The organism is Mycoplasma yeatsii GM274B, from assembly GCF_000875755.1.
GTDB lineage: Bacteria > Bacillota_I > Bacilli_A > Mycoplasmatales > Mycoplasmataceae > Mycoplasma > Mycoplasma yeatsii.
The window spans coordinates 346029-576714 of sequence record NZ_CP007520.1 but is presented as its reverse complement, the minus strand read 5'-3'; the positions used below and the strand labels follow the sequence as shown (position 1 = coordinate 576714).

The window sequence follows — 230686 nt, the reverse complement described above, 5'->3', positions numbered from 1 at the left end:
ACTTATTATACTGAAGCATGATCTTGTGCTTTATTTGATAGTGGTATTTTAAATGATACTTCTTTTCAAGCATGAATACATGGTCCAGTTTCTCCTGAATTATGAAATGACTATAAAGAATTTGGTTGAAATAAAATTCCACAAAAACCTTTTAACGACTCAATTTTTGATGAAGATACTCTTAACCTTTTAGACTCAGTTTGATGTACTTATGGTGATAAATCAGGGTATGAATTAGAAGCTTTATCTCATTCTGAAGATCCTTGAAAAAAAGCTAGAAAAGATTTAACTGAATTTGAAAGATCAAATCAATTAATTAGTTTCGAAGATATGAAAACTTTTTATAAAAGCATTTATATAGGTGACTAATTTGAAAAATAAAAATATCCTTACAAATCAAAGCAATTCAAAAGAATCAAAACGCGGGCATTTAACTTTAAATAAAAGTTTACCTTTTAAAATAGCAATAGAGCACAAATTAGATAATAATTTTGATTTTAAAGATTTATCTACCGATGGATTAAAGAAATTTAGCAAATTCATAAATGAGATACTTGGCAAAAACTTAACAATATCACAGGTTGAAAACTTATTATTAAGAACAAAGCAAAAACCTATTGAAAAGAGATTTATAAAAGATGAATTCGTTTCAGAAATACATTTAGGAAAAGATAGAAGTAGTTTTAGATTATTTGGTTATTTTAATCAGGACAGTTACTTTGTAATAACTAAAATAGATCCAAATCACAATTTTCATAAAGCGTAAAAAAGACATGATTGTCTTTTTTTATTTTTGCTAACAACTTTAGAAAAACTTTTTAATAATATACTTTGCTTAGAATTAATGATTTTGTAATAAAATAAAAGTGTTATGAAAAGTGAACCAAAAAGCGAACATCTAATCACTATAAAAAACCTAATTTTTAAGTATTCTAAAAAACAAAAGTTCGATGATGTTAATATAGGAGAATTAACAATAAATAAGAACGAAATTATCTGTTTATTAGGTCCATCAGGTAGCGGTAAAACTACATTATTAAACTTAATTTTAGGATTTATAAAACCAACTAGTGGAGAAATTAAAATTAAAAACAATCCTTCAATTCATGAAGTATCATATATAATGCAAGAAAATTCAGTATATGAAAATACTACAGTTTTTAACAATGTCTATTTAAGTGCTAAAAACTATGATAAATGAGTTAATTCAGTTAGAGTTGAATTTTTTCAAAATTACATAATCAAAAACAATCTTAATGATCAAAAAATAATTAAATTATTTGATGATTATAAAAAAAGCATTCATTCATTAAATAAATCAAAAATAAAAATTAACTATCTTAAATTAATTTTTAGTTTGTTATTCAATAAACATGTTAAAAATAAATTTAAATTTTTAAAAGAAGTTAAGTTAAAAAATCTTTTTAAAATTGAAATAGAAAAAATAGCTAAAAAGTTAGATATAGACCAACTGTTATATAAAAATGTTAATGAATTAAGTGGTGGTCAAAAACAACGTGTTGCATTTGCAAAAGGTATTATTAAAAAAACTAATTTAATATTAATGGATGAACCTTTTTCAGCATTAGATGCAAAAATAAAAGAATCAACAATTCAATGATTAATTAAAGTTAAAAGAGAATTTAACTTAAGTTTAATTATTGTTACTCACGATCAACAAGATGCACTAAAAATTAGTGATCAAATCATTTTATTAAATAAAGGAGAAATTCAACAATATTCTTCAGGTAATGAAATGTATGATAATCCTAATAATTTATTTGTTGCTAAATTTATCGGTTATCCTGAAATTAATTACATCGGTATTAAAGATGATAAACATTATTATATAAGACATAATAAAATTGAAATCCAACCAGATATTAATGGTAAATATAAAATAATTGATCGTAAAAATTTAGGTGATAAAACACTTTATACTATAGATTATTCTAACGATAACAATTGATCAGTTTTAATCAGTGAAAATAATATAGAAATAGGGTCAAGTGTAAATATAAAATACTCTAATAATGATGTTTTAATATTTGATGATAAAGGTAATAGAGTCTATGAATAAAAAAATCAAAAAAAGATCAAAAGATATTTTTCAAACAAGCTTATTATTACTGCCTTTATTAATTTGTGTTTTATTATTTACTTTAATTCCTATTTTTCATACTTTTGCAAAATCATTAAGATTTTTACCAAATGAAGCAGATAGAACTAGCTATGAAGTTAACTTTAATAATTACAACAATATTTTAAGCGATAGGTTATTTCAACACGCAGTTTTAAATAGTACATTAGTGTTAATATTTGGAAGCGGTTTTTCAATCTCACTAGCTTTATTATTTGCATTATTAATTAATTCATTATTATTTAAAACAAGTAAAAGAATATTTATATCAATTATATATTCACAATTTTTCATTTCAGGATTTGCTATAGGAATTGCATTTAGTATGTTTTTTGGTTCTAAAAACTTATTCTTTTATATTTTAGGATTAGACAAATATAGTTTTATGTTAGGAGATCATAAACTACCTATTTGAATTTATTATTCTATATTTCAATTATGGAGATCTCTACCTTTTAATTTAGTATTATTTGCAGCAAGTTTATCAAGAGCTGAAGCTAAATATTATAGATTAATGAGAAACGATAAATTAACAATGTTTCAAAAATTTAGATTTGTTTATGCTAATGAAATATCTAAAGTATTATTTTCTGTTTTATTTACTAATTTTATTTTCTCAACACTTTTATTACCTGAAGCAATTTTAGAACCAACTTATAGTGTTGATTCTAATCTAGCTCATACTTTAACTAGTTATACTCTTAAGTTTTTAGGTTCAGGAAATAATTCTTCATTAAAATTTGAAAAAGGATATGCATCAGCATTCTTTAGTTTTGCTTATTTATTATCACTACTATGTATTATTCAATTATTAAGAATAAAAACTATTAAAAGTATTTACTTTAAAATAATTAAATTGAAAGGTAATAAAAATCATGATCATCAAAATAATTAAAGAATTAATTAAATATTTATTAATAGGAATCTTATTAGTAGTGGTATTATTTCCTTTATACTATTTATTATTACAATCATTAGTTTCAACTAGCTCAATAGCTAGTAATAAAACGTTTATATTTATAAAAGAATGAGAATGATCTAATTTTAGTGAAGCTTTTAAAAGTAATATTTTTCCTGCTATTTATCAAACACTGTTATTTGCAACTATTTTAATTTCTTTTAGATTATTAGTTTATTCTCTAGCAATAGCAGGATTATTAAAAATGAATCAAAAGTATCAAAAAATCTTTTTATATTTCTTTTTAATCATTAGTTTAATACCTGAATTTAGTATATATTTAAGTTTAAAAAGAGTACTTATCTTTATCGGTTTTAGAGATTTAATGTTCAGTTATATAACTAATTCTTTATTTTCATTTTTCAATTTTACTTATATGTTTAATATTGCTAAAAGTGTTTATGAAAATAAGCATAAAGTTATGAAAAACGATAATTTAAAATTACATGAAAAACTATTTTATGTTTATTTACCTAAAATGAAATTAGGATATTTATTATTAATCATCTTTTCATTTGTTTCAGTTTGAAATGATTATTTATGACCTAGATTTTTATTAACTGATGGTTATACTAATATATCAATTTGATATTTAGAATTAGGAAGTAGTGTCGAAGGTAATTTTACAAATTTAAAAGCAGCAGGAGCAGTCATCGCTTTAACTATACCGTTAAGTATTTATGCAATATTTTCTAAAAAAATAATTAGGTTTAATTAAAAAAATAATAGAAATTAAAAGTAAAAATTATTAGATTTGTTTCTATAATTTTTACTTTTTTTAATAGTTTCAAAAATCAAAAATATTTTTTCAAATAATGTAATATCTATTTAGATACTCAATTAAACATAAGTGTAAGGAGATTAGATAATGAAAAAGTTATTATTAGGATTAAGTTCATTAGTTGTTGGTTCATCAGGAATGATGACAGCTGTTGCTTGTTATAAACAACAACCTACAAGTGTCGTTTTTCAAGTAGCTCAAGGACAAGCATTTCCGCTAGCTATAGCTTTAAAACCTTTTATTAAATATTATAATGATACTTTTAAAGATACTGATGATTTCATGAAAGTAAAAATTCAATTTAAAGACGATTATGAATTTGATGGAGAAAAAGTACAAGGTCACGGATCTTTTAGTGAGTTTGGTTTAATTAAGAATGCTAAATCTAATATTGAATCAGGCGACTTTAAAAAGGTTCCAAACATTATTTTAGGTGCTCAATCAGGAGCTTATATAATTAATCAAGATAAAAGATTATTAGATCTATCTGATAAAGGTATTAAAAAAGATTTCTTCTTTGATAAAATTGCAGATCTACACTCAGTTTTAGCAGGACAAGGTGTAACTGATAAAATTTTTAATATTCCTTTTGATAATGCTGATGTTGATGCTCTTATTTTTAACTTAAGATTACTGAATAAAATGTTTGAAATAATTCAACAAGGTGGAGGAACTATAAGTCAAGATTCTGAGATTATTAAAAAAGCTTTAGCAATCCAAAATAAAGATATTCCTACAACTTCAATTTGAGCATATATCGATCTTAAAACAACAGAAGAAAATGAAAAACCATTTGAAAATTTCACTGTTAATGGCGAAACTTTTAAAACAATAGATGGTGTAAGAGAATTGGCTAAAAAATTTGCTGAAAATATTGAAATAAAACAAGAAAACAAAGCAAAAATTACTGATTCAACATTATCAGGAGATGTATTGTCAATCGATTATCAAGAACAAGCATTTTTAAAAGAATTACATACTAAAATTGAAGATAAAGAAAAATCTGCCTTTCAATTAGATCAAAATAAAAAAGTTAAATATAACTTAATTGAAGATGACGAGTTCAAAAAAGAATTTAAATCATTATGAGAAAATTATTCACAAACCGCAAAACTTTCAATTAGACATAATGTAGGAGCCTCTACAAAAGCATTTCATGCTATTAAATATATGAAAAATGGTACAGAAGAATGAGGTTCATGACAAGTATTAAAATTCCAAAGTGCAATGAGTTTTGCAGCATCAGTTGGAGCTTATCAAAATAAAATTAGTACAATTACAAAATCTCATCCATACTTAGGAAAAGTTCAAGAAGGTAAAGATGAAGAATTCTATAAAACTAATGCTGGTGAGAGTGATGTTTATATGACTACTCAAGTAACAAAAACTAAAAGTTCAAAACATGAAATATTTAATGAAGGTGGATCAAGCATTATTCCAATTGATTCAAGAAATGACAAAGCAAATAGAGCTACAAAAAAATTCTTAGAATGATTCTATAAAGGTAAAAATAAAATAGGAACAACTCAAGAAGAACATAACTGATATACTTTTGCTAGAACTTCAGGGTATGTAATGCCTTTAAAAGATGTTGTTAAAAATGAAACATTAGAAACATTCAAAAAACAAATTCAAGAACTAGAACAAAAAATAGAAGGTAAAAAAGATAAAGAGCTAGTAGAAAATAAAGAACTTTCATCATTACACTTTAAATTAAACATGCTAAGATCTTCTTCAATTTCTCTTGAATCGTTATTAAAATTAAATGATGAAAAAACAATTGCTAAAGCAATGGTTACTGATGACAAATCAGCTCAAATGGTTGGATCAATAATCACAGCATTATTGAATCAAACTACAGATAAAAAATCAGAAATTATAGAATTTAACAAATTACTAGCAGATCTAGAAAGTAAAAAATCACAATAAAACTTAATTTAAAAATAATAACGAATAGCAAGATTTGAAAACACTCAAATCTTGTTTTTTATTAAATTTTTAAAGACTATTATTTTCTTAATAAAATGCTATTGAGTAATTTTAAAAAAAGTGATGATAATTGAAAAAACAATGTAATAATTTAATTGTAGATACTTAACTAAATAAGTATAAGGAGGATTTAGTAATGAAAAAGTTATTATTAGGATTAAGTTCATTAGTTATAGGTTCATCAGGTATGATGAGTGTCGTAGCTTGTTATAAAGATCAAGAACCAAGTATTATCTTTCAAACAGCACAAGGTCAAGCTTACCCGCTATCTACAGCTTTAAAACCTTTTGCTGCACACTACAATGAAAAATTTAAAAATGATCAAGATTTCATAAAAGTAAAATTCCAATTCCAAGACGCTTATGAAGTAGATGGAGAAAAAATACAAGGTCATGGATCTTTTGATGAGTTCAAATTAATAAGAGATGCTAAAAACAATATTGAATCTCGTGATTTTAAAAAAGTTCCAAACATTATTTTAGGTGCTCAATCAGGAGCGTATGTTATTAACCAAGAAGGAAGATTATTAGATCTATCTGATAAAGGAATTAAAAAGGATTTATTCTTTGATAAAATTGCTGATCTACACTCAGTTTTAGCAGGACAGGGATCAACTGATAAAATTTTTAACATTCCTTTTGATAATGCTGATGTTGATTCTGTTGTTTTCAACTTAAGATTATTAAATAAAATGTTTGAAATAATCAAACAAGGTGGAGGAACAGTAAGTGAAGAATCTGATATTGTAAAAAAATCTAAAACTATAAAAGAAAAAGATATTCCAACAACTTCAATTTGATCACATATTGAACTTAAAACAACTGAACAAAATCCAAAGCCATTTGAGGGTTATACAGTTAATGATGAAACTTTTGAAACATTAGATGGTATTAGAGAACTTGCTTTAAAATTCGCTGATAACATCAAAATGAAAGATGAAGATAAAATAACAACTTCTACATTATCTGGTGAAGTGCTGTCAATTGATTATCAAGAACAAACATTCTTAAAAGAATTACATACTAAAATAGATGAAAAAGAAAAATCAGCCTTCCAACTAGATGAAAATAAAAAAGTTAAATATAACTTAGTTGACGACACTGTTCTTAAATCAAAATTTAAATCTCTATGAAACGATTATTCAAACACAGCTAAAACTGTATTTAAAAAAGAAGTTAATGAAAAAGGTGTAAAATCAAAAAAAGCCTTCCATTCTATTAAATACATGAAAAATGGTAAAGAAGAATGAGGATCATGAGAAATTTTCAAATTCCAAAGTGCGATAAGTTTTGCGGCTTCAGTTGGAGCTTATCAAAATAAAATTACAAGATTCACAAAAAATCATCCTTACTTAGGAAAAGTAGAAAAAGGCCAAGAAGCTGATTTCTACAAAAACAATGCATCAGAAAGTGATGTTTACATGATAACACAAGTTATGAAGAGTAAAAATTCAAAATATGGTGTATTCAACGAAGGAGGATCAAGTATTATACCTGTTGCTTCTTCAAATGATAAAGTAAACAGAGCTACAAAAAAATTCTTACATTGACTATACACAGGTACAAATACAATAGGAACAAAAGAAGAACATAACTGATTCACTCTTGCTAGAACTTCAGGGTATGTAATGCCTTTAAAAGATGTTGTTACAAAAGATAGACAAGATGAATTTAAAAAAATAATTCAAGAATTAGAATTAAAATTAAAAGACAAAACAAAAGAAGAGCTAACAGAAGCAAATACAGAAACTGAGGCACTATACTTTAAATTAAATATGTTAAGATCTGCTTCAATATCACTTGATTCATTATTAAAACTAAATGAAGAAAATACAATTGCTAAAGCCGTTGCTACTGATGATAAATCAGCTCAAATGATTAATACAATAAAAACATCATTACTAAATCAAACTAGAGATGAACAAACTGAAACAAAAGATTTCGATAAATTATTACAAGAATTAACTGCAATTAAACAACAATAATAAAGTTTCAATTAAACACTCTATTATTAATCAAGATTTTGTTAGATTCAAAATCTTGATTTTTTTTATCTAATTTTAAGTACTATTATTTTTAACTTATATAATTAATAAATAAAGTATTTAAGGAAGTTTTAGTATGAATAAAAAATTATTATTATCTAGTTTAGTTTTTATAGCTCCATTAAGCGCAATCTTTTTAACAAACAATATTAAATCTAACAACAACAATATTGTTTTAAAAAGTGAAAGTAAAACATTAGATATAAATGAAGTTATTACAAATACAGGAAACAATGAAAATCATCAAGGATTTGAAATTAAAGATAACACAATCGCTTCTATTCAAAAAGCTGTAATTGAAGGTAATTCAGCTAATAAGGATAAGTTATTTTGACATGATCTAGAATTTGAACAAATAACCAATGAAACTGCGGTTATAAGAGTAAAAAAAGCAAGCGCTAGATATAAAGATGGAAGAGTAACAATTCATATTAAACCTGAAAAACTAGTCATTCCTACATTAAAAATAGATATCGATAATTTAGATGATCAATTTAGAGATTTAAAAGTTCAATTAGATGAAAAGAAAATTGATAGCAAATGAGTTTCATATAGTTATTCATCAAAAAATATTAATTTAAAAATTAAAGAGGTTAATAAAGAAGAAACTTTTACAGCAAAATTATTTGCTTTAGATGAAAACTGAGAAACAAAAGGTGAAGGTATTGAAATAAGTGAATCAGGTTTAGAACTGTCTCCAACTAGTAATTTATCAGCTTATCAAGGACGTTATTTAGTTAAAATGTCATTTAAATTACAAAATTCAAATTTTGAACAAACAAACGAAACATATCTACAAGTAAGTTCTGAAAAAAATGTTAAACCATTAAAAGATTTTTATGAAAGTAGAAATGGACAATTAATCATTCAAGCAGCAAAACAAAATGGATATAAAGATTGAAATGATGATGAATTTAGAAATATAGATCTTCAAAGATTAAACGCTTTAACTTTAAATGAATTTACTAATTGAAATAATTATCAATTGCCTATTGATCTAATTGATTTTAGTGATATTGATATTTTAAAGGATAAACGATTCTTTAAACAATATACTAAAAAAGATATAGATGAACATCAAAAGAAAGTCATTGAACAAATTGAAACTAAACTATCAAAATTAAGATCTAAAGCTAAATTAAATGATGACTATACAATAGAATTTATTAGAGATAAAAAAATATCAGCTATTAAAGTCAAAATTAAAGCAAAACAAAATTCAACTCATTTTAAAGGTGAAACTGAATTTATAGTAATTCAAGCTAAAGATGAAAATTTAAACACTATATCTAAAGCATTTATAGTAGCAGTATCAATTTCAGTAGTAGTTTTATCTGTTGCAATAATTGCTGGTTCAACATTCTTTATTAAAAAACGTCTTTCTAAAAAATAATAAGTAGATATTAATTATTACTTTGTGTTTAGTATATTTTTAATATATCATTATATTAGTTATGCGAGGTGAATTTATGTTATCATTTCTAGTTTCAACAGACACTATGGAAATTGGTAGAAAAATAATATTAGCTTTTGAAATATTAGCTATGATAATTTCAATAATAATGATTTTTGTTGGTTTAATTCAAAACAAACAATCTCAAACTGGACTTAGTGCGTTAAACGGGGGTAATGAAGAATTATTTTCTAACTCAAAAGAACGTGGTTTAGATAAAACATTATCTATATGAATGTTAAGTTTAGGGATTATATTTTTCATACTAGCTTTAACAATTTGTATTATCACAAACACTATGCTTGTATAGTGTTTCTTTTTTATTATTAATAGATAGGAGAAATTATGGAATCTAAAATTATAGAGATATTAAAAAAACATAATCATAAAATTATGTTAGATAAATTATTATCTAAATTTAAAACAATCGATCATGTTGATGTTAAAAACAGTTTAGATAACTTATTTGAAGATAATAAAATAGCAATTTCAAATTCTAATCACATTTATTTATTAGATGATAAATATAAACAAGGTATTTTAAAATTGAATCCAAAAGGGTTCGGTTTTGTTAATGATTTATCAAATGAAGATCAAGAAGATTATTTTGTTGCACCTGTTGATTTAAATGGGTGTTTTGGAACTGATCAAGTTGTTTATACAGTTGTTGATGATCAAGACAATAGAACTAAAGCTGTAATTTGTGAACTAGTAAAAAGAGAAAAAATCTTTTTAATTGGTGAAATAGTTAGATCATATGATAAAAAATTCTTAGATTTTATTCCTACTGATAAATCATTTGATAATTTTAGATTTGTAATTTTAAATAAAGCTGAATTTAAATATGAAGAACATCAATTAATTAAAGCAAAAATTATTAATGTTAAAGATAGAAAAATCTTTATAAGATTACAAAAAGTAGTTGGTGATATTAGAAAAGCAAGTGATAGAATTATTGCTATTGCTGAAGAATTTGAAATTAAAACCGAATTCAATCACAATACTTTAAAAGATGCTGAATTAGTAAATATACCAGTTGATAAACAAACTGATGAATTAAAAAAACGTCAAAAAAATTCTTTAGTTGATAAGATGATAGTAACAATTGATGGAATTGATTCTAAAGATTTAGATGATGCTATTTGTGTTGAAAAATTAGATAACGGACATTACAAACTTTATGTTGCTATTGCTGATGTTAGTTATTATGTTAAACCTAAAACTAGTTTAGATAACGAAGCTTTATTTAGAGGTAATTCAACTTATTTAGCTAATAAAGTAATACCTATGCTTCCAAAAGTATTATCTGATGATTTATGTTCATTAAACCCAAATACTAAAAAATTCGCTATGGCTTGTGAAATGGAATTTGATAGTAATGGAATTATGCTAAGTAAAAAAGTTTATGAAACAGTTATTATTTCTAAATTTAGATTAAATTATAAAGAAGTTAATGAATACTTTGAAAATAAAACTTGAAATCATGATGTTGAATGTAAACAAATGATTGATAATGCTTATGAACTTTATAAAAAAATTGAAGCATATAAAGTTAAAAGAGGAACAATTAATTTTGAAGTAAGAGAACCTAAAATTATCATGGATAAAGATTCTAAAGTTATTGATATTACAGCAAGAACAACAGGAGAATCTGAAAAACTAATAGAACAATTTATGGTAAGTGCTAATGAAGCAGTTGCTGAGTTAATCTATGAAAAAGAACTACCTTTTATTTACAGAAATCATGGAAAACCAGATGAACAAGAATTAATTACTTGATATCAATCTTTAAAATCATTTGGAATTGATCCAAAATTAACTCCACTTGAAATGTTAGATCCAAAAAATATTAACCGTACTTTAGTTCAAATTGAAAAACAAATTAAAGATCCAGTAGAAGTAGAATTATTAAATATTTCACTATTAAAATACATGGATAAAGCTAAGTATGGATTAGAAAATATTGGTCATTTTGGATTATCTAGTGAGTGTTATACACACTTTACTTCACCAATTAGACGTTATAGTGATTTAATGGTTCATCGTTATTTAAAACAATATCTTTTAGAAAAAGATACTAGAAAATTTGTTTTAGAATCTAATCAGAACTTTATTACAAAAGCATGCAACATTATTAATGAAACTGAAACAACTAGTGTTGATTGTGAAAGAGAAGTTATTAAAGCATGTATGGCTGAATTTATGGCTGATAAAGTCGGTTCAACATATACTGGAACTATTGCTGCAGTTCTAAAATTTGGAATGTTTGTTCAATTAGATAATATGGTTGAAGGATTAGTTCATATTTCAAATATGGATGATAATTTAGTTTATGATGAAGAAAATAAATTACTAATTAAACCTGATAATACTTATTATAGAATGGGTCAAAAAGTTAAAGTTAAATTAATTAATGCTGATGTTAAAAAAAGAGCTATCGATTTTGTTTTAGTACAATAATAAAAAGAGGTGATCAAATGGGTGAACATTTAATTACTAAAAATAAAAAAGCTTATTTTAATTATGAAATTATTCAAACTTATGAAGCAGGAATGGTACTAACTGGTCCTGAAGTTAAATCAATTAGAAATCACGATGTTTCTATTAATGAATCTTTTATAATTATTAGAAAACAAGAAGCTTATATTTTAAATATGAATGTTAAAAAATATGAGTTTTCTAATTATATTAAAGGACTAGAACCTTTAAGAACAAGAAAATTATTGTTACATAAAAAAGAAATTATTAGAATGTTAAATAGAGTAAAACAAGAAAATTTAACTATTATTCCAACTAAACTTTACTTTAAACGTGATTATATTAAATTAGAAATCGCTTTAGCTAAAGGAAAGAAAAAATACGATAAAAGAGAAGCTATCAAAAAAAGAGATACAGAAAGAAAAGAATTAAGAGGTTATAAATAATGTTTTTATTAACTGAATCAAATAATGTAAATAAAGCCACTACTAATATGCCGGTATGATTGATAGTTATTATTTTTATTTTAGGAATAATTGGCGTTGCTGTTGCTGCTTGAGGAGCAAAATCTGGATTTTCTTGAAGAGAAATTTTAAACGCTAAAAATAAAGATTCTAATAAAGTTAAAAGAATTTTAAGCACAAGAAAAAACTACAATTGAATTGAAGTTAGTGAAGCTGAAGAAACTGGATTAATGATTATTGGAGTATCATTTAAAAATGCAGTTTATTCTCCTGATTCAATTCCAGTATTACTTTTAAAATCTTTAGATTTTTCAAAAAGTATTAGAGATTTTAAAAAGGATTTAGAAACTAAGAAAAACTATAAAAAGTTTTTTGAATATATGCATAAAATGAACTTTAAAAAAGAAGATATTATTTTTATTGTTATAGATAAAGCCGAAAGTGTTGAAGAACTAGATCACTCTTTTAATAGTTGATTATCGATAGTTAATGCTAAATCTACAGGACTAAATTAAAATCAAGATCGGAAATGATCTTGATTTTTTTAATATGTAATTTTAAGCAATAGTAACAAATACTGATTCTGAAGCAAATGAATGATCAGTGGCTTTGTATCTAACTTCATAAGTTGAATTTTTATCTAAATTAGTAATTTTATTTTTATCTATACTAATTCATTCTTGTGATCCTTGTTTTCTATATTCCATAGATTCATCAACACCAACTATCGCGTTATTAAATGTTTTTAATTGAAAATCAAATAAGCTAGGTCTAGTAATTTGAATTGTTTTAAATTCTGGTGATAAATCGCTTTTAGATCTTATTAATAATTTTCCTTCTTTACCAGGCATATTTATAATAAGGTTTTGATTAACATTTTGTCATTTTGAAAATTGGAAACTATATTCTAAGTTTTTATTTTCACTTATTATTTCAACTTGCTCATCGTTGATTATTTTTACTCTAATATCATTTAGTTTTTGTTTTTCTAATTTAAATATAACAGTTGAATCATTTAAAATATTAAATTTATAATCTTTTCTTTTTACAGATTCTAGTTTTACTTTCACATCACCAAACGAATTGAAATGGTATAAGTTTAAAATATATGATTTACCGTTTTGTTTAATACTTTTAATTAGTGCATTTGTAATGTTAAAATTTTGAGCAATCAATCCATTTACTTCTTGATCAAATTCAACTTCAATAGCGTTTCGATTGTTTAAACGTTTTATGTTTTTTATATTAACTTCTTTAAATAAATTATCTGGTGTTTTTTGAATATTAGGAAAACTATATTTAACAACATAAAAAGAACCTTTTGAAGGAAGAAAAGTTGATTTTGTTTCTAAATGTCCTCTTTCTTCTAACGCTTTGTGAATAGCCCTAAAATCTGGTTTTTTATTTTCATTAGCATCCCCATTTGGAATTAATATTTCAAAAGATTTTACTATTTTTGTTTCAACATCATAATTGTTATCAATTAGTCCTAAAAAGTCTTCTTTTGATCCAACAAAATTACCAGCAAATAAATTTCTTAAATGAGCATCTTCGCTATCTTGATTACGAGTAAATCTATCATCTAAAGAAAAATCTTTATCAGTGTTTAAAAAGAAGGTATATTTAGTTTCTTTTTCTCCTTTTTTAGTGTCAACTCTATCTGAAGTAGGATCAACATAATATCATTTGTTATCAACTAGAACTTGATTTCAAGCATGTTTAGCACCATCTTCTCTAGTACTTTCTCCTTCAACAACTTTACATGGAATATCAAGTTCATCTAATAACATTTGTAATCCTTTAGCATATCCAGTACATACCGTTTTTCTTGTAACTAAAGCTGTATAAGCATTTTGATTTTTAAATAAATTATCTTTGTTAAAATCGTATTCAACATTTTTAGTTATTCAATCGTATGCTTGTTTTAATCTTTCTAAAGTAGGTAATTCTTTTCAATTATGTTTTTCAACAATATCTTTTGCAGCTTTTCTAGCAAGATTATTTTCATAATTTAAATCACTTTGTGCTTTATTAAGAACTCTAACATTAGCTGAAAATAAATATCCTTTATACTCAGCATATATTTTAGCTTGAGTGTCTTCTTTATGATATTGATCATTTGGATCTGTATTATCTTTTCATTGCATGGTTCCGTCGTTTAATAGTTTAAAAGTCACTTTACTATGATCATTTTGGTTAACTGAAAACACTTCATCATAAGGAATTAAAGTTCTTTGATATCATTTAATTTCAGAATTTGAAACTGCTAGACCAGTCTTTTTATTAATAAGTTTTAATAATACTTTATCATTTTCTTTTTCATCTAAAATAACTTCACTTTTATCTAAATAAAAATCACTATGAGAATAAAAATTATCGGGTAAATCTCTATTTAAGATCATATTTTTAATATCATTAAAAGAAGTTGTTATTTCTTTAAATTCTTTAATAGTTTGATTAAAATAAATATCATTTATTTTACTTAAATTAGAATCAACATTATTATTGTTTGTATCTTGATTATCGTTGTTTATTTTTTCAGATTGATCATCGTCTTTTTTAGTTTCACCATCTGCCTTTTGATTATTTGAAACAGTACAACTAATAACTGTAGTTGTCGCTGTTAGTGTTGAGCTTATAGATAGTAAAGTCATTAGTTGTTTTAATAATTTGTTCATTTTATCTTCCTTTTAAATATTTATAAAAAATATTATATTACTAAAAATAATCTTTTTTACTTTTTAGCTGAACTTTTATAAATTAAAATCAAGGCAATAGAGACCTTGATTTTTTAATATTTAATTTTAGTTTAAGCGATATTAACAAATACTGATTCTGAAGCAAATGAATGATCTTTAGCTTTGTATCTAACTTCATAAGTTGAGTTTTTATTTAAATTAGTAACTTTATTTTTATCTATACTAATTCATTGTTCTGATCCTTGTTTTCTATATTCCATAGATTCATTAACACCAACTATTGCGTTATTAAATGCTTTTAATTGATACTCATTTATACTAGGTCTAGAAATTTCAATTGTTTTAATTTCATCAATTAATTCATTTTTAGATTTTATTAATAGCTTTCCTTGTTTTTGTGTTTTTAAATCAATGATAAGATCATCGTTAACATCTTGTCATTTTCCATATTCAAAACTATATTGTAAATTTTTATCATTAGTTATTAATTTAATATGATCATCACTAATTATTTTTGCTTGAATATCAACTAGTTTTTGTTTTGTTAAATTAAATGTAACTGTTGAATTTTTTAAGTTATTAAATTTATAATCTTTTCTTTTTACAGATTCTAATTTCACTTTTACTTGACCAAATGATTTGAAGTGATGTAAGTTTAATATATAAGATTTTTCTTTTTCTTCTACACTTTTAATTAATGCATTTGTAATATTAAAGTTTTTAACTTTTAATCCTTCTACTTTTTGATCAAATTCAACTTCAATAGCATTTTTGTCTTCTAAAAGTTTAATATTTTTTATATTAACTTCTTTAAATGATTTACTTGGAGTTTTATCAAAGATATATTTAATTACATCATTAGAACCTTTAGAAGGAAGGAATGTAGCTTTTGCTTCTAATCCTCTTTCATTTAAAGCTTCATTTATATGTTTATAGTTTGGTTTTTTATTTTTAAAAGTAGATTTATTAGGAGTGTATAAAATAAAGTCTTTCATTTGTTTTGTATTTTCATCAAAGTTATTATCAATTAACCCTAAAACATCTTCTTTTGTACTAACAAAATTCTTAAAAAAGATATTTCTTAAATGTGCATCTTTATTATCTTCGTTACGAGTGAATTCATCATCTACTGAAAAATCATCATCAGTATTTAAAAAGAAAAGATAATCTGTTTCTTGATTTTCATTATCAACTCTATCTGAAGTAGCATCTACATAATATCATTTACCATCTACTAAAACTTGATTTCAAGCGTGCTTTAGAGCATTATCTCTAGAACTTTTTCCTTCAACAAATTTACAAGGTATATCAAGTTCTTCTAATAACATTTTTAACCCTTTAGCATACCCTGTACATACAGTTTTTCTTAAAACTAGTGCTGAATGAACATTTTGATTTCTATTTAAGTTATCTCTATCAAAATCGTATTTAACATTTTTGGTTATTCAGTTATATGCTTGTTTTAATCTTTCTAAAGTTGGTAATTCTTTTCAATTATGTTGATTAACAATATCTTTTGCAGCTTTTCTAGCAAGATTATTTTCATGTAATAATTGACCGTGAGCTTTATGAAGAACTCTAACACTAGCAGAAAATAAATACCCTTTATACTCAGCATATATTTTAGCTTGAGTTTCTTGTTGATCACTTAATCTAGTTGGATCTGTATTATCTTTTCATTGTAATACTCCGTCTTTTAATAAGTTAAAAGTTACTTTTTTAGAATCGTTTTCACCAATTTTAAAAACTTCATCATAAGGAGTTGTGGTTCTTTGATATCATTTAATTTCAGAATTAGAAACTTGAGTTTTATCTTTTTTATTAATAAGTTTTAATGATACATTATTATTTAAATTTTCATCTAAGATAATTTCATCTTTATCTAAATCAAAATCACTATGAGAATAAAAATTAGAAGGTAAGTCTCTATTTAAGATCATATTTTTGATATTTTTTTGTGAGTTTTTTATTTCTTTAAAATCACTAATAGTTTGTTTTAAATAAACTTCATTTATTTTATTTAGATCAGAAATATTACTAATATTTACTGTTTCATTTTGATTTGATGAATCAGACTCGTTATCAGGCTTTAGATTATTTTCACCTGGTGTAGTATTTGAATCATTATCAGAATCAGGAGTTTTATTTTCATCATTAGATCTATCTGATTGATCGTTGTTGTCTGGAATTGGATCATCTTTATTTTCATCATCTGTTTTAGATTCATCACCATTTTGATCATCACTACCATTGTTTGATTGATCATCATCTTTTTTAGTTTCATCATTTACTTTTTGATTATTTGAAACAGTACAACTAACAATACTTGTTGCTAGAACTGATGATGAGCTTACAGCTAATAATGTTGATAATAATTTTAATAATCTATTCATTTTATCTTCCTTTTAAATATTTATAAAAAATATTATATTACTATTTAAATTAAAAACATAAAAAATATAAAAAATTTTATTAAATCAATAAGTGCTATTAATAAATAAAAATCTCAGATCCAAGATTTTTAAAATCAAAGATTTAGTTTGATTTAATATAGTAGTTATTTGATCATTTTTCAGCAAACGTACCTTTTTTCATAATAATTCTAATAATATCAATAATTAATCCAATAACAGTTGCGTGAATTAAAACTGATAGTAATAAAAAGATAAATAATCTAAACATTCTTTTTGGATTACTATATGTTGTATTGCTTAATCTCATTGCTAAATTAGGTTTTCCTTTAACAAAAGCAATTATTAAAAATATTAAATAAAAACCTGCTGTAAATATAATGAATATATTTGTTAAAAAATGAATCCAAACTCTTCTTCAAAATCCAATTATTTTCATAAATACTCCTTTAAGTCTTACGATTTTATTTTACATGAATCGTTTTAAAAATTTTGTTTATTAGAGATATTATTTATTTTGCTTAAAACGACGTATAATTTGTTGAAATTTGAAATTTATTTGTATTTTTGACAAAATATAATAGATAAGAATTTAAGAAGGTGATATTGTGAAAAAAAGAACTAAGTGAATTACAATTACTAGTTTATTATCTGTTGCGGGGGGGGTACTGCTATAACCACTATAGCAGTAAGAAACGCTAAAATCAAAAAAGACAACAGAACTAATTTAACAAGACTAATTCAAAACACTAACATCGGTCTTATTAATAGATCTGAATTAAATAAAGACAGATTAGTTGAATTAATAAGACAAGCAAATGGTAATTTAGATATTGATTTTACAAAAATAGATCTAGATATTAGTGAAGAAAAAGTTGTTGTTAAACCAATGCAAAATAATAGCCCTTACAATAATTCAGTTGAATTATCATTTGATTTAAGTTTAGATTTAACCGCTTTAATTACAAATAGAGATTTAGGAAATATCAATAGTAATGATCTAAATAAAGAGAAAATAATCAGTCTAATTAAAGAAAATAATTCAAGCTTAAACATTGATTTTAATAAATTAGACTTAGAAATTCTAAGCAATAAAGTTATAGTTAAACCTAAAACTGGTGATAAAACTTATGAAGGTGTAGTTGAATTATCATTTATTATTTCGGCTAATCTAGCAGATGAAATTTATATAACAGAATTAGGTTATATTGATGAAAGAGAATTAAATGAAAATAAAGTAAAAGAAATAATTCAACAAAAAAATGAATTTAGTACAATCGATTTTTCTAAATTAGAAATAGTAATTAATAAACAAGATAAAAAAATTATTGTTAAACCTAAATCTGGTGATAAAACATATAAAAACCAAGTCGAACTAACATTTGATTTATTTTTAGAATCTGACAATCAAATTGTTGAACAAATCAAAACAGTTTGAAATACTGAATTTAAAGATAAATTCAGATCTTATGACAATGCAGATGATTGATGAAAGAGTTCAATAGCTTCAAAAAATACAATATTGAAAGTATTTTCTGAAAGATTAGAAAAAAATGAATTAAGTAACTTAAATATCAGTTATTTAAATAAACCATTTTCTGATTCACAAAGTCCTAATGATGGCGAAGATCTAGAATTTGTTTATAAAGGTAAAGTTATAAGTTTAAATGTAGGTAAAATTAATGCTAAAGAACTTACTAAATATAACGAATATCAAAAAGGTACTGAATTTACAAAAGCAACTAAAATAGGATATTTCATTAATACTCAAGGACTATTTCAAATAGATAGATTTTTAAGTAGTGTAAAAGAAGTTCCTGATCAATTACCAGATATTATTAATGATTTAAGTAGAGGATTTGAATTTAATAGTAACGAAACTATTAAAGGTATCGAAAACTGAAATACTAAAAACGTTATTAGAATGTCTAACACATTCCATGATACTTATAAATTCAATCAAGATATTTCATCTTGAAACACTGAAAATGTAACTGATATGAGTGAGATGTTTAGAACAAGCAAATTCAATCAAAATATAGGAAATTGAAATACTAAAAATGTTAAAAATATGAGTAATATGTTTAGAGGAAATGAAGTATTCAACCAAGACATATCTATGTGAGACACTTCAAAAGTAACTGATATGAGTAGCATGTTTAATGGTGCAGAATCATTCAACCAAGATATATCTAAATGAGATACTTCAAATGTAACTGATATGAGTCATATGTTTTATAAAGCAAAAGTATTTAACCAAGATATTTCAAAATGAAATATAAATAGTTTACAAAAAATAAACTCTATGTTTTCAGATGCTGAAGCATTTAATCAAGATGTAAATACAAAACAAGTTGTAAAAGATGATGGGTCAACTTATATTGCTTGAGATATTTCTAAACTAACAAGTTTAAGTGGAGTGTTTTTTGGTGCTAAAAGTTTTAATAGTTCTTTAGATAAGTGAAATACTGAAAATATAACTAATATGGTATCAACATTTTCTAAAACAGAAATATTCAACCAAGACATATCTATGTGAGACACTTCAAAAGTAACTGATATGAGTAGCATGTTTAATGGTGCAGAATCATTCAACCAAGATATATCTAAATGAAATACTTCAAATGTAACTGATATGAGTGGTATGTTTTCTGATGCTAAAGCATTTAACCAAGACATTAAAACTAAACAAGTTAAAAAAGATGATGGATCAACTTACACAGCATGAGACACTTCTAAAGTAACTGATATGTCATACATGTTTTCTTGAACTGAAGCATTTAATCAAGATATATCAAATTGAAACACTTCAAAAGTAACTGATATGAGTAATATGTTTTGACTTGCTAAATCTTTTGAACAAAATATTAGTAATTGAGATGTAAATGAAGTTGAAAGACATAGAGAATTTATTAATGATACAAGTAAATTAAAAGATAAATTAGAATTCATTCCAGAAAAATTTAGACAAAAATTAATAGAAGAATTTAACAAAAACAAAAAATAAAATATTAAGAATCTAAAAAAGACCACACAAGTAATTGTCGGGTCTTTTTTAAATTTAATTATTATTTAAATATTAAATAACTAAATATCTAAAGCATAATAAATTGTATTTTTACCAGAATTTTTTGTTGCTATTTTTTGTTCTTTAACAAGAGTTGATAAACATTGTTCAACTGAACTAACACTAATTGAAACACATAAATCTACAATATCTTGTTTAGTAAAACTTCCTAGTTTAGTTCTAACAGCATTAACAACTATTTTCATAGCTGATGATTCATTATTTATATTAGATAGATTGTTCATAACTTAGCAATATTATTTTTAAAAAGTATTTTATAAAAAATAATTTATCTTCATTATTATCTATTCAATTTTGGCTTGATAATGCTAAAGTATCATAATATTCTTTTAGGTTTTTATATATTATTTTGTGAGAATAATATATTAGTTTTAAATATAAAACTACTTAACTAACTATAATAGGTAATTTATTTATGTAATATATTAATAAGGAGTAGACATGAAATCAAAAGAAAGTATTATTAATGATTTAAAAAATAATTTATCTAATAATTTATATTTAGTTAATAAAAAAGAATTTAATGATTTAGTTAATCTGTTTTTTGATGATGAAGAAATTATTGATCTATTAGTTGTAGGAATAGAAAATAAAGCTTGATTATTAACATTAACTAATAAAAGATTATTTTTTGTAAAAAAACATAATTTATATAATAACGTAATTAAACAATATGGTTTAGAACAATTAAAAGATCTTAGATTAACTGATTCAACTCAGTTTGCTAGTTTATCTTTTGTATTTGATAATGATTTTATTAAAGTTGAAAATATAACTTTAAATGAAGCTAAATTAATAGGAAAAAAAATAGCTCAATCAAATATTAATTGGTTAGATGAAATTAATAATATGGTTAAGTAATAGAAAATAAAAAGTGTCTTGTGAGACACTTTTTAATTATTAGTTAACATCAATATTATTATCAATATCATCTCTAAATTTTTCTGGAATTAAATTCTTTGTCATTTTAGAATCACCTTTTATAAAGTTTTCAAATCTTTCACATTTAGACACATCTCAGTTAGAAATGTTGTGTTTAAAACTTTTAGCACCAGAAAACATCTCACTCATATTTTTTACATTAGAAACATCTCAAGCGGTGTATTTTAACTCACCTTTTTGAACTTGTTTAGTGCTTATATCTTGATTGAATTTTTCTGCTTTAGAAAACATACTTCTCATATCAGTGACACTTGAAGTATCTCAATTACCTATATTTTGATTAAAGCTTTTTGTTTTTTTAAACATACTTGACATATTTGTTACATTTGAAACATCTCAATTACCTATGTTTTGATCGAATTTTGCAGCTTCTTCAAACATACTACTCATATTAGTTACATTTGATGTATTTCAAGAGCTTATATTTTGATTAAAGTTTTTAGTACCAAGAAACATTTGATTCATACGTGTTACTTTAGAAGTATCTCAACCGCTTATATCTTGATCAAAACTATCAGATCCTAAAAACATTTGACTCATATCAGTAACATTTGAAGTTTTTCATTTTCTTATATCACCATTAAATTCAACGGCATTAGCAAACATCCCACTCATATTAGTAACTTTAGAAGTATCTCATTTTGTTAATTGTTTTTTAAATTTTTCAGCATTTGCAAACATACTACTCATATTGGTTATATTTGAAACATCTCAAGAGTTTATGTCTTGATTAAAAGAAGTTGCTCCAAAAAACATAAAACTCATATTAGTTACATTTGAAGTGTTTCACTTAATGATTGAATCATTATTAAATGATGTTCTATTAAACATTCCGCTCATATCAATTACATTTTTAGTATTTCAATTTAATGCTTGATTAAAGTTTTCAGAACCATTAAACACATTCTTCATACTTATTACATTTGAAGTATCTCATTTTTCAATTCCTTTAATTTCTTGTCCATCAATAAATGAAAAAGCAGAGTTAAGGCTATCTATTGTTGGTGGTAATATTTTAGGAACTTTTTTAAGACTAGCTTTTTGCTTTTCTTGTGATTGTTTATCTATAGATTTTGAGTCTAGAAAAATTGCTGTAAACAATCCATCAGGAGTAATTAAATATCCAATTTCAGTAATTTCTTCAAATGAATCATCTTTAAATTTTGTGCTAACTTTATTAAATTCTCCAAATGGTAAAGAAATTACTTCGTCTTGATATTTAATTTTAAATGTTTGTGTTTTATGCTTATGATTAATTACAGTTTCGTTTCAAACTTTATCTTCTATATCTTCTTCACCTTTAGATATTGAAATATTTAAACCGTGTGCTTTTAATCTTTTAGTTACAGTTTTTAATAATTTTTGATTTGTTAAATATACATCTTTGAAATTAAATGATAGATTTATATTTTTTAATGATTCATCAAAGAACTTATCTTTAAATTCACTATCTCAAATTTGTTTTATTTTGGCAATATGTTTTTCTTTTGTTTTTAATTGATTATTTTTTATTGATACACCAGCTACAACTCCAATAATTGGTGCAAAAACAAGAGCTATACTAGATATTATTGGGATTTTTTTATTTTTTAATTTCATTATTTTGTCCTTCTTTATATTAATATTTTTTTAGGCTTAATTGTTATCTGAAGCGATGTGGGATATTTGAATTATTCATTACACCGTCAAGATTGAATTTAGTGTGATCTTTAACTTGTTTAACCTCTCATCTGGTTAGATTTTGATTAAATACTTTTGCACTTTCAAACATGTGTGCCATATTCTCTACACTTTTTACATCTCAACTACCTATGTTTTGATTGAATTTTTGAGCACCAGCAAACATATGACGCATATCTTTTACTTTAGAAGTATTTCAATTTCCTATGTTTGTATTGAAGTTTTCAGTATGTTGAAACATATAACTCATATCAGTTACTTTAGAAGTATCTCAAGCTGTGTAAGTTGACCCACCTTTTCTTTTAACTGTTTTTTTTGATATATCTTGGTTGAATTCGTAAGCGTTTCCAAACATACCACCCATATCAGTTACATTTGAAGTATCTCAATTTCCTATTGATTGATTGAATATATTAGCCCCATAGAACATACTACTCATATTAGTTACTTTAGAAGTATCTCATTCAGATATGAAATTGTTGAATTTTTTAGCACTATAGAACATATGGTCCATATTAGTTACATTTGAGGTGTTTCATCTTCCTATATATTGGTTGAAATTCTTTGCTTCGGCAAACATATGACTCATATTAGTTACTTTAGAAGTATCTCAATTTCCTACATTATGGTTAAAGTTTTTAGCTTTAGAGAATGTATGACTCATATTAGTTACATTTCTAGTATTTCAACTTTCTATTCCTAAAATTGTTTCGCTTTTATTTTCTTCAAATGCATCTTCTAAACTAGTTATAAATGCAGGTAATACTGAAACAACTTTATTTGTATCTGTCTTAACTTTTTCAATTTGTCATTCATTAGCATTGTTTTTAAAGAATCCTATTCTTGTTAATTCTTTGTTATTGTTTGTGTAAGTAGCTGTTAAACCAAACTCGGCAGTAATTGTTCCGATAAATTTTTTGTTTTTTTCAGTTTTTCCAGTAATTGTTGCAGTGTTACCTTTAACTTGTATGTCTAGATCATTTGAATTTAAGTTTCAACTATTTCGATTAACTACTTCTTTTAATATAGAGTTTTTATCATTATTAGATAAGACGCCTAAATATTTTTGAGTTTGTTTTGATAAGTTTAATTTAGTTTCTATTGAACCTTGATATTTATCATTACCATCGATAGTAATTGTTGCAACATCATCAGCAACTACAGCTTTTAATTGATCACGAGTAATTTTATTTGAATCTAATAAACTAGAATTTAATTCAACAAAACGATTTAATACACTTTCAGTATCATTGTTTTTAAGATTGGTTATTTCTTTTTCAATTTTTTCAATTGAACTAAATTGATCTTTAACTGAATAAATGATTTCGATTTCACCTTGATATTGAGTGTTACTATCTTTAACTCTGATTTTTAATTTTCCATTGTCATTTGATACGACATCAAAATCATCTTTAGTTAAGTCTTCTAATCTATCTTTATTATTTTCAATAAATTGACTAATAATTGCATCCGGTGTATTTGAATTAAATATTCCAGCGTTTGTGTTTAAATCTTCAATTTCATTAATTTTTGTTTTAATTAAAAAGTTTAATGTAACTTCACCTTTATAAGTTTTGTTTCCATTTTTAGGTTTAACAATAATTGTCTTAGCATCTCTATTTATTTCTAAATCTAATTTATCAAAATCAACATCAATAGACTGATTCTTTTGTTTAATCAAATCAATTAACTTATTTGTATCATCTAAATCCGATTCATTAATTGTTCCTAAATTAGTTTCTTTTATTAATTTTGTTAAATCAATATAACCTAGTGAAAAAGTAATTTCAACTTGTCCTTGATAAGTTTTATCTCCAACTTTAGGTTTTATAATAACTTTATTTTCTTGAATTACTAATTCTACTTTATTTATATCTAAACTAGGATTTTTTTCCTTTATTAAATTTAATAATAATTTTTGATTAGTTTTATCAGCTTCACTAATTACCCCTAGATCTTTGTTGCTAATTAATGAAGACAAATCTTTTATTTTTGGTTGACTGTATCATATCCCAACTCCAACTCCAGCTATTGAAGCAGGAACAAAAGTTGCTATAGCTATTACTGATACAATTTTTTTATTTAATTTCATCATTTTCCCCCACATTTTGATGTTTTTAAAAAGATCACATTTAGTATACTTCTAAAAAAAATAAAAAAACTAAAATTACATTAAATTTTGCATAAAAAGGATTTTAATTAATTTGATGAAATTAACAATATGGTTAAGTAATATTTTCATTTAAAAAAAGTGTGGCTTTCTTCTTCTACCACACTTTTAATTATTTCTTTTCTCTAAATTTTTCTGGGATATTTTTTTCTTCTAAACTACTATTACTGTTAAATAAACCATATTTATCAACTTTTCTAACATCTCAGTTTGTTATGTTACGGTTGAATTTTTTAGCACCAACAAACATTCCACTCATATCAGTTACATTTGAAACTTTTCATCGAGAAATATCTTGATTAAATTCCTTAGTTCCTCTAAACATCGAACTCATATTAGTTACATGTCCAGTGCTTCAGTCACCTATATCTTGATTAAAGTTCTCAGCTCTTCAGAACATCGATGCCATATTTTGTACATTTTTAGTATTTCAAGATGAAATATCATGATTAAATTTCTCAGCACGTTCAAACATATGGCTCATATCTGTTATATTTTCAGTATTTCAGTTTTCTATTCCTTTAATTTCTTGTGCACTAAATCCATAAAAAGCATATTTAAGACTTTCTATTACTGGAGGTAACACGTCTATAACTTTTTTAAGATTTACTTTTTGTTTTTCTTGGATTTCTTTATCTGTAGAATTTATGAAAATCGCTGTAAATAATCCATCCGCTGGAGAAATAAAGTATCCAATTTCAGTAATTTCTTCAAAATTATCGTCTTTAAACTTAGTTTGTATCTTATTGAATTGTCCAAAAGGTAATGGAATTACTTCATCTTCATATTTAATTTTAAAAGATTCACTTTCAGGACTAATTTTAGTTTTGTCTCAATCAGTATCACTATCTTCACCTTTAGATATTACGACATTTAAATCATTTGCTTTTAATCTTCTAGTTACAGATTTTAATAATGTTTCATTTGTTAAAGATTTACCATACTTATCATTACCAAGTTTACTTGTTAATGTTTCATCAACAAATCTATCTTTAAATTACTGTCTCAAACACTTTTGATTTTATTAATAATTACTTGTTTTTGAGTAATAATTTTAAATGTAATTTCCGCTTGTCCTTTATAAATTTTGTAATCAGTTTTAGGTTTAACAATAACTTTATTATCTTGAACAACGAATTCTAATTTAGTAGGATGAAGTTTAGGATTCTTTTCTTTGATTAATTCAATTATTTTTTGCTTGTTATCTTTATAAGATTCATCAAGTTCTCCTAAATCAGCTTGTTCAATTAAAGTTTTTATATCAATAGTTGTTAATGAAAAGCTAATTTCAACTTCACCTTTATAAGTTTTATCTCCTACTTTAGGTTTAACAATAACTTTATCGTCTTGAATATCAAATTCTACTTTAGTCGGATCAAGATTTGGATTCTTTTCTTTGATTAATTCAATTATTTTTTCTTTATTATTTTTAATTGATTCATCAAGTTCACCCAAACTTTTATTACTAATTAATGATGATAAGTCTTTTATTTTAGTTTTAGGTTGACTATATCACATTCCAGCTCCAAATCCAGCTCCAACCAATCCGGCTGAACCAATAACTGTAGCACCTATTATTGGTATCATTTTTTTAGTTAATTTCATAAATCTTTCCTCACTTTTAAATTTGCATATGTAATCGATCACTTTTAGTGTACTTCAAAAAAAATAAAAAACTTGAAATTTTCAATAAAATATGCATGCGATATTTAATAATCATTAAAGTTGAAAATTATTTTTGACAAAATAAATTTTAAAAAAAAGCATGATTTAACAATCACGCCTTTTTGGCTTTAGTTATTATTGTTTTCTAAATTTTTCTGGGATATTTTTTTCTTTTAACGCACTTTTTCGCTAATAAATAAACCATGTTTTTCAACTTTTTTAACATCTCAATTAGATATGTTTTGATTAAAAGATTCTGCATCATAAAACATACCTTCCATATTTGTTACATTTGAAACATCCCAATTACTTATATTTTGATTGAACTTTTTAGTACGAGAAAACATGTTACTCATATTAGTTACTTTTGATACATCTCATCCACTTATATCTTGATTGAAGTTTTCAGCTCCAGTAAACATAAGACTCATATCGGTTATATTAGATGTGTCTCATTTTTCAATCCCTTCAATTTTTTCTGCTCCACAAACTAAAAAAGCATTAGAAAGACTCTCTATCATTGGTGGTAAATTTTCAGGAACTTTTTTAAGTGATCTTTTAAAATCATCAGAATTGCCATGTTGCAGAAGCTCTTCAATATTAAATAAAAAAATGGTAAATAACCCGTTATGAGAAACTACATAACCGATTTCAGTAATTTCTTCAAATTTATCATCTTTAAATTTTGTACCGATCTTATTAAATTCACCAAAAGGCAATGAAATTATTTGATCTTCATATTTAATTTTAAATGTTTGTGTTTTATGTTTATGATTAATTACAGTTTCGTTTCAAACTTTATCTTCTATATCATCTTCACCTTTAGATATTGAAAGATTTAAATTATGAACTTTTAATCTTCTAGTTACAGATTTTAATAACACTTGATTTGTTAAAGATTTCACAAAACCACGTTGTTCATCTGGACGAACTAAGGATTCATCAAAAAATCTATCTTTAAATTCACTATTTCAAATATGTTTTATTTTGTTAATGTTTCTTTCTTTTTCAGTAGTAGCTTTAAATATAATTTCATCTTCACCTTTATAAGTTTTTAGTCCATTTTTATTAGGTTTAAGAATAACTTTATCATCTAAAATATTAAAATCTAATTTATTAAAATCAATCTTAGCATTAGGATTTTTTTCTTTAATTAATTGGATTAATTTGTCTTTATTTTTATCTGATTGATCAATTTCACCTAAATCTTTTTTATCAATTAATAAAGATAAATCTTTTATTTTTGGTTGAGTGTATCATACTCCAACTCCAATTCCGACTATTGAAGCAGTAACAAGAGTTGCAACAGTTAGTATGGATATTATCTTTTTATTCAACTTCATTTGTTTGTCCTCTTTTTCTAAAAATACATAAATAAATCAAATATATTCTAGTTGCAAAAAAAAAAAAAAAGACTTGACATAATTGATATAATGTTGTCTAGTATGTAAAATTAATTGTATAAATTTAATATTAATTAGTGTTATGGACACGGTTTTAGTAAAGACATTACAGAGAGTTGACGGTTGGTGAGAGTCAAAGTGGATAGCTAAAATTACTACCATATCAAAAACACTACGTAGTGCGCGATAAGCATAAATTAAGATATATAACTGTTGTTATATGAATTAGGATGGTACCGCGGTTTTTTCGCTCCTAGTATTTTTTTACTAGGAGTTTTTTGTTTTTTTAAAGGAGAAATATTATGAAAATTATATTATTAGATAATTCAGTAAAAGAATTTAATAGCGCTATGAAAGTTAAAGAATTATCTCAATCAATTTTAGGTAGTTATTCTAAAAATATAATTGCTGCTAAAGTTGATAAAAAAATAGTTGATTTAGAATATGTTGTTGATAAAGATTGTAGTTTAGAATTAATTGATGCTAAACATAAAAACTATGAATTAGTTTTAAACTCAACACTAGGATTTATCGCAGCTTATGCTATTAAACAATTAAAACCTAATGCTAAATTAGCTGAAGTTTTATTTAATAATGATGAAATGGAATTTTCAACAACATTTGAACTAGAACCTAGAATGGTTTTAGATGAATTAAAACAAGTTCAAAAAAAAGTAAGTGAAATTTTAGCTTCAGATTTAGTAATTAAATCAGAACAAGTTAGTTTAGATGAAGCTAAAAAACTTTTATCAGATAATGATTATCAATTACATTTAGCTGAAAAAATGAATGAAAAATTTAATTATGTTCAATTATATTCAATTAATGATTTTACAATGGTATTAGAAAATGCTATTTTATTAGATTTCAAACAAATTAAAGCTGTTGATATTCAACAATTAACTGGATCATATTGATTAAATGATGCAAGTAATTTAATGTTATCTAGAGTTCACGGATTATGTGCATTATCAGAAAAACAATTAAATGAGAAAAAAGCGTTATTAGAAGATAGAAGAAGTCGTGATCATAGAACAATTAACAAATCATTAAAAATATTTGGATTTGATAATTTAGTTGGAGCAGGATTACCATTATGATTACCAAATGGATACATTCTTAAAAATGAAATTGAAAAATATTTACGTGAAAAAGAATGAGAATATGATTATATTCCAGTAGAAACTCCACCAATTGGATCAGTTGAATTATACAAAACTAGTGGTCACTGAGATCATTATGGAGAAGATATGTTCCAACCATTTAACGGTGGAAAAGGAAGTGGAGAACAATTCATTTTAAGACCAATGAACTGTCCTCATCATATTGCAGTTTATAAACAAGAACAAAGAAGTTATCGTGATTTACCACTAAGAATTTGTGAACACGCTATTCAACACCGTTTTGAATCAAGTGGATCATTAACTGGACTTGAAAGAGTTAGAGGTATGAAATTAACTGATTCTCATATTTTCTCTCGTCCAGATCAAATCGAAGAAGAATTCAGAAGAACTTATAAATTAATTAGTGAAGTATTAGAAACATTTAACATTGAAATAGATTATCTAAGTTTAAGTTTAAGAGATCCTGAAGATAAAGTTAAATACTTCCAAGATGATGATATGTGAAATAATGCTGAAGCTAGTTTAGAAAAAGTGTTACAAGATTTAGGATTAAAATACAAAAAATGTATTGGAGAAGCTGCTTTTTATGGACCTAAATTAGATATTCAAATCAAAACTGCTCAAAATCATGAAATCACTGTTTCAACTATTCAATTAGACTTCTTAATGCCTATGAAGTTTAACTTATCTTATGTAGATAAAGATCAAAAACTAGTTCGTCCTATTATGATTCACCGTGGATTAATTGGAACTTATGAAAGATTTGTAGCTATTTTATTAGAACAAACTAAAGGAGTATTACCAGTATGATTGGCTCCACGTCAAGTTGAAATTATTCCAGTTAATAGTGATAGTCAAGCATATGCAAATAAAGTATTTGAAATGTTAAAAAAACAATTTGTTAGATCACATATCGATTTAAGAGATGAAAGATTAAGTTACAAAATACGTGATGCTCAAACAAGCAAAATTCCTTATCAATTAGTATTAGGAAATAATGAAGTAAATAATAATACAATTACTTATAGAAGATATGGAAGTGAACAACAAATCACTGTACCAGTTCAAGAATTTATTGATATGTTAACTCAACAAATTAAAGATAAAAAATAATTAAATATAAATATTTCAATTAACAAAAAACCAAGTATCGATTGCTTGGTTTTTTTGTTTATTACATTTCTCTTTAGAATCATTTAATTATATAACAGTGTAATTCTTAAAATAGCTTTATTTTTTATATTAACTTAATCCATACTTTTATTTTGAAATTTTATGCAATTTTATTAATGGGGAAATTATTTTTATTTATCAAATAAAAGCTTAATCAATATTTTCAATTTACTATTATCAAAAAATACAATTCAAATATTTATGTAATTATGTGTATTTTAGTACTTGACATTAAAAAAAAAAAAAAAATAAAATGAAAATGTGCACGCATAGAAAGAGAACTAAATAGATAAAAGATCATAAGATCATAAATTTTAGTAAGGTAAAATATCGTGAAAAAATTATTATCATTTCTAGGTTTATTTGGTGCAACAATCTCAACAAGTTCAACAGTAGTTGCATGTAATAAACAAGAAAATCCATCAACACCTACAGATGGTCAAAACAACAATGAAAATCATCCTGAAACAGATCATTCTGAAACAGAAAATAATCGAATTAACTTAAATAGTTTTATATCTCAAAAAGATCTTGGAGAAATTAAATTACAAGATTTAACAGATGAAAAGATAATACAAAAAATAAAGGATTTAAACCCTTTGAGTAGTGAAGAAGATTTTTCAAAATTTTTAATAGAAATATCTGAATATACTGCAAAAATTACTCCAATTTTTAATAATTTAAAATTTAAAGGAGAAGTAACTGTTAGATTTATACCTATAGATGAGCAAACAAACGGTAGAGAAGCTGTTTATAATAAAGAAAAACAAAATATATGTGAAAAAATAGGATATTTCAAAAACGAAAGTGGAAAATGACAGATTAGACCACTTAAAAATATTACTAATGAGGTACCTAAAAAACTTCCTTGATTTATTAGTGATTTATCTAAAGCATTAGAAAATAATGTAAGTTCTTCTATAAAAAATCTTGATAAATGAGATACTTCAAATGTAACTAATATGTCTCTTTTATTTAAAAATGCATCAAAGTTTAATCAAAAATTAAACTTCAACACTTCAAATGTAACAAATATGCAAAGAATGTTTGAGGGAGCTTCAAGTTTTAATCAAGAATTAGATTTTGATACAAGAAATGTAACAGATATGAGTTATATGTTTTTATCTAGTTTTAGTTTCAACCAACAATTAAACTTCAACACTTCAAATGTAACAAACATGTCATTTATGTTTAGTGGTGCTACAAGATTTAACCAAGCATTAAGTTTCAACACTTCAAATGTAACTAATATGTCTAATATGTTTAAATATGCAACTAACTTTAATAAAGAATTAAACTTTAATACTTCAAATGTAACAGATATGAGTTATATGTTTAATGATGCTTTTAAATTTAATCAATCACTAAGTTTTGATACTTTAAAAGTAACAAATATGGAAGGAATGTTCAAAAACGCAAGTGACTTTAATAGTGAGCTAAACTTCAACACTTCAAATGTAACAAACATGTCAGCTATGTTTTATGAAGCCGAATCTTTCAATCAAGACATATCTAGTTGAGATGTAAATAATGTTACTTCACATGAATTATTTGCATCAGTAAAAGAAAATAAATATCATCCAGAGTGAACAAATGATAAAAGACCTACATTTAGACAACAAAATATAGTTAACAAATAAAAATGATATAGTCAACTTAATTTAGACTTATACTGAAAAATAAAATAGTTTTAGCTTAATATGCAAATATTCAACCAAAATTAAGACTAAACAACGTTAAATAAATATCATAAATATCTTGTTCTAATTAAAAGAAATAAATTAACCAATTTTAATATAATAAAAAGTAGAGTTATAATAACTCTATTTTTTGTATTTTTATTCCAGATTTATATAATTGCTTCTCTAAAAAAAAGTTTTTAAATTCAATCAATCACTAGGAGATAAATTTGATACTTCTAATGTAACTACTATGAAGTCAATGTTTAGCGGTGCATCAAGTTTCAATCAAGATATATCACACTTTAATACTTCAAAAGTAACTGATATGCAATCAATGTTTAGTGGTGCATCAAGTTTCAACCAAAACATTAACACTCAAGAAAAACAAAAAGCAGATGGTTCAAAATACACTGCTTGAGATGTTTCAAAAGTAACAGATATGAGATTCATGTTTCAAAACGCGAAAGCATTCGATCAAGATATTTCTAAATGAAATGTAATAATAAGTGATGCTGAAAAATTTAAAGACTTTAACTCTGGAGCTAACGCTGAATTTAAAGATCAAAAACTACCTGAAAAAATTAGAAATTCTTTGAGAACTAATAGTTAATAATTCAAAACATAAAATAGAGTTTATTGTTTAATAGACTCTATTTTTGTTTTTATATTTCAAAAAAACCTAATAAAACGGTCTTTAAAAAAAAAAAAAAAAACAAGTAAAATAGATTTTATGGCAAGTAAAAGTAAATTATTAAGCATCATTGCCGGGTTATTAGTTAGTTCTAGTTCAGTAGCTGGAGTAACGGTAGGAGTGTTACATAATAAAAGAAAATTAGACGCCAAAACTGTTAACCTTAACAATGATATTCCTGAGAACATGCGTTCTCTACAAATTCTATATACTGAAAATCAAGAACAAATATTAGGTCTTATAAATGAACAACGCAAGATTTTACAAACAGAAAAATCACATATAGATATTCAAATTAAAGATGTTGAATTTAAATTTAACTCAAGTGTTCCTAGTGTGACAATTTCTGCTAAAAAATCAAGCAGGTTTCTTAAAGGTTCAGTAGAAATAAAATTTAACAAACCAAACATCAATTCTCTAATAAAACAAGAGAAAAGAAATCTTGGTGTTTTTGAAGTGCGTACCATAGAAAAAGTTATTGAAATATTAGCTGAAAGAAATCTTTTAGATAACAGAGATTTTAATGCTGAAAAAATTAAACAAAACTTTGATATTCAAATTAATGAACAACAAAAAACTATTAAAGTTAAAGCAAAATCAGATTCTATTTTTTATGTTGGTGAAGTTGAGTTTAGATATGATCTTCCTCAATTTAGTACACTTTCAGACTTAAAAACAAATGTTGATCAATTAACTGACAACAACTCAAATACTGTTTTAAATAGATTTTTTGAATTAAACAAAACTTTATTTGAAAAAGAAAATGTAAAAATTAGTCGTGATCAATTACAAGTTGAAGTTAGTCAAAACACTGCAAAAATTACTTTAACTGGAAATAAAAACTATCAAGGTTCAATTACAGTTGATATTAAAGTTAAAGATCAATTTAGTTCAATTAATGATTTAAACGTACTTGTTGATCAATTAGTAAATAACAACTCAGAAACTGTTTTAAATAGATTCTGAGACATGCACAAAGCTAAACTTGAACAACTTAACATTAATAAAACTGATTTAAAAGTTGAAGTTCAATCATCACAAAACAAAGCAGTTATTTCAATAACACACACAAACTATCAAGGTTCAATTACAGTTGATATTAAAGTTAAAGATCAATTTAGTTCAATTAATAACTTAAACGTACTTGTTGATCAATTAGTAAATAACAACTCAGAAACTGTTTTAAATAGATTCTGAGACATGCACAAAGCTAAACTTGAACAACTTAACATTAATAAATCTGATTTAAAAGTTGAAGTTCAATCATCACAAAACAAAGCAGTTATTTCAATAACTCATTCAAACTATCAAGGTTCAATTACAGTTGATATTAAAGTTAAAGATCAATTTAGTTCAATTAATGATTTAAACGTACTTGTTGATCAATTAACAAATAACAACTCAGAAACTGTTTTAAATAGATTCTGAGACATGCACAAAGCTAAACTTGAACAACTTAACATTAATAAAACTGATTTAAAAGTTGAAGTTCAATCATCACAAAACAAAGCAGTTATTTCAATAACTCATTCAAACTATCAAGGTTCAATTACAGTTGATATTAAAGTTAAAGATCAATTTAGTTCAATTAATAACTTAAACGTACTTGTTGATCAATTAGTAAATAACAACTCAGAAACTGTTTTAAATAGATTTTGAGAAATACATAAATCTAAACTTGAACAACTTAACATTAATAAATCTGATTTAAAAGTTGAAGTTCAATCATCACAAAACAAAGCAGTTATTTCAATAACTCATTCAAACTATCAAGGTTCAATTACAGTTGATATTAAAGTTAAAGATCAATTTAGTTCAATTAATAACTTAAACGTAGTTGTTGATCAATTAGTAAATAACAACTCAGAAACTGTTTTAAATAGATTTTGAGAAATACATAAATCTAAACTTGAACAACTTAACATTAATAAATCTGATTTAAAAGTTGAAGTTCAATCATCACAAAACAAAGCAGTTATTTCAATAACACATGCAAACTATCAAGGTTCAATTACAGTTGATATTAAAGTTAAAGATCAATTTAGTTCAATTAATAACTTAAACGTACTTGTTGATCAATTAGTAAATAACAACTCAGAAACTGTTTTAAATAGATTTTGAGAAATACATAAATCTAAACTTGAACAACTTAACATTAATAAAACTGATTTAAAAGTTGAAGTTCAATCATCACAAAACAAAGCAGTTATTTCAATAACTCATTCAAACTATCAAGGTTCAATTACAGTTGATATTAAAGTTAAAGATCAATTCAGTTCAATTAATAACTTAAACGTAGTTGTTGATCAATTAGTAAATAATAATTCAGAAACTGTTTTAAATAGATTTTGAGAAATACATAAATCTAAACTTGAACAACTAAACATTAATAAATCTGATTTAAAAGTTGAAGTTCAATCATCACAAAACAAAGCAGTTATTTCAATAACACATGCAAACTATCAAGGTTCAATTACAGTTGATATTAAAGTTAAAGATCAATTCAGTTCAATTAATAACTTAAACGTAGTTGTTGATCAATTAGTAAATAATAATTCAGAAACTGTTTTAAATAGATTTTGAGAAATACATAAATCTAAACTTGAACAACTAAACATTAATAAATCTGATTTAAAAGTTGAAGTTCAATCATCACAAAACAAAGCAGTTATTTCAATAACACATGCAAACTATCAAGGTTCAATTACAGTTGATATTAAAGTTAAAGATCAATTCAGTTCAATTAATAACTTAAACGTAGTTGTTGATCAATTAGTAAATAATAATTCAGAAACTGTTTTAAATAGATTTTGAGAAATACATAAATCTAAACTTGAACAACTAAACATTAATAAATCTGATTTAAAAGTTGAAGTTCAATCATCACAAAACAAAGCAGTTATTTCAATAACACATGGAAACTATCAAGGTTCAATTACAGTTGATATTAAAGTTAAAGATCAATTCAGTTCAATTAATAACTTAAACGTAGTTGTTGATCAATTAGTAAATAATAATTCAGAAACTGTTTTAAATAGATTTTGAGAAATACATAAATCTAAACTTGAACAACTAAACATTAATAAATCTGATTTAAAAGTTGAAGTTCAATCATCACAAAACAAAGCAGTTATTTCAATAACTCATTCAAACTATCAAGGTTCAATTACAGTTGATATTAAAGTTAAAGATCAATTCAGTTCAATTAATAACTTAAACGTAGTTGTTGATCAATTAGTAAATAATAATTCAGAAACTGTTTTAAATAGATTTTGAGAAATACATAAATCTAAACTTGAACAACTAAACATTAATAAATCTGATTTAAAAGTTGAAGTTCAATCATCACAAAACAAAGCAGTTATTTCAATAACACATGCAAACTATCAAGGTTCAATTACAGTTGATATTAAAGTTAAAGATCAATTCAGTTCAATTAATAACTTAAACGTAGTTGTTGATCAATTAGTAAATAATAATTCAGAAACTGTTTTAAATAGATTTTGAGAAATACATAAATCTAAACTTGAACAACTAAACATTAATAAATCTGATTTAAAAGTTGAAGTTCAATCATCACAAAACAAAGCAGTTATTTCAATAACTCATTCAAACTATCAAGGTTCAATTACAGTTGATATTAAAGTTAAAACTGATATTGCAACTTTAGGATTAGATACAAATGTCCGAGTATTTTGAGATGCTTCAGTTAGTCAAGCTTTTACTAGGTTTTTGAACATTAACTTAGAAAAACTTATTCCACATGGATTAAACAGCAGAAAATATTTTACTATTACTTCATTTTCACTTGAAAAAAGATGATTCAAAATCAAAGTTGTTGATCACGATTCATTCCAAGGTGAACTTGAAATTATTTATTAAGCTAAAGATCTATTTGATACAATTTAAGGAATCGTAAAATATATAACTGATCTTAAAAAACAATGATACCGAAAGTGTGTTAAACAGTTTTATTAAATTAAATTCTAGTTTATTAAATTCACATAAAATTACTCGTCAACAATTAAAAGCTATAGTAAGTGATAATGTTGCGTTAATTACAATTATTGATAATGATAAACAATACCTAGGTTCAGTAAAAGTAAAATTAAGTTTATCAAAATAACTTCATGATTATTTAAATGTGTTTTCAGAAATTGATCATAACTCTATATTAAGAAGAATAAATATTCTAAATGAATGAAACTTAAATTTAAATGATTTAAATATACAAGTTCAAGGTAATACTGCAACAATTACCGGAATACGTCATTGAAATGAAAAATTTATTAAAACAATTACTGCTCAATTTGGTTTAACAGCTGAATATACAAATGATAGAAGAGTTAACAAGAATTGGATTCTTTAAAAATTCTTTTGGAGAATGACAAATTGAAAAAGTTGATACAATTACAAGTAAAGTAGTTCCAAACCTACCTACATTTATAAATAGTTTAGAATCTGCATTCACAAGAAATATAAACTCAACAATTTCAGGATTAGAAAGTTGAGATACTTCTAATGTTCCAAACATGAAGTCTATGTTCTCAGATGTAAAAAAACTTCAACCAAGCTTTAGGAGATAAATTTGATACTTCTCAAGTTACAACAATAGAACGAATGTTCCGTGGTGCAGAATCTTTCAACCAAAACATTAATACTCAAGAAAAACAAAAAGCAGATGGTTCAAAATATACTGCTTGAGATGTTTCAAAAGTAAGAGATGTGTCAGCTATGTTCCAAAATGCAAGAGCATTTAATCAAGATATTTCTAAATGAAATGTAACAATAAATGATACTGAACTATTTAAAAACTTTAACTCTGGAGCTAACGCTGAATTTAAAGATCAAAAATTACCTGAAAAAATTAGAAATTCTTTAAGAACTAATAGTTAATAATTCAAAACATAAAATAGAGTTTATTTAATAGACTCTATTTTTGTTTTTATATTTCAAAAAAACCTAATAAACCGGTCTTTAAAAAAAAAAAAAAAACAAGTAAAATAGATTTTATGGCAAGTAAAAGTAAATTATTAAGCATCATTGCCGGGTTATTAGTTAGTTCTAGTTCGGTAGCTGGAGTAACGGTAGGAGTGTTACATAATAAAAGAAAATTAGACGCCAAAACTGTTAACCTTAACAATGATATTCCTGAGAACATGCGTTCTCTACAAATTCTATATACTGAAAATCAAGAACAAATATTAGGTCTTATAAATGAACAACGTAAGATTTTAAAAACAGAAAAATCACATATAGATATTCAAATTAAAGATGTTGAATTTAATTTTAACCCAAGTGTTCCTAGTGTGACAATTTCTGCTAAAAAATCAAGCAGGTTTCTTAAAGGTTCAGTAGAAATAAAATTTAACAAACCAAACATCAATTCTCTAATAAAACAAGAGAAAAGAAATCTTGGTGTTTTTGAAGTGCGTACCATAGAAAAAGTTATTGAAATATTAGCTGAAAGAAATCTTTTAGATAACAGAGATTTTAATGCTGAAAAAATTAAACAAAACTTTGATATTCAAATTAATGAACAACAAAAAACTATTAAAGTTAAAGCAAAATTAGATTCTATTTTTTATGTTGGTGAAGTTGAGCTTAGATATGATCTTCCTCAATTTAGTACACTTTCAGACTTAAAAACAAATGTTGATCAATTAACTGATAACAACTCAAATACTGTTTTAAATAGATTTTTTGAATTAAACAAAACTTTATTTGAAAAAGAAAATGTAAAAATTAGTCGCGATCAATTACAAGTTGAAGTTAGTCAAAACACTGCAAAAATTACTTTAACTGGAAATAAAAACTATCAAGGTTCAATTACAGTTGATATTAAAGTTAAAGATCAATTTAGTTCAATTAATGATTTAAACGTAGTTGTTGATCAATTAGTAAATAACAATTCTCAAACTGTTTTAAACAGATTCTGAGACATGCACAAAGCTAAACTTGAAGAGCTAAACATTAATAAATCTGATTTAAAAGTTGAAGTTCAATCATCACAAAACAAAGCAGTTATTTCAATAACTCACACAAACTATCAAGGTTCAATTACAGTTGATATTAAAGTTAAAGATCAATTTAGTTCAATTAATAACTTAAACGTACTTGTTGATCAATTAGTAAATAACAACTCAGAAACTGTTTTAAATAGATTTTGAGAAATACACAAAGCTAAACTTGAACAACTTAACATTAATAAATCTGATTTAAAAGTTGAAGTTCAATCATCACAAAACAAAGCAGTTATTTCAATAACACATGCAAATTATCAAGGTTCAATTACAGTTGATATTAAAGTTAAAGATCAATTTAGTTCAATTAATGATTTAAACGTAGTTGTTGATCAATTAGTAAATAACAATTCTCAAACTGTTTTAAACAGATTCTGAGACATGCACAAAGCTAAGCTTGAAGAGCTAAACATTAATAAATCTGATTTAAAAGTTGAAGTTCAATCATCACAAAACAAAGCAGTTATTTCAATAACACATGCAAACTATCAAGGTTCAATTACAGTTGATATTAAAGTTAAAGATCAATTTAGTTCAATTAATAACTTAAACGTACTTGTTGATCAATTAGTAAATAACAATTCTCAAACTGTTTTAAACAGATTCTGAGACATGCACAAAGCTAAACTTGAAGAGCTTAACATTAATAAATCTGATTTAAAAGTTGAAGTTCAACAACAACAAAACAAAGCAGTTATTTCAATAACACATGCAAACTATCAAGGTTCAATTACAGTTGATATTAAAGTTAAAGATCAATTTAGTTCAATTAATAACTTAAACGTACTTGTTGATCAATTAGTAAATAACAATTCTCAAACTGTTTTAAACAGATTCTGAGACATGCACAAAGCTAAACTTGAACCATTAAACATTAATAAATCTGATTTAAAAGTTGAAGTTCAACAACAACAAAACAAAGCAGTTATTTCAATAACACATGCAAACTATCAAGGTTCAATTACAGTTGATATTAAAGTTAAAGAACAATTTAGTTCAATTAATGATTTAAACGTACTTGTTGATCAATTAGTAAATAACAATTCTCAAACTGTTTTAAACAGATTCTGAGACATGCATAAAGCTAAACTTGAAGAGCTTAACATTAATAAATCTGATTTAAAAGTTGAAGTTCAATCATCACAAAACAAAGCAGTTATTTCAATAACACATGCAAACTATCAAGGTTCAATTACAGTTGATATTAAAGTTAAAGATCAATTTAGTTCAATTAATAACTTAAACGTACTTGTTGATCAATTAGTAAATAACAACTCAGAAACTGTTTTAAATAGATTTTGAGAAATACACAAAGCTAAACTTGAACAACTTAACATTAATAAATCTGATTTAAAAGTTGAAGTTCAATCATCACAAAACAAAGCAGTTATTTCAATAACACATGCAAATTATCAAGGTTCAATTACAGTTGATATTAAAGTTAAAGATCAATTTAGTTCAATTAATAACTTAAACGTACTTGTTGATCAATTAGTAAATAACAATTCTCAAACTGTTTTAAACAGATTCTGAGACATGCACAAAGCTAAACTTGAACCATTAAACATTAATAAATCTGATTTAAAAGTTGAAGTTCAACAACAACAAAACAAAGCAGTTATTTCAATAACACATGCAAACTATCAAGGTTCAATTACAGTTGATATTAAAGTTAAAGATCAATTTAGTTCAATTAATGATTTAAACGTAGTTGTTGATCAATTAGTAAATAACAATTCTCAAACTGTTTTAAACAGATTCTGAGACATGCACAAAGCTAAACTTGAAGAGCTAAACATTAATAAATCTGATTTAAAAGTTGAAGTTCAATCATCACAAAACAAAGCAGTTATTTCAATAACACATGCAAATTATCAAGGTTCAATTACAGTTGATATTAAAGTTAAAGATCAATTTAGTTCAATTAATGATTTAAACGTAGTTGTTGATCAATTAGTAAATAACAATTCTCAAACTGTTTTAAACAGATTCTGAGACATGCACAAAGCTAAACTTGAAGAGCTAAACATTAATAAATCTGATTTAAAAGTTGAAGTTCAATCATCACAAAACAAAGCAGTTATTTCAATAACTCACACAAACTATCAAGGTTCAATTACAGTTGATATTAAAGTTAAAGATCAATTTAGTTCAATTGATAACTTAAACGTAGTTGTTGATCAATTAGTAAATAACAATTCTCAAACTGTTTTAAACAGATTCTGAGACATGCACAAAGCTAAGCTTGAAGAGCTAAACATTAATAAATCTGATTTAAAAGTTGAAGTTCAATCATCACAAAACAAAGCAGTTATTTCAATAACTCACACAAACTATCAAGGTTCAATTACAGTTGATATTAAAGTTAAAGATCAATTTAGTTCAATTGATAACTTAAACGTAGTTGTTGATCAATTAGTAAATAACAATTCTCAAACTGTTTTAAACAGATTCTGAGACATGCACAAAGCTAAGCTTGAAGAGCTAAACATTAATAAATCTGATTTAAAAGTTGAAGTTCAATCATCACAAAACAAAGCAGTTATTTCAATAACTCACACAAACTATCAAGGTTCAATTACAGTTGATATTAAAGTTAAAACTAAAATTAATGAAATTAGAGAGCTAAACACTAATGTAGGAGCATTTAATTCAGATGAACCTAATGCAATCATTGATACATTTATTGACAAAAACAAAGACAAATTAGTTGGATTAAACAGAGATAGTTTTACAGTTATAACAAATGAAAACGGAAAATTAAAAATCAAAGTTGTTGATACTCACGATTCATTCCAAGGTACAGTTGAAATTACTTATTCAATTAAAATTGATATTGCAACTTTAGGATTAGATACAAATGTCCGAGTATTTTGAGATGAGACAATTAATAAAGCTTTAAGTACGTTTATGAACATTAACTTAAAGAAACTTATTGAACATGGATTAAACGACAGAAGATTTTTTACTGTTATTGACTTTTCACTTGAAAGCAGATGATTCAAAATCAAAGTTGTAAATAACGATTCATTCCAAGGTGAACTTAAAATTCTTTATTAATCTAAAGATCTATTTTATACAATTTAAGGAATCGTAAAAGTTATAACTGATCTGAAAAAACAATGATACTGAAAGTGTGTTAAACAGTTTTATTAAATTAAATTCTAGTTTATTAAATTCACATAAAATTACTCGTCAACAATTAAAAGCTATAGTAAGTGATAATGTTGCTTGAATTAAAATTATTGATAATGATAAATACCTAGGTTTAGTAAAAGTAAAATTAAGTTTATCAAAACAACTTCATGATTATTTAAATGCGTTTTCAGAAATTGATCATAACTCTATATTAAGAAGAATAAATATTCTAAATGAATGAAACTTAAATTTAAATGATTTAAATATACAAGTTCAAGTTAACACTGCAACAATTACTGGAATACGTCATTGAAATGAAAAATTTATTGGAATAATTACTGCTCAATTTGGTTTAACAGCTGAATATACAAATGATAGAAGAGTTAACAAGAATAGGATTCTTTAAAAATTCTTTTGGAGAATGACAAATTGAAAAAGTTGATACAATTACAAGTAAAGTAGTTCCAAACTTACCTACATTTATAAATAGTTTAGAATCTGCATTCACAAGAAATATAAACTCAACAATTTCAGGATTAGAAAGTTGAGATACTTCTAATGTTACAAACATGAAGTCTATGTTCTCAGATACAAAAACTTCAACCAAGCTTTAGGAGATAAATTTGATACTTCTCAAGTTACAACAATGGAATGAATGTTCCGTGGTGCAGAATCTTTCAACCAAAACATTAATACTCAAGAAAAACAAAAAGCGGATGGAAGCAAATATACTGCTTGAGATGTTTCAAAAGTAAGAGATGTGTCAGCTATGTTCCAAAATGCAAAATCATTTAATCAAGATATTTCTAAATGAAATGTAACAATAAATGATACTGAACTATTTAAAGACTTTAACTCTGGAGCTAACGCTGAATTTAAAGATCAAAAATTACCTGAAAAAATTAGAAACTCTTTAAAAACTAATAGTTAATAATTCAAAACATAAAATAGAGTTTATTTAATAGACTCTATTTTTGTTTTCTATATTGTAATAACTCTCTTTTAATATAAAATTTAAATAATAAACATTGTCTTATAAGTTTATTAGAAAGCGAGAAAAACTATGAAGAAATTTTTAAGTGTATTAACAGCATCAGCAATCTTACTAACTACTGGTTCTTTTGCTTGAATAAACAATAACAATTCTAAAAATAATATCATTTTAAAACAAACAACTAATATTGCATCAAACACTGAAACTAATACTGAAACTAAAAAAGATTTATCACAATTGGTTATTGTTACAAATATAGGTGATATTCTTAAAGATTCAGATCAAGAAATTATAGCAGCTATCAATAGAAAAAATAAAGATGCTAGTTTAAACATTAGTGAATTAAAAATTGAAAAAAACAAAGATGGTAAAAAAGCAAAAATTTCAGCTAAAGAAGATAGTAAAAATTATCAAGGATCAGTTGATGTTGAATTTAATGTTAACGAAAATGCTCAATTTGATTTAAAAGATCTAATTAAAGTAAATGAAAAAATTAAATTAAAATTAAAAAGTAAAATAGATATCACAAAAATTGATAGTCTTCTTTTAAAACAAATAAGCAGAGCTAATGTTAAAACAACTTCAGAATTAGACATAAAACAATTAGATGTTATTCAAATTCTTTTCAACAATCCAAAAGAACGTAAATTTGAAGCGATCTCAGCAAAGATAAAAGCAAAATCTGATTCAAAAAATTATAAAAATGAAATAGAAGTTAAATTTACTATTGAATATCAAAAAGAAGAAAAAGTAGATAACAAAGGAGTAATTATTGCTTTATCTATTGCTTCAGCTTCTGTTTTAGCAGGAACTGCAATCCTAGTTACTAAAAAATATAAAAAATCATCAACTAACTAATAAGAACTTAAAACCAAATTAAATTTGGTTTTTTTATTTTATTTTTAAGTCTTAACATCATATTTTTTAAAAAACAAAAGACTATTTTTCAGCTCATCTGAAGAAAGTAAAATAGTTAAAATTTATTACATATTGTAAACATTGACTATAATAGGTTAAAATATATATTAGGAATAATTAATTCAATTAATTATTTTATTAAAAATTATTCACTAATAATGAAAAGAAAGGACTTTTTATGAAAGTTATTGTATTAGGTACTAATCACGCTGGTACAACAGCAGTTAGAACATTAAAAAGATTAGATCCAACTTGTGAAGTAACTACATATGACAAAAATGATGCTATTTCATTTTTAGGTTGTGGTATTGCTTTATGAGTTAAAGGAGAAGTAAAAGATCCAAATATGTTATTTTACGCTTCTCCAGAAACTTTAAAATCTGAAGGAATCAACGTATTTATGAATCACGATGTTTTATCAGTTGATGATAAAACAAAAACAGTTACTGTTAAAGATTTATTAACAGGTGAAACAAAAACTGATAACTATGATAAATTAATCGTTGCTACTGGAACATGACCACTAATTCCTCCTATCCCAGGAATTGACTTAGATGGTGTTCAAATTTGTAAAAATTACCACCACGCTAAAAAAATTCTAGAACACAACTTAGATAAAAATTACAAAAAAATCGCAGTTGTTGGAGCAGGATACATTGGTGTTGAATTAGTTGAAGCTTTCAATGAATTTGGAAAAGATGTTACTTTAATTGACGTTGCTGACAGAATTATGCCAGTTTACTACGATAAAGAATTTACTGATTTAATGCAAGAAAAAATGACTAAAGCAGGTGTTAAATTAGTATTAGGTTCAAAAGTTACTGAATTCAAAGGAGAAAACGGAAAAGTTACTCAAGTTGTTACTGATAAAGGTTCAATTGATGTAGATTACGTAATTTTCTCAGTAGGTGTGAGACCTCAAACTAAAATTCTTGAAGGAGTTTGTGACTTAGACGAAAGAGGAGCTATTGTAACAAATGACTATATGCAAACAACAAATGCTGACATTTATGCAGTAGGAGATTGTGCTCAAGTATTTAACAAAGCTTTAAACAAAAGTGTTCCAATCCAATTAGCTACAACTGCAGTTAGAACTGCTGTTACAGCTGCAACAAACATCATTAGAGGAAATGTATTGAAATCACCTGGATATACTGGAGCAAACGGTATTTCAGTTTTCGACTTCCACATGGCAAGTGTAGGAGTTTCAGTTGAAGCTGCTAAACGTTTAGGAATGGAAGTAGAATCAATCAATTTCCACGATTTAGATAGACCTGAATTCATGTCATCAGCACACGATGTATGATTCAAAGTTGTTTGAGACAAAAACACAAGAAAAATTGTTGGAGCTCAAGTAGCAAGTGAAAAAAACCATACAGAAGTAATGTACATGCTAGCTTTAGGAATTCAAAAAGACTTAACAATCGATGAATTACCACTAGTTGATATTTTCTTCTTACCACACTTCAACAAACCATTTAACTTCATTTCATTAGCTGGATTAGAAGTTTTAGGGTTAAATTACTTTAAAAAGAAATAGTTTATGATTAATTTATTAATTTCAAAATACCATGATCCAGCTATTAATTTAGCGATCGAAGAATACTTAACATATCATTGAAAATCAAAAGATCCAATTGTGTTTTTCTGACAAAATGCTAATACCATTGTTGTTGGGCGTAACCAAAACACATTTGCTGAAATTAATTTAACTGAAGCTTGAAAAGACGGAGTTAAAATCATCAAAAGAAATACTGGTGGTGGAACTGTTTATCAAGATTTAGGTAATGTATGTTATTCACTAATCGTAGATAATTCAACTGATGATGTAGATTACCAAAAAGCTTTACAACCAATAATTACTTATTTAAATGAAAATAAAATACCTGCTGAATTTTCAGGTAGAAATGACATGGTAATTGATGGATATAAAGTTAGTGGTAATGCCCAATTAAAAACTAAAACTAAAACTTTAGTTCATGGAACATTATTATTTAATGTTGATTTATCTAAAATAGCTAAGTATCTAATTGTTGATCCAGAAAAATTAAAACATCAACAAGTTAGATCTAAACCAGCTAGAGTAAGAAACATTAAAGATTTCTTTAAAGATCTAAACATCGATATTAATTTAGATACTTTTATTAGTAATGTAATTGATTCATATGTTAAAAATGAAGATATTCATTGAATTGAATTAACAGATGAAGAAATTCAAACAATTAATAAAGCTAAATTAGAAAAATATGATAGATGAGAATGAAACTTTGGTCGCAATACAAATTTCTCATTAAACAAAAAGAAATACTTAGAAACTAAAGGATTTATCCAAATTAGTTTAGATGTAGACAACGGAACTATTAAAGATATTAAAATTTATGGTGATTTTTTAGGAACTCAAGGTACTGAAGAATTAGAACAATCTTTAATAGGAGTTGACTTTAAACAAGAAGATATCGAAAAAGTATTAGATAAATACGACTTAGAAGAGATCTTTGCTAAAAACTTTACTAAAGAAGATTTCGTAAAATTATTATTTGAATAATTTGTAACAGAAAGGAAGCCGCAAATGATTTATTTAGGAAAATTTGATCCATTAAAAGATGAATGCGTTCGAGTAATGGATAAAGATGGGAAGATTATTAACCCTAAATTAATGCCAAAAATTTCTCCAGAAGAAGTTTTAGAAGCATACAAAATAATGAATCTTTCACGTAGACAAGATATTTATCAAAACACAATGCAACGTCAAGGAAGATTATTATCATTCTTATCATCAACAGGTCAAGAAGCTTGTGAAGTTGCATATATTACTGCATTAAACAAAAAAACTGATCACTTTGCAAGTGGATACAGAAACAATGCTGCATGACTAGCAATGGGTCAAAAAATAAGAAACATTATGCTTTACTGAGCAGGTAACGAATTAGGAGCTAAATCACCAGATGGTGTTAACTCATTACCACCAAACATCGTTATTGGTTCACAATACTCACAAGCTACAGGTATAGCTTTCGCTGAAAAATACAGAAAATCAGGAGGAGTTGTTGTAACTACTACTGGAGATGGTGGAACTAGTGAAGGTGAAACTTATGAAGCAATGAACTTTGCTAAACTTCACGAAGTACCAGTTGTATTCGTATGTGAAAACAACCAATGAGCTATTTCGACTGCAAGAAGCGAACAAACTAAATCATTAAACTTCGCAGTTAAAGCTATTGCAACAGGAACTCCATCAATTAAAGTTGACGGAAATGACTACCTTGCATGTATAGGTGTATTCAAAGAAGTTGTTGAATACGTAAGAAACGGTAATGGACCAGTATTTGTTGAATGTGAAACTTACAGATTAGGAGCACACTCATCTTCAGATAACCCAGATGTATACCGTCCAAAAGGTGAATTTGAAGCTATGCAAGCATATGATCCATTAGTAAGATTAAAAAAATGATTAATCGAAAACAATGTTTGATCAGATAAACAACAAGAAGAATTAGATGCTGAACAAGACAAATTAGTTGCAGCAGAATTCGCATGAGTTGAAGAAAACAAAAACTATGGATTAGAAGAAATCTTCAAATACCAATATGCTGAAATGGATTCATTCTTAAAAGAACAATACGAAGAAGCTAAAGCATTCTTTGAAAAATACCCAGACGCTGCTGAAGGAGGACACCACTAATGGCTATCGTTAATAATATTAAAGCTGTAACAGATGCGTTAGATTCTGCAATGGAAAAACACAAAGAAGTTGTTGTTTTCGGAGAAGACGTAGGTACTGAAGGAGGAGTTTTCAGAGCTACTCAAGGACTACAAGTTAAATATGGTAAAGACCGTTGTTTCAACGCACCAATCAGTGAGGCTATGTTTGCCGGAGTTGGTCTAGGAATGGCAATGGCAGGTATGAAACCAGTTGTTGAATTACAATTCGAAGGTTTAGGATTAGCTGCTTTCCAAAACATTATGACTAACATCGCAAGAATGAGAAACCGTACAAGAGGTAAATATACTGCACCTATGGTTATTAGAACACCAATGGGTGGAGGAATCCGTGCGTTAGAACACCACAGTGAAGCTTTAGAAGCTATGTTCGCACACACACCAGGAATTCAAGTTGTTTGTCCATCAACTCCATATGATACAAGAGGTTTAATCTTAGCTGCTATCGAATCACCAGATCCAGTTATTGTTTTAGAACCAACTAAATTATATAGAGCATTCAAACAAGAAATTCCAGATGAATACTACACAATTAAAATTGGAGAAGGATACAAAATCCAAGAAGGAAACGACTTAACAGTTGTTACTTATGGAGCACAAACTGTTGACTGTCAAAAAGCAGTTGAATTATTAAAACAAAGTCATCCAAATGCTACAGTTGACTTAATCGACTTACGTTCAATCAAACCATGAGACAAAAAAATGGTTGTTGAATCAGTTAAAAAAACTGGAAGATTATTAGTTGTACATGAAGCTGTTAAATCATTCTCAGTTTCTTCAGAAATTATGGCTACAGTAAACGAAGAATGCTTCGAATACTTAAAAGCTCCTTTAGCAAGATGTACAGGTTACGACGTTATTACTCCATTCGATAGAGGAGAAGGATACTTCCAAACTAATCCTTTAAAAGTTTTCGAAAAAATGAAAGAACTTTTAGATTTTAAATTTTAGAGAGAAAGGATAAAGAAATATGTATCAAGTTAAATTTGCTGATATCGGTGAAGGATTAACTGAAGGAACAGTTGCTGAAGTTTTAGTTAAAGTTGGTGACGTTGTTAAAGCAGGTCAACCTTTATACTTCGTTGAAACTGATAAAGTTAACAGTGAAATTCCTGCTCCGATTGATGGAAAAATCGCAGTAATCAACATTAAAGCTGGTCAAGAAATCAAAGTTGGAGAAGTTGTTATGGAAATTGAAGACGGAGCTTCAGCTGAAGCTTGTCCAAAAGATGGAGCATGCTCTTCATCTAAAGAAGCTAAATCAGAACCTGTTGAAGAAAACGCAAGTGTTATTGGAGCAACTCCTGTTTCAAACGAATTACTTGTAAGAAACATTCCAAAAACAACTTCATTAGCTCAACAAGTAATTAAAGCAACTCCTTTAGCAAGAAAAGTTGCTGCTGATTTAAATGTTGATCTATCATCAATTCAAGGAACTGGACCAAACGGAAGAATTTTAGTAGCTGACGTTAAAGGTTCACAACCAAGTGTTCAAGTTCAACCAGCTTCAGTTCAAGAACAACCAGCTCCAATCAAGAGATTACTAGATATTGATGCACCATTATCATGAGACACAATCAACATGAATGGTATTAGAAAAGCAACAGTTAAAGCTATGGTTAAATCACATACTGAAATTGCTGCATTCTCTGGTATGAAAAATGTTGACATTACAGAAACTTACAAATTAAGATCTGATTTAAAAGATTCTGCTGCATCACAAGGAGTTAAATTAACTTACTTAGCATTCATCATCAAAGCTTGTGCTAAAGCATTACGTGATATGCCAAATATTAATGCAAGAGGAGATTTTGCAAACAACAAAATCCAATACATGCATAATATAAACATTGGTATTGCCGTAGATACTCCTCAAGGATTAATGGTTCCTGTAATTAAAGGTGCTGACTTATTAAGTGTCTTTGAAATTGCTAACAAAATTTCTGAATTAGCAAACAAAGCTAAAGAAGGAAAATTAAGCATGAAAGAAATGAGTGAAGCAACATTCACAGTTTCAAACTTTGGTTCAGTAGGACTAGACTACGCAACTCCAATTATTAATTCACCAGAATCTGCTATTTTAGGAGTTGGAACAATGACTCAAACTCCAATGTACATTAATGGTGAAATTCAACCTAGGTTCATAATGCCATTCTCAATGACTTGTGACCACAGAATTATCGATGGTGCAGACGCAGGAAGATTCTTAGTTAAAGTTCAAGAATACCTAGCAAAACCAATCGCACTATTTGTCTAAAAGTTTAATAGAGAGGGTAGAAAATAAAGATGTATCAAGTTAAATTTGCTGATATCGGTGAAGGGTTAACTGAAGGAACAGTTGCTGAAGTTTTAGTTAAAGTTGGTGATACTGTAAAAGCAGGTCAATCATTATACTTTGTTGAAACTGATAAAGTTAATAGTGAAATTCCTGCTCCAATTGATGGAAAAATCGCAGTAATTAACATTAAAGCTGGTCAAGAAATCAAAGTTGGAGAAGTTGTTATGGAAATTGATGACGGATCTGGACCTTCTGTTTCAGCTCCTGCTAAACAAGAACCTAAATCAGAACCTGTTGAAGAAAACGCAAGTGTTATTGGAGCAACTCCTGTTTCAAACGCTTTATTACCAAGACGTAATCATTCTTCAAGCTCAACTTCAACTCAAGAACCAGTTAAACAAGAAGTTAAAAAAGAACCTGTTAAAGTTAATGTAGACGTTGAAGACACATTTGACGTAGCTGTAATTGGTGCAGGAATTGGTGGATATGTTTCTGCTATTAAATGTGCACAATTAGGATTAAAAACTTTAATAGTTGAAAAAGAATACTATGGTGGAGTTTGTTTAAATGTTGGATGTATTCCTACAAAAACTTTACTAAAAACTAGTCATGTATATCATGATATTTTACACAAAGCTAAAGACTTGGGAATTGTTGTACCTAATGCAGAAAAAGTTGTAATTGACTGAGCTCAAGCTTTAGAAAGAAAAAACGGAGTAGTTAAAAAACTAACAGGTGGAGTTAAATACTTATTAGACAAAAATAAAGTAACTCAAATCAAAGGTGATGCTGTTGCACTAGATAAAAACACTATTAGTGTAAATGGTAAAAATTACCGTGCAAATAACTTAATAGTAGCTACAGGATCAGTTCCTAACCATTTACCATTACCAGGATTTGATGAAGGAAGAAAATCTGGAGTTATTCTTGATTCAACAGGTATTTTATCAGTACCCAAAATTCCTGAATCATTAGTTGTTATTGGTGGAGGAGTTATTGGTATCGAATTTGGATGTCTATTTGCAAGTTTAGGTACTAAAGTTACTGTTTTACAAGGACTACCAACTGTTTTAGAAATGTTAGATCAAGACGTAATTGATGTCATGACTAAAGAATTAAAAACTACTTACAAAATGAATGTTATTACTAATGCAAGTGTTAAAGCATTCAAAAACGGAGAAGTTGTTTATGAAATCGATGGAAAAGAACAATCAATTAAAGGTGAATTTGTTCTAGAATCTGTTGGACGTAAAACAAGCTTACAAGGATTTGAAAACATTGGATTAGAATTAACACCACGTAAAGGTATCGAAGTTAATGAATACCAAGAAACTAACCTTGATTCAGTATATGCTGTAGGTGATGTTGTTGGTAAAGCGATGTTAGCTCAATCAGCAGTAAAATCAGCTATTGTTGCTGCTAATAGAATTGCTAAAAAAGCTAACAAAGCACACGCTGAAGATATCACAATGGACTTTAATAAAGTTCCTTCATGTATCTATACTCATCCAGAAGTTGCTATGATCGGAAAAACTGAACAACAACTAAAAGCTGAAAATGTAGAATACAAAGCATTCAAATTCCCATTCTCAGCAATTGGTAAAGCTTTAGCTGACGATAATACAACTGGATTTGTAAAAATTATTATTGAACCTAAATACAAAACTGTTTTAGGAGCACACATAATTGGAAACAGAGCAACTGAAATGATTTCAGAAATTACTGCTGTTATTGAGTGTGAAGGAACAATCACTGAAATCGCAAATACAATTCACCCTCACCCAACAATGAGTGAAGCTGTTGGAGAAGTTGCTGAAGCCTTAGAAACTGGAAAACCAATTCACTTCTAATAAATATATATTTGGAGAAATTAATATGTATTCTATACAAGATATTAAAAACAAATTATCTGCAAACCCAGATAAAAAAAGTATTGTTTTCCCAGAAGGAGAAGCAATTATAATACAAAATGTAGCTAAAACATTAGTAGAAGAAAAACTAGGAAATCCAATTTTATTATTCAAAAATGAAGCTGATATTCCTAGTGACTTAAAAAATCATAGTGATATTAAAGTTATTGCTATTGATAAATTAGATACAGCTGCATTAGAAGAAAAATTTGTTGAAATAAGAAAAGGTAAAGCAACAATTGAAGTGGCAAAACAAATGATGCAACTTCCAAACTATGTTGGTGCTATGTTAGTTAAAATGAATCAAGCTGATTGTATGTTATCAGGATTAAATAACACAACAGCTGATACAATAAGACCTGCTTTACAAATAATTGGTACAAAACCAGGTTATAGTATTGCAAGTAGTGTATTTATCATGAGTAAAGGTGAAGAAAATTATATCTTTACTGATTGTGCACTAAACATTAGACCAACTAGTGAACAATTAGCAGATATGACTGACATGGCTGCTGATTTTGCTAAAACATTAAATGTTAAAAATGTTGAAGCCGCTTTATTGAGTTATTCAACAAACGGTTCAGGTAAAGGTGAAGATGTTGATAGAGTTCGTGCTGCTGCTGAAATTCTAAAAAACAAAGAAAAAGATTATTTAGCAGATGGAGAAATCCAATTTGACGCAGCATTTGATAAATCAGTTAGAGATAAAAAATTCCCTAACAATTTATTAACAAAACAAACACCAGATATCTTCGTTTTCCCTGACATTAATGCTGGAAACATTGGTTATAAAATCGCTCAAAGAATGGGTGGATTTGAAGCAATCGGTCCATTTGTTCTAGGGTTAAACCAACCAGTAAACGATTTAAGTCGTGGAGCTACTTTAGTTGATGTTTTAAATACAGCAATTATGACTTTACATTTATCTTAATAAAATAAAAGGAGAGATTATATGATTCTTGTAGTTAACTCAGGAAGTAGTTCAATTAAATTTAAGTTATTTGAAACAACAAATGAAGTTGAAGCGATTTTAGATGGTCTAGCTGAAAGAATTGGAATTGATGGTAGACTAAAATTCGAACACAACGATCAAAAATATGAGTATGATAATGAATTAAAAGATCATGAATCAGCAATACAATTTATTTTAGATAAATTGATTGAATTAAAAATCATACAAAACGTTGAACAAATAACTGCAGTAGGATTTAGAACAGTCCACGGTGCTGAAATTAGTCAATCTACTTTAATTGATGAAAATCTTATTAATAAATTAAAAGAAAATATTAAATTAGCACCTTTACATAATCCAGGAGGAATTGTTGCGATTGAAGCAGTTTCTAAAATAATGCCAAAAGCTAAATTAGTTGCTTGTTTTGATACAGCATTCCACCAAACAATGCCTGAAGTAAACTACTTATACACAACACCATATGAATGATATGAAAAACATGGTGTGAGAAAATATGGATTCCATGGTATAAGTTATCAATACATTACTTCAAAATGTGAGTCAATTTTTAATAAAAAATCTGAAAACCTAAACTTAGTCATTTGTCATTTAGGAAATGGAGCAAGTATTTGCTGTGTTAAAGATGGTAAATCATACGATACTTCAATGGGATTAACTCCTTTAGCAGGATTAATGATGGGTACAAGAAGCGGTGATGTTGATCCGTCTATCGCTGAATACATGGCTAAAGAATTAAACACTGATATTTTCGAAATTACTAAATCTTTAAATAAAGAATCAGGAGTATTGGGAATTAGTGGTGTTTCTTCTGACATGAGAGATGTAGGAGCAGCTGCTTTAAATGGTGATAAAAGAGCTATTTTAGCTATTGAAAAATACACACAATTAGTTGCTGACTTCATCGTTAAATATGCTAACTACTTAGATAACATTGATGGTATTATATTTACAGCCGGAATTGGTGAAAACTCAACTTCAATTAGAAGAAAAGTTATCGAAAAAGTTAAATTATTGCAACTTAAAATTGATGAAAATAAAAACTCTAATAGAAAATACGATGACTTCATGCTAATCTCAGCTGATGATTCAAAAATTCCAGTTTATGCTATCAGAACAAATGAAGAAAAAATGATTTGTTTAGAAACTTTAAAACTTACAAAATAAAATAAATAATAGATGGTCCAATTTATTTGGATCATTTTTTATTTGATTACTGTTATGTTTAAGACTTTAAAGTTACAAATCACAGTAATCGTATATGAATAGTCAATTAACAATCGGTGGTTTTAGTGTCTATCTCTTATATATTTATTTGATAATAACAGTAATGATGGTTTAGAGCTTTTTACTTCTTTTTATAGCTTGAAATTTATACAATAATAAGCGATAAGAACGCGTTTAGTTGATATTATTTAAGTTATTCTGTTATAGATGTATTCTTGCTGTTTAAAAGCTTATAATGCATATAATTTAAATCAAATAATTGTATATAGTGATTAACTTGAGAAATGATTTAAAAGAATAAAAAATAATAACAAAAAAAGATCTGAGTAATCAGATCTTTTTATAATATTAATCATTTGCATGAATAGCTACACTTACATCTGTTTTACGTATCTTTCTAGTTGATAATCATAATGAACTGAAGAATGATGAGAAAATCATAAGTATTGATACAAGTGGTGCTATTCAACTATATCCAATCGGAAGAACAAATCCTTTTACATATAGTATTGTATTTATAATGCTTATTATTCCAAATACCATTGCAACAGTAAGTATAACTACTATTAAACTTACAAATACTGATATTCTAACTGTAAAATCAACAATCTGAGCATTAGTATATCCCATAGATTTAAGCATTATCATAAATGATTTATACTCAGCTACATAAATATCAACAACTAACATAATTAATAATGCAGCAGCTAATGCTACAGATAGAATTATAATAATAGCTACATAAACAGCTGTTTTTGCTAATTGATCTAATAATTGTTTGATTTCAGCTATGAATTGAAGGTTTGTGATTGAAGCTTTATAATCACTAAATTCAGTTATATCTAATATAGCATTACCGATTTTTTTATCAGCAACAATTGATATAGCACTTGAAATTCCTAGCGGTTCTTTAACATTAGAATATAAAGTATTAAAGTAGTAATGCGGTGAATAAGCATATGCATCTTCTGAACCTATGAAACTGTCTTTTCAAGCATCATTTGTTGATATTTTATTTCATTTTGTTGCTTTATATTTTTTGAAGTATTTACCTGTAGATTCAACTCTTGAAGTATCAAATGGTTGATAATTATAGTTTGTTGATCTTGAAGTATCATAACCATAAATTAAGTTTGCTAGATCTGAATCAACTATAGCCATAGCTTTTCCATATAATTCTAAGTTAGCAACTTTTTTGAATTTAATTTTTAAATCTTTGTTAACGTATGTAACTTGTCTATTTTCGTTTTTTAATATTGGAGCAACATTATGTCTTTGACCTAGTGCTCTTCTATAGAAATGTGAAACTCCATCTAATACTAAATTATCTAGTAATTTATTAGATGCTTGTTTTTTAACACCTAATATTTCCCCATCTTTATCAAAAACAAAATATTCAAATGCTTTATCATTATCATTTTCTCTTTTTTGATTTAATGAAAAATCATAAGGTCTGATTACGATATATTCATTTTTATAATCAACATTCAATGTAGAATTTCAAGCATCTTTAACTGATTGAGGAACCATGTAGTTTGGTATTTCACTTACTGATGGTTGTTTAATATTTCTAATTTTGTCATCAGTTGATTTTAAATCTTTTATGTAATCCTCATCAACTGTAGTTACATCATCATATTTATCTCATTTACTTGCATATGCTGCATATTCTTGTCAGCTAACACCATCATGTTTAGGAATAAATAATAATAAGTTTCTCATTTGATAATAAGGTCTTATAAATGAACGAATAATAGAACCATCATTTTTTATAACAAAGTCTCCAAATAATGGTGAGTCTTTAACAATTCCATCATGAGAAAAATCAATTTGATTTAAAAGATCTTGATCTTTTTGATCACTTTCAGGGTTTTCTGATTCGGCTGCTTTATCTTTTTTTAATTTTAATTCTTTAAGCTTTTCTTGATCTGATCAAAGATCTATAACTTGTTTTTGAGTAAATTTATTTGTATCTAAATTATAAGGATTTAAATAGTATCTTAATTTATCTGATGATCCTACAACTTCGTAATTATTTATAGTTTCATGATCATTAGTATTTTGCATTGGTTTAATAAATGATGAGTTTTTTACATAAGTTGTATTTACATAATCAGTGTCATCATAAATTCATGCTTGACGAGGTAAATTATTAAAGTTTCCATTTTTATCTTTAAATGTTAATTGATTATTATTTGTTGAAATATTTTCTAATACTTTATCTGAATTTGAATCAATAATAGATGCTAATGGTTTATTTATAATTGTTGGAACAATAACTGTATTAGTTTGATGATCATAAATTTTTACTCCACTATTTAAATAAATATCATGATCAACTGAACCTTTAGGTTGGTTAAACACTTTATTTATTTCTTTAGAATCTCTAGTTTGTAAAAATACTTTCTCTTTATCTTTTTTTCTTATATTTAATGAATCTTCAGTTTTATCTAATCCTAAAACATTATATGAAGTTTTTGAATTATTAGATAAAGGAGTAAACATTGTAGCTAGTTGATCTTTTTTAGGAACAATACTTTGAGTTTGAAAACCAAAACTTAATTGTTCTTTTCTAGATTCACTTGTTAAATATGATTTAACAAGTGATGGAGTATAAGCTAATAAGAAGTCTAGCATTGTTTGTCTTCAATCATCAATTTTAGCATCTTTTATTTTAAACATTTGACTAATAGCTTGACCTGCAATAGTAGTTAAAGGTGTTGCTGCGTTATTAACTTCTGTTATTCTATCATCATCACTATTAAATTTATTATCTCAATCAACATCATTTAAAAAGTAACTATATAACTGTTCAACTGTTCCAATTGATAGTGCTCGACCATTAGCAATTGTAAATTGATAACTTAATCAACCTAATAATTTATCAGGTAGATCAGCGTTTCCAGTTTTCATATATTGATTTACATAAAGTTTTATAGGATTGATGATTTCTGCTTTAGTTAAATCTTTATCAATTGACTCAACATTATAAATAAGTGAAGGTAAAGCTGAGTTGTTTGAAATATTTCTTAAATAATCATTTGGATTTTCATAATATTCAATACTTCTTCCATTTAGATTAGTTGCTTTTGAAAATTTTGATAAACTTTCATGACCATATCACATATTAATAGAATCTTTTCCTAAAGGAGTATTTGTTAAACTATCAGTTAAGTTATATTCATTATTATATTTAATATTTTTAAAATATTTATCTTTAGCATTTATTGCTACACTTGGCAGAGCAACAGCAACTGAAATAAATAATGTTGCAACAAATAATAATCCAGTTAATAACATTAATGGTTTTTTACCTGCTTCAGCAATTTTAAAAGTTATTATTCTAGAAAAACTTACTTTTTTAAATACATGTTCACTTAATCAATTAGTAATAACAGGTTTACTTCATTTATCAGTTCTATTAATAATATTTAATACAGGTTTTCTAATATTTAATAAAGCTATTAAATAAGAAAATATTCCAAGTATCACACCAAATATTAATATAGTTATTAAAATTGAAGAACTATTATAAGCAATAATATTAGATTTCAATCCAAAATAATCTTGTAAAATACCTACAAAAGGAACTTGTAAAACTGTTCCTAACATTCATCCAAGTGGAATAACAGTTAAAGTTAAAATTATTGAATATGATAAATATGAAAGTGCAATAACTTGAGCATAAACTCCATTAGCTTTTAAAATACCGATTTGTTTTGCATTATTTTTAATAGATTTATAAACTCCATAAAACACTGCTAAACTTGTAACCATAGCAATTATAATAGCTGATAGCAATGTTGTTAGATTATAATAATAACTAACTCTTTCATATAAAGTTCAGTTCAATGAATAAAATGAATCTTTAAAGCTAAATTTAGAATAGAAAGTTTGAGCATCACTAGAACGACTGATATTGTTATATATTTTTGAAGAATCAGCAAATTGATCTAGATATACTTGATTTAAATTAGAAGCATCTTTTTGTTTATATAAAAAGAAGTTAAACATTGAAGTATTATCATTGTTATCTGCTTTATCTTGTTTACCTAATATATTAGTAATAGTTGATCTTTTTGCATAAACTATTCCACCAGATTTTGATTTTGGTAGTGGTACTTTAGGATCTGAAGTTGGAAAGAATGAATAAGTATCAGTTGAATACCCTGTAATTAATAATGAAGATTGTTGACCTAGTGAAATATTTCCACCGATCTTAATTTTATTTGCTTTTGCAAATTGTTTACTTACAGTTATTTCACTTGGACTTGCTGATTCTTCTCCTTTTAACATTTCATAATTAGTAAACTCGGTATTTGTTATATCAACAATTCTATAAGTTTTTTTAGTAACATGATCAGTAAAAATGATCTCAGGTCTTATATATAAACCATACCCATTAGCATTAGCTGCAAGTAAATTATGAGTTAAAAATGCAGAAGTAATTGTATATTGTCTAGCCACAGGAACTAAGACATTATCACCATCTTTTTCTAAAGTAGAATAAAAGTTAACAGCTTTAGATCTGATATTTGCAAACTCATCAGCATTAACTGCTAAAAAGTTAACAAGTCCACTAGTTTTAAAAGCATCGATTTTATCTACATTCTGAACATATTTATTAAGATCAGATAATTTACCTTCTAATTCATTTGTTTGATTTCATCATTCAACTTTTTCAATTTCATCAGATGAACCTTTAATATATATTGGTCTTAAAACACCTCTAAAACCTTTTGAAACTATAAGTTTAAAAAAGTCATCATCTTCAGTTGGTTGTTGCTTTTTATCTTTATTAAGAGTAATTATATTTTCAAATTCTGATTTAGGATTTTTATCAAATTGCAATGTGTATTTATTTTCTTTATTAGTTATGTATTTTTCTTCTATCTTAGTTTTTTCATCTCATTGTTTACCAAAGAAAAATTCATAAAATAATTTAGCAACGTCTTCTCTAGTATTAAGTTCTTTTATTTTATCTAATAATTCTGATTCTTGACTTATAAAATATCTAACGTTTTTAAAAAGATATTGACTAATTGATTCAAAAGCATAATATGAGTAATTATAAATTTTTAAATTTTGATTTTTAGTATTTCTTAATGTTTCAAATTCTTTATCATTTATAAATTTTGATCAATTACTTTTGCCATTATCTATTAAATAATCTTTATATCAATCTTTATTTTTTTGAGTGTATTTATAAATAACAGTATCTTTAATACTTTCATCATCACTATTTATAAGATCAATCATTGTATTAAAAAAAGCATCATCAATAGCAAAATCAAATTTTTCTTGTTTTTCAGCTACTTTTGTAACACCATCTTTATTGTTGTTTTTAATATCAAACATATCTAAATAAGATGTTCAAGCTGTTTTAAATTCATCTGATTCAATAGTTTTAGTTATTAAAGTATCATAACCATAAATATTATTAAAAACTATATTATAGTTATTTGATTCTTTCATACCAGTTCAATCTTTTTTAATAAAATCAAATATCGGTAAGAATAATGTACTATTTTTTTCAGGTTTTGCTTTACTTCCAACTGTAATATTATAAGTTGAATCGAATTTAGGTGTTTTTTTTGTATTAACTACTGTGTTGTATTCTTTTTCTAGTCTTTGATTAGTTGTAAATGAAATAGTTAAAATAGTTGAAGCTATAAAAGTTAAAAACATAATTATAATTAACTGTAACTTTAAATTATAGATCCATTTCATTCCTTGTTTAATCATTAAAAATAAATTTCTCATACAACCCACCTTTAAAAATAGTATTTTTACGCTAATGTACAATTTACATGCTTATATTATATAATATTAGTATTGAAATGATAAATCTAATAATTATTATGTTTAAATTTATTTGTTTATCTTATAAAAAACTAAAAGGAGAGTAGGTTTAATTTAATGGCTAAATTATGAAAATCATTAAAAGATTATAAAAAATGATATGTACCTATTTTAATGCTTTTAGTTGTTATAAGTGCTTTTTTAGGTTTTACTTCTAGTTATGTAGATAATAAGAAAAATAAATTTATTAATAGTGTTGAAAATTATATTAAACTAAGTTCTTATGCTGTTAAAGGTAAAATTTTAAATGATGAAGAAGGAATTGATGCTAATTATATTAATCAACGTTTAGCTAATAAAAAAGTAATTGATGAATTAGGATCTAAATTTATATGAAAACCAGATAATGATAGTTCAGTTAGTGATGCTAAAATTGGAGATGTTTTAGAAAGTTATTTTGGTAAAAGTAATAATCTTTTTACTAAACAAATTCAATATATAGATAAAAATGATAATAATCAACTTAAAGATATAACTAATAAATCACCTGATTCAATCGTTCCAGATAGTATTGAACCTTTAATTAATCAACTATCTATTGTTCAAAATGGTTTAGCAAGTATTTCATCTCAAACTTTAGGATTAGGAATTGATTTAATTCAAAAAAATCTTTTAAAAACAGATAGTGTTATTAAAAGTATAAGAGATAATGATATTGTAAAAAAAGTAATAAATTACATTGTTAATAATGAAAAAACACTTAAAAGTATAGGTGAATTTTTAATTAATAACCATAAATTAGATCCTAGTTTTTATAAAAACTTAAACGTAAGACAATTATTTAATAAAGAATTAAATAGTCTTTCAACAGCTATTACAGGTCAAACACATTTAAATCATAATACTGATAATTTAGCAAATGACTTATCATCTTTTATTTTAAGAACAGTTTATGAAGTTATTGCAACTGAATTTGGTAAAAAAGATGTTGGATTTATAGATAAATTAAAAAATGCTTTTAATAGTTTTAAAAATGTTTTTAACCGTGAAATGTTAATCAAAATGCTACCTGAATTATTAAGATATATAAAAAGTGAATTATACTTTTCAATGTATTATGTAGTTAATGAAAAATTAAGTATAAGTGAATTGTTAGATAAAAGAGTTGAGTCATTTAAAATATTAGCTGAAGACAAATTAGATTTATTAGTTTTAATTAAAGGTTTAGCTAAAGTAATGCAAGAAGAAAAATATGCTAACCGTTTTTTAGATTTTATGTTTAAAAGAGTAGATAAATCTAAAGTTTATTTTGATTCAGAAAATAAACCAACTAATTTAGGAACTTCTAATTTATTTTTTGATGTTATTAACTCAGTTCAAGGATTATTACTTAATTTATCTGGTGTATTAAAATATTTTGTTCCTATAATTAAAGGATTTGTTGAACAACGTCAAGATGATGTTAAAAAAATAATAACTGATCAAATTAATAAATTATTTGAAAAAGTTAGTACAGGACATAAAAAAGCTTATTTTAATGGTAATAAATTAAACATAGAAATTTGATCTGGTACAAGATTTTTTGACACTAACTTTGTAACAGGTCATGTTTATATTTTTGGTGAAAAAGGTATTATTACTACTGTTATAAATGCTTTACAAAATTTATTTTCAGCTTCTTCTAATATTAGTGCAACACTATTAAATTTTATAAAACATATTTTTTACAGAGATAAAGAATTTAATTTTAGTTTTAAAGATGCATTTATAAATATAAGTAATATTTGAAAATTATTTAGCGATATATTAGATATAAGATATATTGATAACAATAATAGTGAGTTAGTGTTATATTTAGGATTAGGTCCTGGAAAAGTTGTTGAAGCTTGATCTATATATGATGTAATTAATCTTCCTAATAGAAATATTGTTTCATTTTTAGCAAATGTAGTTAAAGATATCAATAAAGTTTTAGACCCTTTAAGAACGATATTAAATAAATTAACTGAATATAAATTTATAAATTCACCTAGCGAATTTGTAGAAAGTCTAAGATCAGGAATAAATAAAACAAAATGATTTCCAGCATATTTAGAAAAAGCTACCAGTTATTTTAAAAAACAATCAGATATTAAAACTCCTGAATATGATTTAATTAAAACTTTATATGATGAGAATGGAAATTTTGCAACTGAATTTACTAAAAAATGAGCTGATTTCATTGTTCCAGATATTAAAGATAATACCAACCCATTACTTCCTATTGTTAAAGCAATAACAAACAATAAACCAGTAAAACAAAAAGATAAAGCTGAACCTGCTGTTATTAATTCTTTAGCTGATGTTAAAAATGCTATAGAAGTTTTAGGAGAAAGAATAATTCCAAATGATGCATTTTATAGAAACATTCCATCATTAAAAAATATAAATGTACCGTTATCTAAATTAAAAGCACTTGGTATAGAAGGAATTAATGATGAACCTTTAAATTTATTTTTAGATAGAATTGGAACATCAGTTGAACAATACTTAGATATACACCCTAAAGAATCTATTGGAATTGATATTTCAGCAATAGGACATATTTTAAAATCTTTATACATTAAAGTGACTGCAACTTCATCAGTTCGAAATGCTGATAAAGTTGAAAATAAAAATATTCTTAAAACTATTATTGATTCGATAGATTCTCATGATTCAAATAATAGACAGACTAAACCTAAAAATTCTTATTTCTTATGAGATAAAATTAAATTCACTTTAGATGGTCAAGATTTAACTAATGAAATTACAATTGATAAATCAGTTTCTCCTTTAAGATATTTAATAGGAATAGATCAATCAGGATTTATTAAAAAATCTATATCACACAGCTTAAGTATTTTATTAGGTGGATTAAATATTAATGATGAGTTTTACAATGTAAGTGTAAATAATAAAAAATCAGTTACTTCATTATTTGAAGCTTTAAGTTTTGTTTTAAATAACAAACAAAAAGAACTTAATAAAGAAGAATATCAAAAAATTGGTCAATATTATGAAAAAGATGCTTGAACAACTAAACACATTAGTTCATCAAGAGATGAAATTAAATATAAATTAATAAGAACTAAATTCTCAACTTCTCAATTTAATAATATTATTGGTCAAGAATTTGAAGTTACACTTAAAAAAGAAGAAAATAATAATTCATATTGAAACATTGAAAGTGTTGTAGCTTTAAATTATAAAAATCAATTACAGTAACAATTATGTTACTGTTTTTTTATGAGATTAATTTCAAAAGCTATATTAATTAACTATAATTAAATTATGAAAATTAAAAGAGGTTGTTATGAAAATTGCTATTTATCCTGGAAGTTTTGATCCGTTTCACGATGGTCATTTAAATATAGTAAAAAAAGCAAGTTCTTTATTTGATAAGTTAATCATAGTAGTTAGTAAAAATATTAATAAATCTACTTTCTTAAGTTTTGAAAAAAGAATTGAGATTATAACTAATCTAACTAAAGATTTTAAAAATATTTCAGTTATAGCAAATAAAGATCAATTAACAACTGATATAGCTAACAAATTAAATGCTAAATATATTGTTAGAGGATTAAGAAGTCAACAAGATTTTGATTATGAATTAAATTATTATGATGGATTTAAAAGTTTAGATCCAAATATAGAAATAGTTTATTTTATAAGTGATGTAGAAAAAAGACAATTATCATCTAGTGCAATTAAAGAAATACAATTTTATAAAAATTAATTATTAGAATAAGGAGATTGATCATGAGTAAACAACTTAAAGCGATTGGTGCAAGTGAAGGTATAGCAGTAGCTAAAGCTCTTATAATTAATGAAGAAGAAATTATAGTTAATAAATTAGAAATTAAAGATGTTGATGCTGAAATTAAAAAATTTGAAGATGCAGTTTTAAAATCAGTTAATGATCTAGAAAATTTAAGAAAAATTACATTTGAAAAACTAGGAGAAGAAAAAGCTGCAATTTTTGATGCACACAAAGACATTGCAAATGATCCAATGATTAAAGAAGAAATTATTTCTTTAATTAGTTCAGAAAAAGTTAATGCTGATTATGCAACAAAAGAAGTTACTAATAAGTATTATGAGATGTTTAGCATGATGGATGATGCTTATTTTAAAGAACGTAGTAGTGATATTAAAGATGTTGCAACAAGAATTATTAAACACATTTTAAATATTAAAATTATCGATCTTTCAACAATCGATCAAGAAGTTATTATTATTGCTGAAGATCTAACTCCAAGTCAAACTGCTCAATTAGATAAGAATTTTGTAAAAGGATTTTTAACAAACATTGGTGGACGAACAAGTCATGCTGCTATTATGGCTAGAAGTTTAGAAATTCCAGCTGTTTTAGGATTAAAAACAATAACTAGTCAAGCTAAAGATGGAGAAATGATTGCTTTAGATGGAGCAAGTGGAGTTGTTGAATTAGAATTAAATCAAACTGATATTGAAAAATACCAACAAAAAGCAATTGAATATAAAAAACTACAAGCTGAATTAAAATTATTTAAAGATAAAGCTTCTCTTACAAAAGATGGTATTGAAAAATTAATTGAAGCAAATATTGGTTCACCTAATGATGTTGAAGGAGTTTTAGCATCAGGAGCTGAAGGAATTGGATTGTTCCGTAGTGAGTTTTTATACATGGATAACGATCATTTCCCAACTGAAGAAGAACAATTTGAAGCTTATAAAAAAGTTTTAGTTGATATGGATCAAAAACTAGTTATCATTAGAACTTTAGATATTGGTGGAGATAAAAAATTATCATACTTTAGTTTTCCTGAAGAAATGAATCCATTTTTAGGTTATAGAGCAATTAGATTTACATTAGATAGAAAAGATATTTTTAAAGATCAAATTCGTGCTTTATTAAGAGCTTCAGCATTTGGTAAACTTGGAATTATGTTTCCTATGATTGCAACAATTGATGAGTTTAGATCAGCTAAACAATTTGTTGAAGATTGTAAAAAAGAATTAGATGAAGAAAATATTAAATATGATAAAGATGTTCAAATCGGAATGATGGTTGAAATTCCAGCAGCTGCAGTTAATGCTGATCAATTTAGTAAATATGCAGATTTCTTTTCAATCGGAACTAATGATTTAATTCAATATACAATGGCAAGTGATAGAATGAATCAAAACGTGTCTTATTTATATCAACCAACAAACCCTTCTATTTTAAAATTAATTAAAATGACAATTGATGGTGGTCATAAAAATAATAAATGAGTTGGTATGTGTGGTGAGATGGCCGGAGATGTTCAAGCGTTACCAATATTATTAGGATTAGGATTAGATGCATTTTCAATGAGTGCTACTTCAGTTTTAAGAGCTAGATCATTAATGAGTAAAATTGATATGAATTCAGCTGTTGAATTATCAAACAAAGCTTTAGAGTGTGAAAATGAAAAACAAGTTCTAGAATTAGTTAATGAATTTTTAAATAATTTAAAATAATTTAGAATTACATCAAACTTAAACAAAATAATTAAATGTTAAAATTAAAATAGTAGATAAAAGAGGGATTAATATGTGACCATTTAAAAAGAAGAATATTGAAATATTAGCACCTTGTGATGGTGAAATTGTTAGCTTAGATAAAGTTGAAGATGATGTTTTTAGAGAAAAAATGATGGGTGATGGTTTTGCTATCATTCCAAGTTCAAATGATTTTTTTGCTCCAATTGCAGGAAAATTAATGACTGTTTTTCCTACAAAACACGCTTATGGAATTCAAACTAAACAAGGAGTTGAACTTCTAATTCATATCGGATTAGATACTGTTACTTTAAAGGGAGTAGGATTTGATTCAGTTGTTGAACAAGATCAAATGATTAAAGCTAATGAAAAATTAGTAACAGTTGATCTTAAAAAAATTGCTAAAAAAGTTCCTTCAATTACAACTCCAATTGTTTTTACAAATCCAATGGAAAAATCAATTGAAATTGTTAAATTTGGTAAAGTAAAACAAGGTGAAGTTGTAGCTATTTTAAAATAATTATTAGATATGCATTGCATATCTTTTATTTTTGAAAAATTTTGTAATTTATACTTTATATTTATTAATAAATAATATACAATTATCTTGTTTAAAGAAGAAGCACTCGCTCACCATTAGCAATTAGGCAAAATGGTAATAACTTTTTTATAATGGTTATATGCAATAAGTGTGCTTTCTAATTCTTTAATGGCACATTTTTTATTTTAAGGAGAATTACATGGATAACAGACAAAGAAATTCAAGACCTATGAAAAATCAAGAACCAATAAATGAATTCATTAGAGCTAGTCAAATTTTAGTGATTGATGAAAACAAAGAAAAACTAGGTGTTATGTCTAGAAAAGAAGCATTATCTTTAGCTAGTTCAAAAAACTTAGATTTATACCAAGTTGGTGTTCAACCTGATGGAGTTGCTATTGCTAGAATAGTAAATTATGGTAAGTTCAAATATGAACAACAAAAGAAATTAAAAGAAGCTAAAAAACACCAAGCTAAAACAGAAAACAAAGAAATTAGATTAACAGTTAATATTGGTCAACATGATTTAGAAACTAAAGCAAGAAAGGCTAAAGAATTTTTAGTAGAAGGAAACCGTGTTAAAGTTTCATTAAAATTTAAAGGTAGAGAAATTGCATATGTTGATTTAGGACAACAAACTTTAGATAGATTCTTTGATTTAGTTAGTGATGTAGCTAAAATTGAAAAAGAAGCTAAATTAAATTCTAGATTTTTAGATATGTATATCGTGCCTAAGAAAAATTAGTTAAGACAAGGAGTAGAACATTATGGCAAAAATGAAAACAAAAAAATCTTTAGCTAAACGTGTTATTGAAAAACCAAATGGTTCTTTAAAAAGAGGTAAAGCTTATAGATCACACCGTGCAACAGGTAAAACTACTAAACAAAAACGTCACTTAGAAAAAATGACAGTAGTAAGTAAATCAGATATGAAAAACTTAAAAGGTTTATTACAAGGATAATATAGGAGGATAACAGAAATATGGCAAGAGTTAAATTTGGAAAAGTAACTAGAGCAAGAAGAAAACGTTGAATTAAACGTGCTAAAGGTTACTACGGAACTAAAAAATCTTCATACAAAAAAGCACATGAACAAGTAATTCGTTCTATGGCTTATGCATTCGTAGGACGTAAAGAAAGAAAACGTAACTTTAGATCATTATGAATCGTTCGTATTAATGCAGCTGTTAGACCAGAAGGATTATCATACTCAACATTTATGCACGGATTAAAATTAGCTAACATTGAAGTTAACAGAAAAATGTTATCTGAATTAGCTATTAACAACGCTGAAGAATTCAAAGCATTAGTTGAAGTTGCTAAAAAAGCTTTAAACAAATAGTTATTAAAAAATCGCTTTAAGCGATTTTTTTATTCTTCTTAATAATCTAATTCTTTATATTCGGTATTAAAAAAACTACTTATGCAGTAGTTTTTTGTAAATTAGAGCTTATCTTTTTAGATCTTTTCTTTGAAAATAAGTGATCTAAACTTCCAAATCTAGTCGCTCAAGTTTTTCCTTCAACAGTAGGGTTATTTTTTAATAATAATAAACATACTTCAAAACAAGGAATTATAAGAAGTGGTTCTATTAGTACGTCTAAAGGAAACACTATGAATTTTTTTGGAAGTAACATTCATTGTCAGAATGTTCTTTCTCCACCAACACTCGCTCATGAAGCGATTGGAAAAGCTACGAATGTCATTAGAAAACTTGCTATAGCTAAGAATGAATATACTAAGATTACATAAGTTAGTTTTGATTCTGATTTAAATAAGAATACTAAAGAACCTAACATAGCATATAAAACATACATTGCTAAAATTGAAGCGTGAATAAATGTTTGAATAAATCCTAGTCCTATTAATCAACTTAATGTTCCAACAATTGCTCCTCCAACTGGTCCAAACATCATACCTGATAAGAATAAAACGAAATTTCCTAACATTAATCTAGTATTGAAAAATATACCAGAGTTACCTATACAGTTAGTTAGAATAACAATTAATGCAATAAGCATTCCCATTAATGTAATACTACTTGTATTAATTTTTTTCAAAAATCTACGATCCATTAGATATGCTATAAAATATAGTGATATCAAAATAAATATAGCAACTGCAGTAGTTATCGGATAAACCATTTCAACCTCCAAAATAATTTATTTTTGTTTACTTTATTATACCAAGCAAAGAAAAATATTAATAATTTTTATTAATTTTAGAAATGTATTTTTGAATGGATTTTATAGCTTTATTTGATAGTTTTTGTTTATCAATTAAACTAGTTGGTATTTTTGTATTTTTTCCAACAATTGCTCAATTAATTTTAATTGGTTGAAAAATTTGATCAGTAGTTTTATGTAAATAATTACACAATGCTCCAATTGTTGAATCAACACTTGGGATAATTAATTTTTTATTATTTAAATATCGGTCAAGATTTATTGAACTAATAATAGCACTTGCTACGGATTCAACATATCCATCAACTCCAGTAATTTGTCCTGCAAAAAAGATATTAGGATGATTTTTTAATTGAAAACCTACATTAACAAGTTCTTTACTATTAATATAATCATTTTTATGCATTACTCCATATCTTAATATTTCTGCATTTTCTAAAGCAGGTATGCTTTTAATTATATTTTTTTGAAATGGTCATTTAATACTTGTTTGAAAACCTACTATAGTGTAAATATTATCTTTAACACTATCTTTTTTTAATCTAACACTAGCGTAACTATTTTTAATTGGTTTAAATATTGTTTTTAATAATAGCTCTTTATTTCTAGCGATTGATTCAAGAGATTTTAAACCATAATCTTCAACCATTTTTATTTCACCAGGTAAAGGAGAGATAAAAATCTCAGCATTAATTATTTGATTATAAATATTTTCAAATTGCTCTTTATTTAATAAACAATAAAGATCATCTTTTTGTTGATACACCAAATCCATATTAATTGATTGTTTTCACACCATAGGTTCAACTGCATCAAATAAATAAAAGTTATTTTCACCAACTAAATTTCTAATTGAATTTTCTAAACTAGTAGTTGTAATTGGTCCAGTTGCTATTATAGTTGGTATATTTAGATCAATTTCAACGTATTCTTGTTTAATGATTTTTAAATTTTTTTGAGACTGTAAAAAGTTTGTAATATATTCTTGAAATTTAATTCTATTTAAAACTAACGAGTTATTAGATTCAGTTGAACTAAATTCTGCAGCTTTAATAATTAATGAATCTAGCATTCTCATTTCTTGTTTTAAAGTTCCAACTGAATCAGTTAATAAATTAGATCTAAAAGAATCAGAATAAGCTAAATTAGCAAATAAATCATTATGTTGAATTGGATTTTTCTTTAAATATTTAACTTCATATAATTCTACAAAATAATTTCTTTTTAATAATTGATAACAAGCTTCACAACCTGCTAGTCCAGCTCCAATAACTCTAACTATTTTCATATCTTTCTCCTAATAAAAAAGTAACTAAATAGTTACTAAAATTATTTTCTATTATAATTTAAACCTAATAAGTTTTGAACTTTATTTAATTTTTTATTAGCTATTTTTCTAGCTCTTTCTGCTCCGATTTCTAATCATTGTTCAACTTCTTTTGAATTATATAATTCTTTAAAACGTTTTTGAATAGGATCGATTAAGTTAATTAATACCTCAGTTACATCATCTTTTAAATCTTTATAATTTTTATTTTCTCAACGTTTTTCAGCATCACTTATACTTGTATTTGTTAATTCACAATAAATAGTTATTAAATTTGAAACACCAGATTTATTTATTGGATCATATTTAATTAAATCTTCAGAATCAGTTAAAGCAGCTTTAATTTTTGATCTAATTTGATCAGGTGTATCTAACATTGTAATAATTGATTTTGGATTAGTACTTGATTTACTCATTTTTTTAGTAGGGTCTTGTAGATCCATAATTTTTGCAGTTTTCTCACTAATTAATGGTTCAGGCACTTCAAACATTTTTCCATATTTATTATTCATTCTTATAGCTAAATCTCTTGTAAGCTCTAAATGTTGTTTTTGATCAATTCCAATTAGAACAAATTTAGCATCATATAATAAAATATCACTAGCCATTAATGCTGGATAAGCAAATAATCCTGTTGGAATATAAGATTTACCATTAATTGATTCAGCTTTAACCGATTTATCTTTAAATTGAGTCATTCTAGATAATTCACCCATTGTTGTGTGAGTTGTTAAAATTCAACCTAACTGACAATGTTGAGTTACATCTGATTGTAAAAAGATAGTTGATTTATTAATGTCAAGTCCACAAGCAAAATATAAAGCAGCAATTTCTTTTGTGTTTTTTCTTAATTTTTCTTTATCTTGAGGTAAAGTTATCGCATGTAAATTAGCTATGAAAATATATAAGTCATGTTCATTTTGAAATTCAATAAAACGTTTAACAACACCTAAATAATTACCTAAAGTCATAGTTCCACTTGGTGTAATTCCACTTACCATTATTTGTTTATTATCCATAATTTCTCCTTGAAAGTTCATAATATAATTATACTTTTTATATTTTAATATCAAAAGTATTTTATTGTTTAATTATTCTACTTTAGTTTTTCAATTTTAATTATACATATTTAATTGTTTACTATAATATTAGTGTAGATATATGACAGATGACTTTTGCAAAATCTTTATTTTGTAGAAAGGATAAATTATGAGGTTTTGAAGAAAGTTAATTTTATTTTTCTCACTTAGTTCAATGATGAAAGTTTCATTTACTGTAGTTTCTTGTGCTTGTCCGACAAATTCAACAACAACTAGTATGAAAGAAGAGATTCATCTATTTCAACAACAACTAATTAAAAAAGAAATAGAACTATTACGTAAAACTAGAAATTTATCATCTAGTGAAAACAAATTACAATACTCACTTGAAAATGTTTCATTTTTCAGACAAAAATTAGAAACAGAACTTTTAGATAATGAACATCTTGTTGTTAAGTTATTAGAAATTACAAATATTAATGACTGAAAAAACTCTAATTTTAAACAAAAAATAATTTGAATTCATCAAGCTATGTCATTAACAAATCAAATTGATAAACAATGAGAATCAAGTGTTAATGATATCTTAAATTCTTTAAATTAAATTAATAATAATACTATAGAATAAGCTTATCAGTAAGCTTATTTTTTTATAATATAATATTTTTGGTGATAGTATGAAAAAATTAGTAGTAATTACAGGAGCAAGTAGTGGTATTGGATTAGAGTGTGCTAAGTTATTTTCTAGTTTAGGTTATCCATTACTAATTATGGCTAGAAGAAAAGAACTATTAGATAATTTAAACTTAGATAATTGTATGACAGCACGAGTTGATGTTAGAAATTTAGATGAAGTTAAAAATGCAATTAAATTAGCTGAAGAAAAATTTGGTCCAGTTGATCTATTAATTAATAATGCAGGAATTATGATTTTAGATAAATATATTGATCAAAACATTCAACAAAAATATGACATGATTGATATTAATGTTAAAGGTGTAATTAATGGAATGGATGCAGTACTACCTAGTATGATCAAACAAAATCATGGAACTATAATTAACATTTCAAGTGTTGCAGCTAGATATACATATACTGATCATGCGGTTTATAATGGAAGTAAATTTGCAGTTAATGCAATTACAGAACAAACAAGACGTGAATTAGCTCATACAAATATTAGATTTAGTTTAATTGAACCAGGAACAGTTGCAACTAATTTATTGAATTCAACTAAAAAAGAAATATTAGATGAACATATACAATTTATTAATGAAATTGATGGAGGATTAGCTGCAATTGATATTGCTAGAACTATTTTATATGTTTATCAATTACCTCAACACATTTCAATTAAAGAGTTAATGATAGCTCATACTAATGAAACAGAAATTTAGATAATTCTCTAACTATATTGTTAGAGTTTTTTAATCTTGAATTAAAATATAAGTAAAGTTTAGATAAGTTATTTCTAATCAAATGTATATAATAACAATTAAGGAGTTGATTGATATGAAATATAGTTTAGTAACAAATAGCTATGATAAAACAAATAGTATTAAAAATGATTTAATTGAATTATTAAATAAAAATAATTTTGTTGAAGATGAAAAAAATCCTGATATTGTTTTTGTAATTGGGGGCGATGGTACTTTTTTAGTAGCTGTTCATAAATATCAGCATTTATTAGATAAATTAGTTTTTGCTCCAATTAAGTTCGGTGGAATTGGTTTTTATACTAATAAAAATAGAATTGAAGATTTACAAGAAGCGATTTGTTGTGATTTATTAAAAAACGCAAATATTACTCAACTTGCTTTATTAGAAGTTAATTTTAACGATAAAAAAGTTTATGCAATAAATGAAATAAAAGTTACAAATCACATAAGACCATTAACAACAAAAATTTATATTAATGATGAACTTTTAGAAGAATTTAAAGGAACAGGTTTAGTTTTTTCAACACCTAGTGGATCTACTGGATTTATGAAATCAGCTAATGGTGCAATAATCTATCCTGAAGTGTCATTATATGAAATGCAAGAGTTAATGCCTGTTTCAACTAATAAATTTAGAACATTAAATGCTCCTGTTATTTTTTCAGATCAACAAGAAATTAAATTAGAATTAGAAAGTTTAGATAAAGTAGGATTAAGTGCTGATACTTTTGAATATGATTTAGAATCAAAAAACTTATTAGTTAAATTAAGTAGTAAAAAAATTAAATTATTAAACTTAAGTAAACATAAAATTAGTAAAACTGAAATATTAAATGATATTTTCGTTTTAAATGATAAGACTAAGAGTTAGGTATTAAATAAAAAAATACAACTTCATTTAGAAGTTGTAATGGTTCTATTTCCTTATTTCGCCATCTCAAATGGTAGGCAGGGCCGGCTAGAACCTGTCCGCCAATCTATAAATAAAATATTTATAAAAATATTTACATTATTAATATATTACAGATAATATCTATTTTCAATAATTTATAACTCTTTTAAAGGAGTTATTTTTTTATTTAAAAAAGTAGTTTGTTACTTTAATATTTTAATCTTAAGACTAATGTCTAGTTATTATGTAAAACGCTTGAATCAAAAAAAAAAAAAAAAATAGAATAAGGAAACCGGGACAAAATTATTAGACTAAATAGTTATGTTTATTATACACACCTCATAGTTCTTGAGGTGTTTTTCATTTGAATTTTTTTAATATTCTTTCATTGTTATATCACTCAATGAAATTTTTAATACATTCTTTTAGTTCACTAAAAGTCATTTCTTTTACTTTCTTTTCAAAGTTATAAAACATTTCTGATTTTAAAATTGAAAAGAAATATTCAGCTTCTCTATTGTCTAGAGAGTTACCTATTCTTGACATTGACACCACTCCACCTCGTTGCTTTATATACTCAAGATATTCATTCGATGAATATGTTACACCATGGTCTGTGTGAATAATAAAGTTTTTAGGAAATTTTGTTTTTCTAATGTGAGTCATAATTAAATTAGTGTCATTATATATGGATAAATTATAACTAACAATTTTCTTTGTTTTGTGATGAATTACGATAGATAAATAAACATGTCTTCCTTCTACATCTATTGGAGCAGGAATGTAACTAACATCACTTGCATAAATATCGTTTTGTAGTCCATTATAATCTCTATTAGCAATATTTGGATAATACACGTTAGTATTTTTTGATTCACGCTTTTTCTTGCACGTTGTTCTTACGTGACAGAAAAGACCTAATTTATTCATTGCTCTTCCTAGTGTTCTAGGGTTAATAATAATGCCATATGTCTTGAAAATATATGCTGATAGCCTTTCTCTACCATATCTTCCGTTTTGTTTTGCAAAAGCTTCTCTAATTATTTCTGCGTGTTCTATAACAGCTTCTTTCTTATCTTTTGATTGTTTCTTGATTTTGTAGTAAAAAGTTGATTTAGGTATTCCAAGAATTTTCATTATTTCCTTGTTAGAAATATTTTCTCCAAATTTTTTCTTAATTTTTTCTATCAGTTCATCTAGATTGTCAACCTTATTTTTCTTTAAAATATCTTCTTTAAAAAGGTCTGTTATTAACCATTCTAAAACTTCGCGATCAATCTCTTTAATCACTTCGTTTCTTTGTTTATCATATTCTTCTTTGTTCTTTCTAGGTCTACCTGATCCTTTACCTTTTTTAGGTGCTTTTCCTGTTTGTGATTCTTTTAGTTCCATACCTAAATTATAATCTTTATATTTTCTAGATAAATATCAGAAGGCTTCTTCTGAAAGTAAATAATTTTCAGAATTTCTAATTTTGCTATAAATATAACAAAATTCTTTTTTAGTAATATTTTGAGATAAATATTCTTTGTAGTACTTAAATACTTCTAACCACTCACTTACACTTAGTTGCTTTCCTCTTTTCATAAATACTCCTTTTTTGAAAAAAAATAGACCCCCTAGGGGGTCTATCCCTTAGGGAGTCTAATAACTTTGTCCTACTCTCAAGCTTAAGTACCACTAAAAAAGTGAAAAATCTATACTTTAGTTGTACTTATTTTAAATTCGAAATATATTTTAGATTTAGAGAAAGGTACATACATATGAAAAAATTATTGACAATTTTAGGATCAGTTGCAATGGTTGCTACAACTGGTGCAGTTGCTGTAGCATGTAAAACTGAAGCTAAAGATTCAGTAAAAGATTTATCAAAAGAAATTAAAGTTACTGAAATTTCTTTACCAAAAGCAGATTGAGAAAAAACTGACAAAATTATTGAAGCAGTTAACAAAGCAAACGAAGGATTAAACTTAACAGATAAAGATGTGGAAGTTGCAGTTAATGAAGCGAAAGATGGAGCTAAAATTAAAGCTAAAGCAGATAACAAAAAATTCAAAGGTGAAAAAGATGTTAAATTTAAAGACTCAACACCAGCTCCAGCTAAGAAAAAACTATCTGATTTAATTAAAAATCTTGATTTAGGTGAAATTGCTAAAGAAGATGATATCTTAGCAAAAGTTATTGAAAAAAATTCACAAACAGTTGGAGAATTAAAGGTAACTGATTTAGTGAAAAGTGAATCTAAACCTGCTGATAATGGTAATAAAAAAGTTACTATTTCTGTAAAAGAAGAAAGCCAATCAAAATTCGAAGGAACAGTTGATGTAACATTTAAATTAAAAGCTTCAGAATCAGCTACAAATCCATCAGGTGGAAACGGAACAGATACAGTTACTCCTCCTGTTACTAGATAATTTATACTTATCAAAAACAAGTCTAAGGACTTGTTTTTTTATGTCAACTCTTAACATTTTAATTAAATAAAAAAACAACTTCATTTAGAAGTTGTAATGGTTCTATTTTCTTATTTCTCCAGGTCATAAATTCGTAGGAACGGCCGGCTAGAACCTGTCCGCCTATATCTATAAATATAAAATATTTACCTTATTAATATATCATAAATATTTTATAAAAAGTACAACGCATAAAAGTCTTAAATATATGGGATTAAGAAATACACCCAAGATAAATAATTTTTACAACTGTTGTCTAGTAATTGTGTAAATCGCTTGAACAAAAAAAAAAAAAAATAGAATAAAGTTAAGTACTGCAAAAAGTGAAAATCTTTACTTTAGTTGTACTTATTTAAATTTAAAATATATTTTCGATTTAGAGAAGGATACAAACTTATGAAAAAATTATTAACAATTTTAGGATCAGTTGCAATGGTTGCTACAACTGGTGCAGTTGCTGTAGCATGTAAAACCGAAGCTAAAAAACCAGCTGAAGACGCTAAAAAACCTGGTGATCAATCAAATTCAGGTGAAGAAGGTAAAAAAGAAGACGAAGATAAAGATAAAAAAGAAGAAGAATCAGGTGAAGGTAATAACTCTGGAGGAGGTTCAGAAGGAGCTTCTGGCGGAGGATCAGGAAGTGACGCTGCTGGAGGAGGTTCAGGAGAAGGTGCTCGTGGAGAAGGAACAGCTCCAGCACCAACACCAGCTGCTTAATAATTCATATTAAAACAAGTCTTAGGACTTGTTTTTTTATTATTACAAGCCATCTTAACTATTAAAACAATTCTATTATTCAATAATAAAAATTTATAAGTTAAAATATATATTAAGAAATAAACTTTTAACTAATCTAACGATTAAACGCGATTAGTGAGATTTTATAATATTTAAAATGAAAGGAATTTTTTATAATGCCAAATATTAGATTTACAGCTCTTGGTGGACAAGACGAAAAAGGTAAAAACCTTTACGTTTTAGAAATCAATGATGAGATGTTTATATTAGATGCTGGATTAAAATATCCAGAAAAAGGTATTTTAGGAATTGATACTGTTATTCCTAAATTAGACTATATTAAACAAAATAAGAAAAAAATTAAAGCAGTATTTTTAACTAATCCTAGTGCTTATAATATCGGATCATTAGGATATTTATTAAAAGAAATAGATGTTCCTGTTTATTGTAATGAAATTACTGAATTAATAGCAAAAATCAAAATCGAAAGAATGAGATTAAAACATAAAGAAAAAATGTTTAAAACAGTTAAAGATAAAGATGTAATTAAAGTAGGAAATGTAAAAGTTGAAGTATTTAGAACAACTTCATCATCACCTCAATCTCTTGGTTATGCTTTTAGTACTGATTTAGGTTCTATTATTTATGTTGGAGATTATATTATTGATGGAAAAGAACAATCTTATTTTTCAACTGATTTTGCTTATATTTCAGAAGTTGCTAAAAAAGGAGTTCTAGCATTTATTTCAGATGCTGAGTTTGCTTCACGTCAAGACTTTACTGTTCCAAATCATAAAATTGATCGTTATATAGCTGCACCATTTAAAGAAAAGAAGACAAAAATAGTAGTAGGAATATTTGAAGAAGATATTTATAAATTAAGTGAAATTTGTATGGCTGCTATTGAAAATAATAGAAAAATTGCAGTTTATGGAAGAACAATGGATGCAGTTTTAAAATCTAATTTAATTCATGAAAACTTAGTAATTAATAAAGATTCATTAATTAGTATTCAAGAATATATGCAATCAGATGATGGAGTATTAATTATTTCAGGTAATGCTGATGATCTATATTCTAAATTAATGAAAATAGCAACAGGAAATGATCATGTTGTTGAATTTACTGAAAAAGATGTAATTATTCTAGCAACTCCACCTGCTGCTGGAATTGAAAAAAGACACGCTCAAATTTTAGATGAATTAGCTAGAACTGATGCAAAATTAGTTGCTTTAAGTGATAAAAATATTTGATCTATGAGAGCAAGTTATGAAGATATTAAAATGATGACTTCATTATTAAAACCTAAATATTTCATTCCAATTAAAGCATTGTATAAAGAATGTTTAAAAGCTGAAAAAGCAGCAATCGAAGCAGGAGTAGAACCTGGTAATGTTGGAATTATTGATAATGGTGAAACATTAGTATTATCTAAAAAACATTTAGCAATATCTGAACATATGGCTGATGAAGGTAATACTTATGTTGATGGTGTTGGAATTGGTGATGTTGGATCTATTGTTTTAAATGAAAGAAAACAACTAGCAACTGATGGAGTAATTATAGTTGGTGCAACAATTGATTCTAGAAATAAAGAATTAGTTTCATTAATTGATACTCAAATGCGTGGAGTGTTATACATTCAAGAAGATAATCCAATCTTTAAAATAATTCAAAAAGAAGTAACTAATTTAATTTTAGAAGGTCAAACATTATTTAAGCAACACCCTAATAAATACGATCTAAGTGAAATTAAAAAAGAAATAACAAATAAAGTAAGAAGTTTAGTAAGACAAGAATCAGGAAAAAACCCTATTGTTTTAGCTATTATTAATGAAACTGATGGAAAAGTTTTTGTTGCAAAACAAACTAAAAAAAGACATAACAATCAAACTAAAACTAATTCAAAACCTAAAAAAGTTCAATAATTAAAAAAGCGTTTAACTCTATTTAAAATAGAAAAAACGCTTTTATAGTCAACTATTAGATTTGTAAAAATAAGATTGTTAAAATATATAAAAAGAGTCAAGCTATTATTAGATATAATAAAAAAGTAATAAAGGAATTAGAAAAAATGCAAGATCAAAAAGTAATAAAAAATAAACAACAACTTTATAATGAAGACAAAACTATTATTTTTAAAAGACAGAAAAAAAAGTATAAACAAGACTCAGTTGCTTGAGTAGTAAACGGTTTTTTATTATTACTTTTTATTTCAATTAGTTTTGCTCGTATTACTATTATAGGTCAATTAATTGATGATCTTTTATTTAGTTATATTTTTGGTTGAGTTAAATATTTAGTTTATTTAATATTATTAGTTTTTGATTTATGTATTTTTATTCAAATAAAATTTAAGTTTAAAATAAGATTTAAATTAATGCTTTTAGTTGGTTTTATTATAATTTTATGTTTAACATCTTTAATTTTATTTACTGTAATGTATCAAACTAATTCAAGTGTTTATAAAATAAATGCTTTATGACAAAAAAATATTTTTAATGAAATTATAAAAACATACAATCAACAATGAATTAATCATTCAGTTTTTAATAAACAAAACTATAAAGTTTTAACTGATTATTTAATTAATCCACAAAATTATTTCAATCCTTATTTAGGTGGTGGAATTATAGGTAGTTTTATTATTGCTGTATTATTATATACTTCACTGCCTACTACTTATATAATTGTGATTTTTATTATATTTATTTACTTTAATTGAATTTTAACTGGTGATGGATTTTATTTATTTAAACCTAAACATAAAAAAAGAGGTAAAGCATTAAGAATTTTATATTTATCATCTAAAGATACTCCAATTTATGCTGAATTATTAAATCAAATTCAAATAAATGATCAAGATCTAAAAGTTAATAATAATTTAAATAAAATAGATAATTTGAATACTAATTTATTATTTGATAATAAAGATGTTAATAATAGTGATTTAATTATTCAACTACCATCATATGTGAAAGCTAAAAAAGAAGAATTAAAAGATTTTAAAGCTATTTTAGAAGATGATTATGATTTAAAATATGATCTAGAAATTGATCAAACTTATAATTTAGATGATCTAAATATTGATGATCAAATAATAGATGATCAAGATAAAGATTTTGATAAAGAACTTAATTTAATTAATATTAAAATGAATCAAAAAGATGTTCCAATTGAACAAGCAAGAGAACAATTTTGACAACAAAGAGATATTAATCCTTTTGGGTGAAATAAAAATCAACAAACTGAAGAAGAAAAAAATACTACTTTAGATAAATTATTATCAGATGATGATACACTTACTTTTAACAAATAAAGATTATGAAATTAGAAGAAAAAATTAATTTATTACCTAATAAAGCAGGTTGTTATTTATATTTAAATAATTTAAAACAAGTTATATATGTAGGAAAGGCTAAAAATCTTAAAAAAAGAGTTAGTTCTTATTTTAATCGTGCTCATAATATTAAAACTACAAGATTAGTTCGTGAAATTGATGATATTAATTATTTTGTTGTAAATAATGAAAAAGAATCTTTAATTTTAGAAGAAAATCTAATTAAAAAATATCGTCCTAAATATAATATTTTATTAAATGATGATAAAGCTTATCCTTATATTGTAATTACTAATCAAAAAGATCCAACTTATAAATATGAAAGAAAGTATAATAAAAAAGCTTTAAGAAATTATGGTCCTTTACCATTAAAAAGTAATGCTAGAGCTATTTTATTAACTTTACAAAGATTATTTCCTTTAAAAAGGTGTAAAGGAAATTTAAATAAACCTTGTTTATATTATCATTTAAACCAATGTTCTGGAGCTTGTTTTAAACAAGTTGATGCGAGTTATTATTCAAATCAAATAAAACAAGTAGATAAGTTTTTTAAAGGTGATATTAGTCAAGTTAAAACTAGTTTAATTAATCAAATGAACAAAGCAAGTGAATTGTTACAATTTGAACAAGCTCAAAAAATTAAAGAGCAACTTGCTAGTTTAGAATTTATTACAACAGCTCAAAATGTTGAGTTTAATAGTGATAAAAATATTGATGTTGTAAATTATTATTTAGATGATAATAGAATTTGTTTTGTGATTTTATTTTATAGAAATGGTCAATTAACTTTTAAAGATGAGTATGTTCAAAATTATGAAAGTCAAGAAGTGGTTGAATTATTAAATAGTTTTTTACAACAAATTTATGATAAAAATATTACTCCTGATATTTTATTAATTCCTAGCGAAATTGAACTATTAGATATTGATCAAAACATTTTAAACTTTATAAGTCACAGTTTAAATAAGCAAGATCAAATTCTAATTAATTTAGCAAAACAAAATGCTATTGAACTATCTAATAAAGCTAAATTATCAAATAATGTTAATCTAGGAAGTGAAGATGAAATTCTAACTACACTTCAACAAATATCAAATATTAGATTATATCCAAGTTATATTGAAATGTTTGATATTTCAAATATTTATAATCAATTTATAACTGGAGCTTGTGTTGTATATAAAAACGGCAAAGCTATTAGAAATGAATTTAGAAAATATAATATTGATTCAACTAACACTTCTGATTATGATCGTATGAAGTTTATGATTAAAAAAAGATTTACTAAAAAATTAGAAACTAATGATACATTACCTGATCTAATTATTGTTGATGGATCACATATTCAAATAAAAGCTTGTAAACAAGTTTTAGAACAATTAAATTTAAATATTGATGTAATTGGATTAGTTAAAGATGATCATCATAAAACTAGAGCATTAATTGATATATTTGATCAAACTGTTGAGATAAAACAATTTAAAAAACTTTATAATTGATTGTCTGGTGTTCAAATTAGAGTTGATGAATATGCTAAATCTGGATTTAGAAAAAAATATCACAATCAAATTCAAGATCAATTATTAAATATTAGAGGAGTAGGTAAAAAAACTAGTCAAGAATTATATAAACATTTTAAAACTATTGATAATATTAAAAATTCTGATTTTGACGAGTTGAATAAAGTAGTTAAAAATAAAAAGATTACTCAATTAATATTAGATTATTTGAATGATTAAATATTTTGTGTTATATTGATATAGCAAGTATTCATTTTAGAATATTTGGATCGGCGGTTTAGTCTTAGCCAGCCCTGCTGACCTTGAGGATGCTTAACGTAAATGTAGGACTATAAGTAAGCTTAGCAATAAGCTTATTTTTTTTATGCAATTCTAAGTTATTTAGATGATTAAAACTTAGTAAAATGTAATATAATTTAAATTAGAATTAATTTTATTTATAGGAAAGAAATTAATTTTCTTTCTTTATTTTTATAAACTTTGGGAGGTATAAATGAGAGTAGTTATTATTGGTGGCGCTGCTAGTGGGATGACTGTTGCTAGTAGAATTAAAAAGCTATCAAATCAAACTGAAGTTATAGTTATTCAAAAAGAAGACTATGTTTCACTTGGTGCTTGTGGATTACCTTATTTTGTAAGTAATAAAGATTTAAAACCAACAGATTTGCTTGCAAGAAGTGTTGAACAATTCAATGAACAAGAAATTCAAATTTATACTAATTCAGTAGTTGAAAAAATAGATGATCAAAATAAAAAGATTTGATATCGTAAAGATAATAATTTAATAGAATTATCATATGACAAATTAGTTATTTCAACAGGAGCAAAACCTATTACTCCTAAAGTTAAAGGAATTGAATTAGATAATATTTTCACTTTAACAAGATTAGAAGATGGTATTAAATTAAAAGAAAAATTACAAAATGATTCTATTAAAAAAGTAGCTGTTATTGGTTCTGGATTTATTGGTTTAGAATGCTTAGAAATGCTTGCTGAATTTAATAAAGAAATTACTTTAATAGAAAAAGAATCACAACTTAATAAAAAAGTTTTTGATAAAGAAATCACAGATTTATTAGAAGAAAATCTAATTAAAAACAACATTAACATTATTAAAAATAATGGTTTAGCTTATTTTGAAAAATCTAATAAAAATAAAATTGATATAGTTTTAGAAGATGATTCATCTTTAGAAGTTGATTTAGTTATTTTAGCAATTGGATTTGCTCCAGCTACTCAATTTTTAAATGATACTAATATTGAAATGTTAAAAAATGGAGCAATTGTAGTTGATAATAAAGGAAGAACAAATTTAACTGATATTTGATCTTGTGGAGATTGTGCTACTTCAATTCATAAACTAACAAAACAAAACACTTATACTCCACTAGCTACCGTTGCTAGAAAATTTGCTAAAGTTGTTGCTGATGATATTTTAGGAATCGATAATCAATATCAAGGAACATTGCAAACTGCTATTGTAAAATCATTTGATTCTGAATTAACTTCAACTGGAATTAATGAAACAGTTGCAAAACAATTAAATTATGAATATAAAACAGTATTTATTAAAGATTATGATCATCCATCATATTATGCTAATCCAACACCAACTCGATTAGCATTAAAACTAATTTTAGATACTAAAACTAATACATTATTAGGAGCACAAATGTATGGAAGCAATTTATCAGTTATGAGAATTAATTTTTTAGTTAGTTTAATTTGAAATCAAATTAAAATTGATGATGCATTAACTCAAATAGATTTACCATATGCTCCACCATTTTCAAGAGTAGTTGACATTATACATATTGCTTTAGAAAAATTATTAAAATAAGGAGGTAAAAAAATGATATTAACTAATCAAAAATCTAATATCTTATTAGATAAGTTTTTAGCAATTAGTAGTTGACAAGCATTTGTATCAATTTTTGTTTTTATACTTATTAATGCTTTATTATGATTTGGATTTAAAAAGTATAAGATAAAGTTTGTTTATAGAATTTTAATAGCATTATTTTTAGGATTAATTTTTGGAATAATAATTCAAGCGATAAATAATTTCCCAAAAGATGGACTAACTAGGTTTGGAACTGAAGGATATAAATTATGAGTAGTTCAATTAGATATATGAGTTTCATTATTTAAAAAGATTTTTATTAATGGAATTTTATTATTAACTGCTCCAGTTGTATTTTTAGCTATATTTAGAGTAGTTTCAAAACCAGGAAAGAAAAATATTGCTAGAATTTCAATTAAAGCAACCGCATTATTACTTTTAAATACTGCTTTTGCATTTATTGTTACATTTTGAATAGGTATTTTATTAAATGTAGGAAAAGGTGTTGATCTACAACCTATTGGAGAAAGTAATAACGCTAAGTTTGAAACTAAAGCACTTGTAACTATTATATGAAATTATTTCCCAGCTAATTTTGTTCAACCATGATTAACAAATGCAGTTGTTCCTTTAATGGTATTAGGATTTTTAATCGGTAATTCAGTTAAAATATTATCTAAAAAAATGCCTGATGAAATGGAAAAAATTAGAAAAGGTGCTGATGTAGCTTGAAAATTAGTTATTTCTGTTTTAATGACATTTATGAAAATAATGCCACTAGCTGTCTTTTCAATGATTACTAGTTCAATTATTTCTAAACCAATTGGTGCATTATCTTCAATTGGTAAAGCTATTGGAGTAGGTTATATTGGATTATCTATTTCATTAATTTGAATTACTTTAATGTTATTAGTATTTAGAATTAAAGTATTTAGTTGATGAAAACAATCATTAAAAGTATTAATTCAAGGATTTGCAACTCAATCATCAAATGCGACATTACCAATGATGATCAATACTTTAAAAGATGATATTAAAGTTGATGATAGTGTTGTTTCAACAGTTACTCCACTTTCAACTACATTAGGTTTAATGGGGTGTGCTGGAGTTCAATCAGGAGTTATTACAAGCTTTTTATGAACTGGAGCTCAACATGATAGTAATCTAACAAGTATGGGATTAGTAGTATTTTTCATTTTAGCTTTATTTATTACTTTAGTAGCTTCTTTAGGAATTAGTGGTATTCCTGGAACTGCTGGAGTAGTTACTGCTGGAGTATTAGCTGGATTAGGATTTGGAGCTTACTTTCAAGGAGTTTATTCAATTATTGGAGCTTTAGATGGTATTTTTGATATGGGTAGAACTGCAGTTAATGTAACTTCAGGAACTGCTATTAGTACAATTGTAGGTAAAACTGAGCATTTAATAGAAGATAGTACAACTGTAATTTCAGAATCTGAAAAACAAAGAATGAAAATAATTTTAGATAAAAAGCTTAAAAAGCAACAAGAAAAAGAATTAAAAATTAATAAACAACAAGAAGTTGTAAATAATAATAAAGAATAATATTAATATAATTATTTATTATCTTATTTAAGTTATAAATATATCTATAGAACTTTAAATTTCAATATTATATAATTTAAAAGATACAAGGAGAAAAAACATGTCACAAGAAATCATTTTAACTCAAGAAGGATTAGAAGAATTAAAAGTTGAACTTAAACACTTATTAGAAGTTGTAAGACCTAAAGTTATTGAAGAATTAGTTGAAGCACGTAACCAAGGAGATTTAAGTGAAAATGCTGATTATGATGCTGCTAGAAATAGACAAGCTGAAGTTGAAGCAAGAATTAAAGAAGTTGAATCATTAATTAACAGAGCTAAAGTTATTGAAGATTCAAGTGATTCAAGTAATGAAGAAGTTAAAATTGGTTCAACAGTAGAATTTGTTTCTAACTTAGATAAAAAAGTAAGAGAAATCAAAATCGTTGGAGCTATTGAAGCTGATCCTTTTTCAAATTTAATTTCAAATGAATCACCAATTGCAAAAGCTATGTTAGGTAAAAAAGCTGGAGTAACTGTTGAAATTAAAGACATTGCAAAACCATATAAAATTACAATTAAAAAAATTAAATAATAAATAAGAAAAAAGAAACCGGGACAAAATTATTAGACTAAATAGTTATGTTTATTATACACACCTCATAGTTCTTGAGGTGTTTTTCATTTGAATTTTTTTAATATTCTTTCATTGTTATATCACTCAATGAAATTTTTAATACATTCTTTTAGTTCACTAAAAGTCATTTCTTTTACTTTCTTTTCAAAGTTATAAAACATTTCTGATTTTAAAATTGAAAAGAAATATTCAGCTTCTCTATTGTCTAGAGAGTTACCTATTCTTGACATTGACACCACTCCACCTCGTTGCTTTATATACTCAAGATATTCATTCGATGAATATGTTACACCATGGTCTGTGTGAATAATAAAGTTTTTAGGAAATTTTGTTTTTCTAATGTGAGTCATAATTAAATTAGTGTCATTATATATGGATAAATTATAACTAACAATTTTCTTTGTTTTGTGATGAATTACGATAGATAAATAAACATGTCTTCCTTCTACATCTATTGGAGCAGGAATGTAACTAACATCATTTGCATAAATATCGTTTTGTAGTCCATTATAATCTCTATTAGCAATATTTGGATAATACACGTTAGTATTTTTTGATTCACGCTTTTTCTTGCACGTTGTTCTTACGTGACAGAAAAGACCTAATTTATTCATTGCTCTTCCTAGTGTTCTAGGGTTAATAATAATGCCATATGTCTTGAAAATATATGCTGATAGCCTTTCTCTACCATATCTTCCGTTTTGTTTTGCAAAAGCTTCTCTAATTATTTCTGCGTGTTCTATAACAGCTTCTTTCTTATCTTTTGATTGTTTCTTGATTTTGTAGTAAAAAGTTGATTTAGGTATTCCAAGAATTTTCATTATTTCCTTGTTAGAAATATTTTCTCCAAATTTTTTCTTAATTTTTTCTATCAGTTCATCTAGATTGTCAACCTTATTTTTCTTTAAAATATCTTCTTTAAAAAGGTCTGTTATTAACCATTCTAAAACTTCGCGATCAATCTCTTTAATCACTTCGTTTCTTTGTTTATCATATTCTTCTTTGTTCTTTCTAGGTCTACCTGATCCTTTACCTTTTTTAGGTGCTTTTCCTGTTTGTGATTCTTTTAGTTCCATACCTAAATTATAATCTTTATATTTTCTAGATAAATATCAGAAGGCTTCTTCTGAAAGTAAATAATTTTCAGAATTTCTAATTTTGCTATAAATATAACAAAATTCTTTTTTAGTAATATTTTGAGATAAATATTCTTTGTAGTGCTTAAATACTTCTAACCACTCACTTACACTTAGTTGCTTTCCTCTTTTCATAAATACTCCTTTTTTGAAAAAAAATAGACCCCCTAGGGGGTCTATCCCTTAGGGAGTCTAATAACTTTGTCCTACTCTCAAATCTAGCGCGAGCTAGATTTTATTTTTATTATATAGCTTTATCTACTTCAGTATATTGCATATCTAATGAATCAGCTACGTTTTTGTAAACTAATTTACCATTAACTGTTTGTAGACCTAATTTTAATGCCATGTTTTCTTCAACAGCTTTTTTTCAACCTTTTGTTGCAATTTCTACTGCATAACTAAGTGTAGCATTAGTTAAAGCAATTGTTGAAGTTCTTGGAACTGCTCCTGGGATATTTGGAACTGAATAATGAATAACACCGTGTTTAATAAATGTAGGTTCAGCATGTGTAGTTGCATGATCAATAGTTTCTACACTTGCTCCTTGATCGATAGCTACATCAATAATAATACTGTTTGGTTTCATTGTTTTAACCATTTCTTCAGTTACTAGTTTAGGAGCTAATTTACCAGGAATTAATACAGTTGAAATAACTACATCACTTTCTTTAACTGCTTGAGCAATGTTTGCGTGATTTGATTTTAATATAGAAATTTTATCTCCATAGATTTCATGTAATTGTCTAATTCTATTTTCGTTAAATTCAATTACTGTAACTTTAGCTTCCATTCCTATTGCTAATCTAAGTGCAGCTGTTCCTGCAACTCCTCCACCGATAATTGTAAAGTTAGCTTTTGGTGTTCCAGGACTTCCACCAGGAAGAATTCCTAATCCATCATGAGTTGTATTTTTTAATAATAAGTTTGAAGCTGTGATAACTGCCATTCTTCCTGCAACTTCACTCATTGGACGTAATAATGGTAATGCTCTATCTGGTGTTTGAACAGTTTCATAAGCAATTGCAACAACTTTATTTTTTACTAATTCTTCAGTTAAATCTTTTAATCCAGCTAAATGGAAGTATGTAAAAATAATTTGATTTTCATAGAAGTATTTGTATTCTGATTTTAAAGGTTCTTTAACTTTAATAATCATTTCTTGTTTTCAAACTTCTTCAGCATTTGTAGTGATTTTTGCTCCTGCTTTTTGATATTCTTCATCAGCAAATCCGCTACCTAATCCAGCTCCTGATTCAACTAAAACTTCGTGACCATTTCTAACTAGTTCTACAACACCACTAGGTGTAATACCAACACGGTTTTCGTTTTGTTTGATTTCTTTAGGTAAACCTATTTTCATATTCTTCTCCTTGTTTAAACGTATTTTATTTATAAAATATTAGATTATTAATATTTTTTCACTTACGACTTTATTTTATCATTACTTGTAAATTAAACAAAATGATACCTTACCAATTATATGTTTTGGATCCAAAACATATAATTGGTAAGGTAGGTTAGAATGTTTACTATTTTAGACAATAAGTCATATGCACAAATTAAAAAACGTATATTAGATATCTTTGCAAAAGATCCTAAAAGATCATATTTATCAATAGCAAAGCAATTTAATAAATCTGTTTCTACTATAAAAAGATATAAGATAGAATATCTTGATTTTATAAATAATGGAAAGGAGATAGTCCTTTCTCATAAGAATGTAAATAACAAGAATGCACAAAAATATAATGATGAAACAATATACAACTTAGGTGAAATTTATCAAAGTGAAATGAAAATAACAGGAGGAGAGAACAATAATGGTAGTTGTTCATTTTTGACGTTGAAAAATTATCACAGTTGTTTAAAAGAAAAATTTGGTTATGAGATTTCATATTCAAATTTAGATAAAAGATTAATAAAACAAGGTTTTGCTAGTGCATACTGCAAAAGAACAACAAGAAAAGAAGTTAAAAAGATAAGAAAACAAAACGAAGAAAACAAAATTATTAAGTACAGCAAAGAGCTGGTTTTTTACACTCCAAAAGTTGTAGAAAAACATAGATTAGCAACAGCTAATAACTACAAATTCGGACAAGTTTTAGAAGTCGATGGGTGTACTCACTACTACTTTCAAAACGATACAATTGCAACATGTGTTGCTGTTGTAGATGTAGGAACAAATAGAGTGTTAGATATGTATTTCGAAAGCCAAGAAGAATCTCTAAACTCATATCAAAGAATATTTGAAAATGTTTTTCAAAAATACGGCTATCCTATGAGAATAATCACTGATAATAGGGCTAACTTTAAAAAAGATGAAATAAACAACGCTAGAACGCGTATAGAGCTTGAAAAAAGGGGTATAGAAGTCGTTTCTTCATCAAACGCTAATGCAAAGCCACACATAGAAAGAAAATGAGATACAGTGCAAAAGAACGTTCCTTTTTATTTCAAACAAAAGAATATAAAAACAATTGAAGAAGCTAACGCGATAAAAGATGAGTTAATCGAATATCTAAACAGCATATGTAAAATACGTGAAAAAGAAAGCGTTTTTAGAAAACTAGAAAATGAGGCAGTTGAAGCTTTCTTTGACATACCTATTAAGAGAAAAATTATGAATGGAGTGGTGGAATATCAAAAAAATTATTATGCTGCAATTGATGAAAATGGGAAGAGATATAATTTCAAGAAAAATGAAAGTATTGAATTTGTTATAGGTGCAGATGAGAATCTATACTTTAGAACAGAAACTATGCGTTTTAAAGCTGAAATATTAGAAAAAGGATCTCATGAATGAGGAATGGTTGATATAGCAAAAAGAAAACAATTAGATGAAGAAAGAAAACATGACTTAAAAACCCTAGGGACAATAAATAAGACAAGATGAATTCATATGCTATTAGATAAAACTCTTAACACAATTAAAAAACACCCGAGTGGATTGCCTAATGAAGTAGTTGACGAACTATCAGGACTTGTCTCAGGTGTTAAGAATGAATGTTATCGCATATCATTCGAACTCAAAGAAAAATTAGGCTTATTGGATTAGTTTTATTTTCTAATTTCCTTTGATAAGATTATTATAACTTAAAAATTTAAAGGTTCATTTTGTTTAAAAACCCACGATTCTTTGTCCAAATTACAACGGTTTATATGGAATAAATAATATAAATAGAATTTTACAGGAATTTAATAATAATAAAGCTATTCACTGAGGAACACAAAAATTTAAAGTAGGGGACCCTGTACTTTTTCATAGCCCAGAATTACTGGGTCCAGAAATTCATAATAATTTAAAAGGTAAAATTTCAAAAATTACTATAGACAATAACAATAAGTACATCGAATTCCATATAGAGTTAGAAACAAAACTTGTGCCTGATCAGAACAATTCAAAATATGATTTATTGAATAATGATGATAAATCAGAAAAATCAATAATATCTTTTAAAGTACACAACTCGAATAATACAGATTCAGATGAATATGATCATTCAACTATTATTCCTTTTCAAACTTCATATGCAATTTCAATACACAAAGCACAGGGTTTAGAATATAATTCTGTTAAAATTGTTTTTTCAAATACGCTAGAAAATCTTACGCACAACATATTTTATACAGCTATAACAAGAGCTAAAGAAAATTTACAAATTTATTGGGAAGATGATTTAGAAAAACATTTTTTTTCATCATTAAAATCAGATTATGACAAAAAAGACATGTGATTATTAAAAAATATGATTTCTGATAAAAATAAGCAAAAGTAAAGCTAAAATTGATACTAAAAATAAGTAGTTATATTTTCAAAAACAACCATTATTATAGTAATTACTTAACGAAAATTATTTTCATATTAATAATCTTGAAAAATTTAGGGTAATTTTACCCTTTTTTCTTCGAGTTATCATAATTTAAATAGTTTTTTATAGCAAATTAGATAATTGAACTTAAGTCATCTAATTTGAGTAAATAAGCATCTATTTTAATGAATCAGTTAAAAATATAATAAAATATCACCACCAGACATTACGAACTACATAATTCCTATAAGAATAACAAATTTTATTTATAAAACAACATCTAGTTGCAATAATCAAAACAAACAGGATAAAGAACGATCTAAATACAATTACACGAACAAAAAACATGGAATTCCATACTTTTTGTTCCTGTTTGTGCAATTTTTTACTAAAACTCGAAAAAATTTAGGGTAATTTTACCTTTTTTCTTCGAGTTATCTAATTTGAGTAATTTATGATATATTAATAATGTAAATATTTTATATTTATAGAGATATTGGCAGTGTGGTTCTTGCTGGCCCTGGGTGACGTTTGAGATCCCGAAATCCCGAGATCGAACCTTAACGACCTCTTTATGAGGTTGTTTTTTATATAATTTAGTTATCTAATAAAATTGTTTAGTTTATAATTTAATTGTTATATATTAAAGGAGCGTTATATGATTCAAAAACCAAGAGGAACTCAAGATATATTTTTAAAAGAAGCAAAAAAATGAAGAGTTTTAGAAAACAAATTAAGAGAAATATTAAGTTGTTATAATTACTCAGAAATAAGAACTCCAATTTTTGAATCAAAAGAATTATTTGTAAGAAGTGTTGGAGAAACTAGTGATATTGTTTCTAAAGAAATGTATGAATTTACTGATAAAAAACAAAGAGAATTTGTATTAAAACCTGAAGGAACAGCACCAACTGTAAGAGCATTACTTGAAAATAAATTATACAATCAAGAAAACTTACCATTTAAAACTTATTATATATCACCAATGTTTAGATATGAAAGACCTCAAACAGGAAGAAATAGACAGTTCCACCAATTAGGAATTGAAAGTTTTGGAAGTGATGATATTCAACAAGATGTTGAAGTTCTATCGATTGCTTATGATATTATTTTGAAATTACAATTAGCTGATAAAGTTGAAATAGTAGTTAATTATTTACTAACAGGAAAAGAAAGACAAGCTTATATTGTTGAATTAAAAAAATATTTACAACAATTTGATTTATGTAATGATTGTCAAACAAGAATTAATAAAAATACTTTAAGAGTTTTAGATTGTAAAATTGATAGTGATAAATTTGATAATGTAGTTAAAATGAAAGACTTTTTAAGTGATGATCAAAAACAAAGATTTGATATAACAATTAAAACTTTAGATCAATTAAACATTAAAACAGTAATCGATGATAAATTAGTTAGAGGTTTAGATTATTACACTGGATTTATTTTTGAAATTAAATATGTAAATAAAGGATTAGGTAGTCAACAAACTTTAATTGCAGGTGGAAGATATAATAATTTAGTTTCAGAAATAGGAAATATAGATATACCTGCTTGTGGTTTTGGAATGGGATTAGAAAGAATTCTAATTACTTTAGATGAAAATAATATAGATATTGATAATATTGATGATAGTTTAGATTTATACACTATTTGTTTAAATGATGATGCTATTTTATTAAATCAACAAATTTTAAAATTAGCTAGATCAAATAACTTAAAATGTGACACAAACAATATGCATAAATCTTTAAAATCAGCATTTAAACAAGCTGATAAATTTAATTCTAAAAACGTTATTGTTTTAGGAAGCAAAGAAGCAGAAACTAATAGTTTTATAGTTAAAAATAAACAAACTAATGATCAAATTAGTTATACTTTAGAAAAATGAATTAGTGAAATGAAAAAATAGGTGAAAATTATGAAAAGAACTCATACGTGTGGTCAATTAAATATTTCTAATATTGGTCAAAAAGTATTATTACAAGGTTGAATTAGAAAAATTAGAAAAATGGGAGCTATGACTTTTATCGATCTAAGAGATAGATATGGTATAACTCAATTAGTTTTAGATGATTCTTTTAAAGAACAATTAGTTAATCTTAAAACTGAATATGTAATTGAAATAACAGGACTTGTAGTTGAAAGACAATCAAAAAATCTTGAATTACAAACTGGAGAAATTGAAGTTAAAGTTGAAAATATTTCAGTTATTAATAAATCAGAACTAACTCCTTTTATGATTGAAGATAATATTTCAACTACTGAAGATACTAGAATGACTTATCGTTATTTAGATCTAAGAAGACCTGAAATGCAACAAAATTTAATTACAAGAGCTAAACTAAATCATGTAATTAGAAACTTTTTAAATAGTAATGATTTTTTAGAAGTTGAAACTCCTTATTTTGCAAAATCAACTCCAGAAGGAGCAAGAGATTTTTTAGTACCATCAAGATTAAATAAAAATAAATTTTATGCCTTACCTCAATCACCACAATTATTTAAACAATTATTAATGATTTCAGGAATTGACAGATACTATCAAATAGTTAGATGTTTTAGAGATGAAGATTTAAGAATCGATCGTCAACCAGAATTCACTCAATTAGATTTAGAAATGAGTTTTGCAACTGGTGATGATGTTATGAATCTAGCTGAAAAACTAATTAAAAAAGTTTTACTAGATATTAAAGGTTATGAAATAAAAGATGATCTTTTAAGATTAAGCTATAAAGATGCAATTGATTTATATGGTATTGATAAACCTGATTTAAGATATGATTTAAAAATTCATACTTTAAATGATATTTTTAAAAATACTAATGTAAAAATGTTTGCAAATATAGATGATCAAGTTATAAGAGCAGTTTGTATAGATAAATTATTAACTAAAAAACAAATTGAACAAGCAGTTGAACAAGTAAGACAATTTGGATTTAATTCTTTAGGATTTGTAAAAATTGAAAATAACACTTGATCTGGAAGTTTAGCAAGTCAATTATCTGATCAAGAAAAACAAGATCTAATTAAAGAATTTAATATTCAAACTGATGCGACTATTTTAATGAATTTTGGAAAATACGATAAAATTTCTCAAGCTATGGGAGCCGTTAGAATTTGTTTAGCTAAAATGTTTGATTTAGCAAAAGCTGATGAATTTAAATTATTATGAGTTGTTGATTTTCCTTTATTTGAATACAGTGAAGAAGAACAACGTTATGTTGCAGCACATCATCCATTTACAATGCCTAAAACTGAATCTTTAAATGATTTTGATACTAATAAAAAAGATGCTTTAGCTTATGCATATGATTTAGTTATGAATGGATTTGAAATTGGTGGAGGAAGCCAACGTATTACAAATCCAGATATTCAAAAAAGAATGTTTAATGCAATTGAATTAACTCCTGACAAAGTAGAAATGAACTTTGGATGATTTATGAATGCTTATAAATATGGTGCTCCTTATCATGCTGGTATTGCTTGAGGTTTAGATAGAATTGCAATGATTTTATCAAACACTAATTCAATTAGAGATGTAATTGCGTTTCCTAAAAATGCATCTGGAGTTGATCCTATGAGTAATGCTCCTGATTATGTAAGTGATGCTCAATTAGATGAATTAAATATTAAACTTAAATAGTTGGAAGTTATAACCGTTAGAGGTTATAACTTTTTATTTTGTTTAAGCTATTTTGAATTATTTGTAATTTGCTTGAATCAAAAAAAAAAAAAAAAAATAGAATCAAGTTAAGTACAGATATGTTTGTACTTAATTTAAATTCAAAATATATTTTAGATTTATGAAAGGCACAGATTTTATGAAAAAATTATTAACAATCTTAGGATCAGTTACAATGGTTGCTACAACTGGTGCAGTTGCAGTTGCATGTAAAACTGAAGCTAAACAACCAGAGAAAAAAGATCCTGCTAAAGATGAGAAAAAAGACGGAGAAGGAAAAGAAGAAGATAAAAAAGAAGAAGATGCCGAACAACCTTCAACAGCTCCAGGAAATGGTGGAACTAGCGGAGAAATGCAACCAGGTGATGGTGGAACTAATGGACAACCAGCAGCTAGTGGTGCATCATCAGGAGCTGGTGGAGCAGATTCAAGCGAAACTGTGGCAAGCTAATAGAAATAATGTATAAAATACAAACTCACAAATATTTTTGTGAGTTTTTTATATCTTAAAATATGTAAGTTATTTAAATAAAAGAAATATTTTAGAACAAAAAAAACAAGAACATTCTTGTTCTTGTTAAATTATTTTATTGTTCCAACATTTACACCAACTTGGAAAACATTAGATTTATAGACAACTTCAATTAATATATCTATGTTAGATTTTGGTTTAGATTGAGGATCTACACCTGGGATTTTTCTTAAAAATACCCCACTAAGTTTATTTTCTTTTTTGAAGTCTTCTAAGATATCATTATAAGTTTTATTAGAAGTTATTTTATTTTTGAATTTATCTCTAAATAATTCAGCTAATTCAATTGTAATAACCTTTATAGCAAACTTATCTGGTACTCTAGTGTGATCTAATTTTTCATGAGCATCAGTAGTAAATCTTTCATTAGTTGCTACGTTATTAACGTTTCAATTTGATATATTTTGATCAAATGATTTAGCACGTTCAAACATTCCATCCATCGTATTGACTCTTATTGTATCTCATGAAGAGATATTCTTATTAAATGCAGTAGCACCAGCAAACATATCGCTCATGTTTATTACATTAGAAACATTTCATGCAATATATTTATTATCTTTAATTTCGACTTCTTTTGTTGATATTTCTTTGTTAAATGCAACTGCTTCAGCGAACATACCTTCCATATTTTTCACTTTAGAAGTATCTCAATTAGAAATATCTCCATTGAATTTAGATGCACTATCAAACATTCTGTTCATATCAGTTACATTTGAAGTATTAAAGTGATTTAATGATTGATTAAAATTAGGTGTTTCAGAAAACATTCCAGTCATATTAGTTACATTTTCAGTATTTCATTTTTCTAATCCTTTTATTTGATTGCTTGTGTTTTGAATGAAAATTCCTGTTAAATCAGTAATAAATCAAGGTAGGTATTCAGGAACTTTGTTGATATTTTTACTTACTTCAGTCATTTTTCCTTTTTCATCGTAACCAAACGCTTTTAATTCATTACCTTGCTCTTGTTTAGTTTGTTTTAAAGCATAAACTTTTCCAAGGTCTAATTTAATTTCTGTAAATTTATTTTTAATTATTAACTGTTTATCTGCTGATTTAACTTTTTGACCAGCTTTACTAATATCAGCTAATTTATATTTGAATTCTATATCATCTCTTTTATTTAATTCTTTATTAAATCTATTAAATAAGTTTGAATAAGTTTCATTTTCTCATCCAGTGTTTTTGATGGTTTCATCTCAAACTTTTTTAACATTTTTCTCTTCAGATGAGATTTTACCTTTTATAGATGACAATTCTGTTTCTAATCTTTGTGCTTTTTGTTGTTCTTTTTCTAGAGTTCTTCTTGCACTAGCTAAGTTAGAATTTGCAGTTTCTAACGCTTGTTTTGCTTCGTTTCTTTCTCTTGTAACTGTATCTAATTGTTGTTTTGTTGAATTAAATTGAGCATTTAATGCTTGTCATTTTGTGTTTAATTCTTGATTTTGAGTTTCAAGTTGTCCCGCTCTAGTACGTAATGTAGACAATTCTGTTTTTATTCTTTCAATTTCAGTAGTTTTTGAACCTAATTCTCTTTCTAATCTTTGTTTTTCTCTTTGAAATTCTTGTTCTTTTTGTTGTAGTTGTTGAGATAATCTTTGTTTGTCTTGAGTAAGTTGTGTAATTTGTTGTTCTAGTCTTTGTTTAGTATTAGCTAATTCTTGTTTTGTTGAACTTAATTGACTTTGTAAAGATGAATTACTATCTGTCAATTCTTCTTTCAAACGAGTTAAATCAGCAATTTGAAGATCTTTTGATTGAATTTTTTCTTTAAACTTAGCAATAGCTTTTCTATTTAATTCTTCGAAAAACTCAGATGAATTTTTATATTTTTCAATTAATTTCACATATTCTTCTAAAGCTTTAGTTATTTTTCTAACAGTTTGTTGATTTTCAATAAGCTCTACATTGTACTGTCTTTTAATTTCTTCAATTTCATCACCAAGTAATTTAGTTAATTCACCATTTTTTTGAAGCATTTCTTTATAATCATTAATTTCTTGTTCTTTTTGTTGTAATTGATTTTCAAGTTGAGTTTTAGTTTGTTCAAGTTGAGAAAACTCGCTTCTTAAAGTTGAAAGTTCACCCTCTAATTTTGCTACCTTTTCATTAGATAATCTTAAAGCGTTGATATTTTGAGTATTTTGAGATCTTAGTGTTTCTAATTCTTGTTTTGTTGAACTTAATTGACTTTGTAAAGATGAATTATTATTTGTTAATTCTTGTTTTAAACGAGTTAAATCAGTAATTTTTAGATCTTTTGATTGAATTCTTTGGTTTAACTCGGCAATAGTATTTCTATGTAATTGTAAAAACACCATAGATGAAGTTTGATGTTTTTCAATTAATTTCACATACTCTTCTAAAGCTTTAGTTATTTTTTCAACAACTTGTTGGTTTTCAATAACTTCTTTATTATATTGTTTTTCCATTTTTGAAATTTCATCACCAAGTAATTTAGTTAATTCACCATTTTTTTGAATCATTTCTTGATAATCATTAATTTCTTGTTCTTTAGCTTGTAATTGATTTTCAAGTTGAGTTTTATCACTAGTTAATTGATTGATTTGCTCAGTTAATTGACTTATTAGTTTTAAATGTTTTTCTTGTTCTTCTTTTAATTGTTTAATTTGCTCTTCTACATTTGTTTTAGAATCATCTTTTTGAGTATTAATTGTTTCACAAGCAGTAGGTAATACTGCTAAAGATGTTCCCATAATTGAAGTTAGTATACATAGTAGTTTTTTCATGTTAACCTCCTAGTTTACAATTTAATTTCATCAAAAAAAAAAAAAAAATACAACATGTATTTTTGAAGTTGTGATATTATAATATGTTTATCAAATATAAAATTTATTAACAAATATCTTATATTATTAATATTAAATAATAAGTTAATTAAAGCTAAATTTATCTAGATCAATTTTTCGAGGTTTTACTTTATAAGATGTATAATTTATAATTTAATTAACATTAAAACATAAATACTTACGTTACTAGGAGAATAAATGAAAAAAATCTTTAATTTATTTTTATTAATATTTATAAGTTTAGCTAGTTTATTTTCTAGTAGTTTTAATATAACTAAAAACACATTTAATTCAAATTATCATATAACTCAAAACACAGATTTAAATAAAAATGATTTTGATGAAAACAAACACGTTACTTGAGGTGGACACGCTTTAAGATATTTTTTATATAAAAATTCATCAGCTAGTTATAATGAAGAACATAGACAGAGGTATGATAAACTCGTTAAAGCCTTAATTCGTATTGGATTAAAAGATGCACCACGTCCAATAGATAATTTAAAAGAAAAAAATGAAGAATTTAAATATGCTTTTCTTTCAAGTGCTATAGTTGTTTCAAAATATGGAAGTACAGAACCTGAGGAATTTTTTGCTGAAAGTTTTAGTAGATATATTTCAAGTAATGAGAGTCAGAAAAATACCACTTATTATTTATTAGAACATTTCTTTAATAATACTTTCCAAAAGTTAAAACGTGAAAATCTTGGTGGAATATTAGATAAAAAGAAGTGAAAAAAAATTGAAGAAAAAATTAATGAAGATTTTGAAGAGAGAAGAAAAAAAGATAACTTTTTTGGTTATGATATCTTCTTAAAAAATACTAATTTATCTTCTCAAGATTTAGGTTATGAAAAAGATAAAGATTTTGGTTTCTTTTCTCCTAAATATATAACTAGTACATTAGAATACACTACTTTAGATATCTATAAAACATACACTGAAGAATTATTTTTATCTAAAAGACATATACCGTTTTTTGATGTAAAACCTTGAAAAGCTGTAATAGAGATAAGTGAAAATGAATTATCAAAAATCGAATTTAATGAGAATGGGACATTAGAAACAATATTAGAAATTCGTTCAATGCTAAAATCTTTTGCTAATGCTCAATTATATAATCCTTTCAAAGGTAAAAAAAATAATAAAGAAGAAGCAACAACGTATAAAAGCTTTGGTGAATTAAATAATCATTGAAAGAAAAACTCTTTATTTAACTTTAAATTACATAGTGCAATTAATTTAGAAAAAACCATCAATAACTTAGATAATAAAACGTTTTTAGATCAAAAAGAGTGATTTAGTAAAAATGACCTGAAAGAAACTTTAGTTAAATTATTTAATAAAGTTGAACAAATTACTAAAAATAGATTTAAAGATATTTTTATAAATTTAATTATTACAAATCATAAAACTATAGATTTAGGTAAAAGATCAAGTCAAGGCGTTAATGGAGTTACATTAACTAGAATTAATGAACAAAAGCAAGGCAAAAATTCACCAATTTTTAGTTATGTAGTTATTAGAACAAAAAGTTTTAGTGAAAAAGATACAAAAGATAGTTTCTTAGATTCTTGATTTTCTTCAAATCATGTTTTTCAAACTGTTAATCATGAATTTGGTCATATTTTAGATTACTTTTTAGCTCAAACCGAAGAACAAGCTGAAGCAAATAAAAAATCATTTAATGAAGCTTTTTGAGCAAGACATCAACCAAGAAATTTATATAGTTCTGATAAAAGTCAAAGTAAAATAATTAATTTAAAAATAGTTCTTTTTATAAGTCTTATTATAGTTTCTTCAAGCAGTATTGTTGCTTTAATATTTATTTTCCATAAACGCAAAAAACACTAATTTTATATTAATTTTTGAACTCTAATATATGATTAACAATCATATATTTTTTTATTTTCACCGTAAAATTTACAGTTACATTTTTTTCTTTTTTAATATTTAAAATCAGTCTTTTTTTATTTGAACTAATCTCTATAAATTTTCTTAAAAAGGGGTTTTTATTACTTTTATGCATATTTTTTGAATTAAATCAAGTCTTTATTTTTTTTTTTTTTTAGAAGACAATGAATAAAGTAAGTATTTTTTGCTTACAAAATATAGGTAATAAATTTTTTAGAATATCCATGTGGAGGTATATATCATATGAAACTAAAATATTTATTTCCACTAGTTGCAGGTCTAGTTATAGGAGGATCTGCTGCTGGAGGAACTCTTTATGGTGTTAAAGTTATGAAACAAAACACCGATATACAAAACTTAAAAGTTTTACTTGAAGTACAAAAACGTGAATGTGATGAAATGAAAGAAAAACTTGAAGCACAAATAACTAGATTAAACGGTATTAATGATAATATTCAAAGAGAACTTGTTAATCTAGATTCACGTCTAAAAGACAATCTTAGCTTAGCTGAACAAGCATATGCTAATGCTGTAAAATTAACTACTTATTCTATGCAAAATTTAGCAAAAGAAACAATTAAATATTACTTAGTTATTTTTGAAGAGTCATCAAGTAAAATAGTACATTCAAGTGCGGTTACTACTAATGTAGGGCAAGGGAAAAAAGAAATTCCTCAATTAAAAGACTTATTAAAAACAGGGGTTAAAGACGAAGGAGAAAAAGAATTATTATCTGTCGAAAGTAAATATAAAGATCTTGTAAATAGTCAACAAACTGGACAATTAATTGCTGTTATAAATAAAATATTAACAGAGGCACAAAAAGGTAGTGACGTGTTAATTAAATTCCTACAATCTCAATTAAATGAGTTAGATAGCATTAAAAAAGAACTTAACAGAGTAGATAATAGAACTCTTAATACTTTACTTGATAGATTCCCTTCAATCACATCTCAAGGAAAATGAAATGACAAATCTCCATTAGATAAAATTAAAGAAATTGCTCAATTATTAAAATCTACAAAAGATGAATATGATGTAATTCGTGATGCTGTTAACCAAGGTATTAGAGATCTTACTCAAGCAAACAACAGAACAGAACAACTTATAAATATTTTAAAAAAAGATGGTGAAGGAGCTCAACCCTTGGCTTCTGGAGATGGAACAATGACTCCTGAAGGACAAATAGAATAATAAAAATCTTACTTTAAAAGTAAGATTTTTGTGAATAGATAACGTTATGGTTATATTTAATTTATTAGCAAACCATAGAATATTTCTGACTAGTTATCGTTTTTATTATCCTTGTGTATTATAAGAACTTTTATTAAAAATAGGGACAAATATATCTATATTGATATTCTAAAGACAAATATATCTATATTAATATTATGTAACATTAATTATATAATCTTTGCATGCTATTTAAAGTCTTTTTTGTAAGAGAAAATAAAAAAGAAAAATTAATGAAAGTAGGACAAAGTTACTTAAAATTAAACAATAAATAAAATTTTATAAAGGGTATAGAGGTTTGAAAAGTATATGAAATTAAAATATTTATTTACATTATTTACAGGGCTAGCTATAGGTTCTTTAACTTCTATAGGAACAATGTATAGTATTAAATTAGCAAAAGAAAATAATAATACATCAAACTTAAAAATATTATTTGAAAAACAATTGCGTGAAAGTGAAAAACTAAAACAAGATCTTGAATCAAGAATTAGAACAACAGAAAGAATTAGAAAAGATTTAGAAACAGAAGTAAGAAACATTAATTCAGCAACACAAACTAATATCCAAACAGCAAAAACTATTTATCAAAACGTTGTAAAGTTAACAAAAAAATCTACTAATTTAGAAGGTAGAAGTATCACATATTATCTAGCATTTTTAAATGTCAAAAATAATAAAGTTGAAATAAATTTTAGTGAAAATGTTAAAACACAATTAGAACAAAATGAAAAAGAAATTCCTATAAGTATTGATAAATTATTAGAATCTGGATTAGATTTTAAAAATTTAATGAATATAAAAGAAGATTACAATAATTTATTAACTAGAAATAAAATTACTGCTATATTAACTATTTCAAATAATATATTAGATAAAGTAGAGAAAGCTAATTCAAAAATAATGAATCACTTCCAATCTAAGGTAAATGAATTAAATAAATTGAAAAATGACATTGCTATTTTTGATGAAGATAATTTTGTTATGTTTATGGGAACAATAGATTCAGAAATTACTAAAGATTCATGAAAAGCTATGTCTGTTTTAAATAAATTTATTAAAATTAAAAATTTATTAATAAAGGTAAAGAATGAACATGACAATCTTTCTGCAGATGTTCAACAGAAAATTAAAGAATTAGAAGTATTAGACAAAATGCTAAAAGACCTTTTAGAACATTTAACACCTAAAATTCCTTCAGATGATGAGAATAATGCTTCTTAATTTATAAATAGATAATCAAAAAAAGGTTTCAAGAGAAACCTTTTTCTTTTTTATAATTTACTTGCTAAATCATAAATTCTGTCTTCAAACATTTTTGTATTATGAGGTGCAGCAGTTTGAGTTCTAAATCATAAAATAATTATATAATTTACAAAAATTTTACATAATAATAATTTTTTAGAATCATAATCTTTATAAATTTCTAGTAACTTATCTTCACACTCTTGATTCATTTGAGATGTTTCTATTAAATAAGCTAATTCAAAATGTTTATCTCCCATAGTTGCATATTCTCAATCAATAAAATAAATTTTATTGTCATTTGTTTGAATCATATTAAAAGGAAATAAATCATTATGTAACGGTGTATTATGATCCATAGATTTTAAAATATCATCAATTAAATCATAATAATCATCTAACACTTTAGTATTAGTATTTAACTCTTTAATTTTTTGTCTATAATGAGTAACTCTTTTAGTTAAATTAAATTCAGGAAATTTTAAATTTGAATTATGAATTTGTTTAACTTGATTAGCAACCAATTCAATATTTGATATATCTATAACAGGTTCAACTCCATTAATAAATTCTCATTCTATTTCTTTGTCAGTATTTCTAATTAATTTAGGTACAAAATCAAATGTTTTTAATAATGAATAATCAATATTATGATTAAAAGTATTATATTTTTTTATTTGTAAAAACTTATCATCCACTTTATAAGAAATATTAGTTCCACCTTTTGTAATTTGTTGTTTCATATTTACTCCTGAACTAGTTTATTTACGAATTCTTGTAATAAAGATATATAAGATCTATTAAAATCATTTTCTAAATAACATAAATATAATATTTTTAAATAATCTTTTTGATTAATTTTTTCATTATTAAATAATCTTGAAGCGTATTTAGCTGTTCATTTAACAAATTGTTTAGAGTTAAAAAAACTATTATGAATTTCAATTTTTTCTGAGTATAAATCTTTTAAATTATTTTTATATTCATCAGGAATTAATTTAAGTACTTCAATTGTGTATCTTTCAAATTTTTTATCTAAAACTTCATTTGCTAATAAATATACTAGTTGTTGTTTATTTAAGACGACTTCTTTATCTAATTGTTTATAAAAATCAATCATAGTATTAATCGCATGACACATACCAACTAACATCATATAATTTCTAATTGAGTTACTAAACTTTTTAAATAATTGTTTTTCAGTTATTATTTGTTTAATTTTAGGTTTAAAAAAGTTTAAATAATTATTAACTTCTTTAAATACTTTATCTAATTTAACTTCAGTTATATCATCAAAAGTTATGTAATCATTTGGATTTAAATTAAAGTTTAAGATTCATTTTTTATTTTTTAAAATCAACTTATTTAATCTATTTTTAAATCAAGGATTAATGTGTGAATATGCTTGTAAATCATAAGAGTTTAGATCTTTTAATTTATAAATTTCTATCATTATTTACCTCGTTTCATTTTCTATTATATATAAAAAAGAATATTTATATAAGTTATAATTAAATTAATATTTTTATTAAAGGAGAAGTAAAATGTCAAACAATCACCAAGAAGTTGAATTAGATTTTTTTGAACCTAGTTTAGGTTTAATTATTGCTAATTTAGATAATGTTTTAGATGAATTAAATAAAGATAATAACAACTACATTCAGTTAGAAAACTTAATTAATGAATTTGAAAATATCGAAAGTTTAGATAATTGAGATCAGTTAGTAAATAAATTAGAAAAACTAGAAGATTTAATCATAAATGAGTTAGTAAATATCAAAGATAGTAGTGTATTTAATTTAATAAGTAGTTTACAAATTAGTAAACATTTAGCTTTTTTATTAAAACAAAATAATTTTGTATTTAAACAATTAGATGAATTAGAAAATAACTCTAATGCTATGAAGTGAAATCACCAACAAGACTATATTGATTTTTACAAACAAGTTATAGTTGAAAAATCTAATCAACTTTTAAAAGAAAATAAACAGTTATTTGAACAATTAAATTCAAAAAAAGATGAGTTTAAAAAAGTTTATAATGTTTTAATAAGTGAACAGGTTTTTGATGATCTATTAGAAGGAAATAAACTTTTAATTGATATTTTAAAATTAAATATTAATTTCAATGATATTTTAGATTTAAAAAGATTAAGTATTTTAAATAAAATACAAGCTTATTTAGAATTTATTAATTTTTGACAACAAACAATTAATTTAGAAGAAGAATAATATGGATAAAATAATTGCTTTTATAGTTTTATTAATAATTTATTTTATTTTACTTATTGTAATGGGATTATTAGCTTATTTATATCAAATTAAAAATCAAGCTTTTATTAATTACAATAAAGAATTTTTTAAAAAATGAAATGAATATAAACTTAAACATAAACATGAAAATTTAAATCAAACAACATTTAAATTTGAACTTCCTGTTGATGAAATTGCTTTATTAGAAAAAGATTTTTTAATTTCAGTTAATGATAAAGTTAAAGTTAAAACTAAATTAAAAAAACAAGTTAAACAAAACTTAATTAAAGACTTTTTATATGATGATTATTTATTTTTAAAAGAAAATGTTAAGTTAAAAAAACGAGTTGATTATCAATTACAACAATCAACAATCTATCTAACAAATAAAAGAGTAGTTATTAATTTGTTAGATTCTTATTTTAAGATTTTAATAACTGATATTAAATCAATTTCAGTTTGTGTAATTAAAAAAAATGATCAATTTTTAGATTCTTGTTATCTAACAACTAATAAACAAGAAATTCAAATTACAGGTGAAGTTTTTGATTTTGTTTTAACAATTCAAAAATTAATTAGAAAAAGAGATGAAAATAATGATAAGTAATAATATTAGTTCTAGTTTGATTTCTTCAATAGTTTTATATGTTTTAATTTTATGTTTGTCAATATTTATATTTATTAGTAATTTTTATTTATTATTTCAAATTAAAGTTAGACTTAAACTTATTAAAAAAGAAAATCTTTTATATTTATACAATCATAAAAATTATTTAATAGTTTTATTTAATAGTTTATTTGATTTTGTTTTATTAATAATAGTTAGTGTAATTTTTAGTTTATATATTAATCAAAATATTTCTAATAAATATTATGTGTTTGAAATATGTGTGATTATTAAAATTATTAATGTAATATTATTATATTTTTTAAATCCTAAACTTATTAAAACAATATTAGTAATTAATACAACAAAATATTTAATTTTTTCTAATACATTAATAGAGATGGAAAAAATATTTTCTATTAGATTTGAAAATAAAACATTTAAAAAAGTAGTTATTAATTATTTTGATCAAAATAACAATAAAGAACAAATTAAACTTTATATAAATAAAAATTTAGAAAAATGATTTAAAGATAATTTAAATAAATATATTAAAGATTAGGAGAGTATTTATGATTAAACAAGCCGTATTTATTAAATCAGCAGCTGATAGAAGTGGATGAATTAATGATGAAATTAGTGAAATTTGTTTTGTTGGAAGAAGTAATGTAGGTAAATCTAGTTTTATTAATTCTTTAACAAATAATAATAAGTTGGCAAAGGTTGCAAATACTCCAGGTAAAACTAGGTTGTTAAATTTTTTTGATATTAATAAATCTCAGTTTAGATTAGTTGATGCTCCAGGGTATGGTTATGCAAAAATTAATGATGCAACTAAAATTCAATTTGCTAAAATGATGCAAGATTATTTTGTAAATAGAAAAAATTTAAAAGGTGTTTTTATGTTAGTTGATCTGCGTCATAAACCAACAAAAGATGATATTCAAATGTATGAATTTTTAAAATACTATAATATCAAAGTTGTGATTGTTGGAACTAAATTAGATAAACTAAAAAGAAATGAATATAGTAAAAATGAACAAATGATTAAACAAACATTAGGATTTGTTTCTAGTGATAGTTTTATAAAAATATCGAATTTAAACAAAACAAATATAAGTGAGTGTTATGATAAAATAAACGAACTTTTAGAGGAGTAAAATTGTATGACTGATTATAAAACTCAAAGTTTAAGTGAAGTTGAATCGAGTTTAAAAACAGATTTTAAAAATGGATTAACTGAAGCTGAAGCTAATTTGAGATTAACTAAAAATGGTAAAAATGCTTTACCTGTAAAAAAACCAACTCCTGCAGTTGTGTTATTTTTAAAAGCATTAGCTAGACCTATTCAAATAGTTTTATTTATTGCTGCAATAATTTCAATAATTGCTCCTTTAATAGCAAAACATACATTAAAACCTCATTTTGAAGATTTTATTGATTTTATTGTGATTATGTTTGTTATTTTATTAGATGCTACTTTAGAAACTGTTCAAGAAATTAGAGCAAGAAAATCAGTTGATGCATTAAAATCTTTATCTCAACCTAAAGCTATAGTTATAAGAGATCAAATAAGCAGAGAAATTGATGCGACTGATTTAGTAGTTGGTGATATTGTAGTTTTAGAAGCAGGAAAATATGTTCCAGCTGAATTACGTTTAATTGAAACTAGTGACTGTATGGTTGATGAATCAATTCTAACTGGTGAATCATTAAGCGTTGAAAAAGCATCAAATGCGATTAAAAAAACTAAAATATTATCTGATATGAAAAACATTGCTTTTATGTCAACTTTTATAACTTCAGGACGAGCAGTTGGAGTTGTTATTGAAACTGGAGTTAATACTGAGATTGGTAAAATAAGTAAAGCAGTTTCAGAAAATGAAGATCAAACTACAAGTTTAGGAAGAAAGATTAATAAATTTAGTTATTTAATCTCTTTTATTGCTGTTGTTATTAGTGCATTTATATTCTTATTATTCTTATTTACAGGAAATAGAGATAGCTGAGCAAGCTATTTAATGGTAGCAATTACTTTAGCGATTGGAGTTATTCCTGAATCATTATCAGCTATTGTTTCAATCACTTTATCATTTTCAACAAAAAGAATGGTAAAAGAAAATGTTATTGTTAAAAAATTAGAAAGTATAGAAACACTAGGTTCAGTTAATGTAATTTGTACTGATAAAACTGGTACTTTAACTCAAAATAAAATGACTATTGAAAAAGTTATTTGAAATAATAAAGTAATTAATTCAGATGAATTTGTTAATTTAAAAGCGAATGATGCTAAAAATATGTTTTTAAAAGCATTAGTTTTACCAAATGATTCAATTACTGAAAATGGTGAAAGAATTGGTGATCCTACTGAATTAGCATTAGTTGATTTTGCTGAAATGATGAACGTTGATGAACAAAAATTTAGAAAAAAATATAAAAGACTTGATGAAATACCTTTTGATAGTGAAAGAAAATTAATGACAACAGTTAATAGTTTAGAAAATAATCAAAAAGTTGTATTTACAAAAGGTGCATTAGATGAATTATTAAAAAAATGTAAAAAAATATATTTAGATAATAAAATTGTTAAATTAACTTCAGATCATAAAAAAGAAATTAAAAAAGCAACTTCAACATTAAGTGATGATGCATTAAGGGTTTTAGGTTATGCTTTTAAAATCATTAGTGATGATGATAAAAATTACGAATCAGATTTAATTTTTATAGCTGCAACTGGAATGATAGATCCAGTAAGACTTGAAGCAGTTCAAGCAATTAATGAAGCTAGAAAAGCAGGAATTAAAGTTGTGATGATAACTGGTGATCATGCAATTACTGCTTTAGCTATTGGTAAAGCTTTAGATTTAGCTTACACTCCTTATGAAGTTTTAACTTCAGAAAAACTAGAACAATTTTCAGATCAAGAATTAGCAAGTGCGATTGATAATATTAAAATTTTTGCAAGAGTTAATCCAGAACATAAAGTTAGAATTGTTCAAGCATTACAAAATAAAGGTTATATTGTTTCAATGACTGGTGATGGAGTTAATGATGCTCCAAGTTTAAGTAAAGCTGATATTGGTGTTGCTATGGGAATCACTGGAACAGATGTAGCCAAACAAGCAGCTGATGCGATTTTAACTGATGATAATTTTAAAACAATTATTAAAGGTGTTGTTGAAGGAAGAAACGTATTTCAAAAAATTAGACGTGCAATTGTTTTATTATTAGGATTTAATTTAGCAAATGTTTTAAGTATAGTTTTAATTTCATTATTTTTAAAAGTTTCACCTTTTGAAGCTTCAAATATTTTATTTATAAACTTAGTTGTTGATTCATGTTTAGCTTTTGGTATTGGAATGAGTCCTTTAGATAATTCTTTAATATTATTAAAACCTCAAAAGAAAAATGATGGAATTTTAAAAGATATTGTATGACCTATTTTTCAAATAGGATTATCTCTATCAGTTGCTCAAATTATTAGTTTTATTATCGCAATGTCAGCAACTGATATGAATTATTGAATGGATCAAACTAAAACTAAAGCAGATAACTGATTCTTATTTATTCAAAATAATAGAAATTACTTTTTAATAAATCCGACAAAATTAAATGAATTTATAATTTTTGGTAGAACTGCAATGTTTATTACAAGTGTTGTAGCTCCTACAATATTTAGTCATTTAATTAAATTAACTAATTGAAAAGAAACTAGAAAAATAGATTGAACAGTTTCAAAACCACTAATAGTTGGATCATCAATTGTTTTAATTGTTTCAATGCTTGCATTTGTAATTCCTGGAGTTAATGATACGGTATTTGGATTATTATCAGTTAATAAACAAAATCATTTAAGTTGAAATAGTAATAATTTCTGAATATTATTCACTAGTTTAGCTTGTGCTTTAATTCCAACATTATTTATGACTATAACTGATTTAATTCAATTCTATTCATACCATTTAAGTTCTAGAAGTTGAGAAAATAATCAAAAATTAATTGCTCAATTAGTAGAACAAGATAACAAAACACAAGTTTTAGAACAAGATAAAAAGAAAAAACAAACAAAATCAAAAACCAATTAGTAAGTTAAAAAAGACTCATAAAAGAGTCTTTTTTAATACTATTATTCTTTTCTTTGTTTAATAAGTTTTTCTCTATCAGATAATATTCTTATAAAATAATTTATTCTTAATAATTCATAATTAGCTATTAAATTAAGCATTGTTGATAGATCGTTTTTTGTATGATAATCATCAAAAGCTTGATAATATAGATTTCTATTTATATATTTGATATCTATTGGATAATAACCATTTTTCATTAATTCAAAATTAATTAAAAGTCTTCCTGTTCGTCCGTTACCATCAATAAAAGGATGAATTTCTTTAAAATTTAAGTGAAATTTAGCAATCTTTTTGATTATGTGTTCATTTGAATTATAATATCAATCTAATAGTTGTTGCATTTTTGCTTGTATCATATAAACATCAGCAACATCGTGCTTAGAATTAGAAATAACTACAGGAACATTTCTATAAACACCAGCATTTCTTCAATCATGAATTAAAACTAAATTATGTATTTTTTTGATTTTTTCTTCAGTTAATAAACCATGTTTATTTTTAGTCAGATCAAGAACATATTCAAATGCTTGTTTATGTCCGATTACGTCTAAATGATCCTTTAAAGGTTTTTTATCAATTACCATTCCTTTAAAAATAAAATAAACTTCTCTTAAACTTAGAGTATTTCCCTCAATAGCATTACTATTATAAGCATATTCAATAGCAAAATCATTGTTAATACGATTAAGTTCGTGTTCTTCAAGAGGAGTAAAAGATTCGATTATTTCCATTCTTTTATCAATTAACTCTAATAAATCAACACCAATTAAATCTAAAGGATTATCTAAGTCCATTGGTATTTTATATTCATTATTTTCTTTGATAAATCCATATATTTTGTTTTGATTAATTAAATCTAATATTTCTTGTTCTGAAAGATTTCACTTATCACTAGTTTGTTTAATTGTTAAATACATAATGTTATCCCTTTAGATTTTCTAATTTATTAGTTGATTTTATCATACGATATTAGACTAGTAATTTATTATAGATAAGCTATTCTTAAATATTAAAAAATATGATTTCAGAGAATTTTAAAAAATATTATCATTTTTCTACTTTAGTGTTATAATATTTTAGTTGATAGTTTACCAAAGGTATTATTCATCCCAAATATATCTTTGATAATACATTAATAAATCACAAAAGAGGGAGCTATATCATGATATCAAAACAAGATAAATTAGCTTTAATTAAAGAATTAGGTGGATCAGAAAAAAATACTGGTTTAGCTGAAGTTCAAATCGCAATTCTAACTAAAGAAATCGCTAACATGACTGAACACTTAAAAGTTCACAAAAAAGATGTTCCAACAAGAAGAAGCTTATTAAAAAAAGTTGCTCAAAGAAGACATTTCTTAAATTACTTAGTTAGAAAAGACGTTAACAGATATAAAGCTATTATTGAAAAATTAGGAATTAGAAAATAATTCAAAAAAATTTAAAAAAGTTATTGACACTTAGAAATATATGTATTATTATATAAGAGTGTCAAGTTAACGCAGGTGTAGTTTAATGGTAGAACTTCAGCCTTCCAAGCTGACTGTGAGGGTTCGATTCCCTTCACCTGCTCCATATGAAAATAACAAACACTAGAATTTACTAGTGTTTTTTTATTTTTATTTTAAAAAGATATATAATATTAATGTGTACGTAGTGCACGCAAAATGTCATTATTTAAGTTATATATCTTTTTACAGAAGAGATTCTCTTCTATGCACAATTTATAAGCACCTATTAAGGTGCTTTTTTATTTCTATTTGATATACTTAAAATTAATTAAAAGGAAAATAATTATGCAAGAACAACAAAAACAAAGATTATTAAATGAAATCAAATTTCAAAACTCTAGAACTCCTATTTGAATAAATTTTTTAGTTCAAATTTTAACTGTAGTTAGTTTATTTTTAGTTATTTTATTTTTAGTTGGTGGAGATTTACAAAACTTTAACTTTAATTATTATAAAAAACTAGGTAAACTTGCTTATTTATATTTAGCTTTAATTTGTTTAGCTTATTTAATATTAGTAACTTTTATTAATTGAATATTAATATGATTTAACGTTTTAAAATCAGATGCATTAAGTTATTGTCTAGGATTAGCTATGCTTTGTGTTTCAATAATTTATACTGGAGATTTAATGTATAACTGAACTGTTTCATACACTGTAAAATCATTAGTTAGATTTGTTATAGCTATTGTTAGTGGTTTAATTGGAGTTATTATTGGCACATTATTAAGTATGTTACAAAGAAATAAAGAATATCAAATTGAAGAAGAAAATAAGATTATTTTACTAGCTTATCAAAACGGTGAAATAATACCTACAAAAAAACAATTAAGAGCAATTAAAAAATTAGAATATAAATATAAAAAAGAACAAGAAGAATTAGAATTAATAGAATTTAAAAATAATTTATATAAAAATAAAAATACTAATCAATAGAAAGAAATTATGGAAAAACAAATAAAACTAAGAGGATATATTTCAAAATTTATATATTTATCAGGCAATTGAGGTCTTGCTATTTTTACTAGTGAAGAAAATGAGAAAAAAACAATCAAAATTAAAGGTCAAATTGGTTTGATGAAAACTAAAGTTTTATATGAAATCACAGGATCAGTTAACACTCATGCTAAATATGGATCTAGTTTTGATGTAGTTAATTTTGATTTTGCTCAAATTGATAATAAACAACAAATTATTAATTTCTTAAAATCTGATGTTTTTCCTGGGGTAGGTAATTTAACAGCTAAAAAAATAGCTGAACATTATTCTGAAAATTTTATTCAAGAAATATTAGATGATAAAGAAAAATTTCTATCAATTCAAGGTATAAATAAATCAAAACTAGAACATATTTATGACATTATTTATGATATTAATCAAAATAATTCATTAACAAGTGAATTTATTAATAATAAGTTAAATTTAAATATTTTAGAAAAATCTCAATGATATGTTAATAGTCAAGAAGAGCTTATTAATATATTTACTAATAATTTTTTTGAATTTGCTTTTCAAAGAAATTTAGGAAATATCGAAGATATTGATAAAATATGACTTCATTTTTCAAAAAATCCTTATGACATTAACAGAATAGCTTATTGAGCTTTTCATTGTTGTGATGAAATTTTATTTTCAACTGGAGATAGTTATACAAATAAAGAAGCATTATTTAGAAAAATCAAAGAATTTATTAATATAGATATTAATGAAAATAAAGACTTATTATTATCTAGTCTTTTACATGCTAAAGATCATAATTTATTAGTATTTAAAGAAAATAGAATTTATACTCATAATTCATATTATGATGAACAAGAAATTGCTTTAAGCTTAGATTATCATTTAAAAAATAATTTAAATAATTCAATTGATGAACAAACTTTAGATAAATATATACTAGAGATAGAAAATGAAATTGCAAGTTCTAAAAATATTAAAGATTTTAAATATGATAATTCTCAAATTAATGCTTTAAAAACTTTTGCTAAAAATAATATAATAATCATTACTGGTGGACCTGGAACTGGAAAAACTACAATTATTCAAGCTATTGTTAAGTTAATGCAAAAAATGTATAAAAAATCTAAATTTTCTATCTCAACACCAACTGGAAGAGCTGCTGCTAAAATTAGAGAAAACTTTATAGAATCAGAAGCTACAACTATTCATAGATTATTAGAATATGATGGTGATGAAAATAGATTTCTTATTAATAAACACAATGCTTTATCATTTGATTTATTAATAGTTGATGAGTGTTCGATGATTGACAATCGTTTATTTAGTCAATTTTTACAATCTAGTTTAAAAGCTAAAAAAATAGTTTTAGTTGGTGATCCAGAACAATTACCTAGTGTTAATTATGGAAATGTCTTTTTTGATATTATAAAAACAAATACTATTCCTACAATTAATTTAGAACATATTCATCGTCAAAAAGAAAACAATGGAATTATTGATCTTGCTTATATGATTAAAAACAACACTTTTGATATTACAAAAGTTGATCAATTAAATAATGTTAAATTTATTTTTAATACAGATAAAAAATATTGTTTAGAACAAATTAAAACTAATTATGCTAAAGATTTAGATTTTAATAATCCTTATAATACTCAAATAATTTGTCCAATGTATGCAGGAACTTTAGGTATAAATAATTTAAATGATCTAATTCAGTCTAATTTTAATTTCAATATTAATGATCAACAAAAAATATATCAAAGAGCAAAAAATAAATATATTGAATCAGATAAAATCATGTATTTAAAAAATGATAGTAAATTAAATATTTCAAATGGTGATGTTGGAATTATTGATTCAATTATTTATAAGAATAATAAATTTGATTTTGCAATTGTAAATTTTAACAACACTATTTTAGAGTTTAATAATCAAAATTTTGATGATTTAACTTTAAGTTATGCATGTAGTGTTCATAAAACTCAAGGTAGTGAATATGATAAAGTTATTTTAGTTTTAGATGCTACTCATTTTAATCAGTTTATAGATAAAAAATTATTATATACAGCTATTACTAGAGCTAAAAAAGAATTAATTATTATTACAAAAGAAGACATATTTATTCAAGGTATTAACAGAAGTTCTAAAAAAAGAAATACAACACTTCAAGAAGTTATAATTTCAACTTTAAACAAATAGAGATTTTTTATTATTTTAAAAGTTTGATATTATTATTTAGTATATAAAATAGGAGAAAATCGTGAAAAAACTATTAACATTTATTTCATTATTAACTATTTCTTCAACTGCTTTATCAAGTAGTTTAGTTTTTCAAACTAATAAATCAGATAATATTTTAGTTTTAAAACAAGTTGAAAAAAAATCACAAAAAGCTGAATATAAAACTGAAAAAGAGAAATTAATTTGTACTAAAATCGGATATTTTACAAATGATAAAGGTGAAATCCAAATAGAAAGATTTTTACCTAAAACTGAACAAGTTCCTGAAATATTACCTGAAATTATAACAAACTTAACAGATGCTTTTAGAAGTGTTACTTCCAAAGAAATTAAAGGTGTTGAAAAATGAAACACTGAAAAAATAACTAGTATGAATCATACTTTTTATAATTCTTCAATTTCTAATATTGATTTATCAAATTGAAATACTAAAAACGTAACTGATATGAGTGGTATGTTTGCTAAAACAAAAGCATTTAATAATGACATTTCTAATTGAGATACTTCAAGTGTAATTAATATGAATTCTATGTTTGAAGAATCTCAAGCTTTTAATCAAAACATAAACACTAAACCAGCTGAAAAAGGTGAATTAAAATACACTACTTGAGATGTTTCAAATGTAACTAGTATGAGTAAAATGTTTGCTAATACCAAAGTTTTTGATGGTGATATTTCTAATTGAAACACTGAAAAAGTAACTGATATGAGTGGTATGTTTAGCAACACAAAAGCATTTAATAATTCATTAAAAGATTGAAATTTAAATAGTGTGACTAATTTAAGCAGTATGTTTGATTCAGCTGAATTTTTCAACCAAGACATAGATAATTGAGATACTTCAAATGTAACTGATATGAGTTTAATGTTTGCTAAAAGCAAAGCATTTAACAAAGTTATTTCTTCTTGAAATACTTCTAAAGTTAAAAATATGAGTGGTATGTTTGAAAACGCTCAATCATTTAATCAAGACATTCAACAAAAAGAAATTAAAAAAGGTGAACAAACATACATTGCTTGAGATACTTCAAATGTAACAAATATGAGTAAAATGTTTGCTGATAATAATATCTTTAATAAAGATATCTCATCATGAAATACTTCAAATGTTACAAATATGAGTTATATGTTTAGTTCAGCATCTAAATTTAATAATGATGGAAAATCATTAAATACTTGAAATACTTCAAAAGTAACTGATATGAGTTTAATGTTTGATGCTGCTAAAGAATTTAACCAAGATATCTCATCTTGAGATACTTCAAATGTAAAAAATATGAACGGTATGTTTCAAAATGCAAGATTATTTAATCAGGATATATCTAAATGAAACACTTCAAATGTAAATGATATGCAGAGTATGTTCTTTTCAACAAGATTTTTTAATCAAAATATCTCTACAAAAGAAGTTACTAAATCTGATGGTACTAAATATACTGCTTGAGATGTTTCTAATGTAATAAATATGCAAGCTATGTTTAGACAAGCTGTTTATTTTAATCAAAATATAAGTAATTGAAATACCGAAAATGTAACAGATATGTATGCAATGTTTGAAGGTGCTGTAGCATTTAACCAAAACTTATCTGAATGAAAAGTTTCAAAAGTAACAAACTTTGATAACTTCGCTTCTGTATCTAATCTTGAACAAAAAAATTGACCAAAATTTAATGCTCCTGATCAAAAAACAAATAAAATTAAATGACAAACAATAGTATTTATAGTTGCTTCTGTGCTTGTATTGATTGCTGTAGTTTATATGTTTATTGCTTCAAGAAAAAATAGAAAATAAAAATGCAAATCTAATTTGCATTTTTTTAATCTTTAAATGGATTTTAATCTTTAAATGGATTTTCAGGATCATCTAATTTTATTTGTGATTCATTATTATTTTTTGTTTTTGTAAAATCAACTTTGATTTTTGTTTCATTTTCTTTTTCTATTTTTTCATATTCTTTTTTATATAAGAATAATTGCTCATTAATTCTAGATAATGTTTCAAAAATAGAAGCTACAATCATAAGTAAAAAAGTAATTGGTAAAAGTACATAAAATAAGATTTTAATGCTATTTTGATCGTTTATTAATAAGCTTAATACAAAATATATTGTAGTAATTAAAATTGTTGAACTATATAAACTAAAACCAGTTATTAAATAAATAATATCTTTTTTAGTATATTTATAATCACTTTTATTTTTTCATTTCCACCTAATAAACATATAACTTATTAAAAATAGTGAACCTAAAATTAAAAGAATGATTTCTAAAGCTATATAAGGTTGTAAACTATTAAAAATCTTTTTATTATCTTGACCTTTTTGTAAATAAATTATTAATAGTGATATTGATAAAATAACACTTCCAATAGTTGCTAGATATTTTAAAAACTTGTGCGACTTATAATTCATAAGCTATCCTTTCATTCTTTTAATTTTACATAATTATATTTTTAACAACAACATTTGCATCCAGACATATGACCAAATCTTAATGCTTTCTTTTTATCAACTAAAGCATAAACATCTTTTACAGGGGTATCTCCAGCATATAATCTACCTTGTTGAGTTAGTTTGTAGTCATCTTCATCGAATAATTCTGAAAAACTATTATCTTTAGAAAGATAAGCATCTAAAACATGACCAAATTCATGATGTAATGTTTGAAATCTATTATTACTTGAAAATCAAGATCAGTTAAATTGGTGTTGATTTTCTTTTGATTTAAAACTCTTGTCTCTAATTATTATAAAACTATAAACAGTTGTACTATCATCTGTTAGTGATTGAGTTGAAGTTATACCATTAACTCCAGTAGCATCACCTATACCTTTTATTTTTTTATCATTAGTTAATATTAAATTTATAAAAATCTTTCTAAAATCATCGCCAGCTATTTTATAAATAATATTAAATAATTTCAACGTTTCTTCATACAAGTCATCTTTTTTAAAGTCTTTTTCATCTTCATAAGCTGCATCTAAATTTTTTTTAATTTGAATAGAACTTTCTTGTTTACCATTTTTAGTTTTAAATTTAGAAATATCTTTTCAATATTCATCTAATTGATCAATGTTAGATCATTTGTTTTTAGTTTGTTTTGTATGTTGTATTTTTTGATATGGGTTATACAAAGTAGATGACATAAGTTTTTTTGCATATGTACCAAATTTTTGTTGACCTATTCTTGATATTGCATAATTATTAAATTCAAAGTCTGGAGAAAATATTTGTTTTCCTAAATTTGTAATAGTATCAGTTACATATCTACGATTAAAAAATCCATATATGTATCTATTACCATTTATAACATTAGTGTAACCTAAATCACTAGGATTTAAATTTTGTTTATTTGGATCCAAATTAATATCATATTTAATCTCTTTGCTTACTTTATTAGCATCGTTGTCAATTAAATCTTTTATTTTTATTCATTTATCCGTATTAGTAATTCCACCTGAAAAGTTATTTTTTAATTGTTTAAAAGTTTTTGTAAAGAAGTGTTCTAATAAATATCAAGTTACATTTTTTTGATTATCATTTGAACTTACATATTTACTAAATGATTCAGCAAAAAATTCTTGAGCAGAAGTTGAACCATATTCTGAAGTAACCATAACACTTGAAATAAGTGAGTATTTAAAATCTTGTCTTTGAACTATGCTTTGTTTTGAATTTAAAAAATTTATATTTAAAGTTTGTTCTTCAATATTTTTTATGAAATTTTCATATTCAGTTTTATTAGTATCATAAGCAGATGAATTTCTATATAAATAATATCTTAATGCATGTCCACCTCACATTAAACCATATTTTCTATTATAGTTTGAACGATAATCAGTCTTACCTGTTAAATCTGGTACGTTATAAGATTTATTTAAATAAGTTTGTGCAGCAAAAACTCCAACAATCAATAAAATTAAAATCCAAAGATAACGAGATATCTTTTTCATAACTTTCACCTTCAATCTAGATTATTCATAAATATCTATTTTCTATTTTTATTATTCTTAATTTAATTTTACTCTTATCTATTAACTATATAAGTTATTAAACTTAATAAATAAAAAATGAAAAAAATTTTAAAATGAAAAAAATTTTTAAATTTATAATCAATTGTAAAAAATGTTTCTAACAAACATTTTAAATATTAAATATTATTAATCATTTATTATAATTAATTAGTAACTTATAAAATAAATAGATATTTAATTAAACTAATACTATTTTAGTATTAGAGAAATTATTTTAATATTTTTTTGATTAAATATATTTATAGTAAATAGTTGGGAAAGATTATATGTCAAGTAAAAAACTTAAAGATTTTATGACTAATACAATTTTAGAAAAGATAAATTATTATACTTCTAAGAAATTTGATCTAAACACTATAAAAGAAATGTTAGCAATTGATTTAATTGATATTGAAGATGATTTAATTACTTTGGTTGATAAATATATAATGTATGTTATTTGATTAGAAAATAATCATAAAGATAAGTCAAATGCTTTTATAAAGTTTTTAAATAAATTAGATAATAGTAAAAAACAAGTTATTGATCAAACTAATAGAATTCAAAAACAACAAGACAATTTAGTTGAATATGAACACCGTAAACAAGATCAAGAAAAAATAGATCACTATTTATCTAAAATTTTTAATAAATATAAAACTAATATCGATCAACATAATTCAAGTTTAAATACTTATCATCAACAAAAAGTTCAAAATCAAATTAAAGATGATCAACACATTGAAACAAATCAACAATTCACTCCTAATTTAGAAAATCAATTAGATAATAGTTTAATTGATAGTGAGATTAAAACTAAAGATTTAATAATTGATAATAAAGATTTAATTGCTAATAATTTACAAGTTGAAACTGATTTATCAATAATAGAAAATACAATAAATTTAGATAGTGAATCTGAAATTAAAATAGAAAATAAAACTCAAGTTGATGATAAATTAGATTCATATTCAACTGACGATAAAATTAGTGATGATGAAGAAAAAATAGGTGATTATTATAAAAATATTTGAACTTTATCTGAACAAAACAATCAAGATGAAGAAATTGATTTAAATGATGATTTAACTGATAATCAAGAATTAGAATTTGCTAAAACTATTGATGATATTAATAGTGATTTAATTACTCATGATCCAGATGAATTTGCAACTTCAACAGTAAATTGATCAGATTATACTGATAACAGTAATACTGAAGAAGAAATAACTTCAAAAGAAGATTATTTTGAAATTGAAGAAGAAATCACAGCAAATAATGATTTTGAAATTGAAGATTTAACTGATAATCAAGAATTAGAATTAGCTAAAACAATTGATGATATTAATGGTGATCTGATTACTCATGTTCCAGAAGATTTCGCAACTTCAACAGTAAATTGATCAAATTATACTGATAACCAAGATCAAACAATTAAAGATCAAGAAGAAGTTTTAGAATTAACTCATTCTCCAAAATTAGGTGAAAAAATTAATTATAAAGATAAAAATTATTCTGTAGTTGGTATGAGTATTAAAAAAGATGAAAACGGAAAAGATAAACCTGTTATTAAACTAGTTTCTAATGATGGATCAGAACAAACTACTGATATAACATTTATTAAAAAATATTAAATTTAAATTAACAACTTCTATAATTGAAGTTGTTTTTTTATATGTGTTGAATTTTACTAATAAATTACAATATTGAAGCTTAGTGTCTTTTCTATATAATTTATATTTGAAAGGATAGTGAAGAAATATGAATACACTATTAGTTACTGCTGAAATATTTGGTAAAGATATAAAACCTGTAGCTATTATCGCTTTACTTTTATCTTTACTAGTTTTTGGTATTTTTTCATTTTTAGTTTATAAAAACAAAGTAAAAATTGTAGAACAAAAAAGCACAGTTATTGTGGCAATAAATTACATTATCGCTTTTATAGCATTAGTTTTATCTTCTGTTGCTATATCAAAATATAATAGTCCAGGGCTTGGAGATTTATTCTCAAATAATCTTCCAGCAACACTTAGAGGTTTAGCTTATTCAGGATTAGTATTCTCATTAATCGCATCAGGAATGACAGGTTATTTATACTCAAAATGAAAATAGTAGATAAAATGTTCTAATAGAACATTTTTTTCTTTTAATAATGTATAGTTTTATAGAGTAAGTAAATATCTAATTCGCTTGAGAAATATTCAGTTAATGTTATATAATTATTAATGAATAAGGGTGCTGTAAAAGGCTGAGATTATACCTATTAGCAGATCATGGTAATGCATGCGTGGCTAGGAATTTTATAAGGTTGATCTTTTGTACTTTACACTAGATCAACCTTTTTTGCCCTTATAACAAGGAGGAAATATGAAGACAAATAAATTAAAAATGATGTTGGCTATGACTGGAGCAGTAACTGCTGGATCAATCGTTCCGTTCGCTGTTTCATGTACTAAAACATCAGGATGACAAGAAATAATTACAATTAAAAATGCGTGAGTTAATGAAGGTTTTTTAAATACAGAAAAAGAAACAAAATTCCTTGAAACTTTAGAAAATAAATTTGAAAGTTTTAAAAACCAAGATGACTCACTTAAAAATTTTAAAAAAGTTAAATTTAAAATAGGTGTAGATGGTGCTAAAAAAGCATATCTAAGCAAATTAGAAAAAGATACTGAAGGTGATGATGTTCTTATTACTAACTATTCATATTATTTAAATGGTCTTTTTGATCCAGTGAAAAATGAAGTTAAATCTGATTTACCTTTCCAATTAGTTTCTCAAGCAAGTACATTAAGATTTACTTGACAAGATAACATAAATGAAATGTATAACAAAGCTAATGGAAATAAAAATGACAAAATAGTAGCAGATGCTGTTAAAAATAATCAAAAATGAATTGATGAAACAGGAAAAGAATATCCTGAATGAAATACAATTGAAAAAACAGATAAAAAGCCAGACGGTACTTTAACTTTTGATGGTTCTAAATATACAAATTTCTATGAAAAAGATAAACTTTCATATGTATATCGTGGAGCTATTCTAATTTCAGGAAAAAAAGCAGAACGTGAAAAAATTACTCAACAATGAAATTCTAAAGATTTTGATGAATTTATTAAAAACGGTATTGTTTATGAAAAAGATTCAAGTGCAGGAAGCTTTAAATATCAAGCTGCTTTAATAGCGCGTCACTTCAATAAAGATCTAACAGAAGTTACAAAAATTTTAAAAGGTGAAGTTGAAAAATACAAAAAACACATTTTTAAAGGAGTAGGTGCTGCTAAGCAATTAGGTAAAGAAGTAGCGGTTGGAGCTGAAAAAATAATTCCAAGAATTGGTTTTGATGATGAAGGAGCTTACAACTGAACTCAATCAAATCCAGAAAAATCAAAATATCAACCAAAAGGATTTGAAAAAAATAAAAATGTTAAAGACGAAAATTACGATAATGATGTTGTAAGAACATTGACATTTACTAACCCTGCTGGATACGATGTTGTTTTAGCTAGAAAAGGATTAATGACTAAACAAGTTGAACTTCTATCTAAAGCATTAACTTCATTAACATTAGATGAAAATACATACGGAATTTACACAGGTTACAACAAATTCCAAAACTTAACAGAAGAAATGTTTAATAATTTTATTAAATTACAGGCTCAAGCAGAAACAACAAAAGATTTAGTTACTAAAATTGATGAAGCTAAACTTTAAAAGTGAATAAAATAATCGATTTAAAAAATATAACTGTTTGTTATAACAATAAAAAAGAACCGGTTTTAGATAACATAAATTTAGAAATTAATAAAAAAGAGTTTATTGCAATAATTGGTCCTAGTGGAGTTGGAAAAAGTACTTTATTTAAAGTTATTATTAACTCATTAAAACCAATTAAAGGAACAGCTGAAGTTTTAAACCAAGACTTACTAAAATTAAGTAAAAAACAAAAAAACCAAATGTTATCAAAAATTGGTTTTTTAACGCAAAAGCCTAATTTGATAAATACCGAAAATGTTTACAATAATATAACAAGATCAATATCTCAGTATAAAAACGTTTTTTATAGAATTTTTAATATCCTTTCTAAAGAACAAAAAATAAATATTTTTACTAAACTTGACGAATTAAAAATACTTGATAAAGCTTTTTATAAAGTGAGTGAATTAAGTGGTGGTCAGCAACAAAGAGTTGAAATAGCTAAATTATTGGTTAAAAATGTAGAACTTATTTTAGCTGATGAACCTACTTCTAATTTAGATCATCAAACAAGTTTAGAAGTAATCACATTATTAAAACAAATAGCTAAAGAAAAAACAGTTTTAGTAAATATTCATGATTTAAGTTTGGTTAAAAATAACTTTGATAGAGTTATTGCAATCAATAATAAAACTATAGTTTTAGATAAAAAAACAGAAGAGATAGAAGAATGAGAACTAAAAGAGATAATAAAAAACAAACAGTAGTAAAGCAATCAAATTTCTTTAAATATAGATATATAAATTTTGATACTAACACAACTACTTCATGAAAATTTCATAGTATTTATTATCATATTTTTGCTTTCATTTTAATAGCTATTGTAGCATGAGCTTTTTATACTCATTCAAGCGGTATTAGATTTTATAATTTCAGCAAAACCTTTAAACAAATATTAAATATACTTTCTTTTGGTAACAAAAACTTTGAAACCGCTGGCCGAGCTAGTGGTGAGTATACAAATTTATTTGTTGACTCATTAAAATATTTATGAATTACAATTAAATTTGCTTTAGTTGGAACTTTTATAGGATTTCTATTCGCTTTAGTTACTGCATATTTTTCATTTGCAAAAACAACTAATAAAATAACATCAGCATTATTAAGTTTTATAATTTTATTTTTAAGATCTATTCCTGAACTAGTATTTATTAAATTAATTACAGGTTCAGTTAGAAATGAATTTAGTTTATTGTTTGTTTATATTTGATTTACTTGGTTGTGGCTTCACAAGTATTATTTTGAAATGCTAAATTCAATAGATCTAGAATGATACATAAATTCTATAAATCATGGAAATAGTAAAACTAGAGCATTTTTTAAAGAAATTTATCCTAGAATAAAAAATAGAATTGTTGCTTTATTTATATTTTCATTTGAATCAAATATTAGATGAGCTTCAATATTAGGTGCACTTTCACTACCAGGGATAGGAAAATTAATTTATTATGCTTCTCAAACAGCATCTAATTTTGATCAACTAGCAGTACCTCTAACAGTTTTAATGGTATTTATTTTAATATTAGAACTTTTAAATTACCTATTTAAAAAACATTTAGTTGAAGCAAAAACAAAAGTCATTAAACAAAGAAACGAAACAAAAATACAATATTACAATCGTCTAACAAAAAAAGTCAATTTCAATAAGTGAATAATTCTATCAATATTTTTATTTGTATTTATTTTTTCAATTTATACACTAGCAACAACACAACTTTCTTTATTCGATTTAAGTTCATTAAAAGAATTTTTAAGAGATTTTTTCAATCCAGATTTCTCTAAATTTAGTTTCTTAACAAAAGATGCTAATTTCAATCCGATATTATTATTTTGAAATTCATTTTCATTTAGTTTAGCTGCTATATCGTTATGTTTTATACTAACTCTATTTTTAATAAGAGTTCAGTGTTTATCTTTAAATAACAGAATCAAGGTAATGGTTTTTAGATCAATAAACGTTTTTATCAGATTAATTCCTACAATTGTTTATTATTATGTATTTTTATTTATTTTTGAAAATGATTTAACTTTACTTATAATAGCTATAGTGTTGCATCAATCTTCAAGTCAAACAAAACAATTAGTTGAAGTTATAGATAATTTAGATCAAGAAATAATAAAGAATTTGAAAATGCAAGGTTACAGCAATAATCAAATATTTATTAGATATGTTCTACCTTCTATTAAAGTTGAATATATTTCATTATTAACATTTTATTTTGAATTAATTTTTAGAAGTTCTATAACTTATTCAATACTAACTCAAGGACGATTATTAATCGGATCAAATATAGATCATTATTTAGATCCAAGATTTAACAACGGTATTAGAATAGCTTTAGCTTATGTATGATTAAGTACATTTTATATAATCTTTATAAATTTAATTTCTAAATTAATTATTAAAACAATTAAAAAATAACATTAAACAAATCATTTATGATTTGTTTTTTGTTTTATATAAGACAATATCTTTTAATCTATATTTAAGATAAAATAATAAGAGATTAAAGAGGTGCTTTAATGAAAACTAAACCTATTTCTAGAAATGAAATATTTGCCAAAGAAATTGCTTTAATAAATCAAGAAACTAAACAAGCAGGTCATGATGGAAAATATTCTGATTATATAGAAGAAGTTATTAGTAAGTTAAAAGAAATTGATAATCAGTTTTTTACTAATGTTTTATCAATGACTAATAAAGAGTTTGAAGAAAGTAAATTCTATTTAGGTAAAAGTGCAAATGATGAAGCAATTAATCAAGAAATTATTGAAAATATTAAATCTCAATTATATCTTTTAAAAGAATTAAACATTCAAGAAGCTATTGATAAAAAACAAAAAGTTCAAACTAATTTTTTAGATGATTATAAATATTATTTTTCTAATTTAGAAGAACTTCATCATAGTACTTATTTAAAATTACAACAAAATACTAATAAATATAAAAATCTAGAACTAGTAGAAAATAACTTTACAAAAATAGCTAAAGCATCAATAAAAAAAGAAGTTAATAAAACAAGTGATAATATTTCTAAAAAATCAATTAATGAACTAGTTAAAGAATGTAAAGAAATGAACTTAAAAAAATTAAGTGATTTAGATAGAAAAAAACAAATCTATGAAATAAAATTTAGATGATTTTCAATATTATCACCAATTTTTGTATTGATTATGGTTATTTCAATTATTTTACCTATTTATGTTTAGAAAGGAATTAATATGAAGAAATTAATTGTTGCTGTTGATGGAACTAGTGGAAGTGGTAAATCAGTTACATTTAAAAAGATAGCTGATATTGTTGATTACCAATTTATTGATACTGGTTTGATGTATCGTGCTTTAACTTGATTTTGTTTAGATCAAAAAATAGATCATACTGATGAAAATCAAGTTATAAAATTATTAGATAAATTTGATTATAAAGTAGATAAAGATGATGTTTTTGTAAATAATGTTAATGTAACAAATTCACTTCAAAACAATGAAATAATTAATATCATAAATTACATAACTCCAATTAAAGAAGTTAGAGAATTTATGGTTAAAAAACAACGTGATATGGTTAAAAACGGTGGATATATTGAAATAGGACGAGATATTACAAGTGTAGTTTTACCTAATGCTGATTTAAAAATATATTTAGATTCATCAATTGAATCAAGAGCTCAACGTCGATATGATCAAAACATTAAAAATAATATTATCGGTAAAACATATGAAGAAATTAAAAGTGATTTAGAAAAAAGAGATCACACTGATAAAACTAGATCAACTGGACCTTTGGTTTTAGTTGATGATGCTTGATATATAGATAATTCAAATCTAACTATTGATCAAGTTGTAGATTTAGTAGTAAATAAAATTAAACAATTAGAAAGAGAAAAATAATGAAAAAGGGAATTGTAGCAATCGTAGGAAGACCAAATGTAGGTAAATCTAGTTTATTTAACAGAATAATTAGAGAAAAAAAATCTATTGTTGAAGATACACCAGGTGTAACAAGAGATAGAATTTATGGTAATGCTGAATGATTAACTAGAGAATTTATAGTTATCGATACTGGTGGTATTACTTTAAAAGAAGAACAATTTACAAGAGAAATTAAAGTTCAAGCTGAAATTGCGATGCAAGAAGCTGACGTAATTGTTTTTGTTTTAGACTCTCAACAAGGTATTACTAATGAAGATAAAATGGTAGCTAAAATGTTATACAAAACTAAAAAACCCGTTGTTTTAGTTGCTAATAAATATGATAAAAAACAAACTGGAGTTGAAAGTTATGAATACTTAAGTTTAGGTTTTGATCAAGCTGTGATGGTGTCATCAACTCATGGAATTGGAATTGGAGATTTATTAGATAGAGTAATTAATCTAATGCCTAAAAATGATTCTAATATTAAAGATGATTCAACTAGAATTGCAATTATAGGACGTCCTAATGTAGGAAAATCTAGTTTAGTTAATTCACTAGTTGGTGAAGAAAGAATGATTGTAAGTGATATTGCAGGAACAACACTTGATGCAGTTGACACTAAATTTAAATATCATCATAAAGAATACACTTTAATTGATACTGCTGGAATTAGAAGAAAATCTAAAATATATGAAGGTATTGAAAAATATAGTTATTTAAGATCTTTATCAACTATTAATAATAGTGATGTTGTTTTATTAATGATTGATGCATCAAAAAATATAACTGATCAAGATACAAATATTGGTGGATTAGCTTTTGAAGAAAAAAAACCAATTATTATTGTTGCTAATAAATGAGATCTAGTTAAAAACAAAGAAGAACAATTATTAAAAAAAGAAGAAGAAATCAGAGCTTATTTTAAATATTTACAATATGCTAAAATTATTTTTATTTCAGCATTAGATAAAACTAGAATTAGTAAAATTATTGATTCAATTGAAGAAATTAAAGAATCATTATCAACTAAAATTAAAACTCATGTTTTAAATGAAGTTTTAAATAGAGCTCAATTAATTAATCCAGCTCCAGAACATAACGGTGGAAGATTAAAAATTTATTATGCTAATCAAGTTGATGCTTATCTTCCTACTTTTGTTTTATTTGTTAATAATCCAAACTTTGTTCATTTTTCATATAAACGTTTTATAGAAAATCAAATAAGATTACAATTCGGTTTTGAAGGTGTACCAATTAATATAATTTTTAGAGAAAGAAAATAATTATGAGTAAAAATATAACTATCATTGGATGTGATGATTATGCAACTAGTTTAGCTAATGTTTTAGCTGATAATCATCATAAAGTGATAATTTATACAAGTGATGAAGATATTGCTGATCAAATTAACTATGAACATAAAAATTCAAAGTTTTTAAATGAGTTAAAAATCAATCAAAACATAAAAGCTACAAATTGTTTATTAGCTAGTTTAGAAAATTGTGAAGTTTTAGTTTTAGCTAGTAAAAAAGATCAAAATTTAATTCAAGAAATTATCAATTATGCTAAAAGAAAAATGATAATAGTTGATGCTTATCCTAGTTTAAAAGATGATTTAACTTCATTTTCAACTGATATTATAAATATTTTTAAAACTAATGATATTTTAAAAGATTATGCAGTTATTTTTGGAGCTAATATAGCAAGCGAAATAGTTAAAAAACAACCTACTTGTTTTAATGTGTGCTCAAATGATATTAAATCAGCTGAAATCGTAGCTAATATTTTTGATAATGAATATTTTAATTGTTTAGTTTCACAAGATATTCTAAGTTGTGAAATTGCAAATAGTTTTAGTAAAGTTTTTGCTTTATGTGGTGGAATTTTAACTGGATTAGAATGTAGTATAAATACCTGTTCAAGTTTATTTACTATAATAGTTCAATCAATTGATCAAGTTATGAAGAACTTTAATAATTATTCAAAAGATAGTTTTTTAAATTTTGCAACTCTTTCAAGTTTTTTAAAAAGTTATTATGATAATGATTCATCAGAATTTAAATTAGGCTTAATGATAGCAAAATATAACGATACACAAAAAGCTATAGAAGAATTAAACTACAACATAGAAAATTTAAATATATTAATAAATGTTGAAAAAATGTGTAAAACCATCAAAAAACCCCTTACTTTCTTTATATTGTTAAACAAAATTTTATATAATAATAACAGGCCAATATCACTTTTAAATAAAGTTTTTACAGCCTTTAAATTATAAAAATATTTAATTTAAATAGAAAGCGTGGATCAATAATATGACAAAAAAAGATTTAATTGATGAAATTATTATTAATGAAAACATTTCAAAAGCAGATGCTGAAAAAGTTGTTAATAGATTATTTGAAGCAATTTCAAATCACTTAATAAGTGGAAAAGAAGTTTCAGTTGCTGGATTTGGTAAATTCTCAATTTCTGAAAGAGCAGCACGTGAAGGAATTAACCCTTCAACAGGAGAAAAAATTAAAATTTCTGCTTCAAAATCAGCTAAATTTAAACCAGCTAAACAATTAAAAGAATCATTAAACGCATAAAATTAAAAAATAATTTAAAAACGGTTGGAAATCTCAGCCGTTTTTATTAAACTCTATTTTATAAGAGGTGAGATAATGATTGAACAACTACTAGAAAAAGGTATAGTTTCTAAGAAAAAACTTTTATTAGAGTACTATAAAAAAATCAACTTAACAGATAATCAGTTGTTAATCGTTTTAATGATCATGCATATTAATGATCAAACTAGAAAAATGGTAACACCTACTCTTTTAAGTCAATATATGAATATGAATGTTGATGATATAGAAAACGAATTACAAGGTCTTGTTGATAATGATCTAATTGATATAAAACCTAGATATATTGATTTTAATAAGTTGTTTGAAAAATTATCAAATGCTGCAGCTAGCTTTTATAAAATTCAAGATAATAAAGAATTTTTAGATTCTGTAGATCAAAAACTTAACTTTAAACTTAATGAAGAAGAAAAACTAAATATTTTATCTTTAACTAGTCAAGACATCACTAAAAAACAGTTATTAGAAATTGTTAGCAAAAATCAATTTGCTGATTATGAATCACTAATAAAAGAAATTAATACATTTTTAAATTCATATTCACTAATAACTAATGAACTTAGCAAATTTGATTGATTAGATGATTAAAGTGTTTTACATAATCTAGTTTTAATGAACTAGTTAAAAACAATTCTATACAATTTTCAACAATTCATTGTCTTGGAATTGTTTTTTTATATTTTTTTGTATAGTCTTTTAATTGTTTGTAAGTAATTAAATAAAAATCATCATAATATGAAAAATATAAAATAATGAAAGCTAAGCCTTTTTGTTGTTCAACTAGTTCTAATTTATTTTGTTGATTTTTTCTTAAAGCATTAAAATTAAATGAATCTTTAGAAGTTTCTTTAGCATCAAATTCAAAATAAACTGAATTATAAACTCCAATATAATCACAGTTAAAATTATCTTTAAAAGTGGCATTTGTAATCATTTTATTTTTAATATTAATTAAATTAATATTTGTTGGGATTTTTGTAACAACACAAATTTGTTCATTTAAATACTTTTGATTTGTTATATTTAATATAGTTTCTAGATATTGTCCTTTATTTTTTAATGGATACATATTTTCACCTCTTCTATTAAAGTATTAGGAAATGATACAATAAATTTATTAGGGAGAATAAAAATGTCGAAAAAATTTACTATTAGTCAAATTCAAAATAAAAAATTTAATATAGTTTATAAAGGTTATAAAGCTGAAGAAGTTAATGATTTTTTAGATGAAATAATTTCTGATTATATGTATTTTGAACAAAAGATTCATGATTTAAAAAATGAATTAGATGCAGCTAATGAAAAATTAGAAAATATTTCAAATAAAAATGATGCTATTTTAGTTGAAATTCAAGAATATCGTAAACAAAACTGAGATTTAATGAAAAACACTTTTGGTGATGCAGATATTATTAAAAGAATTTCAAGAATTGAAAATAACTTAGTTGAAAATGAACAAAGACTTAAAAAGATAGATGAAATCTATACTTTATTGGCTAATAAAAAGTAAAGATAAATTATTTTTAAATCTCAAAGCCTTTTACTTTTCAAAGGTTTAATTTTTTTATGCAAAAAGGAGGAAAGATATGAAATTACTAAGTTGTTTATTATTAACGTTTTTATCAACACCTGGTTTAAAACTAACAACAAAAATAAATAATTCAAATATAACAACACGAGATTCATCAATTGTAATAGAATGAAAAGAACATAAGTATAATGATGATAAAACAAAATGTACTGAAATTGGGTATTTTAAAAATCATAAAGGAGAATGACAAATACAAAATTTTCATGAAAGTGTAAAAGAAGTTCCGACAGAATTACCAAGCCATATTACAAGTTTAAGTGACGCTTTTGCAAGTAATAAAAATACTGAAATAAAAGGTATTGAAAAATGAGATACTTCAAATGTAACTGATATGAGTTATACGTTTAAATTTGCTCAGAAATTTAACCAAGACATATCTAGGTGAAATACTTCACAAGTTACAAGTATGGAATGTATGTTTTCATATGCTAAGAATTTCAACCAAGATATAGGTAATTGAAACATATCGGGTCTAACTAATGCGGAAGGGATTTTTTTAGGAGCTGAAACTTTCAACCGAGATATATCTAAGTGAAATACTTCAAATGTAACTACTATGAGAAGAATGTTTACTAATGCTTCAAAATTCAACCAAGATATAAACACAAAAAAAGTCACAAGAGAAGACGGATCAACTTATATCGCTTGAGATACTTCAAATGTAACTAATATGAATCGTATGTTTGCACTTGCTAGTGATTTTAATCATCCATTAGATAAATGAAACACTTCAAAAGTTACTGATATGGGTGTTATGTTTATTAATGCTTCAAAATTCAACCAAAATATAAACACAAAAAAAGTCACAAGAGAAGATGGATCAACTTATACTGCTTGAGATACATCTGGTGTAGTTAATATGCAATCTATGTTTGAAGATGCAATATCATTTAATCAGGAAATAGGTAATTGAGACACTTCAAAAGTGACTGATATGAATAGAATGTTTAATGATGCAATATCATTTAATCAACCATTGAACAACTGAAACACTTCAAATGTTACTGATATGGATGCTATGTTTGAAGGAGCAACACAATTTAATCAACCATTAAACAACTGAAACACATCTAGTGTAACTGATATGAGTAGTATGTTTTCAGATGCTAAGAATTTCAACCAAGACATATCTAATTGAGACACTTCAAATGTAAAAGAAATGGAATATATGTTTGAAGGAGCTGACAATTTTGAACAAGATATATCACGCTTAAATGTTGAACAAGTAGAATATTTTGATTTTTTTGCTGATGAAAATAAGGTTAAAATACCAAATTTTCCACCCTTCCAACCTAAAAAACTAGAAGAAATTATAAGATCATCTTTATTCATTGGTGCTCCTGCTCATGCTCATATAGGTAAAAAATTTAGGTTTAAAGATGATGTTTTTTATTTTTTTATAACCTTTATAATGATCGTGATCTTATTGTAAAACCTAACATTGAAAAAGACGGAGTTGTTCTAGAACTTGATGGTAAGAAAATCACAAATAAAGATGAACAAAACTATGAATGAACTATAAATAGCAAAAATAATACATTAAAACTTAACTTTACTTATAATGAATCAGAAGATAAATCTCATAAAGTTGTTTTTTATATAACAAGACATAACCAAGAAAAACAATTTGATGAATTTTTCCAAGAAATAAGACAACCTAAACGAGATTCTAATCTTGGGTTAATATTAGGAAGTTCAATAGGAACAACTACAGGAGTTGTTTCAATTGCTTCAACAGCTATTTTAGTTAAGAAAAGACGTAAAAATAACAAGTAATTATAAAAAGTTTTAAGAAATTAAAGGGGGAAGAATATGAAATTACTAGGTTGTTTATTATTAATGTTTTTATCAACACCTGGTTTAAAACTAGTAACAAAAGTAAATAATTCAAATATAACAACACAAGATTCATCAATTCTAATAGAAGAAAAACGACACAAATATGATGAAAATGATCCAACAAGATGTATTGAAATTGGCTATTTTAAAAATCATGAAGGAGAATGACAAATACAACATTTTCCTGAAAGTGTAAATAAAGTTCCAGACAAATTACCAAGTCATATTACAAGTTTAGGAGCAGCTTTTTCCGGTAATAAAAATCCTAAAATAAAAGGTATTGAAAACTGAAATACTTCAAATGTAACTGATATGAGTGGAATGTTTTTATTTGCTGAAAAATTTAATCAAAATATAGGTAATTGAAATACTTCAAATGTTACAAATATGTATTCAATGTTTTCGTTTGCTAAAAACTTTAATCAACCAATTGGAAATTGAAATACTTCAAATGTAATTGAGATAGAAAAAATGTTTTTAGGTGCTGAAAAATTTAATCAAGATATATCACAATGAGATATTTCTAAAATAACTAGTCTGATGCAAATGTTTGCTGGAGCAGAAGCATTTAATTCAGATATAGGAAATTGAAACACTTCAAAAGTTACTGATATGCGTTACATGTTTGCTGGAGCAAAAAATTTTAATCAAGATATATCTACAAAAGAAGTTGTAAAAAGTGATGGCACAAAATATATAGCTTGAGATACTTCAAATGTAACTACTATTCGAAATATTTTTGCTGAATCAAAAAAATTCAACCAAGATATCTCAAATTGAAACACTTCAAATGTAACTGATATGCGAGGAGTGTTTTGAAGAGCATCAAATTTCAATAAACCATTAACTAAGTGAGATACTTCAAAAGTAACAAGAATGGATTATATGTTTTCAGATGCTTCTGAGTTTAATCAATCAATTTCTCATTTTAACACTTCTAATGTAACTAATATGCAACATATGTTTGAAGATGCTAAGTCATTTAACAAAGATATAAGTAATTGAAACACATCAAATGTAACGGATATGAATTCTATGTTTGCTGGAACAGAAGCATTTAATCAAAATATTTCAAAATGAGATGTTTCAAAAGTAACAGATATGAATTCAATGTTTGCTGAAGCAATATCATTTAATCAAGATATATCTAAATGAAATACTTCTAATGTAACTGATATGGGTTATATGTTTGCTGAAGCAACAAATTTTAATCAAAATTTATCTAAATTTAATATTGAACAGGTAGAAGAATTTGAATTTTTTGGTAATCCTGACAAGTTTACATTACCAAATTTTCCAAAATTTCCTCCTAACGAACTTAGAGAGATTATAGAACGATCTCTAATTTTCCGTATTCCTGCTGGTGCTAATATAGGTAAAAAATTTAGGTTTATAGATGGTGTTTTTTACTTTTTTTATAACCTTTATAATGATTTTGATCTTATTGTAAAATCTAACATTGAAAAGGACGGAGTTGTTTTAGAACTTGATGGTAAAAAAATCACAAATAAAGACGAGAAAAACTATCAATGAACTATAGATAACAAAAATAATGCATTAAGACTTAATTTTACTTATAATGAATCAGAAAAGAAATCTCATAAAGTTGTGTTTTATACAACAAGACATAGCCAAGAAAAACAATTTAATGAATTTTTCCAAGAAACAACTTCTAAAGAGCCTAAACAAGATTCTAATCTTGGGTTAATATTAGGAAGTTCAGTAGGAACAACTACAGGAATTGTTTCAATTGCTTCAACAGCTATTTCAGTTATGAAAAGACGTAAAAAGAACAAGTAATTATAAAAAGTTTTAAGAAATTGAATATATGTTTTAAATCTCAAATTGTTGTTGTACAATAAATTTGAGATTTTATTTGTCAACCGCTGTATTTGAAAGATGATATAGAGGAAACTCCACGCTTGCACAACCTGTGATGGTTGTAGTGATTATGCTAGACGAATAAATAAGTCTAGGCAGTAGATTTTACTGACGGCATAACTAAGCTAAGGCGAAAGCTATGCAACAGTTATGAAGTGCCACAGAGACGAGTATAGGGAAACCTTGAAATGGAACGCGGTAAACCCCATAAGCAAGAAACTCAAATTTTGGTAGAGGAATCTAGTTAAGAGAAACAGAATCAAAACTAGGAGCAGAAATGCTAGATAGATGGTTGACACTAGTAATAGTACAGAACGTGGGTTATAAATGAAGTCTCATCATATTTTTAATGTTTCTATCGTTTTAAAAGATACGTTAAAGATATGATTCGATCAAAAACAAGCTAGTCAGGTTTTATAATTTTAATTATAAAAAATGCAGAAGCTAATTTTGATCTTTTTTTGTATAGTTAAGAGATGACTGATATGTATATAGACCAATTAAGACGTTCCCTTATAGAAAATAATTTAACAATTTCTGTATGTGAGACTTTTACAGCAGGAAATTTTATATCTATGTTAACTAAAAATATGAAAAACCCTTCAGAAATTTTAAGATACTCTTGTGTAGGTTTTTCCAATAAATTTAAAATAAAACATATGAATGTTAATAAAAATCTAATTAGAAGACATGGACCACATTCAGTAGAATGTGCAAAAGAAATTGCTTATAACTTAAAACAGGAAACAAAAGCTGATATTTCTGTGTGTTTTATAAGAAACCCTTTTCCTGCAAATGAAATGAATCAATATCCTATCAATATTCTTTCACTCAATAATGAAATAACTCCTAAAACTTGTTATGCAGTTATAGCACTTCCAGACAATACTTGAGATTGATTTGAAATTCCCTTCAAATTCTATTGAAAAGAATTTATTGCTGAAAATATAAGAGAAGAGTCTGTTGAATTTATTGCACAACAAATTTTAAATTATTTATAAAACAAATTTTATATTTTTTCCTAATACTATATTGGAGGGAAAAATATGAATGAAATAACTAATATAGAAAAGAAAAATGAAATGAACAAAGTAAACGATATTAAAATATGAGATTCTAAAGAATTAAAAGAAACAATAAAAGAAATTGAAAAAACTTTTGGTCGTGGATCTATTGTAGTTTTAGGTGACAATAATAATTTAAATATCGAAACTTTTTCATCTGGTTCTTTTCTACTTGATAATGCCTTAGGAATCGGTGGATATCCAAAAGGTAGAATTATTGAAATTTTTGGTCCTGAATCTTCAGGTAAAACAACTTTATCATTACATGCTATAAGTGAAGTTCAAAAAAGCGGAGGAATTGTTGCTTTTATTGATGCTGAACATTCTTTAGATCCTAAATATTGTAAGAATTTAGGAATTGACACTAATAAAATGTTAGTTAGTCAGCCAGATAATGGTGAACAAGCTTTAGATATTTTAGAAATGTTAGTTAAATCAAATAGTGTTGATTTAATCGTTGTTGATTCAGTAGCTGCTTTAGTCCCAAAAACCGAACTAGATGGTGAGATGTCAGATCAATCTATAGGATTACAAGCAAGAATGATGTCAAAAGCGTTAAGAAAATTAAATGGATTAATATCAAAAACTAATACAACTGTTATTTTTATTAATCAATTAAGAGAAAAAATAGGTGTAATTTTTGGTAATCCAGAAACTACAACAGGTGGTAAAGCATTAAAATTCTTTTCTTCAGTAAGACTTGAAGTAAGAAAAGGTGAAACAATCACAGCAAATTCTGAAATTATTGGAAATAAAATTAAAGCAAAAGTTGTTAAAAATAAAACAGCTATGCCATTTAAAAGTGTTGTTTTATCATTAATATACAATAAAGGTATTGATAAAATTGGTGAGATAGTTGATTTATTAGTTAATTATGAAATTATTACAAAATCTGGTGTTTGGTATTCTTATAAAGATCAAAAAATTGGTCAAGGAAAACAAAGTGTTATTCAATGACTAAATGAAGATGAAGCTAGAAAAGAAGATTTCATAAATCAAATTAGAGAAAAAATGAATCAGGACAAATAATGCATTAAAAAAGCTCTTAAAGAGCTTTTTGTTATTTTTTAGGATTTAACTTAACTGTATTAAAATTATCAGTTTGTAATTTTTTAATTAATTCAGAAATTAAATTTATACCATTTTCACTAGAGCTTTGCATTAAATTAATTCCATTTGTAGTTTTACCGCTTGCTTCATCTTTAGATAATGAATAGTTAATTCCTATTAAATTAAATGATGAATCAATTACCATAGAACCTGATGAACCACCAGGTAGTCCTTGTTGATCATTTTCTATATTTGAATATAATGTTGAGTGTTGATTTCAAATGTTTAATTTCATACCGTGTTCATTTTCAATAAATGAATTTTCATATTTTTTATAGTTCTCATTTAATGAGTTACTATCTTTATTTAACTTATCGTTATATTTAACTCATAAACTTCTTAGATTGATTGGGTTATAAGCTCTTTGTTGAGTACTTATTACTCCACCTTGTGATTTTATTCCTCTAAAGTTTATGTCTTCTGTTTCATCTTTTTGTTTTTCTACAGGGTAGCCTGCATAAAATCATGATTTAATTGGAGAAAATTTTTCTGTTTTATAGTTAATATAAAAATCTTTTTCTTGTTCCGTTCCGATAATTGAGTCTAGTTTAGGTAATATATTTTTCAAATTATCTTTTGGTATTTTAACTTTTAATACTAAAAAATCAGCACCAGCATTGTTAGTTCAATATAGCTTGTTAGCATCTTTTGAACCGAAAAAGTTTTCAGGATTATCGTTTGTTTTACCACTTATTCCAGATGTCTTGTGTCTTGAATAAAAATATGGAGCATCTAAATATTGGTTATAAATATCAAAAACCGGATCTAATTGCTTTGTATCAACAGTTTTAAAATCAACATCTAGTTTTTCATCTTGTCCTCTTGTTCCTTTTATAAAAATATTTTTTCTTTCAGATTTATCATTTCTTGAATTTTCTCAAAATCCAGGTAAATTATCATTTCATTGTTTTAATACTTCTTTTTCATTTCTACCAAAATCAAAAATAGATTTATCAAATGTCTTACTTAAATCAAAAACGTGAATATTTGTTGCTACTAGTAATTCTCAATTCTTTTCATCTTGATCATTTACAACTCTATCTAAAACTCAAAATGTTCCTGAGTTTTGAAGATTTTTAAGTCTATAGCCAGTAGTTCTTCCTAGAGAGTCTTTATCTGCATCTCATGTTTTTGTTCTAATTGATAAAGTAAAGCTTCTATCATAAATATATTGGTAAAAATCAATATCTCGTTTTAACTGAGCTGTTTGCTGATAATCTGTTTTAAAATAATAGTTATTAGAGTTTTTAGTGTAAATTAGTAATTCAAATTCTCCGTTTTTATCATCAAAATTTGATTTAATTTCAGTTATTTGTTCATTTAGATTAAATTGTTTTTGTAATGAATTAAAATTTGAATAATAAAATAATTGACTTAGGTTTGAAGGTAAAAATCCAAAAGGATTTTTTTCAATAATTTTATTAATATCATTGATTTGTATTTTTTTATTATCTACAAGCTCGTCATCTTTAAAATTAGATAAATATTTCGGTTTTGTCATCGCTTCTAATGGAACTTTAGGATAATAAAATTCTGTTTTTTGTTTTTCACTATCTCCGTAATTTCCATATTCACCAATTTCTTTTATAAATTCAAAAAAATCGTTATTAACTTTTTCATCAGAAGAACTAAAAGTAAAATCAACAGTATTGCCGTGATTTCCGTCTTTAAATCATTGTTTTAAGTTGTGTTCTGTTGTTTTTAATTTAGGTGTTTTAAATATGATATCTCTTGCTGATAGAGAAAATAGTTCATCTAAATTAAATAAGTGTTTTTCAGCAAAATAAAGAGGATGTTCTTTTTGATTATAAGTAACATTATCTCTATATTCTAACTTATTAATATTTATTGAAGGATCTAATGGTTTAGCTGGTTCATTAGTTTCATTTGGTTTATTATTATTTGAATCATCAGGTGTGTTATTTGGTTTATTATTATTTGAATCATCATTTTTATCATCTTTTTTATCTTCTTGTTTAACAGCACAACTAGACACAAATAAAGGAGTTGTTGTTAATAATAATCCTAATAAGAAATTTACTTTTAAAATTTTTCTCGCCATAAAATCATCTCTAATCCTTTTAATTATTTTATTATAAATCAGTTTAGATAAATTAATATCAATAATAAAAACGCCATTTGGCGTTTAATTACAATTATTTAAAACTTTGATAACGGGTTTGTAACTTTTTCTATGAACATTGTCAATAACTCCATATTGTTGTAGTGCTTGTAAATGCAATTTAGTTCCATAACCTTTATGTTTTTCAAAACCATACATAGGATATTTTAAAGATAACTCATCTAAAATTCTATCACGTGTAACTTTAGCTAAAATACTAGCACAACTAATAGAAAAACTTTTATCATCACCTTTAACTATACAAATTGAATTATAGTCTTTTAAATCAATATTTTTATTTCCATCAATTAAAGCTATTTCTGGTTTTATTTTTAATCTTTTAACAGAATTTTTAAATCCTAATAAACTAGCTTGTAATGGATTTAATTGATCAACTTGATTTGCTGAGATAATTTCAATTTCATAGCATAAACAATTTTGAATAATTTCATCAAATAATTGTTCTCTTAGTTTTTGAGATAGTAATTTTGAATCTTTAATTTTAGCATTAAAATAATCATCTTTTAAAATAACACTAGCTACAACTAAAGGACCAGCAATACAACCTCGTCCAACTTCATCACTTCCAGAAATTATTTTAACTTTATGTTCTTGTTTTAAATTATCATCAAATTGTTTTCTATCTATCATAATGCACTAATATCATCAACTTCTTCTTCTTTTTTATAACTAACAGCTTTTTCAATTTCTTCAGGAACAACATCTAACACTCTTTCAAGAGAAATTTTACCTATTCTTCCTAGTGAAACATCTTTTAAAAATAATGAAAGAATTCTTTGCATATCTAACATATTATCAGTTATATATCAGCGTCTTTCTTTTCCTATTTTTTCAAATATTTTGTATGTATAAACTGTTTCAACAGGTCTTTGAAGATTAGTACTAATTTTATAGTATTTTTCAATATAACCTTCATAGTGATTAAAAATATATCTCATTAAACGTGCAGCAACACGTTCTTTTGGAAAGACATTATCTTTAACGGAATTAATAGCACAAATATTTGTAGCAACAGTTTCAGATTCTAATTTAGAAGGTAAAACTCCTGGAGTGTCTAAAAGGTTGATAAACTGGTTTAAATGAATAACTTGAATACCTCTAGTAATTCCTGGTTTATTACCAACTTTAACGTTTTTACCTTTAATAACTCTATTAATAAAAGTAGATTTTCCAACATTAGGAATACCTATAACTAAAGCGTTAATTAAAGAATTTTTTATTCCATTTTTCTTATCTTTTTCACGTTTAGCTTCAGTAGCTTGATTAATTGCGTTAATTAATTCATTAACAACATCTAATTTTCTATTGTTATTTAAAACTATCACTTTAACTTTATCTTTTTTAGAATAATATTTAACTCATTCATCAGTTACAGTTGGATCAGCTAGATCTGCTTTTGAAAAAACATAAATTATAGGTTTATTCTTTAAAAGTTTTTTAAAAGTTAAATTTTGTGATGAGTAAGGAGCTCTGGCATCAATTACTTCAACAACAACATCAACTATTTTTATTTTATCTTCGATTTCTTTTAATGTTTTGTTCATATGACCAGGAAATCAGTTAAACTCAGCACTCATAAACTCACATCTTTCTAATATCTAATATAAATTATACTAATATAAAATATAAAAAACATCACAATGTAGCTGATACTAATTGTGATGAAATTAATTTAGTATTATTTTTTTTCTTTAGTTGGCATAATTTCTTTAATTCTTGCAGATTTACCTGAAAGTTTTCTAATGTAGTAAATTCTTGCTCTACGTACACGTCCACGTTTAATTAAAGTTACTGAATCAATAATTGGTGAGTGTAGTGGGAAAGTTCTTTCAACAAATACACCGTTTGACATTTTTCTAACAACAACTGAATAAGTAATTCCTGATCCTTGAGTTTTAATTACTAAACCTTCAAATGATTGAATACGGAATTTATCTCCTTCTTTAATTTTTACATCAACTCTAATAGTATCTCCTGATGTAAAATCTGGTAAGTCATTACGTAATTGGTTGTTTACAATATCATATTTTGATTTCATAGTTTTTGTAGCTTTTGAACTCATATTATTGTTCTCCTTTCATTTTTTTATATAGTTCTAATTGAATTTTATTTAATTTTGATTCATCAATTAAATCTGGTCTTTTTTTAAAAGTATTAATTATTTGTTGTTCATCTCTTCATTTTGAAATATTTGCATGATGACCACTTAATAGAACATCTGGAACTTTTTTTCCTCTAAAATCATAAGGTTTAGTATAAACAGGATGATCTAATAAATTGTTTTCAAAACTTTCATTTTGATGAGATTCAGTTGCAATTACATTAGGTAAAATTCTTGAAATTGAATCAAGCATAATTAATGCAGGTAATTCTCCTCCTGTTAAAACATAATCTCCAATTGAAATTTCAACATCAACATAATCTAAAATTCTTTCATCAAAACCTTCATAATGACCACAAACTATAATTATATGTTTATAGTTATTTGCGTATTGTTTTGATAGATTTTGATTTCAAGTTTTTCCTTGTGGAGTTGTTAATATTACTATTGAATCATCAGTTTTAACTGATTCAATTGCACTAACAACTGGCTGAGGCATTAAAACCATTCCTTTTCCACCACCGTATTGATAATCATCAACTTGGTTATGACTTAGATTAGTAAAATCTCTAATATCTAAAATTTCAACTTCAATTGCATTTTTTTGGATTGCTTTTTTAATAATTGATTCAGATATATAAGATTTAATCATTTGTGGGAATAATGTAATAATTGTAAACTTCATCTATTTTAAACCTTCAATGTCTTTAGCTATGATAACTTCGTTTTCTCAGTCTATTGAATCTATATAAACATCAACAATAGGAACTCAAAACTGTTTATCATCAGATTTTATTTTAACAAGCTCTTGAGCTGAATTACTCATATAATCAATTACAATTCCATTTGTTTTTAAACTTTTAAATTCAAAACCGATTAAGCTTTTTACTTTCAAAATGTTGTTATCTTCATTTGAACAATAAGCTCTGATATTTTTAAATTTTACAACTTGATTTATATTGTCTAAATTTAAGAACTTAACAAGTAAAAAGTTTTTATTTTGAACTTGTTCTATATTTTCAACTCTTAAAACTTGAAAAGTATTTTGAATTTTAACGAATATGACATTAATTTTTTTAATATCATCAATAGTAATATCTGAATCTATAACAATTTTTACAAACCCTTTGATACCGAATGTATTTACTATAGTACCAAACTCAATTAATTTGTCATTCATCAAATACTCCTTATATGTTTAATTTAAATTATTTAGCTTTGTTTGCTTGTTTAGCTTCATGTAAAGCTTTTAAGATACCTTGTTGTGATAATAAAGTTCTAACTGTATCAGTTGGTTGAGCTCCATTTTGTAATCATTTTAAAGTTAATTCTTTATCAATTTTAACTTCGTTGTTTAATGGGTTGAATGTACCAACTAATTCAATATATTTACCATTACGATTAACACGTGAATCTGCAGCAACTATTCTGTAGAATGGTGCTTGTTTTTTACCGATTCTTTTTAGTCTTAATTTAACCATTTTCTTCCTCCTATAATTTATTTATTTTAGACCTTAATTATCATATCAATATAAATAAAAGGTGTCAAGTATTTTTACTTAACACCTACAAATTTTTATTTATGATATTTTTCATTATTAATAATTTTAAATGATCGATATATTTGTTCTATTAAAACTACTCTAAATAATTGATGAGGTAAAGTGATTTTTGCTAAAGAAATCTTATTATTAAACATAGATTTAAATTGATCAGTATATCCATCACTAGGTCCTATAACAAAAAGTAATTTACCTGATTTAAAGTCTTTATTATTTTGTATTTTTAAAGCTAATTCTTCAGATGAAACTAATTTAGAATTAACATCTAAAATAATTTTTTCATAATCTTTGTAATTATTAATTTTATTTATTAACAGTTGAGAATTAATTTCTTTTACTTTATTTAATTCTCCATTAAATTCTTCTTTAAGCTCAATAACTTCTAAATCACAAAATTTATTAACTCTAGATAAATAGTCATCGAATGCTTGAATAAAAAACTTTTTATCTAATTTTCCAAAACAAATTATTTTAATTTTCATAAATTAGAATTTAAATCCACCTTTATTAAAGTTTGGCATTCTTCCGCTTTTTAACATTTTAGTCATTTCCATAACTTGTTTTTTACCTTTTTCAAATGAATTGATTAGCTCATTAAATTCTTTTTCAGTTCTACCTGATCCTTTAATGATTCTATTTTTACGGCTAATTGCTTTTAAAACTCTAGGATCACGTCTTTCTTTTAAAGTCATTGAATCCATTAAAACTGAAAAAACAGCTAATTTCCTTTGTGCGTCTTCAATTTGAGATTCACTTATTTTATTTGTTGGAAGCATTTTCATTAATTTACTTAAACTACCCATTCTACCAACTTGAGCTAATTGATTTCTTAGATCTTCTAAATCAAATTGACCCATAAACATACGTGTCATTGTTTTTTGCATTGAACGTTCATCGATATTTTCAACAGCTTTTTCAAACAGTGTTTCAATATCTCCCATACCCATTAATCTATCAGCCATTCTTTTTGGATAGAATGCATTTAGTGAACTAACTCCTTCACCTTCTCCGATAAATTTAATTGGAAGTTTAGTCATATATGTAATTGATAGAGTAGCTCCCCCTCTAGCATCACCATCTAATTTAGTAACAATTACTCCAGATAATTTTAATTGTTTATTAAATTCATTTGTAACGTTAATGATTTCTTGTCCAACCATTCCATCAACTACTAATAAAATTTCACTTGGTGAAGTTATTTTACGTAAATTATCTAATTCATCCATTAAAACTTGATCGATTTGTAATCTACCTGCTGTATCTAAAATAACAACATCATAATTATTTTCTTGTGCATATTCTAATGCTTGTTTTGCTGTGATTGTTGGATCTTGTTTTTGTTTTTCAAATACATCAATATTATTTTTTTCACCTAGTTGTACTAATTGTTCAATAGCTCCTGGTCTATAAATATCTAACCCAACCATTAAAACTTTTTTCTTTTGTTTTTTAGTTAAATAATAAGCTAATTTACAAGTTGAAGTAGTTTTACCACTACCTTGCAATCCTGCCATCATAATTACAGTAGGTTTTTTAGAAAGTTCTAAAGGAGAATTTATTTTTCCAAGAATTTCAACTAATTCACTATGAACAATTTTTACCATTTGTTGATGAGCATTTGCTCCATCTTGAATATAATCACCTAAAGCTTTTTCTTTTACTTTACTAATAATTTCTTTTACTGCTTCAACATTAACGTCAGCTTCTAATAAAGCTAATCTTATTTCTTTTAAAGTATCTTTAATATTTTCTTCAGTTAAAGTTGATTTTTTCATATTTTTTTCAATGCTTTTTTGCATTCTTTTTGATAAAAAATCACCAAATCCCATGTTTATTTCTCCTTTTTCAATCTTAATTATTATATCAAAAGTTAGTAAAATTCATTCCTACTAAATTACTAACAATATTTTATAATTCTAATTTTAATTTTTAGAATAAAAAAAGAAGTTATTTTAATACTTGAACTTCTTTTCTTTCTCTTATGACTGTAATTGTAATTTCACCAGGTACAATTACATGTTTTTTAATTGCTTCGCTCATTTGATGCAATACTTGGTTTAATTCTAAATCTGAAACAACAACAGGATCAACTATCAATCTTATTTGTCGACCTGATTGTAAAGCATAAGTTTTAGCAACACCTGGAATTTGATTACCTATTTTTTCAATCTCATGCATTCTTAGTATAAATTCACCAATACCATTATTTCTAGCACCAGGACGTGATGCTGAAATTGAATCTGCTATTGCAACTATTGCTGAAATTTCATTTGTTTTTTCAACATCTTCGTGATGAGATTCAATAGCATTAACTATAATTTCATCTTCACCATATTTTCTAGCTATTTCTGCTCCTAAAACAACGTGGCTACCTTCGTTTTCAAAATCAACTGCTTTACCAATATCGTGTAATAAACCAGCTCTAACTGCTTTTTTAACATCCAACCCTAACTCAGCAGCAATTGATCCACTTAATTTAGCAACTTCAATTGAGTGAGTTAAAACATTTTGACCATAACTTGTTCTAAAGTGTAATTTACCAAGTAATTTAACTAATTCAAAATCAAGATCATTAATATCTAATTCTTCAATGACTTTAATTCCATATTCTTCAATAATTTGGTTCACTTCTTGTTCTTGTTTTTTTAGTTCTTGTTCAATTTTAACTGGTTGAATTCTTCCATCATTAATTAAAGTTTCTAATGCTCTTGTAGCAATTTCTCTTCTTATAGGATTGAAACATGAAACAGTAATTGTATTAGGTGTTTCATCAATAACAATATCAACTCCACCAACTTGTTCAAATGTTTTCATATTTCTTCCATCTTTTCCAATGATACGACCTTTCATATCATCATTTGGAAGTTTTATAATATTAGAAGTTTTTTGATTAGCTACATCAACTTTAATTCTTTCCATAGCTGAAACAATAATATTAGCAGCTAACATTTTTGATTTACTATAAGCTTCAGTTTCTGCATTTTTTAAAATAGCTAATAAATCTTTTTGATTTCTTAACTCTATTTTTTTAATTAATAATTCTTTTGCTTGAGATTTAGTGAAATTTGAAATTTCTTCTAAACTTGAAATGATTTCATCTTCTCTGTTGTCTAATTGTTGTTTTCTTTTATCAAGATCTGATAATCTTAATTCTAATCTTTGAGCTTTAGCTTCGTTTAATTTTTTATCTGCTTCTATGTTAGATTGTTGTATATTTAAATTATTTTTAAGTTCTTGCAGTTCTGCTTTTTGAATTTCAACTTCTTTTTCAAAAATTCTTTTTGCATCATTTATATCTTTATAACCTTCTGCAACAATTTTCTTTCTTTCTAGTTTAGCTTCTTTTATACGTTCTGCAATGATTTTTTTTCTAGTTTTAGATCATATTAGATATCAAATAATAGCAGCTTGTGTTAGTAATATAACTAATGCTGTACCTGCGGTAATAATCAGATATATTTCTCAAATATCCATTTTAATATCTAGTCCTTTCTTCTTACGAAAATAGGAATGTTCTTTATACTTAATTAATTATAACATTATTAAAAAGATAATAGAGTGTGAGAAGAATATAAATATGACAGTGTTAGCAATGTTATTATTTATAATATTAAAAAAGTGCTCGCTGTTGCTCACGCGATTATGAACTAGTATTAAAATTAAATTAACATAGGTGATTAATATGAGTTTAAAAACTATTTTTCATATAGATATGGACGCTTTTTTTGCAAGTTGTATGCAGGTTAAATATCCTATTTATAAAAATAAAGCTATTGTAATATCAAATAATAATGACAAATCAATTATTACAACAGCAAGTTATCAAGCAAGAAAATATCATATAAAAGCAGGAATGGCTTTGTTTGAAGCTAAAAAACTATATCCTAAAATCATTAGTGTTAAACCTGATATGAACTATATTAATAATATTTCTAATCAAATATGAACCTATCTTAAAAATAATGTTACTCATAAAATAGAAGTTGCTTCAATTGATGAAGCTTATTTAGATGTAACTGATCTTGTTGTAAAAACTGATGTAATTAAATTAGCTAAAAAAATTCAACAAGATATTTTAGATGAATTTGATATAAGTTGTTCAATTGGTATAGGATTTAATAAATTTGTTGCTAAAATGTCGACAAGTTTAAATAAACCTTTTGGTATTAGTTTAACTACAATAGATAATTTTAAAACTAATATTTGAAATATAGATATTAAAGATATGTATGGTGTTGGTCCTTCAACAGTTAAGTTATTAGAAAATACTAATATTAAAACAATTGGTGATCTAGCAAATACTAGTGATCAAGATATTTATTATTTACTACACAATAAAGGTTTAATTTTAAAAAAACAAGCTAATGGATTATCTAGTGATTATGTTGATTATTTATCTAGCGAATATAAATCTATTTCAAAAGAAACAACATTATTAAGTGCAATTTATCAATATGATGAAATAGAAAATATTATTTTAAATTTATCTAAACAAGTATCAAATAAATTAATTGAAAATAACTTATTTTGTAAAACTGTTGAAATTAAACTAAAATATAAAACTTCATCTAAACAATATATTACAAGACATAAACAAATTACTTTAAATAAATATATAAATGATTCTCAGTTAATTTATAATAATGCATTAACTTGTTTTTATGATTTGATTGATGATAATAAAGCTGTAATTTTAATAGGAGTTGGAGTTAGTAAACTAATTAGTAATAATCAAAACTGAGTTCAATTAACTATTGATAAAGATCAAAATATTGATAATAAACAAGTTGAACAATCTTTATTAATAGAAGATTTAATTTTTGATATAAATAAAAAGTTTAATAAAAATATTATTAAAAAAGCAAAAGATGTTAAAAAAACTAGATAGTATCTAGTTTTTAATTTAGTTTTTTTACGGTTCTTTTTTATCTAGTTATTATTTTTATTTTAAATATAAAAACCTAGCACTTTTTATTTAAAATTCTAGTCTTGATTTTAAAAAAAAAAAAAAATAGAATGAAATTGCATTGCAAAAAGTGCAATATCTTTTTAAATCAATTTTAAGTAAAGTGTGGAGTTTATTATGAAGAAATTATTATCAATTTTTACAGCAATTGCAATGGTTGCTACAACTAGTTCGGTTGTTGGGTGTAAAACTGAGATTAAAGAAGAAAAAAATCTATCAAAATTAATAGTTGAAACCGATCTGGGAGTAATACACAATGAAACAATATCAAAAGAAATTCTAAAAGAAAGAATAAAATGATTCAATCCGAATATATCAGATAAAGTTTTATCAAAAATTGATTTAGATATATCAACCTTTGGAGCTAAAGTTTATTTGAATTATCCAGAAATTCAAAGTGAGGTTGAAGTTAAATTTATACCAGTAGAAAACGAAATCGATAATGGGTTAGACCTAAACTTAGGTTATGTTAAAAATGCTGTTTACAACGAAAAAGATCCTACTATTTGTGAAGAAATAGGATACTTTTTAAATGACAAAGGTCGATGAGCTATAGAAGGTTTTAATAAAGAAACAAAAGTAGTTCCTGATAAGTTACCTTGATTTATTACAGATCTATCACAAGCATTTTTCCAAAATAAAAATAAAGCTATTCAAGGAATAGAAAATTGAGATACTTCAAAAGTAATTGATATGAATTGAATGTTTAAACAAGCTCATGAGTTTAATCAAGATATATCTAAATGAGATGTTTCTAATGTAAGAGATATGAGTGGTATGTTTGGAAATGCATGAAAATTTAATATTGATATAAGTTCATGAGATACTAAAAACCTAGTCAACATGAGTCAGATGTTTGCTGATGCTAGACTATTCAATCAAAATATAGGAAATTGAAACACCTCAAATGTAACTGAAATGAGAAGTGTATTTAAAGAAGCATTAGTTTTTAATCAAAACATTAATACTAAAGAAATACAAAAAGCAGATGGTTCAAAATACACTGCTTGAGATGTTTCAAAAGTTATAGATATGGCAGATATGTTTGCTGAAACAACAGATTTCAACCAACCTTTAGATAGATGAAATACAGCAAAAGTAACTGATATGGGTTATATGTTTAATCAAGCTAAATCCTTTAATCAAAATATATCTAACTGAAATGTTAAAAAAGTGAGAAATTGAGCCGGATTTAGTTCAAACCAACAATGATCAAAAGATCATCAACCTAAATTTAATATACCACCACAAAGAAATGAAATAGACTAATCAATATATAAATAATTTCACACTTTATTTTCAATAAAAATAATAAGAATTAAAAAAGGACGAGCAGTCCTTTTTTTGTATTTATCAAATTTATTTTTAGTTAGATATTTAATTTATTAATAAAAACACAACCTTTATTTGAAGTTGTGTTTATTCTTTTATAATAAATATTTTTAAAACTTAGGTTTATGTTCATCTTTTCAATCAGAACTAGCGGCAGTTGAAAAATCTTTAAAATATTCAACATTTGATACATCTCAATTAGAAATGTTTTGATTAAACTTATTCGCAGCTCAGAACATATAACTCATATCAGTAACATTAGAAGTGTCTCAATTAGAAATCTTTTGGTTAAATACAAAAGCATCAGAAAACATATCTCTCATATTAATTACATTTGATGTATTTCAAGCTTTATACTTAGTATTATCTGATCTTGTAATTTCTTTTGTTGATATATTTTGGTTAAAGTTTCTACAATTTCTAAACATTCCACTCATATCAGTTACATTTGAAGCATCTCAATTTTCCAATCCTTCAATTTTGTGATTACCATTATTTCTAAATGCATGAGATAAATTGGTAATGAATTTAGGTAAATGATCAGGAACCTTTATAGTATCGTATAAAAATTCCTCTATTTGAATTTCACCTTTATCATTTGTAAAATATCCGATTTTAGTATAAGTTGTTTTCTCTTCTTCTGTTTTATACTCAGCTTTTTGATGTTTAGGTCAAATCTTGTTAAATTTTAGTTTTTGTTCAAAATTAATATCATTTTTATATGTAACAGTTAAAGACATTTCTTCATTTTTATCAGATATTAAATTTAAGCCTTCAAAAAAAGCATATTGTTTCCCTTTTTCTTTAAATATATTAAAGACGTCTTGATGACTTGAACTATCTAAAACATCTCCACCAATTCTTTCGTCTCAAACTTTGTTTACGTATTTAATAAAAGTTTCTTTTGCTTTAGAAATTTTTTCATTAATTTCATTTTTAATATTTTTAAGTTTAGCCTCTTTTTCCTTCAGTTCTTTTTTAACATTTGAAATTTGTTTGTCTAGTTCATCTAAATCAGAAATAGATGTCATTAATAAAACATTATTTAAAGAAGGGTTGTTTTGATTGATTTCAGCGTCGATTTCACCTAATAGATTTTCATTGAATTCAATTTCTCTTTCAATTGCTTTTAATTGTTTCTTAAGAGTTGTTTCTAAATTATCTTGGTTTTGAGTCGTTTTACAAGATACAACACCAAAAGTTGCTGTTGATGATAATGTTAGTATAGATAATATTGAAATTAATTTTTTCATGTTATTGGTTCCTCTCGAATTTTTGGTATATGTGATCTTGGTAATTATTCTATTATACTAATATAATTGTATTTATTAATCGAATTGTTCCAAACTAATTCTAGCATTTTAGAGTATAGAATTGAACTACTTTTTTAAATTCTAAGTTGATATTTTGACATAAAAAAACAACTCTTGAAAGAGTTGTTTACACTTTAAAGGTCCACCTTTGGGATATAGGTAGTGGGACACCTTCTTTACATTTGAATGATAATATATTTTTACAATAATTTCAAATATTATGGTTAAAACTTGGAGCTTAATAATATTTGTTCAATTATCCTATTTATCAATATCTTTTAAAAGATCAGATTTAAAATTTGGTAATGTATCTTTAGTAAAGAAACTATTAGTTGCTCCTCTACCTCTGAATGATTTAACATCTTTAACTTTTTGAACATTTCATCTTTTTAAACTGTATCTAAAGCTTTGTGCTCCAGAAAACATTCCATACATATTAGTTACGTTTGAAGTGTTTCAACTAGATATGTCTTGGTTAAACTTTTCAGCATCAGCAAACATTTGATTCATATCAGTTACATTTTCGGTATTTCAGGTTGAAATGTTACCATTAAAAGCACTTGCTCCTCAAAACATTTGACCCATATCAGTCACTTCTTTTGTTTTTCAAAAATTTAAGTCCTTATCAAATGATTTAGCTCCAGAAAACATTCCTTGCATATTTTTTACATTTTTAGTATCTCAATTTGAAATATCTCCGTTAAATTCATATGCATCATAAAACATATTATTCATATCAGTAACTTTTGAAGTATTTCAATTTCTAAGTGATTGATTAAAACTTTTAGCTTCAGCAAACATAGATGACATATTAACAACATTAGAAGTATCTCAATTATTTAGATTTTGATCAAAATTTTTAGTTCTTGAAAAAGTAGAGAAAAAGCTCTTAATATTTGAAGTATTTCATATATCTAAGTTAATTATAGAACTAGATTGTAGATCTGCAAATGCATTTTTTAGTGAAGTTACTTCAAGTGGTAAATGCTTAGGAACTTCTTTTATTTGTTTATTTTGATCTGTTATTGTTAGTATAACTAAACCGCTTGAAGATTTAGATTTATCTACTTTATATCCGATTTGCGTTACCTTATTTTGATCATCTTTATCATATTTTGTTTCAACTTCATCTTCTAAAACTTGATTTAGTTTCAATTCGAAATTTTGATTGTAAAATTTAAAGTTTAAAATATTATTTTTATTACCTTTTATTAAATTTTTCTCAGCATTAATTGAATCAGTTAATCTTAATGTTTTTAATCCAGATATTTTTTCATCTTCTAAATAAACTAATAATTGATCTAATACCTCTTGTTGAGTGTGAAAAGTTCCAAACCCATCTTCTTGATCTTTAAAAATTTTGTTAACTTTTTGTTGTAAAGCTTCATATGTTTTTCTATCTATGATATCTAATTTAAGATTATCTAAAACTTTATATTTATTAGATTTTAATTGAACAGTTCAATTATTTTTTACATTTTCTTTTTCATTTTTAAAAACTTTAAAATCACTAACTTTTAACCCTAGTTCTTTAATTTTTTTACTATTAAAATCTTGATTAACAAATTCATTTAAAACTTTTTGTTCATTTAAATCTTTATGATCTTGAATGTATAAATCAACATCAAAATGATCTTGTAATTTTAATTGTTTAACTTCAGTATTATGTATTTTACTAGCAACAACTGCAATAGTAGTTATAGCAGTTGTAGATAAAGTTAAAGCAGCAATAACTGCTAGTGCTTTTTTAGTTAATATAATTGATAATAATTTTTTCACAAATATTCTACTTTCTATTTTTTTAATCCTTTACTTCTTGAAGTGTAATAAAAGGCTTCACTTAATGTAGGATGAGTGTAAATTGATTTTTGTAATGTATCAAAAGTTAGTTTTTGTTGCATAAATAAAGCTATATGATTAATTAAAATATTAGCTTGATCGATCATCATAAAACATCCTAAAATTTGATTAGTTGTTGTTGAAATTAAAAATTTAATAAAAGAATAATCTTTAACAGTACCTTCAGCATGAGCCTTAGGAAGATATTGTGAATTGATAATAACTATTTCAAAAGGAGTATCCTTTTCTATTAATTCTTGTTCTGTTAAACCGATTCCAGCGATTTCGGGATTTAAATAAATTGTTCAAGGAACTAAATTTAGATCTAATTTTTCTGACTTTTTAAAATTTAAAATATCTTTTGCTACAATATCAGCTGTTTTATAAGCTACTGAAGAAAGTAATCTTAATCCTGTAATATCTCCAATTGCATAAATATTATCAAAATTAGTTTTCATATTTTCATCTACTATAACAAATCCGTTTTGATCTTTTTTAATATCGATATTTTTAAATGATTCATTATTAGCAGTTCTTCCTACTGCTAAAAGTATTTTTTCTGCTTGAATAAAAGTGTCATTGTAATAAACTTTATTATCTTTAATTTCGCTAATATTTACGTTATCTATAACTTTTATATTCTTTTCTTTAAAGTATTGTTTAACGCTTTGTTGAATATCGATATCGAATTTTGATAGAAAATTAGTATTAGTTAAAATAGTTATTTCTGTATTTAAAGTATTATATAAATAACTAAATTCTAAACCAATAGGTCCATCTCCGATAATAACTAATGATTTAGGTACATCTTTTAAAGTTAAAGCTTGATTTGAATCGATTAAATAACCATCTTTTTTAGCTTGTTCTAAACCTTTTAAATTAATTGTTTTAGATCTAGAACCAGTTGCTAAAACCAGTTTATCAAAACTAATGATTTGATCATTTATTTTAATAGTATTTTGATCTAAAACTTCACCATAACCTTTAAATAGAGTTACACCATTGCTATTTAAATTATTTTCCATATTTTTGTTAAAATAGTTTTTATTATCGATTCTTTTTTGTTGCATTTGTAAAAAATCATATCTAACATTATCAGAAAAAACTCCATAATTTTGACTATTTTTAACTAATTCATAAACTCTAGCGGATTTAATTAATGTTTTAGTTGGAACACAACCTTTGTTTATACAACCTCCACCAAGATCTTCAGCTTCTATTAAAGCTACTTTTAATTTATTAGCACCTAAAATGTTTGCTAATCCATTACCACCAGGACCAGCACCTAAAATAACTACATCAAATTTTTGCATAATACTCCTTTTTTGTTTTTTAATATCTTAATATAAATAAAATTAGAACTTAGAATTTTTCACTAAAATTTTTAGTAAATAATATCTTTTATCAAAAAATAAAGCTTGATTTGATTAACGTGATTTTAAAAGCTACACATATTTATACTCACTAATAAATGTTCTATTTCGAATTTTTATATTTTAATAATATTGTCTCAACTTTTGTTTTGGTATTTTTTAATCATATTTTCATTTGCTCTCGATCTTTATTTGCTTCAAAAATATCTGTTATTCATATAGTTTTATTATTTTTAAAGTCAAAGCACTGTACTTCATGATAAATTAGATTATCTTTATTTTCATAAAGCTTAGTCATAATTTGATGATAAATATCAAACGATATTTGAAAATTATTTTTTTTGTTATCTAATTGAAATAATTCTAAAAACATTTTGCTTTTCATTATGTTAATAGCAGAACAATTGATTACATTTCCTATTGCTTGAGGGTGAACTTTTTTATTGTAAATGTTATTTTCATAAATAATAACATTATTACCTTCATCATTTTTAACTGACGATAGATTAATTTTTGTTAAAGTTTTTACTGTAACATAATAAACTTTTTCATCCGAATAAAACACAACAACCGGACGATGTAATTTATTGCTTTTTGTAGTTATTTCATTTGAAAATTTATCTCTAGCGATTGGTAATTTATTATTTTTATTTTTAAACTTATATATTTTTCCCTTCATATTTTTAAATCCCTTCAATATGTTTTAGGAAAAAATAAAAAAACACAACCTTTGAGGTTGGAGAGTAGGACAAAGTTATTAGACTCCCTAAGGGATAGACCCCCTAGGGGGTCTATTTTTTTTCAAAAAAGGAGTATTTATGAAAAGAGGAAAGCAACTAAGTGTAAGTGAGTGGTTAGAAGTATTTAAGCACTACAAAGAATATTTATCTCAAAATATTACTAAAAAAGAATTTTGTTATATTTATAGCAAAATTAGAAATTCTGAAAATTATTTACTTTCAGAAGAAGCCTTCTGATATTTATCTAGAAAATATAAAGATTATAATTTAGGTATGGAACTAAAAGAATCACAAACAGGAAAAGCACCTAAAAAAGGTAAAGGATCAGGTAGACCTAGAAAGAACAAAGAAGAATATGATAAACAAAGAAACGAAGTGATTAAAGAGATTGATCGCGAAGTTTTAGAATGGTTAATAACAGACCTTTTTAAAGAAGATATTTTAAAGAAAAATAAGGTTGACAATCTAGATGAACTGATAGAAAAAATTAAGAAAAAATTTGGAGAAAATATTTCTAACAAGGAAATAATGAAAATTCTTGGAATACCTAAATCAACTTTTTACTACAAAATCAAGAAACAATCAAAAGATAAGAAAGAAGCTGTTATAGAACACGCAGAAATAATTAGAGAAGCTTTTGCAAAACAAAACGGAAGATATGGTAGAGAAAGGCTATCAGCATATATTTTCAAGACATATGGCATTATTATTAACCCTAGAACACTAGGAAGAGCAATGAATAAATTAGGTCTTTTCTGTCACGTAAGAACAACGTGCAAGAAAAAGCGTGAATCAAAAAATACTAACGTGTATTATCCAAATATTGCTAATAGAGATTATAATGGACTACAAAACGATATTTATGCAAGTGATGTTAGTTACATTCCTGCTCCAATAGATGTAGAAGGAAGACATGTTTATTTATCTATCGTAATTCATCACAAAACAAAGAAAATTGTTAGTTATAATTTATCCATATATAATGACACTAATTTAATTATGACTCACATTAGAAAAACAAAATTTCCTAAAAACTTTATTATTCACACAGACCATGGTGTAACATATTCATCGAATGAATATCTTGAGTATATAAAGCAACGAGGTGGAGTGGTGTCAATGTCAAGAATAGGTAACTCTCTAGACAATAGAGAAGCTGAATATTTCTTTTCAATTTTAAAATCAGAAATGTTTTATAACTTTGAAAAGAAAGTAAAAGAAATGACTTTTAGTGAACTAAAAGAATGTATTAAAAATTTCATTGAGTGATATAACAATGAAAGAATATTAAAAAAATTCAAATGAAAAACACCTCAAGAACTATGAGGTGTGTATAATAAACATAACTATTTAGTCTAATAATTTTGTCCCGGTTTCTTGTGTGGTCTATTTATTTCGGGTTTCACGCAATGTCCGCCCGGGTCCAGTTGACCTTCTTCCCAATCAACAATTAAGTAATAACTTAATTAATTTAATAATATCAAACCAAATTAACGAATGCAATATATTTTTATTATTCGTCATCTTCTTCAAATAGATCATCAAAATCTAATTGTTTTTTAATTTTATCTGAATTTAAATTAGATAAAACTGAACTAATATCATCTAAATAAGAACTTAGATCGGTTCCTTTTATTTGATTAGCTTTATCTGTTGCTTTTTGTTTAATTTCTTTTGATACAAATATTTTAGAACTTACTTTATTTTGTTTTAGTTGTTTTTCAGCTTTAGAAGTATAATTTTGTTCATCACTATTTGATATAGCCGGATTATCATAAGCTGTTGCTCTAATTAATTGTTTAACACTTACAAATTCAATATCATTTATTTCACTAGTTGTTGATGATGAATCAATTGAAACTCTTTTAATAGAATTTGAATTTATATCAGTAATTTGATCTTGATTATCTAAGATTTGAATGATTGAATCATCATTAATTGCATAACTAAATAAAATACTTTCTTTATTACGTTTTTTTTCTAATAAAATCTTAACTCCACGTTTAGGTCTTATATAAATTGGAATTTGATTTTGATCAATTTTTTTATAAGTATTTTTATCTGTAAAACAAATAATATCATTTTTAGCATCTAAACTAATTGCACTAACAATACTATCATCTTTTAAATTAGCTGCTTTAACACCTTTTGAACTAGTTAATTGAACTGGAATATCTTCAATGTTGTATCTAACAGCATAAGCATTTTTAGTAATAATTGCACAATATCTTGTTTTTGAAGTTACTAAATCAGCACTTACTAATTGATCATCATCACTTAATTTCATAATCTTAAATGATCTATTAAAAGTTTTAGTTTTTAAATCAACAATTGGAGTTCTTTTAATTAAACCTTTTTTTGAAACTATCATAATTTGTTGAGTTGTATTATCAAAATCTTTAACTACAAATGCATTAATAATAGTTTCACTACCACTCATTGTCGCAACTGTATTGATATGAACACCCATATCTTTTCATTTACTCATACTTATTTTATATAAAGGAATTGAATAATAATTTGCTTTATCTGAAACTAAAATTAAATGTTCTAAATTAGAAACAACTCCTGTTGATATTCACATATCATTTGGTTTTTTTTCAAAAGTATCAAAATCATTTTTAGCTAAAACATTATTATCAACAGCTTTAATATATCCATCTTTAGATACTCATAGATTAAATTCTTTTTCAACTAAAACTTCTTTTTGATTAACATCTAGATTTTCAACTAATTCACTAACTTGAGATTTTCTATCAACTGCAAAAGTTTTTTTAACTTCTTTTAATCTATTAATAATTTCTTGATCTAAAACTTCTTTATTATTTAAAATATCTTGTAAATGACTAATAGTTATACTTAAAGTATTTTTTTCTTGATTTAGTTTTTCAACATCAGTTGAAGTTAATCTATATAATCTCATATCAACAATAGCTGTTGCTTGATTTTTAGTGAATTTAAATTTATTAATTAAATTTTCAATTGCTTGATTTCTATTTTCTGATTTTCTAATTAATTCTATAATTTGATCTAAAATTGATAAAGCTTTAATTAATCCATTAACTATTTCTAACCTATTATTAGCTTTATTTAAATTAAATTGTGTTCTTCTAATAAATACTTGTTTGTAATGAGTTATATAAGCTTTAATAATCTCAATTAACCCTAATTGTTTAGGTTGTTTGTCAACAATTACAATATTGTTGTAGTTATAACTAACTGATAGTGGAGTATTTTTAAATAAGTATTTTCTTACAGTTTCAAGATTAGCTTTTTCATTTAATTGAATTACTATTCTTAAACCTTTTCTATCAGTTTCATCTCTAACTTCTTTAATACCTAATCCAGAATTTGAATCAATTACATCTCCTATTTTTCTAACTAGATCTTGTTTAACAACTTCATAAGGTATTTCATCGATAACAATATCATTATTTTCTTGGTGTCATTTACTACTAATAATAACTTTTCCTTTACCAGTTAAAAAAGCATCTTTGATACCTTCTTTATTTTGAATAACTCCACCAGTTGGAAAATCAGGACCTTTAACTATATCTAAAATAGTATCTAATCTAGTATTTTCGTTTTTAATAATTTTGATTGTTGCATCAATAATTTCACCTAAATTATGAGGCGGCATATTAGTAGCATATCCAGCTGCAATTCCAGTTGCTCCATTAACTAAAATGTTTGGAAAATAACCAGGCAATACTGTAGGTTCAGTTTCACTATCATCAAAGTTAGGAGCCATTAAAACAGTTTCTTTATCTAAATCTTCAAGTAACAGATTTGAAATTTTTGCTAATCTTGCTTCGGTATAACGCATCGCAGCAGCACTATCTCCATCAATTGATCCGTTATTTCCTTGCATATCAACTAAACAATTATTTAATTTTCAATCTTGACTCATTCTCACCATTGCTTCATAAATAGATGAATCTCCGTGAGGGTGATACTTACCAATAACTTCTCCAACAACTCTAGCTGATTTTTTATAAGGTTTATCAAATGTTAGGTTTAATTCGTTCATTGCAAATAAAATACGACGTTGAACTGGTTTTAATCCATCTCTTACATCAGGTAAGGCACGTTCTTGAATAATATATTTAGCATAACGTCCAAATCTATCACCTAAAACTTGTTCTAATGGATATGAAATTATACCTTTATTGTTTTGGCTCATATTTTCTCCTACAATTCTATATCTTTATCATTTAAATTAATTTGATCATCTTCTAAAGTAAACTTAACATTTTCATTGATTCAATCTTTACGTTTTTCAACATCATCACCCATTAATGTTTTAAACATTTTTTCAGCTAATAAACCATCTTCAATAGTTACTTGAATAATTTTTCTTTTATCTGGATTCATTGTTGTTTGTCACAATTGATCAGCATTCATTTCTCCAAGTCCTTTATAACGTTGAATTTCATATTTTTTATTAGAGTTTTTACTAAATTCTTTTAACTCATCTTCATCTCATAAATAGATAAAACTTTTATCAGTAAAAGTTAATTTATATAAAGGAGGTAAAGCGATATATACTTTCTTTTCAATAATTAAATCTTTCATATGTCTGAAAAAGAAAGTTAATAATAATGTTTGAATGTGAGCTCCATCAGTATCAGCATCAGTCATGATAATTATTTTTCCATAATTTGAATCTTTAATATCAAAATCTTTTCCAACTCCAGCTCCAATTGCATTAATAATTGTTTGAATTTCTTCATTTTTTAATAAATCTACAAGTTTAGCTTTTTCAGAGTTGATAATTTTACCTCTTAAAGGAAGAATGGCTTGAAACATTCTATCACGACCTGATTTAGCACTACCACCAGCTGAATCTCCTTCGACTAAAAATAACTCATTATTTTCTTTTTTTCTTCCTTGAGCTGGAGTTAGTTTACCTAACATCATTCTAGTAACATTTTTCTTACCTTTAACGTTTTTAATTGCCTGACGTGCTTTTCTAGCTTCTTCTCTAGCTTTTTGATTAATTAAAGCGTTTTCAATAATTTTTTGAGCAGCAATTTTATTTTCAATTAATCAATAACTCATAAATTCATAAACAGCATTTTCAACTGCAGGTTTAGCATCAGGTGTTCCTAATTTTGATTTAGTTTGACCTTCATATTCAATTAATTCTTCAGGAATTTTAACTGTTACAACAGCAACCAATCCTTCTCTTAGATCATTTGAATCTAATTTAGATTTATCTTTTAATAATTTTTGACTTCTAGCATAATCATTAATTGCTCTAACTAATCCTGTTTTAAACCCTGTAATATGACTTCCTCCATCAGGAGTTTTAACGTTATTTGCAAATCCTAAAATAATTTCATTATCTTCATCAGTGTATTGTAAACAAATTTCACTAATAATTTTTCTAGAATCTGCAGTTATATTAATAATATCAGTTACAACTTTTCTATCATCAACTAGTTCTTTAACAAATTCTTCTAATCCATTTTCGAATTTATATTCAACTGATTTATGATTAATTTCATCAGTTAAAGTAATTTTTAATCCTGAGTTTAATAATGCTGATTCTTTAACTCTTTGACTAATTGTTGCAAAACTAAAATTAGTAGTACTAAAAATAGTATCATCAGGTAAAAAATTAATTGTTGTTCCAGTTTTATAAGTTGATCCAATTTCAGTTAAAGCTTTTGATACTTTACCACCGTTTTTAAATTCGATTTCATGAATTTTTTTATCTCGATAAATTGTAGCTTTAAATCTTTTAGATAAAGCATTAGTTACACTTGATCCAACTCCGTGTAATCCACCACTTGTTTTGTATGCGCCTGTATCAAATTTACCTCCAGCATGAAGTACTGAAAAAATTACTTCAGGAGTTGATTTACCAGTTTTATGCATTCCTGTTGGAATACCTCTTCCGTTATCTTTAACAGTAATTGATCCATCTTTTTCAATTGTAATATTAATTTCATCACAAAATCCAGCTAAAGCTTCATCAATTGAGTTATCAACTATTTCTCAAACTAAATGATGCAATCCTCTGCTATCAGTTGATCCGATATACATTCCTGGACGTTTTCTAACTGCTTCTAATCCTTCTAAAACTTGAATAGCTGATTCATCATAATTTGTAGTTTTTGCCATAAAAAACTCCATTCTATAAGTATTTACATAATCTAATTATAGTTTAATATATCGTTAGTAAATTATATAAAACACTTAACTTTAAAAAATATTGCTAGTTTTTGTAAAAATTAGTATCTAAAACTATCAATATTAAATTTAAAATAAATATTTATTAATTTTTAGTCTTGAATTCAAAATTATAAAAAAATAGAATTAATTTGTATTGTTAAAAAAGTAGGTATAAAAATGAAAAAATTATTATGAGTTTTAGGTTCAATTGCAACACTTGCATCAACAAGTACAGCTGTAGTTGCATGTAATATTAATTTACAAAAAAATGATTTATCAGGAATAATAGCTAAAAAAGAGCTTGGTGAAATTAAAGTTAAAGATATAATTGAAGAAAAAATAAAAGAGAAAATACAAGAATTAAATCCTAAAATAAAAGAACACTTGCCATCATTATCAATAGAATTAAGTGATTATAAAGCAGTAGTGAAAAAAGATAATGAAGAAGTTGAAATTAAATTTATAAGAATAGATAATGAATCAACTAAATTTAATTTAACAGGTAGAAGCAGTGACGGAAGTCTATCTTATGTTAAAATTCCTGGTACTGATGGGTGACAAATTAATAAATTTGAAAAAGAGGTAGATAGCGTTCCTGAAGAATTACCATGATTTATAACAAGTTTAAATCGTGCTTTTTCAGAAAATCAAAGCAAAACTATCAAAGGTTTAGATAAATGAGATACTTCAAATGTAACTAGTATGGATTTTATGTTTGAACATGCTTCTAACTTCAATCAATCACTTGATAATTTTAATACTTCTAAAGTTACAAGTATGATTAATATGTTTTATGGTTGTATAGAATTTGATCAATCACTTGATAATTTTAATACTTCAAATGTAACTGATATGAGTGGGATGTTTGCTGGTTGTGTTTGTTTTGATCAATCACTTGATAATTTTATTACTTCTAAAGTAACTAGCATGAATGGTATGTTTTGAGATGCTCAAACTTTTAATCAATCATTAAATAAATTTGATACTAAGAATGTAACTGATATGAGTAATATGTTTGCTAATGCTGAAAAATTCAACCAAGCTCTAGGAGGTAAATTTCATACTTCAAATGTAACTGATATGAGTGGTATGTTTAATGGAGCAAAAGCATTTGATCAATCACTTGATAATTTTATTACTTCTAAAGTGACTAATATGAGTAATATGTTTGCTAATACTGAAAACTTTAATGAATCACTTGATAATTTTAATACTTCAAATGTAACTGATATGAGTGGTATGTTTGCTGGTGCTAAAAAGTTTAATAAATCATTAAATAAATTTGATACTAAAAATGTAACTAATATGAGTAATATGTTTGCTAATACTGAAAGATTCAATCAATCACTTGATAAATTTAATACTTCTAAAGTGACTAATATGAGTTATATGTTTGCTGGTGCTAAAAAGATTAATAAATCATTAAATAAATTTGATACTAAAAATGTAACTAATATGAGTAATATGTTTGCTGATGCTGAAAACTTCAATCAATCACTTGATAATTTTATTACTTCTAAAGTGACTAATATGAGTAGGATGTTTAATGGAGCAAAATCATTCAATCAAAATATATCTAATTGAAATGTTGATAATGTTACTGAATTTGATGATTTTGTTTCAAATGATTTAGATAGAAATCTTTTACAATGAACAACAAATAAAAGACCTAAATTTAAAGAAGAAGACTAATATATATTTCTACATACTATAAAATAAGTTAAATATTTATATAAACAAGATTGTTTTAATATGACAATCTTTTTTTATTATTAAAAATTTATATATTTAAATTTGTATTTTTAAAATTTGCTCTTGATTCTAAAAAAAAAAAAAAATAGAATCAAAATATATGCAAAAAAGTGGGGATATGTATGAAAAAGAAATTATTATGAATTATAACTCCAGTTTTATTATTGGCTTTAATCGGTAGTGGAATTGGAGTTGCTATTGTTAAAAAACCGAACTCAAATACTCAGAATAAAATTCAAAAAATTGATTTGTCAGAAATAATAATTAATAAGGATATAAGAGAAATTAAAGAAAAAGATCTAACTCAAGAAAATATAATAAATAAAATCAAAGAAATGAATCCTGAAATTAGAGATAAAGATCTATCAAAACTATTAGTGGAAAAATTTGAATATACTGCAATGATTAAAACAACTCAACAAGATCCGATATTTACAGGAGAAGTTGAAGTTAGATTTATACCTGTTGATGATAATGGAAGTAATAATCATAGAACTGCTGCATATAATGAAGATGAATCAATCTGTGAAAAAATTGGATATAGTAAAAATTTTCAAGGAATTTGGGAAATAGAAAAATTCAAACAAACAACTAGAAGCGTTCCAGAAGAATTACCTTGATTTATTGAAAGATTAAGTTTAGCTTTTACGGGAAATATAAATGAAATAATAGAAAATTTAGAATATTGAGATACTTCAAATGTAACTGATATGTCTACTATGTTTCTTCTTTCTTCTAACTTCAACCAAGACATATCTAACTGAAACACTTCAAATGTAACTAATATGAGAGGTATGTTTGTTTCTGCCATTAATTTCAACCAACCTATTGGTAAGTGAAACACTTCGAATGTAACTGATATGAGTGGAATGTTCGGAGATGCTCGCAAATTTAATCAACCATTAAACAACTGAGATACTTCAAATGTAACTGATATGAATGATATGTTTACTTCTTCTAGAGAATTTAATCAAGATATATCTAATTGAAATGTTGATAATGTTACTGAATTTAAAGGTTTCAACGACAATAGTGCATTAGAACAAAAACATATCCCAAAAAAGTTTAGAAAGAAAAAACAATAAAACATTAAAAGGCACATGTATCTATGTGCCTTTTTCTATTATTTTAAACTCTCTAATTTAGTTTTTATTGATTCAAATTGTTCTTTATATGATTTGTATTTTTCTTGTTCAGCTTGAATTTTTTCAGGTTTTGCTTTTGAAGTGAAATTAGGATTATTTAACATATTTTCACTTCTATTAATTTCTTTTTGTAATTGATCTAATTTATTTTCTAATTGAGCAATTAGTTCTTGTTTATCAATAAATAGATCATTTGATATTTCTAAGAAGTATTCATCAATTGATAAACTAGTTTTATTATCTGAATTTAAATCTTTAATTATTTTAGTATTTACAAATGTTTGTAATAAGTTATTAATTTGATCATTATATTTATTAAACAATTGATCGTGAGTATTGTTAGTATTAGTTATTTTTGCTTCTAAAACTAATGTTTTGTTAATTTTATTTGTATTTCTAAATTCACGTAATGCTGTAATCATTTTAATTACATCATTAATATAACTAGTATCAAAACTTAAGTTTAAATTAGTTCATTGTTCTAACATAATAGAATCTTTTAATTCCATAGTTTGATAAATTTCTTCAGTTACAAAAGGAATGTAAGGATGAAGCATAATTAATATTTCTTTTAATACATAAAATAATGTTTGTTGAGTATTAGGTTTAGTTTGATTATTATTTAGATTAATTTTTGCAAATTCAATATATCAAGAACAATATTTATCTCATACAAATTCAAATAAACTAGATCCAGCTAAACCAAATTCATATTTATTCATTTTTTCAAATACATAATTTTGAACTTTAGCTAATTCAGTTAGAATTCATTTATCAGTAACATCTAAATTTTCTTGTTTATAGAAGTTAGGATCAAATTTAAAATCATCATCTAAATTCATAAACACATATCTAGAAGCATTTCATAATTTATTAATAAAATTTCAACAAGCTGATACTTTAGAGTTAGAATATCTAATATCTTGACCAGGAGTTGAATTAGTTAATAAGAATAATCTTAATGCATCAGCACCATTTTCTTGAATTACATCCATAGGATCGATTCCATTTCCTAAAGATTTACTCATTTTTCTTCCTTGTTCATCTCTTACTAAACCGTGAATTAAAACATCATTAAATGGTATTTGTTTAGTATATTCTAAAGTTTGAAAAATCATACGAGCAACTCAGAAAAAGATAATATCATAACCTGTGACTAACACACTTGTTGGGAAATATACTTTGAAATGTTTACTATCAAATCCTTGACCGTTCATTAAAGTTGAAAATGCTCATAAACCAGATGAAAATCAAGTATCTAATACATCTTCATCTCTAGTTCAGTTTTCAATATCGACTGGAGGTGTTTTTGATACATGTAACTCATTTGTGTGTTTATTATATCAACAAGGAATTTGATGACCTCATCATAATTGTCTTGAAATACATCAATCATGAGCATTTTCCATTCATCTTATTAAAACATCATTAAAACGTTCTGGAAAGAAATTGATTTTATTATTTGATGCTTGTAAATCTAAAATCATTTTGTTGAATTTTTCCATTCTAACAAATCATTGATCTGAAAGATAAGGTTCAACTACAGCATTAGATCTTTCACTAAATCCAACTTGATGAGTGATATCTTCTATTTTTACTAATAAATCATTTTGTTTTAGATTTTCAATAATTTTTGCTCTAGCTTCAAATCTATCTAATCCAGAATATAACTCTCCAGCTACATCATTAACAGATCCATCAACATTTAAACAAACAACCATATCTAAGTTGTGTTTTTTACCTAAAACAAAATCATTAGCATCATGAGCTGGTGTACATTTCATAACTCCAGTTCCAAATTCTACATCAACATACTCATCAGCAATAACTGGAATAATTTGATTATTAACAGGATTAATTACATTTTTACCAATATATTGAATATATCTTTGATCATTTGGATTAACAACAACACATTGATCAGCAAACATTGTTTCAGGACGAGTTGTAGCAACAGTTAAATACTCATTAGAATTTTCTAACATATATTTAAAGTGATACATTTTACCTTCAACTTGTTTATAAATAACTTCGATATTAGAAATTGCAGTTTTTTGCATTGGATCTCAGTTAACTATTTGTTTATCTTTATAAATAATATTATCGTTATAAAATTTTACAAAAATCTCATTAACAACATCATTAACATCACTATCTAAAGTAAATTTTTCAATTGAATAATCTAAACTTAATCCTAATTTAGCTCATTGACTTCTAATAATTGAAGCGTATTCTTCTTTTCATTTTCAAGCTTCTTTTAAAAAGTTTTCTCTTCCTAATTTATATTTATCTATATTTTGTTGTCTTAATTTTTCTTCTACTTTAACTTGTGTACTGATTCCAGAATGATCCATACCAGGTAAAAATAAAGTATCATAACCAGTTGTTTTTTTAAACCTAATAATTGCATCTTGTAAACTAGTATCTCAAGCATGACCAATATGAAGTTTACCTGTAACATTTGGTGGAGGTAGAATAATTGAAAACTTAGGTTTTTGCGAATCAACATTAGCTTTAAAAAGATCTTTTTTAACTCAATTTTCATATTTGTTTTGTTCTACTAAATGATGATTATATTTTGAATCTAACTGCTTTTTCATACAAATTTCCTTTCAATCAATATAAATATTTTACATTATAAAACACTGTAACTATAGTTATATTTAATAAATAATTTACATGATATGTTAAAGATATATTCTAAGACTTTTATTTGCAATTGGCAAGTTTAAGTTATTACAATAATATTATTTTGTAAATATCAATCTGATATTTACTATCTGGGGTTTAGTTCTTTTCCAGCACTGCTGACCTTGAGGATGCTAAATAACAAAAAGAACAAATTATAAGCTTAGAAATAGGCTTATTTTTTATTTTCTAAATAATGTCATATATCTGGTAAATTTATTTACAGAATAAAAAATAATTGATAATATAATAAATGTAAGACACAGAACAACCTCAGCAAGCTTAAGCGTATATATCATTTATGATATGAAGTACGCGGGATCCTGTGCAGGAGAGATTAATCTCTCTTTTTTTGTGGAGTGATCGATAATGAAACGTTATATTCATTTTTTTATTGATGAAAGCGGAAATCCGACAAGTGATTTTTTTGTAGTTGGTGGTTTTTATTTAGAAAGTGATAATGCTCAAGAAATCGAAAAAATAAAGCATAAAATTGCTTCAAATATAAATAAAACAGAAAAATCAATTAAACAACATAGATTTTTACATGAAAAAGATCTTATGAATTATTATGCTAATAAAACTTCATCATCACGTAATGATAAAGAAGTTAAATGAAGTAATATGAGTTTTGACAATAAAAAATATTTAATTGATAAACTAAAAAATCATAATCAACATAATTTTGTAATGGTTTCTAATCTTAAAAAATGAGAAACAGATTTTATAAATATTAATGCAATTTATAATATGATGGTATTCTTTTCAATAGAAAGAATTTTGCAAAACCTTGTAAAGAGTAAAAAACTTTCAGCTAAAGATCGAATAACAATTAAACTTTATATAGATCAAAGAAAAGATTTACCTAAAGTAAGAGATAAAAATTCAAATAAAATGTTCAAACTTAAAGGTTTAGAAGATTATTTAGATACTACTTTTTATGCTCAAACTAAGTTTAAAACTCTAGATATTACAGTTAATCAATTGAATTCTATTTCTAGTTCTGTGATAAGATATTGCGATTATTTTGTAGGTTGTGTTTCGTCAACTTTTAATTTATTAAATGGTTCAACAAAAGAATGATTTATAAATTCTGATTATTTATTAGATAAATTTGTTAGAAAAATTGATTCTACATGCTTTAGTACAATTAAAAATCAGCAAAAAAGTATGAAAAAAGGTTTTGAAATATTTAAAAAGAAAAAATAATAAATAATCAAATATTGGCAACGTCATTTCTTAACAGCGTTGCTTTTTTATTAACTTTAAAATAATAAATATTGGTTTTAATCTTATAATTTGCTAGATTTATATTGTCTATTTTATAAGTGATAACATATAATTTTTAAAGAGGATAATATGAAAATAATAATTTTAAATAACGATGAACAAATTGCAAATAAAGCTAGCGAAATAATAGCAAATCAAATAAAACAAAAACCTAATAGCATACTAGGTTTAGCAACTGGATCTAGTCCTGTTAAAACTTATCAAAAATTAATTGATATGTATAAAAATAAAGAAATTTCATTTAAAGATATAACAGTGTTTAATTTAGATGAATATAAAAATATAAATCCAAATAACGATCAGTCTTATACTTATTTTATGAAACAACAACTATTTAATCATATAGATATTAATTTAGATAATTGTTTTATACCTAATTTTGAATTTAACAATGATCCAGAAAAATATGACGAATTAATTAAAAGTAAGGGTCAAATTGATCTACAACTATTAGGATTAGGAGTTAATGGTCATATCGCATTTAATGAACCTTATACTAGTTTTGATTCATTAACTCATATTGTTGATTTAACTCAATCAACTATACAAGCAAATTCTAGATTTTTTGATGATATTAATTTAGTACCTAAGCAAGCTATCACAATGGGATTAGAAAGTATTATGAATGCTAAAAAAATTGTTTTAATAGCAACTGGATCTAATAAAGCTGAAGCTATTAAAAACTTAATAGAAGGTAGTATATCAGAAAAATGACCTTGTTCAATATTACAAAATCATAAAGATGTAACAATTATAATTGACAAAGATGCATGTATTAAATTAGAAAATTATTATGAGAGTTAATTTAAATTAACTCTTTTTTTATTAATACTTAAAAATTAAGAAAAATGAAAATAAAAAAGGCCAGGGTGACGTACACTTACCTGGCGTTTGGTTGCCGGAGTGACGAACACTTTCCCGACACGATCCTTATTTATATAATATCATGATTTTTAGCTTCTAAAAATATGAATTTCTAGATTTCTCAAATATTAACTCTTTCTCAAAAAGACACGGTAGAGTCAATCCATTCGAAATAAAAAAGGCCAGGGTGACGTACACTTACCTGGCGTTTGGTTGCCGGAGTGACGTACACTTTCCCGACATGATCCTTAATTAAATGTTATCATAATAATTATTTAATTACAATTTAATAAAATCTTTAATATTTATTCCCATTTCATTTAATATTTCATCAAATGTTATTATTTGAAATTTTTCTTTAAATCTATCAAAAAGATCTAATAGCTCTTTCTTTAACGATGAAAAATTCTTTGAAGTTAAAGTAATTTTTAAGAACATAAATATTATTATTAATCTTAATTCACCACAAATTTTATATTTTATAACGTTTGATATATCATTTACTGCCATCCTTTTAAAAGCGATGTTGTAAATTCTTTCTTCATGAGCACAGATGTTTCTAGCTATATGCAATATTTTTATCCCTGATTTAAAACTTACGGTTTTTAATTTAATAGAATTAGTTTTTATATCATACTCTTTTAAATATCTTTTTAAATAAAAGAGAGCTATATAGTTTTTGTCACTATCTTTAAGGATTTTAAACATAAAAGACATATTACCAAATGACATTATATTAACAACTACTCATAATGGAACATGACCATATTGTTGAATATAGTGTTTTAAGTATGATGTTTTTTCACTTTTTGAAGTAATAATATTATTAACAGTAGAAATAAAATTTAATACATCAACATAATCATCTCTATAATTTTCAGGATATAAATATGAATCTACTCTATTTTCTGTATTATATTTTTGACTAAAATGATAAGACATTATTGTTTTAAAATCTCTTTCAAAAAGTAGTATGTATTTTAAAATAATACTTCTTAATTCTCTATCAAAAAGAAATAAAGAATAAATCTCATCAAAAGTTGTTCCATTTTTAAAAAACTCTTTGTTATTTTTATTATCATCTAAAAATAAATCTTTATATCCATTTATTATGTTGTAATAATTTTCTTGTTTTAATATTTCTATTACTTTTTGTTCATCTTCTATTACTAATCCTCTAGATTTTAGTATTTCTATTTGTTGTTCAAAAGTTTTAAATTCTTTAGTTAAACGCATCTTTTTTTCCTTTCTAGATAATTGCAATAATACAATTTTTTAATAAAAATTAAAACAATCTGAACTCTATATAGTATTAGAAAAAAACTCAAAAAATTATAGGTTTTTCATTCTAGTAATTTACTTTTTCTTGCATTGTTTTTAAATATCTATTAAAAATAAAAAAAGATTTCTATGAAATCTTTTAAGTATTATTATTAAACAGCAACAGGTGCTTTAATTGCATCGTGACAATCATAATCAATTATTTCAATATCTTCAAATTTACAGTCTAAACTATTTTTAACATGATCAGCAATTTTTAATTTAGGTAGTTTTTTACACTCTCTTGATAATTGTAATTTAACTTGATCAATATGATTTGAATAAATATGAGCATCACCAATTGTATGCACAAAATATCTAGGTATTAAATTACATTCTTTTGCAACTAAAGCTAATAATAATGAATAACTGGCAATATTAAATGGAACACCTAAAAATAAATCTCCACTTCTTTGATATAGTTGTAAATCTAAATACCCATCTTTTGAAACATAAAATTGATATAGTGAATGACAAGGTGGTAATAACATATCATCAACTTGACAAGGATTTCAAGCGCTAACAATATGACGTCTTGAATAAGGATTTGTTTTAATCTCATGAATAACTTTTTTTAATTGATCAACACCATTAAAATCACGTCATTGCTTTCCATAAACTGGTCCTAAATTACCTCATTGTTTTGCAAACTCATCATCTTGTTTAATTTTTTCAACAAATTCTTGTAATGTTTCACCATTGTAAACATCACTTTTTTTAAAAGCTTCATAAGGTCATTCGTTTCAAATATTAACTTTATTATCTACTAAATATTTAATGTTAGTATCTCCTGACATAAATCATAACATTTCATGAAAAATACCTTTATAAAACACTTTTTTAGTTGTAACTAGTGGAAAACCTTCTCTTAAATCATATCTAGCTTGTACACCAAATTTTGAAATAGTTCCTGTTTTAGTTCTATCATCTCTAACTTCACCATTTTTTAAAACATCTTCTAATAAATCTAAATACTGTCGCATGATATCTCCTATTTTCTATGTTTTTTTAATAAATTATATGCACTATTAATTTTTTTCATCATTTCTTGAGCTTGATTATTATTAAGATTATTATCTGGATGATATTTAATAGCTAATTGTTTATACTTAGTTTTAATTTCATTTCAAGTTACATTGTTTTGTAAACCTAGAAATTCTAATGCTTTTAGTTCATCACTAAAACTAGTTTCAAATAAATAATCATCATTTAAAAAATCATCAAAATTCTTTTTATAGTTTATTTTAGATTGCTGGTGTATATCTTTTAATTTAAAAACTTTATAGATATATTGCAATTTCGATTTAGTAATACTTAAAAACTTTTCACTAATTAAATCTAAAATACTAGTTAAATTATTATTTAAAATATTTAATTTAATCTCATTATTATTTAAATAATTAATTTGTAAATAAACATCAATTAAATTAGAAATGATATTTAATAATTGATTAGATACAACTTGTTTAAATTGAAAATATAATTCAGATAGGTGATTTGAAATTTCTAAATTATATTCAGTAATATTAACTAAATTATTTTTAGCATCATACAATTTGTTAATATTATTTCAAAAAATATGATTAATTGTATTTGATATAAAATTTAAAGTTAACTTTAAATTTTCAAATAATTTGTCATCTAATTTATCATTATTTATTTTTATAAAATCTATAGTGTTATAAAAATTTAATCTAAAAATATCAGTTAAATATTCATTATAGTTATATTGATCTAATTTAAGAATTAAATTATTTTTTTTAATATCATTGATAATTTCATCTAATTCAGCTTGATTATTAAATTTAAACAAATTAAAAGCTAATGATTCTTGATATTTATTATAATTAGTAATTTTTATTAAGTTAATATTTTTCATATATACACCTACGCAAAATATTTTATTATAGATATTTATAATAATTGTAATTTATCATTAATAATTAAAAACTTGAAATTCTATTCAATAAATAAAAAATAAATCACAAATTTTATGTAATAATACTAGTTAATTAAACAAATATAATTTAACAAACTAAAGCAGTTTAATAATAAAGTATAATAAAATTAGTAATCAATTTGTAGCAGGTGTGTTAAATGATTTCATTAATTAAAAGTTTAAAAAGTTATGCAGATTTAAAAAATGGATCTGGTTTGTGTTTATTTTCTAGTTATTTATTAGATCAAGCAATTAATAAAAAACATTATCCTTCAATGAAACAAACTAGTGTTGAGTGTCACGTGAGTGAATCATCAGTAACTTTATTTTCTAAAAAACTAGGTTTTACAGGTTATAGAGAATTAATAAGTAAATTAAAATTTGAAATTACTTATTTTTCAGTTGATGAAATTGATAAAGAAATAAAACAAGGACCAAAAGAAAAATTAGAAGAAACTGTATTTTCAAGTTATAATAATAAACTTCAAGAGCATATTGTAAAATTAAAAACTCAATTAAGTAAAATATCAAAATTAGTAGATAAGTTTTATAAAGCTAAAAATATTCATTTATTTTCAGGTTATGTTTTACAAAAAGAATTAAATTGATTAAGTAATTTTTTTGTAATAAATGAAGCAAGAGTTATTGAACAAACTAATATCTTTTCAGATTCATTTAAACTGTATGAATTAAAAGAAAATGATCTAATTATTTTATTAATAGGCGATGAAAAAGAAATACCGTTTTTCCAAGCTATATTAGAAACTGTTCCTGATGAATTTAAAGCTAATTTATTTATATTTTCAATGTCAGAAATATTAAGTAGTAATTTAGCAAATTTATATAATTTAAATTCAGATTCATTTATTAATTATGGGTGAAAATATCATCAGTTATTTGAACATAGTCAATCAATATTTTTAAAATATTTACTAGATCAATTAGCTTATTTAGTTAAATGAAAAAATAAACAAGATGAATTTGAAGAAATTCAACAATTAAAAAATACTAAATAACTAATTGATAATGGGGAAAGTTATGAAAAATCAAAACAAATCAAACAATGTTTATAAGTTTATTAAATTTTTAAATGTTGTTTTTTATGTGTTTTTAATAACTACTTTTCCAATTGTTTTTATAATTTATTTCCGACCATTTTATTATTGGCAAATTAAAAGTTTAAATATTGAACAAACTTCACATTATAGTTATTCAACAATTAAAACAGCTTATGATTCAATTATGAATTATTTAAGCTTATTTGGTTCTTATAGTGTTGGATCATTAAAAAGTTCAGTTGAAGGTCAAACTCATTTTTATGATGTTAAGATTTTATTTATTATATGTACTAGTTTATTTTTAATCTCTTTAATAGGAGTTATTAGTATAAGTATTTTTAAACTTAAACATAAAAATAATTTTAAAACTAAATTTAATCAGAGTTTTTATGCTTCGGTTTTTATAGTTTTATTTGCTATTGTAATTTCAATATTTGCTTTGATTGATTTTGATAAAGATTTTGAAATATTTCATAAAATATTTTTCATGCAAAAAGATAATTGAATTTTTAATCCTGATAGTGATCAAATAATAAATATTTTACCTGAAGAATTTTTTAGAAATTGTACGATATTTATTTTGTCAACAACAATTATTATTTGTTGTTCAACTATAATTTATAATTTAGTAAAAATAAAAAGATTGTTACATTAACAATCTTTTTTGTTGATTTTATTATCAAATTCATTAATTCTATCAACTATTTTTTTTGCATAATCTAAGTGGTCTTGATTTGTAGAATCAATTACCATAATTGGAAGAACATCTTTATAAAATTGATATCAAGTTTCATAGTTTCTACATAAACTTTTTCAAAATTTGTCATTAGTTTTTGCTTCTTCATTTCTATGTCTTTTATTTATTCTTTGTATAGCAGTATCTTCATCTACTTTTAAATAAATAACTAAATCATATTTAAATTCTTTTAATTCTTTGTCATAAAAATTGGGTACTACACAACTTAAAAAATAGTCTTTAAAAACATTATAATCAACATCATTTAATCTACCATAATTATGATCTGTTTCAGCAAATACCATTGAATCTAGTAATGATCTATCATAAATTATATTCTTTTGATCTATATACTTTTTAAATGTTTTCATTCTATCAGTTAACATTCATAAATCTAATTTATAGTTAATAGTTTGAATATCATAACTATTTTCATCATATGCTTGTTTGAAATAAGGTGATTCAAAATTTTCATCAATAAATATGTATGAATCATCTAAAAGTGATTTTAAATCTTTTAATAAAGTGCTTTTTCCTGCACCTGTTGTTCCAAATATAGCTACTCTCATAAAACCTCTATAATAATAAAATTTTAACAAAAACTTTTAATAAAGTTAACCTAATAAAATCTAACAATTTACCTATTTTATTAATATTTAAGTTATTTTTTTAAAATATGGTTAAAAAATATATAAATTTTACTAATACATTATTGAAAGATAGGAGAGTAAAATGAAAAAGTTTTTAAAAATAATGTGTTTAGCTAGTTTATCTATTTTAAGTGCTGGATCTATTTTTGGAATAGTTTATCACCAACATAATTCTAATATAGTAAAAAGAGAAGATAAATTGGTTAATGATAAAGATTATCATAAAGATGAAGCCGAAAATGACAGTCATGATAATAGCGATTCTAATGATGAAATTGATAAAGATGATGAAAAAGATGATGAAAAATTAATGATAGATGACAAACCTGAAAGTCAAAATATAATTTACGATACTAAAATTGATGAAAAAGAAAAACAAAAAGCAATAGCTAGAAAAGAATTTGAAGACATTTTAAATAATTCTAATAAATCAGATAAAGATATCATAGAAAGTTTAGTTAATGATACAAAACAAGAATTAACAATATCTTATAAAAGAGCTACTTATAATAAAGATAAAACAATTTGTAAAGCCATTGGTTTTTTCAAAAATGATAAAGGTGAAATTCAAATAGAACAAATGCCAGTAACCGTAAAAGAAGTTCCTGCTGAATTACCTTGGCAAATAAATTCTTTACAAGAGGCCTTTTCATATAACCGTAATGTTAAAATTAAGAATCTAGAAAAATGAAATCTTCAATATGTTAGAAATTTAAAAGAAATATTCTATAGTGCCTACGATTTCAACCAAGACATATCTAATTGAGACACATCGAATGTAACTGATATGAGTGGTATGTTTTGACGAGCTGATAGTTTTAATCATCCAATAGGTAGATGAAATGTCAGTAATGTAGTTGATATGAATGGGATGTTTTATGATAATAAGAATTTCAACCAACCACTAAATAGTTGAAATGTTTCTAATGTAACGAATATGAGTGAGATGTTTTCAAATGCTGAAAAGTTCAATCAAGAATTGAGCAATTGAGATGTAAGTAAGGTTACTAATATGGAGGGTATGTTCAGTTATACAGATAGTTTTAACAAAGATATATCTGCTTGATGTCTGTCTAATCTTAATTCTACAGCAAACATGTTTAATTCTGCTAAAGCTTTTAATAACGATGGCGTTCCTTTAATTACTAGAAAAGTAAGAAAACCTAATGGACAAGTGGTTACAACTTGAGATGTCTCATATGTAAAAAATATGGAAAAAATGTTTTATGGTGCAAGTGCTTTTTGTCAAAATATATCTAATTGAGATGTGTGAAATGCATCAACTGTTGAGTTTGTTAATTCAAAATCAGGAAATTGATTTAATCCAAATTGAACAAATAATTTACCCAAAAAAATAAGAGATAGATATTATGGTCGTGAAGATAGAATAGTGTATTAAAAAGGTGGGATCTCCACCTTTTGCTGTATTATAAATTTGTTTCATTTATAAATTCTCAAATTAATTCTGACGCTTTTTTAATAAAATCTTTAAACTGAAGAGAATTAGGTTTTTTTTCAAATAAGACATCGCTAATAACTTTTACTGAAATAATATCTTTTTCATACAATCTTGCTGTGTGAAAAAAACCTGTACATTCCATATCAATAACATCAATATTTTCATCTATTTTATTTATAAATAAATCAACGTGCTGTTCATTAGATATGAAAATATCAGATGAAGCAATATTAACTTGACTAACAATTCTATTATTTTGTTTTACATGTTCAAATAGTTGATTTTCTTGTTGAAAAAATTCTTCCATTCTTGGAACTTGACCGTATTTATATCCAAATGCAGTTGCATCAGCACAAGAATAAAATGCTTTTTTTACAATAACAAAATCTTGTTGTTTTAAAGATTTATTTAATGAACCACAAGTTCCTATATTTAAAATTTGATCTACATTATATTTTGATAAAACATAAGATAATCCAACACTTGCATTAACTAATCCTATTCCTGTAATTGCAAATAATATGTCATTTGATTCATATAATTTAATAATTTCATTATTTTCTATTAATTTAGCTGAAGAATTTAAAATAGATTGTTCTAATTCCTCATACATTGCACTTATTATTAATTTTTTACTCATTAATTTCACCTAAATAATGTTTAACTGTTTCTATTAATTTTAAACCTATACTATTAATTCCATGTTTTTTGATAGCGACTTTATATTGATTTTCTAATAAAGTTTTAAAACCTTTTTCTAAATCTTCGAAACATAATTTACGAAGTTGTTCTACACCTTCATAATCTCTTTCAATACTTATTTTATCTGCACAAAATACAATCATATCTAACATAGACATATTTTTACTTCCAACAGTGTGATTAAAAACTGCATTTAAAATTTCATCATCTTTAATTAATCAATCATACTTTAAATGTAAAAATCCTGTATAAGAATGTCAAACTGGAAAAGGTTCACTTAACAACTCAGGTAGATATTTACTTAAATACTGTTTTTGTTTTTCTTTATCTCATCTTTTTGTTATATCATGCAGTGTTCCAGCAACTAATGCTTTTTGTGCATCTACATTTCATTTTTTAGCTAATTCATATGACATTTGACCAACATTTTTACAATGAATATATCTTTTTTGATCCATATGATTTTCTAATCTTTCATGCATATATAACAAGCTAAGATTAGTATAATCATTTATTTCTGGTATTTGTTTATCTAGATTTTTTAAGTTTCTAATATCAGTTGAAGATAAGTTATTGTTTTCAAAATCAAACATTTCTAAATTGTATTTTAAAGCAATTTCTTTATTATAATCTTCACTTCTTTTAAAAACTTTAAATTTAATTAATTTAATTAAATCATCGAAATTATTTCATTCTTCAAATCGATCTAATTGATCTGAACCCATAATAAAACAAAATTCATATTCGGGATATTTTTTTATCATATATGAAACTGTTTCATATGTTTGAACAGATCTGTTACTTTTTATTTCATAATCATTTATAAAAATAAAATCATATTTATTTTTAATAATCTCTAACATAGCCATGCGATGTTCAACTGAGCTGTTTTGTTTTGATTTAAAAGGATTTAAAAAGGTTGGTATTAATCAAACTTGATCAAATCCTAATTTTTGATAGCATGCTTTTGCTATATTTACATGATCTGTATGTATTGGATCAAAACTACCCCCAAATAATGCGATTTTCTTTTTCATCTATGATCACCTTTAAAAATTAGTTATTTTGTAAGAAAAGGAATTAAAGACAATCCTTTTTTCTTTCTTAGTAACATATAAGGAATAAATACTAAAAATAATACAATAGCTAGTATTACAAAAAATACAATTAAACACTGTTTGTTAGCTTGTTTTTTTGATTCTTTAATTTCTTCAGAAGATAAAATTTCATAACCATAATATGAAGAAATATTTCCTTTTCTTCATCTAATTGAGATTAGTGAAAATACGTGAAATAAAACTGTTGCTATTAAAATTACTCCAACAATAATAATTTCAGTAATAATTTGTTCTTTATTTTGACGTTTAAATATTTCATTAATTCCTATCATTATTCCAAGAGTTAATGATCCGTATAAATAAATAGTTGCACATAATCAATTTATATAAATCGGACCTTTAATTAGATATCTATAATGTTTAATTAAAAAGAATGGTATAGTATCTCTTCCTATTAATAGATTTGTTTTATAAGTTCTAACACCTAATAAAATTTGTCTATAATCAACTAAACCAATAATTAAAATAATTAAACCTATAAAACCAACAACACCCATAAGAATAGGATTAGGAATATATGCTTTATCAATACCTAAAATATCAGTTTTCTCATTAGCTGTAAAATGAACTATTAAAAAAAATGCTGATATAAGAAGTAATAAAATACCTATTAATTGAATACCTAAGATTCTATATTTTTCCATTCTAATTTCTTTTGCGATTTGATCAGGCATTTCAACATTATCTAATTCTTTTTTAGAAAATTTAGGAAGTAATAAAGAGTTTTTGTTTTGTGATGCTGATTGATCAGTTAAATTAGTTTGTTGAGTGTTAGTTGCTTCTCTTAAATTTGCTTCAGTAAAATAATTATCGTTTGAAATATTAAAAGAATCTGTTTTTTTACTTGTAATATCATCCATAAACTAAACCCTTCTCTCTTCTTGTTGTTGAGATTTTTCTTGTTTTATATTTTCTATAATAGAAACTATTTCATCATCTATATAATTTAACTGTTTTTGTAGTTCTGTTTTTCTAAGTTTTGTATCATTTTTTCTTCTTCTAGATCAAATCAATAAAATTATTAAATAACCTATCAAAGTTAAAGAACCTATCAAAATAAAAATAGTTAAAATTGTTATAAAGTTTACATTAATACCAAAAATTTCAATACCTGAAGCATAAAGTATCATGTAAATCACTCCTTATTTCTAAATATAATTTTAACATGTGAAAAAAGCTAATATCTTAATACTGTTGTTAGATTTCTAAAAAAGACTAGTTGAACTAGTCTTTTCTATCGTATGGTTTAGGAGCTTTTGCAATATTTCTTTTGTGCTCACTAATTTTGTGTAAATAATCTATTCTTTCTTTTAGTTTTGGATTTGAATTATTTCCTAATAAATAGCTATCAATCTCATCATAACTAAATCCAATTTCAGCTTCATCAGTTTGATTTTCTCACAACCCTGCTGTAGGTTGTCTTTTGATAATTGATTCTGGAACATTTAATAATTTTGCAGCTTGTTTAACTTCTGATTTTAATAAATGAATAATTGGAACAAGATCAACTCCACCGTCACCAAATTTTGTAAAGTACCCTATGTGTCATTCATCTAAATTATCAGTTCCTAAAACTAAATATTTTTTAGTTTGAGCTATTGTATATAAAGTAGTCATTCTCAATCTCGCTTTAGCATTTGACATAGCTAATAAACTTGGTTCTTGATCTAAGTTTGAAAAACTATTTTTAAATGTATCAAATGATGGTTTTAAATCAACTTCTACGTTTTTTAAATCACATTGTTTAACTAGTTCATTTGCACATTTAAAATCTTCATCACTTGAATAAATTGGCATTCAAACAGTTAGATAATTATCAGGAAAGGCTTTTTTAGCTAGATTAGCTACAACAGCTGAATCAATTCCACCACTAATTCCAACTATAACTCCATCAGCATTAGCTTCTTTTACAGATTCGCGAATAAAATCAACTAAATAATTTAAATAATTCTCTAATTTATTTGACATATTAATCCATTCACTCCAATTCATAATCAAACACTTTAACAAAATCACCTTTTTTGATTCCACGTTCTTCTAACATTTTATAAACACCTGTATTTTTTAATTTTTCGTTAAACATTAATAAGTTATCATCAGTTCAAATAGGGAATTTTTGATATATTTTCAGAATTGTATCACCTGAAATTTCTCATTTTCCATTTCCTCTGTTGATTACTTGAATATCTGGTTTTTCTTCTTCTAATGTATAAATTGCAACATCTTCATCAGATTCTTGATTTTCCATTTCTCATAAAGGAATATCTTTGGCATCTTTTAAAACATCATAAATTTTAAATAAGAATTGATCAATATTTTCTTTTTTTAACCCTGAAATTTGTACAGTGTTTTTGTCTTTAAAATAATTAATAATTCTTTCATCTAACATGTTTATTTGAGCCTCATCTAAATCCATTTTATTTAAAACGATAATTTCAGGACGTTTTTCTAAATTTAAATTATATGCAGTAAGTTCTTCTTTAATTAATTCATAATTTTGAATCACATCTTCAGTTCCATAATTTCCTGACATATCTAAAACGTGACAAATAACTCTACATCTTTCAATGTGTTTTAAGAATTGATGACCTAATCCTTTTCCTAAACTAGCACCTTCAATTAATCCAGGAAGATCAGCAACAACAAATGTATCACCATTTTTAGTTCTAGCAACACCTAATTGAGGATTTAGTGTTGTAAATGGATAATCTGCAACTTCAGGTTTTGAATTTGATATAGCTCTTAATAAAGTTGATTTTCCTGCATTTGGTTTTCCAACAAATCCAACATCAGCTAAAACTTTTAATTCTGCTTTAATTTCAAATTCTTGACCAGGTTCTCCGGCTTCAAAAATAGTTGGAGCTTTATTTCTAGAGTTTGCAAATCTTGCATTTCCTCTTCCACCTTTTCCACCTTTAGCAATCATAACTAGTTTTTGATCTTTATTAATATCTGCTAAAATTTCACCAGTTTTAGAATCAAACAGCACTGTACCAACTGGAACTTTAATGATTTTATCTTCACCTTTAGCTCCATGCATGTTTTTGATATCACCTTTTTTACCATCTTCAGCTTGATATCTTTTTTGTAATTTTAAATCAAGTAATGAGTGTTTACCTGAATCACCTTGGAAATAGACTGAACCACCGTTTCCTCCATCTCCACCATTAGGACCACCATTAGGAACAAAAAGAGCATGATGAAAACTAACCGCACCATCTCCACCTTTTCCAGCTTTAACAACAAAATTGGCAGTATCAATAAATTTCATTTTAAACACCTCTTTTTGCTTTTATTATCTACTATTTTTATTTTTGTTCTGTTAAATTATTTCAACATTCTCAACATAAAAATGTTGCAATATTATTATTAAAATTATTTTCTTCTAATAGGTCTCACTTAACAATTTCTTCAGTTACTATTTTTTCAACTTCTTTATCAGTTAAATTACGATTTTTATCTTTTAACAATCTTCCAAGTGGAGTTGGACTGTTTTTAACAACAAACTCAATTTCTTGTTCATCACATAATGAACAAGTTATATTAAAAGCTTGGCTCATCACATAATTATAATCATTAAATTTTTTGTAGTTATTAGGATCGAAGTTTATTTTACTCATCTATAAAAGCACCACTTTCTTTTATAACTTTTAAGATTAAGTCTACTTTTTCTTTATTAAATGATATCTTAGTTTTTATTTGTTCAAGATCTAAATTGATACTATTAATTTCATATGTAGTATATAAAACTGCAGTTGTTATTTCATTAATATCATCTAAATTGATATTAGGAAAACTATTTAAAAAATAAGAAAATAAAATTTGTTTTGACATTTCAATTAAACTAGGATTTTTATCAGTTATAAATTCGATTAATTTATTTTCTATTTTTTCTATTTTCGAATCAATTGATTGAACATCTATTTGAGTTGGATTAATAATATATTCTTTATCTTTTAAAACTTTAAAATCAATATTAATATCTTGTTCTGATAAAGCTAGTAGTAAAAATGTTTTATTATCATTGCTATTATTTTTAGAAACTAAATATTTTTTTACATCATCTAATAATAATCTTATATTAACTGAAGCTAAATTTTTTATAGCTATCATTTGTTGGATAGTATCTTTTGAATTTAACATTTCTCTGATTTTATCAATATTAAAATTGTTATTATTTTCAAACAAGTTTTTATTTTGTTCGGTTCTAATTATTTTTAAATATTTTAATAAATCAGATTCAACATTTTCAGGAATATAAGGCATAGAAAGCTCTGTGTTTATTAATTTTAATGCATTTTCAAAATCATTATCATCAATAGCTTTTTTGATATCATTTAATAACTCATCGTAAAAGTTGCTCATATAATCTCCTTATATAAAATAAAAATTCATGCCTAAGCATGAATGTTTGTTTTCGAAGTGGTGCCCACGAGAAGGCTCGAACTTCCGACCTCACGCTTAGAAGGCGCGTGCTCTATCCAACTGAGCTACATGGGCAATTACATATATGAATATACCACATTCATATATGAAATCAAATATATTTTTAATTAATTTTTAAAATTTTCTAATTTATTTAAGATAAATAATGTGTCGATGAAATTTTCTTTATTTTTATTTCTGTTATAAGCATTTAACAACTTGCTTACTTGAATTCTTATACTATCAATATCTTTTTTATTATAAACACCAACTTGTTTTTTATATGGACCAAACGTAATAATGTAATACTTTAATAACATCTCTCATGAATAATTAAATCTTTTTGCTGTTTTTGGTGCTATTACTAACATTAGTGAAATTATTTTTAACATAGTTACTAATTGAGATTTTTTATTATTTAAATCATCAAGCGAATAATCTTTTTTAGTCATTTCTTTAAAAACTTTACTATTTAAATCAATATTATCAACACTATTTAATAGATCTGTTTTTTCATATAATTCATCTTGATTTTTTTGATATAGATTTAAAGTTTTAACTAATGAGATTTTTTTTCTTTCAATTAAGAATTCTCCAATTTCATAACTATCTTTTTTTAACATTTCTATTGTTTTTAAATAATTAATAGCATATAAAGATTGACTTAAAAAATCAACAATTCTATCAGTATCACACACAAATTTAGAATAATCTTTTAATTTAGAAATGTGTTCACCAATTTTAAAAGGATTAAAGTCTTTAAAGTTTACAGGAGATAAAAACTGATCTGGTTCATCTTCTTCTAAACTATCAATAAATGTTTGGTTTGATGTTTGTTCATCTGATACATTAACTGAGTCTTTTTTTAAAAATAAGTGCATATAGTTATATAAACTGTAAAATAAGTCTTTTCCATCATCTAAACTACATAATGATTTAATTTTTTCTTTTAAAAATAAAGCTGTAAATTTTGATAATTGAAATAACAATTTATATTTTTTATCTAATGAAAATGTTGATCAATTAGATTGTTTAAAATTGATTAAAAAAGCATTAAACTCTTCGTCAAATTTTAAGTTTTCAATATCAGATTTGTAGTAATTATATTCTTCTGGAGATAAATGTCTTCCTTTATTAAATGTTTTTAAGATTCGTTCTTTAGTGTAAAACGATTTTATATTATTAAACATTTCACTTTCATTTGTAATATCAATAAGTATCATTGTTACAAATAAAGGATAAGCTGCACCAAAATAAACAATTTTTTCATTACTATCTATTAAGTTGTAAATAAACTTATATTTTTTAGCAAGTTCTATTAAAACTAGTGATAAAGAATAATTATCATTATTTAAAACATCATCATTTATAAATGAATTATTTTTAATATAAGGTAGTGCTATATTTGAAATAACATAAAAGATTTCTTCTTTATCTTGAGATGATAATTCTTCTTTATATAAACTTTTTTTCTTAGTTTCAGAATTAATATATTTAAAAAATAATAAGTAATTTTCAGTTATATATTTAGATATTTCACTTATTTCTGATAATTCAATATCATTTAAAGTTTTAGATTTTAAGTTTTGATAGTTAAATAAACCAAAATATGTAATTTCAAAAATTTCATCAATTTTTTCTTTCATAGACATATTAGGATTTTTAAAATTATTGTTTTGTAATAATTTATTTTCTTCATTAAAGTACGTTCAATATATTGAATCACTTTTAACAGCCATAGAAATACACCTACTCTTCGATTTGTTTGATATATGTTTTCATATTCTCTAAAGCTCTATCTGAGTATAATTTCTTTTTGTTTTCTTTGATTTGTTTTTTAGTCATATTAGAAACTTCTAAATCTCTTAAAATACCTCAGTTTGCTTTCATTGGTTGGAAGTTAATTGGTGAAGTATTATGAATGTAGTGTAATAATGCTCCAGCTACAGTTGTATCACCTGGAATAATTAATTGTTTATTTTCTAAGAATCTAGAAATATTAATTCCAGTAATTAATCCACTTACACAAGATTCAACATAACCTTCAACTCCAGTAATTTGTCCTGCAAAAAAGATGTTAGGACTAGATTTTAATTGTAAAAATTCATTTAAAACTTTTGGAGAATTTATGAAGTTGTTTTTATGCATAACACCATATCTAATAAATGTAGCGTTTTCTAGTCCTGGTATCATTGAAAAAACTCTTTTTTGTTCAGGTCATTTTAAGTTAGTTTGAAATCCAACTATATTATATAAACTATCTTTAGCATCATCTTGACGAAGTTGAACAACAGCATAAGGTTTAACTCCATCAGGTCTAGTTAATCCTTGTGGTTTTAAAGGTCCAAATAATAAAGTTTGTTCTCCTCTTTTAGCCATACCTTCAACTGGCATACAACCTTCAAAATATTTTAATTTACTTTCTTCTTCTAAATGTCCAATAGCAATTTCTGCATTAATTAATTCATTGTAGAATTTTTCATATTCTTCTTTAGTCATCGGACAGTTTATATAATCTTGACTATCACCTTTGTCATATCTATTTTGTCTGAATGCAATATCCATATTAATAGAATCTTTAGTAACAATAGGAGCAACTGCATCAAAAAAGTAAAAATCATCTTTTCCTACAATTTCATTAATTTGATTTTGTAAACTTTCAGTTGTTAAAGGTCCAGAACAAATTAAAACTATTTGATCTTTAAATTCTTTTAAATCAGTTACTTCTTTGTCATAAATTGTAACGTTTTTATTTTCTTTTAAAGTATTAGTAATAAATGATGAGAATTTTTCTCTATCTACTGCTAAACTACCTCCGGCCGGAACTCTTGCAAGTTCTGCTGATTTCATAATTAAAGAATCTAACATTCTCATTTCTTGTTTTAATGTTCCAACAGCATTGTTTAAATCATCGCTTCTTAATGAATTAGAACAAACTAATTCAGCAAAATCATCTGATACTTGTACTGAATTTTTCTTGATTTTTTTAACTTCGTAAAGATTTACTTTATATCCTCTTTTTGCTAATTGATAAGCCACTTCACAACCTGCCAATCCAGCTCCAATAATATTTATAACTTTATTCATTATTCCATCAATCCCGCTTCATATAAATTTCTAAAATGACCAGCTTGTTTTTTAAGTTGATCAAATGTTCCTTGTTGAACTATTCCACTACCATTAGGACCTAGCACATAAATTTGATCAACGTTTTTAATTGTTGTTAGTCTATGAGCAATTGTAATACACATTCTTCCTTTTATCAACTCATCTAGTTTAGATTGAATTTCTTTTTCAACAACGTTATCTAATGCACTTGTTGCTTCATCTAAAATAATTAGATCAGGGTTTTTTAAAAATACTCTGGCAATAACTAGTCTTTGTTTTTGTCCACCACTTAGTATAAATCCTCTTTGACCTAAAACTGTATTATATTGATCAGGTAAACTCATAATAAAATCGTGAAGTTCTGCTTTTTTACATGCTTCGATAACTTCTTCATCAGTTGCATCAAATTTAGAGTATTTAATATTATCAAAAAATGTTCCAAATAGAATCTGAGGATCTTGTTCAACATAACCAACTTTATCTAGATAAGCTGGTAGATTAATTTTATCTAAATCATGTTTTTCATTTACTAAAATTTTTCCTTGACTAGGAGAATAAAATCTTAAAAGTAGTTTTGCAATTGTAGACTTTCCAGCTCCAGTTTGACCCACAAACGCATAGCTTTTACCTTTTTCAAATTTTAGATTCATTTTTGGTAAAACTATTCTATCGGGTTTTTTAGGATATGAAAATTCTATATCTTCAAAAGTAATACTATCAATTTTTGATATTTTATATCCTTTTTTGTTTGGAGAAATACTTGGTTTTGGATCGGTTAACTCACTTATTCTATCAGCAGCATTAGCAGCAGCTGTTGCAGTTTTTAAACTTGGAATTAACATTGACACTGCTCCAATTAGTGATGACAGTAAAGGAAATGCTAGAGAAATAGAAACTTCTAAATCATGATTTTGAATTGAATTATTTAAAAACTTAATACCTAAAACTATAAATACAAGAGGCATTAATAATCTAATACTAAATCCTAATCATGTATTTAATGTAGCATTTGAATAGTTAACTTTTGTTAGTTTTTCTTCATAATTTTTATCTTTTTCATCTAATCTATTAATTTCATATTCTTCAGTTCCAGAAGATTTTATTAAAGAAATATTATTTACTCTATCAGTTAAATCTGAATCATTTTCTCTTTTTGCATCAAATGAAAGAATCATTTTTCTTCTCATATCAATAAAAAATCCTACACCTAAAATATTAACTACTAGTAAATAAATTAATGAAATTGTTGCAACTAAATGTTGTTGTTCAATAAATAGAATTGCAATTGCAGTTGTCGAAGCAACCATAGAATATATTAAGTTAGTCATAAATTGTTGTACACCTAATGATACTTTTTGAGTGTCTCCAACTAATCTTGTTAAAATATCTCCAGAAACATGATCAAAATAGAAATCTACATCTTGATCTGTTAATGCTTTTAAAATTCTGACACGTTGCATAACTTCTATTTTTGCTGAATACAATACAATAGTAAAGTTAGTAAAATATTCAAGTATTAAAATAACTACTAAGTTAACAACTAATACATACAATCATTGTGTTGAGTTTAAAGAAATAGAATTAAATAAACTTACATTTTCAGACTTAAGTAACGCTTCAAGCATTTTTGCTGAAAATAAAGGAAGAATTCCAGATGAAAAAGCGTTTAATGCAGTTATCACAACACAACTTCAAAAAATTAATGGACTTTTTTTAGCAAACTCGATGTTCATTTTAAAAAACATTCCAAGTTTTTTAATTGTAAATTTTCTTTCATTATCGAAATGAATTTTATTTTTAATATTTTTTAATTTTTTTTTCATTTTGAACTCTCCTTTCTACACATCATATTTTGCAAATCCTGCATCATATAGTTTTTTAAATTGACCTTCTTGTTTAATTAACTCTTTAAATGTTCCTGTTTGAACAATACCTTTTTTAGGTTCTAAAATAATAATTTGATCAACGTTTTTAATTGTTGAAAGTCTATGTGCAATAGTGATACTTGTTCTATTTTTCATTAATTCTTCTAATTTAGATTGAATTTCTTTTTCAACAACATTATCTAAAGCACTTGTTGCTTCATCTAAGATTAATATTTTTGGATCTTTTAAAAACATTCTAGCTATAACTAGTCTTTGTTTTTGACCACCACTTAGAATAAATCCTCTTTCACCAATAACAGTATCATACTTATCAGGTCAACTCATAATTAGATCGTGTAATTCAGCTTTTTTACATGCTTCAATAACTTCTTCATCAGTTGCATCTGGTTTAACATATTTAATATTATCTAAAATAGTTCCTAATAATAATGCTGGTTCTTGTTCTACATACCCAACATTAGCTAGATAACTTGGTAAGTATAAATCTTTAATATTTATATTATCGTTAATTAAAATTTCACCTGAACTAGGATCATAAAATCTTAATAATAATTTTGAAATAGTAGATTTTCCAGCACCAGTTTGACCAACAAATGCATAACTTTTACCTTGTTCTAATACTAAATTAAAGTTAGGTAATATCACGTTGTCTGGTTTAGTAGGATAAGCAAAATTCACGTCTTTAAAAATAATGTTTCCTTTTATTTCATCAATTACGATACCTTGTTTGTCTAATGAGTGATTATTAATTTCATTTTTAATACTTGTTATACCGTCAATACGTCTTGATGATGAACTGGCTTGTAATAATCCACCAATTGCTCTTAAAAACATCATAACCGGACCTATCATCATACCTGCACACATAATCATAGGACCAATTAATAGTTTTAATTGATTTAAATCATTTCTATAAATAAATGAAGCAATTACAATCATTGCAACTTGAATAGTGTTTATTCCAAAAAATAACACAGACATCATTGAAGCTTGAGAATAACTTATTTGTTTATATTTTTGATAGTATTTCTTATGAACATCAACAAATCTTTGCTTTTCATATTCTTCAGTTCCACTAGCTTTGATTAATTTAATAGTGTTAATTCTATCAGTTACATCACCATTAATATTAGAGATAATTTTTCTTAAATTAAAGATCAGTTTTCTCATAGGAATAAATGAAAGTACAAACATTAATCCTAATCCTAAATAAAGTCCAATTAAAACAAGACCTACATATAAAGTTGTTGTCGCAAATAAAGCAACTATTGTAAAAATTAAAGAAAAGAAAGCGACTAAAATGATATTTGGAAAAATTGCAGCTTGCATTCCAATTAGTTGTGTATCGGTTACAACTTTAGTTAATATTTCACCTGTTTTTTTATCAAAATAATAAGACATGTCAGCAGAAATTAATTTTTTAGATACTTCATGTCTTAAATCAATCTCTATCTTTTTACCTAATTCTGCTCCAAAAAAGTTAGAAACATAAGTAAAAACTCCAGTCAAAATTAAAACTACTATTCAAATAGCTAAAACAACTTGTCAACTTAAACCTCATCAATCAGAAGAAGTAAAAGCATTATTTTTTTCGTGCATAATTGAGTATTGAAATTGTTGTAATAAAAATGGATTAAAAGAAGAAAATCCAGCAGATAAAATTGAAGTTATCACTAAAATAACTGTTCATTTTTTATAAATTTTCATATATTTTATTAGAATAGCTATGAAATTTTTATTACCTTTATTTAGCGAACGTTTTTCATCTGAAATTTCTTTATCTGATAAAACATTTTCTTTATCTTTGTTTTTATACACTTTCATAAAAGCCTCCTTGTCCATAAGTTAATTTTAACATTTTAACTATAAAAAAATCTCTTAAGCTCTGTGCATTAAGAGATTTAGAAACTTTAAAATACTTTTTGCTATGATAAAGTGTTAATTTTAAAGTTCATTTAAAATATCATCTAAGTTTTCAACTAATATTCCATTTTGTTTAATAGCTAAATTGTTTGCTTTAAATTTACTATTAACTTTTTCTGGAAATACATAGAATTTATTATCATCTTCTAAACATAAATCTAAAACTGACTGAATAGAAATAATCTCTTTATTTTGACAAATTACAACAGCATTTGCTAATCCGACTAATGTTCTTGAAATAGAATCATCTTTTTTATAAATATCACTTATTTTGTCATTTATTTGATTATCTGAAATTATTACTGAACTATCATAATTATCAATTAATTCAAACATTTCATTATTAAGTGTTTTTAAATTTTTAATAGATAAATCAGTAAGCAAAATAAACGAACCTTTTTTACTAATAATATACTCGATAACTTCTATAGAAAAATCATTATTATATTTAAATGATATTATTTTGTTGTTTAAAATTAAATCATCTAATAATTTAAATACATTTTTCTTACCATATGCATCAACTGTTGAATCTAAAACTAATGAAAAGATTTTACTTTTAGACTTTGTTAAGTTTATATTACCTTTGTAAAACAACACAAAAGGTGGTCTTATAATATCTTTTAAGTGTTTAGGGTAGTTATGATCTACAAGTGATATAAAATTAGTTTCTGATTTATTTGAAATATTTTCTAATGTTTCAGGTGAAATTTTTTCTTTATTTTTTAAAGCGTTAAAAACTTTTTCTCAATTGTATTGATATTTTAAAGTAAAAAATAATAATATATTACGCATTGACTAGTTTAAGTATAAAATTCTATTAGCAAAAATTTCATTTCTTACATTAGTTAAATCGTTATTAGAAGCGAATGATTGAATTCTTCCTTCAATTCCAATTACAGCTTGATCGTGTAATAAAAATTCATCATCAACAGTGTTAGATCATGCTTTAACATTAATATAATCAACACCATCTCCTTCTTTTACTTTATAAGGTTTAGGTACTTTTACAACAAACTTATATAGTTTTTTATCTCCATCTTTTGAAGTGTATGCAATAGTAGCGTCTCCTTCTAATTGACCAATAATATTTACTAAATTCATAATTTCTTTCCTTTCTTTATCTGGTTCATTAAAGTATTAGGATAAAATTTCAAAAATTGTTCAAAAAATAAAAAAATTCTCTATTTTTAGTAAAGAATTTTAAATATTAATTAATTTTAGTAATAAATTCATCAAATTGTGTTTCGTTTGAATCTAAATTAAGATTTCTTTCTAATCTTTTATTAATAATTTTTCAATAAATAATTGAAGATAAAATTGTGATCATACAAATAACAAAAGTTGTAGCAAAGAATATAAACACTCCATGCACTCCTAAAACATTAGAATTAAATACTTGTACAAAAAAGTAAGGAAATGATGCAGCATCATCAACACTTGCTCCACCAAAAACAGCAATAGCTCCTCTGATGATTGCAATTACACCATATAACACTAAAATAGCAACTGATATTGATCATACTCTGTATAAATTCTTTTTATCTGAAAAGTATTTTTGATCATGATCGATAAAAAATAAGTATGATGAAATCATTATTAAAGGACTAATAATATGAACAATTGTATTTTGCATTAATTCTCAGTGATTTAATTTAAATTTGTTAGTTGCAATACTTACTGGAAATAAAATGAAATTATAAATAACAAATGTAACTGTTATAAGTAATGTTATTGTAAATGTACTATCAGAAGATAAGAATTTTCATTTTCTATTTTGCTTGTCTATTGTAATTGCAGTTAATATAAATCAAAAAGCAACTAAAATATTAGTTATTGTTGTAAAAAATGAGAAAAAGTAAACCGCAAATTCAGAGATATTAAATGAAATTCTATTAATTAAACCTTTATCATCTAAATATAAAGAACTTCAATTTAAAAGTTTTTTTACATTACTGAATTGTTGAGAAATTAAATCTTTTAACTGTTCAGAAGTCATGTGACCGTTTTTTGAAATAAAATCATTAATTTTTTGATTGACTAGAGAGTAGTTAATTACTGAAATTATAAAAGCTAAAAGTATTGTAGTAAGTAAAAATGATCCGAATAACAAAAAGTATCAGAATTTTAATGTCTTATATTTACTTTTATTTTCTGATACTCTATTTTTTATTTTTATTTCCATAATAACCCCCTTTAATATTTAGAAATTTTAATTTGATTTTTTATAGTTTTATTAATTATATACTTAGAAATGATAAATTAATTTTTTTGTATTTTTTTATTAGAAATAGATCTTTCTACTTCTCTGATTCCCGGAATTGATTTTAAGGCTAGAATCATTTGATTTAGATGGTTATGATCTTTAACTTTAACAGTGATTTCTCCTTGAGCTGATAAAGTTTTTTCATCAGTAATAATTTTTGCATTTATAATAGAAGTTTTTAACCCAGATAAAATTTTACTTATATCATAAATTAATCCTGTTCTTTCAACTGCAAAATATCTTAGTTTTGTTGTATATGTGCTTTGTTCAACAACAGCTTCATTTCATTGAACAGAAACTAATCTTGATTTGATAGTTGATCAATCTAAGCTATAACATTCTTTTAAATGAACTTTGATCCCATTAGTTTTAGTTACAAATCCAACTACTTCTTCATAAGGTATTGGCATACAACAACTTGCAATAGTTGTTTTCATATTTGTAATACCATCAACTAAAATATCATTTTTAATATTTTTATCATAAATAACTTTAGATTTGATACTGTTAAATACTTCATCATCTTTAGAATAATCTTGTTTTAAATATACTTTTTCAGCAGCTTCAATTGTAGTATATTCACCTTTAACAACGTCTAATAAAAATTCATTTAAATTAGCATAACCCATTTCTTTTACAATTTGAGTTGATTCTTCTACACTGTTTTTCTTTCATCTTCAATCTTTTTGATTAATATAAGCATTAATGTTTAGTTCAGCTTTTTTAATAAGTTGAAGTTGTTGCTCTTTTTTATCTTTACTTTCTTCATTTAATTTATTATTTAAGAATTTTTTAATTCTATTTTTTGCATTTGAAGTTGCAGCGATTTTTAATCATTCATAAGTTGGTTCTTGTTTTGGAGAAGTTTTAATTTCAACAACTTGTCCTGATTTTAAAATAGTGTTGATAGGACTAAATACTCCATCAATTCTAGCTCCAATTGTTTTTTCACCAATTTCAGTATGAATTCTATAAGCAAAATCTAAAACAGTTGATCCAAAAGGTAGAGTAATAACTGCTCCATTTGGAGTTAATACATAAATCGAAGAAGTAAACACATCTTCTTGGACATGTTGTTCGATACCATCATTATCAAAATCTAAAATTCTACTAAAGATATCTAGTTTTTCATCAATATCTTTTTGACGTTTTACAACATCAACAATTTCTCCTTCTTTATATCTTCAGTGAGCAGCTGCTCCAGTTTCAGCGATTTCATCCATTTCTTGAGTTCTAATTTGAACTTCAAAAATATGACCTTTAGAATCAGATAAAGTTGTATGTAGTGATTGATAAACGTTGTTTTTAGGTGTAGCAATATAGTCTTTAAATTTACCTGCTAAAGGAATATATTTCTGGTGAATAAAACCTAAAATTTTATAACAGTCATCAATAGATTTAGTAATAATTCTAATTGCTAGTAGATCTGTAATTTGCTCAAAGTTTTTTCCAAAAATATTCATTTTTCTATAAATTGAATAGAAAGTTTTAGGTCTACCAAAAATGCTAATTATTTTAATATTTTTTTCTTTTCTTAAATATTCATCTAAATCATTAATAATTTTATTTATAGTTTTTTGACGTTCTAAAATATCATTATCAAATAATTTTTTAATATTTTTAAACTCAGCTGGGTTTAGAATTTCAAACGATCTATCTTCTAGTAAAGATTTTGCATTTTTCATACCAAGTCTATGAGCAATAGCTGAATAAATTTCTAATGTCTCTTTAGCTATTTCTTTTTGTTTTTCTTCTCTTAGATTTGATATTGTTAAAATATTATGAAGTCTATCAGCAATTTTAATAATAATAACTCTAATGTCTTTTGCCATTGATAAATAAAGTTTTCTTAAATAAACTGATTTTAATTGTTGACGTTGTTCTTTTGCAAAGAAACTAACTTTAGTAACTGATTCAACTAAATTAGCAACTTCTTGACCAAATTTTTCAATTATTATTTCTTTTTCAACAGGAGTGTCTTCTAAAACATCGTGCAATAATCCAGCAATAATAGTAGAAGGACCCATTTTTCATTGAGCTAGATAATAAGCAGCAGAAAGAGGATGATAAATATATGGATCACCATTTTTACGTTTTTGTTCTATATGAGCTTGATAACTAAATTCATAAGCTTCTTTTATTAAGTCTAATTCTTTTTGATCTTTTATATATTTTTTAACTTCATCTAATAGTTCATCACAAGTTTTAATCTCTCTATAATCAAGTGCTGTAACTGATTGTTTTGTTGTTTGAGACATATTATCACATCCTTATATATATTTATTATAAAAAATTAGGGGCAAATTCCCCTAACTTTTTAATATTTTATTAGTTTTTGTAATTTGTACTCAGAGAATAATTTTTCATCATGTAAGAAAGATAAGTCAATTAAGAATGAAATTCCTTCAACCTGAGCATTGTTTAATTTAACTAATTCAATAATTGCATGCATTGTTCCACCAGTAGCTAAAACATCATCTATAATAACTACTTTATCACCAGGTTTTAAATCACCTTTATGCATTTGTTGATGATCAACACCATACTCTAAAGCATATTCAACATCATAAACTTCTCTTGGTAATTTATTTGGTTTTCTTACTAACACAAATCTAGTGTTTGATGCATAAGCAACAGCTGACGCGAATAAGAATCCTCTTGCTTCTGGAGCAACAACTACATTAGCTCCAGATTCTTTTACAAATTGAGCCATTTGATCAATTACATTTTTAAATGCATCAGCATCATTTAATAAAGGTGTGATATCTTTGAATACTATCCCTGGTTTTGGGAAATCTTTAACATCTAAAATATATTTTTTTAAATCCATAAATTATACCTGCTTCTAGTCATTAATTCCTACAATAATTTGTTCTTCTTGAGAAACTCTATAATTTTGAACAAAGTGTTTGTATCCTAAAATGTATATTATACGTTTTCTTTCTAATAAAATTCATAAAGGTAGTGCAATTACTAGTGATACTAGTGTTGAAATTAACACACCAATAATAATTGTCACACCCATACCTATAATTGAAGGCATACATAAAGAAATAATTAATGCGTAAGTTATATAAATAACTGTTACTAATAAAGTTCTATTTAATCCAAACGTAAAGACATTTACAAACACTTCTTTTAAGAATGAGTTGTTGCTTATTAATGAATCTAATTTTTTATCAGTACGTTGTTTATTTTGTTTTACAACTGATTTTATTTCTTTTTGTTTTAATTTGTATTCTTTATATGATTGATTTTCTTTTTTACTAAATATAAATTTATATTTTCAAATGATAGTCAATCATAGTTTATGAACTTTATTTTTAAATCCTAGTTCTTGAATTTTATCATTTACTTTTTGTTTTAATAAAGTTTTGAACTCTTTACGAACAATTAATGATTTTTCTCTTATTTCATGTTTTATAGCTCTGATTTCTGAAGAAACATTAACTTCTTTATCAAATACTTCACTAAACGCTTTTAAGCTCTTAGATTTCATAATTGATTTACCTTTTCCAAGTATTAATACTGAAGTAATAACAGCAAAACTTAGAACAGCTAATACAGCACCTAATATTTCAATTCCAACAGGAACTCTTAAAACAACTACTAATGAAACTACTAATAATACAGTTAAAGCAACCGATAATGCTAAAGCAACAAAGTAAGTTCATTTAAATCTAATTATCATATAAACTGATAAAGCTATTAATGCAATTCCAAACACAATTGCCATTTGTTTAATTTGACCAAATGAAGTGTATGGTGTGTTGATTAAGTTAATAATTCCTTCATCAGATGAGTTTCTAGAGTGATCATATCTTGGTGTAGTTGCATCAGGATTACCACTAAATGTTTTAAAGTTATATAAGAATCTTTCAAAAACATTAACTACAGTTTTGTCTTTTAAGTTAGTAATTCTGAATGAAACTCATGGTAATTCATTAGCTTCATTACTTCTTGATAAAACATCAACAAAGTTTGAACCATATTCAATTTGAAGTTTTAGTCTGTATATACTTGATGGGCTTGAACTTCTTGAATTTCATAAATCAAAGTATCTATCATCAAAGATTTTTTTAAATACTCCAGAAGTTACAAATGCAGATCATCTGTATTTTTCTGAATTTGTTAATTCATCATAACTTCTATTATTAAATTCAGTTCTACTAATAAAATTATCTTCTTGTAGTTTGTAATCTACTAGTACTTTACCCATTTGTCTGATTCTGTTTGCACGGTTAACATTACCGTTGCTAGTTTCAGTACTTTGATATTGTAAGAAAATAGAATCAAGCCTGTTGTAAATATCATCAATTTGGTTTCCATACATTGTAACTGAAACGCTATTTCCAAAACTTACGTTATAGTTTGGACCAACTGAGAATCCTAAACTTATTCCTAAAATCATAAAGATCATAAAGAATATAGAAAAGATTTTATTTACATTAAATATTTTTCTCTGGTTTGATCTATTTTTTAAAGTTGATAATTCTTCTTTTGTTGATTGAGTATTTAATTCAGCTAAGATTAGATCTCTTTTAATTTCTAAATCTTTAATTCTTGATTTTGCAAAGAAACTAAAGAATTTATTATTTTTAGTTCTTTTAACAATTTTTGCAATTTTTTGATTAATAGTTGAAATTTGAATTGCATCTTTTTTAAGTTTTTTATCTTTTCTTTGTGCAATGATTTTTTGTTCAAGATCTTTGTAGAAATTATATTTATCTTTGGCTTGTTTTAATTTAGCTAAATCTTTAGCAGTTAATTTTTCTTTTGAGTTTAAGTTTTCAATCTTAGAATTGTAATAACTTACTCTAATATCATTTAATAAACTTGATTCATAGTTTCTTTGAGTGTTGAAAGGTAATAATCAAGGATAATTAGTAAATAATTTAGCTTTTATTGATAATCAAGTTAATATACGTAAAGTAATAATTGCAAATACAATTACAAATAATATACTAATAACTCCAATTGTAGCTATACTTTTTAAAGCACCACTTCCTAAAATGAATAATAAAATGTTAGGAATTAATATAATAAATGATGCATCTAATAAGATTGTTAAAGTATCTTTATTACTAATGTTAAATGATGATTCAGGAGATCGTTTTTCAGCGTGAATATTTTTCTTGAATGCTTCAAAATAAATAATACAAGTATCTAATACAAGTCCAACACTAATAAATAATAGAGTTAGTATTTCTGGGCCAACTGTGATAGAAAACACAATAGGTAATAACAGTGTTAAAGAGCCAGAAATTGCTGCAATTATAATTGCAAATAATCCTAATAATCTATATGCAAATACCATAAATATCATTACAGCTAACGATAGAATTGCTAAGAACACTATTGTTACATACAACATTACTGGAGTTATTTCTTCATCATTTTCTTCTATTGATAGAACTTTAAATTCATATCCTAAAGTGGTTTGAACAATATCAGAAACAATTTGTGTTGACATTGTATAGTTAGCAACAGGAATGTAAAGTTTAGTTGCACTACTTTGTTTATCAGTAACAAGTGCTGGAACTCTAGAACTAATTCTTTGATTTTGTTGAGCACTAATTTGTTTATTATTTAATAAAACTTGATCTCTAAAAAGATCTTGTTTTAAGTTTTTATTAACTACAGTACTTCCACCGGCAATTGTTGTTTGTCTGAATAAAACTTCTTTCATCATTACAGAAATGATTTCACTAGCAACTTTATAGTATGGACCAATTGTAGAAGTCCCACTTAATGAACGCACACCAGATGTAGCTTGAATTTGACCGAAATATTTTCCTTTTCCTTTTCCATCTTTTTCAACATCATTAAAATCATCTGCTTTAGAGTTTGAATCATATAAATATTTATTTGTTGAATTTATAAATTCAAATTCATAATCTTGAGCAACGTTAGTTACATTTCTTAAATCATTTTGACCATATAAAACGTGTTTTAAATCTACAAGATCATCAATTCCACCTTCAGAATCACTTTTTCATCATTTTTTGATGTCTTTTCCTACTAAACTAGCTTTAGCATTTACTCATTCACCAGTATTATTTTTGATTTTATAATTAATAGCAAATAAATCTATTAATGCATTAGCAGTTTCTGAATTTTGTGCACCATTTGATGAAATTCATTGTCTTACTTGTTTAATTATTTCATTTAAATAAACGTTTAAAAATTTGTTTTTGTTTGCATTTGATTCTGATTGATCAATATGAACATAATAACTTCTTAATCTAGATAATACGCTACCCATTGAAGTTATCATTGTCATTTCTGTTGGAGTATTATTTTTATTATCTTTATTATCTCCTGATACACCTAGTAATTTTTTTAAGTAATCTTCTTTGATCTCAAAAGTAACAAATGGAGCATTTCTTGTTTGAGTATCACCAGGTTGTAAAGATTCGTCTCTAGCTTTACCTAAAAACTCATCAATTGATAATTTATTTTTAATAGGTGTTTGTGATGTGTTTGTGTCGTTATAAACTCCATCCACACCAGCTTTTTTCATTATTTCATCATTAAAAAGAAGATCTTTATAATCTTTATCTAAAATGAACAATCCACCAACACGTTCTATAGATTCTTTAAAAAGTGCTTGACTGTTATTATAATTAGCTTTTGGTGCTTTAACTAAAACACGTGATTTACCACTTTGTTCTATTTCAACTGAAGTGTTAGAAAAAGGTGATAATTTTTGTTCTATAGCTTTAGCGGCTTCAGATGAAATTCCGTTAGGTAACCCTTTGTCGTTATCTGGTTTTTTAGATTTATCAAAAACCCCAACCATGGCTTCAAATCCTTTTGAGAATTTTGAACCAGGACTAATATTTTCAACAACTTTGTATGTTGAAACTCCAATACCACTAACTAAAGATGCTAAAAGTAAAAATATAGATGATAGACGTAATATTTGTTTTATATTAAATGCTCTTTTTTTCACATCTTTCACCTCTCTACTTATTTATTATTTTTATTAATTAAAATTGTTTTTATAAATTAAAGAAAAACACATACATATTATAGCATTTTAGAAAATGTTTTAAGCATTGAATTTTTTTATATTTCTAGTTTTTGAATCTTTTAGAATTTTATTTTTAGTCATAACAATTGAATCATGTTCAATTTTTTTAACTATTTTTTTATTTTCAATAACTTTTCTGTATAAAGTCATTTCAAATTTCTCATTATCTAACGAATAATTAAACTGTCCTTTTACTTTCATAGTTTTGATAAATGAAATATTCATATTAGTATCAGTTTGAATAACTTCTTCTTCTAATGTTTTTCAATCAACCAAACTAATTGAAATCATAACAACACTTTGTTTTACTAATGCCGAATTTTTTCTTACAGTTTTATTTTCGATAATATTAATATCATTTCTATATCCTAATTCAAATAAACAATCTTTTACTTGTTCAGGTTTTGAAGTATTTATTAAAATTGTAATTATTTTATTTTTTGGATATATTTTATCAATAACAATTCCTTGAATAATCATCACTATACCTGAAGCAAATAATGAAGGGCCGAAAATAAATTTAAATTTAATTGTTCAAATTAATGAAGAATCATAATCTGTAAACTTAGCATTAGATGCAATTACTCTGGCAATTTCTTCTTTTGTTCAATCAATAGGATTCGATGCTAATCAACCTTTTGGTAAATATAAAGTGCTTCCTACGGTTTCGCTAAACTTTTGGCTTTCAAGTGCTTTTTGGTATAAATTTTGAAATTTTTCATTACTTAAAACTCTTATTGTTGATAATTTCATGTCTGGATCAATTAGTTCAACTGATAAATTAATTGTGTTTAAAACAACCACAAGAGCTAGGATGATGAAATTAATTTTCATATTAATAGCACCAATTTGTCTATTATATTTTTTAGAAACATAATAACTAATAAAATCAGTTCCAGCAGTTGAAGAACCTACTGTATAAGTTAATGAATAACTAGCTCCTAAAAAAGCTCCACCAATAACTGAAAATACAAACATTCAAATAGTTGAAGTTCATTCTCCTGGAATTGAAGCAATTAATTTGTAGTTAGAAATTACATGAAATTCTCGTGGATTAACAACAGGAATCATGTTTAAAATTTGATCTCAAGATAAACTTAAAAAAATGTATAAAATAGAAGTTAAAGTAAATTTCAACCCTACTTTTATAAATCCAAAAATAAATAAAGGGAAATTAATTAAAAATAAATATATGAAAAATAAACTTGATGAATTTAAAACATTACTAGCTTGATCACCTTTAATTAAATTAGCTGTAGTAATAGCAAAAAAACGAGCAAAACTAGATAGACCACCAGGAAATAACCCAGCATCTCCAGTTGAAGAAATAAAATAATCTATTGAAATAGTAGTTAAAAGACTCGCTAGTGTTATAACTAAAATATCTTTTCAAAAATTTCTTCTAAAATATGTTCTATTTTTTATTGATCTTTTTTCTTTTTCAAAATTCTTTTTATAGATTTTTTCGTATATTTCTGTTTGTTTTAATTGATTAATTTCATCAACTGACATATTAATTTTTTCTTCAGTTTGAGAATAAATTATTCTTTGCATACGCTCCCCTTTTTAATACATTATATGCATTGTAAATTTAGCTTTCAATGTAATATATTATAAATTATAAAATAAGAATTATTTGATTAATCAAATAATTCTTGTCTTCTTTTCTTATATTTTTCTTTTTTAATTTTTTCAATGCTTTCTTTAATATGTTTACGTCTGATTTTGCTTTTAATTTTTTCTAATTCTTGTTTTCTTTTTTTTCTATATCCTGGTTTAACTTTTTTATTTTGATATTTACTTATGATTTTTTTAGATTCAGGATCTAATTCTTTATAAGTAGTTTTTTTAACTTGTTTTCTAACTGTAATATCAACTAGTTGATTATCTATTAATTTTTGAATTTCAAATTCAATTCCTTTTTTAGTTAATTCATCAATTTTATCTTTGTTTTTAGCATTAAAAATAACATAACTTATACCAGTTAATTTATTTCTTCCAGTTCTTCCTGATCTGTGGATGTAATAACTTAAATCTTTTGGTAGATCTATAGAAATAACATGACTTACACCTTCTATATCAACTCCACGACTAGCTACATCAGTTGCAACAACATAATTGTATTCATGATTTTTAATTTTTTTAAGCATAGCCATTCTAGTTCTTGGTTGAAGATCACCGTGAATTTCACCAACTCTAGTAATATTATTTTTTCTTAATATATTTACAATATTTTTAACTTCTTCTTTTTGATTAACAAAGATTAAACATAAAAACGGATTTATAGAGTTAATAATTTTAGTTAAGCTTTCTTCAGTTTCACGATTTTTAGTATCAATTAAAATATGTTTTACATTATTTGACGATAATTTATTGTTTGAATCATCAATAAAACTAGCATTTTGTACATATTTTTTAGCAAATATTTTTAATTGTTCACTTATTGTTGCACTAAAAATTCCGATTGTAGGATTGTTATTAATTTTTGACATTAAATAATCTACATCTTCAATAAACCCTAGATCAAAAATCATATCACATTCATCAATAACTACATATTTAGCAGTAGTTAATCTTAATTTGTTTTGATCATATAATTCTTTTAATCTAGTTGGTGTTCCTACTACAATTTGAGGCTGAACTTTTTCTAGTTGTTCAATGCTTTTATTAATATCATCTCCACCAATAAACATACTACAACTTAAATCAGGATTGTTTTTAGAAAAAACTCTTACATTTTCATAAATTTGTTTTGCTAATTCTCTAGTTGGTGTAACTATTACAGCTTGAACATAACTTTTTTCTCTAGAAACAGTTAAATCTAAATTATTTAATATAGGTAATAAAAAACTATGAGTTTTACCTGTTCCAGTATGAGCTAAAGCAATTACGTTTTGATATTTTTTAAATAATGGAATTACTTTTTGTTGAATAGAAGTTGGATAAATAAACTCAATTTGCTCTAAAGTATCATTAATATATTTTTTGAATCCAAAATCTGTAAATTTCATAATTACACCTTCTTTCTAGTAATAAATTGGTTGTTTATATCATAAGTTAAAATTTCAAGATCATTAAATTTATTAGCTAATTTATCTTTAATATCATCAACAAAATAATTTTCCATATAATGACCTAGTTCAATTAAACAAACATTATTATCATTTGCATATATTCACTCATTTCATTTTACTTCACCTGTTATAAAAACACAATTTTTTAATGCGTTATACACCATAGTAGAAGCTCCAGATCCAGTTGTGATATAGATTTGATTTGTTTTTGAATTTAAATCAATATTTGAATTAAATCTAACTGATTCCGAATTAAATATTTTTGCTAATGATTGAATTAGATCTTCAATTTTAATTTCTTTTTTAAGATAAAAAATATTAGATTCATTTTCATAACCATATTTTTTGTATTTTTTTATTTCAATTTCTTTATTAATAATTTCAGTTAAATTTTGATTTGAACTAGCATCATAATTTGTGTGAATAGAAAATACAACAATGTTATTTTTAGTTAGTTTTTTAATCATTTCTTTTTTAATAGGATTTTGTTTTTCTTGTTTTAGTTCTGCAAAAATAAAAGGATGTCTTGAGATTATTAAATTAACATTATTTTTTAAAGCATATTCTAAACAATCATTAGTTAGATCTAAACAAATTAAAACTTTATTTACATTAAAATTTACATCTAAAGCTTTTTTATTAAAGATTTGAAAACCAACATTATCTCAATCACTTGCTTTTTTAGGATTGAATTTTTTATCTAAATATTTTGTTATATTAACTAATAACATTTATATATTCTCCTATTTCATCTATTTGAGCTTGTATTTCTTGACTTCTTGGATTTGAAGCATCAATTTGTTTTAAAATACGTTTTAAATTGTTTGATTCACTTTTTAAGAAATTTATATATTCTTGATCTTTTATAAAAAATGATTTATCACCAAATCTAATGTATTGATCATCTTTTAAATCTGATTTTAAATTTTTATCAACTACAGCAATTCAATAACAATGTTTGTCATCAATAACAAATTGTTCATGTGTTATTTTAAAATCTTTATCAACTGTTCATTTTCTAATTTGAGAAATTTGAGTATTAGAACAAATTATATATTTTGAAATTTTTTTATGATCTTTTGATAATATATCTAAAATAGTTTGAGAACCTAATCCACAGATAGTAACTATATCAATATTTTCAATTGATTCATTTGATACAAATTCTAGTCCGTTACTTAAAATTGTAAAAATTTGGCTATCAAAACCAAATTTTGAAATATTTTCTTTTGCTGATTGAAGTGGTTTTTTATTTAAATCACAAGCATAAACTTTTTTAGCTTTATTATTTTTAACTAAATAAATTGGTAAATATGCATGATCAGTTCCAATATCAGCAACTACATTAGCATTATCAATTAATAAAGAAACAGATTTTAATCTCTTACTAATCATAATTAACCTTTATAGAATTCTTTTAAAGTTCTACCTGATTTATTACTTGATGAAGGTTGTTTGAATCTTCTAATAGTTTTAGCTTCTATTTGTCTAATTCTTTCTCTTGTAACAGATAATTCTTTTCCAACTTCTTCTAAAGTTTTTGGTGAATCATATTTACTTAAAGCTGTGTTAATAACTTTATTTTTAAATGTTCTAACTTTTTGAATAGGAGTGTCTAGATGAATATCTAATTCTTCAACAGTTTCTTTTAATTTTTGAAATTCAGGATCGTTACATTCTTCAGCTAATCTTAATAAAGTTCTTAATTTAGTTGGGGCAATTCCATAACGCATTCTAATAACTTTTTCTTCTCTTGGTGGCATATCTTCAAATGTTTTTTCTAACACTTCTTTTAATACTTCTTTTTCAGTATATTCACTTGGTGAAACCATGTCTTTATCTTCAACAAAATCACCAAAATGAGTATCATCTTCATCACCAAAAGGTTTTTCTAAACTTACTGGTTCAATTGATATTTTCTTAATTTCAACAACTTTTTCAGCTGTCATCCCTTCACCAATTTTATTAGCAATTTCTTCTGCATTTGGTTCACGACCTAATTCTTGAGTTAATTGTCTTTCAACTCTTGCTAATTTGTTAATTGTTTCAACCATGTGAACTGGAATACGGATTGTTCTTGCTTGATCAGCAATAGCACGAGTTATTGCTTGACGAATTCATCAAGTTGCATAAGTTGAGAATTTAAATCCTTTTTCGTATTCAAATTTATCAACAGCTTTCATTAAACCGATGTTTCCTTCTTCAATTAAATCAGCAAAATCTAATCCACGGTTTAAGTGTTTTCTGGCAACTGAAATAACTAATTTTAAGTTAGATTCAATTAGTTTATCTCTTCCTTCTTTAACTTCTTCAGGATCAGATGAATTAATCATTTTCGCATAAGTTATTTCTTGTTCTTTAGTTAAAATAGGAGCTTGTCCAATTTTGTAAAAGTAAGTTTTAATGATATCTTGGATCTTAGTTTCGTTACTAATTCCACCTACTCTATACTTCATATGAGTTGAAGTTCTGGCTGTTTTTTTACCTCTTAGTGCATCTTTTTTAGCACTTTGAAAACGAGTCATTAATTCTTCATCATCGTTATCTAGATCTTCTTCTTCATACTCTTCATCAATATCATTTAATTCTAAATCTAACTCTTCTTCATCTTCTAATAAATCACTAAAAACAATTCCTTTGCTTTGGAATAATTCTAATAGTTTTTCATACTCATTATCACTTGCGTTAGGAAAAATATTTGTAAATGTTTGTTGTACATCTTCTGATGAAATAGTGTTATCATTTTTTTTAGCAAAATCTAGAGTATAGTTTATAAAATCTTGAATTGAAGTTATCTTTTTTAATTCTGATTTGTTATTAAATTTCAACATCGTTTAGCCCCTCTTATTACTTTTAACAAGCCTTTGAATGCTTGCGTAAATTTTCTTTTTATCATCTGTGCTTGCTTTATGCATTTTTTCTTTTAATTCTTCAACTTGAAGCAAAGTTCTAAAAGATTCTATTTTTGCAAAAGCATCTTCTAAACCTTTTTTCTTAATCGGTTTCATTAACATATCATCGTTGATTATTTTTTCTTGTTTTTCATTAAAGTCTAAAATATTGTATTCTTTTAATAAATCTAGTGCTTGTCTTGCATTGTGACCTTTATATATATCTGAATTATAAAGACTAATTAAAGTACTTGTTGCATGTTTAATGTCTGGATTTATCATTTTATCAATATTAAAATTTATTTCATTTATAAATTCATCACTATGTAATAAAGAAACAAAGATTTTTTCTTCTGCCATTAATGCTTGTTTTGCATATATGTCTTTTTTGCTAATAATATTATTTTGTTTCTTGTTGATTATAATATTATTTTTATTTGTTTGTGAGTTTTTAACAACGTGACTATCATTTTGTTTTACATTAATTTGTCAAATACTTTTAATAGTGTCTAAAGATAAATTAGTTTTTTTGCAAACCTTGTTAATAGCCATTTCTTTTAAAACATCACTTTTTATTAATCTTGAAAATTGATAAATTTGTTTTATAAAATTTTCAACTTCAATCGGATCGTTTTTATTAGTAAATTCTCATAACTTATCAATAGCATAATCTATTGGATGAACAGCATTATCTATAATATTTTTTACATAATCAATTTTATTTGAATTAATTAATTCATCTGGATCTTGATTAGTTTGGTTGTTAACTATATAGATATTTAATCCTGATTTTAATAATTCTTGACTAGCTTTTAGATTAGCTTTAACTCCAGGTTTATCTCCATCTAAAAACATCAAAACATCTAAGTTGTGTTTTTTAAATATTTGAATATGATGCTGACTTAAACTGGTTCCCATTATTGCAATAGCATTATTGATTTGAATTCTACAAAGAGCAATAACATCCATAAATCCTTCTAAAACAATAATTTTTTTATTCATTCGGCTTGATTTTAATGCTGTAGAAACGTTGTATGCAAGTTTAGATTTTTTAAAAACTTTATTTTCTTTACTGTTTAAATATTTAGGTTCAACACCACTTGTATAACTTCTTGCACTAAAACCTATAATGTTATTTTCTTCATCTTTGATAGGAAAAATAATTCTATCAACAAAATAATCTTTTGTAAATTCTTTTTCAATTATTCCTAGACCTGCTTTTTCAATATCTAAAGCTGAATAACCTTTTTCTAATAATTTTTGAACTAAATTAGTTTTTTTAGAAGCAAATCCAATTTCAAATTTCTTAATTTCATCAAGTGAAATATTTCTTTGATTTAAATATTTTATTGCATCTTGGCCTAAACTAGAAAATAACGTTACTTTAAAAATTTCATTAGCTTCATTATTGATTTTAAAAATCATTTCTATTTCAGGATCTATTTTAGGAGTTTTATAATCTTTTAATTCTTCTAATTCTATATTTGAAATATCACAAATTTTTTTAACTGCAGAAATGAAATCTATTTTTTCATACTCTTTTACGAAATTAATTACATTTCCACTAGCACCACAACTAAAACATTTATAAATTCTTTTTTCAGGTGAAATTGTTAAAGAAGGGTTTGAATCATCATGAAAAGGACAAATGCACATATAATTTCTTCCTTTTTTAACTAAATTAACATACGAAGAAATTATAGAAACGATATCAACTTTATTTACAATATCATCTATTTTTTGATTTGATAACATTTTCATTTGCCAAACCACCCCTATATTTAACTGATTGTTAAGTTTTTATTTAAATTGTTCATTTAAAAATTGTTTTAAATCTTTTATAGCAACTCTTGTTTGTTGCATTGTATCTCTATTTCTAACTGTTACTTTTTGATCTTCTAAACTTTCAAAATCATAAGTAATGACAAATGGTGTTCCAATTGCATCTTGACGTCTATAACGTTTTCCAATGTTTCCTGTATCATCATAAGTTGCATCGAAATCTTGTAATAATTCATTAAATAATTCTTTAGCATTATCATTTAACTGTTTTGATAAAGGTGTAACAGCAACTTGATAAGGAACTAAAGTGTAAGGTAATTTCATAACAACTCTTGAGTTATTTTCATCTAATTGTTCAATGTTAAATGATTCTCAAAATACAGCTAACATCATTCTTTCAACACCAACACTTGGCTCTATAACATGTGGAAGAACTTTTTTATTAGTTGTTGAATCTAAAACTGTTAAATCTTCACCTGTTGCTTGTTGGTGTGCATTTAAATCAAAATCACCACGATGAGAAATACCTCATAATTCTCCTCAACCAAATGGGAATTTATATTCAACATCACTTGTTTGTTTTGAATAGTGAGCTAATTCATCTTTTTCATGTTCTCTTATTCTGTAATTTTGTTTATCAAATTTTATTTTTTCAACTAAAAATTTCTCAACTTGTTCACTTCAGTATTTAAATCAATCAGTACTATCAATTGGATCAAAGAAAAATTCTAATTCCATTTGTTCAAATTCTCTTGTTCTGAAAATGAAATTTCCAGGAGTAATTTCATTTCTAAATGATTTACCGATTTGACCTATTCCAAATGGTAATTTTCTTCTAGTACTTCTTTGTGCATTTTTAAAATTAATAAAAATACCTTGTGCAGTTTCTGGTCTTAAATAAACAGTTGAAGATTCATCTTCTATAACACCTTGACTAGTTTTAAACATTAAAGCAAACTGTCTAATTGATGTAAAATCAGTTTTATTACATTTAGCACAAGCAATTTTATGTTTACTAATAAATTCTTCTAATTGAATATTATCCATACTTCCAGCATTTACTGATGGATCAAATTCTTCAATTAATTTATCAGCTCTTCATCTACTTCTACAATTTTTACAATCAATTAATGGATCGTTAAAACCATCAATATGTCCAGAAGTTTTTCACACATTAGGATTTAAGATTATTGAACTATCTAATCCTACGTTTAAAGGATTTCTTTTAACAAAAAAGTCTCATCATGCTTTTTTTAATTTATTTTTAACTTCAACACCTAAAGGACCATAATCTCAACTATTTGCTAATCCTCCATATATTTCAGAACCTTGGAAAACAAAACCTTGAGATTTTAAATGGTTAATCATTTCCTCTATTGTTTTTGTCATAGCTATCTCCTTTTAATAAACTCAAAATCAAATTAAAATATATCTTATTTATTATAGCATTTTATAGAATGGTGAAACACCAATTATTTTGATAATTGGCTTTCGTAATAATAACAAACAGGTTTTTTGAAAAGTTAAATTATAAAATAGACAAATATTATTTTATTAATTTGTTAAGATCTTTTAGTTTTGATTCTAAAATTTCTTGTTCTTGATTAATATTTTTATGATCATCACAAGCAATAAAATAACTTGTTTTATATTCAGTGTATGATTTTAAATATGATTCTAAAAATTTAACTAAATCTTCAGCAGCAGTATCATCAGTTGAAGAATAAATTTTACTATTATCAGCAAACATATATTTTTTATAATCTTCATACTCATTTAAAAAACCAAAATTGCTATCAATATAATTATTTAATTTAGACAATTTAAGTTTCATATCTTTAATATTTTTCTGATAAATATCTTGGCATTTTTCACATTTTTTATATTCATTTTTAATTTCAATTATTCTAGATAAAACGTCTTGTTTATTTTCAATAACTTTTAATTTAAATTCTTTTTCAGAATCTAATTCCGCTCTTTTTTTGATATATTCAGAGTTTAATAAAATATCTATATTTTGATTGTTTGTTGAGCTTGTAATACTTATTTTTGATTGGTTAGGATCATTTTTAACTTGAACATTTTCTTTTACAAATAGTTTTTTAAGTAATTCAAATATTTTCATAATTTCTCCTTTAAAAGCTTTTATTACTATTTGATTATATTACATTCAAAATCTATTCAAATTTTCTAGCTAATTAATTTAAAATTGAGAATCTAAGATTTGATTAATAAATACCGAATCATCAAATTCTTTATACTTACTTAACTCATACATACTATTTGTAAATATACCAACTTGATCTTTATAATAATTTAATAAAAACTTGGCTAATATCATTAAATAATTTTCTTCAACTTTTCTTTCTATTGCTTGATTAAAATTATTATTTGAAATAAATCTTAAATAACTAGCTAGATTGTTATTAATAAAAATAGAGTCATTATAATAACAATATCGACAAACCATACAATAATTATTAAAATTAATCGCAACTATATCATCTTTTAAATTACAAAAGCCACAATTAGATAAATCTAATTTATGACCGATAAAATTTAAAAAATAAAACATAAATAGTACTGTTGTTTTAAAAGCTTGGCTTGGATTTTTATTAATAATATCAATAGAAGTTTTTAACATATTAAATAGTTTAAAATTCTTAACATTATTATCTAAAGTATTTACTAGTGAAGTTATGATATTTGCATATAAATACAAATTGTAATCTTTAGTTATATTTAAGTGAGAATCTATTAAAACACCTTTTTTTAATTTAGATAAATTGAACTTATTTCTTGATTTAAATATTTCAAATTCAGATAAAGATAAGTAATTAATAGAATATTTATTTTTACTTACACTTTTATTAACTCCAAGACTAACAAAACTTAATTTTCCATACAAATTAGAATAAACTGTGACTATTTTATCAAAATCTTGATAATCAAAACTATCTAAAACAATAGCTTGAATGATTTTTTCACTCATTAGTATTTATCCTTGTCATAACCCATTTTTTTAATTAAACTTGCTGAGTTTCTTCAGTTTTCTTGAACTTTAACAAATAGTTCTAAATTAACTGGTTTTTCAAAAATTTCTTGTAATTGTTTTTTTGATTTATATCTAATATCAGAAATTTTTGAACCTTGTTTACCAATAATAATTCCTTTTTGAGATTGTCTTTCAACCACAATTGTTGCAACTATATTAATTTCATCTTCATTTTTTTCTAATTGATCAATTAAAATTGCAACACTATGTGGAACTTCTTGTCCAGTTTTTAATAAGATACTTTCTCTTATAATTTCTCTTATTGTAAAACGTTCTGGTTGATCTGTAACTGTATCATCATCATAAAATTGGAAATTAGTTTCTGGTAAATACTTAACAATTAAATCTAATAATTTATCGATATTAATATTTTCTAAACTACTTGTAATAATAATTTCATCAAATTGATTTTGATAGGTATTTCACTCACTAGCTTTTTGAATAAGTTGTTCTTTTGAAACACTATCAGCTTTAGTAATAACTAAAATTTTATTAGTTTCAACATTTTGAATTTGTTTTAATAAAAACATATCATTTTTACCAATCACTTCATCAGCTGGTGCTAAAAACAATAATACATCAACGTCTTTTGTACTTTTTAAAGCACTAGAATTCATAAATCTATCTAGTTGTTTTTTACTAGTATGAACTCCAGGAGTATCAATAAAAACAATTTGATATTGATTGGGCTTTGTATAAATTCCTTTAATGTTATTTCTTGTTGTTTGAGCTTTATTAGTAACAATTGAGATTTTTTGTTTCATTATTCTATTTAATAATGTAGATTTTCCAACATTTGGTCTTCCAATAATTGAAACAAATCCTGATTTAAAATTATTCATGTTCATTCTCCACTTCTAAATAATCATCTTCTGTAAATTTAATTTCATATTCTATGTTTGATAATTTTAAAATTTTATCCTGTAGATCAAACATAACAGCTTCTTCATCTTCCAATTCATGATCATAACCTAATAAGTGTAAAAAACCATGAACGAATAAAAATCCCATTTCTTGATCGATAGTATGATTGTATTTAGCACTTTTTCTTTCAGCTTCTGTTAAATTAATAAAAATGTCTCCTAATTCTCTAAAGCCTAATGTTTTTATTTCTTGATCTGTCATTTCAACAGGAAAACTAGTAACATCAGCAATATAAGAATGATTTCTATATTGTTTATTTATTTGTTGAGCTTCTATATCATCAACAAAAGTAATAGATAATTCAACATCATAATCAAATTTGAAAAACTCATAAGCTTTTGTTAAGATTTTTAACCCAAAATTTTCTCAGTTTTTCATATCAACTTCTGTATTATTAAAATAATTAATCTCTAACATAAAACAACTTCCTTTAATGACTTAATTATACTTGAGTATAGTTAAAAGTTGTAATCAATCTTGTATTAGAATTATAATTTTCAAATAATTTTAAAACATTTTCTATATCTTGTTTTTCTAGAATTTCAAAATCATCTTTCAATAAAATATATTGACTGTTTAGATAAAAAATTCTTAGTAATTTAATAATTTCAGATTCTTTTTTATTCAGATCATGACTATTTATTATTTTGATTAAATTTATATTATATTTAGTTAGAAGATTTTTAATAATTTCATATTCAAAGATATTTTCTTTATTACCATCAACAATAATATTTTGAAAAATTGTTGAATAATTAATATTAATATCATCTAAATTTTTAATATGTTTTTTAAGAGAAAGTTTTGAAATATTTTTAATATTTAAATCATTTATTAAAACTAAAATATGATCAATTTGATTAATATCTTTAGTTAATAAATTTAGTTTATATTCATTTGAAATAACATTAATTTTATTATTGAAAATAAAGTATTTATCAGTTGATAAATCTTTTAATTCAAAACTGTTAATATTTTCAAATTCTTGATATTCAATTTTAGTATCATAGTTTTTAAACTTAGTTGCTATTTGTTTATATTTAGAATAATTTTCTACAAAATAAATTACTTTTTTTAGATCGTTACTATGAATTGATTTAAATAAAATCACAATAATAAGTAAACTAAATTCTAAATAGTTAAACTTTAATAATTCTCAACTAACAAAATAAATAACTAATAAACTTATCTTTTCAACTATTGAAAAACACACATTTAAAATATCTAGTTTAGTTTGATCTAAAGATTCTATTGTTTTAAAAATATTGTCTTTATCAAATAAAGCGTTTTTATTAAATAAACTAGATATGAAATTAGTTTCTTTATTTTCTATTGATTTGTTTTCAGTAACTAATTTATAAATAAAACTGATTGTTAATCATATTAAATCAAAAACTAATAATACTAAAAATATAGTTTTATTAACATAATAAACTGCAGATAAAATTACAATTGAACTTATAAAACTTGAAATTAAACTTAAAAAATTAAGTGTTTCAAAACTAGATAGAAATCTAATTTCACTATAACTGTTAACTAGATCTAATTTAGTGTTGTTTTCAATTAGATAGTTATAAAATAGTTTCGTTTTTTTAGCTTTATTTTTCTTATATAAACTGTTTAAAAGTATTTTTGAAATTTCACCAATAGTTATGTTAATTAAAAATATAAATAAAAAGTAAAGATAAATGGAAATAGAATTATTTTTGTTGAGAAATGATGATGAATAAATATATAAAAATCTCATTTCTAAAACCACTAATAACACTGAAAATAGATTAATTAAAATATAAGCAATACAAGTTAAATTGAAATTATAAAAAATAGATTTTATATGATTATAATTTGCTAGAAATTGTCTTTTATTAGATTTAAAAACTAGAATATAGCCTGTAAAAATTTTATAAAAATCATTATAAGTAAATTTTTCTTTTTTAGTTTTACTTGGATCATAAACTATTAAAAAATCTTTTTGTTTTTCAACAACAACAAAATGCATCATTCCTGTTTGATTAACAACTTGAGCTAAATAAATTTGTTGATCAACTTGTTCTAAGTCTTGTTCTATTTCTAGTGCTGTTGTTTTTAAAAAGTATTTTTCGCTTAAATTATTAATATCAAAAAAACTTAAAGATTCATCATTATAATTGTTTTCTACTTTAAGACGATCTACATCATAATTTTGATTGTAATAATAATTAATAACCATAGCTAAACACGCTATTGAACAATCATTATTTTGAGTTTGTTTTACAAGTTTAATAAAAATCACCTCTAATAATGTATTAGAAGTGTTTTTAATTTATTTACCTAAAATTACTAAATTATTTTCTAATTGTTGACTTATTTGCTCACCTTTTAAATATCTAACAAGTTCTAATCCAAATAAAATAGCTGATCCCATACTTGCTCCTGTAATAATATTATTTTCAGTTGCAAAAGCTTTTTTGACATAATTACTATTTTCTAAAAATTGATTACATCCTGGAAAGTAACTAACATTTTTACTATCTAATAATTTAGTTTGACCAATAATTTGAGGAGCTGCACAAATTGAAGCGATTAATTTATTTTGGCTATTGAAATGTAAAATTTCATCAAGCATACGTTGATTTCCAACTAAACTCATAACTCCACTTCCACCAGGTAAAAACATTCCATCATAATCATTAATATTAATATCTTTTCATAATTTATCAGCTTTAATAGTAATATTATGAGCTCCAGTTACTTCTAATTCATCAATTGTTGAAACAATATCAACTTGAATATCAGCACGTTTTAAAATATCACAAACACTAACTGCTTCTGTTTCTTCAAAACCAGGATTTAAATACATAATAATTTTTTTCATATTCTAATCTCTTTTCTATTTATTCTAATTATAATAAAAAAGCTAAACAAAATTGTTTAACTTTTACTATTAGTCTGTTGTTTCTTTTAATAATGACGCCGGTTTTTTCTTTCTAATTTTATTTGATGAAACTAGAAGTGAACCAACAAATGAAATTCCTACAATTGCTATACTTGTAAATAAAGTTCATAATGCAAATCCATATGGAATCGCAAAACCAAGTCTTGTAATGATCGTAATTACTATTGATATTATTGATCAAGTCAGAATTGTTGAACCTACTCAGACTAATAAACTTAATATTGATACTGTTCCAAATGCATACTTATTAATTGAAAATGTTGAATAACCTAAAGCCTTCATCAGAGTCATAAACTGTTGATATTGAGAAACATAAATATCTCCAATTAACATAACAAGTAATGCTGAAGTAACAATAACTGTAATAATTAATAACATACCTATTGATATAGCGATAAATGTAACTTGATCAATAAGTTGTTTTGAAGTTTCTAACAATGTTTGATTTTTAACCATTGATCCAATATCAAATGATTGACTAGGACCAGCTGAACCAGTACCAATTAAATAAGATCCGTTATATCAAATTGGTGGAACAAAACTTATACCACTAGTTAATTCTAAAGGTTCAGATGCAACATTTGAGTATTTTGAATTATGTCACATCATTTGTGATTCTTTAAAAATATCTCCATCAACAAATTTCATAGTTTCAAAGAACTTATCACCAGGATTTGAGAATTTTGAAATCTGATTAAATTCATATCTATCGAAAGCTGAAATTATATCATTTCCATCTTTTTCTCCAGCTTTTATGACACCATCTGTTTTATTAAATAAGTTATCTTTAATTCCTATTTTTTTACCTAATGAATAATCCATTACTAAGTTAGCTAAACCTTGATCTACAAGAGTTAATTTACCGTTATATGAATCAAGCACATCAACAGGTGTTGCTTTAATTTTTAAATCACTATTTTGGTAATTAACTTTAGTATTTTTTTGCATAATAGCAACATCTATTCCACTTCTGTTAGCTGAACTTGTTGATTTTGTAATTCAGTTTAATGGTTTTGATAAGAAGTTATCCGCTCCTGTTTTAGCTACTTTATCACTTGTGAAAGTATATCTTAAATCATAAGGTCTAATCATTAAGAATTTTTCATCACTATTTTCTTTAATAGATCAAGCATTTTTTACACTTTTAGCAACTTCTTTTGCTGGTATATCTTTTCTGTATCATTTTTCTTCATCAGATATATTTAGATCTTTTTTAGAACTATTATTTGCATTAATAATATCATCAACATTAATAAATGATTGAGGAATATATAATTGAATATTTTTATATTCATAATAAGGTCTAATATAAGAAGATTCAATACCGTTAAATTCATCATTATAAATAAAATCATCAAACATATAAGAATCTTTTTTTAATTTTTGATCTTTTATAACTGTGCTTGTATTATCTTTTAAATCATTTTCATATTGAATTTTAAAAGTGATTTTATTGTTATCTAAGTTATAAGGATCTAATCATCTAGCTTTATCAGCAGAAGTAACTCCTTCTCTTCCAATTCTATGATTTTGAATTTTTGAACCATAATCTTTTTCTAAATTATTTTTATAATAATCAGAATTTATAAAGTTACTATCATCATAAATTCATGCATATTTAGGAATAGGAATATATCCTTGTTCTTTATTAGTTTTTATAAAGAAATGTTGGTTTGATGTTGAGATATTTTCAATAGTTTTTTTCTTAGATAATCCATAAAAAGCAGCAGCTTGTTTGTTTGGAATGATTGGAATATTTAAAGTATTAGTTTGTTTATCATAATATTTAAATTTAGTATTTTGATCAACTATATTGTCAGTTTGAGTTCCTAAAAATGCTTTTTGAATTTCTAGTAAAGTTGGATAGTCAACAAATAATTTATCATTAGCACGCTTTTTAAATTCAAATGCAGTTTGATTATCAGCAATTCCAGTGAAAGAAATATCTATATTTTTATTATTAAATGTAGCATTAGCATCAACTACAGTTGAAGGTGTTTCTTTTTTAGGAATAATTTTGTCAATGTTATATCCAATTGCAAATTGTTCTTTTCTTGAAAGACTCTTTTGTAAGAAAGAATTTACATAAGGAGGTAATCCTAATTTAATAGCATCTAAAAGTCTGTCTTTTCAATCACCATTACTTGAACCACCTTGTCGTCCTAATAAAGATGTAATAACTTGAGAAGCCATAATAGTTATATTATTTGTAGTATTTTTAAAAGTAAGAGATTTATTTAAATCATCTCAATTTTCAGAAGTTTTTTTATCTGCAAATAAGTTATATTTAGAGTTTAAAATTATTCCTAATATCTGATCGATAACTCCAACTGAAAATTGTGAACCTACAACGTTATATAAATTGTTACCAAAAAATTCAGTAAAGATTAAATCAAGTCCAGTTGAATCTGTTGCAGGTTTAGCTTCATTAGTTTTAATTTCATTGTTTGTTGTTAAATTATTTGTTGTAATTTTTGTTTTAGCTTCTTTACTGAATTTATCAATATCAGTTCTAAGTAGTCTTAATAAAGTTCAGTTAAGCTTGTTTTCACCTGAATAAACATATTTAGAAAAAGGTGTAACATCATATGAACTGGATGCATAAAATGATGGATCTGAATAATAATCTAAAACATCAGGACCAATTTTAATACTTTTTATATCTTTATCTAAATGATCTTGACCATGTCAGTAAGTAATAGATTTTTTAGTTAAAGGTGAGTTAGTAACATCATCTAAAAATTTGTACTCATTAGCATATTTAATACTATTGTAATATGCTTTTTTAGTAGTAAATGCAATTGAAGGAATAGCTAGTCCTGTTGAAATAACAAAAGTTGAAACTCCAACAACTGTAGAAAGTAAAATAATATTTTTCTTACCAGAACTTGCTAAAGTTAAACTAAATTTAGTTGGGAATTTAGCTTTTTTAAATCATGAATTTTTCAAGCGATTAATTAATTTAGATGAAGATCATTTTTGAGTTACTTTTAAAATATCTATAACACTTTGTTTTGTAATTAAATAAGAAGTTAAAAGTGAAACTGCTCCACCAATCAATCCAAAAATAATTAATGAAACTATTAATGAAATCGGTTCAATAGTAAATTGATATAATGGAAGGCTGAAGTAATTAATGAATAGATGAATAAATCCAGACTGAGTAACTAATCCTAAAACTCATCCTAAAGGAACAACTGTTGAAATAATAATTAATGAATAAGATAAATAAGTTACAGATATCATTAAAGGTTCTGTTCCTAGTGCTTTTAAAATACCAATTTGTTTTGCATTAAAATGAATAGTTTTTCTAATACAGATTATTAAAGCAACAACTGCAATTACTGAAACTACAATCGCTGAAACTAAGGTAATTATTTGATAAGTACGAATAACTTTAGGTTCAATAGTTCAGTTAAATCTTAGATTTGAACTGTTAAAATCAGTTAAACTTAATCAAGTATTAAATTGAGTTTTTCCTTTACTTTGTTGACTAACTACTGAATCATAAATTCTAGTAACGTCATTCAATTGAAATGCATTAAATAAGTTTTTTGAAGTTTCAATATTAAAATTTTTATTTCTTCTTAAAAAACTCATCTCATAACCTTTTGAAGTTTCATTAGATTTTGTTGTAGAAGTACCACTTAATATATTTTTAATTGTTTGTGATCCTGCATAAATTACTGCTCCTAATTTAGATTGAGGAATAGGAAAATCTGGATCAGTTGAAGGGAAAAATGAATAAGTGTCAGTTGCATATCCAGTAATTGTTAAATTAGCTGATTCAACTTTAATTTGATCACCAATTTTATAATTATGTTCTAATGCGTATTGTTCTGAAATTAAAACTTCACCATAACGTGGCATTCTAGCTCCAGCATTTTTATTTAAAATAGTTAGATTTGTTGTGTTTGATTCAGTTCTATTGTCATCTAAAAATACCATTCTAAATCTAGTATTTGAAATATAATCATAAGTAAAAATTTCTCTTCTAAAACTAATATCATATCCACTAGCTAAAGCAGTGTATCTTAAATGAGCCAATCAACAATCATGAATAAAATCAACATTGTCATGGATAATACTGTTAGGTTTAGAAACGTGATTATCAATTGAATCTAACAGAGCACCACTAAAAATGGGTCTAGTTTGATGGTAAATATTAACTTTTTTAGTCAATGATTTTGATTGACCATTATTAGTGATTAATTTGAATAGTGAAAAGTCATTAACTTTAGGTTCAATATTTGTTACAACTGTTTTATTGTTTGATTGATCTTTTAAAGTATCAGCAATAACTATATCAGTCATTCCTCTCATACCTATTTTTTTGATTTGATCATCAACATTAGAATCTTTTGTGATGATTTTGTACTCATTTTCTTTTATAACTGTTTTATCTATTTCAAAATTATTTAAATAAGGTTTGTTTTTGTCATTAATGATTCAACTAAATCCTTCAGGTGTACCATTGAAATGATCATCAGTTTTGAAATTACCATCAATATCTTTGATATCTCTTCCGACTAAAAAATTATAAAAATCGTTACCCTTATGGTCTAATTTTTTATTAGATTTTTCAAACTTATCAACTATAGGATTAAAAATTTCTAAATATATTTTTTTACTTATATATTCAATAAGAGTGTGAATTGAAGCATAAATATAAGAAAAAAATTCTTTTTCTTCATTTGAAAAAGTATTAAAAAGTTCTATAACCTTTTTTTGACCTTCTTTTGAAGTAGATCAATTTTTATCAAAACCTTTAACTTCGATTTCATTAATTTTGTTGATAATATCATTGAATTTTTTTGTATCTGATGTATTTAAAATATATCTACCAATAACTGTATCTTTTAAATAATCAACATTTTGATTATTTTTTATTAACTCATTATATTTATTAAAAGCAAATTGAGTAGCATAAAAAGTTAGTTGTCAACTTCAAACTGAGGCATTTGTTTTATTACTTTCATCAAAAGTAGTTATATCTTTAAAAAAACTTGCAAATACTTTATCAGCAAACATTTCAGTTATTAAAGTTTTTTTGTTATCAGTATTTTGTAAAGCTTTTTCATTTAAAACGAAATTTAAAAATGAAGTATTTTTATCATTAGTTTTTTTATTGTAATATGAATTATCAGATACTAAATCTAATAAAGGAAAAATTGATCTATCAGTTGTATCAGTTGCATCTTGAGAATTAATACTTATTTGATTAGAACTTATGTGATCAAATTTTTTAACATTGTTAACTATATTATTATATGTATTATCTATACGAGAACTTAAAGTGATTGAAGTCGATAAAATAAAAGACGCTAAAAAAGAAAGCAGTAAAATGATAGTAAATTGTATTCTAAATTTAAATACACCTTTAACACCCTGCTTTAAAAGTAAGAAAAAATTAGTAATGTTTTTATTCATCTTTTCTCAACCCTTTTTTTAGAAGTTATACCTTACAATAATAACATTTTAAAAACAAAATATATACAATATAGTTCCAATTAAATTTTGTTATTGTGTGAATTATTATTAGTGTTATTGTTGATTAAATATTTATTATTAGAACTAGTTTTATATAGCTGATATTACAAGCATTTAACTATTATTTGTATGTTATAATATGAAATAGATTGAAAAATAATTTTACTAATATTTGAGGTGAGCGAGCAATGAAAAAACTGATATCAGTTTTAACTACAACAAGTCTTTTAATATCATCAATAAGTACAATATCATGTACATATACAAGAAACTTTGCATACAATGTAACAAATCAAATGAAAATGTACATGGACATTTCATCAATCGCTGCTCAATCTGCAATTTTATCTAGTTCTGATAATGAAGATCAAAGTTTTGGAAATATTAGTACTGATTATTCACTTCAAACATTTGCTCAAACTGAAATTAAAGATTTATTCAAAGGTCAATCATTAAATTTAATGAATAAATTTGTATTAGATAAAAACAAAAGAAAAGATGATAAGTTAACATATGAGAATCAATTTAAATCTATGTTTGGTGATTTATCTAATAAAAAATGAACTGAAACATTAAAAAATGTAATGCCTAAAATTTCTACTCCAAAAACTCCGAAATTTAACTGAAACGATAATAAAACAAAAACAACAAGTAATAGTTTAATTTCAACATTAACTTTAATTTCTGGTGGTTTAGCTATTGCTTCTGATGATATAACTGCTCAACAACAAGGTTCATTAATTGGTAATCTTTTAGCAGATAAAAACGGTTTATTAGAATCAACAGCTTTCACTAAAAAAGATGGAAAAACAGTTCTTTCAGATTTAATTAATACATTAAATAAATTTACAGATACAACAAAAGAAAATAATAAATCTAATACGTTATATATTGTTTATGAATTGTTAAAACACGCAACAGATAAACCTGCTTGATTAGATAATGTAAAAAATAAAACTAAAATATCTGATATTTTATCTAATGCTTCAAAAGTGTTTTGAGATTCAATCATCATTAAACATGAAGCAGGAAAAGAACAATCTATAGATTGAATGAATGTTGCAAAAAAAGGTATTGATTTGTTAAAAGCAATTGCTGTTTATCAAAAAGCAATTGAATCTAAAGAAGAACAAATAACACCTGAAAATTACAAAAAATTTAGTCAAACTAACATTTTCAGTACAACAAAAAGTAATTCAGATTTCTTAAAAGAAGTATTAGATTTAAAAATAGAAGATGTTTATAAAGAATTTAATAAAGATATTAATAAAATAAAACAAAACATTAATTCTATTAACATAAAATCAATATTAAACTTTATAAGAAGTAGATTAACAACAGATGAAAATGGTTATAATCTTCAAAAAGTTCTGGTTTTATTATTTGGATCACCTGATGAAAATGATATAAGAAAAGCGCCTGTATTTTCGAATTTTTATCAAAGAGTCAGTGATATCGATATATTAACTAAAGTTCAATTACCAGAAATATTAAAACCTATTGTAAAATTTCTAGTTCAAAAAGAAGTTTTTGAAGGAATTCTTCCTGCTTTTCAAAAAGATTTAGTAGACCAAGCAAAAGATAATCAATTTAAAAAGAAATATGGTGAACTAGAGGGCTTAGCAAAATTTGTTCTTTTCTTTACAGGGATATCTGGTACCATTTTAAATGCAGATAAAATAGCAACATTCTTAAATAGCTCAGGATGATTGGAATTTTTAGATAATCCCTATCTAGCACTATATAAAGGAAAACACTTCTTTAATGATGTTTTTGCGTTAATAAACGAAATAAAAGGTGCTGATTTCATACCTGATGAAATAATAGAAATCTTACCGAATATAAAAACTGCATTAAATGTAAAACTAGATAGAATTATTGATTTTGTAGCTAAAAAAATAAATAAAGATAAAGGTATTGATGGACTTCAATTCTTATATGGATTAAGAGATAAAACAATTCGTGAATTAATAGATGATATATGTAGTTATTTCAAAGTAGATGATAAAGAAATAAAATACATTCTTAATTTATTAAACATTAACGCTTTAGTTGATAGAATATTTAATCCAAACATAACTTTAAGTTTTAAAACTAAAGAACAAAATGGTCAATCATTTAAAACTAATAATTCAATTTCTACTATTGTTACTTTACTAGGTTTAACCGAAAATAACTTTGATGAGGTTAAATTAAAAATTGACAATAATGTACTAGCAGATCAAGATGTAAAACAAATTCAAGAAGCAATAGAGAATAAAAAATACGCTTTAGCTGGAACTATAATGTTAGGGTTTAATCCTAATAATAAAGATAAATTTGTTGAAAAATCAATTCTAGAAGCACTATCTTGATTATTTGGACATCGTGATCCAAAACAAGATTTAGACACAAACACTACTAGAACAACAACTAAAGCTTTAATTCAATCATATCAAGATTTAGTTAGTTGATTTACAAACGAATCAATTGCTAAGTATGAAAAAGATAATTTATCAGGTTCGCTTGATCAAAATAAATGAAAAACTAAATTTTTAAATGTTGAAGGAGATATAAATAATCCTTCAGAAATAGTGACCATAAAATATGAAATGTCTTATGGTGATAAAAAATATAATATAGAAGTTTCAAATAGTACTGATATTAATGAATCTTGAAAATTTAAAAAGATCGAATTAAAAGATTAAAAAGAAAAACTTTCTCAATTGAGAAAGTTTTTTTATTTCTTACTTTTCATCTTATTGTAAAGTTCATAAACCTTAGCTTCATAAACAGAATTTTTAGGTTCGTAAAATTTAATGTTTTTTATTTCATTAGGTAAATATTGTTGTTCAACTCAAGAGTTTTTATAATCATGAGGATATTTATAACCTATCCCGTTTCCTAGTTTTTTAGCAGATTTATAATGAGTATCTTTTAAGTGTTTTGGAATATCATAAATTTCACCATTTAAAACCATTTGATGAGCTTTTTTTGTAGCTAAGTAAGCTGAATTTGATTTTGGACTTAATGCCATTTCAACAATAGATAATCCTAAAATAATAATTCCTTCAGGCATACCGATTTGTCTAAAAGCAATTGTAGATTGTACAACTCTACTTGGTATTGTAGGATTTGCCATACCAATATCTTCATAAGCCATAATTACCATTCTTCTCATTAATGTTTCATAATCACCTAATTCAATTAATCTAGAAAAATAATATAAAGAAGCATCAACATCACTTCCTCTAATTGATTTTTGTAAAGCAGATTTTAAATCATGAAATTCATCACCATATGCTGAATCAGAATTTTTAGACATTGTTAATATCATTTTAATTTGTTTAATATCAATAAATTCATCTTGATAAAGAGTTTGAATTAATTCTAAAGAATTTAAAAAACTTCGAACATCACCAACACAAATTTCGCTTAAATAATTTAGTGCTTCATCATTTATATTCACTGATATTTTATTTTCGCTAATTAATTGTTTTGCATATTCAAACATTTCTTGAGAAGAAATTGATTTTAATTGTATTAATAAACTTCTACTTCTTAAAGCTGGATTAATTACAAAAAATGGATTTTCTGTTGTTGTAGAAAACACATAAATATTTCCTTTTTCCATGTATTCTAATAAAATATCTTGCTTATCTTTATTCAAACGGTGTATCTCATCAATAATTACAATAAATCTATCTTTTGATAAAGCTTTATCAATAATTTTTACCAATTTTTCTTTTTTATCATAACTAGCATTAAAAAGTTCATATTCAATATTTAAATCATTTGCTAAACTAATTGCAAAACTAGTTTTACCTACTCCACTTGGACCAAAAAAGATTAATGAAGTACAATAATTATTTTTAATCATTTTATTAATTAGTCCATTTTCTTTTAAAATATGAGATTGACCTATAATTTCTTTAACACTTTTTGGTCTTAATAAAAATGATAATGGTTTATTCATATTAAATCTCCTAATTATAATTTAATTTTAATACTTTTAAAGTAATAAAAAGGTCGGATAAACCAACCTAATTAATTATTTTTTAAAAACTATATCAAATACTTCTTCATATTTTGAAACTGGAGTTATTTTTAATACGTCTTGTACTTCTTTTGGAACATCATCAAGATCTTTTTGATTTTTAAAAGGAATTAGAATGTGTTTTAATCCACTTCTTGATGCTGAAATAGATTTTTCACGTAATCCACCAATCGGCAGAACATTTCCTCTTAATGTAATTTCTCCTGTCATTCCTATTTCTTTTGAAACTGGTTTTTTAGTTAACGCCGAGATTAATGCTGTAGTTAATGTAATACCAGCACTTGGTCCGTCTTTTGGAACAGCTCCTTCAGGAACGTGAATATGAATATCAACATCTTTGAATGCATCTTTATCAATTCCAAATTTTTCATAATTTGATTTAACATAAGTTAATGCAATTGTTGCTGATTCTTTCATCACTTCACCAAGTTTACCAGTTAAAGTTAGATTTCCTTTTCCTGGATAGATACTTACTTCTATTGGTAAAATATCTCCACCAAATTGAGTATATGCTAATCCAGTAACTACTCCAACTTGAGAATCATCTTGTTTTGAAGTATGTTCAAAAATATGTTTACCTAAATATTCATTAACAACTTTTCTATCAACAACAAGATTTTTAACTTCACCATTTAATAACTTAACGATAAATTTTCTAGCTATTGTTGAAATTCATCTTTCTAATTGTCTTACACCAGCTTCTCTTGTGTAGTACTTGATCATTTCATCATAAGCTTCATCAGTAAATTTCAATTCTTCTTCTGTTAATTGGTCTTCTTCTAAGATTTTTGGTGTTAAGTAGTCTTTTGCGATGTGCATTTTTTCTAATTCAGTATAACTAGATAAATTGATGATTTCCATTCTGTCATATAATGCTTCAGGAATATTTTCTGGATAGTTCGCTGTAGCAATAAACATAACAGTGCTTAAGTCATAAGGTTCTTCAATGTAGTGATCTGAGAATTCTTTGTTTTGTTCTGGATCTAAAACCTCTAACATAGCTGAAGCAGGATCTCCTCTTTGATCACTTGCCATTTTATCAATTTCATCTAATAAGAATAGAGGATTTTTAACTTTTGCACGTTTCATTGCTTGAATAACACGTCCAGGCATTGAACCTACATAAGTTTTTCTATGTCCTCTAATTTCTGATTCATCCTTAACTCCACCAAGTGAAACTTTAACGAATTTTTTACCTAAAGCTTCAGCAATTGATTTAGCTAAACTAGTCTTACCAACCCCAGGAGGACCTACTAATGTAATAATCGGACCTTTTAGAGTTTTAGTTTTTTGTTTAACAGCAAGATATTCAATAATTCTTTCTTTTACTTTTTTTAATCCAAAATGATGTTTGTTTAAAACTTCTTGTGCATATTTTAAATCAGCAATGTCTTCAGATTGTTCTCATCATGGAATTGACATCATTCAATCAACATAATTTCTTTCAACATTTACTTCGGCACTACCAGGTTGCATTGTTTCGATTCTTCTAATTGAAGATAAAATTTTTTCTTTAACATTTTCTGGGAATGGTTCAGTTTCTAAACGTTTTTTATATTTATCTAATTGACTTCTATCTGAGTCTTCATCATCTAATTCTTCTTTAATGATTCTCATTTTTTCTCTTAGATAATATTCTTTTTGTTGTTTGTCCATTTTGTCTTTTAATTTTTTATTAATTTCAGTTTCTACTGATAATGCATCTCCAGTTGCAGCTTGAGCTTTACTTCTATCTTTTAATAAGTCTTTTAATAAATTGATTTTTTCTTCTAATGAAATTGATTCTAATATTTTAATCTTCATTGGTAATGGTATAAATGAAGCCTTGTCAGCTAAACCATATATTAGTTCATTAACATTATTTCAATCATCTTTTTTAATAGCTTCTTCAAATTCATTTATGTTTCTTGAAGTAACTCTACCTAATTGTAAAATTAATTCTTTGATTTTATTTTTCTCTTGATCAGTTGTTGGTACTTGATCTTCTAAAACTGTAGCTTCTGCATATAAAATTCCGTCTTCTTCAATAAAATTGTCAATTTTAACTTTTGAAATAAATTCTAATTCTGTTGATAATGTACCATCTTTTCATACTTTTTTAACACTAGATTTAGCTAAGCAACCTATTTCAAATAATTTATCTATAGAAGGATTTTCATCTAAAGGAACTTTTTGAGAAACAACAATAACTTTACTATCAAAATCTTGTTCAGCTTTTTTGATACTTAACTTACTTTTTTCTCTACCGAACTCTACAACTTTTAAATTTGTAGGAAATAACACTATACCTCTAGTTACAACAACAGGTATTTTATTTATTTTCATACCCTCACTCCTTTATTAATTTCTCTTTATATATCATATCATAATTCTAGCACTTTATATGCTCAAGTGCTAATTAAAGAAAAAACATCCATTTGGATGCTTCAATATAGTTTTAGGAAATTTTTTGATTATTTTCCATTTTTTTCATATAAAAAGTCATAAACCATTTCATCTTCAACTTGATTTTTGATTGAATCTAATGAAATTGAACCTTTAATTAAGTCTAATTCAACACCATAGTATTTAGCGATTTCTTCAAGTTTGTTGTTAACAACTTCATCAGTTGCTTTAATGTTTTCTTTGTTTTTAACTTCAGAAATGATTAAGTAAGTTTGTAAACGGTTTTTTGCGTCTTTTAATAATTCTTCTTCGATATCTTTATCTGATAATTTAGTTAATTCTTTGTATTGTTTTAAATTAATTCCTTGTTGAGCAATTTGTTGTTCAAATTCTTTTTTCAATTCTTTTGCTTGTCTTTCAATTGCAGTTTTTGGTAAATCAATTTCTGAGTTTTTGATAATTTCTTCCATAACTTTATCTACAAAAATAGATTTAGCGTTAGCTGTTTTTTGTTTTAAAACATCTGATTTAACTTTTTCTTGTAGATCTGCAAATGTTTTAATTTCTGGCATGTTTAAGTCTTTAGCTAATTCATCATCTTTAGCAGGAATTACTTTTTCATTAATTGATTTAATATTTAAAACAAATTTTGCATCTTTATCAGCTAATGCTGGAATGTATTCTTTAGGGAATTTTACATTAATTTCTTGGTTTTCACCAACTGATAATCCGATCATTGAATCTTCAAATCCTGGAACAAATTGATTTGATCCGATTTCTAATTTGAAATCTTTTGCTTCTCCACCATCAAATGGTTTTTCATCAACATATCCTTTAAAGTCAAATACTACAACATCACCTTTAGCAATTTTTGCATCAGCTGCTTTTGGTTTTTCCATAGCGAATTGTTGACAGTAACTATCAATTACTTGATCAACTTCTTGATCAGTTACTTCAATTTTAGTTTTTTCAACTGTTTTAATTCCAGTGTATGATCCTAATTTAATATCAGGACGTAAATCAAATACAAAATTAATTACTAATTCTTTTTCACTAACTTTTGCTGGAACTGGTGCAGGAGAATTCATTGGTTCTAATTCTTTTTTTTGTTCTCTAGCAAAATCAAATGCTGATGATAATGATAATCTAAAAGCTTCATTGTAAACTTTTGTAGGAGTTAAGTATGCATTAACTTTTGATTCTGGAGCTTTTCCTTTTCTGAATCCTGGAATTTCTAAATTACTTTTGATTCTATTACGAGCTTTTTTTAATAATTCTTCTCATTCTTTTCCATCAATTGTAACAACTCATTTACCTTGACCTTGATCAATTAATTTTTCTTCATTAAATTTCATTATTTATTTCCTCTCTTTTTACTTTGTATATGAAATATTAATATTTTTAGGTTTTATTGATATAGCTTGAGAAATTGTTTTATCAATAATTTTAAAAAGTTTGTCTTTATTAATTTTTAAAGTATCTAATGCTTTTTGTACTTTTATAGTTATTAAAATGTATAGTTCATTATCTTGAAAAACGCTTGTTAAAACATCTATGTTTTCTGCTTCAACATCGAAATTGGACATAACAGTGCTTTTTATTAATTTGTCCACTACATTTTGTTCAATTTCTAAGTTTCCTCTTCTATTTTTATCAATAGTTATATACATTTAAATCACCTCTTGGTTTGTTAGATTAAGCTCTACCAACATATTTTCCATCATTTGTTGAAATAATAACTTTAGTTTGTTCATTAACAAATAAAGGAACCATAATTTCTAAACCTGTTTCTAGTACAGCTTTTTTCTGAGCTCCACTTGTTGTATCTCCTTTAACAGCGGCTTCAGCTTCAACAACTGTTAATTCAACTTTATCAGGTAAGTTAATACCTAAAACTTCGCCTTCAAATTCAGTCATTTTGATCATTAAACCATCAACTAAGAAGTTTTTTTCTCATTCTAGTCTTGTCATTGGAATTTGAACTTGATCATAAGTTTCAGTGTTCATTAAATATGCATCAACTCCATCGTTGTATAAATATTGCATATCTTTTCTTTCGATCATTGCTTTGTCAACTTTTTCTCCACCAGTAAAAGTTATGTCAACACGTGATCCTGTTCTTAAGTTTTTAGCTTTAACAGAAACCTTTCCTTGTTGACGTCCTGTTTTAGAAAATGATTGTTCTAAAACTAGATAAATATTACCATCATATAAGAAGGTAGTTCCTGGACGTAAATCATTAACTGACATTTGTACTCTCCTTTTTAATAATAAATTTCTTGCTTAAAAGCAAAATTCTATAATATTATACCACTTAAATCGTAGATATTGACTAGCGTATAACCAATGGTTTTATTCAAAAATATCATTAATTTTTAAATCAGATAAATTATTTAAAAAATATATTGATGCAGGTTGTAATTTCTTACCTTGACGTTGAATTTCTAAAATAGTAATTGCTTTATCTTTTGTTTTAACAACTATTCCCTGTTTATTAATATCAATAATAGTTCCAGGTTTAACATTAATAAATTTATCATCTATTTCAGTTATTTTTGAACTTTTAATTTTATATCTTTGTTCATTTATAGTTGTATAACTAATTGGAGTTGGTGATAGTGATCTAATTAAATTAAAAACATTAAATGATGTATCATCTCAATTAATTTTTTCTTCTTCAGGAGCAATATTTCGACAAAATGTAACTTTAGATTCATCTTGTTTGATTGGTTCATATTTATTATTGTAAATATCAACTAAATATTTTTTAGCCATATCAGCACCTAAATCAGCCATTTTATCAAATAAACTACCTGAGTCATCACTATCTAAAATATCAATAGATTCTTGAACATAATAATCTCCAGCATCCATTTCTCTAACCATTTTCATAATGCTCATTCCAGTTGTTTTTTTACCTAATTTAATTGCATATTGAATAGGAGCTCCACCTCTTAATTCAGGTAATAAACTTCCGTGAAAATTAATAGAATCAAATTTAGCTAATTTTAAAACTTTAGTAGGAATAAATTGACCATAAGCACAAGTAATAAAATAATCGAAATCTAATTCAGCTAACTGTTCATAAGCATCACCTATTTTTACAGGTTGAATTACTTTAATATTATTATCTAATGCCATTTGCTTAACAGGGGTTGGGACTAATTCTTTTTTTCTTCCTTGAGGTTTATCTGGTTGACTTATAGCAAGAATTACTTCAATTTCTTCAATCTCAGTTAATGCTTTTAAAATAGTGGCTCCAATTTTAGGTGTTCCACAAAATACAGCTTTAATTTTTTTATTTTCCATGCTTTTTTTCTCACTTTCTAGTTATTTCAAAAACTCTTTTTAAAATCACAACCATCGCTAAAGTATCACGGTTACAATAATTAATCATGTCTTGTTTAAATGTTTGATCTCAAAGTTGATCATCAAGTCTATCTTCTAAAAATCTTCTAAACATTTCACTTGCTTTTCCACCATTATTAATAGTTAACATTTTATAAGTAAAATGAGGATCTAAAGCGGGTTGAGTTTTTTTAATTGAAGTTAGTCCATGAAAATTTTTATTAGCTATTAAAAATGAAGGTCTTTGTCCTTTTTTACCTTTAAAAAAATCAATTAAATCAATTGTATTATTAACAATATACATTAAAGGTAATTCTAATTCAGGAAATAAACAAGCTAAACATTTTAAAACTCTTTGTTCAAAAGATTTATTATAAGCAACATAAACTCCAGGATCATTTTCAAAAATATCTTTTAAAAACTGAATTACAAACATTTTTCTAGGGTCTTGTTTTGAATCTGATAAAAATTGATAATGCTTCATTGTTTGTTCATTATTATAATCGTAATTATCATCATTAATTATATGAATCGAATATTGAAACGGTGTTTGATGATATGGATTTGTTTTATAAAATCTAGGAACAGCGAATTTAACTGTTTCAAAATCATACATAAAAATAGGATATTTTTCATATTTTTTTAATTCTTGTTTTAAAAAATCATAGTTTTCATCTTTAATCATTAACGATTCATCATTTAAAATTTCTTGTTCATATTTAGCTACTTCAAATATTCTTTCTTGATCTTTATTAAAGAAAGTTTTTGAATCAACTAAGTTATCTATTACAACATCATTTAATGTATTGTAATCTTTAAAATAAGGTGAAGGTAACTCTTTAATTAAAAATGCTCTTTTATCTTTATTTTTACCAGTTAATTGTCATCATCCTTCAATAGTTTGATCAAAATATTTTAAAACATGTTTACATGATGATTTTTCAGGTATTTGTCAATTAGTTCACACAGCATTTCTTGATCTAGTTTTAGCAACTTGTAAATAACATGATTCGTTGTTAAAAATATTTAAAATATCATTTTCATTTAAACTTAAATATTCTGATATTTTATAAAATAATTCATCTAAATCTATAAAGTTTTTTAAGTTTTGATAGTCTTGAAATAATGTGGGTCTATTTTGAGATTCACCAAATGTTAATTCATCTAAACTAACAAGTTTTTCAATATCAAGATCTTCAGTATCATCTAAGTCTTTAAAATTTAAATTTAAATTATCTATATTTTTAACAATTTGTTTAGCTTGATCAAATGAAATTTCATCATCTGAATATTTATCATCAAGATCAGCTAATTCTTTTTTAAAATCAAAATAATAATTTAAATCTTCAGCGTGTAAATAATCTCTATTTAACTTACAAATCTTTATATTTTCAACAATATAACCGTTTTTTTCTAAAACATAAGCTTGATAAACTAAATCTCAAAAATGCTCTTTTTTCACACTACTTGTTGCTTTAGCTTCTATAATTTCAACACGATTATCACCTAAAAGTTTTAAAATATCACATCTAACTTTTAAATTAAAATTATCATATTCAAATGCAGGTTCATATAAATAAATATATTTATCTTGATACTTTTCTATCAACTCTTTTGTTTCTTTAACTGCTTGTTGGATTTTTGTTATTTCATTAAAACTTTTAGTAAGTTTGTTTGGATGATTTTTTCTTTTTTCTATTTCAAAAAATTCAATTGCTTTTTGACCAAATTCTTTACCATCTTCAATAGCATCACCTTGAAATTCTTCTAAACTAAAACCATCATCACTTAAAATACTTTCTTCTAATTTTTGTCTAATTAATTCTTTTTCTTTATCAGTTTTTAAATCAGAAAAAACATAATCTTCAAATAAATTTATATTAGTTGCATTAGAGTTGTAATCATCTTCAGATTCTAAATCATTATCTAAATTAAAAAAATATTTTTTGTTTTTACTAAGTTCTAATGTTGTTTTAAAATTTTGTATACTGTGAAAAACTCAAGCTTGTTTAATACATTGAGTATTAGCTGTTTTAAATGTTTCTTTAGATATATTTGTTTTAAAAATATTTGACATTTTACTACCTATTTTCTACATTCTTTAAATAAAATTATACTTCATTGCTAAGCAAATAAAAATTACAATCTAATATGATTGTAATTTTAAATTTATTAATTTTCTTTAACTCTAGTTGGAACGAATTTATGTTTTGAACGGTGCATTCTTCTTTCGTGATTAATATCTAAGTTTTTCTTTTGTTCTTTAGATTTTTGTTTAGCTTCTTTTAATCTTATTTTTTCTTCTTGTTGAAGTTGTTTTGCACTAGCTTTTTCAGCTAAACGTAATTGTTTTTTTTCTTCTTTTGTAAGTTTAATTTCTTTTTCACCAATTGCAATTCTTCTTTTAGTTTCTTCTAAATCTAATCGAGCATTAACAATTCAGTCTGTTTTATAATCATTTTTATTAATTTTAGTAGTTAAACCTTCAACTTCATAAGCTCTAACTTCAATGATTTCTTGAGTTTTTGGTGAAACTAAATGAACAATAACATCAAAAACATCACGATATTTATATTCAGCACCTCTTCTAGAATAAACTTTTTCAAATTCTATTCTTAAGTTTTTTCTAGATTCATTAATTGCTATATATTGTTTAATTTTGTCTCTAACTTGTTGATAACGTTTTTCTTTTTCTTTTTTATTAGCTTTTCTTGAAGTTAAAGTACTTCAAATAACAAATCCAATAATAAATACAAATAACGCAACCATCATTATTGTATTTCCTGATGCCATAAGTCTTATTCCCTCTTTCAACTAATATATATTATAAATTATTTTTTAATTATTGACTAACTTTATCAATAACTCCTCCACCTAAACAAATGTCATTTAAATAAAACACAGCTTCTTGACCTGGAGTTACTGCTTTTAAAGGAGTTTTAAATGTTATGTGATAATCATTATCTTTAATATGTTTTAATTCAACTTCACTATCAGGTTGACGATATCTAAACTTAGCAGTACATTTAAAGTTATTAATATCATCAACATATTTGCTTATATCTAGTGTTCAATTTATTTCAGTAACTGTACAACTATTAGATAATAAATAACTTTCATCACTAAAAGGACAAACATAAATAATTTTTTTATCGATATCTTTTTTAGCTACATAATAAGGTTCTTTCATTCCACCTAAATTTAAACCTTTTCTCTGACCGATTGTATAATACATTACACCGATATGTTTTCCAACAACTTTATTAGTTTTAATATCAACAATATCACCAGGTTGATTAGCTATATAGTTTTGTAAAAAGTTTGTAAATTCTCTTTCACCAATAAAACAAATTCCAGTTGAATCTTTTTTATTAGCTGTAATTAAGTTTTGCTCTGAAGCTATTTTTCTAATTTCAGGTTTTGTTAAGTTGTATAAAGGAAATAGCGTTTTTGATAGTTGGTTTTGAGTTAATTGACATAAAAAGTATGTTTGATCTTTATTATCATCAATTGCTTTTATCATTTCATATTGATTAGTTTTTTGATTAAATCTGATTCCTGCATAATGACCCATAGCTATATAATCTGCTTTTAATTCGTTAATTGCATAATTTAAAAACTTATCAAATTTAATGTATTTATTACATAAAATATCTGGATTTGGTGTTCTTCCTTTTTGATACTCACTAATAAAATATTCAAAAACATGTTCTCAATATTCTTGAACAAAATCAATTCTATGTAATTTAATATTTAATTTATTTGCAACTTCTAAAGCATCTAAATAATCTTGTTCTTGAGGACAAACACTATCATTAATATTACTATTTCCTAAAACATCATTATTAGCAGCTGAATCTCAGTTTCTCATAAATAATCCTTCAACTTCATATCCTTGTTGAATTAATAAATATGCAGCAACAGATGAATCAACTCCACCACTTAAACCAACTATAACCTTTTTCATATAACTCCTTTTTTTCTAACTAATATTTTAACTTTTTAAAATAAAAAATAAAACTATTAATTAATAATAGCTTTATTCTTTTAATTTATTATAGTTTCTATTTTCCTGAAACTTTTTTATTTCACATAGGAACTAAACATAAACAAGCAACGATTCCTAATACGATCATTAATATGAACATTGTTTGGAATTGTGCTGCAGAACTAGTAGCTTTTTCTCCCGCTTTATCTCCTAAAATTCCTATACCGATAACAACTTTAGAAATTAAACTATCTGCAACAACATAACTTGTAATTCCTAATATTCCTGAAGAAGTAGAAACTACTCTATGATGTGAGAATTCACCAGCTAACATTCCAAAGAATGTTTGAGGAATAAATATAAACCCTCCTAAGAACATAGAAAACGCTAATAATGGAACTGTTTTTCCAGATTGTCAAACTCCAATAACAGCACAAGTTGCAATAGCAATAGATAAAATTATAACAGGAACGAATCTTTTGAAGAATCTATTTATTGTTAATCCTGCAACAAGTGTTATAACTGCTGCTCCATAATCCATCATTGAATAAATTAAACCAGCTTGTTTTTTGATATCAAAACTATGAACATCTTTTAAATATCTTAAAGTAAAGTCATTTAATCCTGATCTCATTGTATATGTACAAATATTTGCTATAACAAGTAATCAGATTCATTTGTTTTTTAATACATATTTAACAAAGAAATAACTAAATGGTTTGTTATCTTCTTCGCTAGCTACGTGTTCAGTTTTACCTATTAATTTTAAATTATAGTATTTGTCAAGTGGTGGTAATCCAACTTGTTCAGGTCTATCTTTTGCAAATATAACAATAATAACACCTACAACAATACTTAATATACTTGGTAATACGAAGTATCCAACAGTTCCTAATTTTTCACCAAAAATAGTAAATGATAAAGGAATTAATGAAACAGATAAAGCTC

The 230686-nt window shown here is 24.7% G+C and carries 184 protein-coding genes, 2 tRNA genes and 1 other RNA gene (2 of these 187 only partly in view); 100 read left to right on the top strand and 87 right to left on the bottom strand.

All coding sequences use genetic code 4. The features are described 5' to 3' along the window. The 12 genes from MYE_RS02405 to MYE_RS02350 all read left to right on the top strand — a co-directional run. Positions 1-369 carry the 3' portion of a Panacea domain-containing protein gene (locus MYE_RS02405; RefSeq protein WP_042733379.1) on the top strand. It extends 84 nt beyond the left edge of the window, so only the last 369 of its 453 coding nucleotides appear in the window; its start codon lies beyond the left edge, outside the window; it ends in the stop codon at positions 367-369. A 1-nt stretch (position 370) separates the two neighbouring features. Next, positions 371-766, top strand: a complete 396-nt coding sequence (locus MYE_RS02400) for an MAG6450 family protein (RefSeq protein ID WP_236681613.1) — start codon at positions 371-373, stop codon at positions 764-766. Between the two features lie 105 nt (positions 767-871). Beyond that, on the top strand, positions 872-2080 hold the full coding sequence (locus MYE_RS02395; protein WP_042733378.1) for an ATP-binding cassette domain-containing protein: 1209 nt from the start codon (positions 872-874) through the stop codon (positions 2078-2080). Next, positions 2073-3035 carry a sugar ABC transporter permease gene (locus MYE_RS02390; protein WP_082028307.1) on the top strand — a complete coding sequence of 321 codons (963 nt, stop codon included), beginning with the start codon at positions 2073-2075 and terminating at the stop codon, positions 3033-3035. The genes MYE_RS02395 and MYE_RS02390 overlap by 8 nt, the downstream gene beginning before the upstream one ends. Beyond that, positions 3016-3816: an ABC transporter permease subunit gene (locus tag MYE_RS02385; RefSeq protein ID WP_042733376.1), complete on the top strand. Its 801-nt coding sequence runs from the start codon at positions 3016-3018 to the stop codon at positions 3814-3816. Before MYE_RS02390 ends, MYE_RS02385 begins: the two co-directional genes overlap by 20 nt. Positions 3817-3966: 150 nt before the next feature. Continuing rightward, positions 3967-5808 (top strand): P68 family surface lipoprotein, encoded by a 1842-nt coding sequence (locus tag MYE_RS02380; RefSeq protein WP_042733375.1) that lies wholly within the window; start codon positions 3967-3969, stop codon positions 5806-5808. Positions 5809-6004: 196 nt separating this feature from the next. Then, positions 6005-7852 carry a P68 family surface lipoprotein gene (locus MYE_RS02375; protein ID WP_042733374.1) on the top strand — a complete coding sequence of 616 codons (1848 nt, stop codon included), beginning with the start codon at positions 6005-6007 and terminating at the stop codon, positions 7850-7852. A gap of 136 nt (positions 7853-7988) precedes the next feature. After that, positions 7989-9305: a hypothetical protein gene (locus MYE_RS02370; RefSeq protein WP_042733373.1), complete on the top strand. Its 1317-nt coding sequence runs from the start codon at positions 7989-7991 to the stop codon at positions 9303-9305. A gap of 76 nt (positions 9306-9381) precedes the next feature. Continuing rightward, on the top strand, positions 9382-9675 hold the full coding sequence (gene secG, locus MYE_RS02365) for a preprotein translocase subunit SecG (RefSeq protein ID WP_042733372.1): 294 nt from the start codon (positions 9382-9384) through the stop codon (positions 9673-9675). A 35-nt stretch (positions 9676-9710) separates the two neighbouring features. Continuing rightward, entirely contained in the window at positions 9711-11825 is a 2115-nt protein-coding gene (gene rnr, locus MYE_RS02360) for a ribonuclease R (protein WP_042733371.1), read from the top strand. Between the two features lie 17 nt (positions 11826-11842). Further along, positions 11843-12289 (top strand): SsrA-binding protein SmpB, encoded by a 447-nt coding sequence (smpB, locus tag MYE_RS02355; protein WP_004429953.1) that lies wholly within the window; start codon positions 11843-11845, stop codon positions 12287-12289. Then, positions 12289-12822: a hypothetical protein gene (locus tag MYE_RS02350; protein WP_042733370.1), complete on the top strand. Its 534-nt coding sequence runs from the start codon at positions 12289-12291 to the stop codon at positions 12820-12822. Before smpB ends, MYE_RS02350 begins: the two co-directional genes overlap by 1 nt. A 42-nt stretch (positions 12823-12864) precedes the next feature. On the opposite strand, the gene MYE_RS02345 is transcribed toward MYE_RS02350, so the two are convergent. From MYE_RS02345 to MYE_RS02335, 3 genes are all read right to left on the bottom strand, one after another. Further along, positions 12865-14985 (bottom strand): MAG6410 family transglutaminase-related lipoprotein, encoded by a 2121-nt coding sequence (locus MYE_RS02345; RefSeq protein WP_042733369.1) that lies wholly within the window; start codon positions 14983-14985, stop codon positions 12865-12867. A gap of 131 nt (positions 14986-15116) precedes the next feature. Beyond that, entirely contained in the window at positions 15117-17399 is a 2283-nt protein-coding gene (locus MYE_RS02340) for an MAG6410 family transglutaminase-related lipoprotein (protein ID WP_042733368.1), read from the bottom strand. Between the two features lie 142 nt (positions 17400-17541). Further along, positions 17542-17856 (bottom strand): hypothetical protein, encoded by a 315-nt coding sequence (locus MYE_RS02335; RefSeq protein WP_042733367.1) that lies wholly within the window; start codon positions 17854-17856, stop codon positions 17542-17544. A 450-nt stretch (positions 17857-18306) separates the two neighbouring features. Between MYE_RS02335 and MYE_RS04365 the strand changes: the two genes are divergently transcribed. Further along, positions 18307-20424, top strand: coding sequence for a BspA family leucine-rich repeat surface protein (locus tag MYE_RS04365; RefSeq protein WP_052491419.1), 2118 nt, complete (start codon positions 18307-18309; stop codon positions 20422-20424). A gap of 80 nt (positions 20425-20504) precedes the next feature. Here the strand turns inward: MYE_RS04365 and MYE_RS02325 are convergent, their stop codons facing one another. After that, positions 20505-20729 (bottom strand): hypothetical protein, encoded by a 225-nt coding sequence (locus MYE_RS02325; RefSeq protein ID WP_042733366.1) that lies wholly within the window; start codon positions 20727-20729, stop codon positions 20505-20507. 217 nt (positions 20730-20946) lie between these two features. Here MYE_RS02325 and MYE_RS02320 point away from each other — a divergent pair, with 217 nt between their 5' ends. Next, positions 20947-21366: a PH domain-containing protein gene (locus tag MYE_RS02320; protein ID WP_042733365.1), complete on the top strand. Its 420-nt coding sequence runs from the start codon at positions 20947-20949 to the stop codon at positions 21364-21366. Between the two features lie 39 nt (positions 21367-21405). Here MYE_RS02320 and MYE_RS02315 read toward each other — a convergent pair whose 3' ends face one another. The 3 genes from MYE_RS02315 to MYE_RS04410 all read right to left on the bottom strand — a co-directional run bounded on the left by MYE_RS02315 (position 21406) and on the right by MYE_RS04410 (position 25883). Next, the gene (locus MYE_RS02315) at positions 21406-23046 is read right to left on the bottom strand and encodes a BspA family leucine-rich repeat surface protein (RefSeq protein ID WP_052491418.1); all 1641 of its coding nucleotides are present in this window, start codon (positions 23044-23046) and stop codon (positions 21406-21408) included. 43 nt (positions 23047-23089) lie between these two features. Then, positions 23090-25219, bottom strand: a complete 2130-nt coding sequence (locus tag MYE_RS04040) for a BspA family leucine-rich repeat surface protein (RefSeq protein ID WP_052491417.1) — start codon at positions 25217-25219, stop codon at positions 23090-23092. Between the two features lie 190 nt (positions 25220-25409). Then, positions 25410-25883 (bottom strand): BspA family leucine-rich repeat surface protein, encoded by a 474-nt coding sequence (locus tag MYE_RS04410; protein WP_052491416.1) that lies wholly within the window; start codon positions 25881-25883, stop codon positions 25410-25412. Between the two features lie 61 nt (positions 25884-25944). Here MYE_RS04410 and MYE_RS04405 point away from each other — a divergent pair, with 61 nt between their 5' ends. Then, positions 25945-26325, top strand: coding sequence for a hypothetical protein (locus MYE_RS04405; RefSeq protein ID WP_042733363.1), 381 nt, complete (start codon positions 25945-25947; stop codon positions 26323-26325). On the opposite strand, the gene MYE_RS04400 is transcribed toward MYE_RS04405, so the two are convergent. Together MYE_RS04400 and MYE_RS04035 are read right to left on the bottom strand one after the other, a co-directional pair. Next, positions 26264-26902: a hypothetical protein gene (locus MYE_RS04400; RefSeq protein WP_042733362.1), complete on the bottom strand. Its 639-nt coding sequence runs from the start codon at positions 26900-26902 to the stop codon at positions 26264-26266. The genes MYE_RS04405 and MYE_RS04400 overlap by 62 nt on opposite strands. Before the next feature lie 233 nt (positions 26903-27135). Continuing rightward, positions 27136-28305 (bottom strand): BspA family leucine-rich repeat surface protein, encoded by a 1170-nt coding sequence (locus MYE_RS04035; RefSeq protein ID WP_052491415.1) that lies wholly within the window; start codon positions 28303-28305, stop codon positions 27136-27138. 362 nt (positions 28306-28667) lie between these two features. Here MYE_RS04035 and thrS point away from each other — a divergent pair, with 362 nt between their 5' ends. The 21 genes from thrS (at position 28668) to MYE_RS02200 (ending at position 54153) form a co-directional block, all read left to right on the top strand. Then, positions 28668-30602, top strand: coding sequence for a threonine--tRNA ligase (gene thrS, locus MYE_RS02285; protein WP_042733361.1), 1935 nt, complete (start codon positions 28668-28670; stop codon positions 30600-30602). A gap of 392 nt (positions 30603-30994) precedes the next feature. Next, complete coding sequence (locus MYE_RS02280) at positions 30995-32302, top strand: BspA family leucine-rich repeat surface protein (RefSeq protein ID WP_052491414.1); 1308 nt, start codon at positions 30995-30997, stop codon at positions 32300-32302. A 292-nt stretch (positions 32303-32594) separates the two neighbouring features. After that, complete coding sequence (locus MYE_RS02275; protein ID WP_052491413.1) at positions 32595-32954, top strand: BspA family leucine-rich repeat surface protein; 360 nt, start codon at positions 32595-32597, stop codon at positions 32952-32954. A 120-nt stretch (positions 32955-33074) separates the two neighbouring features. Then, positions 33075-36917, top strand: coding sequence for a hypothetical protein (locus MYE_RS02270; RefSeq protein ID WP_042733360.1), 3843 nt, complete (start codon positions 33075-33077; stop codon positions 36915-36917). Between the two features lie 76 nt (positions 36918-36993). Continuing rightward, entirely contained in the window at positions 36994-37161 is a 168-nt protein-coding gene (locus MYE_RS04270; RefSeq protein ID WP_158438490.1) for a hypothetical protein, read from the top strand. Between the two features lie 18 nt (positions 37162-37179). Next, positions 37180-37404: a hypothetical protein gene (locus MYE_RS02265; RefSeq protein ID WP_042733359.1), complete on the top strand. Its 225-nt coding sequence runs from the start codon at positions 37180-37182 to the stop codon at positions 37402-37404. Continuing rightward, positions 37370-37621, top strand: coding sequence for a BspA family leucine-rich repeat surface protein (locus tag MYE_RS04030; RefSeq protein WP_052491412.1), 252 nt, complete (start codon positions 37370-37372; stop codon positions 37619-37621). The genes MYE_RS02265 and MYE_RS04030 overlap by 35 nt, the downstream gene beginning before the upstream one ends. Continuing rightward, a complete protein-coding gene (locus MYE_RS04025; RefSeq protein WP_082028305.1) occupies positions 37611-37931 on the top strand; it encodes a BspA family leucine-rich repeat surface protein in 321 nt (106 codons plus the stop codon). Before MYE_RS04030 ends, MYE_RS04025 begins: the two co-directional genes overlap by 11 nt. 116 nt (positions 37932-38047) lie before the next feature. After that, positions 38048-42118: a hypothetical protein gene (locus MYE_RS02255; protein ID WP_042733358.1), complete on the top strand. Its 4071-nt coding sequence runs from the start codon at positions 38048-38050 to the stop codon at positions 42116-42118. A gap of 76 nt (positions 42119-42194) precedes the next feature. After that, positions 42195-42602 (top strand): hypothetical protein, encoded by a 408-nt coding sequence (locus MYE_RS02250; protein WP_042733357.1) that lies wholly within the window; start codon positions 42195-42197, stop codon positions 42600-42602. Next, positions 42568-42810 (top strand): BspA family leucine-rich repeat surface protein, encoded by a 243-nt coding sequence (locus MYE_RS04020; RefSeq protein WP_052491410.1) that lies wholly within the window; start codon positions 42568-42570, stop codon positions 42808-42810. Before MYE_RS02250 ends, MYE_RS04020 begins: the two co-directional genes overlap by 35 nt. Before the next feature lie 32 nt (positions 42811-42842). Next, positions 42843-43127 (top strand): BspA family leucine-rich repeat surface protein, encoded by a 285-nt coding sequence (locus MYE_RS04015; protein WP_052491409.1) that lies wholly within the window; start codon positions 42843-42845, stop codon positions 43125-43127. Positions 43128-43259: 132 nt separating this feature from the next. Beyond that, positions 43260-44048: a hypothetical protein gene (locus tag MYE_RS02240; RefSeq protein WP_042733356.1), complete on the top strand. Its 789-nt coding sequence runs from the start codon at positions 43260-43262 to the stop codon at positions 44046-44048. A gap of 238 nt (positions 44049-44286) precedes the next feature. After that, a complete protein-coding gene (locus MYE_RS02235) occupies positions 44287-45648 on the top strand; it encodes an FAD-dependent oxidoreductase (protein ID WP_004430208.1) in 1362 nt (453 codons plus the stop codon). A 3-nt stretch (positions 45649-45651) separates the two neighbouring features. After that, on the top strand, positions 45652-46653 hold the full coding sequence (locus MYE_RS02230) for a lipoate--protein ligase (RefSeq protein WP_042733355.1): 1002 nt from the start codon (positions 45652-45654) through the stop codon (positions 46651-46653). 24 nt (positions 46654-46677) lie between these two features. Continuing rightward, the gene (pdhA, locus tag MYE_RS02225; protein WP_004430214.1) at positions 46678-47790 is read left to right on the top strand and encodes a pyruvate dehydrogenase (acetyl-transferring) E1 component subunit alpha; all 1113 of its coding nucleotides are present in this window, start codon (positions 46678-46680) and stop codon (positions 47788-47790) included. Further along, a complete protein-coding gene (locus MYE_RS02220; protein ID WP_004430218.1) occupies positions 47790-48779 on the top strand; it encodes an alpha-ketoacid dehydrogenase subunit beta in 990 nt (329 codons plus the stop codon). Before pdhA ends, MYE_RS02220 begins: the two co-directional genes overlap by 1 nt. Before the next feature lie 19 nt (positions 48780-48798). After that, positions 48799-50085, top strand: a complete 1287-nt coding sequence (locus MYE_RS02215) for a dihydrolipoamide acetyltransferase family protein (protein WP_042733354.1) — start codon at positions 48799-48801, stop codon at positions 50083-50085. Positions 50086-50114: 29 nt separating this feature from the next. After that, positions 50115-51956 carry a dihydrolipoyl dehydrogenase gene (gene lpdA, locus MYE_RS02210; protein WP_042733353.1) on the top strand — a complete coding sequence of 614 codons (1842 nt, stop codon included), beginning with the start codon at positions 50115-50117 and terminating at the stop codon, positions 51954-51956. Positions 51957-51981: 25 nt separating this feature from the next. Continuing rightward, complete coding sequence (gene pta, locus MYE_RS02205) at positions 51982-52947, top strand: phosphate acetyltransferase (protein WP_004430232.1); 966 nt, start codon at positions 51982-51984, stop codon at positions 52945-52947. Positions 52948-52968: 21 nt separating this feature from the next. Next, positions 52969-54153: an acetate kinase gene (locus tag MYE_RS02200; protein ID WP_042733352.1), complete on the top strand. Its 1185-nt coding sequence runs from the start codon at positions 52969-52971 to the stop codon at positions 54151-54153. A 408-nt stretch (positions 54154-54561) separates the two neighbouring features. Here the strand turns inward: MYE_RS02200 and MYE_RS02195 are convergent, their stop codons facing one another. Next, entirely contained in the window at positions 54562-59976 is a 5415-nt protein-coding gene (locus MYE_RS02195; protein WP_042733351.1) for an ABC transporter permease, read from the bottom strand. A gap of 156 nt (positions 59977-60132) precedes the next feature. Here MYE_RS02195 and MYE_RS02190 point away from each other — a divergent pair, with 156 nt between their 5' ends. The 7 genes from MYE_RS02190 (at position 60133) to rplT (ending at position 67424) form a co-directional block, all read left to right on the top strand. Continuing rightward, positions 60133-63261 (top strand): STREFT protein, encoded by a 3129-nt coding sequence (locus MYE_RS02190; RefSeq protein WP_052491408.1) that lies wholly within the window; start codon positions 60133-60135, stop codon positions 63259-63261. A gap of 88 nt (positions 63262-63349) precedes the next feature. Beyond that, a complete protein-coding gene (gene coaD, locus MYE_RS02185; protein WP_042733350.1) occupies positions 63350-63772 on the top strand; it encodes a pantetheine-phosphate adenylyltransferase in 423 nt (140 codons plus the stop codon). Between the two features lie 23 nt (positions 63773-63795). Further along, complete coding sequence (gene ptsP / locus MYE_RS02180; RefSeq protein WP_042733349.1) at positions 63796-65520, top strand: phosphoenolpyruvate--protein phosphotransferase; 1725 nt, start codon at positions 63796-63798, stop codon at positions 65518-65520. A gap of 73 nt (positions 65521-65593) precedes the next feature. After that, positions 65594-66061: a PTS sugar transporter subunit IIA gene (locus MYE_RS02175; RefSeq protein WP_042733348.1), complete on the top strand. Its 468-nt coding sequence runs from the start codon at positions 65594-65596 to the stop codon at positions 66059-66061. Between the two features lie 220 nt (positions 66062-66281). Beyond that, a complete protein-coding gene (infC, locus tag MYE_RS02170) occupies positions 66282-66827 on the top strand; it encodes a translation initiation factor IF-3 (RefSeq protein ID WP_042733347.1) in 546 nt (181 codons plus the stop codon). A gap of 22 nt (positions 66828-66849) precedes the next feature. Next, entirely contained in the window at positions 66850-67044 is a 195-nt protein-coding gene (gene rpmI / locus MYE_RS02165) for a 50S ribosomal protein L35 (protein WP_004426338.1), read from the top strand. A gap of 20 nt (positions 67045-67064) precedes the next feature. Next, positions 67065-67424, top strand: coding sequence for a 50S ribosomal protein L20 (rplT, locus tag MYE_RS02160; RefSeq protein ID WP_042733346.1), 360 nt, complete (start codon positions 67065-67067; stop codon positions 67422-67424). A gap of 79 nt (positions 67425-67503) precedes the next feature. On the opposite strand, the gene MYE_RS02155 is transcribed toward rplT, so the two are convergent. From MYE_RS02155 to trpS, 3 genes are read right to left on the bottom strand one after another with little or no spacing between them, the layout of a single operon-like run. Then, on the bottom strand, positions 67504-68226 hold the full coding sequence (locus MYE_RS02155) for an ECF transporter S component family protein (protein ID WP_042733345.1): 723 nt from the start codon (positions 68224-68226) through the stop codon (positions 67504-67506). Between the two features lie 58 nt (positions 68227-68284). Then, positions 68285-69556 carry a methylenetetrahydrofolate--tRNA-(uracil(54)-C(5))-methyltransferase (FADH(2)-oxidizing) TrmFO gene (gene trmFO, locus MYE_RS02150; protein ID WP_042733344.1) on the bottom strand — a complete coding sequence of 424 codons (1272 nt, stop codon included), beginning with the start codon at positions 69554-69556 and terminating at the stop codon, positions 68285-68287. A gap of 41 nt (positions 69557-69597) precedes the next feature. Continuing rightward, the gene (gene trpS / locus MYE_RS02145) at positions 69598-70614 is read right to left on the bottom strand and encodes a tryptophan--tRNA ligase (protein WP_042733343.1); all 1017 of its coding nucleotides are present in this window, start codon (positions 70612-70614) and stop codon (positions 69598-69600) included. A gap of 190 nt (positions 70615-70804) precedes the next feature. On the opposite strand from trpS, the gene MYE_RS02140 reads away from it, so the two are divergent. The 3 genes from MYE_RS02140 to MYE_RS02130 all read left to right on the top strand — a co-directional run bounded on the left by MYE_RS02140 (position 70805) and on the right by MYE_RS02130 (position 72945). Further along, positions 70805-71239: a hypothetical protein gene (locus MYE_RS02140; protein WP_042733342.1), complete on the top strand. Its 435-nt coding sequence runs from the start codon at positions 70805-70807 to the stop codon at positions 71237-71239. A gap of 73 nt (positions 71240-71312) precedes the next feature. Continuing rightward, positions 71313-72032, top strand: coding sequence for an SDR family oxidoreductase (locus MYE_RS02135; RefSeq protein ID WP_042733341.1), 720 nt, complete (start codon positions 71313-71315; stop codon positions 72030-72032). Between the two features lie 115 nt (positions 72033-72147). Beyond that, positions 72148-72945, top strand: coding sequence for a diacylglycerol kinase catalytic domain-containing protein (locus tag MYE_RS02130; RefSeq protein WP_042733340.1), 798 nt, complete (start codon positions 72148-72150; stop codon positions 72943-72945). Positions 72946-73272: 327 nt separating this feature from the next. On the opposite strand, the gene MYE_RS02125 is transcribed toward MYE_RS02130, so the two are convergent. Then, positions 73273-74553, bottom strand: coding sequence for an IS3 family transposase (locus MYE_RS02125; protein ID WP_042733339.1), 1281 nt, complete (start codon positions 74551-74553; stop codon positions 73273-73275). A 176-nt stretch (positions 74554-74729) separates the two neighbouring features. Between MYE_RS02125 and MYE_RS04395 the strand changes: the two genes are divergently transcribed. From MYE_RS04395 to greA, 8 genes are all read left to right on the top strand, one after another. Continuing rightward, complete coding sequence (locus MYE_RS04395) at positions 74730-75380, top strand: lipoprotein (protein WP_052491407.1); 651 nt, start codon at positions 74730-74732, stop codon at positions 75378-75380. A 435-nt stretch (positions 75381-75815) separates the two neighbouring features. Further along, entirely contained in the window at positions 75816-76136 is a 321-nt protein-coding gene (locus MYE_RS04010) for a lipoprotein (RefSeq protein WP_052491406.1), read from the top strand. 197 nt (positions 76137-76333) lie between these two features. After that, complete coding sequence (locus tag MYE_RS02110) at positions 76334-78085, top strand: ribonuclease J (protein ID WP_042733338.1); 1752 nt, start codon at positions 76334-76336, stop codon at positions 78083-78085. A gap of 146 nt (positions 78086-78231) precedes the next feature. Continuing rightward, complete coding sequence (locus tag MYE_RS02105) at positions 78232-79476, top strand: hypothetical protein (RefSeq protein WP_052491405.1); 1245 nt, start codon at positions 78232-78234, stop codon at positions 79474-79476. Positions 79477-79481: 5 nt separating this feature from the next. Further along, entirely contained in the window at positions 79482-81236 is a 1755-nt protein-coding gene (gene uvrC / locus MYE_RS02100; protein WP_042733337.1) for an excinuclease ABC subunit UvrC, read from the top strand. Positions 81237-81510: 274 nt separating this feature from the next. Continuing rightward, entirely contained in the window at positions 81511-82857 is a 1347-nt protein-coding gene (locus tag MYE_RS02095; protein ID WP_042733336.1) for an FAD-dependent oxidoreductase, read from the top strand. A gap of 12 nt (positions 82858-82869) precedes the next feature. Further along, complete coding sequence (locus MYE_RS02090) at positions 82870-84426, top strand: dicarboxylate/amino acid:cation symporter (protein WP_042733335.1); 1557 nt, start codon at positions 82870-82872, stop codon at positions 84424-84426. 100 nt (positions 84427-84526) lie between these two features. Beyond that, the gene (gene greA, locus MYE_RS02085; protein ID WP_004426369.1) at positions 84527-85000 is read left to right on the top strand and encodes a transcription elongation factor GreA; all 474 of its coding nucleotides are present in this window, start codon (positions 84527-84529) and stop codon (positions 84998-85000) included. 32 nt (positions 85001-85032) lie between these two features. On the opposite strand, the gene MYE_RS02080 is transcribed toward greA, so the two are convergent. Then, positions 85033-86313: an IS3 family transposase gene (locus MYE_RS02080; RefSeq protein ID WP_042733334.1), complete on the bottom strand. Its 1281-nt coding sequence runs from the start codon at positions 86311-86313 to the stop codon at positions 85033-85035. Positions 86314-86422: 109 nt separating this feature from the next. Then, the gene (gene ald / locus MYE_RS02075; RefSeq protein ID WP_042733333.1) at positions 86423-87541 is read right to left on the bottom strand and encodes an alanine dehydrogenase; all 1119 of its coding nucleotides are present in this window, start codon (positions 87539-87541) and stop codon (positions 86423-86425) included. A gap of 162 nt (positions 87542-87703) precedes the next feature. Between ald and MYE_RS04290 the strand changes: the two genes are divergently transcribed. From MYE_RS04290 to MYE_RS02050, 5 genes are all read left to right on the top strand, one after another. Further along, the gene (locus tag MYE_RS04290) at positions 87704-89236 is read left to right on the top strand and encodes a hypothetical protein (protein WP_042733113.1); all 1533 of its coding nucleotides are present in this window, start codon (positions 87704-87706) and stop codon (positions 89234-89236) included. 325 nt (positions 89237-89561) lie between these two features. Then, complete coding sequence (locus MYE_RS04255; protein WP_042733332.1) at positions 89562-89957, top strand: C-terminal helicase domain-containing protein; 396 nt, start codon at positions 89562-89564, stop codon at positions 89955-89957. A gap of 691 nt (positions 89958-90648) precedes the next feature. Then, the gene (gene hisS, locus MYE_RS02060; RefSeq protein WP_042733331.1) at positions 90649-91902 is read left to right on the top strand and encodes a histidine--tRNA ligase; all 1254 of its coding nucleotides are present in this window, start codon (positions 90649-90651) and stop codon (positions 91900-91902) included. A gap of 9 nt (positions 91903-91911) precedes the next feature. Then, on the top strand, positions 91912-93636 hold the full coding sequence (gene aspS, locus MYE_RS02055; protein ID WP_042733330.1) for an aspartate--tRNA ligase: 1725 nt from the start codon (positions 91912-91914) through the stop codon (positions 93634-93636). Between the two features lie 178 nt (positions 93637-93814). Continuing rightward, entirely contained in the window at positions 93815-94126 is a 312-nt protein-coding gene (locus MYE_RS02050) for a lipoprotein (RefSeq protein ID WP_052491404.1), read from the top strand. A gap of 131 nt (positions 94127-94257) precedes the next feature. Here the strand turns inward: MYE_RS02050 and MYE_RS02045 are convergent, their stop codons facing one another. Continuing rightward, positions 94258-96960 (bottom strand): BspA family leucine-rich repeat surface protein, encoded by a 2703-nt coding sequence (locus tag MYE_RS02045; RefSeq protein WP_042733329.1) that lies wholly within the window; start codon positions 96958-96960, stop codon positions 94258-94260. A 258-nt stretch (positions 96961-97218) separates the two neighbouring features. Here MYE_RS02045 and MYE_RS02040 point away from each other — a divergent pair, with 258 nt between their 5' ends. From MYE_RS02040 to MYE_RS02030, 3 genes are all read left to right on the top strand, one after another. After that, entirely contained in the window at positions 97219-98874 is a 1656-nt protein-coding gene (locus tag MYE_RS02040; protein ID WP_042733328.1) for a hypothetical protein, read from the top strand. Positions 98875-99177: 303 nt separating this feature from the next. Continuing rightward, positions 99178-100128 carry a hypothetical protein gene (locus MYE_RS02035; protein ID WP_042733327.1) on the top strand — a complete coding sequence of 317 codons (951 nt, stop codon included), beginning with the start codon at positions 99178-99180 and terminating at the stop codon, positions 100126-100128. 348 nt (positions 100129-100476) lie between these two features. Further along, entirely contained in the window at positions 100477-101391 is a 915-nt protein-coding gene (locus MYE_RS02030) for a hypothetical protein (protein ID WP_042733326.1), read from the top strand. A 50-nt stretch (positions 101392-101441) separates the two neighbouring features. Here MYE_RS02030 and MYE_RS02025 read toward each other — a convergent pair whose 3' ends face one another. Together MYE_RS02025 and MYE_RS02020 are read right to left on the bottom strand one after the other, a co-directional pair. After that, positions 101442-102155 (bottom strand): phosphotransferase, encoded by a 714-nt coding sequence (locus tag MYE_RS02025; RefSeq protein WP_042733325.1) that lies wholly within the window; start codon positions 102153-102155, stop codon positions 101442-101444. Between the two features lie 2 nt (positions 102156-102157). Further along, complete coding sequence (locus MYE_RS02020; RefSeq protein WP_042733324.1) at positions 102158-102865, bottom strand: hypothetical protein; 708 nt, start codon at positions 102863-102865, stop codon at positions 102158-102160. A gap of 91 nt (positions 102866-102956) precedes the next feature. Between MYE_RS02020 and MYE_RS02015 the strand changes: the two genes are divergently transcribed. The 5 genes from MYE_RS02015 to MYE_RS01995 are packed head-to-tail and all read left to right on the top strand — an operon-like array spanning position 102957 to position 108356. Continuing rightward, positions 102957-103643, top strand: coding sequence for a hypothetical protein (locus MYE_RS02015; protein ID WP_042733323.1), 687 nt, complete (start codon positions 102957-102959; stop codon positions 103641-103643). A gap of 1 nt (position 103644) precedes the next feature. Continuing rightward, a complete protein-coding gene (locus MYE_RS02010) occupies positions 103645-104271 on the top strand; it encodes a hypothetical protein (RefSeq protein WP_042733322.1) in 627 nt (208 codons plus the stop codon). Beyond that, a complete protein-coding gene (locus tag MYE_RS02005) occupies positions 104261-104833 on the top strand; it encodes a hypothetical protein (protein WP_042733321.1) in 573 nt (190 codons plus the stop codon). Before MYE_RS02010 ends, MYE_RS02005 begins: the two co-directional genes overlap by 11 nt. Positions 104834-104843: 10 nt before the next feature. Next, the gene (yihA, locus tag MYE_RS02000; RefSeq protein WP_042733320.1) at positions 104844-105431 is read left to right on the top strand and encodes a ribosome biogenesis GTP-binding protein YihA/YsxC; all 588 of its coding nucleotides are present in this window, start codon (positions 104844-104846) and stop codon (positions 105429-105431) included. 6 nt (positions 105432-105437) lie between these two features. Then, the gene (locus MYE_RS01995) at positions 105438-108356 is read left to right on the top strand and encodes a cation-translocating P-type ATPase (protein ID WP_042733319.1); all 2919 of its coding nucleotides are present in this window, start codon (positions 105438-105440) and stop codon (positions 108354-108356) included. Positions 108357-108397: 41 nt separating this feature from the next. Here the strand turns inward: MYE_RS01995 and MYE_RS01990 are convergent, their stop codons facing one another. Next, positions 108398-109315, bottom strand: a complete 918-nt coding sequence (locus MYE_RS01990; protein ID WP_042733318.1) for a Fic family protein — start codon at positions 109313-109315, stop codon at positions 108398-108400. Positions 109316-109560: 245 nt separating this feature from the next. Between MYE_RS01990 and rpsO the strand changes: the two genes are divergently transcribed. The 5 genes from rpsO to MYE_RS01965 all read left to right on the top strand — a co-directional run bounded on the left by rpsO (position 109561) and on the right by MYE_RS01965 (position 114904). Continuing rightward, positions 109561-109827 (top strand): 30S ribosomal protein S15, encoded by a 267-nt coding sequence (rpsO, locus tag MYE_RS01985; protein WP_042733317.1) that lies wholly within the window; start codon positions 109561-109563, stop codon positions 109825-109827. A 71-nt stretch (positions 109828-109898) separates the two neighbouring features. Continuing rightward, positions 109899-109972, top strand: a tRNA-Gly gene (locus MYE_RS01980). A 221-nt stretch (positions 109973-110193) separates the two neighbouring features. Then, on the top strand, positions 110194-110844 hold the full coding sequence (locus MYE_RS01975) for a DxFTY motif-containing membrane protein (protein ID WP_042733316.1): 651 nt from the start codon (positions 110194-110196) through the stop codon (positions 110842-110844). 9 nt (positions 110845-110853) lie between these two features. Further along, on the top strand, positions 110854-113070 hold the full coding sequence (gene recD2 / locus MYE_RS01970; RefSeq protein ID WP_042733315.1) for an SF1B family DNA helicase RecD2: 2217 nt from the start codon (positions 110854-110856) through the stop codon (positions 113068-113070). A gap of 61 nt (positions 113071-113131) precedes the next feature. Further along, positions 113132-114904 (top strand): BspA family leucine-rich repeat surface protein, encoded by a 1773-nt coding sequence (locus MYE_RS01965; protein ID WP_052491403.1) that lies wholly within the window; start codon positions 113132-113134, stop codon positions 114902-114904. A 43-nt stretch (positions 114905-114947) separates the two neighbouring features. Here the strand turns inward: MYE_RS01965 and MYE_RS01960 are convergent, their stop codons facing one another. Both MYE_RS01960 and MYE_RS01955 read right to left on the bottom strand, forming a co-directional pair. Continuing rightward, on the bottom strand, positions 114948-115523 hold the full coding sequence (locus tag MYE_RS01960; protein ID WP_042733314.1) for an MFS transporter: 576 nt from the start codon (positions 115521-115523) through the stop codon (positions 114948-114950). Between the two features lie 41 nt (positions 115524-115564). Beyond that, positions 115565-117064, bottom strand: a complete 1500-nt coding sequence (locus MYE_RS01955; protein WP_052491402.1) for a hypothetical protein — start codon at positions 117062-117064, stop codon at positions 115565-115567. 347 nt (positions 117065-117411) lie between these two features. Between MYE_RS01955 and MYE_RS01950 the strand changes: the two genes are divergently transcribed. The 11 genes from MYE_RS01950 (at position 117412) to MYE_RS01900 (ending at position 128019) form a co-directional block, all read left to right on the top strand. Next, positions 117412-118758 (top strand): hypothetical protein, encoded by a 1347-nt coding sequence (locus MYE_RS01950; RefSeq protein ID WP_042733313.1) that lies wholly within the window; start codon positions 117412-117414, stop codon positions 118756-118758. A gap of 127 nt (positions 118759-118885) precedes the next feature. Beyond that, the gene (locus MYE_RS01945; RefSeq protein WP_042733312.1) at positions 118886-119239 is read left to right on the top strand and encodes a TIGR04554 family membrane protein; all 354 of its coding nucleotides are present in this window, start codon (positions 118886-118888) and stop codon (positions 119237-119239) included. A 255-nt stretch (positions 119240-119494) separates the two neighbouring features. Continuing rightward, complete coding sequence (gene cypl / locus MYE_RS01940) at positions 119495-120844, top strand: ABC transporter thiamine pyrophosphate-binding lipoprotein p37/Cypl (RefSeq protein WP_042733311.1); 1350 nt, start codon at positions 119495-119497, stop codon at positions 120842-120844. Positions 120845-120846: 2 nt separating this feature from the next. Next, a complete protein-coding gene (locus tag MYE_RS01935) occupies positions 120847-121593 on the top strand; it encodes a phosphonate ABC transporter ATP-binding protein (protein ID WP_042733310.1) in 747 nt (248 codons plus the stop codon). Next, positions 121557-123308, top strand: coding sequence for a PhnE/PtxC family ABC transporter permease (locus MYE_RS01930; protein ID WP_042733309.1), 1752 nt, complete (start codon positions 121557-121559; stop codon positions 123306-123308). Before MYE_RS01935 ends, MYE_RS01930 begins: the two co-directional genes overlap by 37 nt. Positions 123309-123409: 101 nt before the next feature. Next, the gene (locus MYE_RS01925) at positions 123410-124096 is read left to right on the top strand and encodes a hypothetical protein (protein ID WP_042733308.1); all 687 of its coding nucleotides are present in this window, start codon (positions 123410-123412) and stop codon (positions 124094-124096) included. Positions 124097-124108: 12 nt separating this feature from the next. Then, positions 124109-124777: a (d)CMP kinase gene (gene cmk, locus MYE_RS01920; RefSeq protein WP_042733307.1), complete on the top strand. Its 669-nt coding sequence runs from the start codon at positions 124109-124111 to the stop codon at positions 124775-124777. Beyond that, positions 124777-126084, top strand: coding sequence for a ribosome biogenesis GTPase Der (gene der, locus MYE_RS01915; RefSeq protein ID WP_042733306.1), 1308 nt, complete (start codon positions 124777-124779; stop codon positions 126082-126084). The genes cmk and der overlap by 1 nt, the downstream gene beginning before the upstream one ends. 2 nt (positions 126085-126086) lie before the next feature. After that, a complete protein-coding gene (locus MYE_RS01910; protein WP_042733305.1) occupies positions 126087-127079 on the top strand; it encodes a hypothetical protein in 993 nt (330 codons plus the stop codon). A 37-nt stretch (positions 127080-127116) separates the two neighbouring features. Beyond that, positions 127117-127392 carry an HU family DNA-binding protein gene (locus MYE_RS01905; RefSeq protein ID WP_004426799.1) on the top strand — a complete coding sequence of 92 codons (276 nt, stop codon included), beginning with the start codon at positions 127117-127119 and terminating at the stop codon, positions 127390-127392. Positions 127393-127467: 75 nt separating this feature from the next. After that, positions 127468-128019, top strand: a complete 552-nt coding sequence (locus tag MYE_RS01900) for a DnaD family protein (protein WP_042733304.1) — start codon at positions 127468-127470, stop codon at positions 128017-128019. Here the strand turns inward: MYE_RS01900 and MYE_RS01895 are convergent. Beyond that, positions 127991-128500, bottom strand: coding sequence for a Holliday junction resolvase RecU (locus MYE_RS01895; RefSeq protein WP_042733303.1), 510 nt, complete (start codon positions 128498-128500; stop codon positions 127991-127993). The two genes, MYE_RS01900 and MYE_RS01895, sit on opposite strands and share 29 nt — an antisense overlap. 63 nt (positions 128501-128563) lie before the next feature. Here MYE_RS01895 and MYE_RS01890 point away from each other — a divergent pair, with 63 nt between their 5' ends. From MYE_RS01890 to recA, 6 genes are all read left to right on the top strand, one after another. Then, a complete protein-coding gene (locus MYE_RS01890) occupies positions 128564-128941 on the top strand; it encodes a DivIVA domain-containing protein (protein WP_042733302.1) in 378 nt (125 codons plus the stop codon). Positions 128942-129017: 76 nt separating this feature from the next. After that, positions 129018-130454: a BspA family leucine-rich repeat surface protein gene (locus MYE_RS01885; RefSeq protein WP_052491401.1), complete on the top strand. Its 1437-nt coding sequence runs from the start codon at positions 129018-129020 to the stop codon at positions 130452-130454. A gap of 380 nt (positions 130455-130834) precedes the next feature. Further along, positions 130835-132661 (top strand): BspA family leucine-rich repeat surface protein, encoded by a 1827-nt coding sequence (locus tag MYE_RS04005; protein WP_052491400.1) that lies wholly within the window; start codon positions 130835-130837, stop codon positions 132659-132661. Positions 132662-132732: 71 nt separating this feature from the next. Next, positions 132733-133071, top strand: an RNA gene (gene rnpB / locus MYE_RS04125) — RNase P RNA component class B. Positions 133072-133227: 156 nt separating this feature from the next. After that, positions 133228-133743 carry a CinA family protein gene (locus MYE_RS01875; RefSeq protein ID WP_042733301.1) on the top strand — a complete coding sequence of 172 codons (516 nt, stop codon included), beginning with the start codon at positions 133228-133230 and terminating at the stop codon, positions 133741-133743. A gap of 81 nt (positions 133744-133824) precedes the next feature. Next, positions 133825-134835, top strand: coding sequence for a recombinase RecA (gene recA / locus MYE_RS01870; RefSeq protein ID WP_407937419.1), 1011 nt, complete (start codon positions 133825-133827; stop codon positions 134833-134835). A gap of 31 nt (positions 134836-134866) precedes the next feature. On the opposite strand, the gene MYE_RS01865 is transcribed toward recA, so the two are convergent. The 10 genes from MYE_RS01865 to rny form a co-directional block, all read right to left on the bottom strand. After that, positions 134867-136978 carry an MAG2960 family serine endopeptidase lipoprotein gene (locus MYE_RS01865; RefSeq protein WP_042733300.1) on the bottom strand — a complete coding sequence of 704 codons (2112 nt, stop codon included), beginning with the start codon at positions 136976-136978 and terminating at the stop codon, positions 134867-134869. Between the two features lie 84 nt (positions 136979-137062). After that, positions 137063-137689, bottom strand: a complete 627-nt coding sequence (locus tag MYE_RS01860; protein ID WP_042733299.1) for a ribonuclease HII — start codon at positions 137687-137689, stop codon at positions 137063-137065. After that, positions 137683-138636: a ribosome biogenesis GTPase YlqF gene (gene ylqF, locus MYE_RS01855; protein ID WP_042733298.1), complete on the bottom strand. Its 954-nt coding sequence runs from the start codon at positions 138634-138636 to the stop codon at positions 137683-137685. The genes MYE_RS01860 and ylqF overlap by 7 nt, the downstream gene beginning before the upstream one ends. Before the next feature lie 101 nt (positions 138637-138737). Then, the gene (gene rplS, locus MYE_RS01850; RefSeq protein WP_004426816.1) at positions 138738-139121 is read right to left on the bottom strand and encodes a 50S ribosomal protein L19; all 384 of its coding nucleotides are present in this window, start codon (positions 139119-139121) and stop codon (positions 138738-138740) included. Position 139122: 1 nt separating this feature from the next. Then, positions 139123-139845 (bottom strand): tRNA (guanosine(37)-N1)-methyltransferase TrmD, encoded by a 723-nt coding sequence (gene trmD, locus MYE_RS01845; protein ID WP_042733297.1) that lies wholly within the window; start codon positions 139843-139845, stop codon positions 139123-139125. Further along, positions 139846-140340, bottom strand: coding sequence for a ribosome maturation factor RimM (locus MYE_RS01840; RefSeq protein ID WP_042733296.1), 495 nt, complete (start codon positions 140338-140340; stop codon positions 139846-139848). 28 nt (positions 140341-140368) lie between these two features. Beyond that, complete coding sequence (rpsP, locus tag MYE_RS01835) at positions 140369-140641, bottom strand: 30S ribosomal protein S16 (protein ID WP_004426822.1); 273 nt, start codon at positions 140639-140641, stop codon at positions 140369-140371. Between the two features lie 95 nt (positions 140642-140736). Further along, positions 140737-141204, bottom strand: coding sequence for a 23S rRNA (pseudouridine(1915)-N(3))-methyltransferase RlmH (locus tag MYE_RS01830; RefSeq protein ID WP_042733295.1), 468 nt, complete (start codon positions 141202-141204; stop codon positions 140737-140739). Positions 141205-141207: 3 nt separating this feature from the next. Next, positions 141208-142551 carry a signal recognition particle protein gene (gene ffh, locus MYE_RS01825; RefSeq protein ID WP_042733294.1) on the bottom strand — a complete coding sequence of 448 codons (1344 nt, stop codon included), beginning with the start codon at positions 142549-142551 and terminating at the stop codon, positions 141208-141210. A gap of 118 nt (positions 142552-142669) precedes the next feature. Then, positions 142670-144196 (bottom strand): ribonuclease Y, encoded by a 1527-nt coding sequence (gene rny, locus MYE_RS01820; RefSeq protein ID WP_082028302.1) that lies wholly within the window; start codon positions 144194-144196, stop codon positions 142670-142672. 208 nt (positions 144197-144404) lie between these two features. Between rny and MYE_RS01815 the strand changes: the two genes are divergently transcribed. Further along, positions 144405-145610: a Y-family DNA polymerase gene (locus MYE_RS01815; protein WP_042733293.1), complete on the top strand. Its 1206-nt coding sequence runs from the start codon at positions 144405-144407 to the stop codon at positions 145608-145610. 195 nt (positions 145611-145805) lie between these two features. Continuing rightward, the gene (locus MYE_RS04250) at positions 145806-146957 is read left to right on the top strand and encodes a BspA family leucine-rich repeat surface protein (protein WP_052491399.1); all 1152 of its coding nucleotides are present in this window, start codon (positions 145806-145808) and stop codon (positions 146955-146957) included. A gap of 173 nt (positions 146958-147130) precedes the next feature. Here the strand turns inward: MYE_RS04250 and MYE_RS04360 are convergent, their stop codons facing one another. The 4 genes from MYE_RS04360 to MYE_RS01790 all read right to left on the bottom strand — a co-directional run bounded on the left by MYE_RS04360 (position 147131) and on the right by MYE_RS01790 (position 152224). Then, on the bottom strand, positions 147131-148273 hold the full coding sequence (locus MYE_RS04360) for a BspA family leucine-rich repeat surface protein (RefSeq protein WP_201771640.1): 1143 nt from the start codon (positions 148271-148273) through the stop codon (positions 147131-147133). A 321-nt stretch (positions 148274-148594) separates the two neighbouring features. Beyond that, entirely contained in the window at positions 148595-150112 is a 1518-nt protein-coding gene (locus tag MYE_RS01800; protein ID WP_052491398.1) for a BspA family leucine-rich repeat surface protein, read from the bottom strand. Between the two features lie 14 nt (positions 150113-150126). After that, a complete protein-coding gene (locus MYE_RS01795) occupies positions 150127-151485 on the bottom strand; it encodes a dihydrolipoyl dehydrogenase (protein WP_042733292.1) in 1359 nt (452 codons plus the stop codon). 163 nt (positions 151486-151648) lie between these two features. Beyond that, positions 151649-152224: an Mbov_0400 family ICE element protein gene (locus tag MYE_RS01790; protein ID WP_052491397.1), complete on the bottom strand. Its 576-nt coding sequence runs from the start codon at positions 152222-152224 to the stop codon at positions 151649-151651. A 139-nt stretch (positions 152225-152363) separates the two neighbouring features. Between MYE_RS01790 and MYE_RS01785 the strand changes: the two genes are divergently transcribed. Next, positions 152364-153644, top strand: a complete 1281-nt coding sequence (locus MYE_RS01785; RefSeq protein ID WP_042733154.1) for an IS3 family transposase — start codon at positions 152364-152366, stop codon at positions 153642-153644. 154 nt (positions 153645-153798) lie between these two features. On the opposite strand, the gene parC is transcribed toward MYE_RS01785, so the two are convergent. Continuing rightward, positions 153799-156468: a DNA topoisomerase IV subunit A gene (parC, locus tag MYE_RS01780; protein ID WP_042733291.1), complete on the bottom strand. Its 2670-nt coding sequence runs from the start codon at positions 156466-156468 to the stop codon at positions 153799-153801. 8 nt (positions 156469-156476) lie between these two features. Further along, the gene (parE, locus tag MYE_RS01775; RefSeq protein WP_042733290.1) at positions 156477-158414 is read right to left on the bottom strand and encodes a DNA topoisomerase IV subunit B; all 1938 of its coding nucleotides are present in this window, start codon (positions 158412-158414) and stop codon (positions 156477-156479) included. A gap of 228 nt (positions 158415-158642) precedes the next feature. Here parE and MYE_RS01770 point away from each other — a divergent pair, with 228 nt between their 5' ends. Both MYE_RS01770 and MYE_RS01765 read left to right on the top strand, forming a co-directional pair. Next, complete coding sequence (locus MYE_RS01770; protein WP_052491396.1) at positions 158643-160157, top strand: BspA family leucine-rich repeat surface protein; 1515 nt, start codon at positions 158643-158645, stop codon at positions 160155-160157. Between the two features lie 182 nt (positions 160158-160339). Then, the gene (locus MYE_RS01765) at positions 160340-161302 is read left to right on the top strand and encodes a BspA family leucine-rich repeat surface protein (protein WP_082028301.1); all 963 of its coding nucleotides are present in this window, start codon (positions 160340-160342) and stop codon (positions 161300-161302) included. A 38-nt stretch (positions 161303-161340) separates the two neighbouring features. Here MYE_RS01765 and MYE_RS01760 read toward each other — a convergent pair whose 3' ends face one another. After that, positions 161341-163962, bottom strand: a complete 2622-nt coding sequence (locus tag MYE_RS01760; protein ID WP_042733289.1) for a valine--tRNA ligase — start codon at positions 163960-163962, stop codon at positions 161341-161343. A gap of 457 nt (positions 163963-164419) precedes the next feature. On the opposite strand from MYE_RS01760, the gene MYE_RS01755 reads away from it, so the two are divergent. Together MYE_RS01755 and nagB are read left to right on the top strand one after the other, a co-directional pair. Next, positions 164420-165259 carry a DUF3800 domain-containing protein gene (locus MYE_RS01755; RefSeq protein WP_042733288.1) on the top strand — a complete coding sequence of 280 codons (840 nt, stop codon included), beginning with the start codon at positions 164420-164422 and terminating at the stop codon, positions 165257-165259. A gap of 150 nt (positions 165260-165409) precedes the next feature. Beyond that, entirely contained in the window at positions 165410-166144 is a 735-nt protein-coding gene (gene nagB / locus MYE_RS01750; protein ID WP_042733287.1) for a glucosamine-6-phosphate deaminase, read from the top strand. A gap of 339 nt (positions 166145-166483) precedes the next feature. On the opposite strand, the gene MYE_RS01745 is transcribed toward nagB, so the two are convergent. From MYE_RS01745 to MYE_RS01735, 3 genes are all read right to left on the bottom strand, one after another. After that, a complete protein-coding gene (locus tag MYE_RS01745) occupies positions 166484-167440 on the bottom strand; it encodes an Abi family protein (RefSeq protein ID WP_042733286.1) in 957 nt (318 codons plus the stop codon). 197 nt (positions 167441-167637) lie between these two features. Next, entirely contained in the window at positions 167638-168507 is an 870-nt protein-coding gene (locus tag MYE_RS01740) for a thymidylate synthase (RefSeq protein ID WP_042733285.1), read from the bottom strand. Positions 168508-168515: 8 nt separating this feature from the next. Then, on the bottom strand, positions 168516-169403 hold the full coding sequence (locus MYE_RS01735) for a J domain-containing protein (RefSeq protein ID WP_042733284.1): 888 nt from the start codon (positions 169401-169403) through the stop codon (positions 168516-168518). Between the two features lie 218 nt (positions 169404-169621). Between MYE_RS01735 and MYE_RS01730 the strand changes: the two genes are divergently transcribed. Together MYE_RS01730 and MYE_RS01725 are read left to right on the top strand one after the other, a co-directional pair. Next, positions 169622-170479 (top strand): MurR/RpiR family transcriptional regulator, encoded by an 858-nt coding sequence (locus tag MYE_RS01730; RefSeq protein WP_042733283.1) that lies wholly within the window; start codon positions 169622-169624, stop codon positions 170477-170479. A 22-nt stretch (positions 170480-170501) separates the two neighbouring features. Then, entirely contained in the window at positions 170502-171176 is a 675-nt protein-coding gene (locus MYE_RS01725) for a TIGR01906 family membrane protein (RefSeq protein ID WP_042733282.1), read from the top strand. Here the strand turns inward: MYE_RS01725 and MYE_RS01720 are convergent. After that, positions 171173-171826 (bottom strand): deoxynucleoside kinase, encoded by a 654-nt coding sequence (locus MYE_RS01720; RefSeq protein WP_042733281.1) that lies wholly within the window; start codon positions 171824-171826, stop codon positions 171173-171175. The two genes, MYE_RS01725 and MYE_RS01720, sit on opposite strands and share 4 nt — an antisense overlap. 163 nt (positions 171827-171989) lie before the next feature. On the opposite strand from MYE_RS01720, the gene MYE_RS01715 reads away from it, so the two are divergent. Then, on the top strand, positions 171990-173306 hold the full coding sequence (locus MYE_RS01715; protein ID WP_052491395.1) for a BspA family leucine-rich repeat surface protein: 1317 nt from the start codon (positions 171990-171992) through the stop codon (positions 173304-173306). A gap of 28 nt (positions 173307-173334) precedes the next feature. Here MYE_RS01715 and mtnN read toward each other — a convergent pair whose 3' ends face one another. The 33 genes from mtnN to MYE_RS01550 form a co-directional block, all read right to left on the bottom strand. Further along, entirely contained in the window at positions 173335-174006 is a 672-nt protein-coding gene (gene mtnN, locus MYE_RS01710) for a 5'-methylthioadenosine/S-adenosylhomocysteine nucleosidase (protein WP_144402413.1), read from the bottom strand. Then, complete coding sequence (locus MYE_RS01705; RefSeq protein WP_042733280.1) at positions 173999-175105, bottom strand: nicotinate-nucleotide adenylyltransferase; 1107 nt, start codon at positions 175103-175105, stop codon at positions 173999-174001. Before MYE_RS01705 ends, mtnN begins: the two co-directional genes overlap by 8 nt. A 23-nt stretch (positions 175106-175128) precedes the next feature. After that, on the bottom strand, positions 175129-176046 hold the full coding sequence (locus MYE_RS01700) for an MSC_0882 family membrane protein (protein ID WP_042733279.1): 918 nt from the start codon (positions 176044-176046) through the stop codon (positions 175129-175131). 3 nt (positions 176047-176049) lie between these two features. Then, positions 176050-176316, bottom strand: a complete 267-nt coding sequence (locus MYE_RS01695) for a TIGR04561 family membrane protein (RefSeq protein WP_042733278.1) — start codon at positions 176314-176316, stop codon at positions 176050-176052. 94 nt (positions 176317-176410) lie between these two features. Beyond that, positions 176411-177154 (bottom strand): NAD(+) synthase, encoded by a 744-nt coding sequence (gene nadE, locus MYE_RS01690; RefSeq protein WP_042733277.1) that lies wholly within the window; start codon positions 177152-177154, stop codon positions 176411-176413. Between the two features lies 1 nt (position 177155). Continuing rightward, positions 177156-178457 (bottom strand): GTPase ObgE, encoded by a 1302-nt coding sequence (obgE, locus tag MYE_RS01685; protein ID WP_042733276.1) that lies wholly within the window; start codon positions 178455-178457, stop codon positions 177156-177158. Between the two features lie 37 nt (positions 178458-178494). Next, positions 178495-178806, bottom strand: a complete 312-nt coding sequence (locus tag MYE_RS01680; protein WP_042733275.1) for a hypothetical protein — start codon at positions 178804-178806, stop codon at positions 178495-178497. Beyond that, positions 178799-179551, bottom strand: a complete 753-nt coding sequence (locus tag MYE_RS01675; RefSeq protein ID WP_042733274.1) for a DUF3196 family protein — start codon at positions 179549-179551, stop codon at positions 178799-178801. The genes MYE_RS01680 and MYE_RS01675 overlap by 8 nt, the downstream gene beginning before the upstream one ends. Positions 179552-179609: 58 nt before the next feature. Further along, a tRNA-Arg gene (locus MYE_RS01670) sits at positions 179610-179686 on the bottom strand. A gap of 53 nt (positions 179687-179739) precedes the next feature. Beyond that, positions 179740-181350, bottom strand: a complete 1611-nt coding sequence (locus MYE_RS01665; protein ID WP_042733273.1) for a hypothetical protein — start codon at positions 181348-181350, stop codon at positions 179740-179742. A gap of 10 nt (positions 181351-181360) precedes the next feature. Continuing rightward, positions 181361-182698, bottom strand: coding sequence for a methylenetetrahydrofolate--tRNA-(uracil(54)-C(5))-methyltransferase (FADH(2)-oxidizing) TrmFO (trmFO, locus tag MYE_RS01660; RefSeq protein ID WP_042733272.1), 1338 nt, complete (start codon positions 182696-182698; stop codon positions 181361-181363). Then, a complete protein-coding gene (locus MYE_RS01655; protein WP_042733271.1) occupies positions 182698-184542 on the bottom strand; it encodes an ABC transporter ATP-binding protein in 1845 nt (614 codons plus the stop codon). The genes trmFO (MYE_RS01660) and MYE_RS01655 overlap by 1 nt, the downstream gene beginning before the upstream one ends. Positions 184543-184557: 15 nt before the next feature. After that, positions 184558-186429 carry an ABC transporter ATP-binding protein gene (locus tag MYE_RS01650; RefSeq protein WP_042733270.1) on the bottom strand — a complete coding sequence of 624 codons (1872 nt, stop codon included), beginning with the start codon at positions 186427-186429 and terminating at the stop codon, positions 184558-184560. Between the two features lie 120 nt (positions 186430-186549). Further along, on the bottom strand, positions 186550-187323 hold the full coding sequence (locus MYE_RS01645; protein ID WP_042733269.1) for a DNA-processing protein DprA: 774 nt from the start codon (positions 187321-187323) through the stop codon (positions 186550-186552). Positions 187324-187326: 3 nt separating this feature from the next. Beyond that, complete coding sequence (locus MYE_RS01640) at positions 187327-187632, bottom strand: single-stranded DNA-binding protein (protein ID WP_042733268.1); 306 nt, start codon at positions 187630-187632, stop codon at positions 187327-187329. 106 nt (positions 187633-187738) lie between these two features. After that, positions 187739-188713: a Pr6Pr family membrane protein gene (locus MYE_RS01635; protein ID WP_042733267.1), complete on the bottom strand. Its 975-nt coding sequence runs from the start codon at positions 188711-188713 to the stop codon at positions 187739-187741. 77 nt (positions 188714-188790) lie between these two features. Beyond that, a complete protein-coding gene (locus MYE_RS01630; RefSeq protein WP_042733266.1) occupies positions 188791-191052 on the bottom strand; it encodes a RelA/SpoT family protein in 2262 nt (753 codons plus the stop codon). Between the two features lie 59 nt (positions 191053-191111). Next, positions 191112-191624, bottom strand: a complete 513-nt coding sequence (locus MYE_RS01625; RefSeq protein WP_042733265.1) for an adenine phosphoribosyltransferase — start codon at positions 191622-191624, stop codon at positions 191112-191114. Between the two features lie 15 nt (positions 191625-191639). Beyond that, positions 191640-195749, bottom strand: a complete 4110-nt coding sequence (locus MYE_RS01620; RefSeq protein ID WP_042733264.1) for a protein translocase SecDF, variant type — start codon at positions 195747-195749, stop codon at positions 191640-191642. A 99-nt stretch (positions 195750-195848) separates the two neighbouring features. Then, positions 195849-197384 carry a YitT family ABC transporter gene (locus tag MYE_RS01615; protein WP_042733263.1) on the bottom strand — a complete coding sequence of 512 codons (1536 nt, stop codon included), beginning with the start codon at positions 197382-197384 and terminating at the stop codon, positions 195849-195851. 86 nt (positions 197385-197470) lie between these two features. Next, entirely contained in the window at positions 197471-198841 is a 1371-nt protein-coding gene (locus MYE_RS01610) for a DEAD/DEAH box helicase (protein ID WP_042733262.1), read from the bottom strand. Between the two features lie 2 nt (positions 198842-198843). Next, entirely contained in the window at positions 198844-199635 is a 792-nt protein-coding gene (locus tag MYE_RS01605) for a Nif3-like dinuclear metal center hexameric protein (protein ID WP_042733261.1), read from the bottom strand. Beyond that, positions 199622-200299 carry a tRNA (adenine(22)-N(1))-methyltransferase gene (locus tag MYE_RS01600; RefSeq protein WP_042733260.1) on the bottom strand — a complete coding sequence of 226 codons (678 nt, stop codon included), beginning with the start codon at positions 200297-200299 and terminating at the stop codon, positions 199622-199624. Before MYE_RS01600 ends, MYE_RS01605 begins: the two co-directional genes overlap by 14 nt. A gap of 2 nt (positions 200300-200301) precedes the next feature. Further along, entirely contained in the window at positions 200302-201735 is a 1434-nt protein-coding gene (locus tag MYE_RS01595) for a sigma-70 family RNA polymerase sigma factor (protein WP_004427032.1), read from the bottom strand. Between the two features lie 3 nt (positions 201736-201738). Further along, positions 201739-203556 (bottom strand): DNA primase, encoded by a 1818-nt coding sequence (gene dnaG / locus MYE_RS01590; protein WP_042733259.1) that lies wholly within the window; start codon positions 203554-203556, stop codon positions 201739-201741. Between the two features lie 39 nt (positions 203557-203595). Continuing rightward, positions 203596-204966, bottom strand: coding sequence for a glycine--tRNA ligase (locus MYE_RS01585; RefSeq protein ID WP_042733258.1), 1371 nt, complete (start codon positions 204964-204966; stop codon positions 203596-203598). A 157-nt stretch (positions 204967-205123) separates the two neighbouring features. After that, positions 205124-205702, bottom strand: a complete 579-nt coding sequence (locus MYE_RS01580) for a hypothetical protein (RefSeq protein WP_042733257.1) — start codon at positions 205700-205702, stop codon at positions 205124-205126. A 78-nt stretch (positions 205703-205780) separates the two neighbouring features. After that, positions 205781-206569, bottom strand: a complete 789-nt coding sequence (gene recO, locus MYE_RS01575; protein WP_042733256.1) for a DNA repair protein RecO — start codon at positions 206567-206569, stop codon at positions 205781-205783. Continuing rightward, positions 206569-207474, bottom strand: a complete 906-nt coding sequence (gene era, locus MYE_RS01570) for a GTPase Era (protein ID WP_042733255.1) — start codon at positions 207472-207474, stop codon at positions 206569-206571. Before era ends, recO begins: the two co-directional genes overlap by 1 nt. After that, positions 207467-207973: an rRNA maturation RNase YbeY gene (gene ybeY / locus MYE_RS01565; RefSeq protein ID WP_042733254.1), complete on the bottom strand. Its 507-nt coding sequence runs from the start codon at positions 207971-207973 to the stop codon at positions 207467-207469. The genes era and ybeY overlap by 8 nt, the downstream gene beginning before the upstream one ends. 25 nt (positions 207974-207998) lie before the next feature. After that, positions 207999-209828, bottom strand: coding sequence for a cysteine peptidase family C39 domain-containing protein (locus MYE_RS01560; RefSeq protein ID WP_042733253.1), 1830 nt, complete (start codon positions 209826-209828; stop codon positions 207999-208001). Between the two features lie 30 nt (positions 209829-209858). Then, a complete protein-coding gene (locus MYE_RS01555) occupies positions 209859-210410 on the bottom strand; it encodes a DJ-1 family glyoxalase III (protein WP_042733252.1) in 552 nt (183 codons plus the stop codon). A gap of 69 nt (positions 210411-210479) precedes the next feature. Then, positions 210480-215921, bottom strand: a complete 5442-nt coding sequence (locus tag MYE_RS01550; protein WP_042733251.1) for an ABC transporter permease — start codon at positions 215919-215921, stop codon at positions 210480-210482. A 248-nt stretch (positions 215922-216169) separates the two neighbouring features. On the opposite strand from MYE_RS01550, the gene MYE_RS01545 reads away from it, so the two are divergent. Further along, on the top strand, positions 216170-218668 hold the full coding sequence (locus MYE_RS01545; protein WP_042733250.1) for an MOLPALP family lipoprotein: 2499 nt from the start codon (positions 216170-216172) through the stop codon (positions 218666-218668). A 32-nt stretch (positions 218669-218700) separates the two neighbouring features. Here the strand turns inward: MYE_RS01545 and MYE_RS01540 are convergent, their stop codons facing one another. The 10 genes from MYE_RS01540 to MYE_RS01495 form a co-directional block, all read right to left on the bottom strand. Beyond that, positions 218701-219936: a replication-associated recombination protein A gene (locus MYE_RS01540; RefSeq protein WP_042733249.1), complete on the bottom strand. Its 1236-nt coding sequence runs from the start codon at positions 219934-219936 to the stop codon at positions 218701-218703. A gap of 75 nt (positions 219937-220011) precedes the next feature. Further along, the gene (gene lon / locus MYE_RS01535) at positions 220012-222342 is read right to left on the bottom strand and encodes an endopeptidase La (RefSeq protein ID WP_004427053.1); all 2331 of its coding nucleotides are present in this window, start codon (positions 222340-222342) and stop codon (positions 220012-220014) included. Positions 222343-222470: 128 nt separating this feature from the next. Continuing rightward, on the bottom strand, positions 222471-223757 hold the full coding sequence (gene tig, locus MYE_RS01530) for a trigger factor (protein ID WP_042733248.1): 1287 nt from the start codon (positions 223755-223757) through the stop codon (positions 222471-222473). 18 nt (positions 223758-223775) lie between these two features. Beyond that, positions 223776-224072 carry an MMB_0454 family protein gene (locus MYE_RS01525; RefSeq protein ID WP_042733247.1) on the bottom strand — a complete coding sequence of 99 codons (297 nt, stop codon included), beginning with the start codon at positions 224070-224072 and terminating at the stop codon, positions 223776-223778. Between the two features lie 25 nt (positions 224073-224097). After that, positions 224098-224652: an elongation factor P gene (efp, locus tag MYE_RS01520; protein WP_004427057.1), complete on the bottom strand. Its 555-nt coding sequence runs from the start codon at positions 224650-224652 to the stop codon at positions 224098-224100. Positions 224653-224754: 102 nt separating this feature from the next. Beyond that, positions 224755-225711, bottom strand: a complete 957-nt coding sequence (fmt, locus tag MYE_RS01515) for a methionyl-tRNA formyltransferase (RefSeq protein ID WP_042733246.1) — start codon at positions 225709-225711, stop codon at positions 224755-224757. Beyond that, on the bottom strand, positions 225701-227827 hold the full coding sequence (locus tag MYE_RS01510) for a DUF2779 domain-containing protein (protein WP_042733245.1): 2127 nt from the start codon (positions 227825-227827) through the stop codon (positions 225701-225703). Before MYE_RS01510 ends, fmt begins: the two co-directional genes overlap by 11 nt. 95 nt (positions 227828-227922) lie before the next feature. Further along, positions 227923-228543: a hypothetical protein gene (locus MYE_RS01505; RefSeq protein ID WP_004427062.1), complete on the bottom strand. Its 621-nt coding sequence runs from the start codon at positions 228541-228543 to the stop codon at positions 227923-227925. Positions 228544-228592: 49 nt separating this feature from the next. Then, the gene (gene mnmA, locus MYE_RS01500) at positions 228593-229717 is read right to left on the bottom strand and encodes a tRNA 2-thiouridine(34) synthase MnmA (RefSeq protein ID WP_042733244.1); all 1125 of its coding nucleotides are present in this window, start codon (positions 229715-229717) and stop codon (positions 228593-228595) included. Positions 229718-229814: 97 nt separating this feature from the next. Continuing rightward, positions 229815-230686: the 3' portion of an MFS transporter gene (locus tag MYE_RS01495; RefSeq protein ID WP_236681623.1), read on the bottom strand. 550 nt of this gene lie beyond the right edge of the window; 872 of the gene's 1422 nt are visible here — the last part of the coding sequence; its start codon lies off the right edge, out of view — the gene reads right to left on this strand; the stop codon is at positions 229815-229817.